201 protein-coding genes, 3 tRNA genes, 1 other RNA gene, 1 pseudogene and 1 riboswitch (1 of these 207 only partly in view) are annotated in these 230,686 nt (G+C 71.5%); of the genes and pseudogenes, 114 read left to right on the forward strand and 92 right to left on the reverse strand.

Translation table 11 applies throughout. The annotated features are described in order from the left end of the window. Positions 1–306 precede the first annotated feature (306 nt). The 5 genes from DSM26151_RS03765 to DSM26151_RS03785 form a co-directional block, all read right to left on the reverse strand. Positions 307–394, reverse strand: a tRNA-Ser gene (locus DSM26151_RS03765). Then, positions 392–488, reverse strand: an RNA gene (gene ffs, locus DSM26151_RS03770) — signal recognition particle sRNA small type. Before ffs ends, DSM26151_RS03765 begins: the two co-directional genes overlap by 3 nt. Positions 489–494: 6 nt before the next feature. Then, complete coding sequence (locus DSM26151_RS03775; protein WP_234661094.1) at positions 495–1,454, reverse strand: NAD-dependent epimerase/dehydratase family protein; 960 nt, start codon at positions 1,452–1,454, stop codon at positions 495–497. After that, the gene (locus DSM26151_RS03780) at positions 1,451–2,413 is read right to left on the reverse strand and encodes a bile acid:sodium symporter family protein (protein ID WP_234661095.1); all 963 of its coding nucleotides are present in this window, start codon (positions 2,411–2,413) and stop codon (positions 1,451–1,453) included. The genes DSM26151_RS03775 and DSM26151_RS03780 overlap by 4 nt, the downstream gene beginning before the upstream one ends. Next, positions 2,410–3,759, reverse strand: a complete 1,350-nt coding sequence (locus DSM26151_RS03785; protein WP_234661096.1) for a flavin-containing monooxygenase — start codon at positions 3,757–3,759, stop codon at positions 2,410–2,412. Before DSM26151_RS03785 ends, DSM26151_RS03780 begins: the two co-directional genes overlap by 4 nt. 169 nt (positions 3,760–3,928) lie before the next feature. On the opposite strand from DSM26151_RS03785, the gene pta reads away from it, so the two are divergent. The 4 genes from pta to DSM26151_RS03805 are packed head-to-tail and all read left to right on the forward strand — an operon-like array spanning position 3,929 to position 9,299. Continuing rightward, positions 3,929–6,097, forward strand: coding sequence for a phosphate acetyltransferase (gene pta, locus DSM26151_RS03790; RefSeq protein ID WP_234661097.1), 2,169 nt, complete (start codon positions 3,929–3,931; stop codon positions 6,095–6,097). Beyond that, positions 6,094–7,287, forward strand: coding sequence for an acetate/propionate family kinase (locus tag DSM26151_RS03795; RefSeq protein WP_234661098.1), 1,194 nt, complete (start codon positions 6,094–6,096; stop codon positions 7,285–7,287). The genes pta and DSM26151_RS03795 overlap by 4 nt, the downstream gene beginning before the upstream one ends. A gap of 60 nt (positions 7,288–7,347) precedes the next feature. Continuing rightward, positions 7,348–7,947 (forward strand): ArsR/SmtB family transcription factor, encoded by a 600-nt coding sequence (locus DSM26151_RS03800; RefSeq protein WP_234661099.1) that lies wholly within the window; start codon positions 7,348–7,350, stop codon positions 7,945–7,947. Further along, positions 7,944–9,299 (forward strand): MFS transporter, encoded by a 1,356-nt coding sequence (locus tag DSM26151_RS03805; protein ID WP_234661100.1) that lies wholly within the window; start codon positions 7,944–7,946, stop codon positions 9,297–9,299. The genes DSM26151_RS03800 and DSM26151_RS03805 overlap by 4 nt, the downstream gene beginning before the upstream one ends. Here the strand turns inward: DSM26151_RS03805 and DSM26151_RS03810 are convergent. Beyond that, the gene (locus DSM26151_RS03810) at positions 9,229–9,600 is read right to left on the reverse strand and encodes a TraR/DksA family transcriptional regulator (RefSeq protein ID WP_234661101.1); all 372 of its coding nucleotides are present in this window, start codon (positions 9,598–9,600) and stop codon (positions 9,229–9,231) included. The two genes, DSM26151_RS03805 and DSM26151_RS03810, sit on opposite strands and share 71 nt — an antisense overlap. Positions 9,601–9,837: 237 nt before the next feature. Between DSM26151_RS03810 and DSM26151_RS03815 the strand changes: the two genes are divergently transcribed. From DSM26151_RS03815 to DSM26151_RS03845, 7 genes are all read left to right on the forward strand, one after another. Next, positions 9,838–12,069 (forward strand): DNA polymerase III subunit gamma and tau, encoded by a 2,232-nt coding sequence (locus DSM26151_RS03815; RefSeq protein ID WP_407651027.1) that lies wholly within the window; start codon positions 9,838–9,840, stop codon positions 12,067–12,069. Positions 12,070–12,072: 3 nt separating this feature from the next. After that, the gene (gene recR, locus DSM26151_RS03820) at positions 12,073–12,669 is read left to right on the forward strand and encodes a recombination mediator RecR (protein ID WP_234661103.1); all 597 of its coding nucleotides are present in this window, start codon (positions 12,073–12,075) and stop codon (positions 12,667–12,669) included. A gap of 32 nt (positions 12,670–12,701) precedes the next feature. Next, entirely contained in the window at positions 12,702–13,055 is a 354-nt protein-coding gene (locus DSM26151_RS03825) for a nuclear transport factor 2 family protein (protein WP_234661104.1), read from the forward strand. A 102-nt stretch (positions 13,056–13,157) separates the two neighbouring features. Next, positions 13,158–14,432 (forward strand): aspartate kinase, encoded by a 1,275-nt coding sequence (locus tag DSM26151_RS03830; RefSeq protein ID WP_234661105.1) that lies wholly within the window; start codon positions 13,158–13,160, stop codon positions 14,430–14,432. Positions 14,433–14,442: 10 nt separating this feature from the next. Beyond that, positions 14,443–15,498, forward strand: a complete 1,056-nt coding sequence (locus DSM26151_RS03835) for an aspartate-semialdehyde dehydrogenase (protein WP_234661106.1) — start codon at positions 14,443–14,445, stop codon at positions 15,496–15,498. A gap of 191 nt (positions 15,499–15,689) precedes the next feature. Beyond that, the gene (locus DSM26151_RS03840; protein ID WP_234661786.1) at positions 15,690–17,120 is read left to right on the forward strand and encodes a malate:quinone oxidoreductase; all 1,431 of its coding nucleotides are present in this window, start codon (positions 15,690–15,692) and stop codon (positions 17,118–17,120) included. A gap of 229 nt (positions 17,121–17,349) precedes the next feature. Further along, complete coding sequence (locus tag DSM26151_RS03845) at positions 17,350–19,134, forward strand: ABC-F family ATP-binding cassette domain-containing protein (RefSeq protein WP_234661107.1); 1,785 nt, start codon at positions 17,350–17,352, stop codon at positions 19,132–19,134. On the opposite strand, the gene DSM26151_RS03850 is transcribed toward DSM26151_RS03845, so the two are convergent. Beyond that, a complete protein-coding gene (locus tag DSM26151_RS03850) occupies positions 19,113–19,649 on the reverse strand; it encodes a VanZ family protein (protein WP_234661108.1) in 537 nt (178 codons plus the stop codon). The two genes, DSM26151_RS03845 and DSM26151_RS03850, sit on opposite strands and share 22 nt — an antisense overlap. 212 nt (positions 19,650–19,861) lie before the next feature. Between DSM26151_RS03850 and DSM26151_RS03855 the strand changes: the two genes are divergently transcribed. Next, entirely contained in the window at positions 19,862–20,470 is a 609-nt protein-coding gene (locus DSM26151_RS03855) for a hypothetical protein (protein WP_234661109.1), read from the forward strand. Further along, a complete protein-coding gene (locus tag DSM26151_RS03860; RefSeq protein ID WP_234661110.1) occupies positions 20,467–20,781 on the forward strand; it encodes a hypothetical protein in 315 nt (104 codons plus the stop codon). The genes DSM26151_RS03855 and DSM26151_RS03860 overlap by 4 nt, the downstream gene beginning before the upstream one ends. A 36-nt stretch (positions 20,782–20,817) precedes the next feature. Here DSM26151_RS03860 and DSM26151_RS03865 read toward each other — a convergent pair whose 3' ends face one another. Next, positions 20,818–21,774 (reverse strand): IS1595 family transposase, encoded by a 957-nt coding sequence (locus DSM26151_RS03865; protein WP_234661111.1) that lies wholly within the window; start codon positions 21,772–21,774, stop codon positions 20,818–20,820. A gap of 55 nt (positions 21,775–21,829) precedes the next feature. Between DSM26151_RS03865 and DSM26151_RS03870 the strand changes: the two are divergent. The 10 genes and pseudogenes from DSM26151_RS03870 to DSM26151_RS03915 all read left to right on the forward strand — a co-directional run bounded on the left by DSM26151_RS03870 (position 21,830) and on the right by DSM26151_RS03915 (position 33,624). Further along, positions 21,830–22,924, forward strand: a pseudogene (locus tag DSM26151_RS03870) (Rv2578c family radical SAM protein). Positions 22,925–23,065: 141 nt separating this feature from the next. Further along, positions 23,066–24,325, forward strand: a complete 1,260-nt coding sequence (locus DSM26151_RS03875) for a sensor histidine kinase (RefSeq protein ID WP_234661112.1) — start codon at positions 23,066–23,068, stop codon at positions 24,323–24,325. Continuing rightward, the gene (locus DSM26151_RS03880; protein WP_234661113.1) at positions 24,322–25,467 is read left to right on the forward strand and encodes a hypothetical protein; all 1,146 of its coding nucleotides are present in this window, start codon (positions 24,322–24,324) and stop codon (positions 25,465–25,467) included. The genes DSM26151_RS03875 and DSM26151_RS03880 overlap by 4 nt, the downstream gene beginning before the upstream one ends. Further along, complete coding sequence (locus DSM26151_RS03885; protein ID WP_234661114.1) at positions 25,457–26,113, forward strand: response regulator; 657 nt, start codon at positions 25,457–25,459, stop codon at positions 26,111–26,113. The genes DSM26151_RS03880 and DSM26151_RS03885 overlap by 11 nt, the downstream gene beginning before the upstream one ends. Beyond that, positions 26,114–26,731: a thymidine kinase gene (locus DSM26151_RS03890; protein WP_234661115.1), complete on the forward strand. Its 618-nt coding sequence runs from the start codon at positions 26,114–26,116 to the stop codon at positions 26,729–26,731. 146 nt (positions 26,732–26,877) lie between these two features. Then, positions 26,878–28,356, forward strand: a complete 1,479-nt coding sequence (locus DSM26151_RS03895; RefSeq protein WP_234661116.1) for a sugar transferase — start codon at positions 26,878–26,880, stop codon at positions 28,354–28,356. A gap of 61 nt (positions 28,357–28,417) precedes the next feature. Then, the gene (gene rfbA / locus DSM26151_RS03900) at positions 28,418–29,296 is read left to right on the forward strand and encodes a glucose-1-phosphate thymidylyltransferase RfbA (RefSeq protein WP_234661117.1); all 879 of its coding nucleotides are present in this window, start codon (positions 28,418–28,420) and stop codon (positions 29,294–29,296) included. Further along, the gene (rfbB, locus tag DSM26151_RS03905; protein WP_234661118.1) at positions 29,293–30,303 is read left to right on the forward strand and encodes a dTDP-glucose 4,6-dehydratase; all 1,011 of its coding nucleotides are present in this window, start codon (positions 29,293–29,295) and stop codon (positions 30,301–30,303) included. Before rfbA ends, rfbB begins: the two co-directional genes overlap by 4 nt. Continuing rightward, positions 30,300–31,739 (forward strand): sugar nucleotide-binding protein, encoded by a 1,440-nt coding sequence (locus DSM26151_RS03910; protein ID WP_234661119.1) that lies wholly within the window; start codon positions 30,300–30,302, stop codon positions 31,737–31,739. Before rfbB ends, DSM26151_RS03910 begins: the two co-directional genes overlap by 4 nt. Positions 31,740–31,779: 40 nt before the next feature. After that, positions 31,780–33,624 (forward strand): DUF4012 domain-containing protein, encoded by a 1,845-nt coding sequence (locus DSM26151_RS03915; protein WP_234661120.1) that lies wholly within the window; start codon positions 31,780–31,782, stop codon positions 33,622–33,624. Positions 33,625–33,638: 14 nt separating this feature from the next. Here the strand turns inward: DSM26151_RS03915 and DSM26151_RS03920 are convergent, their stop codons facing one another. Then, entirely contained in the window at positions 33,639–34,109 is a 471-nt protein-coding gene (locus DSM26151_RS03920; protein ID WP_234661121.1) for a GtrA family protein, read from the reverse strand. Between the two features lie 61 nt (positions 34,110–34,170). Here DSM26151_RS03920 and DSM26151_RS03925 point away from each other — a divergent pair, with 61 nt between their 5' ends. The 3 genes from DSM26151_RS03925 to DSM26151_RS03935 all read left to right on the forward strand — a co-directional run bounded on the left by DSM26151_RS03925 (position 34,171) and on the right by DSM26151_RS03935 (position 37,664). Next, the gene (locus DSM26151_RS03925) at positions 34,171–34,935 is read left to right on the forward strand and encodes a glycosyltransferase family 2 protein (protein WP_234661122.1); all 765 of its coding nucleotides are present in this window, start codon (positions 34,171–34,173) and stop codon (positions 34,933–34,935) included. Then, positions 34,932–36,467 carry a hypothetical protein gene (locus DSM26151_RS03930; protein WP_234661123.1) on the forward strand — a complete coding sequence of 512 codons (1,536 nt, stop codon included), beginning with the start codon at positions 34,932–34,934 and terminating at the stop codon, positions 36,465–36,467. The genes DSM26151_RS03925 and DSM26151_RS03930 overlap by 4 nt, the downstream gene beginning before the upstream one ends. Before the next feature lie 93 nt (positions 36,468–36,560). After that, positions 36,561–37,664: a heparan-alpha-glucosaminide N-acetyltransferase domain-containing protein gene (locus DSM26151_RS03935; protein WP_234661124.1), complete on the forward strand. Its 1,104-nt coding sequence runs from the start codon at positions 36,561–36,563 to the stop codon at positions 37,662–37,664. Positions 37,665–37,774: 110 nt separating this feature from the next. On the opposite strand, the gene DSM26151_RS03940 is transcribed toward DSM26151_RS03935, so the two are convergent. From DSM26151_RS03940 to DSM26151_RS03950, 3 genes are all read right to left on the reverse strand, one after another. Continuing rightward, positions 37,775–37,848: transfer RNA gene (locus DSM26151_RS03940), tRNA-Pro, on the reverse strand. Between the two features lie 87 nt (positions 37,849–37,935). Further along, positions 37,936–38,910: a metallophosphoesterase gene (locus DSM26151_RS03945; protein ID WP_234661125.1), complete on the reverse strand. Its 975-nt coding sequence runs from the start codon at positions 38,908–38,910 to the stop codon at positions 37,936–37,938. Next, positions 38,910–41,537, reverse strand: coding sequence for a transglycosylase domain-containing protein (locus tag DSM26151_RS03950; RefSeq protein ID WP_234661126.1), 2,628 nt, complete (start codon positions 41,535–41,537; stop codon positions 38,910–38,912). The genes DSM26151_RS03945 and DSM26151_RS03950 overlap by 1 nt, the downstream gene beginning before the upstream one ends. A gap of 109 nt (positions 41,538–41,646) precedes the next feature. Between DSM26151_RS03950 and DSM26151_RS03955 the strand changes: the two genes are divergently transcribed. Next, on the forward strand, positions 41,647–41,874 hold the full coding sequence (locus DSM26151_RS03955; protein WP_234661127.1) for a DUF4177 domain-containing protein: 228 nt from the start codon (positions 41,647–41,649) through the stop codon (positions 41,872–41,874). After that, complete coding sequence (locus tag DSM26151_RS03960; RefSeq protein WP_234661128.1) at positions 41,874–42,344, forward strand: RidA family protein; 471 nt, start codon at positions 41,874–41,876, stop codon at positions 42,342–42,344. Before DSM26151_RS03955 ends, DSM26151_RS03960 begins: the two co-directional genes overlap by 1 nt. A 100-nt stretch (positions 42,345–42,444) precedes the next feature. Here DSM26151_RS03960 and acs read toward each other — a convergent pair whose 3' ends face one another. Next, entirely contained in the window at positions 42,445–44,412 is a 1,968-nt protein-coding gene (acs, locus tag DSM26151_RS03965) for an acetate--CoA ligase (RefSeq protein WP_234661129.1), read from the reverse strand. A 507-nt stretch (positions 44,413–44,919) separates the two neighbouring features. Between acs and DSM26151_RS03970 the strand changes: the two genes are divergently transcribed. The 8 genes from DSM26151_RS03970 to prpB all read left to right on the forward strand — a co-directional run bounded on the left by DSM26151_RS03970 (position 44,920) and on the right by prpB (position 51,375). Continuing rightward, entirely contained in the window at positions 44,920–46,020 is a 1,101-nt protein-coding gene (locus DSM26151_RS03970; RefSeq protein WP_234661130.1) for a TadA family conjugal transfer-associated ATPase, read from the forward strand. Beyond that, positions 46,014–47,048 carry a type II secretion system F family protein gene (locus tag DSM26151_RS03975; protein WP_234661131.1) on the forward strand — a complete coding sequence of 345 codons (1,035 nt, stop codon included), beginning with the start codon at positions 46,014–46,016 and terminating at the stop codon, positions 47,046–47,048. The genes DSM26151_RS03970 and DSM26151_RS03975 overlap by 7 nt, the downstream gene beginning before the upstream one ends. A gap of 59 nt (positions 47,049–47,107) precedes the next feature. Beyond that, positions 47,108–47,353, forward strand: a complete 246-nt coding sequence (locus DSM26151_RS03980; RefSeq protein ID WP_234661132.1) for a DUF4244 domain-containing protein — start codon at positions 47,108–47,110, stop codon at positions 47,351–47,353. Between the two features lie 16 nt (positions 47,354–47,369). Continuing rightward, positions 47,370–47,678 carry a TadE family type IV pilus minor pilin gene (locus DSM26151_RS03985; RefSeq protein WP_234661133.1) on the forward strand — a complete coding sequence of 103 codons (309 nt, stop codon included), beginning with the start codon at positions 47,370–47,372 and terminating at the stop codon, positions 47,676–47,678. Further along, the gene (locus DSM26151_RS03990; RefSeq protein ID WP_234661134.1) at positions 47,675–48,058 is read left to right on the forward strand and encodes an Rv3654c family TadE-like protein; all 384 of its coding nucleotides are present in this window, start codon (positions 47,675–47,677) and stop codon (positions 48,056–48,058) included. Before DSM26151_RS03985 ends, DSM26151_RS03990 begins: the two co-directional genes overlap by 4 nt. Before the next feature lie 158 nt (positions 48,059–48,216). Continuing rightward, the gene (locus tag DSM26151_RS03995) at positions 48,217–48,861 is read left to right on the forward strand and encodes a GntR family transcriptional regulator (protein WP_234661135.1); all 645 of its coding nucleotides are present in this window, start codon (positions 48,217–48,219) and stop codon (positions 48,859–48,861) included. A 67-nt stretch (positions 48,862–48,928) separates the two neighbouring features. Further along, positions 48,929–50,467, forward strand: a complete 1,539-nt coding sequence (locus DSM26151_RS04000; protein WP_234661136.1) for an MmgE/PrpD family protein — start codon at positions 48,929–48,931, stop codon at positions 50,465–50,467. 8 nt (positions 50,468–50,475) lie between these two features. Next, entirely contained in the window at positions 50,476–51,375 is a 900-nt protein-coding gene (prpB, locus tag DSM26151_RS04005) for a methylisocitrate lyase (RefSeq protein WP_234661137.1), read from the forward strand. Positions 51,376–51,418: 43 nt separating this feature from the next. Here prpB and DSM26151_RS04010 read toward each other — a convergent pair whose 3' ends face one another. Beyond that, positions 51,419–51,652 carry a hypothetical protein gene (locus DSM26151_RS04010; protein WP_234661138.1) on the reverse strand — a complete coding sequence of 78 codons (234 nt, stop codon included), beginning with the start codon at positions 51,650–51,652 and terminating at the stop codon, positions 51,419–51,421. Between the two features lie 197 nt (positions 51,653–51,849). Here DSM26151_RS04010 and topA point away from each other — a divergent pair, with 197 nt between their 5' ends. From topA to DSM26151_RS04035, 5 genes are all read left to right on the forward strand, one after another. Further along, complete coding sequence (topA, locus tag DSM26151_RS04015) at positions 51,850–54,627, forward strand: type I DNA topoisomerase (protein ID WP_407651010.1); 2,778 nt, start codon at positions 51,850–51,852, stop codon at positions 54,625–54,627. Beyond that, positions 54,624–55,244: a dTMP kinase gene (gene tmk / locus DSM26151_RS04020; RefSeq protein ID WP_234661139.1), complete on the forward strand. Its 621-nt coding sequence runs from the start codon at positions 54,624–54,626 to the stop codon at positions 55,242–55,244. Before topA ends, tmk begins: the two co-directional genes overlap by 4 nt. Before the next feature lie 82 nt (positions 55,245–55,326). Then, entirely contained in the window at positions 55,327–56,508 is a 1,182-nt protein-coding gene (locus DSM26151_RS04025) for a DNA polymerase III subunit delta' (RefSeq protein WP_234661140.1), read from the forward strand. Further along, positions 56,505–58,031 carry an alpha/beta hydrolase gene (locus DSM26151_RS04030; RefSeq protein ID WP_234661141.1) on the forward strand — a complete coding sequence of 509 codons (1,527 nt, stop codon included), beginning with the start codon at positions 56,505–56,507 and terminating at the stop codon, positions 58,029–58,031. The genes DSM26151_RS04025 and DSM26151_RS04030 overlap by 4 nt, the downstream gene beginning before the upstream one ends. A gap of 94 nt (positions 58,032–58,125) precedes the next feature. Further along, positions 58,126–58,201 (forward strand) — tRNA-Thr (locus DSM26151_RS04035). 92 nt (positions 58,202–58,293) lie between these two features. Here DSM26151_RS04035 and DSM26151_RS04040 read toward each other — a convergent pair. Further along, on the reverse strand, positions 58,294–59,226 hold the full coding sequence (locus DSM26151_RS04040) for an SGNH/GDSL hydrolase family protein (RefSeq protein ID WP_234661142.1): 933 nt from the start codon (positions 59,224–59,226) through the stop codon (positions 58,294–58,296). 16 nt (positions 59,227–59,242) lie between these two features. Next, entirely contained in the window at positions 59,243–60,061 is an 819-nt protein-coding gene (locus DSM26151_RS04045) for a GDSL-type esterase/lipase family protein (RefSeq protein WP_234661143.1), read from the reverse strand. A 104-nt stretch (positions 60,062–60,165) separates the two neighbouring features. Between DSM26151_RS04045 and DSM26151_RS04050 the strand changes: the two genes are divergently transcribed. From DSM26151_RS04050 to DSM26151_RS04070, 5 genes are all read left to right on the forward strand, one after another. Continuing rightward, positions 60,166–61,155 carry a Gfo/Idh/MocA family protein gene (locus tag DSM26151_RS04050; protein ID WP_234661144.1) on the forward strand — a complete coding sequence of 330 codons (990 nt, stop codon included), beginning with the start codon at positions 60,166–60,168 and terminating at the stop codon, positions 61,153–61,155. Between the two features lie 4 nt (positions 61,156–61,159). Next, positions 61,160–62,350 carry a M20/M25/M40 family metallo-hydrolase gene (locus tag DSM26151_RS04055; RefSeq protein ID WP_234661145.1) on the forward strand — a complete coding sequence of 397 codons (1,191 nt, stop codon included), beginning with the start codon at positions 61,160–61,162 and terminating at the stop codon, positions 62,348–62,350. Positions 62,351–62,424: 74 nt separating this feature from the next. After that, positions 62,425–63,918, forward strand: a complete 1,494-nt coding sequence (locus tag DSM26151_RS04060; protein ID WP_267963245.1) for a D-alanyl-D-alanine carboxypeptidase/D-alanyl-D-alanine-endopeptidase — start codon at positions 62,425–62,427, stop codon at positions 63,916–63,918. A 94-nt stretch (positions 63,919–64,012) separates the two neighbouring features. Continuing rightward, positions 64,013–64,630 carry an isochorismatase family protein gene (locus DSM26151_RS04065; protein ID WP_234661146.1) on the forward strand — a complete coding sequence of 206 codons (618 nt, stop codon included), beginning with the start codon at positions 64,013–64,015 and terminating at the stop codon, positions 64,628–64,630. After that, the gene (locus tag DSM26151_RS04070; RefSeq protein WP_234661147.1) at positions 64,627–65,397 is read left to right on the forward strand and encodes an alpha/beta fold hydrolase; all 771 of its coding nucleotides are present in this window, start codon (positions 64,627–64,629) and stop codon (positions 65,395–65,397) included. Before DSM26151_RS04065 ends, DSM26151_RS04070 begins: the two co-directional genes overlap by 4 nt. 57 nt (positions 65,398–65,454) lie before the next feature. Here the strand turns inward: DSM26151_RS04070 and DSM26151_RS04075 are convergent, their stop codons facing one another. Beyond that, positions 65,455–66,435 carry an AraC-like ligand-binding domain-containing protein gene (locus tag DSM26151_RS04075; protein WP_234661148.1) on the reverse strand — a complete coding sequence of 327 codons (981 nt, stop codon included), beginning with the start codon at positions 66,433–66,435 and terminating at the stop codon, positions 65,455–65,457. Positions 66,436–66,646: 211 nt separating this feature from the next. On the opposite strand from DSM26151_RS04075, the gene DSM26151_RS04080 reads away from it, so the two are divergent. Next, positions 66,647–68,182 carry an APC family permease gene (locus DSM26151_RS04080; protein WP_234661149.1) on the forward strand — a complete coding sequence of 512 codons (1,536 nt, stop codon included), beginning with the start codon at positions 66,647–66,649 and terminating at the stop codon, positions 68,180–68,182. Here DSM26151_RS04080 and DSM26151_RS04085 read toward each other — a convergent pair. Next, complete coding sequence (locus tag DSM26151_RS04085; RefSeq protein WP_234661150.1) at positions 68,179–68,754, reverse strand: hypothetical protein; 576 nt, start codon at positions 68,752–68,754, stop codon at positions 68,179–68,181. The genes DSM26151_RS04080 and DSM26151_RS04085 overlap by 4 nt on opposite strands. A 76-nt stretch (positions 68,755–68,830) precedes the next feature. Between DSM26151_RS04085 and DSM26151_RS04090 the strand changes: the two genes are divergently transcribed. Then, positions 68,831–70,870: a primary-amine oxidase gene (locus DSM26151_RS04090; RefSeq protein WP_326491030.1), complete on the forward strand. Its 2,040-nt coding sequence runs from the start codon at positions 68,831–68,833 to the stop codon at positions 70,868–70,870. 271 nt (positions 70,871–71,141) lie between these two features. On the opposite strand, the gene DSM26151_RS04095 is transcribed toward DSM26151_RS04090, so the two are convergent. Beyond that, complete coding sequence (locus DSM26151_RS04095; RefSeq protein ID WP_234661151.1) at positions 71,142–71,381, reverse strand: BrnT family toxin; 240 nt, start codon at positions 71,379–71,381, stop codon at positions 71,142–71,144. Then, the gene (locus DSM26151_RS04100) at positions 71,378–71,641 is read right to left on the reverse strand and encodes a ribbon-helix-helix protein, CopG family (RefSeq protein WP_234661152.1); all 264 of its coding nucleotides are present in this window, start codon (positions 71,639–71,641) and stop codon (positions 71,378–71,380) included. The genes DSM26151_RS04095 and DSM26151_RS04100 overlap by 4 nt, the downstream gene beginning before the upstream one ends. A gap of 376 nt (positions 71,642–72,017) precedes the next feature. Here DSM26151_RS04100 and DSM26151_RS04105 point away from each other — a divergent pair, with 376 nt between their 5' ends. Continuing rightward, entirely contained in the window at positions 72,018–72,896 is an 879-nt protein-coding gene (locus tag DSM26151_RS04105; RefSeq protein ID WP_234661153.1) for a LysR family transcriptional regulator, read from the forward strand. Between the two features lie 114 nt (positions 72,897–73,010). Next, positions 73,011–73,550, forward strand: coding sequence for a hypothetical protein (locus DSM26151_RS04110; protein ID WP_234661154.1), 540 nt, complete (start codon positions 73,011–73,013; stop codon positions 73,548–73,550). Between the two features lie 148 nt (positions 73,551–73,698). Here the strand turns inward: DSM26151_RS04110 and DSM26151_RS04115 are convergent, their stop codons facing one another. The 9 genes from DSM26151_RS04115 to DSM26151_RS04155 form a co-directional block, all read right to left on the reverse strand. Next, positions 73,699–74,286, reverse strand: coding sequence for a TetR/AcrR family transcriptional regulator (locus DSM26151_RS04115; RefSeq protein ID WP_234661155.1), 588 nt, complete (start codon positions 74,284–74,286; stop codon positions 73,699–73,701). 163 nt (positions 74,287–74,449) lie between these two features. Next, the gene (locus tag DSM26151_RS04120) at positions 74,450–75,883 is read right to left on the reverse strand and encodes an aldehyde dehydrogenase family protein (protein ID WP_234661156.1); all 1,434 of its coding nucleotides are present in this window, start codon (positions 75,881–75,883) and stop codon (positions 74,450–74,452) included. Positions 75,884–76,058: 175 nt separating this feature from the next. Next, entirely contained in the window at positions 76,059–77,219 is a 1,161-nt protein-coding gene (gene hpaD, locus DSM26151_RS04125; protein WP_234661157.1) for a 3,4-dihydroxyphenylacetate 2,3-dioxygenase, read from the reverse strand. Between the two features lie 29 nt (positions 77,220–77,248). Then, complete coding sequence (gene hpaE / locus DSM26151_RS04130) at positions 77,249–78,742, reverse strand: 5-carboxymethyl-2-hydroxymuconate semialdehyde dehydrogenase (protein ID WP_234661158.1); 1,494 nt, start codon at positions 78,740–78,742, stop codon at positions 77,249–77,251. Then, complete coding sequence (locus DSM26151_RS04135; protein WP_234661159.1) at positions 78,739–79,488, reverse strand: GntR family transcriptional regulator; 750 nt, start codon at positions 79,486–79,488, stop codon at positions 78,739–78,741. The genes hpaE and DSM26151_RS04135 overlap by 4 nt, the downstream gene beginning before the upstream one ends. Beyond that, positions 79,485–80,987 carry a fumarylacetoacetate hydrolase family protein gene (locus DSM26151_RS04140; protein ID WP_234661160.1) on the reverse strand — a complete coding sequence of 501 codons (1,503 nt, stop codon included), beginning with the start codon at positions 80,985–80,987 and terminating at the stop codon, positions 79,485–79,487. The genes DSM26151_RS04135 and DSM26151_RS04140 overlap by 4 nt, the downstream gene beginning before the upstream one ends. 77 nt (positions 80,988–81,064) lie before the next feature. Further along, on the reverse strand, positions 81,065–81,871 hold the full coding sequence (locus DSM26151_RS04145) for an HpcH/HpaI aldolase family protein (RefSeq protein ID WP_234661161.1): 807 nt from the start codon (positions 81,869–81,871) through the stop codon (positions 81,065–81,067). Beyond that, positions 81,856–82,641: a fumarylacetoacetate hydrolase family protein gene (locus tag DSM26151_RS04150; RefSeq protein WP_234661162.1), complete on the reverse strand. Its 786-nt coding sequence runs from the start codon at positions 82,639–82,641 to the stop codon at positions 81,856–81,858. Before DSM26151_RS04150 ends, DSM26151_RS04145 begins: the two co-directional genes overlap by 16 nt. A gap of 44 nt (positions 82,642–82,685) precedes the next feature. After that, complete coding sequence (locus tag DSM26151_RS04155; RefSeq protein ID WP_234661163.1) at positions 82,686–84,344, reverse strand: thiamine pyrophosphate-binding protein; 1,659 nt, start codon at positions 84,342–84,344, stop codon at positions 82,686–82,688. A 196-nt stretch (positions 84,345–84,540) separates the two neighbouring features. Between DSM26151_RS04155 and DSM26151_RS04160 the strand changes: the two genes are divergently transcribed. The 4 genes from DSM26151_RS04160 (at position 84,541) to DSM26151_RS04175 (ending at position 88,755) form a co-directional block, all read left to right on the forward strand. Then, positions 84,541–84,846 carry a hypothetical protein gene (locus DSM26151_RS04160; protein WP_234661164.1) on the forward strand — a complete coding sequence of 102 codons (306 nt, stop codon included), beginning with the start codon at positions 84,541–84,543 and terminating at the stop codon, positions 84,844–84,846. A gap of 278 nt (positions 84,847–85,124) precedes the next feature. Further along, positions 85,125–86,570, forward strand: a complete 1,446-nt coding sequence (locus DSM26151_RS04165) for a glyceraldehyde-3-phosphate dehydrogenase (RefSeq protein WP_234661789.1) — start codon at positions 85,125–85,127, stop codon at positions 86,568–86,570. A 71-nt stretch (positions 86,571–86,641) separates the two neighbouring features. Further along, a complete protein-coding gene (locus DSM26151_RS04170) occupies positions 86,642–87,817 on the forward strand; it encodes a thiolase family protein (RefSeq protein ID WP_234661165.1) in 1,176 nt (391 codons plus the stop codon). Between the two features lie 149 nt (positions 87,818–87,966). Beyond that, the gene (locus tag DSM26151_RS04175; protein WP_234661166.1) at positions 87,967–88,755 is read left to right on the forward strand and encodes an SDR family NAD(P)-dependent oxidoreductase; all 789 of its coding nucleotides are present in this window, start codon (positions 87,967–87,969) and stop codon (positions 88,753–88,755) included. Positions 88,756–88,782: 27 nt separating this feature from the next. On the opposite strand, the gene DSM26151_RS04180 is transcribed toward DSM26151_RS04175, so the two are convergent. From DSM26151_RS04180 to DSM26151_RS04190, 3 genes are all read right to left on the reverse strand, one after another. Beyond that, the gene (locus DSM26151_RS04180; RefSeq protein ID WP_234661167.1) at positions 88,783–89,766 is read right to left on the reverse strand and encodes a permease prefix domain 1-containing protein; all 984 of its coding nucleotides are present in this window, start codon (positions 89,764–89,766) and stop codon (positions 88,783–88,785) included. Then, positions 89,763–90,113, reverse strand: a complete 351-nt coding sequence (locus DSM26151_RS04185; protein ID WP_234661168.1) for a PadR family transcriptional regulator — start codon at positions 90,111–90,113, stop codon at positions 89,763–89,765. The genes DSM26151_RS04180 and DSM26151_RS04185 overlap by 4 nt, the downstream gene beginning before the upstream one ends. Before the next feature lie 84 nt (positions 90,114–90,197). Further along, positions 90,198–91,640, reverse strand: a complete 1,443-nt coding sequence (locus DSM26151_RS04190; RefSeq protein ID WP_234661169.1) for a helix-turn-helix domain-containing protein — start codon at positions 91,638–91,640, stop codon at positions 90,198–90,200. A gap of 126 nt (positions 91,641–91,766) precedes the next feature. Between DSM26151_RS04190 and DSM26151_RS04195 the strand changes: the two genes are divergently transcribed. Next, positions 91,767–93,635, forward strand: a complete 1,869-nt coding sequence (locus DSM26151_RS04195) for a phosphoenolpyruvate carboxykinase (GTP) (protein WP_234661170.1) — start codon at positions 91,767–91,769, stop codon at positions 93,633–93,635. Positions 93,636–93,787: 152 nt separating this feature from the next. Here the strand turns inward: DSM26151_RS04195 and DSM26151_RS04200 are convergent, their stop codons facing one another. From DSM26151_RS04200 to DSM26151_RS04225, 6 genes are all read right to left on the reverse strand, one after another. After that, a complete protein-coding gene (locus DSM26151_RS04200; protein ID WP_234661171.1) occupies positions 93,788–94,303 on the reverse strand; it encodes a CHRD domain-containing protein in 516 nt (171 codons plus the stop codon). A gap of 108 nt (positions 94,304–94,411) precedes the next feature. Next, positions 94,412–94,897, reverse strand: coding sequence for a 2'-5' RNA ligase family protein (locus DSM26151_RS04205; RefSeq protein ID WP_234661172.1), 486 nt, complete (start codon positions 94,895–94,897; stop codon positions 94,412–94,414). 66 nt (positions 94,898–94,963) lie between these two features. Continuing rightward, a complete protein-coding gene (locus DSM26151_RS04210; protein ID WP_234661173.1) occupies positions 94,964–95,764 on the reverse strand; it encodes a hypothetical protein in 801 nt (266 codons plus the stop codon). A 154-nt stretch (positions 95,765–95,918) separates the two neighbouring features. Next, positions 95,919–97,973, reverse strand: coding sequence for an ABC transporter ATP-binding protein (locus DSM26151_RS04215; RefSeq protein ID WP_234661174.1), 2,055 nt, complete (start codon positions 97,971–97,973; stop codon positions 95,919–95,921). A 79-nt stretch (positions 97,974–98,052) separates the two neighbouring features. Further along, entirely contained in the window at positions 98,053–99,003 is a 951-nt protein-coding gene (locus DSM26151_RS04220) for a carbohydrate kinase family protein (RefSeq protein ID WP_234661175.1), read from the reverse strand. After that, positions 98,987–99,907, reverse strand: coding sequence for a pseudouridine-5'-phosphate glycosidase (locus DSM26151_RS04225; RefSeq protein WP_234661176.1), 921 nt, complete (start codon positions 99,905–99,907; stop codon positions 98,987–98,989). The genes DSM26151_RS04220 and DSM26151_RS04225 overlap by 17 nt, the downstream gene beginning before the upstream one ends. Positions 99,908–100,005: 98 nt before the next feature. Between DSM26151_RS04225 and DSM26151_RS04230 the strand changes: the two genes are divergently transcribed. After that, positions 100,006–102,687, forward strand: a complete 2,682-nt coding sequence (locus DSM26151_RS04230) for an AMP-binding protein (RefSeq protein ID WP_234661177.1) — start codon at positions 100,006–100,008, stop codon at positions 102,685–102,687. Between the two features lie 55 nt (positions 102,688–102,742). Here the strand turns inward: DSM26151_RS04230 and ribH are convergent, their stop codons facing one another. The 6 genes from ribH to DSM26151_RS04260 all read right to left on the reverse strand — a co-directional run bounded on the left by ribH (position 102,743) and on the right by DSM26151_RS04260 (position 108,701). Further along, the gene (ribH, locus tag DSM26151_RS04235; RefSeq protein ID WP_234661178.1) at positions 102,743–103,213 is read right to left on the reverse strand and encodes a 6,7-dimethyl-8-ribityllumazine synthase; all 471 of its coding nucleotides are present in this window, start codon (positions 103,211–103,213) and stop codon (positions 102,743–102,745) included. Then, positions 103,210–104,514: a GTP cyclohydrolase II gene (gene ribA / locus DSM26151_RS04240; RefSeq protein ID WP_234661179.1), complete on the reverse strand. Its 1,305-nt coding sequence runs from the start codon at positions 104,512–104,514 to the stop codon at positions 103,210–103,212. The genes ribH and ribA overlap by 4 nt, the downstream gene beginning before the upstream one ends. Then, complete coding sequence (locus DSM26151_RS04245; protein ID WP_234661180.1) at positions 104,511–105,230, reverse strand: riboflavin synthase; 720 nt, start codon at positions 105,228–105,230, stop codon at positions 104,511–104,513. The genes ribA and DSM26151_RS04245 overlap by 4 nt, the downstream gene beginning before the upstream one ends. A 1-nt stretch (position 105,231) precedes the next feature. Then, the gene (gene ribD / locus DSM26151_RS04250; protein ID WP_234661181.1) at positions 105,232–106,287 is read right to left on the reverse strand and encodes a bifunctional diaminohydroxyphosphoribosylaminopyrimidine deaminase/5-amino-6-(5-phosphoribosylamino)uracil reductase RibD; all 1,056 of its coding nucleotides are present in this window, start codon (positions 106,285–106,287) and stop codon (positions 105,232–105,234) included. 74 nt (positions 106,288–106,361) lie between these two features. Next, positions 106,362–106,507, reverse strand: a riboswitch (FMN riboswitch). A 51-nt stretch (positions 106,508–106,558) separates the two neighbouring features. Continuing rightward, positions 106,559–107,680 carry a hypothetical protein gene (locus DSM26151_RS04255; RefSeq protein ID WP_234661182.1) on the reverse strand — a complete coding sequence of 374 codons (1,122 nt, stop codon included), beginning with the start codon at positions 107,678–107,680 and terminating at the stop codon, positions 106,559–106,561. Positions 107,681–107,762: 82 nt separating this feature from the next. Beyond that, positions 107,763–108,701, reverse strand: coding sequence for a sugar-binding transcriptional regulator (locus DSM26151_RS04260; RefSeq protein ID WP_234661790.1), 939 nt, complete (start codon positions 108,699–108,701; stop codon positions 107,763–107,765). Positions 108,702–108,876: 175 nt separating this feature from the next. On the opposite strand from DSM26151_RS04260, the gene DSM26151_RS04265 reads away from it, so the two are divergent. From DSM26151_RS04265 to glpK, 3 genes are all read left to right on the forward strand, one after another. Next, entirely contained in the window at positions 108,877–110,625 is a 1,749-nt protein-coding gene (locus DSM26151_RS04265) for a glycerol-3-phosphate dehydrogenase/oxidase (RefSeq protein WP_234661183.1), read from the forward strand. A gap of 182 nt (positions 110,626–110,807) precedes the next feature. Further along, positions 110,808–111,533 carry an MIP/aquaporin family protein gene (locus DSM26151_RS04270; protein WP_234661791.1) on the forward strand — a complete coding sequence of 242 codons (726 nt, stop codon included), beginning with the start codon at positions 110,808–110,810 and terminating at the stop codon, positions 111,531–111,533. 117 nt (positions 111,534–111,650) lie between these two features. Next, positions 111,651–113,165, forward strand: a complete 1,515-nt coding sequence (gene glpK, locus DSM26151_RS04275; RefSeq protein ID WP_234661184.1) for a glycerol kinase GlpK — start codon at positions 111,651–111,653, stop codon at positions 113,163–113,165. A 100-nt stretch (positions 113,166–113,265) separates the two neighbouring features. Here the strand turns inward: glpK and DSM26151_RS04280 are convergent, their stop codons facing one another. From DSM26151_RS04280 to sdhC, 8 genes are all read right to left on the reverse strand, one after another. After that, on the reverse strand, positions 113,266–114,054 hold the full coding sequence (locus tag DSM26151_RS04280; protein WP_234661185.1) for an HAD family hydrolase: 789 nt from the start codon (positions 114,052–114,054) through the stop codon (positions 113,266–113,268). A gap of 4 nt (positions 114,055–114,058) precedes the next feature. Continuing rightward, a complete protein-coding gene (trpS, locus tag DSM26151_RS04285) occupies positions 114,059–115,069 on the reverse strand; it encodes a tryptophan--tRNA ligase (RefSeq protein WP_234661186.1) in 1,011 nt (336 codons plus the stop codon). A gap of 18 nt (positions 115,070–115,087) precedes the next feature. After that, positions 115,088–115,924 (reverse strand): exodeoxyribonuclease III, encoded by an 837-nt coding sequence (locus tag DSM26151_RS04290; protein ID WP_234661187.1) that lies wholly within the window; start codon positions 115,922–115,924, stop codon positions 115,088–115,090. A gap of 44 nt (positions 115,925–115,968) precedes the next feature. Further along, complete coding sequence (locus DSM26151_RS04295) at positions 115,969–117,270, reverse strand: YihY/virulence factor BrkB family protein (RefSeq protein ID WP_234661188.1); 1,302 nt, start codon at positions 117,268–117,270, stop codon at positions 115,969–115,971. A gap of 75 nt (positions 117,271–117,345) precedes the next feature. Further along, complete coding sequence (locus DSM26151_RS04300) at positions 117,346–118,104, reverse strand: succinate dehydrogenase iron-sulfur subunit (protein WP_234661189.1); 759 nt, start codon at positions 118,102–118,104, stop codon at positions 117,346–117,348. Position 118,105: 1 nt separating this feature from the next. Further along, positions 118,106–119,914 carry a succinate dehydrogenase flavoprotein subunit gene (sdhA, locus tag DSM26151_RS04305; RefSeq protein ID WP_234661190.1) on the reverse strand — a complete coding sequence of 603 codons (1,809 nt, stop codon included), beginning with the start codon at positions 119,912–119,914 and terminating at the stop codon, positions 118,106–118,108. Positions 119,915–119,921: 7 nt separating this feature from the next. Continuing rightward, complete coding sequence (locus DSM26151_RS04310; protein WP_234661191.1) at positions 119,922–120,368, reverse strand: succinate dehydrogenase hydrophobic membrane anchor subunit; 447 nt, start codon at positions 120,366–120,368, stop codon at positions 119,922–119,924. A gap of 10 nt (positions 120,369–120,378) precedes the next feature. Continuing rightward, on the reverse strand, positions 120,379–120,801 hold the full coding sequence (gene sdhC, locus DSM26151_RS04315; RefSeq protein ID WP_234661192.1) for a succinate dehydrogenase, cytochrome b556 subunit: 423 nt from the start codon (positions 120,799–120,801) through the stop codon (positions 120,379–120,381). A gap of 143 nt (positions 120,802–120,944) precedes the next feature. On the opposite strand from sdhC, the gene DSM26151_RS04320 reads away from it, so the two are divergent. The 10 genes from DSM26151_RS04320 to DSM26151_RS04365 all read left to right on the forward strand — a co-directional run bounded on the left by DSM26151_RS04320 (position 120,945) and on the right by DSM26151_RS04365 (position 132,132). Beyond that, positions 120,945–122,063 (forward strand): mannose-1-phosphate guanylyltransferase, encoded by a 1,119-nt coding sequence (locus DSM26151_RS04320; RefSeq protein WP_234661193.1) that lies wholly within the window; start codon positions 120,945–120,947, stop codon positions 122,061–122,063. 23 nt (positions 122,064–122,086) lie between these two features. After that, positions 122,087–123,148, forward strand: coding sequence for a BMP family lipoprotein (locus tag DSM26151_RS04325; protein ID WP_234661194.1), 1,062 nt, complete (start codon positions 122,087–122,089; stop codon positions 123,146–123,148). Positions 123,149–123,319: 171 nt separating this feature from the next. Next, positions 123,320–124,417, forward strand: a complete 1,098-nt coding sequence (locus DSM26151_RS04330) for a BMP family lipoprotein (protein ID WP_234661195.1) — start codon at positions 123,320–123,322, stop codon at positions 124,415–124,417. A gap of 161 nt (positions 124,418–124,578) precedes the next feature. After that, complete coding sequence (locus tag DSM26151_RS04335) at positions 124,579–126,120, forward strand: ABC transporter ATP-binding protein (RefSeq protein ID WP_234661196.1); 1,542 nt, start codon at positions 124,579–124,581, stop codon at positions 126,118–126,120. Next, entirely contained in the window at positions 126,117–127,424 is a 1,308-nt protein-coding gene (locus DSM26151_RS04340; RefSeq protein WP_234661197.1) for an ABC transporter permease, read from the forward strand. The genes DSM26151_RS04335 and DSM26151_RS04340 overlap by 4 nt, the downstream gene beginning before the upstream one ends. Next, a complete protein-coding gene (locus tag DSM26151_RS04345; RefSeq protein WP_234661198.1) occupies positions 127,421–128,731 on the forward strand; it encodes an ABC transporter permease in 1,311 nt (436 codons plus the stop codon). The genes DSM26151_RS04340 and DSM26151_RS04345 overlap by 4 nt, the downstream gene beginning before the upstream one ends. Positions 128,732–128,804: 73 nt before the next feature. After that, complete coding sequence (locus tag DSM26151_RS04350; protein WP_234661792.1) at positions 128,805–129,167, forward strand: cytidine deaminase; 363 nt, start codon at positions 128,805–128,807, stop codon at positions 129,165–129,167. Continuing rightward, positions 129,164–130,465, forward strand: coding sequence for a thymidine phosphorylase (locus DSM26151_RS04355; protein ID WP_234661199.1), 1,302 nt, complete (start codon positions 129,164–129,166; stop codon positions 130,463–130,465). The genes DSM26151_RS04350 and DSM26151_RS04355 overlap by 4 nt, the downstream gene beginning before the upstream one ends. Before the next feature lie 81 nt (positions 130,466–130,546). Then, positions 130,547–131,668 carry an adenosine deaminase gene (locus tag DSM26151_RS04360; protein WP_234661200.1) on the forward strand — a complete coding sequence of 374 codons (1,122 nt, stop codon included), beginning with the start codon at positions 130,547–130,549 and terminating at the stop codon, positions 131,666–131,668. 5 nt (positions 131,669–131,673) lie between these two features. Beyond that, on the forward strand, positions 131,674–132,132 hold the full coding sequence (locus DSM26151_RS04365) for a PTS sugar transporter subunit IIA (protein ID WP_234661201.1): 459 nt from the start codon (positions 131,674–131,676) through the stop codon (positions 132,130–132,132). 8 nt (positions 132,133–132,140) lie between these two features. On the opposite strand, the gene DSM26151_RS04370 is transcribed toward DSM26151_RS04365, so the two are convergent. After that, complete coding sequence (locus DSM26151_RS04370; RefSeq protein WP_234661202.1) at positions 132,141–133,868, reverse strand: phospho-sugar mutase; 1,728 nt, start codon at positions 133,866–133,868, stop codon at positions 132,141–132,143. 68 nt (positions 133,869–133,936) lie between these two features. Then, positions 133,937–134,764, reverse strand: a complete 828-nt coding sequence (locus DSM26151_RS04375) for a purine-nucleoside phosphorylase (protein WP_234661203.1) — start codon at positions 134,762–134,764, stop codon at positions 133,937–133,939. A 126-nt stretch (positions 134,765–134,890) separates the two neighbouring features. Here DSM26151_RS04375 and DSM26151_RS04380 point away from each other — a divergent pair, with 126 nt between their 5' ends. Then, the gene (locus DSM26151_RS04380) at positions 134,891–136,321 is read left to right on the forward strand and encodes an NAD(P)H-quinone dehydrogenase (protein WP_234661204.1); all 1,431 of its coding nucleotides are present in this window, start codon (positions 134,891–134,893) and stop codon (positions 136,319–136,321) included. On the opposite strand, the gene DSM26151_RS04385 is transcribed toward DSM26151_RS04380, so the two are convergent. The 3 genes from DSM26151_RS04385 to DSM26151_RS04395 all read right to left on the reverse strand — a co-directional run bounded on the left by DSM26151_RS04385 (position 136,261) and on the right by DSM26151_RS04395 (position 139,602). Then, complete coding sequence (locus DSM26151_RS04385; RefSeq protein WP_234661205.1) at positions 136,261–137,043, reverse strand: Pr6Pr family membrane protein; 783 nt, start codon at positions 137,041–137,043, stop codon at positions 136,261–136,263. The genes DSM26151_RS04380 and DSM26151_RS04385 overlap by 61 nt on opposite strands. A gap of 32 nt (positions 137,044–137,075) precedes the next feature. Beyond that, complete coding sequence (locus DSM26151_RS04390) at positions 137,076–138,848, reverse strand: acetyl/propionyl/methylcrotonyl-CoA carboxylase subunit alpha (protein ID WP_234661206.1); 1,773 nt, start codon at positions 138,846–138,848, stop codon at positions 137,076–137,078. 109 nt (positions 138,849–138,957) lie between these two features. After that, positions 138,958–139,602, reverse strand: a complete 645-nt coding sequence (locus tag DSM26151_RS04395) for a Maf family protein (RefSeq protein WP_234661207.1) — start codon at positions 139,600–139,602, stop codon at positions 138,958–138,960. A gap of 151 nt (positions 139,603–139,753) precedes the next feature. Here DSM26151_RS04395 and DSM26151_RS04400 point away from each other — a divergent pair, with 151 nt between their 5' ends. The 4 genes from DSM26151_RS04400 to DSM26151_RS04415 are packed head-to-tail and all read left to right on the forward strand — an operon-like array spanning position 139,754 to position 143,973. Beyond that, the gene (locus DSM26151_RS04400) at positions 139,754–140,986 is read left to right on the forward strand and encodes a class I SAM-dependent RNA methyltransferase (RefSeq protein WP_234661208.1); all 1,233 of its coding nucleotides are present in this window, start codon (positions 139,754–139,756) and stop codon (positions 140,984–140,986) included. A 41-nt stretch (positions 140,987–141,027) separates the two neighbouring features. Then, positions 141,028–141,732, forward strand: a complete 705-nt coding sequence (locus tag DSM26151_RS04405) for a response regulator transcription factor (protein ID WP_234661209.1) — start codon at positions 141,028–141,030, stop codon at positions 141,730–141,732. After that, positions 141,719–142,951, forward strand: coding sequence for a sensor histidine kinase (locus tag DSM26151_RS04410; RefSeq protein ID WP_234661210.1), 1,233 nt, complete (start codon positions 141,719–141,721; stop codon positions 142,949–142,951). The genes DSM26151_RS04405 and DSM26151_RS04410 overlap by 14 nt, the downstream gene beginning before the upstream one ends. Continuing rightward, complete coding sequence (locus DSM26151_RS04415; RefSeq protein WP_234661211.1) at positions 142,948–143,973, forward strand: hypothetical protein; 1,026 nt, start codon at positions 142,948–142,950, stop codon at positions 143,971–143,973. The genes DSM26151_RS04410 and DSM26151_RS04415 overlap by 4 nt, the downstream gene beginning before the upstream one ends. A 308-nt stretch (positions 143,974–144,281) precedes the next feature. Here DSM26151_RS04415 and DSM26151_RS04420 read toward each other — a convergent pair whose 3' ends face one another. Both DSM26151_RS04420 and DSM26151_RS04425 read right to left on the reverse strand, forming a co-directional pair. Then, entirely contained in the window at positions 144,282–144,512 is a 231-nt protein-coding gene (locus DSM26151_RS04420; RefSeq protein ID WP_234661212.1) for an acyl-CoA carboxylase epsilon subunit, read from the reverse strand. A gap of 8 nt (positions 144,513–144,520) precedes the next feature. Continuing rightward, a complete protein-coding gene (locus DSM26151_RS04425) occupies positions 144,521–146,122 on the reverse strand; it encodes an acyl-CoA carboxylase subunit beta (RefSeq protein WP_234661213.1) in 1,602 nt (533 codons plus the stop codon). A gap of 136 nt (positions 146,123–146,258) precedes the next feature. Between DSM26151_RS04425 and DSM26151_RS04430 the strand changes: the two genes are divergently transcribed. The 3 genes from DSM26151_RS04430 (at position 146,259) to DSM26151_RS04440 (ending at position 148,600) form a co-directional block, all read left to right on the forward strand. Then, positions 146,259–147,098 (forward strand): biotin--[acetyl-CoA-carboxylase] ligase, encoded by an 840-nt coding sequence (locus DSM26151_RS04430; RefSeq protein ID WP_234661214.1) that lies wholly within the window; start codon positions 146,259–146,261, stop codon positions 147,096–147,098. Positions 147,099–147,106: 8 nt separating this feature from the next. Continuing rightward, a complete protein-coding gene (locus tag DSM26151_RS04435) occupies positions 147,107–147,676 on the forward strand; it encodes a PH domain-containing protein (RefSeq protein ID WP_234661215.1) in 570 nt (189 codons plus the stop codon). A gap of 90 nt (positions 147,677–147,766) precedes the next feature. Then, entirely contained in the window at positions 147,767–148,600 is an 834-nt protein-coding gene (locus tag DSM26151_RS04440; RefSeq protein WP_234661216.1) for a DarT ssDNA thymidine ADP-ribosyltransferase family protein, read from the forward strand. Here DSM26151_RS04440 and DSM26151_RS04445 read toward each other — a convergent pair. After that, positions 148,570–149,181, reverse strand: a complete 612-nt coding sequence (locus DSM26151_RS04445) for a GtrA family protein (protein ID WP_234661217.1) — start codon at positions 149,179–149,181, stop codon at positions 148,570–148,572. The genes DSM26151_RS04440 and DSM26151_RS04445 overlap by 31 nt on opposite strands. 116 nt (positions 149,182–149,297) lie before the next feature. Here DSM26151_RS04445 and DSM26151_RS04450 point away from each other — a divergent pair, with 116 nt between their 5' ends. From DSM26151_RS04450 to DSM26151_RS04460, 3 genes are all read left to right on the forward strand, one after another. Beyond that, positions 149,298–150,389 (forward strand): 5-(carboxyamino)imidazole ribonucleotide synthase, encoded by a 1,092-nt coding sequence (locus tag DSM26151_RS04450; protein ID WP_407651029.1) that lies wholly within the window; start codon positions 149,298–149,300, stop codon positions 150,387–150,389. A gap of 133 nt (positions 150,390–150,522) precedes the next feature. Then, positions 150,523–150,990, forward strand: a complete 468-nt coding sequence (gene purE / locus DSM26151_RS04455) for a 5-(carboxyamino)imidazole ribonucleotide mutase (protein ID WP_234661794.1) — start codon at positions 150,523–150,525, stop codon at positions 150,988–150,990. Next, positions 150,987–152,363: an LCP family protein gene (locus tag DSM26151_RS04460; protein ID WP_234661218.1), complete on the forward strand. Its 1,377-nt coding sequence runs from the start codon at positions 150,987–150,989 to the stop codon at positions 152,361–152,363. Before purE ends, DSM26151_RS04460 begins: the two co-directional genes overlap by 4 nt. A gap of 18 nt (positions 152,364–152,381) precedes the next feature. On the opposite strand, the gene DSM26151_RS04465 is transcribed toward DSM26151_RS04460, so the two are convergent. Continuing rightward, positions 152,382–153,524: a glycosyltransferase gene (locus DSM26151_RS04465; RefSeq protein WP_234661219.1), complete on the reverse strand. Its 1,143-nt coding sequence runs from the start codon at positions 153,522–153,524 to the stop codon at positions 152,382–152,384. A 114-nt stretch (positions 153,525–153,638) separates the two neighbouring features. Here DSM26151_RS04465 and DSM26151_RS04470 point away from each other — a divergent pair, with 114 nt between their 5' ends. The 3 genes from DSM26151_RS04470 to DSM26151_RS04480 are packed head-to-tail and all read left to right on the forward strand — an operon-like array spanning position 153,639 to position 156,586. Then, the gene (locus tag DSM26151_RS04470) at positions 153,639–154,589 is read left to right on the forward strand and encodes a glycosyltransferase (protein WP_234661220.1); all 951 of its coding nucleotides are present in this window, start codon (positions 153,639–153,641) and stop codon (positions 154,587–154,589) included. Beyond that, positions 154,586–155,428: a glycosyltransferase gene (locus DSM26151_RS04475; protein ID WP_234661221.1), complete on the forward strand. Its 843-nt coding sequence runs from the start codon at positions 154,586–154,588 to the stop codon at positions 155,426–155,428. Before DSM26151_RS04470 ends, DSM26151_RS04475 begins: the two co-directional genes overlap by 4 nt. 9 nt (positions 155,429–155,437) lie before the next feature. Then, positions 155,438–156,586: a glycosyltransferase gene (locus DSM26151_RS04480; RefSeq protein WP_234661222.1), complete on the forward strand. Its 1,149-nt coding sequence runs from the start codon at positions 155,438–155,440 to the stop codon at positions 156,584–156,586. Between the two features lie 73 nt (positions 156,587–156,659). Here DSM26151_RS04480 and DSM26151_RS04485 read toward each other — a convergent pair whose 3' ends face one another. From DSM26151_RS04485 to DSM26151_RS04505, 5 genes are all read right to left on the reverse strand, one after another. Beyond that, entirely contained in the window at positions 156,660–158,612 is a 1,953-nt protein-coding gene (locus DSM26151_RS04485) for a DUF6541 family protein (RefSeq protein WP_234661223.1), read from the reverse strand. Positions 158,613–158,693: 81 nt separating this feature from the next. Then, entirely contained in the window at positions 158,694–159,929 is a 1,236-nt protein-coding gene (locus DSM26151_RS04490; RefSeq protein ID WP_234661224.1) for a glycosyltransferase, read from the reverse strand. Beyond that, positions 159,926–160,519, reverse strand: coding sequence for an acyltransferase (locus DSM26151_RS04495; protein ID WP_234661225.1), 594 nt, complete (start codon positions 160,517–160,519; stop codon positions 159,926–159,928). Before DSM26151_RS04495 ends, DSM26151_RS04490 begins: the two co-directional genes overlap by 4 nt. A 54-nt stretch (positions 160,520–160,573) precedes the next feature. Beyond that, complete coding sequence (locus DSM26151_RS04500; RefSeq protein WP_234661226.1) at positions 160,574–160,969, reverse strand: DUF2304 domain-containing protein; 396 nt, start codon at positions 160,967–160,969, stop codon at positions 160,574–160,576. After that, entirely contained in the window at positions 160,966–161,703 is a 738-nt protein-coding gene (locus tag DSM26151_RS04505) for a glycosyltransferase family 2 protein (protein ID WP_234661227.1), read from the reverse strand. Before DSM26151_RS04505 ends, DSM26151_RS04500 begins: the two co-directional genes overlap by 4 nt. Before the next feature lie 66 nt (positions 161,704–161,769). Here DSM26151_RS04505 and wecB point away from each other — a divergent pair, with 66 nt between their 5' ends. The 4 genes from wecB to DSM26151_RS04525 all read left to right on the forward strand — a co-directional run bounded on the left by wecB (position 161,770) and on the right by DSM26151_RS04525 (position 167,185). Beyond that, positions 161,770–162,843: a non-hydrolyzing UDP-N-acetylglucosamine 2-epimerase gene (gene wecB, locus DSM26151_RS04510; RefSeq protein ID WP_234661228.1), complete on the forward strand. Its 1,074-nt coding sequence runs from the start codon at positions 161,770–161,772 to the stop codon at positions 162,841–162,843. Positions 162,844–162,933: 90 nt separating this feature from the next. After that, the gene (locus DSM26151_RS04515; protein WP_234661229.1) at positions 162,934–165,006 is read left to right on the forward strand and encodes an LGFP repeat-containing protein; all 2,073 of its coding nucleotides are present in this window, start codon (positions 162,934–162,936) and stop codon (positions 165,004–165,006) included. A 92-nt stretch (positions 165,007–165,098) separates the two neighbouring features. Continuing rightward, the gene (locus tag DSM26151_RS04520; RefSeq protein ID WP_234661230.1) at positions 165,099–166,193 is read left to right on the forward strand and encodes a DegT/DnrJ/EryC1/StrS family aminotransferase; all 1,095 of its coding nucleotides are present in this window, start codon (positions 165,099–165,101) and stop codon (positions 166,191–166,193) included. Beyond that, positions 166,193–167,185, forward strand: a complete 993-nt coding sequence (locus tag DSM26151_RS04525) for a Gfo/Idh/MocA family protein (RefSeq protein ID WP_234661231.1) — start codon at positions 166,193–166,195, stop codon at positions 167,183–167,185. The genes DSM26151_RS04520 and DSM26151_RS04525 overlap by 1 nt, the downstream gene beginning before the upstream one ends. A gap of 80 nt (positions 167,186–167,265) precedes the next feature. Here DSM26151_RS04525 and DSM26151_RS04530 read toward each other — a convergent pair whose 3' ends face one another. The 4 genes from DSM26151_RS04530 to DSM26151_RS04545 are packed head-to-tail and all read right to left on the reverse strand — an operon-like array spanning position 167,266 to position 172,922. After that, the gene (locus tag DSM26151_RS04530) at positions 167,266–169,101 is read right to left on the reverse strand and encodes an ABC transporter ATP-binding protein (protein ID WP_234661232.1); all 1,836 of its coding nucleotides are present in this window, start codon (positions 169,099–169,101) and stop codon (positions 167,266–167,268) included. Between the two features lie 4 nt (positions 169,102–169,105). After that, a complete protein-coding gene (locus tag DSM26151_RS04535; RefSeq protein ID WP_234661233.1) occupies positions 169,106–170,287 on the reverse strand; it encodes a glycosyltransferase family protein in 1,182 nt (393 codons plus the stop codon). Next, complete coding sequence (locus DSM26151_RS04540) at positions 170,284–171,750, reverse strand: alpha-2,8-polysialyltransferase family protein (protein WP_234661234.1); 1,467 nt, start codon at positions 171,748–171,750, stop codon at positions 170,284–170,286. Before DSM26151_RS04540 ends, DSM26151_RS04535 begins: the two co-directional genes overlap by 4 nt. Beyond that, the gene (locus DSM26151_RS04545; protein WP_234661235.1) at positions 171,747–172,922 is read right to left on the reverse strand and encodes a glycosyltransferase; all 1,176 of its coding nucleotides are present in this window, start codon (positions 172,920–172,922) and stop codon (positions 171,747–171,749) included. The genes DSM26151_RS04540 and DSM26151_RS04545 overlap by 4 nt, the downstream gene beginning before the upstream one ends. A 98-nt stretch (positions 172,923–173,020) precedes the next feature. Between DSM26151_RS04545 and DSM26151_RS04550 the strand changes: the two genes are divergently transcribed. Next, positions 173,021–173,497 carry a GNAT family N-acetyltransferase gene (locus tag DSM26151_RS04550; protein ID WP_234661236.1) on the forward strand — a complete coding sequence of 159 codons (477 nt, stop codon included), beginning with the start codon at positions 173,021–173,023 and terminating at the stop codon, positions 173,495–173,497. On the opposite strand, the gene pseI is transcribed toward DSM26151_RS04550, so the two are convergent. The 3 genes from pseI to pseB are packed head-to-tail and all read right to left on the reverse strand — an operon-like array spanning position 173,476 to position 176,659. Then, positions 173,476–174,534: a pseudaminic acid synthase gene (gene pseI / locus DSM26151_RS04555; protein WP_234661237.1), complete on the reverse strand. Its 1,059-nt coding sequence runs from the start codon at positions 174,532–174,534 to the stop codon at positions 173,476–173,478. The two genes, DSM26151_RS04550 and pseI, sit on opposite strands and share 22 nt — an antisense overlap. Positions 174,535–174,551: 17 nt before the next feature. Then, a complete protein-coding gene (locus DSM26151_RS04560) occupies positions 174,552–175,679 on the reverse strand; it encodes a DegT/DnrJ/EryC1/StrS family aminotransferase (protein WP_234661238.1) in 1,128 nt (375 codons plus the stop codon). Further along, positions 175,679–176,659 (reverse strand): UDP-N-acetylglucosamine 4,6-dehydratase (inverting), encoded by a 981-nt coding sequence (pseB, locus tag DSM26151_RS04565; RefSeq protein WP_234661239.1) that lies wholly within the window; start codon positions 176,657–176,659, stop codon positions 175,679–175,681. Before pseB ends, DSM26151_RS04560 begins: the two co-directional genes overlap by 1 nt. A 364-nt stretch (positions 176,660–177,023) precedes the next feature. Between pseB and DSM26151_RS04570 the strand changes: the two genes are divergently transcribed. The 4 genes from DSM26151_RS04570 to glf are packed head-to-tail and all read left to right on the forward strand — an operon-like array spanning position 177,024 to position 181,043. Further along, a complete protein-coding gene (locus tag DSM26151_RS04570; protein ID WP_234661240.1) occupies positions 177,024–177,779 on the forward strand; it encodes a glycosyltransferase in 756 nt (251 codons plus the stop codon). A gap of 4 nt (positions 177,780–177,783) precedes the next feature. Then, positions 177,784–178,497, forward strand: coding sequence for a glycosyltransferase family protein (locus tag DSM26151_RS04575; protein ID WP_234661241.1), 714 nt, complete (start codon positions 177,784–177,786; stop codon positions 178,495–178,497). Positions 178,498–178,532: 35 nt separating this feature from the next. Then, a complete protein-coding gene (locus tag DSM26151_RS04580; RefSeq protein ID WP_234661242.1) occupies positions 178,533–179,849 on the forward strand; it encodes a nucleotide sugar dehydrogenase in 1,317 nt (438 codons plus the stop codon). Between the two features lie 39 nt (positions 179,850–179,888). Then, positions 179,889–181,043, forward strand: a complete 1,155-nt coding sequence (glf, locus tag DSM26151_RS04585; RefSeq protein ID WP_234661243.1) for a UDP-galactopyranose mutase — start codon at positions 179,889–179,891, stop codon at positions 181,041–181,043. Between the two features lie 69 nt (positions 181,044–181,112). Here the strand turns inward: glf and DSM26151_RS04590 are convergent, their stop codons facing one another. Continuing rightward, a complete protein-coding gene (locus tag DSM26151_RS04590) occupies positions 181,113–183,032 on the reverse strand; it encodes a glycosyltransferase (protein ID WP_234661244.1) in 1,920 nt (639 codons plus the stop codon). A gap of 47 nt (positions 183,033–183,079) precedes the next feature. After that, on the reverse strand, positions 183,080–184,309 hold the full coding sequence (locus tag DSM26151_RS04595; RefSeq protein WP_234661245.1) for a lipopolysaccharide biosynthesis protein: 1,230 nt from the start codon (positions 184,307–184,309) through the stop codon (positions 183,080–183,082). 158 nt (positions 184,310–184,467) lie between these two features. Here DSM26151_RS04595 and DSM26151_RS04600 point away from each other — a divergent pair, with 158 nt between their 5' ends. Then, positions 184,468–186,060, forward strand: a complete 1,593-nt coding sequence (locus DSM26151_RS04600; RefSeq protein ID WP_234661246.1) for a class I SAM-dependent methyltransferase — start codon at positions 184,468–184,470, stop codon at positions 186,058–186,060. Positions 186,061–186,065: 5 nt separating this feature from the next. After that, the gene (locus tag DSM26151_RS04605; RefSeq protein WP_234661247.1) at positions 186,066–186,245 is read left to right on the forward strand and encodes a hypothetical protein; all 180 of its coding nucleotides are present in this window, start codon (positions 186,066–186,068) and stop codon (positions 186,243–186,245) included. A 111-nt stretch (positions 186,246–186,356) separates the two neighbouring features. Here DSM26151_RS04605 and DSM26151_RS04610 read toward each other — a convergent pair whose 3' ends face one another. The 5 genes from DSM26151_RS04610 to DSM26151_RS04630 all read right to left on the reverse strand — a co-directional run bounded on the left by DSM26151_RS04610 (position 186,357) and on the right by DSM26151_RS04630 (position 192,001). Beyond that, positions 186,357–187,727, reverse strand: a complete 1,371-nt coding sequence (locus tag DSM26151_RS04610) for a bifunctional cytidylyltransferase/SDR family oxidoreductase (RefSeq protein ID WP_234661248.1) — start codon at positions 187,725–187,727, stop codon at positions 186,357–186,359. After that, a complete protein-coding gene (locus DSM26151_RS04615; protein WP_234661249.1) occupies positions 187,727–188,473 on the reverse strand; it encodes an ABC transporter ATP-binding protein in 747 nt (248 codons plus the stop codon). The genes DSM26151_RS04610 and DSM26151_RS04615 overlap by 1 nt, the downstream gene beginning before the upstream one ends. Next, positions 188,457–189,326, reverse strand: a complete 870-nt coding sequence (locus tag DSM26151_RS04620) for an ABC transporter permease (RefSeq protein WP_234661795.1) — start codon at positions 189,324–189,326, stop codon at positions 188,457–188,459. Before DSM26151_RS04620 ends, DSM26151_RS04615 begins: the two co-directional genes overlap by 17 nt. 63 nt (positions 189,327–189,389) lie before the next feature. Then, positions 189,390–190,646, reverse strand: coding sequence for an O-antigen ligase family protein (locus DSM26151_RS04625; protein ID WP_234661250.1), 1,257 nt, complete (start codon positions 190,644–190,646; stop codon positions 189,390–189,392). Then, positions 190,643–192,001, reverse strand: coding sequence for an O-antigen ligase family protein (locus tag DSM26151_RS04630; protein WP_234661251.1), 1,359 nt, complete (start codon positions 191,999–192,001; stop codon positions 190,643–190,645). Before DSM26151_RS04630 ends, DSM26151_RS04625 begins: the two co-directional genes overlap by 4 nt. Before the next feature lie 90 nt (positions 192,002–192,091). Here DSM26151_RS04630 and DSM26151_RS04635 point away from each other — a divergent pair, with 90 nt between their 5' ends. Then, entirely contained in the window at positions 192,092–193,393 is a 1,302-nt protein-coding gene (locus DSM26151_RS04635; protein ID WP_234661252.1) for a UDP-glucose dehydrogenase family protein, read from the forward strand. A gap of 7 nt (positions 193,394–193,400) precedes the next feature. Here the strand turns inward: DSM26151_RS04635 and DSM26151_RS04640 are convergent, their stop codons facing one another. Further along, complete coding sequence (locus tag DSM26151_RS04640; protein WP_234661253.1) at positions 193,401–194,582, reverse strand: acyl-CoA dehydrogenase family protein; 1,182 nt, start codon at positions 194,580–194,582, stop codon at positions 193,401–193,403. A gap of 106 nt (positions 194,583–194,688) precedes the next feature. Here DSM26151_RS04640 and manA point away from each other — a divergent pair, with 106 nt between their 5' ends. After that, the gene (gene manA / locus DSM26151_RS04645; RefSeq protein ID WP_234661254.1) at positions 194,689–195,948 is read left to right on the forward strand and encodes a mannose-6-phosphate isomerase, class I; all 1,260 of its coding nucleotides are present in this window, start codon (positions 194,689–194,691) and stop codon (positions 195,946–195,948) included. 71 nt (positions 195,949–196,019) lie between these two features. On the opposite strand, the gene DSM26151_RS04650 is transcribed toward manA, so the two are convergent. Continuing rightward, entirely contained in the window at positions 196,020–197,300 is a 1,281-nt protein-coding gene (locus tag DSM26151_RS04650) for a polysaccharide pyruvyl transferase family protein (RefSeq protein WP_234661255.1), read from the reverse strand. Between the two features lie 312 nt (positions 197,301–197,612). Between DSM26151_RS04650 and DSM26151_RS04655 the strand changes: the two genes are divergently transcribed. Beyond that, positions 197,613–201,170: a bifunctional glycosyltransferase/CDP-glycerol:glycerophosphate glycerophosphotransferase gene (locus DSM26151_RS04655; RefSeq protein ID WP_234661256.1), complete on the forward strand. Its 3,558-nt coding sequence runs from the start codon at positions 197,613–197,615 to the stop codon at positions 201,168–201,170. Positions 201,171–201,248: 78 nt separating this feature from the next. On the opposite strand, the gene DSM26151_RS04660 is transcribed toward DSM26151_RS04655, so the two are convergent. Continuing rightward, complete coding sequence (locus DSM26151_RS04660) at positions 201,249–202,205, reverse strand: GlxA family transcriptional regulator (RefSeq protein ID WP_234661257.1); 957 nt, start codon at positions 202,203–202,205, stop codon at positions 201,249–201,251. Between the two features lie 93 nt (positions 202,206–202,298). Here DSM26151_RS04660 and DSM26151_RS04665 point away from each other — a divergent pair, with 93 nt between their 5' ends. The 5 genes from DSM26151_RS04665 (at position 202,299) to DSM26151_RS04685 (ending at position 208,387) form a co-directional block, all read left to right on the forward strand. Further along, complete coding sequence (locus DSM26151_RS04665; protein WP_234661258.1) at positions 202,299–202,448, forward strand: hypothetical protein; 150 nt, start codon at positions 202,299–202,301, stop codon at positions 202,446–202,448. Positions 202,449–202,500: 52 nt separating this feature from the next. Beyond that, positions 202,501–203,466 carry a UDP-glucose 4-epimerase GalE gene (gene galE / locus DSM26151_RS04670; RefSeq protein ID WP_234661259.1) on the forward strand — a complete coding sequence of 322 codons (966 nt, stop codon included), beginning with the start codon at positions 202,501–202,503 and terminating at the stop codon, positions 203,464–203,466. Positions 203,467–203,635: 169 nt separating this feature from the next. After that, positions 203,636–203,956 (forward strand): WhiB family transcriptional regulator, encoded by a 321-nt coding sequence (locus DSM26151_RS04675; protein ID WP_234661260.1) that lies wholly within the window; start codon positions 203,636–203,638, stop codon positions 203,954–203,956. A gap of 89 nt (positions 203,957–204,045) precedes the next feature. Continuing rightward, the gene (locus DSM26151_RS04680; protein ID WP_234661261.1) at positions 204,046–206,949 is read left to right on the forward strand and encodes a glycosyltransferase; all 2,904 of its coding nucleotides are present in this window, start codon (positions 204,046–204,048) and stop codon (positions 206,947–206,949) included. A 1-nt stretch (position 206,950) separates the two neighbouring features. Next, the gene (locus DSM26151_RS04685) at positions 206,951–208,387 is read left to right on the forward strand and encodes a DUF5719 family protein (protein WP_234661262.1); all 1,437 of its coding nucleotides are present in this window, start codon (positions 206,951–206,953) and stop codon (positions 208,385–208,387) included. Positions 208,388–208,397: 10 nt separating this feature from the next. Here DSM26151_RS04685 and DSM26151_RS04690 read toward each other — a convergent pair whose 3' ends face one another. Beyond that, positions 208,398–208,841, reverse strand: a complete 444-nt coding sequence (locus DSM26151_RS04690; RefSeq protein WP_234661263.1) for a hypothetical protein — start codon at positions 208,839–208,841, stop codon at positions 208,398–208,400. Positions 208,842–208,887: 46 nt separating this feature from the next. On the opposite strand from DSM26151_RS04690, the gene DSM26151_RS04695 reads away from it, so the two are divergent. From DSM26151_RS04695 to ahcY, 3 genes are all read left to right on the forward strand, one after another. Further along, entirely contained in the window at positions 208,888–209,103 is a 216-nt protein-coding gene (locus DSM26151_RS04695) for a DUF3499 family protein (protein ID WP_234661264.1), read from the forward strand. Then, positions 209,100–210,533, forward strand: coding sequence for a phosphomannomutase/phosphoglucomutase (locus DSM26151_RS04700; RefSeq protein WP_234661265.1), 1,434 nt, complete (start codon positions 209,100–209,102; stop codon positions 210,531–210,533). The genes DSM26151_RS04695 and DSM26151_RS04700 overlap by 4 nt, the downstream gene beginning before the upstream one ends. 79 nt (positions 210,534–210,612) lie before the next feature. Then, positions 210,613–212,100 carry an adenosylhomocysteinase gene (ahcY, locus tag DSM26151_RS04705; RefSeq protein ID WP_234661266.1) on the forward strand — a complete coding sequence of 496 codons (1,488 nt, stop codon included), beginning with the start codon at positions 210,613–210,615 and terminating at the stop codon, positions 212,098–212,100. 70 nt (positions 212,101–212,170) lie between these two features. On the opposite strand, the gene DSM26151_RS04710 is transcribed toward ahcY, so the two are convergent. After that, positions 212,171–213,013, reverse strand: a complete 843-nt coding sequence (locus DSM26151_RS04710) for an RDD family protein (protein ID WP_234661267.1) — start codon at positions 213,011–213,013, stop codon at positions 212,171–212,173. 17 nt (positions 213,014–213,030) lie between these two features. Here DSM26151_RS04710 and DSM26151_RS04715 point away from each other — a divergent pair, with 17 nt between their 5' ends. The 3 genes from DSM26151_RS04715 (at position 213,031) to DSM26151_RS04725 (ending at position 215,052) form a co-directional block, all read left to right on the forward strand. Continuing rightward, positions 213,031–214,026, forward strand: coding sequence for a stage II sporulation protein M (locus tag DSM26151_RS04715; protein WP_234661268.1), 996 nt, complete (start codon positions 213,031–213,033; stop codon positions 214,024–214,026). Between the two features lie 146 nt (positions 214,027–214,172). Continuing rightward, complete coding sequence (locus DSM26151_RS04720; RefSeq protein ID WP_234661796.1) at positions 214,173–214,601, forward strand: Hsp20/alpha crystallin family protein; 429 nt, start codon at positions 214,173–214,175, stop codon at positions 214,599–214,601. Between the two features lie 49 nt (positions 214,602–214,650). Beyond that, a complete protein-coding gene (locus tag DSM26151_RS04725) occupies positions 214,651–215,052 on the forward strand; it encodes a hypothetical protein (RefSeq protein WP_234661269.1) in 402 nt (133 codons plus the stop codon). Positions 215,053–215,083: 31 nt separating this feature from the next. Here the strand turns inward: DSM26151_RS04725 and DSM26151_RS04730 are convergent, their stop codons facing one another. From DSM26151_RS04730 to DSM26151_RS04750, 5 genes are read right to left on the reverse strand one after another with little or no spacing between them, the layout of a single operon-like run. Next, positions 215,084–216,418 carry a DUF58 domain-containing protein gene (locus tag DSM26151_RS04730; RefSeq protein ID WP_234661270.1) on the reverse strand — a complete coding sequence of 445 codons (1,335 nt, stop codon included), beginning with the start codon at positions 216,416–216,418 and terminating at the stop codon, positions 215,084–215,086. A gap of 16 nt (positions 216,419–216,434) precedes the next feature. Further along, entirely contained in the window at positions 216,435–217,406 is a 972-nt protein-coding gene (locus tag DSM26151_RS04735; RefSeq protein WP_234661271.1) for an AAA family ATPase, read from the reverse strand. Continuing rightward, positions 217,403–218,635: a DUF4350 domain-containing protein gene (locus DSM26151_RS04740; protein ID WP_234661272.1), complete on the reverse strand. Its 1,233-nt coding sequence runs from the start codon at positions 218,633–218,635 to the stop codon at positions 217,403–217,405. The genes DSM26151_RS04735 and DSM26151_RS04740 overlap by 4 nt, the downstream gene beginning before the upstream one ends. Then, a complete protein-coding gene (locus DSM26151_RS04745) occupies positions 218,632–219,294 on the reverse strand; it encodes a DUF4129 domain-containing protein (protein ID WP_234661273.1) in 663 nt (220 codons plus the stop codon). Before DSM26151_RS04745 ends, DSM26151_RS04740 begins: the two co-directional genes overlap by 4 nt. Next, complete coding sequence (locus DSM26151_RS04750) at positions 219,285–220,490, reverse strand: hypothetical protein (RefSeq protein ID WP_234661274.1); 1,206 nt, start codon at positions 220,488–220,490, stop codon at positions 219,285–219,287. Before DSM26151_RS04750 ends, DSM26151_RS04745 begins: the two co-directional genes overlap by 10 nt. Positions 220,491–220,625: 135 nt before the next feature. On the opposite strand from DSM26151_RS04750, the gene mtrA reads away from it, so the two are divergent. The 6 genes from mtrA to secA all read left to right on the forward strand — a co-directional run bounded on the left by mtrA (position 220,626) and on the right by secA (position 229,270). Beyond that, positions 220,626–221,306 carry an MtrAB system response regulator MtrA gene (gene mtrA / locus DSM26151_RS04755; protein WP_234661275.1) on the forward strand — a complete coding sequence of 227 codons (681 nt, stop codon included), beginning with the start codon at positions 220,626–220,628 and terminating at the stop codon, positions 221,304–221,306. A gap of 10 nt (positions 221,307–221,316) precedes the next feature. Continuing rightward, positions 221,317–223,005, forward strand: a complete 1,689-nt coding sequence (mtrB, locus tag DSM26151_RS04760) for an MtrAB system histidine kinase MtrB (protein WP_234661276.1) — start codon at positions 221,317–221,319, stop codon at positions 223,003–223,005. Next, complete coding sequence (locus DSM26151_RS04765) at positions 222,998–224,710, forward strand: GerMN domain-containing protein (protein WP_234661277.1); 1,713 nt, start codon at positions 222,998–223,000, stop codon at positions 224,708–224,710. The genes mtrB and DSM26151_RS04765 overlap by 8 nt, the downstream gene beginning before the upstream one ends. Positions 224,711–224,817: 107 nt before the next feature. After that, positions 224,818–225,480: a ComF family protein gene (locus DSM26151_RS04770; protein ID WP_234661278.1), complete on the forward strand. Its 663-nt coding sequence runs from the start codon at positions 224,818–224,820 to the stop codon at positions 225,478–225,480. Between the two features lie 101 nt (positions 225,481–225,581). Next, positions 225,582–226,289: a ribosome hibernation-promoting factor, HPF/YfiA family gene (gene hpf, locus DSM26151_RS04775; protein WP_234661279.1), complete on the forward strand. Its 708-nt coding sequence runs from the start codon at positions 225,582–225,584 to the stop codon at positions 226,287–226,289. A gap of 179 nt (positions 226,290–226,468) precedes the next feature. Beyond that, complete coding sequence (gene secA / locus DSM26151_RS04780; protein ID WP_234661280.1) at positions 226,469–229,270, forward strand: preprotein translocase subunit SecA; 2,802 nt, start codon at positions 226,469–226,471, stop codon at positions 229,268–229,270. Positions 229,271–229,339: 69 nt separating this feature from the next. Here secA and DSM26151_RS04785 read toward each other — a convergent pair whose 3' ends face one another. Both DSM26151_RS04785 and DSM26151_RS04790 read right to left on the reverse strand, forming a co-directional pair. After that, entirely contained in the window at positions 229,340–230,599 is a 1,260-nt protein-coding gene (locus DSM26151_RS04785) for an adenylate/guanylate cyclase domain-containing protein (protein WP_234661281.1), read from the reverse strand. A gap of 60 nt (positions 230,600–230,659) precedes the next feature. Next, positions 230,660–230,686, reverse strand: partial view of an Rv3235 family protein gene (locus DSM26151_RS04790; protein ID WP_234661282.1) — the end only. Its footprint extends 420 nt past the window's final position; the window shows 27 of its 447 coding nt (coding positions 421–447); its start codon lies beyond the right edge, outside the window; the stop codon is at positions 230,660–230,662.

Here is a 230,686-nt window from a genome sequence, read left to right on the forward strand (position 1 = left end):
GTCGAGGTACCGATCCTCCGGTATCGAAGTACCGATCCTCCGGTATCGAAGTACCGATCCTCCGGTATCGAAGTACCGATCCTCCGGTATCGAAGTACCGATCCTCCGGTATCGAAGTACCGGACCTCCGGTATCGAAGTACCGGACCTCCGGTATCGAAGTACCGGATCTCCGGTACCGAAGTGCCGGCCCTCGGGTACCGAAGTTCCGGAGGTTCCCGAACACACTTTCTTGCCTATAACCCCACCCGCGGTTCGAGCACGCGTGGACGAGGAAAGCGCCCACCCTTCGGGCGAGCGCTTCCAGTGGCGGAGGATGGGGGATTCGAACCCCCGAGGGCTTTCACCCAACACGCTTTCCAAGCGTGCGCCATAGGCCACTAGGCGAATCCTCCTGGGACCCCTCACGCACCCGCCAGAGCCCGGTTGCCCTTGCTGCGTTTCCGCCCTGGGGGAGTTGGCCTGGATGGCGCCACGTGAGGAGCCTCCGACAGTCTACCCGAGCGAACGCGTCCGTCGAACCGCGAGGTACTCCTCGAGTGCTTCGCGGCTGGTCCGGGCGGGCGTGTAGCCCAGGTCGCGCTTGAGCCGGGTGTTGTCGAGCACGGGTCGGTAGCGCAGGAATCCGACGCGTTCGGGGCCGTGCACGGTCAGTCGCAGCGCCCGTGCGACGCGCAGGACTCCCGCGAGGACGCCGGCCGGGACGGTGATGGTCGGCGTGCCGACCGCGTCGGCGATCTCGGTCACGGTGACCCGGCCGTCGCCCGCCACGTTGAACGCGCCCGTGACCGGTCCGGTCGCGCCGCGCACGATCGCGCCGACGACGTCGTCGACCCAGACGAACACGAACGGGCTGTCGGAGCCGGCGATGCGCAGGATCCGCGGTCCGTCCCAGAGCGCCGTGATCTGGTTGGCCACGCGCGGCCCGAGGATGGTGCCGATGCGGAGCACGACCTGGCCGAGCTCCGGGTGCGCGGTTCGGTACTCGGCGAGCATCTCCTCGACGAGACGCTTGTGGCGCGAGTAGCTGAACTCGTCGTTGCCGCGGAGCGCGTCGTCCTCGGTGAGCCACTCGGGGTTGTCCGGGTGGTACCCGTACGCCGCGCCCGACGACGAGACGACGATCCGGGCGGTGCCGCCCGCGACGGCCGCGTCGAGCACGTTGCGGGTGCCGTCGACGTCGACGCGGTACTCGAGCTCCTCGCTGAGCCCACCTGGGTTCACGATCGCGGCGAGGTGCACGATCGTGTCGATCCGGTGCCGGGCGACGACCGACGCCACGGCCGCGGCATCCGTCACATCGCAGGTCTCGGTGAGCACCCCGTCGGGAACGGATGCCGCGGGCGGGCGCACATCGCCCGAGACCACGAGTCCGACGTCGGGGTGCACCGCGAGGGCCGCGACCGCGCTGGACCCGAGGAATCCGCTGCCGCCGGTGACGAGGACGCGCCTCACGGGGTCGCCTCCGCCTCGGGCGCCGGGTCGGCCTCGGGCGCGGTGCGCGCGGCCGCGGCATCCGCTCGCCTCGTCCGCCTGGCCCAGACGGTCGCGAGGGTCAGGCCCGCGATGATGTCCCAGATGCCCCACCAGCCGGCCACGATCGCCATGCCGCCGATCCCGCCGAAGAACGAGAACACCAGGCCCAGCCCGAGACCGGCGTTGCGGATGCCGACCTCGAACGTGATCGCCTTGCGATCGCGCACGCCGAGCCCGCCGAGGCGGGCACTCGCGTAGCCGAGGCCGAGCGCGACGGCGTCGTGCAGGAACACGGCGAGCAGGACCACGCCGATGTAGGCCATGAAGATCGCCCAGTTGCCGGCGAGCGCGGCGACGATGAACCCGACGAGGCCGGCGAGGCTCACCCACCGCATGGTGGGCTGCACGCGCGCCGCGAAGCGCGGCCAGGCCGCGCGGATGCCGAAGCCGACGAGGAACGGCAGGCCGATGATGAGGAAGATGTCGAGCAGCATCTGCCACCCGTCGAGGCTGACCGCGCGCACGAGCTCGGACGCCGTGGGGTGGAGGCTGCCCCAGAAGGCGATGCTGAGCGGCAGCACGAAGATGTAGATCACGTTCGCGACCGCGGTCATCGACACCGACAGGGCGACGTTGCCGCCCGAGCGGTAGGTGAGCACCTGCGAGATGTTGCCGGGCGGGCAGGCCGCGACGAGCAGCATGCCGAGCGCGATCGACGCCTGCACGTTCAGCAGCAGGGTCAGGCCGAACGTCACGGCGGGCAGCAGCACGATCTGCGCGAGGAGCGCGATGAGCATGGCCTTCGGCGCGCGCGCGACCGCGCGGAAGTCGGACGGCGACGTGTCGAGCGCGATGCCGAACATGATGAGCCCGAGCACGACGTTCAGGGCGATGAGCGAGCCCGGGGCGAAGTTCAGGACGACGTCGTCGATGTTCATGCGCGCACCTCCGCGGGGGTCGCGGTCCGGGCGGGGGCCTTCGGTGCGGGGAGGGCGCGCAGCATCCGCTTCATGGTCCGCCGGTAGGCGTCCTTGTTGACGTAGTACGACATGCGGTCCAGGCCGAGGTAGCGGTATCCGCCGGTGAGGTCGGGCCAGGGGCGGGCAGCGCCCGCCCGGAACCCGGCCGCGGCGCCCGGGTCGTCGCGCTGGGCCGCGAGGTATGCGGCGATGAGCTCGGCCTGCTCGTAGCGGCCCTGCCAGCCGATGCCGGATGCCTCGATCATGCCGAGCACGAACAGGCCGTTGAACGACGGCGGGAAGATGTTGAGGTAGAGCTCGGGCGAGGCTGCCGTCCAGTTCAGGTGCTCGCGTGCCACGAACGGGTAGTCGAGCCGGTACCCGGTGGCGAGCATGACGAGGTCGTAGTCGCCCGAGGCGCCGTCGGCGAAGTGCACGCTCCGCCCGTCGAACCGGTCGATGTCGGGCACGACGCGCAGGTCGCCCTGGCCGAGGTGGTTCAGCACCATCGTGTTCACGATCGGGTGCGACTCGTAGATCCTGTAGTCGGGCTTCGGGAAGCCGAACCGCACGGGGTCGCCCGTGAACGCGCGCAGCACGCGCGAGTCGACGAACTGCTTGATGCGGGCCGGAAGCGGGCGGCCCTGGTTGAGCGTGTCGCTCGGGCGGCCGAAGAGGTAGCGGGGCACGAAGTAGTAGCCGCGGCGCACCGACAGGTCGACGGATGCCGCGTGGTGCACCGCGTCGACCGCGATGTCGCACCCGGAGTTGCCGGCGCCGATGATCAGGACCCGCTTGCCCTCGAAGACCTTCGGCGACGAGTAGGCGCTCGTGTGCATGAGCTCACCCGTGAACTCGCCGCGGAAGCTCGGCACGTTCGGTTCGGCGAGCGTGCCGTTCGCGAGGACGACGGCCGGGTGCTCGGTGGTCGTCGACACGCCGTCGGGGCCGGTCGCGGTGACGCGCCATCCGCTCGCCCCGCTCGGGTCGCCGTCGACGGGTTCGATGCCCGTGACCTTCGTCTCGAACCGGAAGTGCTCGCGCAGGCCGAACGCGTCGGCGTAGGAGCGGAAGTAGCGGTGCAGTTCGCGGTGGCCGGGGTAGTCGGCGGTCGAGTCCATGGGGAACTCGGCGAACTCGGTCGTCGTGCGCGAGGAGATCAGGTGCGCCGACTCGTACATGGTCGAGCGCGGGTTGTCGATGTTCCAGAGGCCGCCGACGTCGGGTCCGGCCTCGAAACCTCGGAAGGGGATGCCGGCGCGGCTGAGGGCGCGCGCTCCGGCGAGGCCCGACGGGCCCGCTCCGATGAGGGCGATGGGGTTCACGGGTGGTTCCAGGTGGGGTTCGGCACCGGTGGGGAGCCGGCGCGATGGGGGTTCGGGTGAGGACAGCATAGGCGACGGGATTCCGGTACCCGTCGCCGGTGGATGCGCGCTGGGCGGGGGCTGAGCGTGGGCTGAGCGCGCGTGCGGGGTGCGTCGATAGGCTGGCGACGTGGCGCACAGCATCTACATCTGCTCCGCCGAGGGGAACACGGGCAAGTCCACGGTGGCCCTCGGAACGCTGGACACGCTGAGCCGGCGCGCGACCAAGGTCGGCGTCTTCCGCCCGATCGCGCGCTCCACGCTCGAGCGCGACTACGTGCTCGACCTGCTGCTCGCGCACGACGGCGTGATCGACCTCGCGTACGACGATGCGATCGGCGTCACCTACGAAGACGTGCACGCCGACCTCGAGGGCGCGCTCGCGACGATCGTGCGGCGGTTCAAGGCCGTCGAGTCGCGGTGCGACGTGGTCGTGGTCATCGGTTCCGACTACACCGACGTCGGCAGCCCGACCGAGCTCGCGGTCAACGCGCGCATCGCGGCGAACCTGGGCGCCCCGGTGCTGCTCGTCATCGGAGGTCGCGTGACGCAGGGGCGCGGCCGGACGGAACGGCTCGGGTTCGCCGACGCCCGCACGCCGGGCGAACTCGCGCAGGTCGCCGAGCTCGCGGTCGAGGAGCTCGAACGCGAGCACGCGTCACTGCTCGGGGTCGTGGCCAACCGGGCCGACCCGGAGCACCTGGACGAGATCATCGAGGCGATGCGCGCCGCGACGTCGGGCGTGCTCGCCGCGGCGGACGGCGCGGCCGGCGCGCCGGAGGCGGCGGGCCGTGCACCGGTCGCGGCGTGGGCGATCCCCGAGGACGCGTACCTCGTCGCGCCGTCGATGCGTTCGCTCATGCACGCGGTCGACGGCGAGCTGCATTCGGGCGATCCGGAGCTGCTCGAGCGCGAGGCCCTCGGCGTGGTCATCGCGGCGATGTCGATGGAGAACGTGCTGGAGTGGCTGACCGACGGCGCGGTCGTCATCGTGCCGGGCGATCGCAGCGAGGTGCTGCTCGGCGTGCTGACGGCGCACTCCTCGGCGACGTTCCCGTCGGTCGCCGGCATCGTCCTGAACGGCGGCCTGCCGCTGTCCGACACGGTCGAGCGGCTCATCGAGGGGTTGAAGTCGGGGCTGCCGATCATTCGCACCCAGCTCAGCAGCTACGACGCGGCGCTGGCCATCACGCAGATCCGCGGCAAGCTGGCGGCCGAGTCGCAGCGCAAGCACGACACGGCCCTCGCCCTGTTCGAGCGGCACGTCGACGGGGTCGAGCTGCTCGACCGGCTCGAGGTGGCGCGCACCGACGTGGTGACGCCGCTCATGTTCGAGTACGGGTTGCTGGCGCAGGCGCGCGCCGCGCGCAAGCACATCGTGCTGCCCGAGGGGTACGACGACCGGGTGCTCCGGGCGGCGGCGACGCTGCTCTCGCGCGATGTCGCGGAGCTGACGATCCTCGGCGAGGAGATCGAGGTGCGTTCGCGCGCGATCGGGCTGGGCCTGGACATCTCGCGGGCGAGCGTGTTGTCCAATCACGACCCGGTGCTCGTGTACCGCTTCGCCGACGAGTACCGGCGTCGCCGCGAGCACAAGGGCGTCACGCTCGAGCAGGCGCGCGACACCGTCCAGGACGTGTCGTACTTCGGCACCATGATGGTCGAGTTGGGCCTGGCCGACGGCATGGTCTCGGGCGCGATGCACACGACGGCGCACACGATCCGGCCGTCCTTCGAGCTGATCAAGACCCGCCCGGGGGTGGATGTCGTCTCGAGCGTATTCCTGATGGCGCTGGCCGATCGGGTGCTGGTCTACGGCGACTGCGCGGTCGTGCCCGACCCGACGGCGGAGCAGCTGGCCGACATCGCGATCTCGTCGGCCGAGACCGCGCGCCGGTTCGGGATCGAGCCGCGGGTGGCGATGCTGTCGTACTCGACGGGGGAGTCCGGGTCGGGAGCGGATGTCGACAAGGTGCGGCGTGCGACCGACCTGGTGCGCGAGCGGGCGCCGGAGCTGCCGGTCGAGGGGCCCATCCAGTACGACGCGGCGGCGGATGCCGCGGTCGCCCGGACCAAGCTGCCCGGTTCGTCGGTCGCGGGCCGGGCGACGGTGTTCGTCTTCCCCGACCTGAACACGGGCAACAACACCTACAAGGCGGTGCAGCGGTCGGCGGGTGCGGTCGCGATCGGGCCGGTGCTGCAGGGGCTGAACAAGCCCGTGAACGACCTCTCGCGCGGCGCGCTCGTGCAGGACATCGTGAACACGGTCGCGATCACCGCCATCCAGGCGGCGTCGTGAGCGTCGTCCTCGTCGTCAACTCGGGTTCGTCGTCGCTGAAGTACCGCCTCGTCGACGTCGAGGCGGGCAGCGTGCTGGCGTCGGGCCTGGTCGAGCGCATCGGTGCGGGCCCGGGGCCCGCGGCCCACACGGATGCCTCGGGGTCGACGATCCGCGACGAGTTCGAGGCGCGCGACCACCACGACGCGTTCGCGTGGATGCTGCGGGCGTTCGAGGCGCACGGGCCGTCGCTGGCCGAGTTCGCCCCGGTCGCGGTCGGTCACCGCGTCGTCCAGGGCGGGGCGCGCTTCTTCGAGCCGACGGTGATCACCGAGCTCGTGAAGCTCGACATCGACGAGTTGTCGGTGCTGGCTCCGCTGCACAATCCGGCGAACCTGGCGGGCATCGTCGCGGCCGAGCGCGCGTTCCCGACGGTTCCGCACGTCGCCGTGTTCGACACGGCGTTCCACCAGAGCATGCCTCCGGCGGCATACCTGTACGCGCTCGATCGCGAGGTCGCCGAGCGGCATCGCATCCGCCGGTACGGGTTCCACGGCACGTCGCACCGGTACGTCTCGCGTGCCGCGGCCGAGTTCCTGGGGCGCCCGGTCGAGGAGCTGAAGCAGATCGTGCTGCATCTCGGCAACGGTGCGTCGGCGTGCGCGGTCGACGGCGGGCGCTCGGTCGAGACGAGCATGGGGATGACCCCGCTCGAGGGGCTCGTGATGGGTACGCGCACGGGCGATCTCGACCCGGCGGTGGTGCTGCACCTGCTGCGCCGGGGCGGGATGGGCGTCGACGACGTCGATGCGCTGCTGAACAGGCGCAGCGGCATCCTGGGTCTCGGCGGGCACGGCGACATGCGCGACCTGACCGTGGCCGCGGCGGCCGGCGACGAGCGGGCCGCGACCGCGCTCGAGGTGTACGCGCATCGGGTGCGCGCGTACGTCGGGGCGTATGCGGCGCAGCTCGGCCGGGTCGACGCGATCGTGTTCACCGCCGGGGTCGGCGAGAACGCCGCGGTCGTGCGGGAGCTGGTGCTCGCGGGACTGGAGGGCTTCGGCGTCGAGGTGGATGCCGCGCGCAACGCGGAGCGTTCGCGCGCGGCGCGGCGGATCTCGGCTGGGTCCTCGCGCGTGGAGGTGCTCGTGGTGCCGACGGACGAGGAGTTCGAGATCGCGCGGCAGACGTTGGAGGTCGTCGCGCGCTGACGCCACGGCACTCCCACAAGAACTCTTGTGCAAGAGTTCTTGTGGAACTATCCTGAGGGCATGACCGACCCGTCGCGACCGCCCGCCGACTCTCGCGCCGACCTGCGCGACCCCGGCCCGATGCGGGCCCTCGCGCACCCCGCGCGGCTGAGGATCCTCGGCATCCTGCGCCTCGACGGGCCCGCGACGGTCGGGGCGCTCGCCCGGGCGACCGGCGAAGCGCCCGGCGCGGTGAGCTACCACGTCGCCACCCTCGCCAAGCACGGCCTCATCGAGGAGGCGCCCGAACTCGCACGGGACCGCCGCGAGCGCTGGTGGCGCGCGGCGCACGCGCGGACGAGCTGGGATGCCGCCGACGCGCTCGGCGACCCGGCGCGGCACGCGGCATCCGACGCCCTGCGCCGAACGGTCCTCGAGAGCTACCAGGCCGAACTGCTGGCCGCGCTCGCCGCCGAGGCGAGCCTCGAGACCGAGTGGATCGCGGCATCCGACTCGTCCGACGGCGCTGCGAACCTCACGATCGAGGAGTTCCGCGAGCTCGCGGCCGACCTCGCCGCCGTCCACGCCAAGTGGCTGGGTCGGGGGCGCGACCGCGAACCCGGCGGCGAGGTCCGGACGGTGCGCTGGATCACGCACGCCTTCCCGCGGAGCGGGGCATGAGCGCCGGCGTCCGGGTCGACTCCGACGCGCCGGCACGCCGGCGACTTCCGCTCGTCGCGCTCCTGGCCGCGCAGCTCTGCTCGCTCGGCGGCAACGCGATCGCGCTCGTCGCGGTGCCGCTCATCGTGCTGCAGCAGACCGGGTCGCCGCTCGCGGCCGGCGTCGCCGGCATCTTCGCGACCGTCCCGCTCGTCATCGGCGGCGCGCTCGGCGGCGTGCTCGTCGACCGGTTCGGCTACCGGGCGTCGAGCATCGCAGCGGATGTCGCGAGCGGCGCGACCGTGCTCGCGATCCCGATCCTCGACGCCGTGGGGCTGCTGCACTTCGGGGTGCTGCTGGCGCTCGTCTTCCTCGGCGGACTGCTCGATGCGCCGGGCGACACGGCCAAGACCGTGCTCATGCCCGACCTCGCCGAACTCGCGAGGACCCCGCTCGCCCGCGCAGCGGGCGCCCAGTCGGCGGTGCAGCGGACGGCCACCATGGTCGGGGCCGGAACGGCGGGTGTGCTCATCGCCATCGCCGGACCGATGACGGCCCTCGTCGTGGATGCCGCGGGCTTCGCCGTGTCGGCCCTGCTCGTGCTGCTGCTCGTGCCGAAGCGCCGCGCGGCGGCCCTCGACGGCGCCGACCCGGCCGACCCGGCCGCACTCGCCTCCGCCGGCAGCGCGGGCTTCGTCGCCGGCATCCGCTTCATCATGCGAACGCCGCTCGCACTCGGCGTCGTCCTGCTCGTGACCCTGACGAACGCGATCGACGCCGCGGGGCTCATGGTGCTCAAGCCCGTGTACGCGACGGAGGTGCTCGGCGACCAGGCCGCCCTCGGATTCATGATCGGCACGTTCGCGGCGGGCGCCCTCATCGGGTCGAGCGCGTTCGGGCTCGTCGGGCACCGCGCGTCGGGCCGGATCATGTTCGCCACGTGCTTCGTGCTCGCGGGCGCGCCGCCGTACGTCGCGATCGCTCTCGACGCCCCGGCCGGCCTGCTCTTCACGGTGCTGGGCGTCTCGGGGCTCGCCGCGGGCGCGCTGAACCCGATGATCTCGACCGCGCTGTACGGCGTGGTGCCCGACGGCATGCGTGCGCGCGTGTTCGGTGCGATGACCTCGGGCGTGGCCGCGTCGATGCCGGTCGGTGCGTTCATCGCCGGGGTCGCGGTTGATGCGTTCGGGCTCGCACCGGTCGCTGCCGGAGCGGCGGTGCTCTACGCGGTGCTGGGCGCGAGTCCGCTCGTGCTGCGCGCGTTCGACGGGCTCGCGGGTGCGCGCGCCCTGGGGCCGGCCGTCAGCGGACCAGCCGGGCGCAGTCGATGCAGAGCGTCGCGGTCGGGCGGGCCTCGAGGCGCGCGACGGTGATCTTGCTGCCGCAGCGCTCGCAGATGCCGTAGGTGCCGTCGTCGATGCGGGCGAGCGCGCGGTCGATGTCGTCGAGCTCGTGCTCGACATCGTGCAGGACCGCGGTGCGCTGCGACCACTCCTGGCTCATGGTCGGACCGTCGGGGTCGTGCTCGTCGTCGACGGAGACCTCGGACCTGGCTTCCCGGACGGCGGTGATGCTCTCGCTCTGCGTGGCGAGGCGCTCCTCTGCCTCGCGTCGCTCTGCGAGGAGGAGCTGCCTGAACCGTTCGAGCTGCTCGGCTGTGCGGACCCCGGTCACGCGACCACCTCCGTCATCGGGCACCGGTACGGGCGGATGACGATGCCGCACCGATGCGGTCTCCCGATCCTATGCCCGACCGCCCACGGCGGCGCCGGGACGAACGGCCCGGCGTCGGACGGGATGCACGCACCCGGAGGGCGCACCACGGCTGGATGCGGTGTCGGACCCCGCGACTACCATTGACGCGTGGTCACCGCCCTGTATCGCCGCTACCGGCCTGAGACGTTCGCCGAGATGATCGGGCAGTCGCAGGTCACCGAGCCGCTCATGACGGCACTGCGCACCGATCGGGTCAACCACGCCTACCTGTTCAGCGGTCCGCGCGGGTGCGGCAAGACGACGTCGGCGCGCATCCTCGCGCGGTGCCTGAACTGCGCCGAGGGGCCGACCGACACCCCGTGCGGGGTGTGCCCGAGCTGCGTCGAGCTCTCGCGGAAGGGCGGCGGCTCGCTCGACGTCGTCGAGATCGACGCGGCGAGCCACAACGGCGTCGACGACGCCCGCGACCTGCGCGAGCGCGCCGTCTTCGCGCCGGCTCGCGACCGGTACAAGATCTTCATCCTCGACGAGGCGCACATGGTCACCCCGCAGGGGTTCAACGCGCTGCTCAAGCTCGTCGAGGAGCCGCCCGAGCACGTGAAGTTCATCTTCGCGACGACCGAGCCCGACAAGGTGCTCGGCACCATCCGCTCGCGCACCCACCACTACCCCTTCCGGCTCGTGCCGCCCGCGCCCATGCTCGAGTACGTGCAGGGCCTGTGCGACGAAGAGGCGGTCTCGGTCGAACCCGGCGTGCTCGCCCTCGTCGTCCGCGCCGGCGGCGGCTCGCCGCGAGACACGCTCTCGCTGCTCGACCAGCTCATCGCCGGATCCGAGGGCTCGACCGTCGGCTACGAACGCGCCGTCGCGCTCCTCGGCTACACCCACGGCACCCTCCTCGACGAGGTCGTCGACGCCGTCGGCGCCGCCGACGCGGCCCGCGCCTTCGCCGCGGTCGACCGCGTCATGCAGACCGGCCAGGATCCGCGCCGATTCGTCGAAGACCTGCTCGAACGGCTCCGCGACCTCATCGTCGTCGCCGCGACGAGCGCGCAGGCGGCCGCAGCCGTCCTCCGCGGCGTGCCCGGAGAAGAACTCGAACGGATGTCGGCCCAGGCCGCCGCCTTCGGACCGGCCGAGCTCTCGCGCGTCGCCGACCTCGTCAACCAGACCCTCACCGACATGACCGGCGCGACCTCGCCCAGGCTCCACCTCGAGCTCATGCTCGCGCGAGTCCTCGTGCCCGCGGCCGACGACACCGAGCGCGGCGCGGTCGCGCGCGTCGAACGCCTCGAACGACGCGTCGAGGCCGGCATCGCAGCACCCCGGGCGGCGACCCGGACCGCGTCCGCCGCACCCGCCGCGGCAGCCCCGGCGGCTCCGGCGGCTTCCGCCCCGGCGGCTCCGCCTGCGCCAGCTCCGGAACGCGCCCCCGCCCCCGCCGCCGCCGCCGGTCCCGCCGTCGTGGCCGCGCCGACCGAGCCCGGCCCGACCGAGCCCGGCCCGACCGAGCCCGGCCCGACCGAGCCCGACCCGACCCGCCCGGCCGGCCCCGTGACCGCCGGCCGCATGCGCGAAGCCTGGCCCGACGTGCTCACCGCACTCCAACGCACCAAGCGAAGCGCCTGGATGGTCGCGCTCAGCGCGCAGATCCTCGAGTACCGCGACGACGACGTGCTCGTGCTCGGCTTCCCCAGCGAATCCGACATGAGCGGGTTCCGCTCCGGCCCGCCCGGCCAGACCGTCGGCGACCTGCTCCGTGCGGCGATCGAGGAGGTCCTCGGCGTTCGCGTGAAGTTCCTCGGCCGCGTCGGCGGCAACCCCGGCGGGGGAGGCGGCGCACGAGCGAACCCGCCCGCACCGACCACGTCGGGCCCGGCCTCGCCCGGCACCGGCCGCCCAGCCGCGCAGACCGCCGCGCAGTCCCCCGCACAGGCCGCAGGCGACCCCGCGTCCGAACGAGGAGCGTCCGGCACGCAGGCCTCGGCGCCGACCGCCGCCCAGGCATCCCCCGCACCGTCGGCGCCGAGCGGCCCGGTCGACTCCTGGGCGACCGTCGCCATCCCCACGCCCGACGCCGACGCGGGCGCGACCGGCGTCGCCGAGGCATCCGCTTCGACGTCGACCCGCACCGCACTCGCCGAGCGCCCGGCGGCGAAGCCCGCACCCGACCTCGACGACGTGCCGCCGCTCGACGACGCCGACGCGCCGCCGCCCGAAGACGAGCCCGACTTCGCGCCCGAACCGCCCGCGGCACCGCCGGCGCCCGCAGCCGCGCCAGCCCCGACCGCCCCGCCCGCTCCTGAGCGACGCGGCAGCGCACCCGGCATCCAGCGCTACGGCGAAGCCGTCGTCCGCGACCTGCTCGGCGCCACCTTCCTCGAAGAGGTCGAAGCGCCCGCCACCCGATTCGGCGAGCGAGGCTAGCGCGTGTACGAGGGCATCGTCCAGGAACTCATCGACGAACTCGGCCGACTCCCCGGCATCGGGCCGAAGTCGGCGCAGCGCATCGCGTTCCACATCGTCCAGACCGAGCAGTTCGACGTCTCCCGGCTCGCCGAGATCCTCACCGAGGTGCGCGACAAGGTGAAGTTCTGCGAGATCTGCGGCAACGTCGCCGAGCAGTCGACGTGCTCCATCTGCCGCGACCCCAGGCGCGACGCCGGCGTCATCTGCGTCGTCGAAGAGGCCAAGGACGTCGTCGCCATCGAGCGCACCCGAGAGTTCCGCGGCCTGTACCACGTGCTCGGCGGCGCGATCAGCCCCATCGACGGCATCGGCCCCGACGAACTGCGCATCCGCCAGCTCATGCAGCGACTCGCCGACGGCACCGTCACCGAGGTCATCATCGCCACCGACCCCAACCTCGAAGGCGAAGCCACCGCCACCTACCTCAGCCGGCTCCTCACCACCCTCGAGATCCGCGTCACCAGGCTCGCATCCGGCCTCCCCGTCGGCGGCGACCTCGAGTACGCCGACGAGGTCACCCTCGGCCGCGCATTCGAAGGGCGCCGCGTCGTCGGTTGACGCAACCCGCATCGCGGGATAGAACGGTGCCCATGAGCGCAGGAACCGACTGGGTCGAGGGCTACGTGAAGGCCTGGGAGACCAACGACGCCGACGACATCGCCGCGCTGTTCACCGTCGACGCCGTCTACGAGTACAGCCCCGCCGACCCCGAAGCGCTCACCGGGCGCGACGCGATCGTCGCCGGCTGGCTCGATGCCCCGGACGAACCCGGCGACTGGCGCTTCACGTGGGAGATCCTCGACGAACACGACGACCTCGTCATCGTCCAGGGCCGGACCGACTACCCAGCGGCCAAGCTGTACGACAACCTCTGGATCATCCGGCTCGCGCCCGACGGGCGCGCACGACGCTTCACCGAGTGGTACATGGCTCGCGAGCGCTGACCCGCCGTCACATGGCTGGGCCGGCATCGGCCTCGCCGTATGATGAAGGCTCCGACGACGGGCCCGTCGGCCCGCCTGCGCCCACATTCCCCGGGAGACCACGTGAGCCTGATCGTGCAGAAATTCGGCGGTTCGTCCGTCGCCGATGCAGAGAGCATCAAGCGGGTCGCCAAGCGCATCGTCGAGACCCGCAGGGCCGGCAACGACGTCGTCGTCGCCGTCTCGGCGATGGGCGATTCGACCGACGAACTGCTCGACCTCGCCAACGAGGTCACCCCGATCCAGGCACCCCGCGAACTCGACATGCTGCTCTCCTCGGGCGAGCGCATCTCCATGGCGCTGCTCGCCATGGCGATCAAGGCGCTCGGCCACGACGCACGTTCCTTCACCGGCAGCCAGGCCGGCATGATCACCGACTCCGTGCACGGCGCCGCACGCATCGTCGACGTCACCCCCGTCCGACTCCGCGAGGCGCTCGACGAGGGCGCCGTCGTCATCGTCGCCGGCTTCCAGGGCTTCAGCCGCGAATCGCGCGACATCACCACCCTCGGCCGCGGCGGCAGCGACACCACCGCCGTCGCACTCGCCGCCGCCCTCGGCGCCGACGTGTGCGAGATCTACACCGACGTCGACGGCGTCTTCACCTCCGACCCGCGGGTCGTGAAGAAGGCGCGCAAGCTCGACCGCATCACGAGCGAGGAGATGCTCGAACTCGCAGGTTCGGGTGCCAAGGTGCTGCACATCCGGGCCGTCGAGTACGCCCGCAGGCACGGCGTCACCCTGCACGTCCGGTCGTCGTTCAACAACAGCGAGGGGACCGTCGTGTACGACCCCGAGCGTCTTCCCGAAGGAGAAGCAGTGGAAGAGTCCGTCATCGCCGGAGTCGCGATCGACCTGTCCCAGGTCAAGATCACCGTCGTCGGCGTGCCCGACGTCCCCGGTGCCGCGGCGAAGATCTTCAAGATCCTCGCCGGCACCCACGCGAACGTCGACATGATCGTCCAGAACGTCTCCGCGGCATCCACCGGCCGCACCGACATCTCGTTCACCGTGCCGAAGTCCGACGGTGAGAAGTCGCTGCAGGCGCTGACATCCGCTCAGGACTCGCTCTCGTACCAGTCGCTGCAGTACGACGACCAGATCGGCAAGCTCTCCCTCGTCGGCGCGGCCATGCGCTCGGCGACCGGCATCTCCGCGAAGCTGTTCGAAGCCCTCTACGAGGCCGGCATCAACATCGAGATGATCTCCACCAGCGAGATCCGCATCTCGGTCGTCACACGGGCCGACAGCGTGAACGCGGCAGCCAAGGCCGTGCACACGGCATTCGACCTCGACGGCGACGACGACGCCGTCGTCCACGCGGGAACCGGCAGGTAAGGAGGCCACCATGGCACACGGAGTGAACATCGGCGTCGTCGGCGCCACCGGGCAGGTCGGCGCCGTGGTGCGTCGGCTCCTCGAGGAGCGCGACTTCCCCGTCGCCACCATCCGCTTCTTCGCATCGGCACGCTCGGCGGGCACGACCCTGCCGTTCCGGGGCGAGCAGGTCGTCGTCGAGGACGCCTCGACCGCCGACCCCACCGGCCTCGACCTCGCGATCTTCTCCGCTGGCGCGACGCTCTCCAAGGCCCAGGCGCCGCGGTTCGCGGCGGCGGGCGTCACCGTCATCGACAACTCCAGCGGATGGCGCATGGACCCCGAGGTCCCGCTCGTCGTCAGCGAGGTGAACCCGCACGCGATCGACGAGGCGAAGAAGGGCATCATCGCCAACCCGAACTGCACCACCATGGCCGCGATGCCCGTGCTCAAGGTGCTGCACGACGAGGCCGGCCTCGAACGCCTCGTCGTCTCGACGTACCAGGCCGTGTCGGGCGCGGGCCTCGCCGGCGGCGAGGAACTGCTCGAGCAGGCCCGTGCGGCCGTCGAACAGGACGCCATCGAGCTCGTGCACGACGGCGGCGCGGTGACGCTGCCCGAGCCGCAGAAGTTCCCCCGGCCGATCGCGTTCGACGTCATCCCGCTCGCGGGGTCGATCGTCGACGACGGCGACCTCGAGACCGACGAAGAGAAGAAGCTCCGCAACGAGAGCCGCAAGATCCTCGAGCTGCCCGGCCTGCGCGTCGCGGGCACGTGCGTGCGCGTGCCCGTCTTCACCGGCCACTCGCTCTCCATCCACGCCGAGTTCGCCAACCCGATCACGCCCGAGCGCGCGACCGAGCTGCTCGCGGTCGCGCCGGGCGTCGAGCTCAGCGACATCCCCACGCCCCTCCAGGCCGCAGGCAACGACCCGAGCTACGTCGGTCGCATCCGGCAGGACCAGTCCGCGCCCGAGGGCAAGGGCCTGGTGCTGTTCGTCTCCAACGACAACCTGCGCAAGGGTGCGGCGCTGAACGCCGTGCAGATCGCCGAGCTCGTCGCCGCGAAGCTGCCGACCGCGGTCTGATCCAGGCGACTCGAGGGCCCGTCCCGGCCATCCGCCGGGGCGGGCCCTTCGGCGCGCGGAAGCGCATCCTACTGGACACGACGGCTCCCGAGCATGACCGCGCTGGTCAACGCGTACATCCGACCGCCCATACACTGGAACGCGTGAAATCCGAGGACACGGTCGACGTCGTACTGATCGGCGGGGGCATCATGAGCGCCACGCTCGGCTCCCTGCTCTCGAGGCTGCAGCCCGAGTGGAGCATCCGACTCTACGAGCGCCTCGGCCGTGTCGCGCAGGAGTCCTCCAACCCGTGGAACAACGCGGGCACCGGGCACGCCGCGCTGTGCGAGCTCAACTACATGCCCGAGTCGGCGAACGGCAGCCTGAGCCCGGCCAAGGCCGTGTCGATCAACGAGCAGTTCCAGGTCAGCCGGCAGTACTGGGCCCACCTCGTCGAATCGGGCGCACTCGACGACCCGCGGAGCTTCATCAACTCGACTCCGCACATGACGTTCGTGCGCGGCCGCTCCAACGTCGACTACCTCAAGCGTCGCGTCGCCGCCCTCGAAGGCCAGCCGCTCTTCGACGGCCTCCGGTACACCGAAGACCTCGACACGATCGCCGAGTGGGCACCGCTGCTGGCGAAGAAGCGCAACCCGAAGGCGAAGATCGCGGCGACCCGCATCGACTCCGGAACCGACGTCGACTACGGCGCCCTCACCGTGCAGCTCCTGCAGGACATCGAGTCGCGCGGCGCCGAGATCCGCACCGATCACCAGGTCATCGGGCTCAAGCGGCTGAAGGACGGTACCTGGCGCATCAAGGTCCGCAACCTCGTCGGCGGCACCCCCGAGGTGGTCCGGGCCCGCTTCGTGTTCGTCGGCGCCGGCGGCGGCGCACTCGCCCTCCTGCAGCAGTCCGGCATCCGCGAGATCCGCGGCTACGGCGGGTTCCCGATCTCCGGCCAGTTCCTGAAGACCACCAACCCGAAGATCGTCGCGCAGCACCAGGCGAAGGTCTACGGCAAGGCCGCCGTCGGCGCGCCGCCCATGTCGGTCCCGCACCTCGACACGCGCGTGGTCGACGGCGAGGCGTCGCTGCTGTTCGGACCGTACGCCGGCTTCACGCCGAAGTTCCTCAAGACGAGCACGTGGTTCGACCTGCCGTTCTCGATCCGGCTGCACAACCTCATCCCCATGCTCCAGGTGGGACTGCGCAACTTCGACCTGGTCAAGTACCTCGTGGGCGAGCTCATGGCGTCGCGCGAGAAGAAGCTCGACGCGCTCCGGGAGTTCATGCCGACCGCGAAGTCCGCCGACTGGGAGCTCATCACCGCCGGCCAGCGCGTGCAGGTCATGAAGAAGGACCCGGAGAAGGGCGGCATCCTGCAGTTCGGCACCGAGGTGATCTCGGGCGCCGACGGCAGCATCGCGGGCCTGCTCGGCGCCTCGCCGGGCGCGTCGACCGCGGTGCCGATCATGCTCGAGGTGCTCGGCACGTGCTTCCCCGACCGGATCGGCGAGTGGGAGCCCGCGATCCGCGAGATGATCCCGTCCTACGGCTCCACGCTCTCCGACGACCCCGAGGCGGCCGCCGAATCGCTCGCCCGGACCGCGGCGACGCTGAAGCTGACCGCCTGAGGGCCGAAGAGCGGATGCCGCGTGGCATCCGCTCTTCGGCGATGAGCACCGCCGTCTGCTATCGTCGACGGCGCTATGAAGTGAGCACATCCCACCGTCCCGCGCCCGAGGCGCCGTCGACACCGGGGTGTGCCTGTTCCGTACCGATCGCGAGCGCGATCGCGGCTGCGCACCCTGACGACGGCACGTGCCCGGCGGGATCCACGACTCGTGAAGGGATCCCTTCCGCATGCGATCTTCGCTCGACCCCACCACCCGTGCCGCACACCTGCACGCCGACGGACTCTCGGTCGCCTTCGGCGACCGCCCCGTCTTCGCCGACCTCGACGTGATCGTCGCGCCGGGGCGACGGCTCGGCCTCATCGGCGAGAACGGTGCCGGCAAGTCCACGCTGCTGGCCGTCCTCGCCGGCATCGACCCGCCCGGCGCCCGCGTCCTCGGCCGCATCGCGCGACCCGCGCGCACCGGGCTGCTCCATCAGGAACCGCCGTTCCCGGCAGACGCCGTCGCGGGCGAGGTCCTCGAGGCCGCCGTCGGCGAGGTGCGCGATCTCGAACGCGAACTGGATGCCGCGGCTGCGGCCCTCGGCGACGAACCGGGTGACGCGCGGGCGGCGGCCGCCGCAGCCGAGCGGTATGCGGCCGCGCTGGACGCGGCCGAACGCGTCGACGTCTGGTCGATCGAGCGTCGGCGCGACGAACTGCTCGACGGCCTCGGCATCGGGCGGGTCGACCGCGCGCGCCGGGTCGGCGAACTCTCCGGCGGGCAGCGCAGCCGCTTCGCGCTCGCGGCGCTGCTGCTCTCCTCGCCCGAGGCGCTCCTGCTCGACGAGCCGACGAACCACCTCGACGATGCCGCCGCGGACCACCTCGAGCAGGCCCTGCGGGCCTGGCGCGGTCCGGTCGTCTTCGCAAGTCACGACCGCGAGTTCCTGGACCGGGTCGCGACCGGCCTGCTCGACCTCGATCCGGGGCAGGTGCGGGCAGCGGATGCCGCGGCCGGACCGTCGTCGCCGCGGGACCGCGAACCGGGTGCCGTCAGCCGGGAGGCGCAGCTCGCGGCATCCGTCGGCACCGCCTTCGGCGGGTCGTTCAGCGAGTACCTCGCGGTCAGGGAGAGTGATCGCGACCGATGGCGGCGGCGCCACGACGCCGAGCAGTCGGAACTGCGCCGGTTGCGGGGTGCCGTGGCGGAGGGCGCACGCGATGTCGCGCACGGCCGGGCGCCGACCGACCGCGACAAGTTCATCGCCCACTTCAAGGGCGAGAACGTCGCGACGGCCGTCGCACGGCGCGTCCGGGACGCGCGGGCGCGATGGTCCGAACTCGAACGCACCCAGGTCGCTGCGCCGCCCGCGCCGCTCGAGTTCGCCGGGATCCCGCCAGGCGCGCACGCGCCGTCTGTGGACGCCGGACCCGTGCTGGAGGTCTCGGACCTCGCCGTCGAAGGGCGGCTCTGCGTGCCCGCGCTGCGCGTGAGCGCGAACGCGCGACTGCTCGTCACCGGGGCGAACGGGGCAGGCAAGTCGACGTTGCTCGACGTGCTCGCGGGCCGACTCGCGGCCGATCGCGGGACCGTGCGCCGTCGACGCGGGGTGCGCGTCGCGCTCCTCGAGCAGGACGTGCGGTTCGCCGACCCGGAGGTGACGCCTCGGGCCGCCTACGAGCGCACGCTCGGCGAACGCCGGGCCCAGCGCGTGCCGCTCTCGGGGCTCGGCCTGATCTCGCCGCGCGACCTCGACCGACCGGTCGGGCGGCTCTCGGTCGGGCAGCAGCGCCGGCTCGCACTCGCGCTCGTCGTCGCGGCACCGCCGCACGTGTTCCTCCTCGACGAGCCGACCAACCACCTCTCGCTCGCGCTGGCCGGCGAACTCGAGGACGCGCTCGGCACGTTCCCCGGCGCGGTCGTCGTGGCCAGCCACGACCGCTGGCTGCGTCGACGGTGGGCGGGGGATGAGATCGCGCTGGTCGCGTCGGGTCACCGGGCGTCGGGTCACCGGGCGTCGGGTCGCTGAGCCTCGGCGACGGATGCCGCAGCCCCGGGCGCCGCGGCATCCCGAGCCGCAGTTGCCGGTCGGACGCTCTGCGCGCCGAGCACCACCGCGAGTGCACCGATCGCCGCGCCGACCGAATTGGCCAGCACGTCGCGGAGATCGTACGTGCGACCGGGGAGGTACGCGGACTGGGCGAGCTCGGCCGACAGGCTCACCGCCGCTGCGAGCAGCCCTGCGGAGAGGACGAGGTGGATTCGCGGCCGGGCGAACCAAGCCGCCCACAGCGCGCCGAACGGCAGGAACAGCACGGCGTTCAGTCCGGACTGCACCACCGGGTAGCGGATGTGCGCGGGCATGCCGAATCGCGCCAGGGCCTCGATGAGCCCGTCGACGCGGATCAGGCCGCCCTCGCCGTCGACGTGGACCGGCCAGAACAGCACGAACCCGAGCGCGACGGCGTACACGACCCCAACCAGCGCGAGCACCACGCGGCGCCGCGCGAGCGCGCGACGAGCCGGGCGCGGCGACGTGGGCATCGAACCAGCGTAGCCCGCATCCGCGAGGCTCGACCGGGCGGCCCGGTTGCACGAGATTCGAAGATGTGTTCTGGGTATCTGTTTAAGTGAAGTTGGTCTCCGTACCATCCGTATCCGCGGATCAGCAAGTCGGCTAAAGGTCCGACAAGCCCTGTTGCTGCTTGCGCAGATACGTTCATCCCAGTCGTTCATCGAGGAGCGACGGAACGGAGATGGATGTGAAGGTTCGACAGAGTGTTGGAAACGGAAGCGCGGCTCGGCGGCGCGGTTGGGTTGGATTGGTTGTCGCGCTCACGGTGACCGGGCTCGCGGTGCCGGCGGCGCCCGCGTATGCCAAGCCGACGCCGCCACCCGCCGAACAGCCCCTGTACGAGGTTGTGATGAACGGGGAGGTATACGACCCGGACGAGGTCACCGTGTCTCCGATGCTTTCTGCGCCCGGTTGTACGTCGGGGCAGTCATCAACCACACACATCGTGGCCTGGCAGCGGCGTCGTCCGGATGGGGTCGCCCTTCTACAGTGCGGCACCCTCAGCTGGGGCTGGCGTCACATCGCCGATCGGCACGGGAGTGATTGGCAGAGGATCGTCACGACGTACAAGCTGGGCGGCACGTGGGATCAGTTTGCCAAGTGGGCGATGAGTGGAACCGTGGGGCAGCCGCTTTCCGCTCCCTACAAGGCGAGCAATGACACGTACACGTACACGGCGCCGATTCAGAACCGGGCGTACAACTCCGGCGCGACCGCCAAGAGCTACATGGTCTACGTTCCCGTTGGCGCTTCGAACGATCGTGTCATTACCGGCTACCCCGTTTCATGACACAGCTTGCTCGCTTCTTCGCGCACCTCAAGGCGGTGGACAGTCGCAACAGCGGTGATCTCGAACGTGAGTCGGTCATGATCTGGTGCATGCCCGGCGAACTCGTGCCGTTCAAGGTGTCTGCGGACGAGCTCGCTGCCGCGCTGCCGACGATCGAGAGCGATTCCAGATCGCTCTGGCCGGATGTTCCACCAGAACTCGCTGCGTTTCGCCTGCTTTCGATCCACATGATGGAGCACGCGGAGTCTGGCAAGCCTCGCGGCGAACGCGGATATCAACTGCAGTCGGGGCTGTTCGTGCCATGGAGCTAGCGAATTGGACGAACCGCCCCGATGTCGATCTGGCCCTCAACTCAAGTAGGGGTTCGATTCAGGGTCGAGAAGGTCTCGGAGCGGGTGCGGGTCGGTGTGCACGGCTTGCTGGAGGAGCCGGTAGAACAGCAGCCCGCGGCTGGTGGAGTCGCGGCGGTTGAACCGATACGTGAACTCGTCGAGGTAGTAAGGCAGTTGGTGCTCGGCGACGCCGTAGTGCAGGGTGCCGGTCAGCCAGCGCTTGAGTAGCGAGGCGGTCAGGTGCACGCCTGGCAGCACCGCGGTCGGGTCGGGCGCGTTGTACCCGGTGGCGTACTCGTGGGTGTACCCCAGGTCGGCGAGTCGGCGCATCATCCGTGCGCCGTCCGTATGGATTGTCGAGCCCTGTACAACGGTGTTCTGCGTGAACGTAACGAGCCCGAGGGTGCCCGGCCGGTCCGCAAGTCCGAGCCGAATCCGGCCGAGCTTGCGGCCCGGGCCGGGCTTCTCGACGGCGACCATTACCGTCGCTTTGCCGGTGCTCGCGCCCAAGTGTCCGCCGCTGACGCCGCCGACGAAGGTCTCGTCGACTTCGACCACGCCGTGCAGCAGGTCGCGGTCCGGGCGCACCATGGCCCGGCGCAGCTTGTGCATCCATGCCCACGCGGTCTCGTAGGACCACAGGCCGAGCACCCGCTGCAGTCCCTGGGCGGACATGCCGTTCTTCTGCGAGGTCACGAACCACACGGCCGCGAACCACGTCGACAACGGCATCCGCGTGCGGTGGAAGATCGTGCCCGCGGTCACTGACGTCCGACGAGCACAGGCACGACACATCCGTAGGCCGGCGCCCGTGAGCCAAAACTCCCGTCCCCGGCACTCGGCGCAGACGAACCCGTCCGGCCACCGCAGCTGGGCAAGATACTCCAAACACGCGGCATCGTCCGGGAACCAATCGCGCAGCTCCTGATAGGTCCGCGGATAATCGACCCCGCCAACGGGGCGCTCGGCCACGAACTCAGCCTACTTCACTTAGGCAGATACCCAGAAGATGTGTTCGACTCTTCGGGTGAGGTGGAACGACCAGGAGCTCGGCGTCGAGCAGGCAGGAACCCTGCCGGGGCTCGCGCGGCTGAACTCGCTCGTCCGGAGCGTTCGGGCGCCCGAGTTCGCGGGCGTGACCTTCCACGAGGTGCTCGCGAAGTCCGCGCTGAACAAGGTCCCGGCCGATCGTCGATGCCGTTCGGGTGGACCGTCAACGCGTACCGCGGATGCAGCCACGCCTGCGTGTACTGCTTCGCGCGACCGACCCCACGAGTACCTCGACCTCGACGCCGGAGACGACTTCGACCGGCAGCTCATCGTCAAGGTCAACGTCGCCGACGTGCTCCGCCGCGAGCTCGCCAGGGCATCGTGGAACCGCGAACCCGTCGCGCTCGGCACGAACACCGACCCGTACCAGCGGGCCGAGGGGCGCTACGAGCTCATGCCGGGCATCATCGAGGCGCTCGCGGGCAGCGGAACCCCGTTCAGCGTCCTGACCAAGGGCACGCTGCTGCGCCGAGACCTGCCGCTGCTCGCCGATGCGCGCGAACACGTCGCGGTCGACCTCGCCGTGTCGATCGCCGTGGTCGACGATCAGCTCCAGCGCTCGCTCGAACCGGGCACCCCGAGCGCCGCAGCCCGGCTCGCGACCGTCACGGCCGTGCGCGAAGCCGGGTTCGACTGCACGGTGTTCCTCATGCCGGTGCTCCCATACCTCACCGACACGCGAGCTCACCTCGACGCCGCGTTCGCCCGCATCCGGGCCGCCGGCGCCACGAGCGTCGTCCACGCCGCACTCCATCTGCGCGGGTCGGTCAAGCCGTGGTTCTTCGCCTGGCTCGAACGCGAGCACCCCGAGCTCGTGCCCCGCTACCGCGCGATGTACCCGGGCTCGGCGGCGTACGCACCGAAGGAGTACCGCGCCTGGCTCGGCGAGCGCATCCGGCCCCTGCTCAGGTCGCACGGGCTCGAGCGCGGGCGCGAAGACGTCGTGACCGGAGGCATCCGCTCGTCGGCGACGCCGCACGCGAACGCGACCCGCCGCACGCTCGGCGCAGCCCACGCGGTCGGCGACCGTGCCGGACCCGGCGCAGGCGCGGCGCCGGGAATGCTGTTCTGAGGCGGCCGCGCGAGCCGTCGACGCGGCCGCGCGATCGGGCCCGGCGGCCGCCGGGCCGGACACCGCTGGGACGATCGCCCTCCGGCCTGAGATAATCCGGCCAGTGCCGTGTACCCCTGCGCGGCCGGGATCGGAGCACGAATGACCCTGGGCCTGCCCGAGCACCTCGCCCGGGCGTCCCTGAGCCGGGCCCTCACCGGCGCAGGTCACGCCGCGGGTGCCGTGTGCCTCGCCTCGGCGCTCGCCGTCGCGGGGGCTTCGCTCGTCGCGGCGCCGGGCATCGACGGTGCCCCGAGCCGCGAGTCGGCGATCCTCGCGCTCACGCTCCTCGGCGGCCAGGCCCTCCTGTTCGTGCTCGTCGTCATCAGGCCCAACGTGGCCACCACGGTGCTCGCGCTGCTCGGCGGCACGGTCGCGGTCTTCGGGCTCACCGTGCTCGTCATGTCCGAGGGCCTCGGATTCGAGTCCACGAACAACGCCGTGCTGGCCATGCCGCGCGCGGCCCTCCTGCTCATCGGCGGAGCCGGGATCGGATCGCGCATCGCGATCGCCTGGGCCGGGCTCGGATGGGGGATGGGGGAAGCGGCGACGATGCTCGGCGCCGCGGCGACGGGCACGCCCTGGGTGCCGAGCACGGCCGCCGCGGCCGCCCTCGGCATCCTGGTCGTCGCGCGCGTCTACGACTCGCTGACGAGGGGCGAGGACCGCCGTGAGGCGGCGCTGCACCGGGCCAGCCAGCAGACGCGAGAGCTCGCCATCCGCCACGACTACGAACTCCGCGCCATCGCCAGGCTGCACGACACGGCGCTCAGCCACCTCATCGCGATCGCGGCGGCGGGCTCCGGACCGGTCGACGAGCGCCTGCGCGCCGGCATCCGGCACGACCTCGCCCTCATCGTGGGCCGGGACTGGGCGGCCGAGCACGGTGAGGATGCCGGGGTCGAGGCGGCGGGCGTTCCCGGTGCGGGGCGCGCGGTATCTGCCGCTGGAGCCGTACGCGCCGCTGAGGATCCGGGGGCGGCATTGGCGAGCGTCGTCGCGGCGGCCGAGGAGGCCGGTGTCGCCGTGGTGCTCACGGGCGACCTCGACGCGCTCGCGCTCATCGGCCCGCGACGGCGCGAGGCGCTCGCATCCGCAGTCCTGCAGTGCCTGATCAACGTCGCCCGCCACGCCGGCGTCGACACGGCCGAGGTCGCAGTCGGACCCGCCGACGGCGAGGTGTCGGTGGTCGTCGTCGACGCCGGGCGGGGCTTCGACCCCGACCGGGTGTCCGAGGACCGGATCGGGCTGCGCACCTCGATCCGCGCCAGGATCGAGCAGGAGGGCGGCACCGCCCGCGTCTGGTCCCGGCCGGGCATCGGCACGACGGTCCTGCTGGCCGTCCCGGAGGGAGGCGCATGAGCGCGGCGCTCCGACTCACGCAACAGGAGGTCGACCCGATCGGCGGCATCGCGGCGACGCGGCTCGTGCAGGTCGGAGCCGCACTCGCGGTGCTCGTGTCGGTCGCCCTCACGTACTGGCACCGGGCCGAGGTCGGCTCGCCGGCAGCCGCGCTCGCCGGCGTCGCGCTCGTCGCGGCAGCGGGGGTCGCCGCGGCCGTGTCGGCGGCTCCGTCTCGCGCGCCGTTCGGGGTCGACCGTCTCTGGCTGACGGTTGCGCTGGCGCTCGGCGGCGCCATCGCCGAGTTCCTCAGCACGTTCGGGGCGAACCGGTACCTGTACGACGACTACGGACCGATCGTCGTCGGGATGCTGATCCTCTCGGTCGCACCGTACTGCACGTGGCTCGCGCTGCTCGTGGCCGGCGTCGTCTCCGCCGCCGTGCTCACGATCCTGGCCGTCGGATCGAATGCCGCGGCATCCGCGGTCGAGTTCACGCCGACGGTCGCGCTCGTGGCGGTCGACTCCGTCGTGGTCCTCGCCATGACGGCCGCCGCAGCCGCGTACTCGGCGACGATCGTCGGCGAGAGCCTCGCGTGGCAGCGGAAGTCGAATGCCATCGCGCTCGACCGCGACGGCGGCGTGCGAGCGGGGATCGTCCGTTCGGTCCAGCAGGGGCGGGTCTCGGTGCTGGGCCGCGAGGTCCTGCCGTTCCTCGCCGGCGTGATGACGGCCGACCGCATCGACGTGGCCGATGCCGACCGGGCCCGCGAGTTGGCCGACATGCTCAGGCGGGCGCTGAAGTCCGAGATCGAATCCACCTGGCTCGACGACCTCGCGGCATCGATCGAGGTCGCCCGCGACCTGCCCGTGACGGTCGAGGATCCGGATGCGGGCGCGTCGCGCATGCACGGCGACCAGCGACCGTCGCTGACCGCCCTGCTGTCGTGGCTGGCCGCGGAGGGGCGCTCGCGCGACCTGCGGGTGCGGCTGGCCGCAGGGCCCGACGGATCGACCGTCGTGGTCGACGCGCGAGTCGCCGGGCAGCCGCCCGCGCGCCGCGAGCTCGAGCGCTTCCTCGCGGTGGCGCGCGCGGCGGGCATGCGCGCCGACGCGGCGATCACACGGGAGAATGTGCGAGTGGAGTTGCGATATGACGACTGAGACCGAAGCGGATGACGCGGTGCGGATCGCGATCCTCGACGACCACGCGCTGATCGTCGACGGGCTCGCGACCTGGATCGGCGATCATGCCGACGACTTCGACGTCGCCATCCGCACGACCCGCTGGCTCGACCTGATCCGCCACCCGGCGTTCCCCGTCGACCTGGTCCTCATGGACCTCCAGCTCGGCGACACGGTCTCGATCGAGTCGCGGATCCGGGCCTGCCGGGCCGCGGGCGCGGCGGTCGTGGTGGTGACCGCGCTCGACGACGACCTGTCCGAGTCGCGATGCCTGGCCGCGGGAGCCGACGGATTCGTCTCGAAGACGAAGTCGACCGCGGCGGTCGTCGAGGTGGCCCGTCGGGCGCTCCGCGGGGAGCGGATGCCGAACGGTGCCGACGCGGCGGACGAGGACGCCATCCCGGCGCCCGCCGACGCCGCACTCAGCGCTGCCGAACGGCGCGCGGTCGCGCTCTACGCGCAGGGCATGTCCACCGTGCGCGTCGCCGAGACGATGGAGATCGGGTACGAGTCGGCGAAAACCTACCTCAGGCGCGCCCGCGAGAAGTACGCCAGGGCGGGCCGGCCCGCCGGCCGACGCGCCCAGCTGATCCGCCGAGCCGCGGAAGACGGGCTGCTCGAGTAGATGGCGAAGCTGTACTTCCGCTACGGGGCGATGAACTCCGGCAAGTCGACTGCGCTGCTGCAGGCCGCGTTCAACTACGAGGAGCGCGGCCATCGGGTGCTGCTGGCCAAGCCCGCGGTCGACACCAAGGGCGACCGCGACATCGTCTCGCGGCTCGGCGTGGTGCGCGGGGTGGACTTCACCATCGGCCCCGACGACCCGGTGCTCGACGTGTTCCAGCGATACCGGACCCCGGTCATCGAGGCCCACGGGCGGGACGTGAGCTGCCTCCTGGTCGACGAGGCGCAGTTCCTCACGACCGAACAGGTCGACGATCTCCTGAGGATCGCGCTGCTCGACGACGTCCCGGTGCTCGCATACGGCATCCGGACCGACTTCCAGACGGTCGCCTTCGAGGGCAGCCGGCGACTGCTCGAGGTCGCCCACAGCCTCGAAGAGCTGAAGACCATCTGCCGCTGCGGGCGCAAGGCGATCTTCAACGGCCGTCGCGTCGGCGGGCGATACATCTTCGACGGCGACCAGGTCGCGATCGACGGGGTCGAGGTCGCCTACGAATCGCTGTGCGGGGTCTGCTACCTGCAGGAGAGCGGGGGGCACCTCCAGGGCCGGAGAACCTGACACGACGACGGGCCCGCCCCATTTCGGGGGACAAACTGCGCGGTCCTCACCATCGAGGACCCCGCGGGGATAGCCTGTGGGTGCCCGTCGGCCCGACGACGGGGGTCCGCGCACCCGGGGTGATGAGGTTCGCGGCGGAGGTGATCATGACCCTCACGAGGCAGCCCGTGAGTACGAGTCCGGCCGACCTGGTCGCGGAATGGCAGCGCTCCTACGCGCGCCGACTGCTCGTCACCGACCTCATCGTCATCGTGTTCGCGGTCTACGGCTCGCAGTTCATCAGGTTCGGCACCACCGGAACCTCCCTGCGCATCCCCGGCCTCGACGGCGATGCCGAGTTCCTGCTCAACTACGCGCTCGTCTCCGCGCTCATCGTCGTCGGCTGGCTCGCGTCGCTCGCGATCTTCGGCTCGCGCGACCGCACCATCATCGGCGCCGGCACGGCCGAGTACCGCCGGATCGCCGACGCCAGCATCCGGGTGTTCGCGATCCTCGCGATCCTCGCCTTCCTGCTGCGGTCCGACATCGGCCGGGCCTACGTGCTCGTGGCATTGCCGCTCGGGCTCGTCATGCTGATGTTCAGCCGGTGGGCCTGGCGCAAGTGGCTCCTCCGCCGCCGGGCCGCGGGGCAGTTCCTGCACCGTGCGGTCCTGATGGGGGAGCGGCAGAAGTCGGCGCACGTCGCCGAGCAGATCCTCCGCGACGGCGTCTCCGGCATCCACCTCGTCGGTGCCGTCACCGAGCACGGCGAGGCAGCCCACGAGCTCGCGCCCGGCATCCCCGTCCTCGGCGACTACGGATCGCTCGAGCGCGTGCTCCGCGAGGCCCGGGCCGACACCGTCGTCTTCACGGGTGCCGACACGATCGACCCGCGCGGGATGCGAGAACTGGGCTGGCAACTCGAGGCGACCTCGACGAACCTCGTCGTCGCGCCGGCCCTGACGGATGTCGCGGGCCCGCGGATCCACGCACGCCCCGTGGCCGGCCTCCCGCTCATCCAGGTCGACTACCCCGAGTTCACCGGCAGGAAATACGCGGCCAAGCGCGCCTTCGACATCGTCGTCTCGACGATCGCGCTCGTCGTCCTGACGCCCGTCTACCTCGTGGTCGGGTTCCTGATCCGCCGCGACAGCCCCGGGTCCGCGCTGTTCGCCCAGGAGCGGGTCGGCCTGAACGGCCGACGCTTCCGGATGCTGAAGTTCCGTTCGATGGTGGCCGATGCCGAATCGCGCCTGCCGCACCTGGCCGAGCGCACCGACGGCAACGGCGTGCTGTTCAAGATGCGAGTCGACCCGCGGGTCACCCGGCTGGGTGCGGTGCTGCGCAGGTACAGCCTCGACGAGCTGCCCCAGTTCTGGAACGTGCTCCGAGGCGACATGTCGCTCGTCGGACCGCGGCCCCCGCTCGCGAGCGAGGTCGCCAGGTACGACGAGTGGGCGCACCGGCGACTGCTCGTCCGCCCCGGCATCACCGGGCTCTGGCAGACCCAGGGGCGCTCCGACCTCTCGTGGGACGACAGCGTGCGGCTCGACCTCTACTACGTCGAGAACTGGTCCCTCACGGGCGACGTGATCATCCTGTACCGCACCGCGCGAGCGGTCTTCCACGCCCAGGGCGCGTACTGATGCCGGAGCGAGCGTCGCGGCGTCGTGGTCGCACGAGCGCCGATCGGGCAGAATCGAGTCGATGAAGGGCATCATCCTCGCGGGCGGGTCGGGTACGCGTCTGCACCCGGTCACGCTCGGGATTTCGAAGCAGCTGGTCCCGGTGTACGACAAGCCGATGGTGTACTACCCATTGAGCACGCTGATGCTCGCCGGCATCCGCGACATCCTCGTCATCACCACCCCGCACGACGGCCCGCAGTTCCGAAGGCTCCTCGGCGACGGGGAGCGGTTCGGCGTGTCCATCTCGTATGCGGCGCAGGAGCGCCCGGACGGACTCGCGCAGGCGTTCGTGCTCGGAGCGGACTTCGTCGGCGACGACGAGGTCTGCCTCGTGCTCGGCGACAACCTGTTCTACGGGCCGGGCATGGGCCAGCAGCTCGGCCGGTTCCGCAACGTGGACGGCGGGGTCATCTTCGCGTACCGCGTCGCGGATCCGACCGCGTACGGGGTCGTCGAGTTCGATGCGGACGGGCGGGCGAGATCGATCGAGGAGAAGCCGGCCGAACCGAGGAGCGCCTTCGCGGTGCCGGGGATCTACTTCTACGACAACGGGGTGATCGACATCGCCAGGACGCTCGTGCCGTCGGCCCGCGGCGAACTCGAGATCACGGACGTGAACCGGACCTACCTCGAGCAGGGCCGGCTGCACGTGGAGGTGCTGCCGCGCGGCACGGCCTGGCTCGACACCGGGACGGTGGATGCGCTGTCGGATGCGACGGAGTTCGTGCGTTCGGTCGAGCGGCGGCAGGGGTTGAAGATCGGCGCACCGGAGGAGGTCGCCTGGCGTCAGGGGTGGATCGACGATGACGGGCTGCGGGAGCGTGCGGACGGCCTTCGCAGGTCGGGGTACGGCGACTACCTGCTCGGCCTGATCGACCGAGGACGGGAGCACGCATGAGCACGCTGCTCGTGACCGGCGGTGCCGGCTTCATCGGCTCGAACTTCGTCCGGCGCGTGCTCGCGGACACGGAGCACGAGGTCCTCGTGCTCGACAAGCTGACGTATGCGGGCGATCAGATGTCCTTGGCGGGCCTGCCGGGCCCGCGGCTCGGGTTCGTGCGCGGCGACGTCGCGGATGCCGAGCTGGTGGGGCGGCTGGTCGACGGGCTCGACCCGGCGACCGACGCGATCGTGCATTTCGCGGCGGAGTCGCACAACGACAACTCGCTGGCCGGACCGCGACCGTTCCTGGACACGAACGTGATCGGCACCTACACGCTCATCGAGGCGGCGCGGCGGCGCGACATCCGCTTCCATCACATCTCGACCGACGAGGTCTACGGCGATCTCGAGCTCGACGACCCGGCGAAGTTCACCGAGTCGAGTGCGTACCGGCCGTCGAGTCCCTATTCGTCGACCAAGGCGGCATCGGACCTGCTCGTCGCGGCGTGGGTGCGCAGCTTCGGGCTGCGGGCGACGATCAGCGGATGCTCGAACAACTACGGGCCCTACCAGCACGTGGAGAAGTTCATCCCGCGGCAGGTCACGAACGTGCTGCGCGGGCAGCGGCCCAAGCTGTACGGCACCGGGCGGAACGTGCGCGACTGGATCCATGTCGACGACCACAACAGCGCCGTTCTCGCGATCCTCGAGCGCGGACGAATCGGCGAGACCTACCTCATCGGCGCGAACGGCGAACGGAGCAACCGCGAGGTCGTCGAAACGCTCCTCGAACTCCTGGGCCGGCCGCGCGACGAGTACGACCTGGTCGGCGACCGCCCCGGCCACGACCTCCGCTACGCGATCGACGCGTCGAAGCTGCGCGCCGAGACCGGGTGGGAACCGCGCTTCACCGACTTCCGCGACGGGCTGGAACGCACGATCGAGTGGTACCGGGCGAACGAGGCCTGGTGGGCGCCGCACAAGGACGCCGCCGAGGCACGGTACGCGGAGCTGGGGCGGTGACCGGCGCGCCGACCCCGCTCGCGGTCCTCCCGACCGAGATCCCCGGGCTGCTCGTGGTGGAGCATCCGGTGCACGGCGACGCGCGCGGATGGTTCGCCGAGCACTGGCAGCGCGAGAAGATGACCGCGCTCGGGCTGCCCGACTTCGGCCCGGTGCAGCAGAACGTGTCCTGCAACGCGGCCGTCGGGACCACGCGCGGGTTCCACGCCGAACCCTGGGACAAGTACGTCGGCGTGACGACCGGGCGCGCATTCGGCGCCTGGGTCGACCTTCGTGGCGGCGCCGGTCACGGGCGGGTCGTCACCCGCGAACTGCGCCCTGGAGTGACGGTGTTCGTGCCCCGCGGCGTCGCGAACGCGTTCCAGACCCTCGAGCCCGACACCGCGTACACGTACCTCGTGAACGACCACTGGTCGCCCGGCGCGGTCTACTCCGCGGTCGACCTGGCCGACCCCGCCCTCGGCGTGGCATGGCCGGTTCCGCTCGAGCAGGCCGTGCTCTCGGACAAGGACCGCTCCAATCCGTGGCTCGCGGACGCGGTGCCCGTGCCGCCTCGCACGACGCTCGTGCTCGGCGGGACCGGACAGCTCGGTCGCGCCCTGCGCGCGGCGATCGACCAGACGGCGGTCGACGCCGGTGGGCCGGGCGCGCCGGTCCGCTTCCCGACGCGTGCCGACCTCGACCTCGGCGACGCCGAGTCGATCGCCGGCTACGACTGGTCCGACGTGGGCACCATCGTCAATGCAGCCGCGTACACGGCCGTCGACGCGGCGGAGGGCGAGGGCCGCGCCGATGCCTGGGCCGTCAACGCGGCCGCCGTCGCCGCGCTCGCCGAGATCGCGATCCGACGCCGGATCGCCCTCGTGCACGTCTCGACCGACTACGTCTTCGACGGCCGCAGCGCTCCGCACCGGGAGGACGCGCCGATCGGGCCGCTCGGCGTCTACGGTGCCTCGAAGGCCGCGGGCGAACTCGCCGCGCAGGTGGTCCCGCAGCACTACCTGGTGCGGACGAGCTGGGTCGTCGGCGACGGCCCCAACTTCGTGCGCACCATGCGGCGGCTCGCCGACGACGGCGCATCCCCGGCCGTGGTCGCCGACCAGACGGGTCGCCTCACCTTCGCCGACGAACTCGCCCGCGCGATCCTCCACCTGCTCGAGACCCGGCCGCCGTACGGCACGTACCACGTCTCCAACGGCGGCCCGGTGACCAGCTGGTTCGACGTCGCGCGCGAGGTGTTCACGCTCGTCGGCGCCGACCCCGAACTGATCACCGCGACGACGAGCGCTGAGTACGCGGCATCCGCTGTCGCTGCGGGGCGCACCTACGCGCCGCGACCCGCTCGGAGCGAGTTCGACCTCGGGCGCATCCGCCGGACCGGCTTCGAGCCGGAAGCAGCGCTGACCGCGCTGCGCCGGTACCTCCGGAGCGGATGAGGAGGCGTACTCCCATGCTTCAGCGAATACGATGGCTCGCGTGAGCACACGAGCCCTCCGAGAACGCAAGCCGCTGATCCGCAGTGCGCGGCTGTGGGTTCCCGTGTCGCTCGGTGTCATCCTCCTCGCACTCGTGGGCGTCGGCTTCGCCGGAGCCCAGGTCGCCGAGCGGGGCTTCGCAGCCAAGGATGAGCTCGAACTGGCGATCCCGCTCGCGAAGCAGGCGCAGAAGCAGGTCCTCGCGGGCGACCAGGAGGGCGCGACCGCGACGATCGCGCAGCTGCGCACGCACTCCGCCGCGGCCCGGGAGCTCACCGACGACCCGTCGTGGCGATCGTTCGAGTGGGTCCCCGTGCTCGGCGCCAACCTCCAGGCGGTGCGGGTGACCGCCGCATCCGTCGACGACCTCGTCGACGGCGTCGTCGAGCCCGCGACCACCCTGAGCCTCGAAGCGCTGAAGCCCGTCGGGGGTGCCATCGACCTGGTCGCCCTGACGGGGCTCTCCGAGACCGTCGACGGCGTCGCCGACACCATCGGCCGGGTCTCGGGCGAACTCGACACGATCGATCGCGAACCGCTGATCGGTCCCGTCCGCGACGGGGTCGACCAACTCGACGAGGCCGTCGGCGAACTCGAGCCGATGATCGAACCCGCCCAGCAGGCACTCGCAGTCCTGCCCGGCGCACTCGGAGCGGACGGCCCGCGCAACTACCTCGTGCTGTTCCAGAACCTCGCCGAAGCGCGCGGGACCGGCGGCAACCCGGCGGCACTGCTCCTCGTGAACGTGACCGACGGGCGCATCACGATCGGCCGGCAGGCCTCCAGCACCGACTTCCGGAACGGCCGGCCGGAGCCGATCATCGCCCTCGATCCCGAGACCGAGGCACTGTACGGCGACAAGATCGGCCGGTACATGATGGATGTCACGCTCACGCCCGACTTCCCGGAGACGAGCGAGATCATCCGCGCGTTCTGGGCGGAGTCCTTCGGCGACCAGGTCGACGGCGTCGTCTCGTTCGACCCGGTCGCACTCGGCTACCTGCTCGGGGCGACGGGGCCGGTCGGCCTGGCCACGGGCGAGAAGCTGACCGCGGACAACGCGGCCGGCATGGTGCTCAACGACGTCTACTTCCGATACGAGGATCCAGAGGACCAGGACGCGTTCTTCGCGGCCGCTGCGGGCTCGGTCTTCGGCGCATTGATGTCCGGGTCCGCCGACACGGACGCGTTGGTGACCGCCCTCACGCGGGCGATCGACGAGGGCCGACTCATGTACGTCCCGTCCGACGAGGCGGAGGCCGACCTCATCGACGGCGCCCGAATCGCCGGGACGCTCCCGGTCGACGACCGCGAGGCGAGCGTCGTCGGGGTCTACGTGAACGACATCACCCAGGGGAAGATGGACTACTACGTCCAGCTCGACGTCGCCGCTGCGACGGATGCCTGCACCGTCGACCGCGGGACGGCGCCCACGTTCACGACGACTGCGACCCTGGCGAACACGGTCCAGCCGGACCAGGTCGACGGACTCGCCGACTACATCGCCACCGGCAAGTACTTCCCGCGCGGCCACATCTCGACCGACCTGGTGCTCTACGGTCCGATCGGTTCGACGTTCCAGCAGGCGACGGTCGACGGCAGGGCCGTGTCCGCCACCCCGCTCACGCACCTCGGTCGCCCCGCCGTGAAGGTCAACGTCCGGAACGTGCCCGCGTCGGCCCACACGGTCGAGGCGACGTTCACGGGCGAAGCGGGCGCCGAGTACGGCCCCCTCGAGGTTCGGCACACGCCGCTCGTGCGGGCGTCGAACATCACCCTCGACCAGCCGGGCTGCGCCGAAGCCGGCGAAGCCGCCGACGCCGGCACGGCGGCTGACGCCGGCTGACGCCGGCTGACGCGTCAGGTCGCGTCCGCGGTCGCGCCCGGCTTCGGTCGGCGCGCCCCGCGGAAGACCACGAAGTGGTACAGCAGGAAGCGGACCAGCACCACGATCGCGATGCTGCCGAGGTTGACCGCGTTGACCGCGACCGGGCCGGCCTCGCGTCCGAGCAGGAGCGTGGCCACGGCGACGCCCGCCCAGACGATGAGGGCGCCGAGCGCCGTGCACGCCGCGTTGACGATCACGAACAACGTCAGTTCGACCCCGCGCGAATGGCCGCCGCGATCGCGGAAGGTCCATTCGCGGTTGCCGAGGTACGCGTTCACGAGGGCCACGAGCGATGCGACGATCTTCGCCATCACGAGGTCGACGTCGAACGCGAAGACCAGCAGGTTGAACACCGCGATCTCGATCAGCGTGCTGACCGCCCCCACCGTGAGGAAGCGCGCCCCGAGCCCGGCGAGGCGGCGCCACCGAGCATGCTGTGACATCTCGACTACGCTACTACGCGTGCCGTCGCCCGCCGCGCGGCGTTCGACGTCGGGAGGCCGTGTGCAGCTGGAACACCTCGTGGTCGTCATGCCGGCCTACAACGAGGCCGAGGGACTGCCGGAGTTCCTGTCGGAGATCAGCGAGCACCTCGCGCCGCTCGCGCCACGGCTGGACCTCGTCGTGGTCGACGACCGGTCGACGGATGCCACGCGGCAGGTGCTCCACGACCTCGCGGCCGACCTGCCGGGGCTCGTCCCGGTCGACGCCGACGTGAATCGCGGTCACGGCCCGACCGCCATCGCGGCGTACCGCTCCGGCCTCGGACTCGAGCCGGACCTGATCCTGCACGTCGACGGCGACGGCCAGTTCCACGGCGCCGACCTCGTGCGCACCGTGCGCGCCGCGGTCTCGACCGGGGCCGACGTCGTGCACGGGGTCCGACGCGGGCGTCAGGACCCGTGGTTCCGCCGCGCCCTCACCGCGGGGGTCGGCCTCGTCGTGGCGGCCGCGGCCGGACGCCGGGTCCCCGACGTCAACACGCCGCTGCGGGTCTACCGGCCCGAGGCGATCGCCGAACTGCTCGACGCGATCCCCGATGACGCGCTCGTGCCGCACGTGCACTTCTCGATCGCCGAGGCGCGCCGCGGCTACCAGGTCAGGTACGTCGAGGTCGCGAGCCTGCCGCGCCGCGGATCGAGCGCGACCGGAACGATGTGGGGCGTGGAGCGCTCGCCGAAGCTGCCGCCGAAGCGACTCCGGCGGTTCGCGGTCGCGTCCGCGGCCGAGCTGTGGCGGGTGTCGCTCAGGCCGGGGGCCCGTCGATGACACCGTGGCCGACGCCCCACGTGCGACGGATCGGGCTCGCGGTGCTGTGGTGGGTCGCGCTGGTCGGACTCGTCGTCGCGAACCTGCTCATCCTGATTCCCGGCATCGTTTCCGTGCGCCTCTGGGAGGACGAGGCGCTGAACCTCACCGTTCCCCTGAACCTCGTGCGCGGACTCGGGTACGCCAGCGACGGCACGCTGTCGGGCAGCACGCTCACGCCGTTCGACGTGCGGATCTCGACGGGTCCGGTGCTGCTGCTGCCCACGGCCGGGCTGATCGCGCTCGGCGTCGATCCCGTCGTCGCTGGCCGGCTGCTCGCCACGCTCGGTTGGGTGGGGCTCCTCGTCGCACTCGGACTCGTCGGGCGGCGCCTCGGCGGCCGGTGGGCCGCGCTGGTCGCGATCGCCGTCCCCGTCGCGTTCGAGACGGCCGCGCTGCCGTCGCCGATCCAGACCCCGGCCGACATCCTCGGCGAGGTCACCGCTGCGGCCCTCCTCGCGGCGGCGCTCCTGTTCGTGCATCGCCGGCCGTGGCTGGCCGGACTGCTCGTCGGGCTGGCCATCCAGGCGAAGTTCGTCGCGCTGCTCGCGATCCCGGCGTTCACCGTCGCGGTGCTGCTGGATGCCGCGGGGCCGATCGGTGCGCGTCTGCGGATGACGATCCCGCGCGTGCTCGTCGCGGCACTCGCCGCCGCCGTGCCGACGCTCGTCTTCGAACTCGTCAAGCTGCTGACGCTCGGATTCGCCGGGTACGTGGACAACCTCCGCGACTTCGCGTACTTCCTCCTCTCCGGCGGCCAGCTCGGGTACGCGGTGACCCCGGCCGAGAAGGCCGACACGCTCGCGGCGTCGTGGAACCTGCCGCCCGAGCTCGCGGCGTTCGTCGGCGTGGCCGTCGCGGCGACGGCGGCCCTGGTGTTCGTGGTCGCGTGGGGGAGGGTCCGCCGCGCGCCGGGACTGCTCCGGTCGAAGGGCGCTGCCCGAGCCGAACCCTCCGAGTTCGCGGCGATCGTCCTCGTCGCACTGCTCGGGGTCGCGACCTACCTCGCCTGGTGGATGCTGTCGCGGCACACACCCGCCTGGATCCGCCATCCGGCCCCCGGCGTACTCGCGTTCGTCCCGGTGGTCGCCGCGGCCCTGGTGCCCGCGACACGCGTCGCGTGGCGGGGGCTGCGCACCCATGTGGTGAGGACCCTCGTGGCCGGGGTCGCTGCGCTCGCGGTGGTCGCGTTGGCCTGGTCGGTCGTCGGCCGCGTCACGACCGTCGGCACCCGGCCGGGCGCGACCGGCGAGACCCTACCGCACCAGCGCGCGGCCGCTGCGGAGATCGCCGAGCTCGGCCATGACCGCCTGGCGACCTGGTGGGGCGCGGGCGTGAGCGTCGCGGTCCTCGCCGGCTCGCATATCGGCCTCACGGATGCGGGGGAGTCGACCGCGGGCGACCCCACGATCTGGTCGGGAACGCCGCGTGTCGACCCGTGCGAGGTCGAGGTCGTCGCCGGCAGGTACACGGTCTGCGCCGCTCGCCCCTGAGCTGAGCGCCCAGGGCCCGACGAGCCGCCCGCGGCGAACGGGCCGCCCGCGGCGAACGGGCCGCGGCTGCCGGTCGGTGTGCGAAGATGACGCATGCCCGCGCCCCTCCGCCTCCCGCGGAGCCCGACCACGCGCGTCGAGGGCGTCGACGCCGCGCGGGGCATCGCACTCGTCGGGATGTTCGTGGCCCACGTCGCCCCGGCGGTCGAGCAGGCGGACCTCGCCGCGGTCATCGCGTTCGCCGATGAGCGCCCGCGCCTGCTGTTCGCGCTCACCGCGGGCATCGGGCTCGGGCTCATGACCGGCGGCACGCAGGCGACCGCGGATCCGGCATCGCGGTCCGCGCTGCGCCGTCGGATCGCGATCCGCGGCATCCTGCTCATCCTGCTCGGCCTGGCCGTGATCGCCTACCTCCGCCCGCTCGTCTTCGTCATCCTCGACGTGTACGGCGTCGCGTTCCTCGTCATGCTCCCGCTGCTGTTCCTGCCTGCGCGCACCGCGCTCGGCGCGGGGATCGCGGGCGTCGTCATCGCTCCCATCGTGGTCGAGGCCGCGCGCCGGCCTCCCGTGGCGATGGGCTCCGACGGGGCGCTCGGCCTCATCCCGGAGTGGTTCCTCATCGGGGCGTACCCGGTCGTCGTCTGGGTCCCGGTCATGCTCATCGGGGTCGGCCTCGCGAGGGCCGGCATCCACCGGCCGGAGGTGATCGCGCGGGCGGCGGCGGCCTCGGCGCTCGTGGCCGTGTTCGCCCTGACGAGCGCGGCGGTGCTGGCCCGATCTGAGGGGACCGTCCCGAGGGACGCCCCCGTCGGCGGGAACGTCGTGCTCGCGGCATCCCTTCAGACGGCGGGCAACACCGCGGTCGCGGTCCTCCTCGTCGCCGCCACGATGACGCTCACCGCGTTCGCCGTGCCGCGCGTCCGCCGGGTCGCCGGCGTCGCGCTGTCGCCGATCACGGCGATGGGGTCGATGCCCCTGACGATCTACACGGGCCACCTGGTCGTGATCGCGAACGCGAAGACGGTGCGCCCCGACGGGGTGGTGACGGATGACTCGTGGCCGCTGCTCGTCGGCTTGATCATCGGTTCGGCGGTGTTCGCGTGGACGTGGCGCAGGTTCCTCGGGCGCGGACCGCTCGAGCGGGTCTTCGGCTGGGCCTCCGGCTGGGGCCGCAGCGGGGCGGGACGGCGGTCGTGACGGAGCAGCCTGCATCGACGCGGTACCCGTTCGGACACGCCGGAGACGGAACGAACCCCCTCCGCGTGGAGGGGGCTCGTGTCCGGCGCCCGATGGCGCCGGGATTCCGGTCGGGGTGACAGGATTTGAACCTGCGACCTCTTCGTCCCGAACGAAGCGCGCTACCAAGCTGCGCCACACCCCGGATGGCCCGAAGGCCTCCACAAGCATAGCCGACATTTCGGATGCTCCCGACCAGCCGGAACGGACGGAACGCTCCCCGGGTCGGTGGTCAGGACTCCGGGACGAGGGTCATCAGCGTCGCCTCCGGCGGGCAGGCGAACCGGACCGGAGCCGTGATCGACGTGCCGAGGCCGGCCGAGACGTTGAGGAACGCCGCCCGCAGGCCGTGACGCCACACGCTCAGCCCGCTCGCCTGGGAACGCGGGATGTCGCAGTTGGTCACCAGCGCCCCGAAGCCGGGAACGCACACCTGTCCGCCGTGCGTGTGGCCCGCCACGAGCAGCTGCGCGCCGTGGTTCACGAACGAGTTCAGCACCCGCCGGTAGGGTGCATGAGCGACGCCGATCGTGACCGATCGGCGCTCGGGCTGTTCCCCCGGGAGGTCGGGCCAGCTCTCGTCGCCGTACGGGTCGTCGGCGCGGAGGTCGTCGATCGCCGCGGCGACGAGCTCGAGGCGGTCGTAGCCACGATGCGGATCGTCGACGCCGATGAACTCGAGGTGCGTGCCGTTCACCTCGATCGAGGCGGCGGCATTGTCGAGGTCGAGCCAGCCGAGCTCGCCGAAGAACGCGTGGAGCGCGGCGGTGTCGAGGCGTTCGGCACGCTGCGCCGTGCCGGAAGGGCCTCCGAAGTACGCCAACGGGTTCTTCAGCACCGGTCCGAAGTAGTCGTTCGAGCCGTTGACGAAGACTCCGGGAACCCCGCGGAACGCCGAGAACGCACGTCGGATGCCCTCGAGCCCGTTCCGGTGGCCGAGGTTGTCGCCCGTGTCGATGACCAGGTCGGGGCGCAGGTCGGCGAGCGCCGCGACCCACTCCTGCTTGTCGCGCTGCCACGGCGCCATATGCAGGTCGGAGACGTGCAGGACCCGGATCGGTTCGGCACCGGTCGGGAGCACGGGCACCTCGACCCGTCGCAGGGTGAACCGGCGACGCTCGACGAGCGAGCCCCACGCGAACGCGGCAGCGCCCGCCGCGCCGATCGCCAAGGCGATCCGCGCGACGGGCGAGAAGCCGTCGCCCATCAGTCGCCCGGGCCGTCGCCGTTGCCGTTGCCCGGACCATCACCGGGCGGTCCGGCGTCGCCGTCGAACTTCCCGATCGTGATCGTGATCTTCTGGCCGGACTTGACCGAGCTCCCGGAGCCCGGCGACTGAGCGAGGACGAGTCCGTCCTGGCTCGGGTCGCTGACGTCCTGGTCGTCCCGGTCGACTCGGAAGCCCGCATCGCGGAGCGTCTGTTCCGCTTGGTCGGCGCTCATGCCGACGACGTCGGGCAGACCGGCCATGTTTCCGCGGCTCGTCTTCAGGCTGATGATCGCGCCACGTCCGGCCGTGCCGGACGGCGACTGGGAGCCGATGGTGCCCTTCGGCTTGTCGGAGTCGACCTCGCCGTCCATCTTCCAGCCGAACCCGGCCGCCTCGAGGGCCTTCTGTGCGGCCTCGGGCGAGAGGCCGAGCACGTCGGGCACGGAGACCTGCGGGGCGTTCAGCATCGTCGAGGGCGGCTCGGCGAAGGCGTCGCCGCCGTACCGGGCGTTCGCGACCGACTGGATGCGGGGCCAGATGTTGTGCCTGAGCCCGGCGGCCTGGCCGGCATCGAAGTAGGTGTCCCGCAGGTTGACGTGCCCGGTGACGTTGAACACGCCGACGACGGTCGACACCTTCGAGGACGCACCGCTCATCCACGTGGCCTCGGCGTTGTCGGTGGTGCCCGTCTTGCCGATCATCGGCACGTAGGGGTCGACCTGCCAGCCCGACGCGGCGGCGGTGCCGCCCTCCATCGTCTTGCGCATCGCGTACGCGGTTCCCGCGGCGACCTCGGGGGTCAGCGCCTGGGTGCACTCGGAGGCGGGCGGCGTGAGCTCGGCGCCGTCCTGTTTCGTGATCTTGTCGATCGCGATCGGCGAGCAGGACTTGCCACCGCCGGCGATGCCGGCGAATGCCGTGGCCATGGACAGCGGCGCGACCTCGTTGGTGCCGAGGATCGTCGACGGGTACTGCCCCAGCGGCTCGTAGTCCGCCCGGTGCACGCCGAGGCCCTCGGCGGTCTTCGCGATCCCGCACAGGTCGAGCTGCTTGGCCATCGCGATGAAGCCCGTGTTGTAGGAGTTCATGGTGTTCTCGACCGCGGTCCAGTAGCCACCCTCTTCGCCGCCGTCGTTGCGGGGGTTGCCCCACTCGCCGTTGTCGACCATGGTGCCCTGGCAGCTGTTCTCGAACTCGCCCCACGCTGCGCGTCGACGCGAGTCGACGCCCTCGTTGAGGGCATGCCCCTCCTTCAGCCACTCGGCGAGGGTGAACACCTTGTAGGTCGACCCGGGCTGGAATCCGCTCGAGCCGCCGTAGTCGATGTCGGCGTTGTAGTTGACCGCCGAGTAGTTGCGCCCGCTCGCGAGCACGTCGGGGTCGGCGGAGTAATCCTTGTTCTGCGCCATGGCGAGGATCCGGCCGGTGCCGACCTCGACGCTCACGGCGGTTCCACCGATGTCGACGCCGTCGGCGGACTTCGGGATGTTGTCGTTCAGCGCCGCGACCGCTTCGTTCTGGATCGCGAAGTCGATCGTGGTGTAGATGTCGAGGCCGCCCTTCTGGAGCAGTTCACGGCCTTCGTTGACGTCTTCCGTGGCGGGATCGTCGAACTTGCTCTTGATCTCCCAGGTGACGTAGTCGCAGAAGAAGGCGTAGCCGTTCGACGTCGCGCACCCGGTGCTCGACTCGGTGATCTTCGGCGCCACCGGCTCCGCGACCGCGGCGTCGCGCTCCTCCTGGGTGATCTTGCCCTCCTTGAGCATCTCATCCAGGATGTAGTCGCGTCGGTCCTTGTTGGCGGCGTACGGCGTAGGCTCGCCCTTCGCGTTGACGCTGGCGGTACCGTTCGCCTCGCTCTCGGGGTAGTCGAGGCGGAACTTCTCCGGGTGGTTGACGATGGCGATGAGGCTCGCTGCCTGCGGCAGCGTGAGGTCCTGCGCGTTCGTGCCGAAGTAGTACTTCGCGGCCGACTGCACGCCGTACACGCGCCCGCCGAAGTGCGCGATGTTGAGGTACCCGAGGAGGATGGTGTCCTTGGAGTACTTCTTCTCGAGCGAGACCGCGTACCGGATCTCCTTGAGCTTGCGTTCGGCACTCACCTCGGTCGCCGCCTCGTAGGCGGCCTCCCGCTCCTCCTCGTTCGTCGCCTCGGACACGCCGTTGTTGATGAGCACGTTCTTGACGTACTGCTGCGTGATCGAGGATCCGCCCTGCGTGTCCCCGCCGATGACGGTCTTCAACGCGCCGCGCACCGTGCCCTGGATGTCGACGCCGCCGTGCTCGTAGAAGCGCGGGTCCTCACCGGCGACGGCGGCGTCCTTGAGGTACTGGGAGATGTAATCCCACGCCACCTCCTCGCGGTTCTCGTCGAAGAACGACGCCAGGGGAGTCCACTCGCCGTCGGCGTTCTTCGCCCGCAGCGTCGACTTCTGCGACAGTTCGTCGATCTCGAGGTACCCGGGAAGGTTCTCGAACATCGTGATGCTGTTGTTCGCGGCCATGCCCGTGACGGCCAGCGCGGGCGTCACCGCAGCGGTCACGAGGATGCCGGCGAGGGCGCTCATGCCGACGATGCCGAGCACGCCGGACGCAGCACCGCTCAGGGGTTTTTGGGCAGACATATAGTGGAGCTTAACGGAGAAGGCTGGCAATAGCCGCCAAGCGGCGACCCCCGCAGGGACTTGTCGCGCCTTCGGACACCACCATCCATCGTCGGCTCGAAGGAGCGTCATGCCCGCCTGGGAGTACATCACCACCCCGCTGCTGATCCACAACACCGCCGCGATCCTGAACAACTGGGGCTCGGAGGGCTGGGAACTCGTGCAGGTCGTGCAGGGCCCCGAGGGCGGGCTCGTCGCCTACCTGAAGCGCCCGGTCGGCGGCGAGGACTCGGCCGCGGCATCCGCCGGCCAGGCTGCGGCCGCGCAGGCCGCCAAGCAGTTCGAGGGCGACGCCTGATGGCCTCGGTCGAGGCACGCCTGGCCGAACTCGGCATCGAACTCCCGGCCGTCGCCGCCCCGGTCGCCGCATACGTCCCCGCGGTCGTGACCGGCACGCTCGTCTACACGTCGGGCCAGCTGCCCTTCGTCGCCGGTGCCCTGCCCGCGACCGGAAAGGTCGGCGACGGGGACGGGCTCGTCCCCGCAGGCGACGCCAAGGAGTACGCCCGACTGTGCGCGCTCAACGCCCTCGCGGCGATCAAGGCCCAGATCGGCTCGCTCGACCGGGTCACGCGGATCGTCAAGGTCGTGGGCTTCGTCGCCTCCGACCCGTCGTTCACGGGGCAGCCCGGGGTGATCAACGGCGCCTCGGAGTTCATCGGCGAGGTCTTCGGCGACGCCGGAGTGCACGCACGCTCCGCGGTCGGCGTGGCCGTCCTCCCGCTCGACGCACCCGTCGAGGTCGAGGTGATCGCCGAGTTCGCCTAGAACCGATGCGGGCCCGCCGGTACGGGCGGGCCCGAAGACGCGGATGCCGCGGCGGGAACAACCGCCGCGGCATCCGTCTTCTCGGGTCGGCCTTCGCCGGTCAGCGCACCTGGGCGCTGATCACCTGCATGATCGACGTGTCCGCCAGGGTCGTCGTGTCGCCGACCTCGCGGCCTTCGGCGAGGTCGCGCAGCAGCCGACGCATGATCTTGCCGGACCGCGTCTTCGGCAGTTCGTTGACGATGAAGACCTGACGCGGGCGCGCGATCGCACCGATCTGCGTCGCGACGTGCCTGCGGAGTTCCTCGCTGGCCTCGGCCGGGTCGGTGACCCGCTCGGCCTGGCTGGCCTTGAGGATCACGAACGCGACGACCGCCTGGCCGGTGGTCTCGTCGGACGCGCCGACGACGGCGGCCTCGGCCGTCCAGGGGTGGGCGACGAGCGAGGACTCGATCTCGGCGGTCGACAGGCGGTGGCCCGAGACGTTCATGACGTCGTCGACCCGGCCGAGCAGCCAGATGTCGCCGTCCTCGTCGCGGCGGGCGCCGTCGCCGGCGAAGTACATGGTCTTGTCGGGCGCTGCGCCGAACTTCTCCCAGTAGGTCTCCTTGAAGCGCTCCGGGTCGCCCCAGATGCCGCGGAGCATCGACGGCCACGGCTCGGTGACGACGAGCAGTCCGCCGCCCTCGCCCTCGACGGCGGTGCCGTCGTCGTCGAGGATGTCGATCGACACGCCCGGCACGGGGACCTGCGCCGAGCCCGGCTTCAGGTCGGTGACGCCCGGCAGCGCGGAGATCATGATCGCGCCGGTCTCGGTCTGCCACCAGGTGTCGACGACCGGGATCGACCCGCCGCCGATGACGTGGCGGTACCAGATCCACGCCTCGGGGTTGATCGGCTCGCCGACCGAGCCGAGCAGGCGCAGGGTGCGCAGGTTGTACTCGTGCGGGATCTGCCGGCCGAGCTTCATGAACGAGCGGATGGCGGTCGGCGCCGTGTACAGGATCGTCACGCCGTACTTCTCGACGATCTCCCACCAGCGGCCGGGGTGCGGCGTGTCGGGCGTGCCCTCGTACAGCACCTGCGTGGCGCCGTTCGCGAGCGGGCCGTAGACGACGTAGGAGTGGCCGGTGATCCAGCCGACGTCGGCCGTGCACCAGTAGACGTCGCGCTCGGGGTGCAGGTCGAACACGTTCTTCTGGGTGAACGCGGCCTGCGTGAGGTACCCGCCGGAGGTGTGCAGGATGCCCTTGGGCTTTCCGGTCGTGCCCGAGGTGTAGAGGATGAAGAGCGGGTGCTCGGCCTCGAAGCCCTGCGCCTCGTGCTCGTTCGACGCGGTCGCGACGGTCTCGTGCCACCAGAGGTCGCGGTCGGAGTTCCAGCCGATCTCGTTCTCGCCGCGCTTGACGACGAGCACGTTGCGGACCGAGCCGGCGGACTTCTCGAGCGCCTCGTCGACCACGGGCTTGAGCGGGAAGACGCGACCCTTTCGGTAGCCGCCGTCGGCGGTGATGACGACGGATGCCTCGGCGTCGTCGATGCGCGACGCGAGGCTGTCGGCGCTGAAGCCGCCGAACACGACCGAGTGGATCGCGCCAAGGCGAGCCACGGCGAGCATCGAGACGACGGCCTCGGGGATCATCGGCAGGTAGATGGCGACGCGGTCGCCCGAGCGGACGCCGAGGTCGGTGAGCGTGTTGGCCGCGCGCTTGACCTCGTCGGTCAGCTCGGCGTAGGTGATGGCACGGGAGTCGCCCGGCTCGCCCTCCCAGTGGATGGCGACCCGGTCGCCGAGGCCGGCCTCGACATGACGGTCGAGGCAGTTGACGGCGACGTTGAGCTCGCCATCGTCGAACCACTTCGCGAACGGAGGGTTCGACCAGTCGAGCGTGCGGGTGAAGGGCTTCTCCCACTGGAGGAGCGTGCGGGCCTGGTCGGCCCAGAACTCGAGCCGGTCGGCGCGAGCGGCGTCGTAGAGGCCCTCGTCGGCGACGGCCTGGGCGGCGAACTCGGGGCTCGGGCGGAAGCGCCGGATCTCCTCGAGCGCGTGATCGATCTGCGCGTTCATAGTGGTGCGATCGCTCCTTCGCGAAGTGTTTCGGTTGACGGGTCGCCTGCCCCACACAGCACCCTACCGTCCATCGGCCGACGATGACGTCGGGCGGGGAGCGGTCGCGCCCGTCGTCCGACCGGGGTGCGAAATCGTTGGGAGTCGTCCGGTTTCGCGGCCGATTCCGTCGTTGTTCGACGGTCGAATGGAGGAACTCGCGAAGATTTCTGTATGTCGGCACAAATGAGGACAGAAAGTGCTTGCGCATGGAACGTCAACCCATACACTGGGTACGCCCCGAACGTATCCGATTCGCGGCCTGCAGCGCGTGAGATTCCCCCCAATCAGCGTGCTGCCGAGGCGGCACCTGTTCCCCCCAATGGGTGCCGCCCCCTTTCGTTAAGGCGTCGTCCTCGATGCCGACGAGAGACGAGTCCTCCTCCACAACGGTGTGGGGGAGGACTCGTCCCGATCCTTCGAGGATCGGGGCAGATCGACCGAGCGCACGCTCCTACGGTCGATCGCATGTCCGCCCCCTTCGTCGCCGTCCCCTCGTGGGAGACCGACGCCGCGCCCGAATGGGCGCCGCCCACCGAGGGTCCGAGCGCGGCGCCCGAGCCCGCGTCATCCGTGCCCGACCGGCGTTCCGCGTCCCCGCCGGAACCGGCGAGGACACGGCAATCCGCAGGTGAAGCCATCGGGGTCGACGACCTGGCCGAACTCGGGCCGCTCGGCCCGTACGCGGACGACCCTGCGGTCACCGACCTGTTCGTCAATGGAGAGCGCGGCCTCTGGGTCGACCGCGGTTCCGGCGCCGAGCGCGAACCCGGCTGGCATGCCGCCGAAGCCGAGGTCCGCGCCCTCGCGATCCGGCTCGTCGCCCGCGGCGGCCGGCACGTCGACGAGTCCACCCCGGCGGTGGACGTCAGGCTCGGCCGCGGCATCCGGGTGCACGCGGCCATCCCGCCGATCTCGACCACCGGCACGCTGCTCTCGGTCCGGATCCCACGTGCGGCCGGGGCGCGCCTGGCCGACCTCACCCGGACCGGCATGCTCGACGCCGACACGGAGGCGCGGCTGCGCGGCGCGGTGCACGACCGGCGGAACCTCCTCATCACCGGGGCCGGCGGCACCGGGAAGACGACGCTGCTGGGTGCGCTCATCGCCGAGGTGCCGCCGGGCGAACGTGTCGTGCTGCTCGAGGACGTCGCCGAGCTCCGCCCGTGCCATCCGCACGTCGTCGCCCTCGAGAGCCGCCAGTCGAACCTCGAGGGCGCCGGGCGGATCGGACTCGACCAGCTCCTCCGCGAGTCGTTGCGGATGCGCCCGGATCGACTCGTCGTCGGCGAGTGCCGGGGTCCCGAGCTCAGGGAACTGCTCTCCGCGCTGAACACCGGCCACGAGGGCGGTGCCGGAACGCTGCACGCGAACTCGCTCGCCGACGTCCCGGCACGACTCGAGGCGCTCGGGGCCCTCGCGGGCATGTCGCCCGCGGCGGTGTCCCGGCAGGCGGCGAGCGCGTTCGACCTCGTGATCCACCTCGAGCGGAGCGGAGGCCGGAGGCGCGTCGCCGGGATCGGCCGGTTCCGTGCGCGCGATGGTCGGATGGAGGTCGAGCCGTGCTGACCCGCGCCGTTCGAGCGGCACGGCGGCTTCTCGATCGCGTCCTCCCGCGCCCGGCCGACGCGGCGGCGCCCTTCGACCTCGTCGCCGGGGTCGCCGAGCGGCTGGCCGCCCTGCTGACGGCGGGTCTCGCGCCCGCGACCGCATGGGCCGCGCTGCGAACGGATGCCGCGGAGGCGACTCGGGGCTCCGAGCGCGATGCCGCGGTGCTCGTCGCGGCCGCGGATGCCGCCGGAAGCGGCGAGTCGGTCGCGGCCGCGATCGAGTCGGCCACGCGGCGCGCGCCGCACGCGGCGCGCGACCGGGGTGCACCGCCCGGCGAGGCGTCGTCGGCGTGGCCGGTGCTCGCGGCGGCCTGGGCGGTGGCGGATGCCGCGGGCGCGCCGCTGGCCCGGACGCTCGTCGTGCTCGGTTCATCGCTCCGCGACGAGGCGCAACTGCGACGGGAGGCGGCTGCGCTCCTGGCCGGCCCCAGAGCCAGCGCGCGGCTCGTCGCCGCACTCCCGGTCATCGCCGTCGCGTTCGGAATGATGCTCGGCTTCGACACCCTCGGCGTGCTCCTCGGCGGGCCGCTCGGCCTGGCCTGCCTCGTGGCAGGCAGCGGCCTGCTCTGGGCGGGCGCGAGGTGGAGCCGTGCGCTCGTCGCCCGTGCCGGGGTCGCGCGGCCGGCACCGGGCCTCGGGCTCGAGCTCCTGGCCGTGGCGCTCTCGAGCGGCGCGTCCGTGGAACGCGCACAGGAGGTCGTCGCCGACGCGCTCCGCCGGCACGTGCCCGAACTCGCCGATCGCGATGCGAGCCCGCCCGTGCTCGCGCTCGCCGAGCGAGCGGGCGCACCGGTCGCCGAGCTCCTCCGAGCCGAGGCCGCTCGGATGCGGGGCGCCGCGCGGTCGGCGGGTGCGACCCGGGCCGCCGCGCTCGGCGTGCGCCTCATGATCCCGCTCGGATGCTGCGTCCTTCCCGCCTTCGTGCTGCTCGGCGTCGCCCCGCTCATGATCTCCGTCGTCACCGGCACCCTCGGCGGTTCCGCGTGACGTCGCCATCGACTCGTGCCACCGTCGCCGCCGCGTGCGGCAGAGAGAAGGAGTACCGCATGCACCACGCACCGTCCGTCACCCCACCGGCACCGCGCTCCCGCCGGTACGCGACCGTTGCCCACCGATGCCTCGTCGCGATCGCGCGGCGGCTCGCAGGCGAGCGCGGAGCCGCCACCGCCGAGTACGCCGTCGCGACCATGGCCGCCGTCGGGTTCGCCGGGCTGCTCGTCGTGATCCTCCGCGGCGAGGAGGTCCGTGGCATCCTGACCGACCTCGTGCGGAATGCGCTCACGGTCGGGTGACGCCGATCGCGGCAGCGTGACGGCGGAGTTCGCCGTCGCGCTGCCCGCGATCGCCCTCGTGCTCGCGGCGTCGCTCGCCTCGGTGCACGCGGTCGCGGTGCAGGTGAGGCTCGCCGACGCCGCGGCGGACGCGGCGCGCGCCCTCGGTCGGGGCGAGACGTCCGCGGTCGCGGCCGGCATCGCGGCTCGTCATGTCCGGGGCGCGGGCCTCGCGGTCGTCGACGACGGCGACGTGGTGTGCGCGCGCCTGACCGCGCGCCCCGGGGGCCTGCTCGCAGCGCTCGAACTGCGCGCGGAGTCGTGCGCGATGCGAGGTGGGCTGTGACCGACGGGGAGGGCGTTGCGGGCCGACACCGCGGGCCGGACGGCGGCGAGGCCGGTGCGGCGACCGTCGTCGCGATGGCGATCCTCGGTGCGGTCGTTGCACTCGCGGTGGCGATGGTCGGCGTGCTCGGCGCCTCCGTGGCGGCGCAGCAGGCCGCGAATGCGGCGGATGCCGCGGCGCTCGCCGCCGCCGATGCGCTGAGCGGTGCCGTTGCCGGCGAGCCGTGCACTTCGGCGGCCGAGCTCGCCGAGCGGAACGGTGCGAACCTCGTCGCGTGCGAGGTCGTCGGCCCGACCGCCGTCGTCGCGGTCGAGGTCGTGCGCGGTCCGATCCGTGCCGTCGCCGACGCGCGCGCGGGGCCGCCCGGGTGGAGCAGGTGAAGCGGGTTCGCGGGCGGCCGACTCGAGACCGCGTGTATACATGACATGGCTTCGTGGGAGGTTCCGAGGTGACGAATCTGCAACCTGTCAGCCAATCGTTGCGGATCCGACCCACCCCATGTATACATAACGGGGCGTTGTGTGATCAAGGGGGCGAGATGAGGGCTGGCGAGCGGGCGTACGGCACGCTCCGCGGCGAGATCCTGGACGGCGCGCTCGGGCCCGGCACGGTCCTGCTGGAGGTCGATCAATCCGTCCGTCTCGGCGTCAGTCGCACTCCGGTCCGCGAGGCGCTGCGCCGTCTCGCAGCGGACGGTCTGGTCGAGCCGACGGCCCGCGGCACCATCGTGACCGCCGTGTCGCACGCGGACATCGTCGCCCTGTACGAACTCCGCGAAGCGCTCGAGGCGCGGGCCGCGGCCCTGGCGGCGCGACGGCGCGCGGAGGCGCCGTTCCTCGCGATCCGCGAGCGGCTGCAGCACGCGCCCCGGCTGCTCGCCGAGGGAGAGGAGGGGCTCGCCCGGTACTTCGCGATCGTCGACGACCTCGACCTGGCGATCGAGGAGGCTGCGGCCAACCCCTTCCTCGGCGGCGCGCTCCGCAGCGTCCAGTTGCATTCCGCCCGGATCCGCCGGCTGTCCCGGCACAACCCCGCGCGGCTCCGCGGGGCAGCCTCCGAGCACGAGCTCATCGTCGATGCGATCCTCGCTGGCGACGCCGAGCTCGCCTCCCACGCGACCCACGTCCACCTCCACCGCAGCCTGACCCACGCGCTCGCGAGCGCGACCGCCCCGGCGGCGTAGGGCGCGGTCCGATCCCGGACCGCGCCCGACGCCGAACGCAGAGAACACCGAACCGAAAGGCCGAACCGTGCAACTCCACCACGTGCGCGTCCACCGCAGCGATGAGAACCTGGCCCGCCCCGATCAGCTCGCCTGGAAGATCGCCGAGGTCGCGGTCGATCCGGTTGCGGTCGATGGTGATGTGGTGGAGATGGTCGTGAATCGGGTGATCGATAATGCGGCGGTGGCTGCGGCGTCGTTGGCTCGGGGGCCGGTGGTCGCGGCGCGTTCGCAGGCGTTGGCGCATCCGGTTTCGATCGGGGGTGCCGGGGCGAATGTGCTCGGGGTGGATGCGGGTCGGCGCACGTCGCCGGAGTGGGCGGCGTGGGCGAACGGGGTCGCGGTGCGGGAGTTGGATTTCCATGACACGTTCCTCGCGGCGGAGTATTCGCATCCGGCGGACAACATTCCCGCGGTGGTCGCGGTCGCGCAGCATTGCGCGGGCTCGCGTGGGTTGACGGGTCGGGATGTGGTGCGGGGCATCGCGACGGGGTACGAGGTGCAGGTGGACCTGGCCAAGGCGATCAGCCTGCACAAGCACAAGATCGATCATGTCGCGCATCTGGGGCCGTCGGCGGCTGCGGGGATCGGGACGTTGCTGGGGTTGGATCGGGAGACGATCTTCCAGGCGGTGGGGCAGGCGTTGCACACCACGACCGCGACGCGGCAGTCGCGCAAGGGTGAGATCTCGACGTGGAAGGCGCATGCGCCGGCGTTCGCGGGGAAGATGGCGGTCGAGGCGGTGGATCGGGCGATGCGGGGCCAGACCAGTCCGGTGCCGATCTACGAGGGTGAGGACGGGGTGATCGCGTGGCTGCTGGACGGCCCGGACGCCGGGTACGAGGTGCCGTTGCCCGAACCGGGTGAGGGCAAGCGGGCGATCCTGGACACGTACACGAAGGAGCACTCGGCGGAGTACCAGGCGCAGGCGTTGATCGACCTGGGTCGGAGGTTGCACCGGGAGTACCCGTTGATCCTGGACGACCCGGACCGGATCGAGTCGGTCACGATCCATACCTCGCACCACACCCATCACGTGATCGGGTCCGGGGCGGGCGACCCGCAGAAGTACGACCCGACCGCGTCGCGGGAGACGTTGGATCACTCGGTGCCCTACATCTTCACGGTCGCGTTGCAGGACGGTGCCTGGCATCACGTGGACTCGTACGCGCCGGAGCGGGCGGGCCGGCCGGACACGGTCGCGTTGTGGCGCAAGGTGGTCACGGTCGAGGACCCGGAATGGACCCGCCGGTACCACTCGCTGGACATGACGGAGAAGGCGTTCGGGGGCAGGGTCGTGATCCGCCTGGCCGATGGCGGCGAGATCGTGGAGGAGATCGCGGTCGCGGACGCGCACCCGCTCGGGGCGCGCCCGTTCGGTCGGGAGCAGTACGTGGAGAAGTTCCGCACCCTCGCCGAGGGGGTCCTGACCGAGGCCGAGATCGACCGGTTCCTCGGTCTGGCCGTGCGTCTGCCCGACCTCGGCCCGGACGAGCTGACCCACCTCACCATCACCGCCGCACCCGGCGCGCTGACCCAGTTCGAGACGCCGCACGGCATCTTCTAGGAGGACGCATGCTCTACGCACAGACCGCCCCCGCCGACAAGCGCGCCGGCTTCCGCGAGCGCCTCGCGAGCGGCGAACTGCTCCGCTTCCCGGGCGCGTTCAACCCGCTCTCGGCACGGCTCATCGAGCGCAAGGGCTTCGATGGCGTCTACATCTCGGGCGCCGTGCTCTCGGCCGACCTCGGCCTGCCCGACATCGGGCTCACGACCCTCACCGAGGTCGCCGGCCGCGCGAAGCAGATCGCGCGAATGACCGAGCTGCCCGCGATCGTCGACGCCGACACCGGCTTCGGCGAGCCCATGAACGTCGCGCGCACCGTGCAGGAGATGGAGGACGCCGGCCTCGCCGGCCTGCACATCGAGGACCAGGTCAACCCGAAGCGGTGCGGTCACCTCGACGGCAAGCAGGTCGTCGACGAGCACACGGCGCTCCAGCGCATCCGTGCCGCGGTCGACGCCCGACGCGATCCGAACTTCCTCGTCATGGCGCGCACCGACGTCGCCGCGGTCGACGGCCTCGACGCCGCGATCGACCGCGCCAAGGCGCTCGTCGACGCCGGCGCCGATGCGATCTTCCCCGAGGCGATGCGCTCGCTCGAGGAGTTCGCGGCCATGCGCGCCGCGGTCGACGTGCCGCTGCTGGCGAACATGACCGAGTTCGGCAAGAGCGAGCTGTTCACCGTGCAGCAGCTCGCCGACGTCGGCATGAACCTGGTGATCTGGCCCGTCTCGCTCCTGCGGCTCGCGATGGGGGCGGCCGACCGCGGTCTCGACGCGCTGACGGATGCCGGTGCCCTCACGGGCCTCCTCCCGGAGATGCAGCACCGGGCCGAGCTCTACGAGCTCATCGACTACGAGGGCTACAACCGCTTCGACACGTCCATCTTCGACTTCACGGTCGCGCGCTGAGGCGCGCACGGCTCGTGCGGGTGCCGCCCCGCGGCATCCGCTCTCAGTCGAAGACCGTCTCGACGAAGCGGTACTCGACCGCCGACGGGCGATCGTCGTCCGGTGTCTCGAACTCGAGCCCCGAGCCGCGAGAGTAGACGTAGTGCTTGCCGCCGTCGCCCGGGAAGTCGATCCGCGGCTGCGGATCGCCGGAGTCGAGGAAGCCCGTCGACACGGTCTTGCCCTCGAGGGGTCCATCGATCAACTTCGCGGTGTAGGTGCCCGATGCCGTCTCCATGGCGCCATTCTCCACTCCTCCCCAGCTGACGCAAGGGCCCGACGGCCCGGCGCGTCATCGCCGCGGTGGGCGGGCTCCCGGGCGGAATGTGTATGGTGTGCCTGTCGGCGTCACCCGCCGACCGATGGCACACCGCTCGGGGGCGCGGAGACGAATGTGCGCGTTTCTCGTTCTCGAAATCAAGCAAGAGGAGTCCGGTGTCTGGCGCGAAGAAGCTCGTGATCGTGGAGTCGCCGACGAAGATGAAGTCGATCGCCGCGTACCTCGGCGACGGCTACGAGGTGCTCTCGTCGGTCGGCCACATCCGCGACCTCATCGAGCCGAAGAACCTCCCCGCCGAGCTCAAGAAGGGCCCGCTCGGCAAGTTCTCGGTCGACGTCGAGAACGGCTTCGAGCCCTACTACGTCGTGTCCGACTCCAAGAAGAAGACCGTCGCCGAACTCAAGCGCGCACTGAAGGGCGCCGACGAACTCCTGCTCGCCACCGATGAGGACCGCGAGGGCGAGGCCATCGCGTGGCACCTGCTGCAGGAGCTCAAGCCCAAGGTGCCGGTGCGCCGCATGGTCTTCCACGAGATCACGAAGGACGCGATCCTCAAGGCGAAGGAACAGACCCGCGAACTCGACACCGCGCTCGTCGACGCGCAGGAGACCCGGCGCATCCTCGACCGCCTCTACGGCTACGAGGTCTCGCCGGTGCTCTGGCGCAAGGTCGGTCCGGGCCTCTCGGCGGGCCGCGTGCAGTCGGCGGCGACCCGGCTCGTCGTCGACCGCGAGCGCGAGCGCCTCGCGTTCGTCGCGGCATCCTATTGGGACCTCGTCGGCCGGTTCTCGAAGGAGAGCTCGTCGTTCGAGGCGAAGCTCGTCCGCGTCGGCGGGCAGCGCATCGCGACCGGTCGCGACTTCGACGACGCGGGCCGCCTCACCGGCAAGGCCGTCGTGCTCGACGAGGCGACCGCCCACGCGCTCACCGCAGCACTGCGCGACGACACGGTGTCGCGTCGCGTGTCGAAGCTCGAGTCCAAGCCGTACTCGCGCCGTCCGGCAGCGCCGTTCACGACTTCGACGCTGCAACAGGAGTCGGCGCGCAAGCTCCGCCTCTCGGCACGCGACACCATGCGGGTCGCGCAGTCGCTCTACGAGAACGGGTACATCACCTATATGCGCACCGACTCGGTGTCGCTCTCGCAGCAGGCGATCCAGGCCGCACGCACCCAGGCGGTGAACCTCTACGGCGCCGACAGCGTGCCCGACAAGCCCCGCGCCTACGCCGGGAAGTCGAAGAACGCGCAGGAGGCGCACGAGGCCATCCGCCCGTCGGGCGAGGTCTTCCGCACGCCGTCCGAGCTGCAGAGCGTGCTCCGCGGCAGCGAGTTCAAGCTCTACGACCTCATCTGGAAGCGCACCGTCGCCTCGCAGATGGCCGACGCCAAGGGCAAGACGGCGACCGTCACCATCGAGGTCGGGCCGACGGCAGCGGATGCCGCTGCGCCCGAGTCGCCGACCGCGCCGGTCGCGGGCACGTCGGCCGAGTTCACCGCGAGCGGCACCGTGATCACCTTCCGCGGGTTCCTCGCCGCCTACGAGGAGAGCCGCGACGAGGAGCGCAACGCCGACGAGTCGCCGGGCGAGGCCAAGCTGCCGCAGCTCGCCGAGGGCGAGGCCGTGGGCCTGGCCGAGCTCGAGGCGAAGGGCCACGAGACGAGCCCGCCGCCGCGCTACACCGAGGCGAGCCTGGTCAAGCGGCTCGAAGAGCTCGGGATCGGGCGCCCGTCGACGTTCGCGTCGATCATCTCGACCATCATCGACCGCGGCTACGTCACGCAGCGCGGGCAGGCGCTCGTGCCGAGCTGGGTGGCGTTCTCGGTCGTGCGCCTGCTCGAGGAGCACTTCGGCGATCTCGTCGAGTACGACTTCACCGCCGAGATGGAGGACGACCTCGACCGGATCGCCTCCGGCGAGGCCGACCGGGTCGACTGGCTGAACGAGTTCTACTTCGGCAGCGACCGCCACAAGGGCCTGCGCCAGGTCGTCGACAACCTCGGCGACATCGACGCACGCGAGATCAACTCGATCGCCATCGCCGAGGGCATCACGCTGCGCATCGGCCGATACGGTCCGTACCTCGAGGTCGTCGAAGCGGATGCCGCGGAGGGGGCGCCGCCGCGCCGCGTCAACCTGCCGGAGGCGCTCGCGCCCGACGAACTCACGCGGGAGAAGGCGCAGGAACTCATCGATGCGCCCGTCCAGGGCGACCGCGTGCTCGGGCAGAACCCCGACAACGGCAAGCAGGTCGTCGTGAAGGACGGCCGGTTCGGTCCGTACGTCACGGAACTGGACCCCGAGCCCGAGGCATCCGCCGCCCCGGCCGGGGACACCGTCGACCCGGCGACGGGCGAGGTCGTCGAGGCGCCCAAGCCCAAGCGCGCGACGAAGAAGGCGGCTGCCGCCAAGCCCCGCACCGCGTCCCTGTTCAAGACCATGCAGATCGAGGAGGTCGACCTCGCGACCGCGCTCAAGCTGCTCGACCTGCCGCGCGTGGTGGGCGCCGACCCGGAATCGGGCGACGAGATCACCGCGCAGAACGGCCGGTACGGCCCCTACCTGAAGAAGGGCACCGACACCCGGACCCTGCCGAGCGAGGACGCCATCTTCGATATCGACCTGGCCGGGGCCCAGGAGCTCTTCGCGCAGCCGAAGTACGGCGCGCGCAGCGCCTCGAGCGCGCTCAAGGAATTCGCCGAGGACCCGGTCAGCGGCAAGCCGATCAAGGTCAAGGACGGCCGTTTCGGCCCGTACGTGACCGACGGCACGACCAACGCCACGATCCCGCGTGCCGAGTCCGTCGAGGACATCACGTTCGAGCGCGCCGTCGAGCTGCTGCAGATCAAGCGCGACAAGGGCCCGGCGAAGCCGCGCGCGAAGAAGGCGACCACCGCGAAGCGCACGACCGCGCGCGCGAAGAAGAGCTCGTGACCCGCGGCCTGTTCGTCACCCTCGAGGGCGGCGACGGGTCGGGCAAGACGACCCAGGCCGAGCGGCTCGAGCGCTGGCTCGTCGGCCGGGGGCGCACGGTCGTCCGCACGCGCGAACCGGGCGGCACTGAGGTCGGGGTCGAGGTGCGCGAGATCGTGCTCCACCACCGGGGCGACGTCGCACCCCGCGCCGAGGCGCTGCTCTACGCAGCCGACCGTGCGCACCACGTCGCGACCGTGGTGCGTCCCGCGCTCGCGCGCGGCGACGTGGTCGTGCAGGACCGCTACATCGATTCGTCCGTCGCCTACCAGGGCGCCGGACGGGTGCTCGATCCCGACGAGGTGCGCCGCATCTCCGAGTGGGCGACCGAGGGGCTCGTGCCCGACCTCACGATCCTGCTCGACCTGCCGTGGGAGATCGCACGGCGACGGCTCGACGGCGCCCGCACGCGCTACGACCGGCTCGAGGCCGAGGCGGGGGAGTTCCACGAGCGGGTCCGCGCGGCGTTCCTCGGACTCGCCGACGCCGAGCCCGACCGGTTCCTCGTCGTCGACGCCACGCGGCCGGCGGACGAGATCGCGGACGTGATCCGGGAACGCGTCCGCGCGCTCGCGTGAGGATCCGCGTGCGACGCCCCGGCGCGACGATTCGCGGACGACGCCCAGCGGCGATGTCGCGGGCCGAAGGTAGCGTGGGAACGTGAGCGTGTGGAGTGACCTGACCGGCCAGGAGGCCGCGATCGGGGTCCTGCGGGCGGCGGCCGCGGCATCCGTTTCTGCGCCGAGGGGCGAGGCCCGGGGCGCATCCGACATGACGCACTCGTGGCTCATCACCGGGCCGCCCGGTTCGGGTCGCTCGAACCTCGCCTACGCGTTCGCCGAAGCGCTGCTCTCGGGCGACGCCGACGGCGACGAGGCGGTCCGAGCCCAGGTCGGCGCGCGCAGTCACCCCGACCTGCACGTGCTCGCGACCGAGGGCGTCATCATCAAGGTCGCCGACGTCCGCAAGATCGTCGAGCGCTCGCACTACGCACCCTCGGTCGGCAGGCACCGCGTCATCGTCGTCGAAGATGCCGACCGCATGACCGAGCAGACCTCGAACGTGCTCCTGAAGGAGCTCGAGGAGCCGCCGGAGCGAACGGTGTGGATCCTCTGCGCGCCGAGCGAAGCAGACCTCATCCCGACGATCCGCTCGCGCGTGCGCTCGGTGCGGCTGCAGGTCCCCGGCGTCGACGCCGTGGCCGACCTGCTCGTCCGACGCGACGGCGTCGACCCTGCGCTCGCCGAACGCGCCGCGCGCGAGGCGCAGAGCCACATCGGCATGGCGCACCGCCTCGCCACGAGCGCCGAGGCGCGCGAGCGCCGCGAGGAGACCCTGCGGCTCGCGCTGCAGGTGCGCTCGGCGCCCGGTGCGGTGCTCGGTGCGGCGCGCATGATCGAGATCGCCGGCGAGGACGCGAAGGCGATCTCCGAACTGCGCGACGCCGAAGAACGCGAGCACGCGCTGCGTTCGCTCGGCATCGCTCCCGGTCAGGCGGTCCCGGCCGCGCTGCGCTCCCAGATCCGCGCCCTCGAGGAAGACCAGAAACGTCGCGCCACCCGCAGCCTGCGCGACGGCATCGACCGCATCCTCGTCGACCTCGCATCGCTCTTCCGCGACATCCTCGTCGAGCAGCTCGGCGCCGGCGTCGACCTCGTCAACCGCGAGCTCACCGCCGACATCGCCCGCGCCGCGGCATCCGCTTCACCCTCGCAGACCCTCGCGACGCTCGACGCCATCCAGGAGGCCCGCATCCGCATCGAAGCCAACGTCCAGCCGCTGCTCGCGCTCGAGGCGATGCTCGTGGTCGCGATCCGCCGCCCGGTCGGAGCCCGCTCGTGAGGCGCGGCCGTGCAGCGGGGGCGCTCGCAAGCGTCGTCGCGTCGAGCCTGCTGCTGGCCGGCTGCGCGATGCCGGCATTCCTCGGCGGGCCGCCCGACCGGTCCGAACCGACGGGGGAGCGCGTCGCGCCCGAACTCGAGCCGTACTACTCGCAGGTGCTCGAATGGGAGCGGTGCGGCGACCTGCAGTGCACCACCGCGGTCGCGCCCCTCGACTGGAGCGATCCCGGCTCGGGCGAGATCGAGCTCGCGCTCGTCAGGCAGGCCGCCCGCGGCGAACGGCTCGGTTCGCTGCTCGTCAACCCCGGCGGGCCCGGGGGGTCGGGCTTCGACTTCATCGCCGACTCGATCGACTTCGCGACCGGCGATCGGCTCCAGCAGCGCTTCGACGTGGTCGGGTTCGACCCGCGCGGCGTCGGCCGGTCCAGCGCGGTGACGTGCCTCGAGCCCGCGGAGATGGACGCGTTCCTGTACGACCTCGTGCCGGGCGAGCGCGGCAGTGACGAGTGGATCGCCGAGGTGACCGACGCGAACCGGGCCTTCGGGCAGGCGTGCTCCGACCAGACCGGAGACCTGCTCGGCAACGTCGACACCGTCAGCGCGGCGCGCGACCTCGACCTGCTCCGGTCCATCCTCGGCGACGACGAACTGAACTTCCTCGGGTACTCCTACGGCACCCTGCTCGGGGCGACCTACGCCGGGTTGTACCCCGACAGGGTCGGCCGGCTCGTGCTCGACGGCGCGATCGACCCGGCGGCGTCGAACCAGGAGGTCAACATCGCGCAGTCGATCGGGTTCGAGGACGCGCTCGCCGCCTACCTGGCGGACTGCCTGGCGGGCGACGCCTGCCCGTTCTCCGGGTCGGTCGATTCCGCGATGGCCGAGGTCGCGCGTCTGCTCGCCTCGGTCGAGCAGACTCCGATCCGTGCGGGCGACGGTCGGATGCTCGGCGCGAACGCCCTGGTGACCGCGATCATCTACCCGCTGTACACCCCCGACACGTGGCCCTACCTCAGCGACATGTTCGAGAGCGTGATGTTCGGCCAGGCCGACACGGCGTTCCTGTTCGCCGACCTCTACAACGGTCGCACCGAGGACGGCGCCTACGAAGACAACTCCACCGAGGCGTTCCGGGCCGTGCAGTGCCTCGACTACAGCTACGACGACGACCCGGCCGCGATGCGGACCGCAGCCGACGAGCTCGCTGCCGCCGCGCCCGTCATCGGCCCCTACTTCGGCTACGGCGAGGTGGGCTGCGCCCAGTGGCCGTACCTCACCGAGGTCGAACGCGCCCCGATCGCGGCGCCGGGCGCCCCGCCGATCATGGTCATCGGAACGACCGGCGACCCCGCGACGCCCTACCACTGGGCCGTCTCGCTCGCCGAGCAGCTCGACTCCGGCTTCCTCGTGACCTACGACGGCGAGGGGCACACCGCGTACCGCAAGTCGAACGCGTGCATCGACGATACCGTCGAGGCGTTCCTCGTCGACGGCGAGGTCCCGGCCTCCGACCCCGGGTGCTGACCGCGGCGGGCGCCCGAGCATGGTCATGAGCGCTCCGAAAACCCGCTAACATGGATTCTCGTGCCGTTCGGTCGCGACTCGCACCGGGTGCCACGCCGCCTTAGCTCAGTCGGCAGAGCGATTCACTCGTAATGAATAGGTCGGGGGTTCGATTCCCCCAGGCGGCTCCACTGCGAAGGCCCCGGCTCACGCCGGGGCCTTCGTCGTCCCGTGCGCCGTCCGCCGCTCGCTCGGCGGTCGTACCCAGGGGCGAACGCGACGGCTACGACAGCGGCACCGCCCGGATCGCGTTCGCGTACGCGACGTACCCGGCGGCGTTCGGGTGGAAGCTGTTGGTCTGGCTCAGCCAACGCCAGTCGTTGATCCACGGGCTCGAGCTGCCGATGCCGTGGCCCGCGAACACGCCCTCGACATCGACGAACACCGCGCCGCCCGACTGCGCGACGGACTGGATCCGGTCGTTCAGCGCGACCGTCTCGTCGTTGACCTCGTCGGCCCACGTGTACTTGGGGTTCACGCCCGAGGCGTTCTCCCAGAACAGCAGGGGGTAGCCGGTGACGACGATCTTCGCGGCCGGCGCGCGCGTGCGCAGCGTGGTGATCACGTCGGTGATGCTCGCGGCGAAGGCGTCGGATTCGACGGCCGCGGCGCCGTTCGCGATGTGCGTCGCGCACGACGAGTTGGGCAGCACGAAGCAGTTCTGCATGACGTCGGCGAAGCCGACGTCGTTGCCGCCGACCGTGACCGTGATGAGCTTCGCGGTCGAGGGAACGGATGCCGCCTGCGCGATCACGTCGGCGGTGTCGGAGCCGGAGCACGCCGAAAACGCGACGAGCGCCTTGTCGGCATCGGCGTCCAGGAGTTTCGGATAGCTCTTCGTGCTGCGGTAGCAGGTCGTGTCGAGGTAGCTTCCCGCACCGACACCGGAGGCGAACGAGTCGCCGACGGCCGCATAGGCGAGCTCGGTCGTTCCACCGCCGGAGCCTCCGCCGTTGCCTCCGCCCGGTTTGCCGGGCTTGACGGGCTTGGCCATCGGAACCGCGGCGTGGGCGGAATCGGCCGGGGCGGCCAGGCTCGCCCCGAGGACGAGCGCGAGCGCGGCGAGCAGTGCGGCGGCGACGAGCGCGATGCGCCGCCGCCGCTCAGGGGCAGCTTCGACGGATGCCGCGGCGAGCGGGTCTCTGCGTCCGAACATCATGGTCCGCCTGCTCTCAGCTCGCGAGCACCGTGAGGATCGCGTCACGGTACACGGCCTGCCCTGCGGTGGTCGGGTGGAGGAACGCGAGCGGATCGTTCAGATCTGCGCCGAGCCACGGGACGGCGTCGCCGACGCGGTGTCCGGTGTAGGCGAACGCGAGGCTCGTGGCGTCGACGTCGGCACCGGCACTCGCAGCCGCGGACGCGGCGGCGGCGATCTGCGCATCGAGCGCGAGGGTCGCCTGGTTGACGCTGTCGGTCAGCGCGCTCAGCCCGGCGACGAACGGCACCGGGTAGTCGGTCACGATGATGCGGGCGCGCGGGGATCGTTCGGCGATGGCGAGCAGCAGGCCCGTGAGGTCCTGGGCGATCACGCCCGACGCGAGGAGTTGCTGCGCCTGGAGTACGGCCGCCGCGCACGCGCCGGAGTTCGGGTCGGGTGCGCACACCTGGAGGATGCCTCCGACATCGAGGTCGTTGCCGCCGACGGTGATCGTCACGAGGGTCGTGCCGCGGTTCACCTGCGAGAGCTGCGTCTCGGCGACATCCGAGATGGTGGCGCCGCTGCAGGCGGGCTGGCGGAGGAGGTTCGTTCGAGGCACCGCGTCGAGCAGGACGGGGTATGCGGCCTCGGAGCGCAGGCACGCATCGAGCGGGAGCCCGGCGCCCTGTCCGGCGGCGTACGAGTCGCCGAGCGCGACGTACTTGTTCACGGGTTCGGGCGGGGCCGCGAGGGCCGAGGGTGCAGCGCCGCCGAGGGCGGCGAGGAGGGCGATGGTGGCCCCGGCGAGCGAGCCGATGATGCGGCTCCTTCGGTGCGAATGTGCCGACATGGCCGAACCGTAGCGGGAACCCGAGGATTCCGCATATCCCCGAACGGGTGTCAGGGAGCTGGTGCCACCCAGGCGGTGCCCTGCGCGCGGATAGGCTGGCGCGCATGACGTCACGACTCCGATGGGGCATCCTCGCGACGGGCGGCATCGCCCGGCTGTTCACCGACGACCTGGTCCGCAACGGATTCGACGTCCGCGCGGTCGGGTCGAGGTCGTTCGAGTCGGCACGCGCCTTCGCCGACGAGTACGGGATCCCCGGCGCCCACGGCAGCTACGCCGAGCTCGTCGCGGCGGCCGACGTCGACGCGGTCTACATCGCGACCCCGCACCCCTGGCACGCCGAGTCCGCGCTGGCCGCGATCGGGGCCGGCAAGCACGTGCTCATCGAGAAGCCGTTCACGCTCACGCAGCCCGAGGCCCGTGCGGTCGCGGATGCCGCGCGCGAGCGCGGCGTGCTCGCGCTCGAGGCGATGTGGACCCGGTACCTGCCGCACATGGTGCGCATCCGCGAGATCGTCGCGTCGGGCGTGCTCGGCGAGGTGCGCTCGCTCATCGCCGACCACACGCAGAAGCTCTCCGACGACCCCGGGCACCGGCTCAACTCGCTCGAACTGGGCGGCGGTGCGCTGCTCGACCTCGGCATCTACCCGATCTCGTTCGCGTGGGACCTGTTCGGCGAGCCCGAGACCGTGCGTGCGACCGCGGTGCTGCGCGAGACCGGTGCCGACGCGCAGGTCGCCGTCGACCTCGGCTACCCCGGCGGCAGGATCGCGTCGACGTACACCGCGAGCGACGCGCGCGGGCCGAACCGGGCGGTCGTGCTCGGCACCGACGCCCGGATCGAGATCGACGGCGTCTGGTACAGCCCGACGAGCTTCCGCGTCATCGGCGCCGACGACCGGGTGATCGAGGCGTACCGGTCGGAGGTCAACGGCCGCGGCATGCACTTCCAGGCGGAGGCGCTCGAAGGGCTCGTCGCCGCCGGGCGACTCGACGGCGGCGACATCCTCCCGACCGAGGAGTCGGTCGCGATCATGGGCACGCTCGACCGCGTCCGGCACGAGATCGGCGTGCGGTACCCGGGCGAGGACTGAGGGCATGGGAGCGGATGCCGCGACGGACGACGTCGCAGCGCTGACGCGCCGCCTCGTCGCGGTCGATGCGACCAATCCGACGCTCTTCGACGGCGGTGCGGGTGAGCGCGAGCTCGCCGAGGTCGTGGCGGCGTGGCTCGCCGACCGGGGCTTCGAGGTCCGCATCGTGGGCGCGGACCCGGCGCGCCCGAGCGTGCTCGCACGGCGGCGCGGCACGGGCGGTGGGCGGACCCTGCTGCTCGCGGGTCACCTCGACACGGTCGGCGGAGCCGGCACCGGGGCGGGCGAGGCACCCGGGGCGGATGCGGCGGCCGAGGCGCCGGCCGACGCGCCGCGGGCCGATCGGATCACGGGCCGCGGCGCCTACGACATGGCGGGCGGGCTCGCGGCCGCCATGATCGCCGCCGCCGCCGCGCCCGCCGCTCTCGCGGGCGAGGTCGTGCTCGCGTTCGCGGCCGACGAGGAGTTCGGCTCGCTCGGCATGGAGGAACTGCTCGCTGCGCTCGACGTGCGCCCCGACGGCGCGGTCGTGCTCGAGCCGACCGATCTCGAGGTCACGCTCGCCCACCGGGGCTTCGCCTGGTACCGGGTCGAGTACGAGGGCGTCGCCGCGCACGGGTCGCAGCCCGAACTCGGCGTGGATGCGATCGACCGCGCGCTCGACGGACTGATCGCGCTGCGCGCGTTCGCGGCCGAACTCGACGCCCGGCCGCGGCATCCGCTGCTCGGGTCGGGGAGCGTGCGCGTGTCGATGATCGAGGGCGGAGCGGATGCCGCGACCGTCGCCGCCCGCTGCGGCGTCGTGGTCGAACGGCGGACCCTGCCCGGCGACGACGACCCGCGTGCCGAACTCGAGCGCGTGCTCGCGCCGTCCGGTCCGGCGCGGATCTCGACGCTCGCGGCGCGTCCCGCGATGGAGGCGGAGCCCGGCGCGCCGATCGTCCGCGCCGTGATCGACGCGGTCGAGGCGGTCACGGGCCGGCCCGCGGTGCGACGCGGGGACCCGTGGTGGACCGACGCCGGGCTCATCGCCGACGCGGGCATCCCGGTCGTGCTCGTCGGAGCCTCCGGCGGCGGCGCGCACGCCGACGACGAGTGGGTCTCGATCGCATCGCTCGAGGCGCTCACCGCGATCATCGGCCGTGTCATCCGCGAGGTCTGCGGGCAGGCCGTCGGCGAGGCGCCCGAGCGCTGATCGGCCCCCCGCCGGCCGAGCGTGGCCGCGACGCCACTCCGGAGACGTCCGGGCGGCGTCCGTACAATGCCCGGGTGAGCGATGAGACGGATGCCGCGGGCGCGACGCCCGCGCCGGGCGAGCCCGGGCCGCAGAGCGAGCCCGCCCGGCCCCGAGGCATCCGTTCGCTGATCGCCGAGCACCGGGTGCTCGCCGCGATCGCCGCCCTCGTCACCGTCGGCCTGCTCGGGACCGCGGTGGCGTTCGCCGCGACCATGACCGGCGGCGAGCCCGTCCCGGCGCCGTCGGCCACCCCCACGCCCACCCCCGCGTCGACGCCCACGCCCACGCCGACCCTCACCCCGACGCCCGAACCGGTCGCGCGTGAGCGAACCTGCTCGGTCGCGGGGCTCGCAGCCGATCCGCGACTGGCGAACCTGCAGGCGCAGGTCATGAACGCCGCGACGGGCGAGGTGCTCTTCGATCGTGGCGGCCTGACGGCCTCGCGCACCGCGAGCGTCATGAAGGTCGTGACCGCGGCCGCGGCGCTCGCCGTGTTCTCGCCCGACGACCGCTTCGCGACGACCGTCGTGAAGGGCTCCGAGCCGGGCTCGGTCGTGCTCGTCGGGGGCGGCGACCTCACGCTCTCGCGCACCGCGACGGGCAACGAGACCGTCTACCCCGGCGCCGCGCACCTCGACGACCTCGCCCGCCAGGTGCGCGCGGCATGGGAGGCCGACCCGTCGAACCCCCCGCTGACGAAGCTGATCCTCGACTCGTCGTACTTCGGCGGGGAGACCTGGCACGCGAGCTGGGCGCCGACCGAGCGCGAGCTCGGCTACATGCCCAAGATCACGGCGCTCATGGTCGACGGCGATCGCGACGACCCGTACGCGAACACCTCGCGCCGGGGCGCCGACGCGGTCGGCCGGGCGGGCGACGCCTTCGCCGCCGAGCTCGGCGGCGTGGCGGCGATCGAGCGGGGCACGGCGCCGGCCGGAGCCACCGAGCTCGGCCGCGTGTGGTCGCCGACCGTCGCCCAGCTGATCGACAAGTCCCTCGTCGTCTCCGACAACACGGTCGCCGAGATGCTCGCGCGGCAGGTCGCGATCACGGTCGGAACCGGGAACACCTTCGAGGCGATCGACCCGGCGGTGCGGCAGGCGCTCGAGACGTACGGCATCGCGCGTGGCGGCATCCGCGTCGTCGACGGGTCGGGACTCTCGCCCGACAACGCGGTGCCGCCCGCCTACCTCACCCGGCTGTTCGCGAAGGTCGAGGCGCGCGAGGGGAGCCTCGGGGTGATCCGCGACGGACTTCCGGTCGCCGGCCAGCGCGGCTCGCTGTCGTACGCCGACCGGTTCGCGGGCGAGAACGCCGTCGCCGACGGCTCGGTGTTCGCCAAGACGGGCTGGATCGACACGGGCTACACGCTCGCGGGCATCATCCACGCCCAGGACGGCACGACCCTGACCTTCGCGATCTCCGCGCTCGGCGATGTCTCGCAGATCACCGCCGACGCGAAGGTCGCGATCGACACGCTCGCCACGGGGTTCTACCGCTGCGGGGACGAACTCTCGAACGAGTGACCGAGTGCCCGCCGCGGCATCCGCGAATCGCGACAGAATGGAAGCGGCGGCCGGATCGACCCCGCCCGAGACCCGAGGAGCGAAGGAGCCGATCATGAGTCGGGCCCTGTTCATCATCGACGTGCAGAACGACTTCACCGAGGGCGGCGCGCTCGGCGTCGACGGCGGTGCAGCCGTGGCCGCCGGCATCACGGCGTACCTCGCCGAGCACGGCGACCGGTACGACCTGGTCGTGGCATCCCGCGACTGGCACAACGCCGACGACGACAACGGCGGGCACTTCGCGACGGATGCGCCGCCCGACTTCACGGTGACGTGGCCGAAGCACTGCATGGCCGGCACGCCGGGCGCCGAGTACCACCCGGCGCTCGACACGAGCGCCGTCGACGTGCACATCCGCAAGGGGCAGGGCGTTCCGGCGTACTCGATCTTCGAGGGCACGGATGACACGGGCGCGTCGACCACAGAGGTGCTCGAGCGCCACGGCGTCACCGACGTCGACGTGGCGGGTATCGCGACCGACTACTGCGTGCGCGCGAGCGCACTCGACGCGATCGAGCACGGGCGTCACGTGCGCGTGCTGCGCGACCTGGTCGCGGGCGTCGCGCCGGAGTCCTCCGAGGCGGCGATCGCCGAGCTCGGTCACGCGGGCGCCGCGATCGTCGATTCGTCCGAGCTCGCGCCGGTCGATGACGAGGCGGGCCGCGCGTGACCCCGCAGGCGTCCCCCGCACCGCTCCTGCACGCCGAGTCGCCCGACGGGGTGCTCATCGCCTATCGGGTGCAGGGCGATGACGCCGAGGCGGGCCGGCCTCCCGTGCTGCTCGTGCACGGCTTCGCGTCCGATTCGACCGTCACGTGGGAGGGCACGGGATGGGTGCGCACACTCGTCGAGTCCGGACGACGCGTGATCACCACCGACCTGCGCGGGCACGGTGCGAGCGACAAGCCCGTGACGGCCGACGCGTACGCGCCCGATCGGCTCGGGGCCGACCTCGTCGCCGTGCTCGACTCGGCGGGCGCGGCGAGCTGCGATGCCGTCGGCTACTCGATGGGCAATCGCGTGATCTCGGCGCTGTGCGAGCAGGCCCCCGACCGGGTGCGGCGCGTCGTGGTGGGCGGCGCCGGTCCGACCGAGCTCTTCGCCACCTGGGACGTCGAGGACGCGCGCGGCTACCTCGTCGACGGGACGCCGCCGCGCAATCCCGTGATCTCGCAGGTGCTCGGGCCGGCGATCCGCGCGGGAGCCGACCGCGACGCGCTCCTCGCGTGCATCGAGGGAGTCTCGGGCGCCCCGCTCGCGATCCCGGGGGGCATCCCCGTGCTGTTCGTCGCGGGCGAGGAGGACCCGGTGCCACTCGGGGTCCAGCAGCTCGCGCTCGACTGGGGGAGCGACCTCGTCACGATCCCCGGCCGCGACCACGTGTCGACGCTCACGTCCCGGACGTTCAAGGACGCGGCGATCGACTTCCTCGCCTAGGCCCCGGTCGCCTGGGCCCCGGTCGCCTGAGCCCTGGTCGCCTGAGCCCAGGTCGCCTCACGCGGCCGTGGCGCGGGCTCGCACGGCGGACGGCGGCTCGCCGAACTCGGCGCGGAAGGCGCGGCTGAAGTGGGCGGCGTCGGCGAAGCCCCAACGGCCGGCGACCTGGCCGACCGGACGGTGCGCCGCGAGCGGGTCCTGGAGTTCGCGGCGGCAACGGTCGAGCCGCCGGGATCGGACCCAGCTGGAGACGGTGAGCCCCTCCTCGTGGAAGATCGCGTGGAGGTGGCGGGTGGAGATGAAGTGCGCCGCGGCGATCGACGCCGGCGTGAGGTCGGGGTCGCCGAGGCGGTCCTCGAGCCAGGCCTGGATGCCGCGAAGCATCGCCCGGTGGGGTCGGTCGGCGTCGCGGGCGACGTCCAGTTCGCGTGCGTAGAGCGTCGTCACGAGGTCGACCGCGTTGCGGGCGAGTCTTCCGCCGACGGGGCCGCCCAACTGGTCGAGGTCGCCGGCGAGCTCGGCGAGGAAGCGTGCGACGACGCGGCCGAGCCCCTGGCCGCCCGCGATGCGGGCCGCGGTCATGCCCTGCACGGCGTCGGTGGGCAGTTCGAGCAGCCGGTGCGGCACCATGAGCACGAGGGTGCTGAAGGTCTCCTCGAAGACGAGCGTGTAGGGCGAATCGGTGTCGTAGATCGTGAGGTCGCCGGGCCGGAGCACGGCCTCACGCGAGTCCTGGATGAGCAGGCCCGTGCCGGAGAGCTGGAGTCCGAGCTTGAACGAGCGATGCTCGGATCGCGCGACGAGCTCGGGCGTCCGGTGGATCTCATGGCCGGTGGCCGTGACGACGGAGAGGTGGACGTCGTCGCCGACCGACGCGCGGATGTCGCCGCGGAACGCATCGGGATCGTCGGAGCGCACGCGGAGCGGCACGAAGGACTGCGAGGCGAGCGAGCTGAACTCGGCGAAGTCGAGCGGCAGTGCCGAGGTGTCGATGGCGGGCGCCTCCGGGGCGAGCGCGGGGGAGGATCCGTGGGGCACGGGATGCACCTCATCTCTGGGTGGGACGTCGATGTCCGGGTCGAAGGAAACTCTACGCTTGTCGAGCGAAATCCGACAGGGCGGGTCTGCGGTGCAGGTCAACCCGCGTTCGCTGTGCGACAAGACCGGGGCTGCGCCGCACGGAACCATGGGCCGGAACCGGGCGATGCCGCCGTGGCTCGCCCTCCCGTCGACCAAGGGATCCCCAGCCATGACCTCAACGACGACGTCGACGCCCGCGTCGACACGTGCTCTCGGCCACCGGCGCCTCGGCGTGCCATCCGTCACCCTCATGATCATCGCGGCATCGGCGCCGCTCACCGTGGTCGCCGGCGGCGTCACCACGACCTTCGCCGTCACGGGCGTGATCGGCGTGCCCGTCGGCTTCATCGTGCTCGCCGCGGCCCTGGCGGTCTTCGCGGTCGGCTACGCGGCGATGAGCCGCTACGTCACCAACGCCGGCGCGTTCTACGCCTACATCGCGCAGGGCATCGGACGACCGTTCGGCGTGGGCGCCTCGCTCGTCGCGCTCGTCGCGTACAACGCCATGCAGGTCGGCATCTACGGCCTGTTCGGGTTCCAGATGTCGATGTTCCTCGAGGCGAGGTTCGGCATCACCACGCCGTGGTGGCTGTGGATCTTCGCCTGCATCGCCGTCGTCGGCGTGCTCGGCGTGAACCGCGTCGACCTGTCGGCGAAGGTGCTCGGCGTCCTCGTCGCGCTCGAGTTCGCCGCCGTGCTCGTGTTCGACCTCGTCGCGTTCGCCGTCGCGCCCGAGGGCGTGAGCACCGCCGGCATCGAGCCGGCCAACCTGTTCGTGCCGGGAGTCGGCGCAGTGCTCTCCTTCGGCGTCGCCGCGTTCATGGGCTTCGAGTCGGCCGCCATCTACGGCGAGGAGTCGAAGGACCCCAAGCGCACGGTCGCGCGGGCGACCTACGCCGCGGTGGCCATCATCGGCGTGTTCTACGCGTTCAGCGCCTGGGCGTTCACGGTCGGCATCGGACCGTCGCAGATCGTCGAGGCCTCGGCGACCTACGGTCCGGACCTGATGTTCGTCTTCATGGGCGAGCACGCACCCGTCATCGTGAGCGACCTCATGCAGGTGCTCTTCCTCACGAGCCTCTTCGCGGCGCTGCAGTCGTTCCACAACGCCGTCGCCCGGTACCTGTTCTCGCTCGGGCGCGAGGGCGTGCTGCACCGCAGCCTCGGCTCGGTGCGTGCCGTCTCGCGAGCTCCCTGGGCCGGCTCGGTCGCGCAGAGCGCGATCGCGATCGTCGTGACGCTCGGCTTCGTCGTCGCCGGCGAGGTCATGGGCCTGAAGGCCGACTTCGCGCCGGTCGAGTTCCTCTACCCGGTCCTCACCATGTTCACGTGGCTCACGAACACGGGCGCGATGGGGCTCGTGCTGCTCATGGGCATCATCGCGATCGCGGTGATCGGCTTCTTCCGCCGCGATCGGCGCGGACTCGGCGCCTGGCAGACGCTGATCGCCCCGGCGATCTCCGCGGTCGTGCTGTTCACGGTGTTCGTGCTCATCCTGGCGAACTTCAACGTGCTGCTCGGCCAGACCGAGACGACGGCGGCCACGTTCGTGCTGCCCGCGCTGCTGATCGTGCCCGGTGTCGCCGGCGTCGTGTGGGGCCTCGTCATCCGACGGCGGAACCCGGAGCTCTACGCCCGGGTCGGGCACGGCATCGAGGAGGCCGAGGCGGCCGTCGTCGAGGTTCCGGCCCACCGGGGGGTCTAGGCGCCGAGCACCGCCGCGAGGCCGGGAACGGCCATGGCGGCGAGCATGACGGTCATGCTCGCCGCCATCACGCCGTGAACGACCCCGCTGCGGCCCTCGCGCATCGCGCGCACCGCGACCCACGCGCCGAGCGCGACCACCGTGAGCACGGCGAAGGTCTCGGCCGGGAGCGCGAGGGCGACATGGGCATGCGTCTCGCCGGGCGCACCGACACCGTCGCGTCCGGCCGAGGCCACGAGCCATCCCGCTGCGATGAGCGCCAGCGCATGGTGAAGGTCGTCGAGCGGTCGGCCGCCGAGCCCTGCCGGCCGGGGGCGCCTCGGCGGGGCTGACGCGGGGCTGCGCGCCCGGTCCACGCGGGATCGGACGCCGATCGCGAGGCCGGCGAGCACGAGGATTCCCGCCCAGGCCACGCCGGGGAGGATGCCGGTGAGTGCCGTGTCGAGCATGGCGGCGAGCATCGCGACCGCGGCGAAGGCATCCAGGGCGCGGAGTCGCCGACCGCGGGCGAGCGTCGCTCCGGTCCCGGCGAGCGCGCCCGCGAGCATGACTCCGTGTGCGATCTCGGCCATTCGTTCCCCGAATCTTCCCTGTTCCGGCGAGTCCGGCTATATTACTCGACAAACGTAGAGAAAAACGAGGTGCACCATGACGATGACGTCGACCACCCGAGCCGCAGAGCGGCGTCCTTCCTCCGTCTCGGGCGCGCCCGAGACGGACCCGATGCGCGGGCTCTCCGCCGACGAGATCGACGCGACGCGCGAGATCCTTGCCGAAGCCGGCGTGCTCACCGAGCAGACCCGCTTCGTCTACGTCGGACTCGACGAACCCGCCAAGTCCGACGTGCTCTCCGGGGCGGAACTGCCGCGCGTCGTGCGCGTGCTGCTGCTCGACCGCGCGACCGGCGCATCCGCCGACGTCCGCGTGTCGGTCACCGATCGGGCGATCCTCAGCCGCACCGACATCGACGGCGCGAACGGGCACGTCCCGATCCTCGACGTCGAGTTCGAGGCGATCTACGACCTGCTCGGCGCCGAGCCCGAGTGGCACGAGGCCCTCGCCAAGCGCGGAATCACGCACGAGCAGGTCGCGCTCGCGCCGCTCTCGGCGGGCGAATACGGATTCGAGGCCGAGCGCGGGCGCCGCGTCATCCGCGTGCTCGCCTTCATGCGGCACGACGAGCAGGACCACTGCTGGGCGCACCCGGTCGACGGCCTCTGCGCCTACGTCGACATGATCGAGGGACGGATGTTCGAGCTCGTCGACCACAAGGTCTACGAGATCCCCGCCGAGTCGGGCAACTTCGACGACCCCGAGGTGCAGGGCGCGCCGCTCGACACCCTCAAGCCGATCAGCATCACCCAGCCCGAGGGGCCGAGCTTCACCGTCGAGGAGGACCGGGTCAGCTGGGCGAACTGGCGCTTCTCGCTCGCGTTCGATGCTCGCGAGGGGCTCGTGCTCCGTCGCATCCGCTACGTCGACGCCGACCAGGGCGGCGTCGAGCGCGACGTCGTCTACCGCGCGTCGATCGCCGAGATGGTCGTGCCCTACGGCGACCCGTCGCCCGCCCGGTTCTGGCAGAACTACTTCGACACCGGCGAGTACGTGTTCGGCCGCTACGCGAACTCGCTGCAGCTCGGCTGCGACTGCCTCGGCGAGATCCGGTACTTCGACGCCACGATCGCCGACGAGTTCGGCCACCCCCGTGTCATCCCGAATGCGATCTGCATGCACGAGGAGGACTACGGCACCCTCTGGAAGCACACCGACATCTACACCGGGTCGAACGAGGTGCGCCGCCAGCGGCGCCTCGTGGTCAGCTTCTTCACCACGGTCGGCAACTACGACTACGGGTTCTACTGGTACCTCTACCTCGACGGCACGATCGAGTGCGAGGCGAAGCTCACGGGCGTGCTCTTCTCATCGGCCTACGACCCGGAAGCCGGCGACCACGCGAGCGAGGTCGCACCCGGGCTCGGCGCGCCCTACCACCAGCACCTGTTCAGCGCGCGGCTCGACATGATGGTCGACGGCGTCGCGAACGCGGTCGACGAGGTCGACGCCGTCCGCCTGCCGATGGGGGAGGGCAACGCCTACGGCAACGCGTTCACGAAGCGCACGACGCGCCTGCGCACCGAGGCCGAGGGTGCCCGCGACGCCGACCCCGTCAGCGGGCGCGTCTGGCACATCGTCAACACCGAGCAGCAGAACCGGCTCGGCCGGCCCGTCGGCTACGAACTGCGCGCGGAGGGCTCGCCGACCCTGCTCGCCGACCCCGAATCGGTGATCGCCAAGCGCGCCGGCTTCACGCGCAAGCACCTCTGGGTCACCCGCTACGACCGCGACGAGCGCTACCCGGCGGGCGACCTCGTGAACCAGAACCCCGGCGGCGACGGCCTGCCGCGCTACACCGAGGCCGACCGATCGATCGACGGCGAGGACATCGTGCTCTGGCACACCTTCGGCCCGACGCACTTCCCCCGCGTCGAGGACTGGCCGGTCATGCCGGTCGACTACGCGAAGTTCACCCTGAAGCCGTACGGCTTCTTCGGGCGCAACCCCACCCTCAACGTCCCGTCCTCCGAAGCGATGGGTATGGCGTGCCACACGGATGCCGCGGCCGGCGGATGCCGCTGCGAGGCGGGCGCGTGCACGTGCTCGGGGCACGGGCACGGGCACGGGGACTGACGCCCGGGGGCCGGATCGGCTCGGACGACAGGGCGGGCGGATGTCGCGCATGCGGTATTCGCCCGCCCCGCACCACCGGATACCGTCGCCCACCCATCCGCTCCGGCCCTCCTCGCGGAGTCCGGCCGCACGTTCCGGACCGTCTCGGTGGGGGTCCCTCAGCGACCGTGCTTGTCGGCCGGGCCAAGTGAGAAGGGGCACCGCCCGGCTCGCGGGGACTCCCGCCGGACGCCGTTGATCGACGATGCGTTGATGGATCCCAGGCTTGCCGCTACGGGAGGAGGTCGAGCGTCTGCGGCCGCGCCTTCATCGCGTGGATCACCAGCTCGTTCCCACTGTCGAAGACCAGCACGACTGTTTCGAGCAGTCGACCTCGGGTGTCGAATCCAAGTCGAAGCTGGCGGGTGGGCGAGTCGTCGTCGAGGTCTTCGATCCAGATCGGCCACGATGCTGCCTGCGTCGCGTCCACCGGGCTGATGCCGTGCTTGAGTGCCGAAGGGTGGACGTTCACGCGGCGTACGCGGCCAGCGCGTCCCGGATGAGCTCCGATCGAGACTTGTGCTCGCGGGCAGCCCGGGCATCCAACGCTGCGAGCTCGTCACTGGTCAAACGCAGCGCAACGACCTGCGACGGCTCAGCGCCACGCCCCGGCCGACCGCGTCCGCGCTTTTTCAGCGCATCCACGTCATGGCCGGCTTCGGCTTCAGCGACCCACTCGGAGATCTGCTCCTCGGTCACGGGCACGCCGTTGATCGTCTCGCGCTTGCTCATTGCAATAGTGTAATACGTAAATGCCCGTGGGGAACAGCGGCCGGTCGCGTTGAGGGATCGGGCCCGCGTGGTCAGTCGGTCGGCGAGCGGTCGGCTCCATCCGTGAGGGTGCAGATGTGAGGTCGGTCTCCGAGCGGTGGATGAGCCCTACGAACTCGGCTGAGGCGGGCGGATGCCGTCGGCGACCTTCGAGAGGACGTAGCGGGGAACGTGGCCGACGCGTTCGATCCTTGCGCCGACCACCTGGCCTTGCCGACAGCGCCGCCGAGGGCGCCAGCCGCCGCGGTGGTCGCCTCGGGCGTTGCTGGAGGCTGAGGGTCTTCCCTCGGGCGTTCGTTGCGGTGATGATGGTCTCGTCCGGTGGTGAGGAGGCCGCGTGGAGTTGCGACAGCTTCGTTGGTTCCTTGCGGCGGTGGAGGCGGGATCGCTCTCGGCGGCGGCACGGGAGGGGCACATCAGCCAGCCGGCGCTGAGTGTGATGATCGCCCAGCTCGAGCGCGAACTCGGCGCGAGGCTGCTCGACCGGGGTCGCGATGGTGTGCGCCTCACCGCAGCAGGGAGCGCGGTGGCAGGCATCGCCCGCCGCATGGTCGACGACGCCGAGCTGGCCGGGATCGCTGCGCGAGCGACACACGATCATGACGCGGAGGTCCGGCTCGCGGTCACCGATCCAGGGACGGTTCCGCTCGTGGCGGGCGCCGTGGCCGCGGCCACGCTCGCAGGTGTGCACGTGAGCCTCGTCGTGGGGCGTCATCGTCCATGGGAGGTGCATGGCGTGCTGCGGCGCGAGGTCGATCTGGCGGTCGTGACCGCTCCCATCCTCGACCGGCGCATCCGCACCGCGCAGCTGACCACGGAGCGCCGAGGCATCCTCGTCGGCCCGCGCAACGACCTCTTCGAAGCGGCCGATGCCGACCTGACCTTCGAACTGCTCGCCGACCAGGCCGCGGTCGATCCGGTCGACGTTCCCCTCGATTGGACCGATGAGTGGGCGTACCGACCGCAGCTGAACGGGGAACGGTTGCGGCGTGCCGGGCCGCCGGTCGATTCGATGAGTGCGACCTTCCTCTCGGCCCTGACCACCGAAGCGGTCGCGTTCGTCCCGCGTCAGGTCGGTCTGATCGGCCAGGCGATGGGGTTGCGGTACCTCGAGCCGACCACCGGCCCGCTGTGCGAGCACCTGATCGCGTGGCGACCGCCGTTGTCGGATGCCGCGCGGCTGGTGCTGAATTCGGCGGCCAGCGCCGTCCATTGAGATTCGCTATGGCAGAACCGTCGCGGTGCAGGTCACCAGCGGACGAGAGCGGAACAGTATGTGGGAAACGCGCACGCTGGAGTGTGCGTCACACCACGATCCGGGGGACGAGCCATGGGCAAGCTGAACCGAGCATCACTCCTCACCAGCGCGGCTGCGAGCGCGTTCGCGCTGGCGCTGTTCGCACCGTCCGCGGCGCACGCCGCTCCGGGCAACGGCAACCGCGTCGACATCGGCGACCACAACGACATCGTCGTCGCCACCTGCGCCGACGGCAGCACCGTACAGGGCCCGCTCGACGGCGAGGCATCGTTCCACGAGCGCTGGGACAAGGACGGCAACCTCATCTCCCTCGCGATCGCGATGGAATACAAGATGACCTGGACGCTGTCCTCGACCGGAGAGAGCCTTCACCCTCACGGCACCCGCCGTCTGCTCATCGAATTCGACAAGGGCACGACCACCGACACCGGCAACTACCGGAAGCTGACCATCGCGGGCCAGGGCGCCGTGCTGAACTACGCGGGCATCTCGATCTACGACTTCGCGACCGAGGAGATCCTGTACCACAAGGGCCCGGACGTGGCAGACGGCGGTGACCCCGCTGCCAGCAACGACCTCGTCTGCGGGCTCTTCGGCCTCGACGGCGCCTGACCGGCCGATCGCCACGTCCGGGGAACGCCGGCTTCTCATCGTTGGCGAGTCGCTCGCGACGAGAAGTCGGCGGGCGCCCGCGCTGCCGAGTGTCGCGTCTGGCGAACAGCGAGGTGCGCCAGCGTCCGATGAAGACGTAGAGGCGCACTCAGCGCAGCAGTTCGAGGTACCCGTCGAGCAGCCGGGTCATCCGTTCGGCGTCGGCGCTCGCCGGGGCGACGACGGCGATGACCTGCACGCCGTCGAGCATCGCCATGAAGTGGTCGACGACGACCGGGATGTCGACATCGTCGCGGATCTCGCCGAGGCGCTTCGCGTCGGCGAGGTGCCCGCCGATCTCGACGCGCCACTGGTCCATGGTGCGCTCGTGGAGGGCGAGGAGGCCGGGCTCGTTGGCCGCGTACTCCCAGAACGGGATGACGATGCGCGCCTCGAGGATCCGCTCCTCGTCGAGCGGGAAGATCTGCAGCATCAGCTCGCGGAGGGCCGCCATGCCCGAAAGGTCGGCTCGCACGGCCGCGAAGCGCTCGTTCGTGGCCGCGAACACGTGCTCGAACGTCGCGCCGATCAGCTCCTCCTTGTTGCGGAAGTACGGGAAGAGCCCGCCGTTCGCGACGCCCGACGCCTTCGCGATCTCGCGCATCGTCGTGGCACGGAAGCCCTTCTCCGCGATCAGGCGCCAGGTCGCGTGCACGATCTCGAGACGGCGCGCGTCGTGGTCGACGATCTTCGGCATGGTCCCCTCTCCCGACGCCGCGGCGCCGGGGTCAACGATACGCGCCACGCCGCGCCGGCCCCGGGATGCCGCGGCGGGCGCGGCGTGCGACCGAGCACGGAACGGGCCGGGGCGCGATCGCGCCCCGACCCGTTCCCCGCGCGAGCGCGGACACCGGTGCCGGTCAGCCGTGGACGACCTGCGGCACGCCGAGCGCCTTGAGGCCCTCGACGCCGAACTCGAGCCCGTAGCCGGACTGCTTCGCGCCGCCGAAGGGGGCCATCGGGTGGATCGCACCGTGGGCATTGATCCACACCGTGCCGGCCTCGAGGCGCGCGGCGATGCGTCGCGCCTCGTCGCGGTCGGTCGACCACACCGAGGCGCCGAGCCCCACCTCGACCCCGTTCGCCATCGCGATCGCCTCGTCGAGGTCGCGGTAGCGGATGATCGGCAGTGCCGGGCCGAACTGCTCCTCCTGCACGAGCGGGGCGCGGTCGTCGATGTCGGCCACGAGCGTCGTCGGGTAGAAGTTGCCGGCCAGGGTGCGATCCGGGTCGCCGCCGAGCAGCACCCGCGCGCTGCCGGCCTTCGCCGATTCCACGAGCCGGTCGACGATGTCGAACTGCTGCCGGTTCTGCAGCGGCCCGAGGACGTTCGCCTCGTCGAGCCCGACACCCATGGGCATCGCGCGCGCGACGTCGACGAGCGCCTCGCACACGGCGTCGTAGACGTCGTCGTGCACGTAGAGGCGCTTCAGTGCGGCGCACGTCTGGCCCGTGTTGATGAACGCGCCCCAGAAGACGCCCTCGGCGATCGCCTTCGGGTCGACGTCGGGCAGCACGATGCCGGCGTCGTTGCCGCCGAGCTCGAGCGTGAGGCGCTTCACGGTGTCGGCCGAGCTACGGATGATCGCCTTGCCGGTCGCGGTCGAGCCGGTGAACATCACCTTCCCGATCGACGGGTGGGATGCCAGCGCCGCGCCGACGTCGCGGCCGCCCGAGACGACCTCGACGACGCCCGCGGGCAGCACGCGGTTGATGACCTCGATGAGGGCGAGCACGCTGAGCGGGGTGTACTCCGACGGCTTCACGACCACCGTGTTGCCCATGCGCAGCGCCGGCGCGACCTGCCAGACGGTGATCATCTGCGGCCAGTTCCACGGGCCGATCGCGCCGACCACGCCGATCGGGCGGTAGTGCAGCTCGGCACGCGTCTGACCGTCGTCGACGACGACCTCGGCCTCGAGCGGCGTCGCCGCGGCGGCCCGCATCCACCCGGATGCCGCGCCGACCTCGAAGCGCGCGTTGGGTCCGTTCAGGGGCTTGCCCTGCTCGCGCGAGAGCACGTGCGCGAGGGCCTCCGCCTCGGCGTCGAGGGCGTCGGCTGCCTGCATGAGCAGTTCGCTCCGGCGCTCGTGGCCGAGGGCCGCCCAGGCGGGCTGCGCGGCCTCGGCGCGGGCGATCGCCGCTTCGAGGTCCTCGACGGTGTGCACCGGCGCGTGCCCGACGAGCCCGCCCGTGGCCGGGTCGAGGATCTCGCGGCGTTCGCCGGCCTGGGGCGTGATCGCGGCGAGCAGGTCGGTCTTGGCGTCCTCGAGGACTGGGGTCGGGCTGTTCATGGCACCTCCACGTTGAGTCGGAGGTTCCACGGTAGGCAGCGGCCCGGCACACCGGGTTGCCGGTGCGCGCGGCGCGCTTGGACGTGCGTGCACGAAACGCTGCGGGCGGTGTCCGGGTGGCGGGCGGCGGTCGTGCGGCGGGGTGCGTCGGCCCCGACGCACCCCGCCGCACGGGTCACAGGGTGTTGCCGAGCTTGAAGCCCTGCTCCTGGTCGCCCTGCCGGGTGTAGGAGAACCCGTCGGCGCCGATCGTGACGGCCATCTCGGACGAGTCGGTGCGCGTCACCACGGGCTGCGGGTTGCCGTCGAGGTCGAGCACGAGCGAGGCCTCGGTGTACCAGCTCGGCACGACGGGGTTGCCCCACCAGTCGCGGCGCTGGTTGTCGTGCACGTCCCACGTGACCACGGGGTTGTCGGGGTCGCCCGTGTAGTAGTCCTGCGTGTAGATCTCGACGCGGTGGCCGTCGGGGTCGCGCAGGTACAGGTAGAACGCGTTCGACACGCCGTGGCGGCCCGGGCCGCGCTCGATCGCGTCGGAGCGGCGCAGGGCGCCGAGCTTGTCGCAGATCGCGAGGATGTTGTGCTTCTCGTGCGTCGAGAACGCGACGTGGTGCATGCGGGGGCCGTCGCCGCCGGTCATCGCGGTGTCGTGCACGGTCGGCTTGCGGCGCATCCAGGCCGCGTAGACCGTGCCCTCCTCGTCCTGGATGTCCTCGGTCACACGGAACCCGAGGTCCTGCATGAACTTCACCGCACGCGGCACGTCCGGCGTGACCTGGTTGAAGTGGTCGAGGCGCACGAGTGCGCCCGGCGTGTACAGGTCGTAGCGCCAGGCCAGGCGCTCGACGTGCTCGACGTCGTGGAAGAACTCGTACGGGAAGCCGAGCGGGTCCTCGACGCGGACCGAGTCGCCGATGCCCGCGGTGAAGCCCTCCGCGCGACGTTCGACGCGGCATCCGAGCTCGGTGTAGAAGGCGACCGCCCGGTCGAGGTCCTCGGGCGTGCGCACGCGGTAGCTGAACGCGGCGACGGCCGCGACGGGCCCCTTGCGGAGCACGAGGTTGTGGTGGATGAACTCCTCGAGCGAGCGCAGGTAGACGGTCTCGTCGTCCTCCTCGGTCACGACCATGTCGAGCACGTCGACGTAGAACTCGCGCGACGCGGCGAGGTCGGTCACGACGAGCTCCATGTAGGCGCAGCGCAGGATGTCGGGTGCGGGCGAGGTCGGCGTCGGCACCGGGTTCTCGGAGTGGATGGGGGCCTCCTGGCTCACGTGGAAGCCCGAGGAGGTGAGGGTCATGCCATCGCGGTGCGATGGTGCGGTGCGGTCGGTCATGTCAGCGTCCTTGCGTCGATGGTGTGGGATCAGGCCTTGCCGAAGGTGGGGTTGTGCACGGCCCCGAGGGTGATGTGCACGGCCTGCTGGTCGGTGTAGAAGTCGATCGAGCGGTAGCCGCCCTCGTGCCCGAGGCCGGAGGCCTTGACGCCGCCGAACGGGGTCCGCAGGTCGCGCACGTTGTTCGAGTTCAGCCAGACCATGCCCGCCTCGACGGCCTGGGCGAAGTTGTGCGCGCGCGTGAGGTCGTTGGTCCAGATGTAGGCGGCGAGGCCGTACTTCACGCCGTTGGCGAGTTCGAGCGCCTCCTCGTCGGAGTCGAACGGCGTGATCGCCACGACCGGACCGAAGATCTCCTCCTGGAAGATCCGGGCGTCCTTCGGGACGTCGGCGAAGACCGTCGGCGCGACGTAGTTGCCCGTCGGCAGGCCCTCGGGGCGGCCGCCGCCCGCGACGAGCCGTGCCTCGCCCTTGCCGATCTCGACGTACGACATGACCTTGTCGTAGTGCTCGGGGTGCACGAGCGCGCCCACCTCGGTCTTCGGGTCGTGCGGGTCGCCGACGACGACGCGCTTCGCCTGCGCGGCGTACTTCTCGACGAACTCGTCGTAGACGGCCCGCTCCACGAGGATGCGGCTGCCCGCCGTGCAGCGTTCGCCGTTCAGCGAGAACACGCCGAAGATCGTCGCGTCGACCGCGGCGTCGAGGTCGGCGTCGGCGAACACGACGGCGGGGCTCTTGCCGCCGAGCTCCATCGAGAGGCCCTTGAGGTACGGCGCCGCGTTGCCGAAGATGACCTGACCCGTGCGGCTCTCGCCCGTGAACGAGATCAGCGGCACGTCCGGGTGCTTCACGAGGGCGTCGCCCGCCTCCTCGCCGAGGCCGTTGACGAGGTTGAACACGCCCTGCGGCAGCCCGGCCTCCTCGAAGATCCCCGCCCAGAGGCTCGCCGAGAGCGGGGTGAACTCGGCCGGCTTCAGCACGACGGTGTTGCCCGTCGCGATCGCGGGCGCGAGCTTCCACGACTCGAGCATGAACGGCGTGTTCCAGGGCGTGATGAGGCCCGCGACGCCGATCGGCTTGCGGTTGACGTAGTTGACCTGCCGGCCGGGCACCTTGTAGGTGTCGTCGGACTGGGCGACGATCAGGTCGGCGAAGAACCGGAAGTTCTCGGCCGCGCGCCGAGCCTGGCCGAGGGCCTGCGTGATCGGCAGGCCCGTGTCGAACGTCTCGAGCTCGGCCAGGCGCGCGTCGCGCGACTCGACGAGGTCGGCGATGCGGTGCAGCACGCGCGAGCGTTCGCGGGGCAGCATGCGCGGCCACGGGCCGTCGGCGAACGCGCGGCGCGCGGCGGCGACGGCGCGGTCGATGTCGGCCTGCTGGCCGGCCGCGGCCTGCACGTAGGTCTGGTTCGAGACGGGGTCGAGCACGTCGAAGCTCTCGCCGCCGATCGAGTCGACGAACTCGCCGTCGATGTAGTGGCGGATGCGGTCGGGCAGCCCCTCGGGGATGTGGCGGGTCATGGGATCGGTGCCTCCTTGGGTGAAGCGGATGCCGCGGCGTCGGCGCCGGGCTCGGGGACGGGGAGGAGCGGGGTCGCCGTGGCATCCGCCGTGGTCCGACGGGTGGCCTGGTAGGCGAGGACCGCATCGAGCGTGCCGGTGCGGTGCTCGCGGGCGGCCAGCTCGATCTCGAGCGGGTCGGCGCCCTGCTCGATGAGGGCGACGATGCGCTCGTGCTCCTCGACGGAGGCTCTGGCCCGGCCCGGGACGAAGCTGAACGACGAGTCGCGCAGCACGCGCATGCGGTTCCAGCCGCGGTGCACGAGGTCGAGCACGTGCGGGTTGGGGCAGCCTTCGAAGAGCACCGAGTGGAACTCGAGGTTGAGTTCGGTGAACCGGTGCGGGTCGAAGTCGTCGAGGGTGCGCCGCATCTCGTCGTTGATCGCGCGCGCCCGCTCGAGCTGTTCGGGCGTGACGTGCGGAGCCGTGAGCGAGGTCGCGAAGCCCTCGACGAGCGCGAGCGTCTGCATCGTGTGCAGGTACTCGGTCTCCTTGATGAGCGCGACCTGTGCGCCCACGTTGCGCTGGAAGGTCACGAGGCCTTCGGCCTCGAGCCGCCGGATGGCCTCGCGGACGGGCACGACGGAGACGTCGAGCTCCGCGGCGATCTGGGCGAGCACGAGCCGGTAGCCGGGGACGTACCGCCCGTCGTCGATGCGTTCCCTGACGAAGCGGTATGCGCGCTGGGACTTGCTCTCGACGCTCACGACGACGCGGCCTCCGTGCGTTCGCGCTCGTAGCGCTGCCGCCACTCGCGGTTCATCGGGAACAGCCCGTCGACCGGTTCGCCCTCGGCGACCCGATCGGCGACCCATGCGTCGGCGGCGTCCTGTTCGGCGGCCTCGGCCGCGACCTCGGCGACGAGGTGCGGCGGGATCACGATGACGCCGTCGCCGTCGCCGACGATCACGTCGCCGGGCTGCACGGCGGCGCCGCCGCACGCGATCGTCACGTCGGTCTCCCACGGGACGTGCCGCCGCCCGAGCACGCTCGGGTGGGCGCCCTGCGAGAAGACCGGGATGCCGATCTCGGCGACCGCGTCGAAGTCGCGCACGCCGCCGTCGGTGACGATTCCCGCGGCGCCGCGCACCTTGGCGCGCAGCGCCAGCACGTCGCCGACGGTGCCGGTGCCGCGCTCGCCGCGGGCGTCGACCACGAGCACCTCGCCGGGGCCCACGGAGTCGAAGGCGCGCTTCTGGGCGTTGTAGCCGCCGCCGTGCGAGTCGAACAGGTCGGGTCGGGCGGGGATGAAGCGCAGCGTGCGTGCTCGACCGACGATGCGGTCGCCCGCGTGGTTGGCGCGGACCCCCTCGATGAAGATGTCGTGGTACCCGCGCTTGCGCAGCGCGACCGAGAGCGTGGCGACGGCGACGGATGCCAGGGTCTCGCGAAGTCCGTCGGTGAGTTCGAACTCCGGCTCGGCGGCTTCGGCCCCGTCGAGCGGCGTCGCGCGCCCGGCGGCGACCGCCTCGGCGTGGGCGTGCTCGGAGCCCCACGCCTCGATGCGCTGGAGGTCGTCGACTGCGGGCTTCGAGCCGAAGTCGCCGAAGGCCGTGCCGCCCTGCGTGATGGTGGTCACGAGGCGCCCGGTCGAGGGCGCGCCCGGTGCGTTCGGCGCGTCGACCTCGACTTCGACGACGTCGCCGGGGAGGACGACGGTCGAGCCGGCCGGGGTGCCCGTGAGGATCACGTCGCCGGTGTGGAGCGTGAAGTGCTGCGAGAGGTCGGCGACGAGGCGCCCGAAGTCGAACAGGAGCGTGTCGGTCGTGTCCTCCTGGACGAGTTCGCCGTCGACCCAGGTGCGCACGCGCCAGTCGCCCGGCCCGATGCCGGCGGTGGGGATCGCGGCGGGCCCGAGCGGGGTGAAGCCGTCGCCGCCCTTGGAGCGCACGTTCGAGCCCTTGTCGGCGGCCCGCAGGTCGTAGAGCCCGAAGTCGTTGGCGGCGGTGACGGCGGCGACGTGCGACCAGCCGTCGTCGGGGGAGACGTGGCGGGCGGGCGTGCCGATGATGAGGGCCAGTTCGCCCTCGAACGCGAGCAGTTCGGTGCCCGCGGGGCGCTCGAGCGTTCCCCCGGTGCCGGCGAGCGAGCTCTGCGGCTTGAGGAAGTAGCTCGGCTGGGCCGGCGTGCGGCCGCGCTGCGCCGCACGCGACGGGTAGTTCAGGTGGACGGCGATGATCTTGCCGGGGGTGGCGATGGCGGTCATGGACTCCCTCGTCTCTCAATATCTGAAATCATATACGATCATTGAGCGGATGGCGCGAGCAGGCTCGGCGCGCCGACTCAGTAGCTGCCGCGCGCCGGGCCGGTGTCGCCGATGAAGCGATCGGCGAGGGCTTCGGACGCGCGCGCGAGCAGTGCGACATCCGCTCCCACCGCGACGAACGATGCGCCCGCGTCGAGATAGCGCTCGGCATCGGCCGGGACGAAGGCGTTCACGCCGACCGGGACGCCCGCCTCGACGCCCGCGCGGACGGCCGTGAGGACGGCGGCGACGACATCCGGGTGCCCCTGCTGCCCGAGCAGCCCCATCGAGGCCGCGAGGTCCGACGGGCCGACGAACAGGCCGTCCAGCCCGGGGGTCGCCGCGATCGCCTCGACCGAGGCGATCGCCGCGGCCGATTCGACCTGCGCGAACACGCTGATCGTCGACGAGGCCTGGGCGAGGTAGTCCTCGACGCGGTTCCAGCGCGAGGCGCGCGCGAGCGCCGCGCCGACGCCGCGCACCCCGCCCTGCGGGTACCTGGTCGCGCGCACGACCTCGGCCGCCTGCTCGGCCGAGTCGACCATCGGCACCAGCAGGTTCTGCACGCCGAGGTCGAGGAACTGCTTGATCGTCACGGTGTCGCCGAAGGGCACGCGCACGACCGGCGCGACGGGGTACGCGGCGACCGCCTGGAGCTGCGCGAGCACCGACTCGAGCCCGTTCGGCGAGTGCTCGGCATCGATGAGCACCCAGTCGAGCCCGCTGCCGGCCGCGATCTCGGCGACGAGCGGGCTGCCCGAGCAGACCCACATGCCGACCTGCGGCCGATCGGCCGCGTCGATGCGTGCGGAGAACGTCGGGGGGAGGGTCAGGCGAATCGGCACGAGATGCTCCCGAGGTCGCGGTAGTCGGCGTGGACGGTGTCGCCGCGCTCGACCCACATGGGTCGGGTGAAGCTGCCCGCGAGGACGATCTCGCCGGCCCCGAGCGACTGGCCGTGCTGCGCGAGCTTGTTCGCGAGCCACGCGACGCCCATCGCGGGGTGCCCGAGCACGGCGCCCGCGACGCCCGACTCCTCGATGGTCTCGTTCCGGCTGAGCAGCGCACCGACCCAGCGAAGGTCGACGTCGTCGACCTTCACGGGGCGGCCGCCGACGACCATCGCGCCCATCGCGGCGTTGTCGCTGATCGTGTCGACGATCGTGCGGCCCTCGAGGGCGATGTGCGAGTTGAGCACCTCGAGCGCCGGCACGACGTACTCGGTCGCGCGGAGCACGTCGAAGATCGTCGTGTGCGGCCCGTCGAGCGGCGCGCCGAGCACGAACGCGAGCTCGACCTCGATGCGCACGTTCGAGAAGCGGTCGAACTCGATGGTCGAGCCCGACTCGACGACCATGTCGTCGAAGATCACGCCGTAGTCGGGTTCGGTGATGCCCGTCGCGACCTGCATCACCTTGGAGGTCAGGCCGATCTTGCGGCCCACGAGCCGGGCGCCGGCGCCCTGGCGTCGCCGCGCCCACTCGGCCTGCACGGCGTAGGCGTCCGCGACGCCCATGCCGGGGTTCCGGGCGGTCAGGAGGGGGACGGTCGTGCGGTCGCGGTCGGCGGCGAACAGTTCGTCGGCGATCTCGCGGATTCGGGACGGGTCCAGCATCGACTCTCCACTTCGTCGTGATCGGTATCTCAAATCATATACGATCAGCGTGCCGCAGCGCGAAGGATCTCATCCTGATAGGGCGCGACGACCCGGTCCGAGATGCGGCAGTCAAGCAGCAGGAACCGTCGCCCGCCGACCGGTTCGGCACTCCACGACGCGAGCCGCTCCAGGTCGTCGAGCCGGCGCACCACGACGCCCTCGGCGCCGACGGCGTCGGCGAGCCGCGCGAAATCCACCCCCGGAATGCGCATGGGCGACTCCGCGACGCCCTGCCGCCCGTACACGTGCACCTCCGCGCCGTACGCCGCGTCGTTCCACACCACGGCGATGCCGCGGCCCGCCGCCGTCCGCACCGCGGACTCGAGATCGGCGATCGCCATGAGGCCACCGCCGTCACCCGTCGTCAGCACGATCGTCGCGTCCGGATTCGCCGCCGCAGCACCCGGCACACTCGGGAAGCCGAGCCCGATCGACTGGAACGCGGTGCCCACCATGACCATGCGGTCGGGGGATGCCACGGGCCAGTACATGTTCGCCCACCCGATGAAATGGCCCCCGTCCGAGACCACGACGCGGTCCTCGGGGAGGAGCTCGGCCAGTCGCGCCGCGACCGAGCGCGGATCCAGGCGGCCGTCCTCGGGCACGACGCCGACGCCCGGATCGTGGGCGCGGAGCGGCGCGAGCTCGATCGACTCGCGCCACCCCGACGACGCCGCGCCGAGCGACCCGAGCTCGGCGACCAGCGCCCGGCCGACGAGCGCCGCGTCGCCCCTGACGTAGGCGCCCACGTGCGGGTGCGTCGCGGCCGGCGCGACATCCACCTGCGCGATGAACGTGCCCGGCGCGAACAGGTCGCCGCACCGCATCGTGAACTGGTTCAGCGAGGCGCCGAACACGACCGCGACATCCGCTTCGCGCACGAGCGACATCGCGCCCTCGGCGCCGAAGCCGCCCGCCACGCCGAGGTCGTACCGGTCGTCGGGGAAGATCCCGCGCCCGAGCGCCGTCGACGCCGTCACGGCGCCCGTCGCCGCCGCGAGCTCGCCGAGCACCCCGCCGGCATCGGCGAGCCACGCGCCGCGGCCCGCGACCAGCAGCGGCCGACTCGCCCCGGCGAGTCGGCCGGCGAGCGTCGCGATCGCCCCCGCGGCGAACTCGCCGCGCGGCCCGAGCGCCCCGGGCAGGCGCGGCTCGGCGACCCCGGGCACGGGCCCGGCCTCCGCGGTCGCGACGTCGTACGGGATCGCCAGCACGGTCGGCACCCGGTAGGCCAGGGCGTGCTCGACCGCGATGACCGTCGTGGCCGCGGCATCCGTTCGCCCGACCGTATAGGTGCGCGCCCCGACCGCGGATGCGAGCGCCACCTGGTCCACGCCCCAGGGCCGCGGCCCCGACGTCGGCTCGTCGCCCACGACGAGCACGAGCGGGACGGCGGCCTGCACCGCCTCCGCCAGGGCCGTCAGCGTGTTCGTGAACCCGGCGCCGTACGTCGCCGTCGCGGCGGCGACGCGGCCGGATGCGCGGAAGTGCGCATCCGCGGCGACGACGCCGCCGGCCTCATGCCGGACGGCCGTGAAAGCGGCGTCCGTGTCGCGTTCGAGCGAATCGAGGAACCAGGCGTTGCCGTTGCCCATGACGCCGAAGACATGATCGACGTGGGCGGCGAGGGTGCGGGCGACGTGCGCGGAGACGGTGGGCATGACGAGGCCTTTCGAGACGACGACGGAAGAGGAGGGTTCCGTATGTGTCTCGCGGGGCCGGCCGGATCGGCCTGACGCTTCGCGCCCATTTTTCGAGCGCCGGCGCCGGTGACGGGATCGCGTCGGCGCTGGACGACGTGATCTTACCCGTACCGCCGATGCGACGACCCGCGGCCGCACAGGGCATCATGGTCGGGTGGAGAAGACCATCCAGCTGCGCAGGTACACGCTCATCGACGGGGAGTACGACGCCTTCGTGGCGTGGTGGAACGAGTGGATGCCGCGCGTGCGGCCCGCACTGGGCTTCACGATCGAGTTCGCCTACGGGATCCGCGAGGCGAACCGCTTCGTGTGGGCCGTCAGCGCACCCGGCGACGCCGACGCGTTCCGGGCGCTCGAAGAGACCTACCTCGCCTCGGCCGAGCGCGCCGCCGCATTCGACGGCGTGCCCCAGCGCGTCGCCGAGTACGACATCGCGCTCGTCGACGACCGCTGCGCCTGACCCGTCGGCGCGGTGCACCGGGCGCCCGCCATGACGCCCGGTCGACACCGCGGCAACGCGGAGCCGTGTCATCCGCCGTCGTGTACATCGAGCACTCGGAAACTCGGGCTATCATCTGAGACATCCCCTTGGACACCACGTGGTCGCCGCTGCCCACCCCTCAGCTCGACCCGAGACAGGCCGCCGAGGTACGCCCGCGGCTGAGAGGAACTGCCGTGAGCCACGAGTTCGACGCCCGACGTGAAGACTGGATCGCCCGGGAGGAGCTCGCCGAGCGGATGATCCCGCTCATCGGCGGGCTGTACCGCGGGCACGGAGTCGTCACCTCGATCCACGGCCGGCGGCTCATCAACCGCTCGGCCGTCGAGCTGCTGAAGGCGCACCGCTTCGCACGCCAGGCCGGCGACGTCGAGCTCGACCTGGCCGACACGATGCGCGTGCTCGAGGCGCTCACCGAGATCGGCCCGGGCCCCGCCTCCGTCGACGTCGCGCGACTCGTCGCGCGCTTCCACGCCGCGGGCGAGGGCACCGACCTGGTCGACTTCCTCCGCGCCGAGCTCGCACCCGTGCTCGTCGACGCCGAGGGCGCGTCCGCGGCATCCGGCACCGACGTCGTGCTCTACGGCTTCGGTCGCATCGGGCGTCTGCTCGCCCGCATCCTCATCGCGCACGCCGGCGGCGGCCAGGGCCTGCGCCTGCGCGCGATCGTCGTTCGCAAGGGCGCCGAGAACGACCTGCAGAAGCGCGCGAGCCTGCTCCGCCGCGATTCGGTGCACGGACCCTTCCAGGGCACCATCACGGTCGACGAGGAGGCGAACACGATCCTCGCCAACGGCACCCTGATCCAGGTGATCTACTCCGACGACCCCGCCACGATCGACTACACCGCCTACGGCATCTCCGACGCGATCGTCGTCGACAACACCGGTCGCTGGCGCGACGAGGCGGGGCTCAGCCGCCACCTCGAGTCGACGGGCGTGTCGCGCGTGCTGCTCACCGCTCCCGGCAAGGGCGCGATCAAGAACATCGTGCACGGCATCAACCACACCGACATCGAGTCGGGCGACCGCGTGCTCTCGGCCGCGTCGTGCACCACGAACGCGATCACCCCGGTGCTCGCCGCGATCGAGGAGGCGTACGGCATCCGGCGCGGGCACGTCGAGACGGTGCACTCGTTCACGAACGACCAGAACCTCATCGACAACTTCCACAAGGGCGACCGCCGCGGCCGCTCCGCCGTGCTCAACATGGTCATCGCCGAGACGGGCGCCGCGAAGGCGGTCTCGAAGGCGCTGCCCGCACTCGAGGGCAAGCTCACGGGCAGCGCCATCCGCGTTCCCACGCCCGACGTGTCGCTCGCGATCCTGAACCTCCAGCTCGAGCGCCCGACCGACAAGGCGACCCTGAACGCGTACCTGCGCAAGGTCTCGCTCACCTCGCCGCTGCGCCAGCAGATCGACTACATCGAGTCGGCCGAGGTCGTCTCGACCGACTTCGTCGGCAGCCACCGCGCGGGCATCGTCGACGGCCTCGCGACCATCGCCGACGGCACCGACGTCGTGCTCTACGTCTGGTACGACAACGAGTACGGCTACTCCTGCCAGGTGGTGCGCGTCGTCGAGGCCATGGCCGGAACCCACCCGATCGTGCTCCCCGAGCGCGAGCCCGTGCGCATCGAGCAGGTCGCTCCCGCCGCCGTGCCCGAGGTCGTCGAGGCCGGCTGAGCGGATGCCGCGTGGCGGGCCCGCGACGCGGGCCCGCCGTGCGCCGGCCGACCCGGCCGTAGGCTGGTGACATGAGCACCGAAGCCGTCATCGTCGACGTCGTCCGAACGCCAGTGGGCCGGGGCAAGCCCGGAGGCATGCTGAGCGAGGTCCACCCGGTCGACCTGCTCGCGGGCGTGCTCACGTCGATCATCGACCGAAACGACCTCGATCCGGCGCTCGTCGACGACGTGTACGGCGGGTGCGTGAGCCAGGTCGGCGAGCAGTCGTGCAACATCACGCGCAACGCACTGCTCGCCGCCGGCTTTCCCGAGACCGTGCCCGGCACGACGATCGACCGGCAGTGCGGGTCGAGCCAGCAGGCGGTCGCGTTCGCGGCGCAGGCGGTGCTCGCCGGCCAGGCCGAGATCGTGCTCGCGTGCGGCGTCGAGTCGATGAGCCGCGTCCCGCTCGGCTCGAGCGCCGCGGGCGCCGACCCGTACGGCACCCGGCTGCGGGCCCGCTACCCCGACGGCCTCGTCGGGCAGGGCGTCTCGGCCGAACTCATCGCGCACGAGTGGGGGCTCTCGCGGGAGGACCTGGACGGGTTCGCCGCGCGCTCGCACCGGCTCGCCGCCGAAGCGGGGGAGTCGGGCGCGTTCGCGACCGAGGTGGTGCCGGTGGCCGGGGTCGACCGGCTCGCGGACGAGACCGTGCGCCCTGCGACATCCGTCGACTCGCTCGCGGGCCTGAACCCGGCGTTCCGCACCGACGCGCTCGCGGCGCGCTTCCCCGACCTCGAGTGGCGGATCACGCCGGGCAACTCGTCGCCGTTGACCGACGGTGCGTCGGCCGCGCTCATCATGAGCGCCGACGCGGCCGAGGAGCTCGGCCTGACCCCGCGCGCGCGGTTCCGCGCGTTCTCGGTCGTGGGCAGCGACCCGCTGATGATGCTCACGGGCGTCATCCCCGCGACCGCACGGGTGCTCGAGCGCGCCGGCCTCACGCACGACGACGTCGACGCGTACGAGGTCAACGAGGCGTTCGCGTCGGTCCCGCTCGCGTGGCTCGCCGAGACCGGGGCCGACCCCGCGAAGCTGAACCCGCGCGGCGGGGCGATCGCGCTCGGGCACGCGCTCGGCTCGAGCGGCACGCGGCTGCTGACGACCCTCGTGAACCACCTCGAGGCGACCGGCGGCCGCATCGGCCTGCAGACCATGTGCGAGGGCGGCGGCATGGCCAACGCCTACCTCATCGAGCGCCCCTGACCCGTGCCCCGGCCGGACCCACCCACCCCAACCGCCGAGTGTTGCCGTTCCCGCCGAGTGATCCCGCTGCAGCAGCAACACCGGGCGGGAACGGTATCACTCGGCGGAAGCGCAGCACCGACAGCACGAAGCAGACGGAGGAGAGACACATGGAGTTGCAGGGAGCCGCGGCGATCGTCACCGGCGGCGCATCCGGACTCGGGCGCGCGAGCGCCGAGGCGCTCATCGAGGGCGGCGCGCACGTCGTGCTCGTCGACCTGCCGGGCCCGCGCGGCGAGCAGGTCGCGGCCGAGCTCGGCGAGCGGGCCCGATTCGTGGCAGCGGATGTCGCCGACGAGGCCCAGGTCGCCGAAGCCGTGGCCGCGGCATCCGCTCTGGCACCGCTGCGCGTCGCGGTCAACTGCGCCGGCATCGTCACCGCGAACCGCACCGTCGGCCGCGACGGCCCCGCACCGCTCGACGCGTTCGAGCGCACCATCCGGGTGAACCTCATCGGCACGTTCAACGTGATCCGCCTCGCCGCGGCGGCGATGGCCGCGACCGAGCCGGTCTCGGCGGCCCTGCCGGGCGGCCCGGCGACGGCCGAGCGCGGCGTGATCGTGAACACCGCGTCGGTCGCGGCGTTCGACGGCCAGATCGGCCAGGCGGCCTACTCGGCTTCGAAGGCCGGCGTCGCGGGCATGACGCTGCCCATCGCGCGCGACCTGTCGAAGCTGCTGATCCGCGTCGTCACGGTCGCGCCGGGCATCTTCGAGACGCCCATGATGGCCGGAATGCCCGACGAGGTGCGCGCCTCGCTCGAGTCGCAGGTGCCGCACCCGTCCCGGCTCGGGCACCCGAGCGAGTACGCCGCGCTCGTGCGATCGATCGTCGCGAACCCGATGCTGAACGGCGAGACGATCCGCCTCGACGGCGCGATCCGCATGCAGCCGAAGTAGGCCGGCCGTCGTCCGGCCGGGCCGGCCTCAGATTCGGCCGAGCGCGAGCGCGGAGCCTCCGCGCCCTCGCACCGTCTTGATCACGCCGTCGACGACGTCCCACACGGTGACCCCGATCACGACGAACACGACGATCGTCGCCACGACCTCGCCGCCCTCGCCCCACGGCCAGCCGATCGCGTCGAGGAACTCCGGCGCGAAGAGCTGCCCGGTCGTGTAGAGCCACAGCGCCGGAACCGTGAACGCGAGGTTCAGCCCGAGGTTCGCGGCGGCCAGCCACCAGCTCCACCCGTTCCGGTAGACGGCGACGGCGAACGCCGCCTCGAGCACGATGAGCACCAGGAAGTACGGCAGCCAGAACGACCACAGGTCTGGGTCCAGCACCGGCACGTCGCGGAACTCGGGCACCCAGGCGATGCCGGCCGACGAACCGAGCACGATCAGTGCGGCGAAGAACCCGAGGAACACGAGCGACGCGATGAGGTCGCCGAGCCTGCCTGCGCGTTCCTGGCCGGCGCCGTCCGGGAGCTGGTCCGGCGTCCAGGTCGACTCGGGTGCCGCACCCGGGGAACGATCGACGATGGCGAACACGAGCGTCGTCCAGAACCCGAGGTGCACGGCGAGCGAGACGGCGACGCCGGCGGCCTCGGCGAACGCCGTGCCGACGGGGTCGCCCGCGAGCAGGTTCGCGAAGACGACGGCCACGGCGCCGATCGGGAGCACGATCGCGTACAGCAGCTTGAGCAGCCGCCACCACACGAGGAAGTACCGCGGCCCGATGAGCACGAGGGGGCGGTCGAGGTAGGTCGCTGCGAGGGCGGCCGGATCGCCGAGTTCGGTCAGGGCCGCACGCTCGGCGGCGTCGGGAGCGATGCCGGACGCCTCGAGGGCATCGATCGCATCACCGAGGCGTTCGCGCAGCTCGCGGCCGAACTCGGCGCGCTCGGATTCGGGGATGCTGCGTGCCGCCGCCAGGATGTACCTGTCGGTCAGCGTGGTCGTGGTGGTCATCGTTCGTCTCCATCCGTTCCGCCGGTCAGGCGCGCGAGCGCCGCGTCGAGCTCGCGCCAATCCGCGGCGAGGACCTTCGCGAGCGCGTCGCCCGCGGGGCTGGTGCGGTAGAACTTGCGAGGCCGCGCCTCGTCGGTGTTCCACTCGCTCGTGAGCAGCCCCTGCTTCTCGAGGCGGCGCAGGAGCGGGTACAGGGTGTTGGCGTCGACCGCGAGGCCGTTCCGGCCGAGCGATTCGAGCAGGGAGTACCCGTAGTCGGGTCGGCGCAGCATCGCGAGGCAGCCCAGTACGACGGTGCCGCGCCGCAGTTCCTGCAGGTGGCCGGCGGTCGTGTCATCCAGACTCATGCCACGCACTGTACTGTGTGTCGCACACTATTGCAACAGATGCAGAGAAGTGTCGGATGCCAGGGCGCGCGAGCCCAGCGCCAGCTACTGCTCCGCGTGCGCCTCGAGGAACGCGTACACCTCGGCGTCGTCGACGCCGGGGAACGTTCCCGACGGCAACGGCGAGAGCACGTGCGCGTGCAGCCGCGCGCTCGGCCAGGCCTGCCCGGCCCAGCGCTCGGCCAGCCCGTCCGACGCGCGCCGGCAGCAGGTCTCGTCGGGGCAGCGCGACTCGGCGCGATGGGTCGTCTCCCTGCCGCGGAACCACTTCGCCTGGTTGAACGGCACGCCGACGGTGATCGAGAACTCCGTGGCATCCGTTCGCCCGGTCTGCGTCGCGCACCAGAACGTTCCCGCCGGGGTGTCGGTGTACTGGTAGTTCTCCGTCGTCCGGTTCGTGTGCTCGAACGCGCGACGCGCGCTCCACTTCTTGCACACCCACTGGCCCTCGATCGAGCCCGTGACGTCGGTCGGCAGCGGCAGGCCGTCGTTCTGGTACCCCTTCGTGAGCGAACCGTCGCCGTTGACCCGCAGGAAGTGCACGGTCATGTCGAGCTGCGTCGTCGCGAGGTTCGTGAACCGCAGTGCGGCCGCTTCGTGCGTGACGCCGAAGGCGTCGCGGAAGTCCTCGATCGCGAGCCGCTTGTCCTTCTTGGCGTCCTGGAGGAAGGTGACGGATGCCGCCTGCGGCATGAGGCACGCGGCCGCGAAGTAGTTGATCTCGAGCCGCTGCCAGAGGAACTCGTCGTAGCTCGCGGGCGGCTCGTGCCCGAGCAGGCGGTGCGCCATGGCCTGGAGCGCCATCGAGCGCAGGCCGTGCCCGCCCGGGATGGAAGCCGGAGGCAGGTAGATGCGACCGTTCGCGAGGTCGGTGATCGAGCGGGTCGAGTCGGGCAGGTCGCTGACGTAGATGAGCTGGAAGCCCAGCCGTTCGGCCATGACGCTGACCTCGCGGTGGGTGAGCGCGCCCTGCCGGTGACCCGATGCGCGCACCTGCTCCTCGGCGAGCTGCTCGATCTCGGGGATGTAGTTGTCACGTGCGCGCATGCGCTCGCGCAGCTCGGTGTTCGCGCGGCGCGCCTCCTCGGGCGTGGCGATGGCCTCGCTCGCGCGACGCTGCAGCTCGCGGTGCAGCCCGACCACGGCCTCGAGGGACTCGTCGGCCATGCTGCGCGTCGGCTTGATGAGCGGCAGCCCGAGTGCGGCGTAGAGCGGGCTCGCCTGTGCACGCCCGAGCTCGAGTTCGAGTTCGGCCCGGCGGCTCGGCGCTTCGCGGGAGAGCAGCTCGGCCAGCTCGACCTCGAGCGCCGCGGCGATCGCGTCGAGTGTGGAGAGCTTCGGCTCGCGCTTGCCGTTCTCGATGAGCGAGAGCTGGCTGCCCGCGAGGCCGACGCGGTCGCCGAGCTGGTCGAGGGTGAGGCCGCGTTCGGCGCGGAAGTGCCGGATGCGATGTCCGAGCGTGGCCAGGTCGGGGCTGCCGAGTCTCATGGCTTCAGAATATCGAAAGATCGCCAGTTCTTAACCCCCGATTTGGCCGGCATGGTCTGTCGGTCTTGTCGAGAATGGAATCAGCCACCGAACACGGGGCTCGCCACACTCCTCGAAAGGACGACGATGACCATCTCCGACGCCTCGGTCAACGCCTCCGGAACCGCCTCGGACGCGGAGGGACGCCCCCACGGCACCACCGACACGGCGCTGCGCGCCTGGGTCGCCGAGATCGCCGCACTCACGCAGCCCGACGAGATCGTCTGGTGCGACGGCTCGAAGCACGAAGCCGACATGCTCACGCGGCAGCTGCTCGCCGAGGACAAGCTCATCAAGCTCAACCCCGAGTGGCGACCGAACAGCTACCTCGCGCGCACCGACCCGTCGGACGTCGCGCGCGTCGAGGACCGCACCTTCATCTGCTCCACCTACGAGGAGGACGCCGGTCCGACCAACAACTGGCGCGACCCGCACGCGATGCGCGAAGAGCTCAACGGCGTGTTCGCCGGCTCGATGAAGGGCCGCACGATGTACGTCGTGCCGTTCTCGATGGGCCCGCTCGGCGGCCCCATCAGCCAGCTCGGGGTCGAGATCACCGACTCGCCGTACGTCGTGCTCTCGATGGGCATCATGACCCGGATGGGCGAGCAGGTCTACCGCCTCATCGAGACGGGCGAGCCGTGGGTGCGCACCGTGCACTCGGTCGGCTACCCGCTCGTCGACGGCGTCGGCCACCGGCGCCCCGAGGTCGACTGGCCCTGCAACGACACCAAGTACATCGTGCAGTTCCCGGACTCGCGCGAGATCTGGTCCTACGGTTCGGGGTACGGCGGCAACGCGCTGCTCGCCAAGAAGTGCTTCGCCCTGCGCATCGCGAGCGTCATGGCGCGCGACGAGGGCTGGCTCGCCGAGCACATGCTGCTCATCAAGGTCACCTCGCCGGCGGGCAAGGTCTACCACATCGCCGCGGCCTTCCCGTCGGCGTGCGGCAAGACCAACCTCGCCATGCTCCAGCCCACGATCCCCGGCTGGAAGGTCGAGACGATCGGCGACGACATCGCCTGGATGCGTCCCGGCGCCGACGGTCGCCTCTACGCGATCAACCCCGAGGCGGGCTTCTTCGGCGTCGCGCCCGGAACCGGCGAGTCGACCAACCCGACCGCGGTGCAGACGCTGTGGGGCAACACGATCTTCACCAACGTCGCGCTCCGCCCGGACGGCGACGTGTGGTGGGAGGGCCTGACCGACACCGCGCCCGACGAGCTCACCGACTGGCAGGGCAACCACTGGACGCCGGCCTCCGGCCGCCCGGCAGCGCACCCGAACTCCCGGTTCACGGTCGCCGCCGCGCAGTGCCCGCAGATCTCCGACGACTGGGACGCCCATGACGGCGTGCCGGTCGACGCGATCCTCTTCGGCGGTCGTCGCGCGACGAACGTGCCGCTCGTGGCCCAGGCCCGCTCCTGGAAGCACGGCGTGTTCATGGGCGCGACCATCTCGTCGGAGCAGACGGCAGCGGCAGAGGGCACCGTCGGCGAGCTCCGCCGCGACCCGTTCGCGATGCTGCCCTTCTGCGGGTACAACATGGCCGACTACTGGGGCCACTGGGTCAAGATGGGCCGCATCCTCGGTGAGAACGCACCGCAGATCTTCCAGGTCAACTGGTTCCGCAAGGGCCACGACGGGAAGTTCCTCTGGCCCGGGTTCGGCGAGAACTCGCGCGTGATCGAGTGGATCGTCGGCCGCCTCGAGGGCACCGCCGACGCCGAGTCCAGCCCGATCGGGATGCTCCCCGCGGCCGGATCGCTCGACCTCGACGGCATCGAGATCTCGGACGACGCACTCGAGCAGCTCTTCGAGGTCGACCCGAAGACCTGGCTCGCCGAGTGCGAGCTCACGGAGGAGTACTTCTCCCAGTTCGGCGACCGGGTGCCCGCAGCGCTCCGCGCCGAACTGTCCAGCCTTCGCTACCACCTGCAGCAGCAGGTCGGGTAGTCACCGGCTCGCCGGTCGTCGCTCAGGGGTGGGCGGCGACCGGCGAATCGCGCGCGGCGACGCGCCGACGACGGATGCCGCGGGGCGGGCGTGCACGGGAAGGCACGCCCGCCCCGCGGCATCCGCTTCCTCCACTGCCGCCGATGGGCGGCTCAGCGGATCTGGCCCCGGATCTCGCCGGACGGGATGTCGCCGGGCTCGCCCGTCGCCGGCGCGACGCCGTCGTTCGTGTGCACGTTGACGTAGGCGCCGCCGGTCTCGAGCAGGTCGATGAGCGCATCCAGCGACTGGCCGGCGAGCGGGCCGACGAGGTCGGCCGACGTGATCGTTCCGGTGCTCAGTACGCCGCTGGTCCGGCCGGAGCCGGGTGCGCCGGGGCCGTGGAGGAACGCCACGACGGGACCGTTCGCACCTGCGGGGGCGGCGTGGATGTGCGCGGCGACGGGATTGCGCAGGTTCGCCACGATGAGGCGGAACTCGATCGATTCACCGCCGTCGACGACCTTGAGGACGGTCGCGCCGCGGGCGAGCGAGTCGTTCGTCGGCACCTCCTGCGAGGCGCTGAGCTGCGCGACGTAGGTCGTGTCGGAAGCCTGCGCGGCCGCCGCGGGCGCGAGCGATGCGGCAGCCGCGAGCGCGACGACGGAGAGCATGCGTGCGATGTGCATGATCGAACCTCCTGATCGGGTGTCGACCGGCATCGGCGTCGGCCGACGTGCGCATTCTCGTCCGATCTTCGGTGCGCCGAAACCCCCACCGCCCGCCCGAACCTCCCCTCACACCGGGGCGGCGGGGTCGGGGAGGGACCAGGCGGCGGCGACGCTGCGCATCGACGGACCCTCGGGCGGGCGGAGGTCGACGAGCGCGACCTGGGTGAGACGGATGCCGCGGCCGGGCCGCACCGCGCCGTGCACGCCGTCGGTCACGTGCGGCCGGAAGTCGGGTCGGGCCCGGGCGACGTCGACGTCGGCCATGCGGAGTGCGTGCAGCAGGCGGGTTCGCATCGCGCCGAGCGGACCCCGGTCGCGCAGGAGCGTGACGGGCACGTCGTGACGCCTGCCGAACATCGCCCGACCGGAGGCGACCACCTCGACGGGCTCACGGCCCCGCAGTTGCCCGCCGACGACGTCCGCGACCCAGGCCGCGTCGTGGCCGGTCTCGAACGGCTCGACGACGGTGACGTGCAGCGGCCAGCGTGAGACGGGGAACGCCTCACCGACCCCGAGCGGGGTGAGCGGCAGCACCACCGCGAACCGGCCCATGCCGTGAGACTACGCCGGGACGGCCGGATGCCCCCGGCCGGACGCTCCCGGCCGGACGCTCCCGGCTCAGGCGCTCCCGCCGAGCAGGTCGAGCAGCGCGTCGGAGGCGAACCGCACCTCGATCGAGCCCGTCGGCCCGCCGTCGGCCGAGCCCACCCAGAGGCTCGAACCCTCGTGGAGGCGCATCCACCCGTCGCGGAACACGACGTCGGCGCCCACGACGATCCCGATGACCGGCGACTCGCCCGCGCGGACCGCGACCGACCCCTCGACCGTCTGCTCGGCGCGCGCGTCGACGTCCTCGCGCGCCGACACGCCGACCAGGGGGCGGATCGGGTCGGCGAACCCGGGGGCGTCGAACGGGCTGCCGGCCGTCGCGTCGGGCACGACGCCGACACGGACCTCGGTCGAGACGAGCGCGGTGTCGGCCTGCCCGTCGAGCACGAGGCGGGCGCCGACACGGAACCGGTAGTACACCCGGCCGTCGGTCGGCGCCTGGGGCAGCACGACCGCGCTCACCCAGTTCCGCGTCCATGCGAGGGCGTCGCCGCTGCGGTTCGGCGGGTCGTACAGGCTCGCGGTGATCCGCACGGCGCCGTCGGTGCGCGTGGGGGCGGATCGCAGCGAGACCGGCCGGTCGCCGGCGGGCGCGATCGAGCGCGCCTGCTCGAACGCGGGCAGGCGCTGGGTGTCCCATTCCCTCAGCCACGCCTGAAGGTGCGAGCGGAGTTCGTCGAACGTCGGCCCGGGATCGGCGGATGCCGTCTCGGCACGTTCGACGATCTCGGGCGCGGCGTCGAGCACGGCGGCGAGATCGCGAACGGTCGTCGTGCCGCGGGCGGTGCGGGGTGCGTCGAGCAAGGTCATGTCGGTCCTCCATCGGGGATGGCGCGAGCGCGCCGGGGTCACGCGATGGGTCGACGGTAGGGCGGCCCGACGGGTGCGGCATCCGCGCTGGCCCCGGGTCGGGGTGGGGGAGAACCCTGAGGCGTCGGGGCGGGGCGGCCCGGCGGGAGCGGGCTCAGACGAGCAGCTGGTGCTCCGCCAGTTCGCGGTAGAGGGGGACGGTCTCGACGAGTTCGGCGTGCGTGCCCTCGCCGATGACCCGCCCTTCCTCGAGGACGACGATGCGGTCGGAGTCGATCACGGTCGAGAGCCGGTGCGCGATCACGATGAGCGTGCGGCCCGACGCGACCGCGTCGATGGCTTCGCGCATCATGCGCTCGTTGACGCCGTCGAGCGAGGAGGTCGATTCGTCGAGCAGCAGGATCGGCGGCGCTGCGAGCAGGGCTCGAGCGATGGCGAGGCGCTGGCGCTCGCCGCCCGAGAGCGTGATGCCGTTCTCGCCGACCTGCGCGTCGAGCCCCGCTGGGTCGCGTTCGAGCACGCCGCCGAGGTTCACGGCGTGCAGGACGTGCGCGCACTCCGCGTCGGTCGCGTCGGGGCTGCCGAGCAGGAGGTTGTCGCGGAGCGTGCCGGCGAGCACCGGGGCGTCCTGTTCGACGTAGCCGATCTGGGCGCGCAGTTCGGCGCGTTCGAGCGAGCGCAGGTCGAGACCGCCCAGGCGGACCGTACCCACGCTCGGGTCGTAGAACCGCTCGATGAGCGCGAGGATCGTCGACTTCCCGGCGCCCGACGGGCCGACGAGCGCGATCCGCCCGCCGCGCGGAACCCGGAACGACACCCCGCGCAGCACCGGCTGCCGGTCGGTCACGTCGGGCTCGGGCAGGTGCTCGTCGGGCGAGTCGTTGGCGGGGTCGGCCGGGTCCGAGGGGCGGGTGAGCGCGTAGGCGAAGTGCACGTCGTCGAACTCGATCGCGGCGGCATCCGGAAGCAGGCCCTCGTTGGCGGGGCCGACCATGACCGCGCGCGCGGCGAGCTGCCGGTCGTTCGCGTCCTCGTCGGGCAGGTCGAGGATCTCCTGGATGCGGCCGAGCGCGCCGAGCGCCTGGTTGACCGAGGTGAACGCGCCGAACGCCAGGCCGAGCGGCATGATCATCATGAACAGGAACAGGATGAACGTGACGAGGTCGGCGATCTCGATCGCGCCGGATGCGACGCGGAAGCCGCCGACGCCGATCACGACGAGGAACGAGACCTGCATCGCGATGCCGGCGATGGGGACGATGAGCGCGGAGACGCGAGCGACCTCGACGCCCTTCGCCCATGCGCGCTCGGCCTCGCGCTCGACGTCGCGGATCTCGCGGTCGGTCGCGCCCGCGGCGCGGATGGTGCGCACCGACGTGATCGCGCGCTCCACGGATGCCGCGACGTCGCCGACCTTGGCCTGGGCCGCGTGCGAGGCCTCTCGGACCCGCGACGCGAGGAGGGTCACGGTCGTGATCGCGATCGCGATGACGAGGGCGGTGAGGCCGAGCAGCACCGGGTCGATGACGAGCATCGCGATGAGCGCGCCGATGAACGTGACGCTCCCTCCGATGGCTTCGACGAGCCCCTGCGTGAGGACCGCACGGAGCATGGTGGTGTCGCTGCCCACGCGGGAGACGAGGTCGCCCGTGCGTCGGGTGTCGAACTCGGCGATCGGCAGGTGCAGGATCTTCGCGATGAGCCGGCGCCGGCTCGAGAGCACGACGCCCTCGCCCGTGCGTTGCAGGAGGTAGTGCTGGTAGCCGGTGATGACGGCGCTCACGACGACGAGCGCGACGAGCGCCCAGACGAGGCCGTCGAGCGGGTCGCCGGCCTCGACGATCGTGATCACCCGGCCGACGAGGAGCGGTTGGGCGAGGCTCGCGACGGCGCCGACGATCGAGAGCGCCGCGACGAAGATGAGGACCGGCTTGTGCTCGAAGATGAAGGGCAGCAGCTGGCGGAAGCTCGCCCGGGGGCCGGACGGGGTCTCGCCGCGGCGGCCGAACGGGCTGCGGCGCGGCGGCCGCGTCGCTCCGGCCGTGTTCGCCGGCCCGGCGTCGGCAGCGGCGTCGCCGCCCGCGTCGCGCCCGGCGGCGTCGCGCCGTCCGATGAGGGGGATGCCCCCGGTGCGGGCCGCGCGGGCGGCCGCGCGCTCGGCGGCGCGGGCTGCGGATCGGGTGCCGGGTGTGGTCTCGGTGTCGCTCATGGGTCGTCCTTCGCGGCGGCGGCATCCGTCGTCCGGGATTCCGGGCCGCCTTGCAGCATACGTCGCCCGGCTGGGAGCGTCAGAACCGGCCGTCCCTCCTGTGGACAGCGTGCGCGCCCGGAGCCGGCCGAGGCCGCTCGGGTTCGACGTCGCCGCCCGGCGAGGCGATGACGGATGCCGCGAGCCCGTGCCCCGCGGCGCACGCCGACCCGGCGTCGGCCCCGGCCAGCGCTGCCGCGAGGTACCCGGCCGCGAACGCGTCGCCCGCGCCGGTGAGGTCGCGGACCTCTGCGACGGGCGGCACCGGGACGCGGGCGACGGGCTCGCCCGCGTCGAACACCTCGGTCGGCCGGGGGCCGTGCTTCACGACCACCCGGGCGGCGACGGATGCCGCGGCCCGGCCGCCGCCGTCGATGCCGAGCAGTTCGGCCTCGGTCTCGTTCGCGAAGAGCACGTCGGGGCGCAGCTCGGCCAGCCACCCGGCGACGCGCGCCACGCCGAGCCCGTCGATGAGCCCGGTCGACGAGGCGTCGATCGAGACGCGCGCTCCACGCTCGCGGGCGAGCGCGATGAGGCGGCGGACCTCGCTGCGCATGGGGTCGTGCTCCAACCCGTAGCTCGGCGCGTGCAGCCAGGCGATGCCGTCGAGCCATCCGGCGTCGACGTCCGCGAGTTCGGCCGCCGACGCCCGATCGGGGAACATGGTGCGCTCGCCATCCGGCGCGACGATGAGCACGACCGCTCCGGTGCGCCCCTCGCGCTGGGCGCGCACGTCCACGCCGCCCGAGGCCAGGGCCGACACGAGCGCGGCGCCCGCGCCGTCGTCGCCGACACGGCCGATGAACCGCGTCGGCGTGCGGTTCGCGGCGTGCGCGGCGACGTTCGCGGCGCTGCCGCCGCGCGATCGGAACACCCGGGCCGCCGAGTCGGTCGCGGCGCGGATCGGCTCGGTCGCCCAGACCACGATGTCCTCGAGCAGGTCGCCGACGACGACGAGCACGCCGGGGCCGGGCTCAGCCGGCGAGCTCACGAGCGATCTCCGCGCCGAGCAGGGCGTTGCCGCGGTAGACCGCGAGGTTCGCCTCGAGGCTGCGGCCGCCGGTCGCGCGCAGGACGAAGTCGAGGAGGAACGGGGTGGTGTCGTGGCCGGTCACGCCGGCGGCATCCGCTGCGGCCAATGCCTCGGCGAGGACGCGCAGGTGCTCGTCGGGATCGAGTTGGTCGGACTCGGCGACCGGGTTCGCGACGAGCACGGCCGAGGCCAGGCCGAGTTCGTCGCGCCCGCGCGCGACGGCCGCGGCCTCCGCGGCGGAGTCGACGCTCGCCGGGGCCGCGAAGCCCGAGTCGGCGACGTAGAACCCGGGGAACCGGTCGGTCCGATACCCGAGCACGGTGATGCCGAGCGTCTCGAGGCGTTCGAGGGTCGCCCCCACGTCGAGGATCGACTTCACGCCGGCGCTCACCACCACGATGGGCGTCGCGGCGAGCGCGGGCAGGTCGGTCGACTCGTCGAACGTGTCGCTCGCGCCGCGGTGCACCCCGCCGAGGCCGCCCGTCGAGAACACCCGGATGCCTGCGCGGTGCGCGAGCCACGCCGTCGCGGCGACGGTGGTGCCCGCGTCCAGACCCGCGGCGCGCGCGACGGGCAGGTCGCGCGTGCTCGCCTTGACGATGCCCTCGACGGTGCAGAGGCGTTCGATCTCGCGCTCGTCCAGGCCGACCACGGCCGTGCCGCCGACGACCCCGATCGTCGCGGGCTCGACGCCGGCCTCGCGGACGAGCGCCTCCGTGGCGAGGCCGACCTCGAGGTTCCGCGGGCTCGGCAGCCCGTGCGTCAGGATCGTCGACTCGAGTGCGAGCACCGGTCTGCCGGCGTCGACGGCGTCGCGCACGCGATCGGCGATGCGCAGGGCGGGGGAGCGGTCGGGCTGCATGCGCCTCATCGTACGGCGGCGTCATCGGATTCGATGCGAGGCATCCTCAGCAGGTAAGGTGAGCCTTACCTGTTTCCTTCGTCCCGAGGTGGCCTCCCATGCACGACCTGCTGACCAGGACCGAGCCCGCGCTCGACCTGCTCGGCGGCGACCCCTCGGCACCCGCACTCGTCACACCGACCGGAACGGTCGACTACGCCGAACTCGCCGACCGGGTCCGCGCCCGCCGCGACGAGCTCGGCGACGGCCGCCGGCTGGTCTTCCTCGCCGCCGCGAACACCGTCGAATCGATCGTGACCCACGTCGCAGCGCTCGCGGCCGGGCATCCGGTCCTGCTGCTGCCGTCGGGCATCGACGAGAGCGCGCTCGCCGGGCTCGCAGACCGGTACGAGCCCGACGTGATCGCCCGCTCCGAGGCATCCGCCCTGACGATCGAGCACGCCTCGCGGGCGAGCGGGCACCGCTTCCACCCCGAGCTCGCGCTCCTCGCGAGCACGTCCGGCTCGACCGGATCGCCCAAGCTCGTCCGGCTCTCCCGGCGAAACGTCCGCTCGAACGCCCGCAGCATCGCCGACTACCTCGGGCTCACGCCCGACGATCGTGCGGCCACCACGCTGCCGCTCGGATACTGCTACGGGCTCTCCGTCGTCAACAGCCACCTCCTCGCCGGCGCCAGCGTGCTGCTCACCGAGCGGTCGGTCGTCGAACCGGCGTTCTGGGACGAGTTCCAGGAGCTCGGAGCGACCTCGTTCGCGGGCGTCCCGTACACCTACGAACTGCTCGAGACCACCGACTTCGCCGAGCGCGACCTGCCCGATCTCCGCTACGTCACGCAGGCCGGCGGCCGGCTCGCGCCGGAGAAGGTGCGTGCGCTGGCCGGGCTCGGCCGCAGGCGAGGCTTCGACGTCGTCGTCATGTACGGGCAGACCGAGGCCACCGCGCGCATGGCCTACCTGCCGCCCGCGCTCGCCGAGCGCGCCGCGGGCGCCATCGGGCTGCCGATCCCCGGCGGTTCGTTCCGCATCGACCAGACCGTGGGCGGCGGCGCACCCGGCGAGGGCGAGCTGGTCTACTCGGGGCCGAACGTCATGATGGGCTACGCCCACGACGCGGCCGACCTCGAGCGCGGACCCGAACTCGACGAACTGCGCACCGGCGACCTCGCACGCCGTCGCGACGACGGGCTGTTCGAGATCACGGGCAGGCTCAGCCGGTTCGTCAAGAGCTTCGGCCTGCGGATCGACCTCGACGACCTCGAGCGCAAGCTGGCGGCCGACGGCCTCGCAGTGCGAACCGTGGCCGGCGGCGAACGGCTCGTCGCCTTCGTCGTGCACGACCGCGCGATCGACCCCGCACGCGACGGTGTCGCCGCGGCCACGGGCCTGCCGCCCCACGCCTTCGACGTGCACGCGATCGCCGAGTTCCCGCGCACCGCCAACGGCAAGCCCGATCACGCGGCCCTCCGCGCCCACGCGGAGCTGCTCGCGAGAGCGGATGCCGCGCCCCACACGGCACGCGGGGCGGCGGTCGACCCGGCGAGCACGTCCTGCGACCTGCGCGACCTGTACGCCGAACTGCTCGGGCGACCAGACGCGACCGAGGACGACACGTTCGCGAGCCTCGACGGCGACTCGCTGAACTACGTCGAGCTCGCGCTCCGGCTCGAGGAGCGCATCGGCGCCCTCCCGACGGACTGGCCGAGCCGCAGCATCCGAGACCTCGCGGCCCGCCGCGGGCCGGGCGTTCCGGCGGCGCCCGCTCCGGCCCGCGCGGGTTCCGACGCGCGGCCCGGCGGCTCCGCGAAGCGCGGCGCGCGCACCCCGCGACGCCGCCGGTTCGCGCGCCTCGAGACCTCCGTCGTCCTGCGCACGGTCGCGATCCTGCTCATCGTCGCGACGCACGCCGACGTGATCCAGCTCCAGGGCGGCGCCCACCTGCTGCTCGCGGTCGCGGGCTTCAACCTCGCACGGTTCCGCCTGTCCGAGCCGCGGGCCCTGTGGCGCGACGCGCGCGGCGCGCACGGCGCGCGGAGCAGGCGGGTGCGCGGGCTGCTGCGCAGCGCGAGCGCCGTCGCGGTGCCGGCGGTGCTGTGGATCGGCGGCGTCGCGCTCATCGCGGGCACCTACGACCCGGCGACCGTCGCGCTGTCGAACTGGATGGTCCCCGGCGCGGACTCGTGGAACGAGCAGTGGCAGTTCTGGTTCCTCGAAGCGCTCATCTGGTCGATCCTCGGCCTCGCGGCGCTCTTCGCGATCCCCGGAGTCGGCGGGCTCGAGCGACGGCACCCCTACGCGTTCGCCGTCGCCGCCCTCGTCGGCGCCCTCGCGGTGCGCTACCTCGTCTCCGGCGGGGTCACGGCCGCATCCCCGATGCGCTACGCGCTTCCGGCGATCGCCTGGCTCATCGCGCTCGGCTGGCTCGTCGCGCGCTCGGACACGACGGTGCGCCGGATCGTCGTCACCGCGATCACGCCGGTCGTCGTCACCGGGTTCTTCGGCGACCCGGTGCGCGAGGCGATCGTGATCGGCGGCGTCCTGCTGCTCGTGTGGGTTCCGAGCCTGCCCGTCCCCGCGTTCCTCGCCGGGGCGGTCGGCACCGTGGCATCCGCGTCGCTGTTCGTCTACCTGACCCACTGGCAGGTGTATCCGCCCATCGAGGAGTGGTCGCCGCCGCTCGCGATCGTCGCGTCGTTCGCGGTCGGCATCGCCGCGTGGTGGCTCTGGGGGCGGGCGACGGGCTGGTTCGGCAGCGCTCGCCGAGCCGTGCGCGCACGGCGCTGAGGACCGGGCGCGCGCGGGCCCTCGACGGAGCCCCGCGCTCGACGGGACGGCGCGTTCAGCCGCGCAGGCGCTCCAGCATGCGCGCCGTGACGAGCGCGGCCTCGGCTGCCTCGCGACCCTTGTCCTCCTTCGAGCCGGGCAGGCCCGCCCGGTCCAGCCCCTGCTGCTCGTCATCGAGCGTCAGCACGCCGAACCCGACCGGCTTGCCGGTGTCGAGCGCGACCCGCGTGAGCCCGTCGGTCGCCGCGGCCGACACGTACTCGAAGTGGGGCGTGCCGCCCCGGATGATGACGCCCAGCGCCACGACCGCGTCGGCACCGCCATCGAGCGCGGCCTTCGCCGCGACGGGCAGCTCGAAGCTGCCCGGCACCCGCACGATCTCGAAGTCGGCACCGGCCGCCTCCAGCGTCCGCGTGGTGCCGGCGATCAGCCCGTTCGTGATCTCGTCGTGCCAGCTTCCGGCGACGACGACGACCCGCAGGCCCCGTCCGTCGACCTCGAGTGCCGGGCTTCCCGCTCCGCTCATGATGCGTGTCCTCTCAGGAGTTCTTCGGCAGCGGCCTCGGTCAGCTGCACGTCGTCGATGGAATGACCCATGCGGGTCCGCTTGGTCTCGAGGTAGTCCGCGTTCACGCTGCCGACGCCGACCACGAGCGGCACCCGGTCGGCGACGCGGATGCCGTGCGCCTCGAGCTGGCGCACCTTCTCGGGGTTGTTCGTCATGAGGCGCACGCGGTCGATGCCGAGGTCGTCGAGGATGGCGCTCGCCGCCGTGTAGTCGCGCGCGTCGATCGGCAGGCCGAGCGCGAGGTTCGCGTCGAGCGTGTCGAGGCCGCCCTCCTGGAGCCGGTAGGCGCGCAGCTTGTTGATCAGGCCGATGCCGCGACCCTCGTGCCCGCGCAGGTAGACCACGACCCCGCCGTGCTCGGCGATGGTCGCGAGCGCGGTGTCGAGCTGCGGCCCGCACTCGCACTTGAGCGAGCCGATCGCCTCGCCCGTCAGGCACTCGGAGTGCACGCGCACGACGGCGCCCGCCCCGTCCGATGCGGGGTCGCCGGCGATGATCGCGAGATGGTCGGCGCCCGTGCTGCGGTCGCGGTAGGCGCGCACCCGGAACGTGCCATGCAGCGTCGGCAGGCCCGTCTCGACCTCGAACTGGACGCGCGAGGTCTCGTCGACGGATGCCGGGGCCTCGTGCCGGGCCAGGTCCTGGCCGTCGTGGCGCTCGCGCAGCCAGTCGACGAGTGCGGCGACGGTCGTCACGGGCAGCCCCTCGCGCTCGCCGAGTTCGATGAGGCCGGGCAGGCGCATCATCTCGCCGTCGTCGGCGACGAGTTCGCCGATGACGCCGACGGGCGACAGGCCCGCCAGCCGCATGAGGTCGACGGCCGCCTCGGTGTGGCCCGCACGTTCGCGGACGCCGCCGTCGACGGCGCGCAGGGGCAGGATGTGCCCGGGACGGATGAGGCGCTCGGGGGTCGCGTCCGGGTCGGCGAGCACGCGCAGCGTGTGCGCGCGGTCGGACGCCGAGATGCCGGTCGACGTGCGGTCGGAGGCATCCACCGAGACGGTGTACGCGGTTCCGCGCGCGTCCTCGTTGCGCGCGACCATGGGCGGAAGGTCGAGCCGGTCCGCGAACGATCCCGGCATGGGCGCGCAGAGGTAGCCGCTCGTGTTGCGGACCATCCACGCGATCCACTCCTGGGTCGCGAACTCGGCCGCCATGATCGCGTCGCCCTCGTTCTCGCGAGCCTCGTCGTCGGCGACGATGACGGGCTTGCCCGCGCGCAGCGCCTCGAGCACCTCGGGGATCGTCGCGAGGCTCATCGGTCGCCTCCGATCGTCGTGGATGCCGAATCCGAAGCCGGCGCCGCGTCGCCCGCCGAGAAGCCGGAGCCCGGTCCGCCCGGTTCGGCGAGCGAGGAGGGCAGCGCCCGGTGGGTGTCCAGTCGCAGCATCCGCTGCACGTGCCGCGCGAGCACGTCGGTCTCGAGGTTGACCCGGTCGCCCGCTTCGAGCGTGCCGAGCGTGGTCGCGGCGAGCGTCTCCGGGATCAGCGAGACCTCGAACCACGACCCGTCGGGGTCGTCGCCGATCGCGCTGACCGTGAGCGACACGCCGTCGACCGCGATCGACCCCTTGTCGACGACGAGCGGTGCGAGCGGTGCCGGCAGCGAGAACCGCACGACGCTCCACGCCTCGCCCGGGGTGACCTGGAGCACCTCTCCGGTGCCGTCGATGTGCCCCTGCACGATGTGCCCGCCGAGCCGGTCGCCGACGAGCGCGGCGCGCTCGAGGTTGACGGCGCGGTCGATCGCGACGGTGTCGAGGGTCGACATCGCGAGGGTCTGCGCCATCACGTCGGCGCTGAACGACTCGGCGTCGGAGTCGACGACCGTCAGGCACACGCCCGAGACGGCGATGGAGTCGCCGTGACGCACGCCGTCGACGACCTTCGGGCCGTGCACGGTGACGCGGACGACGTCCGCGCGGGGTTCGACCCGGGTGACGCGCCCGAGCTCCTCGATGATTCCGGTGAACATGTCACGCCCTTCCTGGGGTGGGGGTCTCGGGGTGCGCCGGCCTGGCGACGACGAGCACGTCGTCGCCGAGGCGCACGAGGTCGGAGATGCGCAGTCGTGGCGCGTCGGCGATGGTCGCGACGCCGAGGTCGCCGACCGCGGTTCGAGGCCCGCCGATGAGGGCGGGAGCGAGGTAGACGAGCAGTTCGTCGACGAGGCCCGCGGCCAGGAACGCGGTCGCGAGCGTCGGGCCTCCCTCGACGAAGAGCGAGCGGATGCCGCGGCGCTGCAGTTCCTCGAGGTCCGCGCCGAGGTCGCCGCCGGCGAGCAGGATCGGTTCGCGCGGGTGCGAGCGCAGGGCGGCGCCCTCGGGCAGCGGCCGTCGTCCGAACACGACCGGCACCGGCTGGTCCTCGAGCAGCGCCCCGTGGTCGTCGCGGGCGGTGAGCGCTGGGTCGTCGGCGAGCACGGTGCCGGCGCCGACGGCGATGGCGTCGGCTGCGGCGCGTCGGCGGTGCACGTCGGCGCGCGCGTGATCGCCCGTGATCCACCGGCTGGTGCCGTCGGCGGCCGCGACGCGACCGTCGAGGCTCGACGCCCACTTGACGGTGATGCGGGGGCGGCGTTCGCGGGCCGCGAAGAGCCAGTCCTCGAGCAGCGCCTCGACCTCGTCGGCGAGGACGCCCGACTCGACGTCGACGCCCGCGTCGCGCAGGGTCTGCGCACCGCCCGCGGAGTGCGGGCCGGGGTCGGCGACCGCGTACACGACGCGCGCGATGCCGGCGTCGACGAGGGCGCGGGCGCACGGGCCCGTGCGCCCGACGTGGTTGCAGGGTTCGAGCGTCACGATCGCGGTCGCGCCGCGCGCGGCACCGGGGTCGAGCGCGTCGAGTGCGTCGACCTCCGCGTGCGCGGTGCCGGCGCCCCGGTGCCATCCATCGGCGATCACCTCGCCGTCGGGGGAGAGGATCACGCAGCCGACGCGCGGGTTCACCCCGGTCGCCGGACCGCGCTCCGCCAGTTCGAGTGCGCGGCGCATCGCGTCGGCTTCCGCCGTCGTCCGCGTGGCCGTGGTCATCGCCGCCTCGCCTGCCTTCCAGGCTCCGGGGGCTCCCGGCAGCGCCGGATCGGCCGACCGCGCACGCGCCGCCGACACGTGCTGCCTCCCATCCGGACTTTCACCGTCGGTACCGGAGTTCCACCGGTTCAACCGTTCGCACGCGACCGGACGGTCGCACGCTCACGGCTCGCGGACTTTTACCGCCGGTTCGGACTTGCACCGACCCCGGAGCACGTTGCTCTTTCGATTCTAGGTCAACGCCGGAGGGGCGCGGGTATTCCGGGGCCGGTCAGCGGCAGCCCGCTGCGGCGTCGATCTGCGCGTCCGACGGGCGGCCGTAGGCCTCGATGCCGGAGCCCGGGATGTCGTAGCCCATGGAGATCGCCCATGCGGTCGCCCACATCTCGTGGTCGCTCGAGAACACGGATCCCGAGAAGATCGGCGCGCACTCCTCGCGCAGCACCTGGATGTGGCCGACCTCGTGCACGACGACCGCTTCCGCGTTCTCGTCCCACGAGTAGGCATCCTCGATGCTGTACGTCAGCGTGATGAGTCCCCACCCGGCACCGTCGGGGAAGAACTCGGCCGTGCCGGCGTAGTACTCGCTGCTCGAGTAGCCGCCCGCCTCATCGGCCCACTCGACGTCGAAGGGCACCCCGTTCGCGATCGACTCGGCGAAGTCCTCGATGCGAGCGCGCTCGGGATGGTCGGCGCGACGGGCCGCCTCGGAGGCCTGCGAACTCCGCATCGCGGCGACGGCGGTGGCGAGGTCGGCGAACGGGTCGGCCGAGCCGGATGAGATCGTCGGCGAGTGCCGCAGGTCGTCGATCGCCTGCTGCACGGCGACGCGCGTGCGGTGGGTCGCGGCCGGGTTGTCCTCGAGCGCCGCGGTCGCGAGGGCCTCGGTGCCGGCAACGAGCGCCTCGGAGGCGTCGGCGATGGCGAGGTTCCCTTCGGCGACCCGATGGGTCGCGACGTCGAGCGATTCGGCCGCGACCGTGCGCGAGGGCACGAGCCCGACGATGCGCCAGGCGTCGGCGTAGCGCTCCCACGCGGGTGCGAATCCGTCCGGGTCGCCGAGCCCGGCGATGCCGGGGCTCGCGGGCTCGTCGGCGAGTCGGGCACGGGCGTGCTCGAGTTCCTCGGAGAGCAGGGCGAGGTCCGCTGGGTCGACGAGGTCTCCCGAGGCGGCTTCGGCGAGGGCTTCGCCGCGGCGGATGGCGCTCTCGCCGCGCTCGGCGGTCGCGTCGTAGTCGGCCGCGGCCTCGTCGTACCGGCTGTCGGCGGCGGACCACGCGGGCCAGAGGTCGGCGTGGACGGCCGATGCGACGACCTGGTGGCCGACGGCCCAGGTCGCGATGACGGCGGTGATGGCGAGGGCGGTGATCGGGCCGCGGGCGTGGTCGTGCATGGATCCTCCCGGCGGTGGGTACGGCCGCCGGGATCACGCTACCCGGCGGGGGCGACGCTCCGGATCACGATTCGATCGCGACTCATCGGGCTTCGACGAGCCGGCGGGCCGTGCCCTCGTCGACGATCAGGTCGGTGATGAGGTCGCCGGCGAGGGCCCCGCGAAGGCCGGGAAGCTTCGCTCGGCCCGACACGACGCAGATGCGTCGCGGCGCGCGGCGCAGTACCTCGAAGTCGGGCCCGGTCGCCCGTGCGTTCAGGGGGATCCCGTCGGTCGAGCCGTCGGACCGGTAGAAGACGGTCGCGACGTCGCCGACGACACCGTCGCCGCTCAGCGCCTCGTAGTCCGCGCGCTCGAGGTAGCCGCCCTGGTAGACGTGGCTGGGCACCTCGGCGAAGGGCGAGCCGATGCCGAAGATCGCCACGTCCATCGCGGCCTGCAGGTCGAGGAGGCGCCGCGTGCTGCGCTCTCGCCAGAACGCCTCCTTCGTCGCGGGGTCGTCGAAGAACGCGGGCACGGGGAACTGCTGCACGCGTGCGCCGAAGGCGTCGCCGAATCGCCGCAGGAGCTCCGATGCGTAGAGGATGCCGGTCGTGCGGAGGTTGCCCGCGCCGTTCAATTGCACGATCTCGGAGTTGTGCGTCGCCTTCGGGGTGAGGTGGCGGCTCATGGCGCTCATCGTGGAGCCCCACGCGACACCGATCGTCTGGTTCGAGTCGATGAAGCGACTGAGAATCCGTGCAGCCGAGAGGGCGACCCGCTCGAGCCGGTCGACGTCGCTCGCGTGGTCGGGCACCGGGACGACGTGGGCCGCGACGCCGTGGCGGTCGAGGATCTCCTGTTCGAGCCGGCTCGGCAGGTCGAGCGGCGAGTGGATCGAGATCTCGACGAGCCCGGTGTCTCGGGCGTGGCTGAGCAGCCGCGAGACCGAGGATCGTGAGGTGTGCAGTTCCCTGGCGATCGCGTCCATGGTGAGGTCCTGCAGGTAGTACAGGTGGGCCGCGCGCAGCGCGTCGCGCATCTTGGCGGTGGGCGCCTCGGCCTCCCGCCTCGGCCCCGTGGCATCCGTCACGACCATCGGAACTCCCTTGCACGTATGTTCATTCGCCTTGCAAACATGTTCAGCGCTGTCACGATGTATTCATCCACAGCCCGGGCGCCCACGCAACCCGGCCTGCCAGCACGAAAGGACGGCGATGTCGCGCACCACGTCACCGGAGACGACCCCGACAGCCCCTGCACCCGGAGCCCGACCCGAGATCGCCGGGCTCGCGGCCCGGCCGACCGCCGAGGTGATCGTCATCGGCGGCGGCATCAACGGGATCGCGACCTTTCGCGACCTCGCCCTGCAGGGCGTCGACGTCGTGCTCATCGAACAGGACGACTTCGTCTCGGGCGCATCGGCTGCCTCGAGTCACATGATCCACGGCGGCATCCGCTACCTCGAGAACGGCGAGTTCCGACTGGTGCGGGAATCCGTCCGGGAACGCAACGGGCTCCTGGGGACCGCGCCGCACTACGTCAAGCCGCTGCGGACGACCGTGCCGATCTTCTCGACCCTCTCCGGAATCCTCTCCGCACCGATGCGGTTCCTCACCCATCGCCAGGGCAGGCCCGCCGAACGCGGCGCGGCCCTCATCAAGGCCGGCCTCACGATCTACGACTCGTTCTCGCGCGGCGGCGGTGCGGTGCCGCGCCACCGGTTCCTCGGGGCGAAGACGTCGCTCGCCGAACTGCCCGCGCTGAACCCGGACCTGAAGTACACCGCGACCTACTACGACGCGAGCATGCACGACCCCGAGCGACTCGCGCTCGACGTGCTGCACGACGGCCTCGCGGCAGGGCCCCACGCTCGCGCAGCCAACTACGCGGGCGCGGTCGCCCTCGGTGCCGGCGGAGTCCGCATCCGCGACGCCGTCACGGGGCACGAGTTCGACCTCGCCGCCGACGTCGTCGTGAACACCACCGGGCCGTGGACCGACCTCACCAACGCGCGACTCGGTCGCGAGACGCGGTTCATGGGCGGAACCAAGGGCTCGCACATCGTGCTCGAGAACGACGACCTGCTCGCCGCGACCGGCGGCCGCGAGATCTTCTTCGAGCACTCCGACGGCCGGATCGTGCTCATCTACCCGATCAAGGGCCGGGTCATGGTCGGCACGACCGACCTCGAGCACGACATGCGCGAGCCCGCGACCTGCACCGAAGCCGAAGTGGACTACTTCTTCGACCTCATCGCGCACGTTTTCCCAACCGTCCCCGTCCACCGCTCGCAGATCGTGTTCCGGTTCTCGGGCGTGCGGCCGCTGCCGCGCCACGACGACACCCGGCCCGGCTTCGTCAGTCGCGACTACCGCCTCGAACGAACGGCTGTCGCCGAGCGTCCGGGCACGGTCCTGCTCAGCCTCGTCGGCGGCAAGTGGACGACCTTCCGCGCGCTCGCCGAGCACCTGTCCGACGAGGTGCTCGACCTGCTCGGGCGGAGTCGCGTGCGCTCGACGAAGGGCCTGCCGATCGGCGGCGGCGCGGGCTACCCGGCGACGGATGCCGCCCGGCTCGTCTGGGTCGTCGGCCACGGCGACGGAGTGGGCCGCGAGCGTGCCGAGCAGTTGCTCGAGCGCTACGGCACGCGTGCCGAGCGCATCATCGAGGCGATCGAGGACGCCGCGGAGACGCCGCTCGTCGGCGCACCGGCCCATTCGCGCGAGGAGATCGCCTGGCTCGCCGCGAACGAACGCGTCGTGCACCTCGTCGACGTCGTCCTGCGCCGCACCGACCTGGCGTTCACCGGCACCGTGACCGCAGCCCTGCTCGACGAACTCGCCGACGTCGTCGGCGACGTGCTCGGGTGGGATGCGACGACGCGCGCCGCCGAGTCCCGCGAGGCGCGCACTGTGCTCGCCGAGCGCCACGGCGTCGTGCTCGCCGAGCCGGCCGCCCGCTGAAATCTGCACGGATGTGCACCTGGAACGGCGTCTGACCGGCTGATTCCATCGGTAGGTTTCATCAAGGCCGCGCGACCGCGGCCCATGCCGGCAGCCCGCTCCAGGGCTGACCGGCCCAACCCAGAAAGGTCAACGTGGACAATCTCGGAGTGCTGTTCCTCTCGGAACTCGTGGGCACCGCCATGCTCGTGCTGCTCGGCTGCGGAGTCGTGGCGAACGTCGCCCTGGCCAAGACGAAGGGCTTCAACGGCGGCTTCCTCATGGTCAACATCGGCTGGGGCCTCGCGGTCTTCTCCGGTGTCGTCGTGGCCTACGCGTCGGGCGCGCACATCAACCCGGCCGTCACGGTCGGCCTCGTCGCCAACGGTGCCACCGAGTTCGGCAACCCGGCATTCGGGACGACCGTCCCGGTGGACGCGGTCTCGGTGCTCACCTTCATCGGCGCGCAGATGATCGGCGCCTTCCTCGGCGCGATCATCGTCTGGCTCGGCTACAAGCAGCACTTCGACGGCGAGCCCGAGCCCGCCAACAAGCTCGGCGTGTTCTCGACCGGCCCCGCCATCCGCTCCTACGGCTGGAACCTCGTGACCGAGATCATCGGCACGTTCGTGCTCGTGTTCGTCGTGATCGGGTTCGGCCGCAACGGCGACGCGTCGGGCCTTGCCGCACTCGGCGCGCTGCCGGTCGCCCTCCTGGTCATCGGTATCGGCGCGTCGCTCGGTGGCCCGACCGGGTACGCGATCAACCCGGCCCGCGACCTCGGCCCGCGCATCGCGCACGCCATCCTGCCCATCCAGGGCAAGGGCTCCAGCGACTGGTCCTACTCGTGGGTCCCGGTCGTCGGCCCGCTCATCGGCGGCGTGCTCGCCGGATGGGCGGCCCTCGCCGCGCTGCCCGTCCTGGGCTGATCAACCGAGGGGCCGGTCCCGCGACCGGCCCCTCGATCGTCCGCGGCGCCGCGCTCAGCGCGCCGACGCGAGCGGGCGGACTCGTTCCACCAGTGCAACAGAGAGGACGGACCGGCCATGGCCGACTACATCCTGGCGATCGACCAGGGAACCACCAGCACCCGCGCGATCATCTTCGACAAGCACGGGACGATCGTCTCGACCGGGCAGCTCGAACACGAGCAGATCCTCCCCAAGGCCGGCTGGGTCGAACACGACCCCAAGGAGATCTGGAACAACACGAGGGAGGTCATCGGGCAGGCGCTCGGCAAGGCCGACCTCACCCGCCACGACATCGCCGCCGTGGGCATCACCAACCAGCGCGAGACCGCCGTGGTCTGGGACCGCACGACCGGCGAGCCGGTCTACAACGCGATCGTCTGGCAGGACACCCGCACGCAGCCGATCGTCGACCGGCTCGCGGCCGACGGCGGCGTCGAACGCTTCAAGGCCAAGGTCGGGCTGCCGCTCGCGACGTACTTCTCGGGCACCAAGATCGTCTGGATCCTCGAGAACGTCGAGGGCGCGCGCGAGAAGGCCGAGGCCGGCGACCTCATCTTCGGCACCACCGACACCTGGGTGCTGTGGAACCTCACGGGCGGCGTCGACGGAGGCGTGCACGCGACGGATGTCACCAACGCCAGCCGCACGATGTTCATGGACCTCGAGACCCTCGAGTGGGACGACGAGATCCTCGGCGCCTTCGGCGTGCCGCGCTCGATGATGCCCGAGATCAGGTCCTCCTCGGAGGTCTACGGCGAGGCCTCGTCCTCGAGCCTGCTCCGCGAGACGCCCATCGCCGGCATCCTCGGCGACCAGCAGGCCGCGACCTTCGGGCAGGCCGCGTTCGAGGCCGGCGAGGCGAAGAACACCTACGGCACGGGCAACTTCCTGATCTTCAACACGGGCGAGGAGATCGTCCACTCGAAGAACGGGCTGCTCACGACCGTCGGCTACAAGCTCGGCGACCAGCCCGTGCACTACGCGCTCGAGGGATCCATCGCGGTCACCGGCTCGCTCGTTCAGTGGCTGCGCGACAACCTCGGCCTGATCTCCTCGGCCCCCGAGGTCGAGGAGCTCGCGAAGTCCGTCGAGGACAACGGCGGCGCCTACTTCGTGCCCGCCTTCTCGGGGCTCTTCGCTCCCTACTGGCGTCCGGACGCACGCGGCGCGCTCGTGGGCCTGACCCGCTACGTGAACAAGGGGCACATCGCGCGAGCGGCACTCGAGGCGATCGCGTTCCAGACGCGCGACGTCGTGGAAGCCGTGAACGCCGATGCGGGGATCGACCTCACGGAACTGCGCGTCGACGGCGGCGCGACGGCCAACGACACGCTGCTGCAGTTCCAGGCCGACATCCTCGGCGTGCCCGTCGTGCGCCCGGTCGTCGCCGAGACGACCGCCCTCGGCGCGGCCTACGCCGCGGGCCTCGCCGTCGGATTCTGGGCCGACCTCGACGACCTCGCGAAGAACTGGCAGGAGGACCGCCGCTGGGAGCCCGCGATGGAGACCGGTGAGCAGGAGCGCCTCGTGCGCAACTGGAAGAAGGCCGTCACGAAGACCCTCGACTGGGTCGACGACGACGTGAGCTGATCCGCGAGCGGCACGTTCGAATCCCCGAATGGCGTCGGAAGCCCCTCATGGGCGGCTTCCGACGCCATTCGCGGATTCCGACGAGCGTCGGCGGCGCGCGTCAGCCCAGGCGCGCGGCGAGGAGGGGCGCGAGCTCGGCGAGCGTGCGGATCTCGAGCACCCCCGCGGCGCGGGCCGCCGCGGCATCCGTCTCGGCCGGGTGTTCGCCCGACCGGTTCAGCCAGACGCCCACGAGCCCGGCCTCGGCCGCCCCGATCGCGTCGGTGCGGAGCCGATCGCCGACGTAGGCGGCGCCCGACACGGGTGCATCGGCGGCGAACCGTTCGATCGCGATCCCGAACAGTCGCCGGTCGGGCTTGGCGACCCCTTCGGCACCGGATGCCACGACGTGCTCGAACCGCTCGGTCGCAAGCCCCAGGCGCGCGAGCTTGGCGGTCTGGAAGTCGAGCTCGCCGTTCGTGATGATCCCGAACCGCACGCCCGGCAGGACGCGTTCGATCGCGTCCATCGCCGGGAGCGCATCGACGTGCAGCGCCCACGACTCCCGGTACCGCTCGAAGTACCGGTCGAACCAGGCGCCCGCGTCGGCGTCGTCGAGCGTCTCGCCGTGCGCGAGCGCGAACTCCGCCGCGCGGGCGCGCCGCTGCCCCTCGAAACTCAGCGAGCCGGCGAGGTAGGCGTGGTAGTGCCGCTCTTCGAGCTCGTGCCAGAGCGCACGAGCGGATGCCGCGTCCGCGACGTATCCGCGCTCGTGCAGGTGGAGCGCGATGCCCGCGTCGACCGCCTCACGATGCGCCATGAGCGTGTCGTCGAGATCGAACAGCACGACCGGACGGGCATGGCCGTCCGGACCGGACCCGGTCGGGACCCCGGGCCCCTCGGGCGTCACGTCGTCACCGCCGACGCAGGAAGCCGACTCGCTCGTACACCGCATCGAGCGTGCGTTCGGCGCGCTCCGAGGCCTTCTCGGCGCCGATCGCGAGCAGGCGGTCGAGCTCGGCCGGGTCCTCCATGAGCGCGAGCGTGCGCTCGCGGATCGGCGAGACTCGCTCGACGACCGCCTCGGCGACATCCTTCTTCAGGTCGCCGTACCCGCGCCCGGCGTATTCGGCCTCGAGTTCGGGGATCGACCGGCCCGTGACCGTCGCGTGGATGTCGAGCAGGTTCGCGATGCCGGGCTTGGCCTTCGGGTCGTAGCGGATCTCGCGCTCGGTGTCGGTCACCGCGCTCTTGATGCGCTTGGCGATCACCTTCGGGTCGTCCATGAGGTTGATCAGGCCGTTCGGGCTCGCGGCCGACTTCGACATCTTCGCGGTCGGGTCCTGCAGGTCGTAGATCCGCGCCGACTCCTTCGGGATCATCGCCTCGGGCACGACGAGCGTGTCGCCGAAGCGTGAGTTGAAGCGGCCCGCGAGGTCGCGCGTGAGCTCGAGGTGCTGACGCTGGTCGTCCCCGACGGGGACGAGCTGCGTGCCGTAGAGCAGGATGTCGGCGGCCATGAGCACCGGGTAGGTGAACAGCCCGACGGTCGTCGCCTCGGAGCCGTAGCGCGCCGACTTGTCCTTGAACTGCGTCATCCGGCTCGCCTCGCCGAAGCCGGTGAGTGTGCCGAGCACCCACGCCAGCTCGGCGTGCGCCGGCACGTGCGACTGCACGAACAGCGTCGAGCGCTCGGGGTCGACCCCGGCGGCGAGGTACTGCGCGGCCGTGCGCCGGGTGGCCTCGCGAAGCACGGCCGGATCCTGCTGGACGGTGATCGCGTGCAGGTCGACGACGCAGTAGATCGGGTCGTGGTCTTCCTGCAGGGCGACCCAGTTCACCAGGGCGCCGAGGTAGTTGCCGAGGTGGAGGGAGTCGCCGGACGGCTGCATGCCGGAGAAGACGACGGGGCGTGCGGTGTTCATCGGGGGGAGGTCCTTGTCTCAGATGGCGTAGTCGACGATGACGGGAGCGTGGTCGGACCATCGCTCGTCGTAGGCGGCTGCGCGCCCCACGGAGTACGCGACCATCGCCTCCGCGAGGGCGGGCGTCGCGAGCTGGTAGTCGATGCGCCAGCCGGTGTCGTTGTCGAACGCCTTGCCGCGGTACGACCACCAGGTGTACGGGCCGGGCACTTCGCCGGCGTGGCGGCGACCGAGGTCGATCCATCCGAGTCCGGCTCCGGCGTTGTAGCCCTCCTCGCCCTCGGCGCCGAGGAAGCGGTCGAAGTATGCGCGCTCCTCGGGGAGGAACCCCGCGTTCTTGACGTTGCCCTTCCAGTTCTTGATGTCGAGCGTGCGGTGGCCGACGTTCAGGTCGCCGACGACGACGGCGAGCTCGTGCGAGGCGAGCTCGGCCATCCGCTCGCTCATCGCGTCGAGGAAGTGGTACTTCTCGACCTGCTTCGGCGTCTCGGCCTCGCCGGAGGGCACGTAGCAGCTCACGACCGTCACGATGCGGCCGGCCACCTCGTAGTCGGCCTCGAGCCAGCGCCCGGCGGTGTCGTGCACGTCGGCGCCGAGTTCCACGCGGTGGATGTGCGCGCGCTCGCGGCTCGCGATCGCGACGCCGGCACGGCCCTTCGCGGTCGCCGGGTCGTGCAGGATGCTCCACTCGTCGCCCAGCAGTTCCGCGAGGTCGTCGGTCGACGCACGCACCTCCTGCAGGGCGAGGACGTCGACGTCGGCCGCGGCGAGCCAGTCGCCCATGCCACGGCGGAACGCCGCGCGGACCCCGTTGACGTTGGCGCTGACGATCCGGAGCGGGGAGGCGGAGGGCATGCGTACGATCCTAGGCGAGCCCGGCGACACGGCCGTGTCGCCGGTCAGTCCTCGCGGCTGGGCGGCTCGGTCAGCCAGCTGTGCGTCCGCGACGGCGGCGGGGGCGGGGCATCCGCCTGGATCGCATCGAGGTCGCGCCGCGCGCGAGCCAGTCGCCTGCCGGCCACGGGGCGCTCGAACCACCTGGCGGCGGCGGCCGCCGCGGCGGCCTCCCGCACGCGCACGCGCGCCGTGGTCACCATCGCCTCGTACTCGCGCTGACGCCGCTCCGCCTCGAGCTGCTCCTCGCTCACGCGCCGGAGGGACTCGTTGCGGTCGGCCGCTTCCACCGCGATCCACGCCGCAGCCACGAGGATGATGATGCTCGCGATCCGGAACCAGAGCAGCAGGGAGACGAGCACCGTGAACGTCGCGAGCAGCGGGTTCGTCCCGGCCCATGAGAGCACCCATCCGCCGAGCAGCTGCAGGCCGCTCAGCGCGATCGACCCGACGAGCGACCCGACCCACATCCGCCGCCAGGGCATCTCGGCGCCCGAGAGGAACCGGAACATCACCGCGAGCGCGAAGGTGTCGATCACGAACACGACCACGAGCGCCCCGACCTGCAGGCCGGCGTTCACGAGATCCGACTTCACGGAGAGGTCGAGTCCGACCAGGCCGAACACCCAGCCGAGGAAGCCCGTCGCGAGGATCGAGAGCACGGCCGCGACGAGGATCGTCAGCCCGAACAGGAACGCAGCGGCGAAATCTCGGGCCTTCAGGTACAGGTACGCGCGATCGTCCTTCGGCAGGCCGAAGATGCTGCGGACGGCCATCCGGGAGTAGGTGACCCACCCGATGGCCGTCCAGATCAGACCGCCGAGGGCGACTGCGCCGGTCCAGCCGAACAGGCTCGTGCTCGACGTGGCCGCCTCCTGCAGCGCTGCCGGCGTGATGAGCCCGTTCTCGCCGACGAGTCCCGGTGCGTACGTGTTGATGATGGTGAGCAGCGCGTTCAGCGTCTCCTGGTCGTTGAACAGCCAGATGCCCGCGACCGCGAACACGATGTAGATCGCCGCGAACACGGCGAACAGCGACTGGTAGCTCATCCCCGCCGTGAGCAGGAACCCGTTGCGCGCGAGGAACCTGCGCCACACCCGAACCGGGAACAGCGCCATCGTCCGCTGCGTCAGCCGTTCGACGTGCGTGATCGGCTCGTCGAGGCGTTCCCGGATCGGCGCACTGGCGGCCTCGAGGCGCTCGCGCACGCGGGCGGTCGCCGACCCGGCTCCGTTCGCCGTCGAGGATTCCCCATCGGGCGAGACTGCGGATGCAGGCTCCGTTCGCCCCCGGCCCCGATCGCTCACGGATTCACCCTATCGAGCCGGGACGACGACGGGGCCGGCGCATCCGCGCCGGCCCCGTCGTTCCACGGTCGCCCGTCAGGGACGCCCGCGCATGATCGCCTGCTTGACCTCGGCGATCGCCTTGGTCACCTCGATGCCGCGGGGGCACGCGTCGGTGCAGTTGAAGGTCGTGCGGCAGCGCCACACTCCCTCCTTGTCGTTGAGGATGTCGAGGCGCACCTTCGCCTCGTCGTCGCGCGAGTCGAAGATGAAGCGGTGCGCGTTCACGATCGCGGCCGGGCCGAAGTACTGGCCGTCGGTCCAGAACACCGGGCACGAGGACGTGCACGCGGCGCAGAGGATGCACTTCGTGGTGTCGTCGAACCGTGCGCGCGAGGCGACGTCCTGGATGCGCTCCTTGCCGGGCTCGGGCGTGGAGTTCGCCTGCAGGAACGGCTGCACCTCGCGGAAGCTCGCGAAGAACGGCTCCATGTCGACCACGAGGTCCTTCTCGAGCGGCAGGCCCTTGATCGCCTCGACGTAGATGGGCTTGGTGATGTCGAGGTCCTTGATGAGCGTCTTGCAGGCCAGGCGGTTGCGCCCGTTGATGCGCATCGCGTCGGACCCGCAGATGCCGTGCGCGCACGAGCGGCGGAAGGTCAGCGAGCCGTCCTGTTCCCACTTGATCTTGTGCAGGGCGTCGAGCACACGGTCGGTCGCGAACATCTCGACGTCGAAGTCCTGCCAGCGCGGCTCCGAGTCGACCTCGGGGTCGAACCGGCGGATCAGGAACGTGACGGTGAACGAGCGGATGGCGGCATCCGTCGACGTGGTCTCGAGCGTGGCGGTCGTCACGTCAGTACTTCCTCTCCATCGGCTGGTATCTGGTGATGGTCACGGGCTTCCAGTCGAGCCGGATGTGGTCGGACGCGACCGACGAGTGCGCATCGCCCGACAGGTAGGCCATGGTGTGCTGCATGAACTTCTCGTCGTCGCGGTCCGGGAAGTCGTCGCGCATGTGCCCGCCGCGGCTCTCCTCGCGGTTCGCGGCGGAGGCCACGACGACCTCGGCGAGGTCGAGGAGGAAGCCCAGCTCGACCGCCTCGAGCAGGTCGGTGTTGAAGCGCCTGCCCTTGTCCTGCACCGAGATGTGCCGGTAGCGCTCCCGGAGGTCGGCGATGACGGATGCCACGTGCGCGAGCGAGTCCTTCGTGCGGAAGACCTGCGCGCCGCGGTCCATCTCGTCCTGGAGCTCCTTGCGGATCGCGGCGATCCGCTCGGTGCCCTCGGCGGTACGGAGGCTCTCGATCAGGTCGCGCACGCCTGCGGCCGGGTCGTCGGGCAGCGGCGTGAAGTCGACGCCGGAGTTGACGTACTCGACGGCGTTGCGGCCGGCGCGCTTGCCGAAGACGTTGATGTCGAGCAGCGAGTTCGTGCCGAGGCGGTTCGAGCCGTGCACCGAGACGCACGCGCACTCGCCCGCGGCGTAGAGGCCGGGGACGACGGTGGTGTTGTCGCTGAGGACCTCGGCGTTGACGTTGGTCGGGATGCCGCCCATGGCGTAGTGCGCCGTGGGCATGACGGGCACGGGCTCGACGACCGGGTCGACGCCGAGGTAGGTGCGGGCGAACTCGGTGATGTCGGGGAGCTTGGTCTCGAGGACCTCGGCGCCGAGGTGCGTGCAGTCGAGCAGGACGTAGTCCTTGTTCGGGCCGGCGCCGCGCCCCTCCGCCACCTCCTGGACCATGCAGCGGGCGACGATGTCGCGCGGCGCGAGGTCCTTGATGGTCGGCGCGTAGCGTTCCATGAAGCGCTCGCCCGACGCGTTGCGGAGGATCGCGCCCTCGCCGCGGGCGCCCTCGGTGAGCAGGATGCCGAGGCCCGCGAGCCCGGTCGGGTGGAACTGGAAGAACTCCATGTCCTCCAGCGGCAGGCCCTTGCGCCAGATGATGCCGACGCCGTCGCCCGTGAGGGTGTGGGCGTTGGACGTGGTCTTGTAGACCTTGCCGAACCCGCCGGTCGCGAAGACGACGGCCTTGGCCTGGAACACGTGCAGGTCGCCCGTCGCGAGCTCGTAGGCGACGATGCCCGAGGGCTGCTTCCGGCCGTCGACCTCGGTCATGACGAGGTCGAGCGCGTAGTACTCGTTGTAGAACTCGATGCCGAGCTTGACGCAGTTCTGGAACAGCGTCTGCAGGATCATGTGACCGGTCCGGTCGGCCGCGTAGCACGCGCGGCGCACCGGCGCCTTGCCGTGGTCGCGCGTGTGGCCGCCGAACCGCCGCTGGTCGATCTTCCCCTCGGGCGTGCGGTTGAACGGCAGGCCCATGTTCTCGAGGTCGATGACCGCGTCGATGGCCTCCTTCGCGAGGATCTCGGCGGCATCCTGGTCGACGAGGTAGTCGCCGCCCTTGATGGTGTCGAAGGTGTGCCACTCCCAGCTGTCCTCCTCGACGTTCGCGAGGGCTGCGGCCATGCCGCCCTGCGCGGCGCCCGTGTGGGAGCGCGTCGGGTAGAGCTTGGAGATCACCGCGGTCTTCGCGCCGGGCCCGGCCTCGATCGCCGCGCGCATGCCGGCGCCGCCGGCGCCGACGATCACGATGTCGTACTGGTGGTAGTGGACGCCGTCGACGACCTTCGTCTCGACGTGGTTCTCGTGGGTCACGTGTCTCCTAAGCGGCGGGGCAGAACGAGGGCAGCAGATCGGCGGGCGAGCCGGCCGGGCACGGGTCGAAGGTGAACACGACCAGCGTGCCGAGCACGAGCAGGGCGATGGTCGAGACCAGGAGCGCGCCCTTGAGGACGCGCTGCAGTCCACCGGGGCTCGTGTAGTCGTTCACGATCGTGCGGATGCCGTTGGCGCCGTGGATCAGCGCCAGCCAGAGGATGAGGATGTCCCACCACTGCCAGAACGGGTCGGCCCACTTGCCGCCCACGAAGCCGAAGTCGATGGCCTTCACGCCCTCGCCGACCATGAGGTTGACGAAGAGGTGGCCGAAGATGAGCACGACGAGCAGCACGCCCGAGGCGCGCATGTAGATCCAGCCCCACTTCTCGAGGTTCAGCCCGCGCTTCGGTGCGGGGCGGGTGGGGGTGCGCGGGGATTCGATGACGGTCATCTCGGCGCTCCTAGTGGCTGAAGACGTTCATGAGGTGGCGCGGCACGAAGGCGAGCATCGTGACGACCCACAGGCCGATGACGATCCAGAACAGCAGCTTCTGGTTGCGGGTCGCCCACATCCAGAAGTCGACGAGGATGATGCGCAGGCCGTTGAACGCGTGGAACACGATCGCGCCGACGAGGGCGACCTCGCCGAGGCCCATGATCGGCGTCTTGTAGGTGCTCATGACGGCGTTGTACGCTTCCGGGCTCACCCGGACCAGCGCGGTATCGAGGATGTGCACGAGCAGGAAGAAGAAGATCGCGACTCCGGTGATCCGGTGCAGCACCCACGACCACATACCCTCGCGGCCGCGATACAGCGTGCCGCCCGGCGACTGCTTCGCCGGCTTCTCGGGTGCGGTCGGGGTCCGTGTCGTCGTAGCTGACATGGACGTCCCTCCTGGCGGTGTGCGTCGCCCGACTGCGGGCAGGCAGGGCCGAACGATGGGCCCGGCACCGAGTCTAGTCCGCCTGCGGCGATGCTTCCGTTCGCCGCCGTGGCGACGCGACGGGGCGCCGCTATCCTGACTGGATGCGACAGGCTCCCCTCGACCGCTTCTACAGCGTGATCCCGGCGGGCGGCGTCGGCTCGCGGCTGTGGCCGCTCTCGCGCGCCGACGCCCCCAAGTTCCTGCACGACCTGACCGGCTCCGGGCAGACGCTGCTCCGCGACACCTGGGAACGACTCGCGCCGCTGTCGGGCGAGCAGCGGATCATGGTCGTCACCGGTCGCGCTCACCGGGCGGCGGTCGAGGCCCAGCTTCCCGAGCTCGCGGACCGCAACATCGTGCTCGAGAGCGAGCCGCGCGACTCCAGCGCCGCGATCGGCCTCGCCGCGGCCATCCTCGAACGGCGGGAGCCGGGCGTGATCATCGGCTCGTTCGCGGCCGACCACGTGATCTCCGGCTCGAGCCTGTTCCGCGACGCGGTGCGGACGGCGGTGTCGGCGGCCGACGCCGGGTACATCACGACGATCGGCATCACGCCCACCGAGCCGGCCGTCGGCTTCGGCTACATCGAGTGCGGCGACGAACTCGACGTCGAGGGCGCCGAGCACGTCTCGGCGGTGTCGAGCTTCGTCGAGAAGCCGGACCTCGGGACGGCTCGCGAGTACCTCGCCGGCGGCCGCCACCTCTGGAACGCCGGCATGTTCATCGCACGTGCCGACCGCCTGCTCGAGGAACTCGCGCTCACCAAGCCCGACCTGCACGCGGGGCTCGTCGAACTCGCGGAGGCGTGGGACGACCCGCAGCGACGCGGACCCGCGGTCGACCGCATCTGGCCGCGGCTTGAGAAGATCGCGATCGACTACTCGGTCGCCGAGCCGGCCGCGGAACGCGGGCGCCTCGCCGTGGTGCGCGGCCACTTCCAGTGGGACGACGTCGGCGACTTCGCCTCGTTGGCGAAGCTGAACACCGCGGGCCGCTCGGGCGAGCTCGCGATCCTCGGCGAGCACGCGCGCGTGCTCGCCGACGCGGCCAGCGGCATCGTCGTCAGCCGCGCCGACCGGGTGATCAGCCTGATCGGCGTCAAGGACATCGTCGTCGTCGACACGCCGGACGCGCTGCTGGTCACCACGAGCGAGCATGCGCAGCGGGTGAAGTCGGTCGTCGACGCACTGCGTCTGGGCGGTTCGAGCGACGTGCTCTGACGGGCACGGGGGGAGGAGCGGGGATGACTCGTCGGAACGTCATCGCGACGGGGGTCGTGCTGGTCGCGGCATCCGTCCTGTTCGCGGGCTGCGCGCCCGCACCCGACGCCGGGGGCGACGGGTCCCCGGAGGCCGGATGCGTGCGCATGGTCACCAACTCCGGGGGGCTCGAGGACCGGTCGTTCAACCAGTCGAGCTGGGAGGGCCTCCAGGAGGCCGAGCGCGAGTACGGGGTGGATGCCGAAGCCCTCGTCTCCACGAGCGAGACCGACCTCGCGCCGAACGTGCGGCAGGCCGTGGACTCCGGGTGCGGGCTCATCGTGACGGTCGGGTGGGAACTCGCGGAGTCCACCCTCGCGGAGGCCGAGGCGAACCCCGACGTGGCCTTCGCGATCGTCGACGAGACGGTCGAGGCAGAGAACGTCAAGTCCGTGGTGTTCGACACGGCGCAGGCGTCGTTCCTCGCGGGCTACCTCGCCGCCGGGGTGTCCCGGACGGGCGTCGTCGCGACCTTCGGCGGCGGCAACCAGCCGCCGGTGACGCTCTTCATGGACGGCTTCGTCGACGGCGTCGGCAGGTACAACGAGGTCCACGGCGCGGCGGTCCGCGTGCTCGGCTGGGACAAGGCCGCCCAGGACGGGTCGTTCACGGGCGACTTCGAGGACATCAACAAGGGCAAGGTCCTGGCCGAGGGGTTCATCGACCAGGGTGCGGACGTGATCCTCCCGGTCGCGGGGCAGGTCGGCGAGGGCGCAGCGGCGGCCGCCGTCGAGCACGGGGGGACGGCGGTGATCTGGGTCGACAGCGACGGCTGGGAGAGCCTGCCCGCCGAGTTCCGGCCGGTGCTGCTCACGAGCGTCCTGAAGGACACGCAGGCGGCCATGGTCGAGATCGTCGGGGACGTGGAGTCGGGCGCCTTCTCGAATGCGCCGTACGTCGGCACGCTCGAGAACGGCGGCGTCGGGCTCGCTCCCTACCACGATCTCGAAGCCCGGGTGCCGCCCTCGCTCCAGGGCGAGCTGGACGGGCTTCGCGAGGCCATCGTCGGGGGCGAAGTGGTGGTCGAGTCGCCGTCTGCTCCGTGATCGCGTCCCCCGCTCGGGGGTGAGCGTTCCCTGCTCATATGAGCAGAAGGTCGCGGCTTCATAACCTTTGACCCACGCGGGTCCGGGGCCCCGTGGCGCAGGCCGCAACTTTGGGTAACGTGACCTCACGGTCCCCGAGACCGCTCGGGGTGCAGTCTTTTGGAGGACACTGTGACGTTCACGTTCAAGAAGGCCGCCATGGGCGGCTTCGCGACGCTCGGTGCGGTCGCGCTGCTCGCGGGTTGCGCGTCGGCGCCCGAGGAGTCGGCGGATGGCGAGGGCGAGACCCTCGACTACCTGCCCTGCATGGTCTCCGACGCGGGCGGATTCGACGACAAGTCGTTCAACCAGCTCGGCCGCGAGGGCCTGGAGGCCGCATCCGAGGAGCTCGGCGTCGAACCGACCCTCGTCGAGTCGCAGGCCGAGACCGACTACAACGCCAACCTGCAGAACCTCGTCGACCAGGGCTGCAACACGATCGTGACGGTCGGCTTCCTGCTCGCGCCCGCCGCGCTCGAGTCGGCGACGGCGAACCCCGACCTCGAGTACGTCTCGATCGACGACACCGTCGACACCGACTTCGACGGCACGACCGACGCCGAGAACATCAAGCCGATCATCTTCGACACCGCGCAGGCCGCGTTCCTCGCGGGCTACCTGTCGGCCGGCATGAGCCAGACCGGCGCGGTCGGAACCTACGGCGGCATCAACATCCCGACCGTGTCGATCTTCATGGACGGCTTCGCGCAGGGCGTGGAGTACTACAACGAGGAGAACGGCGCCGACGTCCAGGTGCTCGGCTGGGACCGCGAGGCACAGGACGGCTCCTTCACGGGCGGCTTCGAGGCCAACGACACCGCGCGCCAGGTCGCCCAGGGCCTGATCGACCAGAACATCGACGTGCTGCTGCCCGTCGGCGGCCCGATCTACCAGTCGGGTGCCGCGGCGATCCGCGACTCCGGCCGCGAGATCATGATGCTCGGCGTGGACGCCGACGTCTTCGAGACCGACCCGTCGGTCGGCGATCTGCTGCTGACCTCGATCCGCAAGGGCATCGACGTCGGCGTCGAAGAGGCGATCGTCGCCGCCGGCAACGGCGAGTTCGACCCGTCGCCGTTCATCGGCACCCTCGAGAACGAGGGCGTCGGCCTCGCACCGTTCCACGACTTCGAGGATGCGGTGCCGGCCGAGCTGTCGGACAAGCTCGACGAGCTGCGCCAGATGATCATCGACGGTGACATCACCGTCGAGTCCTACCTCGCGGGCTGACCCTCGCGAACGAAGGGAGGCCGGTGCTGCACCGGCCTCCCTTCGTGCACTCCGGGCGGATCCGCGCACATCCGCCAACATCTGAGCAACCCGCGACGCTCATCGGCGCACTTCGGCGCACAGCCGCTGCGAATCGGGTCTCGATCACTAGGATCGGTGGCATGAAACTCGAACTCCGAGGAATCACGAAGAAGTTCGGTTCCCTGGTGGCGAACGACCACATCGACCTCACCGTCGAGGCGGGGGAGATCCACTGCCTCCTCGGAGAGAACGGCGCGGGCAAGTCGACGCTCATGAACGTGCTGTACGGCCTCTACCAGGCCGACGCGGGCGAGATCCTCCTCGACGATCGCATCCAGCACTTCGCGGGGCCCGGCGACGCGATGCGGGCCGGCATCGGCATGGTCCACCAGCACTTCATGCTGATCCCCGTGTTCACCGTCGCCGAGAACGTCATGCTCGGCCACGAGCAGACCCGCGGCGGCGGGCTCCTCGACCTCGCCGAAGCACGGCGTCGGGTGCGCGAGATCAGCGACCGGTTCGGGTTCCACGTCGACCCCGACGCCCTCGTCGACGACCTCCCGGTCGGCGTCCAGCAGCGCGTCGAGATCATCAAGGCGCTCTCGCGCGACGCGCGGGTGCTCGTGTTCGACGAGCCGACCGCGGTGCTCACGCCGCAGGAGACCGACGAGCTCATGGGCATCATGCGCCAGCTCAAGGAGTCCGGCGCCTCGATCGTGTTCATCACGCACAAGCTCCGCGAGGTGCGGGAGGTCGCCGACAAGATCACGGTCGTGCGGCTCGGCAAGGTCGTCGGCGAGGCCGACCCCACCGCCTCCAACGCCGAACTCGCTTCGCTCATGGTCGGCCGCGCGGTCGAGCTGACCGTGCAGAAGGAGGAACCGACGCTCGGCGAGGAATCGCTCCAGGTCGAGCACCTGAACGTCGTCGACTCGATCGGCCAGCTCGTGGTCAACGACGTCAGCTTCGCCGTCCGCCGCGGAGAGGTCCTCGCAGTCGCGGGCGTCCAGGGCAACGGCCAGACCGAGCTCACCGAGGCGCTCGTCGGCTTGCAGCCCCGGGTCGAGGGGAGCATCCGCCTCGAGGGCCGGGAGATCAGTGGGCACTCCGTCCGCAGGATCCTCGATGCGGGCGTCGGATTCGTCCCCGAGGATCGCACCGAGGACGGCCTCGTCGGCGAGTTCACGGTCGCCGAGAACCTCATGCTGGACCGCTCCGGCGGCGAGCCGTTCGTCAAGGCCGGCAACGTGCAGCGCGCATACCTGGCCGAGTTCGCGACCGAGAAGGTCGAGGAGTTCGACGTGCGCACGCCCGGCATCGACACGAAGGCCGGCAGGCTCTCCGGCGGCAACCAGCAGAAGGTCGTGCTCGCGCGCGAGCTCAGTCGTGAACTCAACCTGCTCGTCGCCGCGCAGCCCACGCGCGGCGTCGACGTCGGCTCGATCGAGTTCATCCACAAGCGCATCGTCGAGACGCGCGACGCCGGCGTGCCGGTGGTCGTCGTGTCCACCGAACTCGACGAGGTCACGGCGCTCGCGGACCGGATCATGGTGATGTACCGCGGCAAGGTCGTCGGCATCGTGCCGGGTGACACCCCCCGCGAGACCCTCGGCCTGATGATGGCCGGCGAGATGCCGGGTGCATCCGGCGACGCCCCGAGCCCCGAAGGAGCGGCCGCATGACCGACAGGAACGACCCGGACGTCGCGCTCGAGACCGGCGAACAGGTTCCGCCGGACGAGCCCGTCATCGAGCGCGAGCCCGACGGCGACGAGCCCTCGCGCTGGCAGCAGGCGTTTCGCGAGATCGCCACGGGCAACGCGATCATCTCGGTCCTCGCGGTGCTGCTCGCCCTGCTCGTCGGCGCCGTGATGATCGCCTTCACCGACGAACGCGTGCAGGCGGCGGCCGGGTACTTCTTCGCCCGGCCCGGCGACACGTTCGTCGCGATCTGGGACTCCGTCGCCGGCGCCTACTCGGCGCTGTTCCAGGGATCGGTCTACAACTTCCGCCGACCCGACTTCGCATCCGGCATCCGCCCCCTGACCGAGACGCTGAACTTCGCCACGCCGCTCATCGCCGCAGGACTCGGCGTCGGACTCGCCTTCAAGGTCGGCATGTTCAACATCGGCGGCCGCGGCCAGATGCTGCTCGCGGCATCCGCCGCGGGATGGGTCGCCTTCTCGCTCGACCTGCCGTTCCCGCTGCACATGATCGTCGCCGTCATCGCCGGCATCGTCGCGGGCGCGCTCTGGGCGGGCATCGCGGGCGTGCTCAAGGCGCGCACCGGCGCGCACGAGGTGATCGTCACGATCATGCTCAACTACGTCGCGCTCTACCTCGTGTCGTGGATGCTGCGCACCCCCGGCCTCCTGCAGGCGCCCGGCTCGAACAACCCGAAGACGCCGCCGATGAAGGACTCGGCGATCCTCTTCGACCTGTTCCCCGGGTACAACCTGCACTTCGGATTCATCCTCTCGCTCGCCTGCGTCGTGCTCGTGTGGTGGATCCTCGACCGCTCCAGCCTCGGATTCCAGTTCCGCGCGGTCGGCCTGAACCCGAAGGCGGCCCGCGTCGCGGGCATCAACGTCAACGCCATGTACGTCTACGCCATGCTCATCGCCGGCGGACTCGTCGGCCTCGCGGGCGTCGACCAGGTGCTCGGCACCGTCACCACCGGCTTCTCCGCCGGCATCGACGCCGGCATCGGCTTCGACGCCATCACGGTCGCGCTGCTCGGTGGATCCAACCCGTGGGGCATCCTCGCGGCCGGCATCCTGTTCGGCGCGTTCAAGGCCGGCGGGTTCTCGATGCAGGCAGCGGAGGGCGTGCCGATCGACATCGTCCTCGTCGTGCAGTCCCTCATCGTCCTGTTCATCGCGGCGCCACCCCTCGTGCGTGCGATCTTCCGACTCCCGCAGCCGGGATCGAAGCCGAGGAAGAAGCGAACGCGCACCGCACCCCAGGAGGAGGTGGCGGCGAAGTGACCGCAACCAGCCAGCACCACGCCGTCGCACCCCACGAGGGCGCGCTCGCCACGAAGATCGTCGTCAGTTGGAAGGCGCCCGTCTCGTTCGCGATCCTCACCGCGCTGCTCGCGCTCCTCTTCTGGCTCACCGACCACCAGGGCGTCGCGATCTTCCGCGTGTCGGCGCCGCGCGACGCGATCCAGATCGCCGACATCGAGGTGAACGGGCCGCTGATGACGTGGACCTGCGTCATCCTCATGGCATTGCTCACCGCGGCATCCGCCGCCCTGGTGCGCGCCAAGCGCAGCGTTCCGCTCTGGCTCGTCGTGCTCTTCACGGTCATCGGGCTCATCGCGTTCCTGACCTGGGCCGCGGCCGGCGCGCGGACACCGGTGATCCCGCTGCCGGGGCTGCTCGCGGGCGCGCTCAGCCTGTCGGTCCCGCTCATCTTCGGTGCGCTCTGCGGCGTGATCTCCGAGCGCGTGGGCGTGATCAACATCGCCATCGAGGGGCAGTTGCTCGCCGGCGCGTTCACCTCCGCGGTCGTGGCCTCGGTGATCGGGCAGCAGTGGCTCGGCCCGATCGTCGGCCTGTTCGCGGCCGCGGTCTCGGGCGTGCTCGTCGCGTTCGTGCTCGCGGCGTTCGCGATCAAGTACTTCGTCGACCAGGTCATCGTCGGCGTCGTGCTCAACGTCCTCGTGATCGGCCTGACGAGCTTCTTCTTCTCCCAGGTGCTCGCGCCCAACGCCGAGCTGCTCAACTCGCCGCCGCGCCTGCCTCGGATCCCGATCCCGATCCTGTCCGAGATCCCGATCATCGGGCCAATGTTCTTCCGGCAGACGCTCATCATCTACGCCATGTACGTGATCGTGGCGCTGGTGTACGTCGGCCTGTTCCACACGCGTTGGGGACTGCGCCTGCGTTCGGTCGGCGAGCACCCGCAGGCCGCGGACACGGTGGGCATCAACGTGGCGCGCACGCGATTCTGGAACGTCTCGCTCGCGGGCGCCATCGCCGGGTTCGGCGGCGCGTTCTTCACGCTCGGCGCGGTCGGCGCGTTCAACAAGGAGATGACCGCGGGCGCGGGCTTCATCGCCCTCGCGGCCGTGATCTTCGGGCAGTGGGATCCGATCAAGGCCACGCTCGCGGCACTCCTGTTCGGGTTCGCCTCGAACCTGCAGAACACCCTCTCGGTCATCGGCTCGCCGGTCCCGAGCGAGTTCATGCTCATGCTGCCGTACGTGGTCACGATCCTCGCCGTCGCCGGGTTCGTCGGCAAGGTCCGCGGACCGGCCGCCGCGGGCAAGCCCTACATCAAGGCCTGAACCGAGGAGGCCGGCAGTGACCGACCAGCAGACGATCGACTGGAACCACCTGCGCGAGATCGCTCGCGAGGCGATGGCCAAGGCCTACGTGCCGTACTCGCAGTTCCCCGTGGGCGCGGCGGCGATCGCCGACGACGGCCGCATCGTGAGCGGATGCAACGTGGAGAACGCGTCGTACGGCGTGACCCTCTGCGCGGAGTGCTCGCTCGTGTCCGCCCTCGTCATGTCCGGCGGCGGCAAGCTGATCGCCTTCACGTGCGTCGACGGGCACGGGAACGTGCTCATGCCCTGCGGGCGATGCCGGCAGCTGCTCTACGAGCACTCGGCCGAGGGCATGGTGCTCGAGACCGTCTCGGGCCTGAAGTCGATCGACGAGGTGCTGCCCGATGCGTTCGGGCCACGACAGCTCGCCGAGTACCGGGGGGAGCCCGCATGAGCGCCGTCGAAGCCTTCGACGCCGTCGACCTGATCCGCACCAAGCGGGACCGCGGAGAGCTCGCGACCGAGCAGATCGATTGGCTCGTGGACGCCTACACCCGCGGCTACGTCGCCGACGAGCAGATGTCGGCCATGACCATGGCGATCTTCCTCAACGGCATGACCCGGCGCGAGGTCCGGGACCTCACGATGGCCATGATCGCCTCGGGTGAGCGGATGGACTTCTCCGGGCTCGGGAAGCCGACGACCGACAAGCACTCCACGGGTGGCGTCGGCGACAAGATCACGCTGCCCCTCATGCCGCTCGTCGCGGCCTTCGGCGTCGCGGTGCCGCAGCTCTCGGGTCGTGGACTCGGCCACACGGGCGGCACGCTCGACAAGCTCGAGTCGATCCCCGGGTGGCGGGCCGACCTCACCAACGACGAGATGTTCGCTCAGCTGCGCGACGTCGGCGGCGTGATCTGCGCGGCCGGCGCGGGCCTGGCGCCGGCCGACAAGAAGCTCTACGCCCTGCGCGACATCACCGGCACGGTCGAGGCGATCCCGCTCATCGCCTCCTCGATCATGTCCAAGAAGATCGCCGAGGGCACGGGTGCGCTCGTGCTCGACGTCAAGTTCGGGTCCGGGGCGTTCCTGCAGGACATCGAGCGCTCGCGCGAACTCGCGCGGACCATGGTCGAGCTCGGCGAGGACGCCGGCGTTGCCACCTCGGCGCTGCTGACGAACATGAACGTGCCGCTCGGCCTCACGATCGGGAACGCGAACGAGGTCCGCGAGTCGGTCGAGGTCCTCGCGGGCGGCGGACCGGCGGACGTGCGCGAACTCACGGTCGCGCTCGCACGCGAGATGCTCGAACTCGCGGGCGTCGCCGACGCCGATGTCGAGGCGGCCCTCGACGACGGCCGGGCCATGGACACCTGGCGCGCGTCGATCCGGGCGCAGGGCGGGGACCCCGACGCGCCGATGCCGGTGGCCCGCGAGCAGCACGTGGTCACGGCCGAGCGGGACGGCGTGCTCGTCCGGCAGGAGGCGCTCCCGTTCGGCATCGCGGCATGGCGCCTCGGTGCGGGGCGCGCGCGCAAGGAGGACCCGGTGCAGCACGCCGCGGGGATCGACCTGCACGCCAAGCCCGGCGATCGGGTGCGTGCGGGCGACCCGCTGTTCACCCTGCACGCCGACGAGCCCGCCCGGTTCGCCCGGGCACTCGAGGCCGTGGCCGGGGCGTGGGAGATCGGCGACGCCGGTTCGCCCGTACAGGACGGCGGCCCGCTCATCGCCGACCGGATCGGACGCTAGCGCGGCGCGACACGCGCGGGCCTGCGGAACCCGCACGAACCGGCAGTGCGCCGCGGGAGTGCGCGCCGCTATCGTGGTGGGGTGGACACGCACGCGACCGACTACCGGATCGAGGGGGACGGCACCGACATCCGGTCGCTGCCGAAGATCTCGCTGCACGATCATCTCGACGGCGGACTCCGGCCGCACACCGTCATCGAACTGGCCGACGAGATCGGCCTCGAACTGCCCGAGACCGACGCCGATGCGCTCGCCGGGTGGTTCGCCGACCAGTCCGACTCGGGCTCGCTCGTCGAGTACCTGAAGACGTTCGACGTCACGACCGCCGTCATGCAGACCCGCGAGGGGCTGACGCGCGTCGCCCGCGAGTTCGTGCACGACCTCGCCGCCGACGGCGTGATCTACGGTGAGATCCGCTGGGCGCCCGAACAGCACCTCACCCGCGGGCTCACGCTCGACGAGACGGTCGAGGCGGTCCAGGCCGGGCTCGACGAGGGCGTCGACGAGGTGGGGCGCGACGGCAAGCGGATCCGGGTGGGTCAGCTCATCACGGCCATGCGTCACGCCGATCGCGGCCTCGAGATCGCCGAGCTCGCCGTGCGCCACCGCGACCGCGGGGTCGTGGGCTTCGACATCGCCGGCGCCGAGGCGGGATTCCCGGCGAGCCGGCATCGCACCGCGTTCGACTTCCTCGCCTCCCGCTTCGTGCCGGTGACCGTGCACGCGGGCGAAGCGGACGGCCTGGAGTCGATCAAGGGGGCCCTGCTCGACGGGCGTGCGCTGCGCCTCGGGCACGGCGTGCGCCTCGCCGAGGACCTCACCGTCGAACGCCAGGACGACGAGAACACGTACGTCTCGCTGGGCCCGGTCGCGCAGTGGGTGCGCGACCGCGAGATCGCCCTCGAGACGAGCCCGTCCTCGAACCTGCAGACCGGTGCGATCGCCGCGTGGGGCGACGAACTGCTCGACCACCCCTTCGACCTGCTGTACCAGCTCGGGTTCCGGGTGACGGTGAACACCGACAACCGGCTCCAGTCGGGCACGTCGCTCACTCGCGAGCTGGCGCTGCTCTCGGACGCGTTCGGGTACGACCTGGACGACTTCGAGGTGTTCCAGCTGAACGCCGCCGCGGCGGCGTTCCTCCCGCTCGACGACCGGGAGGAGCTCGCCGAGCTGATCCAGGACGGCTTCGACGAGGCCTGACGCGGATGACCCTTCCTCCGCTGCCGGACGACGCGATCCGCCTGCACGCCGTCGTGCCCGACTGGCGTGCCGCCGTGCGCGCCGCCGGTGATGCGCTCGTGCGTTCGGGTGCCACGTTCCCCGGGTACACCGATCGGATGATCCGGGTCCTCGAGGAGTTCGGTGCGTACGTCGTGATCGCGCCGGGCCTCGCGCTGGCCCACGCGCGCCCGGGACCGGACGTCCGCCGCAGCGGGCTCGCGGTCGTCACCCTCGCCGAGCCCGTCGCGTTCGGCCATCCGCACAACGACCCGGTGCGCGTCGTGCTCGGGCTCGCTGCGACGGGGCCCGAAGAGCACGTCGCAAGCGTGGCCGAGTCGGCGAACGCGTTCAACGACCCGGCCGTGATCGAGCGGCTCGCTGCGGCGGCATCCCCGGCCGAGGTGCGGTCCGTGCTCGCCGGCGCCCCGCCCCGGACGGGTTGACCCCGGCCTCAGGCCACGAGCTCCCGCATGCCGGCCTCGAGGCGTGCGACGGCCTCCGATGCCGCCGCGCGGCGTTCGCGCATCGACCCCTCGGTCGCGGCGGCGTCGATGTAGACCTTGAGCTTCGGCTCGGTGCCGCTCGGCCGCACCATGACGCGAGCGCCGCCGTCGAAGACGAGCCGGAGCACGTCGGCGGGCGGGTAGCCGTCGGCGCCCGTCGCCAGGTCGTCGATGCGTTCGACCCGGATACCGCCGACCTCGGTCGGGGGCTCGGCGCGCAGCCGCGCCATGACGTCGGCGATGCGCGTGAGGTCGGTGACCCGGATCGACACCTGCGCCGAGTCGAAGGCCCCGAAGCGCTCGACGACCTCGTCGAGGTGATCGGCGACGGTGCGCCCCTCGCCGGCCAGGCGGGATGCGAGGGAGAGGAACGCGACGGCGGCCGAGATGCCGTCCTTGTCGCGCACGGTGTCCGGGTTCACCAGGAAGCCGAGCGCCTCCTCGAAGCCGAACACGAGCCCGGGGGCGCGTGAGATCCACTTGAACCCGGTGAGCGTCGCACGGAAGTCCAGCCCGTGCGCGCGTGCGATCGCCTCGAGCCCGGGGGAGGAGACGATCGAGCACGCCAGCGTGCCGCGCGGGCTCCCGGCATCCGTCGACCCGGCGCGCGAGGCGACCCGCTCGGCGACCTGCAGGCCGAGGAGCAGGCCGACCTCGTTGCCCGTCAGGCGGCGGTACCCGTCCGTCGACGCGGGGTCCGGGATCGCGACGGCGAGCCGGTCGGCGTCGGGGTCGTTGGCGATGACGAGGTCTGCGCCCTCGGCCCGGGCGGTCTCGAACGCGAGGTCCATGGCGCCCGGTTCCTCCGGGTTCGGGAACGCGACCGTGGGGAAGCGAGCGTCGGGCTCGATCTGCGCCGACACGAGCGCCGGCGCCGCGAACCCGGCCGCCTCGAGGACGCGCTGCAGCGTCTCCCAGCCGACGCCGTGCATCGCGGTGTAGACCACCTTCGGCTGCGCGGTCGGGGCGGATGCCACCGCCGCCGTCGCCGCGACGTACGCGTCGACCACGGACTCGTCGGCGGTCTCCACGGCGCCGCGCGGAAGGTCGGGTACGGCCGTGCTCGCGGCGATCCGCGAGATGTGCGCGGCGATCTCGGCGTCGGCGGGCGCGACGATCTGCGCCCCGCCGTCGTCGCCGCCGAGGTAGACCTTCATGCCGTTGTCGTTCGGCGGGTTGTGCGAGGCCGTGATCATGACGCCCGCGCTCGTGTCGAGGTGCCGGACGGCGAACGCGAGCACGGGGGTGGGCAGCAGCCGCGGCAGCAGCACGGCGCGCACGCCCGCGCCCGCCATGACCTCGGCGACGTCGTGCGCGAACACCCGGGAATTGCGTCGGCCGTCGTACCCGACGACCACGCTCGGTGCGCCTCCCGCGCCGGTGCCGCCCGCGGCGGACGCGCGTTCGAGCAGGTAGGCCGCGAGCCCCGCGGCGCCCTGCGCCACGAGCACCCGGTTCATGCGGTTCGGTCCCGCGGCGATCTCGCCGCGCAACCCGGCCGTCCCGAACGCGAGTCGGTCGTCGAAGCGCGAGGCGAGGTCGGCGGATGCCGCGGCATCCCCCGCCCGCACGAGCGCGATGATCGCGGCGAGCTCGGCGCGGGTCTCGGGGTCCGGGTCCTGGGTGAGCCAGGCCTCGGCGCGGGCGATGCGTTCGTCGTCGGTGGGGTGCGGCATCCGTCTGCCTTCTCTCATGCCTCGCGGCGCGTGCCGGCGCCGGGTCGATTCGTGTGCGTCGCTGCGCGTCAGATCGCGGCGACGACCTTCGCGAGCAGGTCGGAGATCTTCGCCTCTGCGGCCCGGCCGGCCTCGATGACCTCCTCGTGGCTGAGGGGCGTCGACTGGATGCCCGCCGCGAGGTTGGTGATCAGCGACATGCCGAGCACCTCCATGCCGGACTGCCGCGCCGCGATCGCCTCGAGCGCGGTCGACATGCCGACGATGTGGCCGCCGACGGTCTTCGCCATCTGCACCTCGGCGGGCGTCTCGTAGTGCGGGCCGCGGAACTGCACATACACGCCCTCGTCGAGCGACGGGTCGATCTCGCGGGCGAGCCCGCGCAGGCGCGCGGAGTACAGGTCGGTCAGGTCGACGAAGGTCGCGCCCTCGAGCGGGGAGTCGGCCGTGAGGTTGAGGTGGTCGCTGATCAGCACGGGCGTGCCCGGCGTCCAGTGCTCCTTGATCCCGCCGGCGCCGTTGGTGAGGATCATCGTCGTCGCGCCGGTCGCCGCAGCGGTGCGGACCGAGTGGACGACGCGGCGCACGCCGTGGCCCTCGTAGTAGTGGGTCCGTGCGCCGATGACGAGCGCGCGCCGCCCGTTCGGGAGCGCGACCGAGCGCAGCGTGCCGACGTGCCCCTCGAGCGCGGGCTTGGAGAACCCGGGCACCTCGGAGGCCGGGATGGTGTGGGTCGTCTCGCCGATCAGCTCGGCGGCCGCCCCCCACCCGGACCCGAGCGTGAGTGCGAGGTCGTGACGTTCGACGCCGGTGAGTTCGGCGATGCGCGCCGCCGCATCGCGAGCGACGGCGAACGGGTCGGCGGCGGGATCGTCGAGCGGGTTCACGTGCTGCATCCCCTCATGCTACGCAAGGGCGGATGCCACGGCATCGTGCGTGCGCCGACGTGCTCGTGTGCGCACCTCGGCGCGAGCCGGCGCCGCGTTCGCGCGGGCCGCCGCGCGTACGTGAGAATGGAGGTCATGCACACCACCTTCGAGCGCACGCAGAGGATCGCCGTACTCGGGGGTGGACCGGGCGGCTACGAGGCCGCGCTCGCGGCCGCGCAGCTCGGCGCAGAGGTCACCCTGGTCGAACGCGCCGGTGTCGGCGGCTCGGCGGTGCTCACCGACGTCGTTCCGTCGAAGTCGCTCATCGCGACGGCCGAGGCCTCCAACGCCGTGAAGGAGGCCGCCGACCTCGGCGTGCAGTTCTTCGCGAGGGGGTCCGACGAGAAGGCCGTGAAGCCGGATGTCGCGATCAACCTGCAGGCCGTGAACAAGCGCCTGCTCGGGCTCGCCGCCCAGCAGTCGGAGGACATGCGCACGAACCTCCTCGAGGCCGGCGTCCGTCTGGTCCAGGGCGAGGGCCGCCTCGACGGGCCGAACGCGGTCATCGTCGCGACCTCGAAGGGCGGAACCGACTTCGACCGCATCGAGGCCGACACGCTCGTGATCTCGACGGGGGCGACGCCGCGCGTCCTGCCGACCGCGGTGCCCGACGGCGAGCGCATCCTCACCTGGACCCAGCTCTACCACCTCAGGCAGGTGCCGGAGCACCTGATCGTCGTCGGTTCGGGCGTGACCGGGGCGGAGTTCGCCTCGGCGTACCGCGCGCTCGGCGCGAAGGTCACGCTCATCTCGAGCCGCGAGCACGTGCTGCCCGGCGAGGACGCCGACGCCGCGGCCGTCATCGAGAAGGTGTTCAAGCGCAACGGCATGAAGGTGCTCTCGAAGTCCCGGGCGGACTCGGTCGTCGTCGACGGCGACGGGGTGCTCGCGACGCTCTCCGATGGCCGCGAGGTCCGCGGCTCGCACTGCCTCATGGCGGTCGGATCGGTGCCGAACACCGCCGACCTCGGGCTCGAGGAGGCGGGCGTCCAGTTGGCCGACTCCGGCCACATCCGGGTCAACCGAGTCGCCCGGACCTCGATGCCGAACATCTACGCGGCCGGCGACTGCACGACGTTCCTGCCGCTGGCATCCGTCGCCTCGATGCAGGGCCGCACCGCGGTCTTCCACGCGATGGGCGACGTCGTGAACCCGCCCGAGGACCGCAACATCACCTCGAACATCTTCACGCAGCCCGAGATCGCGACCGTCGGGTGGACCGAGAACGAGATCGAGCAGGGCGTCGTGCCGGGTGTCGTCTACAAGCTGCCGCTGTCGTCGAACCCGCGCGCGAAGATGATGGGCATCCGCGACGGGTTCGTGAAGCTGTTCGCCTCGAGCGCGTCGGGGTCCATCATCGGCGGCGTCGTCGTGGCACCGAAGGCGTCGGAGCTGATCTTCTCACTCGCGCTCGCGGTCGAGCACCGTCTCACGGTCGACCAGTTCGCCGAGGCGTTCCCCGTCTACCCCTCGCTCACCGGGTCGCTGACCGACGCCGCCCGGGCCATGCACGTCGTCCGCTGAGGCCGCGCTCGCGGCATCCGTGCCCCCGGCGTCGCCGTGCTCCCGGCGTCGCCGCGCGCGGCGAGACGATCGAGCAGCCGGTCCGCCGCGACGAAGACGTACCCGACCGCGACGAGCGCGACCGTGAGCACGGCGATCCACAGGGCGACGCCGCCGACGCCGTGCGCATCGACGTCCATGAACGGGTACGGGTAGCGGCGGCTCCCGCCGAACGTGCCGCCGAGGGCGCTCCAGGTGAACGCGAACAGCAGGTACGCGTAGGGGATGAGCGCCCATCGCAGCGGGTCCGTCCACCGGAACGTGCCCTTCGGGGAGAACAGCAGCCAGTCCGCGATGAGCAGGCACGGGGTGATGATGTGGATGAGGTTGTCGGTGAGGGTGAACGGCTCGTAGTCGCCGGCCTGCTGGAAGGTGGTCGGCACGAGCACGACCAGGTAGACGAGCATCGTGACCGTGATGGCCTCCATGACCGCACCGCCGAAGCGCGGCGACGGGGTCGACCAGCCGCGGGTGCCCCTGCGGCGCAGGTCGCGTGCGGTCGTCCAGACCAGCACGGCCACCCAGACGAGGCACAGCACGTTGCTGAGCACCGTGTAGTAGGTCAGCGAGGCCCAGGAGGGGCTGGGCGTGAGCAGCCCGAGGATCCGGACGAGGCCCGTGGCGATCAGGACGAGGGCGACGAGGCGGAAGGCGAGCGCGAGGGCGCGGAAGGGGACGACCACGCGTTCACCGTAGCGGCGCGCGGCCGCGAGGGCTACGCGTCGGCGATCGAGAGCAGCAGGTGGCCGCTCGAGACGGTTGCGCCGGGCTCGGCGTTCACGAGGCCGATCACGCCGTCCTTGTGGGCGACGATCGGCTGCTCCATCTTCATGGCCTCGAGCACGAGCACGAGGTCGCCCTTGACGACGGTGTCGCCCTCGGCGACCGCGACCTTGACGACCGTGGCCTGCATGGGTGCGGTCACGGCGTCGCCGGTCGCGGTGTCCACCGACTGGTGGGCGGCACGGCGCCGCGGAGCGGCTCCGGCCGTCGCGGCGGCGCCGGAGGGCGGCCCGGCCAGTCGCGTGGGCAGCGAGACCTCGATGCGGCGGCCGTCGACCTCGACGACGACGCTCGAGCGGGCGGCCGGGCCCGTGGTCTCGGTGAGCTCGCCCGACCAGGGCTCGAGCGTGTTGTCGTACTCGGTCTCGATCCAGCGCGTGTAGACGGAGAACGGCTCGTCGCCGGCGGGGGCGAACGCGGGGTCGCGGACGATGTCGCGGTGGAACGGCAGCACGGTGGGCAGGCCAGCGACCTCGAACTCGTCGAGCGCGCGGCGGGCGCGCTCGAGTGCCTCCTGGCGGGTCGGGGCGGTCACGATGAGCTTGGCGAGCAGGGAGTCGAAGGCGCCCGAGATCTCGTCGCCGCTCGTGACGCCGGAGTCGACGCGCACGCCGGGCCCGCCGGGGAACCGGAGCTGGTGGATCGGGCCGGGGGCGGGGAGGAAGCCCCGGCCCGGGTCCTCGCCGTTGATGCGGAACTCGAACGAGTGACCGGCGGGCACGGGGTCGGCGTAGTCGAGGACGCCGCCCTCGGCGAGGCGGAACTGCTCGCGCACGAGGTCGAGCCCGGTGACCTCCTCGGAGACGGGGTGCTCGACCTGGAGGCGCGTGTTCACCTCGAGGAAGGACACGGTGCCGTCCTGGCCGATGAGGAACTCGCACGTTCCGGCGCCGACGTAGCCGACCTCCTTCAGGATCGCCTTCGACGACTCGTAGAGCAGGCGGTTCTGCTCCTCGCTGAGGAACGGCGCGGGCGCCTCCTCGACGAGCTTCTGGTGGCGACGCTGCAGCGAGCAGTCGCGCGTGGACACGACGACGACGTTGCCGTGCTCGTCGGCGAGGCACTGGGTCTCGACGTGGCGGGGCCTGTCGAGGTACTTCTCGACGAAGCACTCGCCGCGCCCGAACGCCGCGACCGCCTCGCGGGTCGCCGACTCGAACAGCTCGGCGACCTCGCCGCGCTCGCGTGCGACCTTGAGTCCGCGCCCGCCGCCGCCGAACGCGGCCTTGATCGCGACCGGCAGCCCGTGCACGTCGACGAACTCGAGCACCTCGGCGGCATCCGCCACGGGGTTCAGGGTGCCGGGTGCGAGCGGCGCGCCGACCTTCTCGGCGACGTGTCGCGCCGACACCTTGTCGCCGAGGCGCTCGATGGCCTCGGGCGACGGTCCGATCCAGATGAGCCCGGCGTCGATGACGGCGCGCGCGAAGTCGGGGTTCTCGGCGAGGAAGCCGTATCCGGGGTGCACGGCGTCGGCGCCGGAGCGGCGCGCGACCGAGAGCAGCTTGTCGATGACGAGGTAGGTCTTGGCGCTCGTGGCGCCGTCGAGTGCGTAGGCCTCGTCGGCGAGCTTGACGTGGCGGGCGTCGCGGTCCTGGTCGGCGTACACGGCGACGGAGCCGATCCCGGCATCCCGGGCGGCGCGGATGACGCGGACGGCGATCTCGCCGCGGTTGGCGATGAGGACCTTGGTGATGCGACGCATGGAACCCAAGCCTATTGGCGGATTCGCGCCCGACTTTGGACGGCGTCCACAAAAAAGCACGACGGGTGTTTCGGTCGTCGACAACGACGCGGGCGTTGCGGGCCGATCGTCAGCGCTCGCCGAGGTTCCACAGGTCGGTCCAGCGAGCGCCGGCTTCGCGCACCAGGTCGCGCAGCGTCGACAGCGAGAACCCGACCACGGTCGACGGGTCGCCGGTCACGGAGCGGATGAACGGCCCGCCCAGGCTGTCGACCGTGAACGCACCGGCCACCGCGAGCGGCTCGCCGGAGGCGACGTACGCGTCGATCTCGTCCTCGTCGAGCCGGGCGAACTCGACGACCGCGGAGGCCGCCCGGCCGACGGCTCCGCGCACCCTCCCGCCGCGGTGGTCGATGACCCAGTGACCGGACCACAGCACCCCGGACCGCCCGTTCTGCCGGAGCCAGCGTTCGCGCGCGACCTCCGGCCGGTGCGGCTTGCCGTACAGCACGCCGTCGACGAGGAACGCCGAGTCGCCGCCGAGCACGAACCCGTCGATCGGCGCACCGTCGACCTCGCGCCCCAGGATCGCCTCCGCCTTGAGCCGGGCGAGCAACTGCACCAGGTCCTGCGGCGCGAGCGCCCCGTGCTCGGCCTCGTGCGCCGCGACCGCGGCCTCCTCGTCGACCCCGGGCGCGACGAGCACCGGCTCGATCCCGGCCTGGCGCAGCAGTTGGCGGCGTGCGGGGGAGGTCGAGGCGAGGTAGAGGCGCATGCGTCCATCCTGCCCGTGCGGCTCCCCGCTCGCACACGGCCCCGTGTGCGATGCTCGGACGATGGCCGAATCCCGTCGCAGGCACCCGCGCCGCACCGCCCGTAGCCGGGCGTCCCGCCCCGCGCAGCCCCGTCCGCCCGAGCCCGGACCCGTGCTCGAACTCGACGTCGAGCGCATCGCGCACGGCGGCGTCGCCGTCGCCCGCCACGACGGGCGCGTCGTGTTCGTGGCCGACGCGATCCCCGGCGAGCGGGTGCGCGTGCAGGTGACGGATGCGGGTCGCGACCGGTTCTGGCGGGCCGAGACGATCGAGGTGCTGACGGCGTCGCCGGACCGGCGCGAACACGTCTGGCCCGAGGCATCCGTCGACCGGGCACCGGAGCGGCGCGCGGGCGGCGCCGAGTTCGGGCACATCGGCATGGCCCGCCAGCGTGCGCTGAAGGGCGAGGTGCTCGCCGACGCCCTCGCCCGCATGGGCGGCGTCGACCGACGCGTCGAGGTCGAACCGGTCGAGGACGCGCTCGCCCCCGGCGTCGATGCCGACGCGGGTACCGGATGGCGCACGCGCGTGCGACTCCACGTGGCACCCGACGGAACCGTCGGGCCCTACGCCGCGCGCAGCCACCGGGTCGTGCCGGTCGGCTCGCTCCCGCTCGCGAGCGCCGAACTCGCGGCGCTCGCGCCGCTCGACCGCGCGCTCGCCGGGGCCGACGCCGTCGACCTCGTCGCGCCGTCCGACGGCGACCCTGCGCTCGTGGTCCGCACCCCCGAGGATCGGGACGAGGACTCGCCCACGATCACCGAACGCGTGGGCGACCGGAGCTTCACGCTCCAGCGCGACGGATTCTGGCAGGTGCATCGCGGGGCCGCCGCGACCCTGACCGCCGCGGTCCGGGCCGCCGTCGACGCCGACGCGTTCGACCCCGCCGCCGACAACCAGGACCTCTACGGCGGCGTGGGCCTGCTCGCGGCCGCGCTCGGCGACCGCTTCGGCGTGGCAACCCGGATCACGAGCGTGGAGGCCGACCCGAGGGCGACCGAGCACGCGGGGGCGAACCTCGCCGAGTGGGTGGGCGCCCGGGCGGTCACCGACCGCGTCGACCGCCACCTGGAACGGCTCGTCGACCGGGGCGAGCGGGCGCTGCGCGGCGCGACCGTCGTGCTCGACCCGCCGCGGTCGGGCGCCGGACGCGCGGTCGTCGAGCGACTCGCGGCGCTCGGGCCCGAGCAGGTCGTCTACGTCGCCTGCGACCCGGTGGCGCTCGCCCGCGACGTCGCGACCTTCCGCGCCCACGGGTACGGGCTCGAGACCGTGAGGGCATTCGACCTCTTCCCGAACACCCACCACGTCGAGGCGGTCGCGCGGCTGAGGGCTATCGTGTGAGACGGGCGCGGCGACGCGCGATGAGACGACGGGGGGACGTTGTGACGACGCAGACCGGCGGACGGACCGAGGACGCACCGACCACGGTGGCGATCGTCGACGACCACGAGGCCGTCCGGCTCGGACTCCGCGCGGCATGCGCCGACGCCGGCTACGTCGTCGTCGCCGACACCGCGGATGTCGCTGCGCTCCTCGGGCTGCTCGACGATCCGAAGGTCGACCCGGCCCGGGTGGTGCTCCTGGACCTCTCGCTCGGCGACGGCTCCCGGGTCACCGACAACGTGCGAGCGGTGCTCGCCGCCGGGAGCCAGGTGCTCGTCCACAGCATCGCCGACCGCGTCGCCGCCGTGCGCGAGGCCCTCGCCGCCGGCGCTGCGGGCGTCATCCCGAAGTCGGCCCCGACCTCCGCGGTGATCGCGGCGATCGCGACGGTGGCGCGCGGGGAGGCGCTCAACAACGTCGAGTGGGCGAGCGCGATCGAGGCCGATCGCGAGTTCGCCAAGGCGCAGCTCGGTCGCCGGGAACGCGACGTGCTCAACCTCTACGCCTCGGGGCTGCCGCTCAAGCTCGTCGCGCAGAAGCTCGGCATCGCGCACTCGACCGCACGCGAGTACCTCGACCGCATCCGGGCGAAGTACGTCGAGGTCGGCCGCCCCGCCCCCACCAAGGTCGACCTGTTGCGCCGGGCGGTCGAGGACGGCATCCTCCCCGGCCTCGACGCAGAGGGCGGGGATGCCCGCGCCTGACCGGCGGCCCGACCGCCTGTTCCGGAGCCGCGGCGCGGTGGGCCGCGCCCAGGTCGAGACCGTCACGGCGCGTGCGCTCGGGGCGTTCGGGGTGGTGTTCGGGGCGCAGACCGTGCCGAGCGCCGTCGAGCAGGCGAACTTCCTGGCGAACGGCGCGGGCGTGGCGATGATGGCCGGGCTCTACGGCGCGATCGCCGCGCTCGCGGCCGCGGCCTTCACCCGCACCGCGGTGCGCGCCGCGGCGCTCGTGTTCGCCGGCGTGTACGCGCTCGCGCTGCTGGCCTGGCCGCTGCTCGTCGTGGATCCCGCTGCGATGGCCGGCCAGACGCCCTGGCTGTACTACCTGTGCACGGTCGCGACGACCGCCGCCGTCGTGGCCCTTCCGGTCGCACCGGCCGCGGCGTACACCACGGCGGTGCCCGCGGCGTACGGCGTGGTGCGCCTCACCGCGGCGGGCGGCGGGGCGAGCCCGCTCATCGCGGTGCTCGACACCATGTACGCGGTGATCCTCGGCGGCGTGGTGCTCGTGATCGTGACGATGCTCAGGCAGGCCGCGAGTGCGGTGGATGCCGCGCAGGAGGCCGCGCTCGAGCGGTACGACGCCGTCGCTCGCGAGCACGCGAACGAGGCCGAGCGCGTCAAGGTCGACGCGCTCGTGCACGACAGCGTGCTCACGACCCTGCTCGCGGCCGCCGCGGCGCGGACGCCCGCGGAGCGCGCGCTGGCCGGACGCATGGCCGCCGACGCGGTGCGACGGCTCGACGAGGCCGCGGTCGAGGTGCCCGGTTCCGACGATCGCGTCCCGCTGGAGGTGCTCGTGCGGCGGCTCCGCTCCGGGGTCGAGGGCTTCGCGGCGCCCTTCATCGTCGATGTCGAGGGCGTCGACGGGGTCGAGTTGCCCGTCGCGGTCGTCGACGCGCTGTCGTCGGCGGCGATGCAGGCGATGGTCAACAGCGTGCAGCACGCCGACGGGCCGATCGGTCGCGTCCGGAGGGAGCTGCTGATCTCCGGGGTCGCGCCCGGCGGGTGCGTGATCAGGGTGCGCGACAACGGCGCCGGGTTCGACCCCGACGCGGTCCCGGCCAGTCGGCTCGGCCTGCGGGTGTCGATCGATGAGCGGATGACCGGCGAGGGCGGGTTCGCACGGGTGGAGTCCGGGCCCGGGCAGGGCACCCGGGTCACGCTCGCCTGGCCCGCGGGAGTGGAGGGGCGCGCATGATCTCCGTCCCCCGCTGGCTCCTGCTGGCGCTCGCGGCGATGTTCTCCGGGTACCACGTGGTCCTCGGGGTCTCCTCGCTCGCGACCCGTGCTCCGGCGTCGCCGTGGCCCGTGGTGGTCGCACTCGTGCTGTACTCCGTCGCGACCGTGCTGAGCCTCTGGCCGACGCGGCGCGCGCGCATGCCGGACTGGCTCGCGGCCCTCGACCTGGCCGTGGGCATCGTCCTGCCCGTCCTCGTGACCAGCCAGCTCGACCCGGACGCGGAGAACGGGTACGCCACGTGGTACGTCGCCGCGGTCGGAACGCTCATGACCATCGCCGCGGCCCGACGTCAACTGGTGGTCGCCTGGGTCGGCGTCCTCGTCCTCGCGCTGCAGACCCTGCTCTGGGCCGGACCGCTCGCGCTCGGCACGCTCGGCGTCGTCGGCAGCATCGTGTGGGTCGCGATCGCGCACATGCTCTCGTCCGCGCTGGCGGGTGCGGCGCGGGCGACGAGGCGGTACGCGCAGGCCGAACGCGAGGCCGCAGCATGGCAGGCCGCACAGGACGCCCACCTCTTCGAGGGCCGGATGCGGCTCGCGCAGACGCAGCGGCTCGCATCGCCCATGCTCCGGCGCATCGCCGAGCGGCGCCTGCTCACCGACGCGGAGCGGGCCGAGTGCCGCAGGCTCGAGGCGGCGATCCGCGACGAGATCCGGGGGCGGATGCTGCTGACCCCGGCCGTGCGCGCGGCCGTGCGGGCGGCGCGGGAACGCGGCGCGACGGTGACCCTGCTCGACGAGGGCGGGATCGACGACCTCGACGAGGTCGAGCGGGATCGCATCCTCTCGCGGCTGGCGGAGGCGCTGGAGTCGACCGCCGCCGAGCGCATCGTGGTGCGCACCGCCGCCGAGGGTTCGGCGGTCGCGGTCACGGTCGTCGGGTTGAGCGGTGCCGACGCCGATCTCGACTCCGACGAAGCGGAGGTCGCCCTGTGGCTCGAGATCCCGCGCGCGGCAGGCGCCTTCGCTGAGGAGCGCTGAGCGGGTCCGACCGGCGGATCGAGGCCCCCGGACATGGGAGCGGGGGGTCGGCCCCTACCGACCCCCCGACAAGCCCGAGTCACGGCGACAACCCGAATGTCGCCCTGACTCGCCCCCAGAGCGCCGCCGGTTACCCATCCGGCGGCGGTACGACTCCTGTGGAGTGCGTACCACCATGCTACAAAGCCGGGCGCTCCGGGGAAGTCAGCATTTCGGGGGACATGGAGGGGGACCGATCGTCGGCATCCGCTCGCCGGAGCCGGACCCGCGCCTCCGGAAGGGGGACAGTCCTCAGCGCGCAGACGGACTCAGCGCGCCGACGCGACCCACCGGCCGGGGCCGACCACGATGGGCGAGCGCACTGCGTTGCGCGGATGCGACCACTCGCTGCGCCGTTCCGGGACGGGTTCGGGGTCGCCTTCGGCGATCGCCTGCACGAGGACCGCGGTGACCGCTGCGGCCTCCTCGGCGGTGACGTTGCGCGTGGCGAACCGGAGGTCGAGGGCGATCGGGTCGGGTTGGCGTGCTGTGTCGTTCATCGGCTCCCCTAGAGCGGGATGTTCCCGTGCTTCTTGGCGGGGAGGTTCGCCCGCTTGGTCCGCAGCGCACGCAGCGCCTTCGTGACCGACACTCGCGTCGCCGCGGGCTCGATGACCCCGTCGAGCTCTCCGCGCTCGGCGGCCAGGAACGGCGAGGCGACGTTGTAGGTGTACTCGTTGGCCAGCTTGGTGCGCACGGCCGCGACGTCCTCTCCCGCCTCCTCGGCCCGCTTGATCTCGCCGCGGTAGAGGATGTTCACGGCGCCCTGACCGCCCATGACCGCGATCTCCGCGGTGGGCCAGGCGAGGTTCATGTCGGCGCCGAGCTGCTTGGAGCCCATGACGATGTAGGCGCCGCCGTAGGCCTTGCGGGTGATGACCGTGACGAGCGGGACGGTCGCCTCGGCGTACGCGTACAGCAGCTTCGCTCCGCGGCGGATGACGCCCGTCCACTCCTGGTCGGTGCCCGGCAGGTACCCGGGGACGTCGACCAGGGTGAGGATCGGGATCGAGAACGCGTCGCAGAACCGCACGAAGCGCGACGCCTTCTCGCCCGCTGCGATGTTCAGGGTCCCGGCCATCTGGCTCGGCTGGTTCGCGATGATGCCGACCGAGCGGCCCTCGATGCGTGCGAAGCCGATGACGATGTTCGGGGCGAACAGCGGCTGGACCTCGAGGAAGTCGCCGTGGTCGACGATTCCCTCGATGATCGCGTGCATGTCGTAGGGCTGGTTCGGCGAGTCCGGGATGATCGTGTTCAGGCGGCGGTCGCCGTCGGTGATCTCGAGTTCGGTGTCGCTGTCGTAGACCGGCGCCTCGGACATGTTGTTGTCGGGAAGGAACGAGACGAGGGTGCGCGCGTAGTCGAGCGCGTCGTGCTCGTCGCTCGCGAGGTAGTGCGCGACACCGGAGACGGTGTTGTGCGTGAGCGCCCCGCCGAGCTCCTCCATCCCGACGTCCTCGCCCGTGACGGTCTTGATGACGTCGGGGCCGGTGACGAACATCTGGCTGGTCTTGTCGACCATGATGACGAAGTCGGTGAGCGCGGGGGAGTAGACCGCACCGCCCGCGGCCGGTCCGCAGACGATCGAGATCTGCGGGATGACCCCGGAGGCCGCGGTGTTGCGGCGGAAGATCTCACCGTACTTGCCGAGCGCGACCACGCCCTCCTGGATGCGCGCGCCGCCCGAGTCGAGGATGCCGATGATGGGCACGCCGGTCTTCAGCGCGAGCTCCATGACCTTGATGATCTTCTCGCCCGCGACCTCGCCGAGCGACCCGCCGAAGATCGTGAAGTCCTGCGAGTAGACCGCGACCTGCCGACCGTGGATCGTGCCGGTGCCCGTGACGACCGCGTCGCCGTACGGACGCTTGGCGTCCATGCCGAAGGCGTGGGTGCGGTGCCGCACGAACTCGTCGAGCTCGACGAACGAGCCGGGGTCGAGCAGATCCGCGATGCGCTCGCGCGCGGTCATCTTGCCCTTGGCATGCTGCTTCTCGATCGCGGCCTGGCCCGAGGCCGTGACGGCCTCGTGGTAGCGCTGCTTGAGGTCGGCGAGCTTGCCCGCGGTCGTGGAGAGGTCGGGGCCGTCGGTCGTCGATTCGGTCACGCGCTTCACTCTACCGGCGCGCTTCCGGCCCGGATCGTTGACGGATTCCCACAAAAAGCGGTCGGCGGATGGTGGTCATCGCCAGCGCCGCGGGCTCGGCGGACACTAGCCTGAACGTCGACGGAAGGGAGCCGGGATGGACTGGGAGCGGTCTCGCGCGGTGGTGCCGAGGTTCGAGTGGATGGACCGGGCCGGGTCGACCAACGACGTCCTCAAGGACGCCGCGACCGGAGCGGATGCCGCGGCCTGGCCGCACGGTGCCACGATCGTCACCGACGACCAGACCCGCGGACGGGGCCGCATGGGTCGCACCTGGCTCGCACCGACCGGCAAGACGCTCGCGATCTCGGTGCTCCTCCGGCCGGGGGACCTGCCCGGCGGGCCGCTGCCGGCGGACGCGTACGGCTGGCTCCCGCTCATCGCGGGCATCGCGATGACCGAGGCGGTGCGTGCCGAGGTCGCACGGGCCTCGGCCGACGAGGGCGGCGAGCAGGACGGCACCGGCGGCGTCGAGGTGTGGCTCAAATGGCCCAACGACGTCCTCGTGTCCGGGTTCAAGGTGTGCGGGATCCTCTCGGAACTCGTGAGCGCCGAGGCCGTCGTGATCGGGGCGGGCCTGAACCTGACCCTCGACGAGCACGACCTGCCCACGCTCACGTCGACCTCGCTGCTGCTCGCGACGGGAGTGCGGCCGGACGGTGACGCCGTGCTCGCGGACTACCTCGAGCGCCTGCTCGCGCTCGTCGCCGGGTTCGCGGCCTCGGGCGGCGACGCGATCGCGAGCGGCGTCCACGAGCGGGCGACCGCGCTCTGCGGCACGCTCGGCATCGACGTCAGGGTCGAGTTGCCCGGGGGCGCGACGCTCGTCGGGGTGGCCGAGGCCGTCGACGCCGACGGCCGGCTCATCGTCCGCGACGACGAGAACGGGCACGCGCAGGCTGTCGCCGCAGGAGACGTCACGCACCTGAGGTATTAATGGGGCGTATGGGGCAGACGGCCGAGGTCCGCGACCCCGCCGCGCGCGGCGAGGTCGTGCTGGCGCGCGTGCGCCGCCACGGGCGCGCGCTCGTCCTCCCCGCGCTCCTGCTGATCGTCGTCGCCGGACTCACGGTCTACGCGCTGCCCTGGCTCGACGAGGGGTGGCCGCGCCTGGCCACCGTGATCGGCGCGGGCCTGGTCGTGGTGCTCGGCTGCCTGCTGCCCTACCTCGGCTGGCTGAGTTCGCGCACGACGATCACGACGCGCCGCGTCATCGTGCGCCGCGGCCTGTTCGTGCGGGTGCGACGCGAACTCGCCCACCGCAGCGGGTACGACGTCCAGGTCCGACGCGGCTGGATCCAGCGGCTCTGGCGCTCCGGCGACGTCCTGCTCGAGACCGGCCACGAAGTGCCCGTGGTGCTGCGCGACGTCCCGGGGCCGACCCTCGTCCAGGCGGCGCTGCACGAACTCATGGCGGACGCGCACGAGCTCGGCGGCATCGCCGGCAACGGTCGCTCCGCCTCGCCCGGGGGCGTCGCCGCCACCGGCGACGCGGTCGGCTGGGCCCTGCGCTGAGGGCAGGTGCGGCCGCGCCGTGCCGGAGCGCGTACGCTGGTCCGCGGCCCGTGCGGCATGCGGGTCCCACGCGACGAAAGGCTCCACCACTTGGGCGAGGAATGCATCCACGGTTTCGATGAGGGCCTCTGCGCGATCTGCTCGCCCCCGCCCGAACCGGCGACCCCGCCCAAGCCGGCCCGCAGGCCGAGCCCCGCGCGGACCGCCCCGCGCGAGCGCGCGACCGTCCGCGGTGCGACCTCGTCGCGCACCGCTCGATCCAGCAGCGCATCAGCCGCACCGGTCGACGCCGGCGCGACCCGCATCTACCACGTCACCCACATCGACAACCTCGGTCGCATCCTCGGTGCCGGTGCGCTGCTCGCCGACGTGGGCGAGCCGGCAGCGACCCCCGCGGTCGACATCGCCGCACCCGCCGCGCGCGAGTACCGCCGCAGCGCGAGCATCCCCGGTGCCGAGACCACCGTCGCCGAGTACGTCCCGTTCCTGCTCAGCACCGACGCCCACCTGTGGCACGCCGTCCGGACGAGCACGCCCGACCCAAGGCTCGCGCCCGAAGCGGTCGCCAGGCCCGCGGCCGACCACGTCATCCTCGTCTCCTCGGTCGGAGCCGCTGCCGGTGCCCGCCGCGACATCCCCGGAGAGGTCGTGGCGAGCGCGACCGATGCCGCCGTGGGCGGGGCGGGCCTCGCCGCCGACTGGACCGCGGTCGAGCGGATGATCGTCCGCCTCACGCTCGCCGACGACGGCGAGGGCCTGCGCTCGGGCGAGCTGCTCGTGCGCGGCAGCGTGCCCCTCGAACGGATCAACCTGATCGCCGTCTCCAACGACCGCGTCCGCGATCGCGTCCGTGCGGCGCTGCATGCCGTCGGCGCGCGCACCAGGGTCGCGGTCTACCCGCCCTGGTTCCTCGCGGACGCCTGAACGGCCCCGTCGCCCGACGGCGCCCGCCCCGCGGCATCCGCTTCGAGGGGTTCCAGCGGCGGCTCCTCGAAGAGGGCCCGCTGGGCCTCCTCGGCACGGGCCAGACGCGACAGTCCGTCGCTGCGGTGATGCCCGAACACCCAGTACCGGTAGAGCAGGAACCGGAACGCCGTTCCCAGCCCGAGTCCGATGACGTTCGAGGCGATGTTGTCGGCGAGCAGGCTCGTGAACCCGAGCACGTGGTGGCTCACCCACAGGCAGGCGAGCGAGATCGCCATGCCGCCGAGCGAGACGACCGCGTACTCGGCGAACTCGCGCAGCGCGTGCCTCCTGCGGTGCCGCCGGAAGGTCCAGTACCGGTTGCCGACCCAGTTGAACACGATCGCGACGCTCGTCGAGATCACCTTCGCGCCGATCGCGGTCTGGGCCCACGTGCCCTCGCCGAACACGCCGACCCTCAGGGCGTTGAACAGCGCGACGTCGATCGCGAACCCGATCAGCCCGACGACGCCGAACTTCACGAGGTAGGCGAGCACCCCGTGCCACGCCCGGCCGAGCAGGGCGGGCAGCGAGGAGGTCACCCCGGGATCCTACCGAGCGCTCGCCGTAGACTGGGACGTCGCGGCCGCCGGTGCCGCGGGAACGGATGGTGCGTCAGGTGCGAGTCGGAGTGATCGGCGCGGGGCAACTCGCCCGCATGATGATCCCCGCTGCGATCGAGCTCGGCGTCGAACTGCGCGTGCTCGCCGAAGCCGAGGGCATGTCGGCCGGGCTCGCCGCCGACCGGGTGGGCGACTACACCGACATCGACCAGGTGCTGCCGTTCGCGCGCGAGGTCGACGTCGTCACGTTCGATCACGAGCACGTGCCCCAGGACGTGCTGCGTGCGCTCGTGGACGCGGGCGTCGCCGTGCACCCCGGACCCGACGCGCTGCGCTACGCGCAGGACAAGCTGCTCATGCGCGAGCGGCTCTCCGAGCTCGGCCTGCCGGTGCCCGAATGGGCGCGGGTGAGCACTCCCGGCGAACTCGACGCGTTCATCGGGGCGCACGACGGCGCGGCCGTCGTCAAGACCCCGCGCGGCGGATACGACGGCAAGGGCGTGCGGGTGGTCCGGTCGGCGGCCGAGGTCGCCGAGTGGTTCTCCGCCATCGCGGAAGACGGTCGCGACGGGGCGCTGCTCGTCGAGGAGCTCGTCGACTTCCGCCGCGAACTGGCCCAGCTGGTCGCCCGCCGGCCCTCCGGCGAGGTCGCGGCGTGGCCGCTCGTCGAGACCCTCCAGGTCGGCGGGGTGTGCAGCGAGGTCATCGCGCCCGCCCCGCACTCGGCGGGCCGCCTCTCCGACGTCGCCGCCGACGTCGCGATCTCCATCGCCGAGGGCCTCGGCGTCACCGGCGTGCTCGCGGTCGAGCTCTTCGAGACCACCGACGACCGGATCCTCGTCAACGAGCTCGCGATGCGACCCCACAACTCCGGCCACTGGAGCATGGACGGCTCGACGACGGGCCAGTTCGAGCAGCACCTGCGGGCCGTGCTCGACCTCCCGCTCGGCGGCACCGGAACCCACGCCGACTGGTCGGTCATGGTGAACCTGCTGGGCGGACCGGCCGAGGGCACCCTCGACGACCGGTACCGCGGTGCGCTCGCCTCGCACCCGACCGTGAAGGTGCACAACTACGGCAAGTCCCCGCGTCCCGGCCGCAAGGTCGGGCACGTGACCGCGGTCGGCGACGACCTCGACGAGGCCGTGTACGAGGCCCGCGCGGCCGCAGCCGGGCTGCAGGAGTAGACGACGCCCGATCGCGAACCTCCGCCGGCAGCCGCCGACGGGCGGGCGGCGCTGCCGGGAACTCGCAGGCGCGAGCCCTAATATCTATCGGGTGATCGAAGCCAACTCCACCACCCCCCTCGTCGGCGTCGTCATGGGCTCCGACTCCGACTGGTCCGTCATGCGCGACGCGTCGGAACTGCTGGACGAGTTCGGCGTCCCGCACGAGGTCGAGGTGGTCTCGGCGCACCGCACCCCCGAGAAGATGATCGCCTACGGCAAGCAGGCCGCGGCCCGTGGCATCCGGGTCGTCATCGCCGGCGCCGGGGGCGCCGCGCACCTGCCGGGGATGCTCGCCTCGGTGACCACGCTGCCCGTGGTCGGCGTCCCCGTGCCGCTGTCCCGGCTCGACGGGCTCGACTCGCTGCTCTCGATCGTGCAGATGCCCGCAGGCGTCCCCGTCGCGACGGTGTCGATCGGCGGGGCGAAGAACGCCGGACTCATCGCGGTCAAGATCCTCGCGACGGCCGACGACGACCTGCGCGTCGCACTCGAGGCGTACGCCGCGTCGCTGGCCGCACTCGTCGAGGAGAAGAACGAACGGTTGAAGTCGAGCCGATGAGCCTGGCCGAGAGCCCGATCCGCTACCCCGACACCCGGTCGCGGCCGCTGATGACGCGTCGCGGATGGTGGCTCGTGGTGCTCAACATCCTCATCCCGGGCTCGGCGCAGTCGCTCGCCGGCAGCCACCGGCTGGGCCGGATCGGCCTCGGCGCGACGCTCGTCCTGTGGACCCTGCTCGGCATCGCCCTCGTCATGCGCTTCACGGCGCCCGCAGTGCTGTACTCGCTCCTGGCCAACAGCGTCATGCTGTGGGTGCTCGCCATCCTCCTCGTCGGCTACGGCGTGCTCTGGGTCGTGCTCACGCTCGACACCCTGCGCCTGGTCCGCCTCGTGAAGACCGATCCGTCGGCGCGCGGATGGCTGGCCCTCGTCGCAGCCGGCGTCATGGTGCTCGTCTCGGGCGGAGCCGCGTACGGCGCGTACGTCGCCACGACCGCGAGCGGGTTCCTGTCGTCCGTGTTCGTCGCGGGGCCCAGCGAGCCCCCGGTCGACGGCAGGTACAACATCCTGCTGCTCGGCGGCGACTCCGGGCCCGACCGCGAAGGGATGCGTCCCGACTCGATGACCGTCGCGTCGATCGACGCGGACACCGGCCAGGCCGTGCTCATCGGTCTCCCGCGCGACCTCGAGGACGTCCCGTTCCCCGACGGATCGCCGCTCGCCGCCGTCTACCCGGAGGGGTACGGGTCGATCGACGGCTGCGAGGTCGACGTGTGCCTGCTCAACTCGATCTACACCGAGGTCGAACTGAAGAGCCCGGAGATGTACCCGGACGCCGTCGCGCAGGGGAGCCTGCCGGGCATCGAGGGCATGCGGGATGCCGCGGCCGGCGTCACCGGCCTCGACATCCAGTACTACGTCCTCATCGACATGCAGGGCTTCGAAGCCCTCATCGACGCCCTCGGCGGCGTCGACGTCACGGTCGAGCAGCGCCTGCCGATCGGCGGCGACGAGAACCTCCAGAACGTCGACGGATGGGTCGAGGCCGGCCCCCAGCACATGAACGGCTACACGGCCCTCTGGTTCGCGAGGGCCAGGCACGGCACGAGCGACTACGACCGGATGGAGCGGCAGCGCGTCCTGCAGGAGGCGATCCTGCGCCAGTTCACGCCCGCGAACGTGCTCACCAAGTTCCAGGCCGTCGCCGAAGCGGGCGCGGACACGGTCAAGACCGACATCCCCCAGTCGATGCTCGGCTACTTCGTCGACCTGGCCGGCAAGACCAGGGGACTGCCGGTGCAGACCCTCGAACTCACGCCGGAGAGCGGCATCGATCCCGCCGAGCCCGACTGGGAGCAGATCCACCTCATGGTTCAGGAGGCGCTCGTGCCCGTCACGCCCGCGCCGACCGAGGAGCCCGCAGCCGAGTGATCCGGCGCGGCCACGGGCTCAGAGGTCGGCGTGCAACTGCCAGATGCGCTCGGCCGAGTCGCGCCAGTCGAACGCGTTCGCCCGGTCGCCGCCCGACACGGAGAGCCGATCGGCCAGCTCGGCCCGCTCGAGCACCGTCGTGACCGCCGCCGCGAGCCGATCGGCGTAGCCGTCGCCGCCGACGCCGATTGCGACGGCGAGCCCGGCCTCGGCCGCGACCTCCACGTAGGCGGGCGCGTCGGAGTGGATCACGGGGACGCCCAGGCTGAACGCCTCGATGAGCGACGTGCCGTCGCCCTCCTCGTGGCTCGGCGCCACGAATGCCGTGGCCCCCGCGAGCACCACCGCGAGCGCCGCCTCGTCGCCCGGCTCGATCGCGCGCACGCGTGCCGGGGCGACGCCGGACTCCTCGGCGACGGTGGCGAGGTGCTGCTCGCCGTACGACTCGGGGCCGAGGACCACGAGCGGGATCTCGGGCACCCCCGACCGGCCGAGCGCGCGCAGCAGGTCGACCACGCCCGTGCGGGGCTCGAGCGAACCCTCGACGAGGAGGTACTCGGACGGGAGGTCGAGCGCGCGTGCGATCGCGTCGCCGTGCTCGGGGATGCGCAGCCCCGGTCTCGGTGCCGTGCCGACGACCCGGACCCGGTCGCCGAGGTCGACGATCCCGGCGAGCCGCTCGGCGAGCGCGTGGGTCGGCACGACCACGGCGTCGGCGTGCTTCCGTGCCCGCTTGAGCATGGCCTTCTGCCAGGCGACCGAGGTGCTGGTCAGCGATTCGGGGTGCGTCCACGCGAGCACGTCGTGGACGGTCACGACCACCTGCTCGCCGGACGTCGAGCGGTCGTGGCGCCGAAGCGGTGCGAACAGGCTCGGCGCGTGGATCATGCCGCCGCCCGGCGAGGTCGTCACGCCGAACTGCCATGCGGCGGCCAGTTCGCGTCGGGCCAGGCTCGACCGGTACAGCCCCGAGAGTCCGGGAAGCGCGTGCTCGACTCGCTCGTAGTCGGCCGGCAGCGAGCTCGACACGATCCCCTCGACCGAACAGCCCGCGGGCGCGGTCTCGATCAGCGCCCCGGCGAGTGCCGCGGAGTACCGGCCGAGCGGGCCGGGGACGGGTGCGATGAGTTGATCGACGATCACGCGCAGCGTGGTGGACATGCGCCTCCTTCTGGCCGAACCGCGTCAACTGTACCCGCGCCGCCGCGCGCGCACGCCCGGTCGGGACGGTGCTGTGGACAGTCGCACAGGATCGGACAGGGCAAAATGGACGGGATGCCTGCCAACCCCCACCAGCCGCGCGTGGTCGCCGTCGTGGTCGCGTACAACCGCCGCGACCTGCTCGCGGAGGTGCTCGCCGCCCTCGCCGAGCAGACCGCGCCGCTCGCACGCGTCGTCGTCGTCGACAACGCCTCCACCGACGGCTCGGCCGACGTCGCGCGCGCCGCGGGCGGCATCGTCGACCTCGTCGAACTCGATCGCAACACCGGGGGCGCGGGCGGGTTCGCCGCGGGCATGGCCGTCGCCGTGCAGTCGCACGAACCCGACTGGCTGTGGCTCATGGACGACGACACCGTGCCGACCCCCACCGCGCTCGTCGAACTGCTGAGCGCGGTCGCGGGGTCCGGAGCCGTCGTCGCGGGCTCGCGCGTCGAATGGTTCGACGGCACCGAGCACCCGATGAACACGCCGCGGCGCAAGCCCCTCGTGCGGGCCGCCGAGCGTCGCGCCGCCGAGGCGCACGGTGCGATGCCGATCCGCAGCACCTCGTTCGTCTCGATGCTCGTGCGCGCCGACGTCGTCCGCGAGGTCGGCCTGCCGATCGCGGACTACTTCATCTGGAACGACGACTTCGAGTACTCCACGCGCGCGCTGCGCGGGCGCCGCGGGGTGCACGTGCCCGCCTCGGTCGTCGTCCACAAGACCCGGGTGCTCGGCTCGACCGACGCCGACCCCGGCGCGCGCTTCTACTACGAGGTCCGCAACAAGCTCTGGATGTTCCGCAGGTCGCGCAGCCTCGCCCCATGGGAGAAGGCGCTGTACGGCGGATCGAGCGTGCTGCGCTGGCTGCGCACCGGCATCCGCTCGCACGATCGGGCGACGCTCGCCGACGGATGGCGGCGCGGATGGCGCGACGGCACGCGGTTCCGCCCGCGGCCCAACGCCGCCGCGCTCGCGGGCCTCGGCCGCGCGAGCGAGGCGGTCGAGGCGGTCGAGGCGTCGTGAGCGAACCGTTCAGCCTGCTCATGGCGGTCTACCGGGGCGACCATCCGGTGCACTTCCAGAAGGCGTTCACCTCGAGCGTCGCGGGGCAGACCCGCCGACCCGACCAGGTCGTCCTCGTCCAGGACGGTCCCGTCTCACCCGGCCTCGAGGGGGCGATCGAGCACGCGCTCGCCGACTCGCCCGCGCCCGTGCTGCACCACCGGATCGAACGGAACGTCGGCCTGGCCGACGCCCTCGCCCAGGGGCTCCGCCTGAGCGACCACGACATCGTCGCCCGGATGGACGCCGACGACATCTCGCTGCCGGAGCGATTCGCCGCCCAGTTGCCGGCGATCGAGGGCGGGCTCGACCTCGTCGGCACCGGCATGCTCGAGTTCCTCGACGACGACGGCTCGATCGTCGGCCGACGCGTGCCGCGCACCGGGCAGGCCGAGATCGAACGCTACGCGCGCTTCCACGACCCGTTCAGCCACCCCACGGTCGTCTACCGCAGGTCGGCCGTCGAGCACGCGGGCGGCTACCGGCCGCTCGGGCTCATGGAGGACTACTGGCTGTTCGCCCGCATGATCCACGCGGGCGCCCGGGTCGGGAACCTCGCCGAACCCCTCGTCATGTACCGCGTCGGCGACGGCGCGTACGCCCGGCGCGGAGGCCGCGCGCAGTGGCGCAGTGAACTGGCGCTGCAGCGCGCGTTCCGGCGGATCGGCTTCACCACCCGCGGGCAGTACCTGCGGAACGTGGCCGTCCGCGGCGGCTACCGATTCGTGCCGGAGCCGGTGCGGAAGGCGGCCTACCGGCGGTTCATCGCGCGCGGGGGAGCGCGCTCGGCGCTCGACTAGGATTGCCCGGTGACACGACCCCGGATCCTCTGCATCTCGTTCTCCGATCTCCGCGCGGATGCCCGGGTGCTCCGTCAACTCGGCGTCCTCGGGGAGTTCGGCGACGTGACCACGGTCGGCTACGGCGCGGCGCCCGACGGCGTCAGCGAGCACCTGGAGATCGATCGGAGCCTCCCGTCGCTGCCGCAGACGCTCGGTGGGGTGCTGAAGCTGGCCGTCCGCGCGTACGGCGCGGTCGACCTCGACGCCCCCGCGGTCCGTCGGGCGCTGCAGCTCGTCGGGGATCGCGCATTCGACCTCGTCGTCGCGAACGAGGCGCGAGCCTTCCCCCTCGCGATGAAGCTCGCAGGTGATGCGCCGGTCCTGGGTGACCTGCATGAATGGGCCCCTGAGGAACGCTCGCACGTGCTGAGCTGGCGACTGCTCGTCAGCCCGTACATGTGGAGCGTGTGCCGCCGGTACCTGCCGCGTGCAGCGGCCGTCACGACCGTCAACCGGTCGATCGCCGATCTCTACGAGCGCGAGTTCGGCGTCCGCCCGGAGGTCGTCCGCAACTCCACCCGGTACCGGGAGTCGGTGCCGTCGCCGCTCGACGGCGACCGGATCAGGCTCGTGCACAGCGGCGGAGCGGTCCCGGGCAGGAGCATCGAGACGATGATCGATGCCGTCGACGTGTCCGATGAGCGGTTCACCCTGGACCTGTATCTCGTGGGCGCCTACGGCAGCGATTCCTACCTGGATCGACTTCGCGACCGGGTCGAGCGCAGCGACCGGGTCCGGATCCACCCGCCCGTCGCCCCGGACGACCTGCCTGCGACCCTGAACTCGTACGACCTGGGCGTGTTCATCCTGCCGCCGCGCACGACCAACCATCGCCTGATGCTGCCGAACAAGCTGTTCGACTTCGTCCAGGCACGACTCGGCCTCGTCTTCAGTCCTGCCGTCGAGACCGACGCGCTCATCACTCGATACGGACTCGGTGTGACGACGGACGGCTTCGCGGTCGACGACCTGGTCCGCGCGCTCGAGGGCCTCACGGCAGAGCAGGTGCTCGAGTTCAAGGCGGCCGCTCACCGGGCTGCGCACGAGCTCAGCTCCGAGCACGATCTCGACGTGCTTCGGAGGACGGTGCAGCGCGTTCTCGCCGAGGTCGGCTGAGCGCTCGGATCCCCGGTCGGCGGATGCCGGCCCGGCGACCCTCGGCCCGGCGACCCGGCGGCCCGCGGCCGGGTCAGGTGCAGTCGACCTCGAACAGCGCGAGATCGCCGGCGCCGGCGACGCGACGGATGCCGTCGGACTCCTGCACGTTCGTCAGCCCCTCGTAGGTCTGGGCTCGATCGTCGTTCTGGAAGACGAACCGGTCTCCGAAGTCGAGGATGTGGGTCACGCCGAGGTCTAGAGCAGTCCGGCAGGCCTCCGGCGTGAGATCGGCGAGCCCGCTCGCGAGGTCGCGGTACGACTCCGGATAGGCACCGCCGGTGTGGGGGAACACCGTGCGCCGTCCGGTGTACGCATACACCAGGGAACTGCCGTTCCAGGGATTGCCGGCGACGACCGCGTCCTCTGGAACCAGGTCCTGGATCGTACCGAAGAACTCGATTTCGCGATCCGAGAGCATCGGGCTGTTCGGGCCGAGGGCGTAGCGATAGCCGACGAAGCGCGTGCTGTCGGCGAGGACCGACAGGAACGAGAGCCCGACCGCGAGGATGCCCACCGAACTCACGACGATGGCGACACGGCGCCCGGTCGGTTCCCGCCGCTCGCCCCCGCGGGCGATGCGTCGGCTCGCCCGCAGGACCCACTTCGCGACCGTCACCGTGCCGAGCACGGCGAGGGGCACGGCGAGGATCGGTGTGAGGACGGCGAGCCGATACGAGTCGTTGTACCAGACTCCCGTGATGGCGGTGCGGAACGGGCCGACCGGCCACGCGATCGCGATCGAGTAGAGCAGGGCTGCGAGCAGCCACGACGCCACGACCCAGCGCAGCCTCGGCCGAAGGATCGCGATCCCCGCGCCGACGAGGACCATGACGGTGACCACCCATGCGGCGGTGAGGTCGATGGGGGTGTTCGTGATGGCCTCGCGCATCGCGGACGGGAAGTTGCGAGTGGGCAGCCAGGCGTTGTCCCGGGTCGTCGCACGACTGAATGCGTACACGATCGCGGCGAACACGAGGACGCCGGCACCGATCGCGGCCACGGCCGTCCGTGCACGCCGATCGGGCCTCGCGCGGCGCACCCTCCCGATGATCTCCACGACCAGGAGCGGTGCGCCGAGGACGAAGAGGCTGAACAACGCGTTCGGGTGGGCGAGGGCTGTGGCCCCGATCGACGCGAGGGCGACCGCGATGAGCGTCCAGACCCTGAGGCCGAACGCCGGCCGACGCTGCACGACGGCGGTCAGGAGCGCCAGGGGGATCGGAAGGAGGCTGACCGCGAGAAGGTTCGGGTAGAGCACGCCGAACCAGGTCAGCATCGCGGGAAACGCCCCGAACGTGGCGCTGAATCCGCCCGCGAGCAGCGTGTGGAGGCTCGATCGACCGAAGAGGACGCGAGCGAAGAACACGCACGAGACCGTCCAGACCAGGGATGCCACGGCGAGCATCGTCGCATTCGTCGCCACCGTGATCGACGCACCGCTGAGCTGGACCACGATCGCGACGATCGCATGCCACGGCGTCGGGTAGAAGTTCGAGGACCGTTCGGGCGTCGTCATCGTCATCTCGAACGGCGACGCGTTCCCGGTGTCGATCACCCACTGCACCGCATTGAGGTGGAAGATCGTGTCGTAGCTCTGCGAAGGATGGTCGGGCGCGCCCATCCCGGACGTGAGATGGATGAGGGTGAGGGCGGCGCCGAGACCGATCGCGAGTGCCTGGACGCTGAACGGGCGCCCCCACTCATCGCGTCCCGGACCCGCGCGCCGGGCGAGGAGCCATCTCCGGAACGGGATCGCGATCGCGGCGATCGCCAGCGAGAGCACCAGGGGGGCGAGCACGTTCCACCGGACGCCGAGGAACGACGCGAGGATCGAGGCGCCGCCGATGCTCGCGACCGACATCGCCACGGACACGGCCGCGAAGGCGATTCCGCGGAGCCCGAGCGATGCCGCGATCGGCGCACCGATGCCGAACAGCACCAGCGCGGCGACGAGGAATGCGGGGACGATCTCGATCCAGGACATTCGTGCGTCGACTCAGTTCCTGCGCGCGAGCGCGGCGTCTGGGGTCACGTGGAGGGCTCCATTCCTGAAGGACGGTACATGCTAGCGGTCGCTCGCCCGGTGCTCCTGCGGTCGGTCGCCGAGGCTGCGGAGAACCGCGTCGGCGGCTGAGCCGCCGACCGCCCGCAGGGACGCGTTCTCCTCGACCCAGGCCGCACGATCGTCGCGGGCGACGGCGCTCTCGGGTGCGTCGCGCGCCTGCAGGACGTCGACCATCGCCTCCGCGACGGCCTCGGGCGTGAACGCCGCGTGTCGTCCGAGGCCGTGTCGGCGGACGAGCGCCGCGCCGCTGCTGGCATCCGAACCGGCGAAGACCACCGGGGTGCCGCACGCCGCGGCCGCGTACGTCTTGGTCGGCCGGGCGAAGTCGTAGCCGAGGCCCGGAGCGATGCTCACGAGTGCTCCGGCCGCGCCGCGGATCCATTCGGCGGACCGAGCGGGTGGGACCACGCCGCCGAACGTCACGACGTCGGGCGTCAGCCGCGAGGCGAGTTCCCGCAGTCGGGGCTCGGCCGCCCCCTGACCGAAGAACCGCAGCCGCACGTCGGGGAAGCGTTCGCGGACGATCGGCATCGCACGGACGAACACGTCCGCTCCCTGCCACTCGGACATGGTTCCGGTGTACACGAAGTACGGGTCGTCCGACTCGGCGACCGGGCCTCCTGGCGAGAACACGTCGGTGTCGACGCCGTTGCCGACGGTCGCGATGCGTGCGGGATCGACCCCGAACCCCTGGATCCGGGCGGTCACCTCGTCGGAGATCGACAGGACGGTCGCGGCGTGCCTCATGACGTGCCCCTCGAGTGCCCGGATCATCGAGGTCACGGCTCTCGGGGCGCCGATGGCGGCCGTGCCATCCGTCCAGATGTCTGCGGCGTAGTAGGCGTACGGCCTGCGACGGAGCCGGCTGATCGCAGCGACGACCATGCCCGTCGTCGGCGGCGCCTCGGCGATCGCGAGATCGAATCGCGAGAACAGGAGCCGGAACGCCAACGGGATGTCGAAGCTCAGGTATTGCACGTACCCGCGCACGTTCCCGCCGGAGTCCCGGAGCACCGGGAATCGCGAGACCTCCAGGCCCTGACGGTCGGGATCGGCGGCCGGCGCCGTGGGCGGCGGGGTGGTCGTGAGGACGCGGACCACTGCTCGCCGCTCGAGCAGCGCGAGTGCGAGCGCACGCAGGCGGAACGCGCCCGCGCTCACCTCGGGTGCGAAGAGCCGGGTCGCGAGCACCACTCGAGGGCGCGACGGATCCTTCGGCGCCCGTGCTCGGATCACTCGACCACCTCGTGCAGTTCGCCGTTCCGTTCGGCGAACCGCGCACCCGTGCTCGGGCACACCCACGCCCCGTCGTCGGTCTGCTCGAGCGGCACGCCCGCACGACCGACCCAGCGGATCCGGCGAGCCGGCACGCCGGCGACGAGAGCGAACGGCGGCACGTCCTTCGTCACGACCGCTCCGGCCGCGACCGTGGCCCAGGCGCCGATCGTGACCGGTGCGACGCACACGGCTCGTGCGCCGATCGATGCACCGCGCTCGATGGTGACGCCCACGGGCTCCCAGTCGGCGCTCGACTTGATGGAGCCGTCCGGCGAGATCGCGCGCGGGTAGGTGTCGTTGGTCAGGACCGCTGCTGGGCCGATGAACACCCCGTCGGCGAGGGTCGCCGGCTCGTACACCAGTGCATAGTTCTGCACCTTGCAGTCAGCGCCCATACGCACACCGGAGCCGACGTACGCGCCGCGCCCGATGATGCACCGGTCGCCGATCTCAGCGCCCTCGCGGACCTGCGCCAGGTGCCAGACCTTCGCGTCCACCCCGATTCGGGCGTCGGATGCGACGTCTGCGCTGTCGGCGATCGTGGGCACGAGGAGTCCTTTCGTCGAGCGGGGGCGCACGCGGGAGCGCCGCTCACGGCTCGGTCAAGCGTCGGTCGAAGGTGCTTCGGGGGAGTCGGACGGCGGTTCGGCGCGTCCTTCGAGTCGCTCCAATCGTACCTTCAGCAGGGCGGATTCCTCGGCGAGGGTGCGCGTCTTGTCCTCGAGATCGGTGAGTTCCGCGCTGTGCTGCAGGTTCACGAGGAAGAGCAGGACGATCGAGACGAAGAAGACCAGGTTGCTCGGAAGTCCGACGCCGAGCACCCCCGCGAGCCAGGCCACGCTCGCGGGGAAGACCGCACCGAGGAGCGCCAGGAGTGCGGCCAGGATCCACCAGACCGCATGGCGCTCGCGGAGCCGGCCCCTGCGGAGCAGTTCGACGACCGAGGCGAGTGCGACGATCGCGGCGGCGATGCTGAGCAGGTACACCATCGTGCTCATGCCGTCGACTCCGCGCTCTCGAGCCGAACGGTGGGGCGTGCGAGCGCGAAGACGAGTGCCATGCAGGCACGAGCCAGGTACGCGGCCGCTCGAACGGGGTGGTGGGAGGGCACCCCGCCCTGGCGGACGCGCATGGACACCGGGAGTTGCCTGATCGTGAGCCCGGATCGCGCGGCGATCACCAGCGCCTCGACGGTGTCTCCGAGGTACTCCGCCGGGTAGGTGTGCGCGAACAGCGCGACCGCCCGGGGTCCGCTCGCCTTGAAGCCGCTGGTGGCATCGGTCAGCCTGGTGCTCGCGATCCTGCCGATCACCGCGGCGAGCACCTTCATCGCCCAACGGCGTGGACCTCGTGCGGCGTACTCGCCGGTCCCGGCGAACCGTGCACCGATCACGACGTCCGCCGAGTCGAGTTCGGCGACGAGGCGGGGAACATCGCGCGGGTCGTGCTGGCCGTCGGCGTCGACCTGGACGACGACCGTGTAGCCGTTGCGGACGGCGTACCGGAAGCCCGCACGCATGGCGCCACCGACGCCGAGGTTGTAGGGCAGTTCGATCACGGTCGCGCCGCCGCGCCGTGCGACGTCGACGGTGCCGTCCGTCGAGCCGTCGCTGACGACGACGCAGTCGATGCCCGGGAGCGTCGACGAGAGCTCGTCGAGGAGGGGGCCGAGCGCCTGTTCCTCGTTGAACGCGGGCAGCACGATGAGCGTGCGCTGCGGTGGGATCGGCATGTCGGCGATACTAGCAATCGGTCGCTGGGCGCCTGCCGCCCCGGACGGGTCGTCTACGATCGTGGCGTGAAGGTTCTCAGCGTCGTCGGCGCACGCCCGCAGTTCGTCAAGCTCGCGCCCATCAGTCGGGCCGCGGAGGCGGCAGGCGTCGACCACGTGATCGTCCACACCGGCCAGCACTACGACCCGATGCTCTCGGATGTGTTCTTCACCGACCTGTCGATCCCGGCGCCCACGGTGCACCTCGGCGTCGGCTCGGGGAGCCATGGAGTGCAGACCGGCGCCATGCTCGGCGCCCTCGATGCGGTTCTCGACGAGCACGCACCGGATTGGGTCCTCGTCTACGGCGACACGAACTCCACCCTCGCGGCCGCGGTCAGCGCGGTGAAACTGCACTACCCGGTCGCGCACCTCGAAGCGGGGCTGCGCTCCTTCAACCGGCGGATGCCGGAGGAGCACAACCGGGTGCTCACCGATCACGCAGCCGACCTCTGCCTCGCCCCGACGCAGGTCGCGCTCGATCACCTCCGGGCCGAGGGGCTCGCAGAACGATCCGTCCTCGTCGGCGATGTCATGACCGACGTCCTCCTGAACGTCCGCGAGCTCGTCGCGGGCGATCGCCCGGCGTCGCTCTCGGAGACCGGGCTCGCCGACGGAGGGTTCTACCTCGCGACGATCCACCGGGCCGAGAACACCGATGATCCCACCCGGCTCCGGACGATCGTGGAGAGCCTGGCCCAGCTCGACCGTCCGGTCCTGATCGTCGCGCACCCGCGGCTCGTGGCGAAGGCCGCCGAGCACGGCATCGAGCTCGCCACGGGCACCCTCGTGCCGCACCGCCCGCTCAGGTATCCCGAACTCGTCGCGGTGGCGGAGCGGAGCGCGGGCGTGGTCACCGATTCGGGCGGGCTCCAGAAGGAGGCGTTCCTGCTGAGGGTCCCGTGCACGACCGTGCGCACCGAGACGGAATGGGTCGAGACGGTTGACCTGGGCTGGAACGTCCTCGCCGACACGCACGAGGAGATCTCGCGCGCGGTGCAGCGTCCCGCGCCCGAGCCGACCCGGGCCGAGCCCTACGGCGACGGTCGCGCCGCGGAGCGGGTGATCCGCACCCTGCTCGAGGCGCGTCGCGCGGGCTGACGCCGCGCCGTCCGTCGGCCCGTGCCGGTCCGCGAGCGCTGGGTATAGTGAGCCGTGCTCGACCGACACACGCACGGGAGGCCCCGGCCCATGGCGCGCATCGCACGACGAACAGCCGTCCTCGTCACGGCGGTGGCCGTGCTGGCGGGGCTGCTGACTGGGTTCCAGGTCGCCTCGTCGCCGGTCCCGGCAGCGCACGCGGCAGATGGCCGCGACTTCGATCCGGGACTGATCATCACCGACGAGGTCTTCTACCAGAGTCGCACGATGACGGTCGCCCAGGTGCAGTCGTTCCTGAATGCGCAGGTGCCCTCGTGCGCCGCCGGGTACACGTGCCTGAGGAGCTACGTCGAGACCTCGCGGTCGCAGCCAAAGCGCGCCGAGGGGTGTTCCGCCTATGCCGGACAGCGGGAATCGGCGGCCCTGATCATCTACAAGGTGGCCGCGGCGTGCGGCATCAACCCCAGGGTGCTGCTCGTGCTGCTCGAGAAGGAGCAGGGCCTCGTCAGCGACTCGATGCCCTCGGCCCGGCAGTACCGGTCTGCGACGGGATACGGATGTCCCGACACCGCTGACTGCGACACCCTCTACTACGGCTTCTTCAATCAGGTGTACCACGCGGCGTGGCAGTTCAGGAAGTACCGTGCGTACCCGGACATCCGTCGCTACCAGGCGGGCAGGAACAACACCATCCAGTGGCATCCGAACGCCGCGTGCGGCAGTTCGACCGTGTACATCAGGAACCAGGCGACGGCCGGCCTGTACGTCTACACGCCGTATCGCCCGAACGCCGCCGCCCTGCGCAACCTGTACGGCACCGGGGACTCGTGCTCGTCCTACGGCAACCGGAACTTCTGGCGGCTGTTCACCGACTGGTTCGGTTCGACCGGTGTCGCGGTCGTCTCCGACGTCTTCGATGCGCTCTACGCGAGTTCCGGCGGGGCGAGCGGGCCGCTCGGGCTGCCCACGGCAGGTGCGGTCAGGCTCGCCGACGGCGGATACTCGCAGCGGTTCCAGGGCGGGTGGGCATATCGATCGCCCGACGGTTCGGCCTTCTGGACGGCGGGTGCGATCTCGCAGGAGTTCGCGCGTCGCGGCGGACCGAGCAGCAACCTCGGCTACCCCGACGGCCCGTACCAGGTCGTCGCCGGAGGCCGGGTGCAGAAGTTCGAGAAGGGCTCGATGTACTGGAGCAAGGCCGGCGGAGTCCGATCGACGCACGGTCAACTCTCACTCGACTACACCGCGATCGGCGGCCCGACGAGTGCGCTCGGCTTCCCGATCGGGAACTACGCGACGCACGCGACCGTCGGTCGCTCGCAGCGATTCGAGCGAGGCTGGCTCTACTGGGGTCCGGAGACCGGCTCCGTGCCGACCGTCGGTGCGATAGCCCGGCGGTACGCCGCCGCGGGCGGGGCGACCCAGCCGATCGGGTTCCCGTCGGCGCCTGCCGCGGCACCGGGAACCGATGGAGCCACGACCCAGCCGTTCGAGAACGGCAGCTACCACGCTTCGGCCGTCGGAACCGCGTACCTGCTCGACGCGATCGCTGCCGGGTACTCGCAGCTCGGCGGGGCGACCGGACGGCTCGGTCATCCGGTCTCCGACACGGTCGCCGTCGCGGGCGGGTTCACTCAGCAGTTCAAGGGAATCTGGCTGATCGTCTCAGAGGGAGGGGATGCCAGGACCACATCGGGCAGTCTCGGCGCCGAGTACATGAAGACCGGACCGGCGGGCCGTGCGGGATTCCCCGTCGGCGACTACCAGGTCGTCGGCGACGGACGGAGCCAGCAGTTCGAGCACGGGACCTACCTCTGGTCGAGGCCTGGCGGCGTTCGGTTCGTCCCGACCCGGATCGCCGAAGCCATGACGGCCGCCCGGGGGCCGGTCTCCACGACCGGATTCCCGGTCGGCGACGCGACGGACTACCCGGGAGGCGGTCTCGGCCAGCGATTCCAGTTCGCGGCGGTCTGGTGGTCTGCCGCCGGAGGCTTCTACACGGCCGGTTCGCTGGGCGCCCACTACCTGAAGATCGGCGGTCCACGCAGTTCGCTCGGATACCCGATCGGTCAGTACACGGCCCATTCCGATGGGTCGCGGTCGCAGCGATTCCAGCACGGGACGCTGGTCTGGACCTCGGCGACGGGCGTCGTCCGCAAGTAGCTGCGGCGTTCGGGCCGGTCGGGGCGAGAAGGTAGGCTTGACCGTCGTCTCCTGTGCCGTCCGGCAGATCTTAACTACGAGAGGTGGGGCGCGTGAGCGGTCCAGAGTTCATTCCCGCTGCGAAGCCGATCATCGGTGACGACGAGCGCGCAGCCGTCGACGCAGTCCTGCGATCCGGCATGGTCGCCCAGGGGCCCGAGGTCGCGGCGTTCGAGCGTGAATTCTCCGAGGTGCTCCTCGACGGCCGATCGACCGTCGCGGTCAACTCCGGGACCTCGGGACTGCATCTCGGACTCCTCGCGGCCGGCGTCGGGCCGGGCGACGAGGTCATCGTGCCGTCCTTCACCTTCGCGGCGACGGCGAACTCGGTCGCGCTCACCGGCGCGACCCCGGTCTTCGCCGACATCGAGCCGGAGTACTTCTGCCTCGATGCGGCCGCTGTGGAATCGGCGATCACCGAGCGCACCGTCGGAATCATGCCGGTCCACCTCTACGGGCACCCGGCCGACGTCGACGCGCTGGCCTCCCTCGCGGACCGGCGGGGGATCCGGCTGTTCGAGGACGCGGCCCAGGCACACGGCGCAACCTTCCGCGGTCGCGCCGTCGGCACGTTCGGGTCGTTCGCGATGTTCAGCCTGTACCCGACGAAGAACATGACCTCGGGGGAGGGGGGCATGGTCTCCACAGGCGACCCCGAGATCGAACGACGCCTCCGACTCCTCCGCAATCAGGGGATGGACCGCCAGTACGAGAACGAGCTCGTGGGCTTCAACGCACGCATGACCGACATCCATGCTGCGATCGGGCGGGTCCAGCTGACGAAGGTCCAGGCGTGGACCGAGCAGCGTCGTCGGAACGCGGCATTCCTCAGCGCGCACCTCGAGGGGGTCACCACGCCGGTGATCGCGCCCGAAGCGACCCACGCCTTCCACCAGTACACGATTCGCGTACCTGAGGGCCGCGACGAGTTGGCGGCCGCGCTGCGCGCAGAGTACGGGATCGGCTCGGGCGTCTACTATCCGATCCCGAACCACCGTCTGCCGTCGTTCGACCGCGCCGTGGAGCTGCCGCAGACGGAGCGAGCAGCGCGAGAGGCGCTCTCGCTGCCGGTGCACCCGTCGCTCACCGACGGGGACCTCGAGCGCATCGTCGCCGCGGTCAACGAGTGGGCGAAGGCGGGTGCGTGATGGCCGACCTGCGGATGGGCCTCGTCGGCCTGGGAATGATGGGGCGCCATCATGCACGTGTCGTCCGTGAACTCGACGGCGTTCGACTCGTCGGGGCGGCGGACGCGCTCGGCGATGTCCACGGAGCGATGTCCGGACTGCCGGTCTACGACACGGTCGCAGAACTGGTCGACGCGGGCATCGACATGTGCGTCGTCGCCGTTCCCACGGCCCTGCACGAGGAGGTCGCCCTCGAACTCGCCGAGGCGGGCGTGCACACACTCGTCGAGAAGCCGATCGCGAGCGACAGCGCAGGCGGTCGTCGCATCGTCGAGGCGTTCCGCACGCGGGGCCTCGTCGGCGGCGTCGGACACATCGAGCGGTTCAATCCGGCACTGCAGAACGTCCGTGAGCGACTCGAGGGCGGTGAACTCGGCGAGGTCTACCAGATCGCGACCCGACGACAGGGGCCGTTCCCCGGCCGGATCGCCGATGTCGGGGTCGTCAAGGATCTCGCCACGCATGACATCGACCTGACGGCGTGGCTCGCGCGCAGCCGATACGCGAGCGTCTTCGCACGTGCGACGCACCGCAGCGGGCGTCCCTACGAGGACATGATCGCGGTGACCGGTCAGCTCGAGAACGGGGTGATCACGAACCACCTCGTGAACTGGCTGTCGCCCATGAAGGAACGGTTGACGGTGATCACCGGGGCGCGCGGAGCGTTCGTCGCAGACACCCTCACTGCCGACCTGACGTTCTTCGAGAACGGCACCGTGGCGACGGAGTGGGCTTCCATGGCGACGTTCCGTGGAGTGTCCGAGGGGGCGGCGACCCGTTACGCCATCGTGAAGAAGGAGCCGCTGCGTGCCGAGCACGAGGCGTTCCGCGATGCCGTCCTCGGGCTGTCGGACCGGTTGGTCAGCCTCGAGGAGGGCCTGCGCACCGTCATCGTGGCGGAGGCCGTCATCGCGTCGGCACGAGACCACGTCGTCGAGTCGATCGAGGCCTGAGGGCTCGGGGCCTGCGGCCCCGAGCCCTGCGGCCCGCACCTCGGCCGGAGCGCGTTCACCGGCGAGATCGGCGAACGCGCTCAGTCGTCGGCCGGTGCGTCCCCACTCCGGCTCGAGCGCGTCGAGGGCGACCCCGGCTCGACGAGCCCGGCGAGCGCGGCCTGGTGGGCGAAGTCGGGAACGTCGCGGACGAGCTCGTCGAACGTCCCACGACCGATCACCTCACCGCCGCGAAGGTAGAAGATCTGGTCCGCGTGCATGACGGTCGCGAGCCGGTGCGCGACCATCACGATCGTCATCGAACCGCGCATCTTCTTCAGCCGCTGGGTGATCGCTGCCTCGGTGGCCGTGTCGAGCGCGCTCGTGGCCTCATCCATGACCAGGACCGCGGGGTCGGCGTACAGCGCGCGCGCGATGCCGATCCGCTGGCGTTGGCCGCCGGAGAGCGACAGGCCGCGTTCGCCGACCGTCCCGTCGATGCCGTCCGGCCGCGCGTCGATCGTCTGCAGCAGCTGAGCCTGGTCGAGCGCATCGCGGACGCGCTCGCGATCGAAGTCCTCGCGCCAGGTCAGCGCGACGTTCTGCGCGACCGTGCTGTCGAACAGCGAGACCTCCTGGGGCACGTAGGCGACATGCGATCGCCATGCGGTCGTCAGCGAGGTCAACGGGATCCCGTCGACGGTGATGGTGCCCTCGGTCGGGTCGATCAGGCCGAGCAGGAGGTCGATGATGGTCGATTTTCCTGCGCCCGATGACCCGACGAAGGCGACCGTCTGTCCGAATGGAATCTCGAGGTCGACCGACCGGACCGCGGGCTCGGCCGGGTCGGCGTACCGGAACGTCACCTGCTCGAACTTGAGCGTGCGCGGGTGCTCCGGGAGGTCGGTCTTCGGCCGGGCCAGGCGTTCCCGCCCGGCCGCCTCGGCGGCCGTGATCTCATCGATGACGCGACGTGCGTGCGGTGTGTTGTTCGTCACCGTCGTGATGACGCTCTGGAATCGCACGAGGGACGGTGCCATCCGGAATCCGGCGAGCGAGAACAGGGCGACGGCCGTGAAGGCCTCGGCGGTGCCCCCCGTGATCCAGCCGACCGCACCGACCAGGACGAAGCCGCCGATGATCGCTGCCTCGAGGACGTACCTGGGCACCTGCGACAGGAACTGGTAGTTCGCGCGTGCCCTGGTCGTGTGGACGCGGTTCTCCCGGACGACCTCTCCGACCTCGGCGGACTTGCCGCGGAGCGTGACCTCCTTCAGCGCGCCGACCATCTCGGTGATCAGGCGCGAGCTGCGGAGGGTGTACTTCAGGTTCACGCGCCCCGCCTGCCGAGCGCGTCGGGTGATCCAGAACGAGAGCACGAGGGCGACGATGCCGAGGTAGATGAACGCGGTGAGTGCCACGACCGGTTGCACGATCGCCAGGACGACGATGACCACCACGAAGCTGAAGGCCTCGCCGATCAGCGACGCGCCCGGGAGGAGCACGCCGGCGATCGTCGCGCCGACGCTGGAGTCGACGATGCGGACGAGGTCGGTCGAGTTCTTCCGCAGCCGGACGACCCACGGTGCTTCGATGTAGGCGTTGAAGAGCCGGGAACCCGTCTCGAGTTCGAACCGCGAGAACCTGCGGGTGGCCCACCAGAGCAGGAGGACGGCGAACGCGCCCTTCAGCACCACCAGGAAGCAGACGAGGACGATCATCGCGATGAGGCCGACGCCCTCGACCTCTCCGAAGAGGGGAAGCGTGACCGACGTCCCCGCGACGAGCGGCGTGATGACGGCCGCGAGCAGGGCGAGCGACGCGGCGTCGAGGATCGACAGCAGGGCGAGGGAGCCCGCGTACCGGACGAAGAACTTCCGTGCATCCTCGGGCAGGACCGCGAGCAGCTCGCGGTACAGGCTGGTGAGGTTCTTCACAGCGTCACCTTTCGTCGATCCCGACGGCTCTGCGGAAGACATCGCCCTCGTGCGCGGCGTTCAGGTCCTGTGCGGCCGCCGCGGAGGCGTTCTTCATCCGGCGGATGTCGTCGGCCGTCAGATTCCGCACGCTGTCCGCGAGGTCCTCCGCGGTCCAGCCGGAGGCGATGGTCCCGTTGCCGTAGGCCTCGATCAGCTCGGCCATCATGACACTCGGTCCGATCGCCAGCGCCAGACGTCCCTGGACCGCTTCGAACAGCTTGTTCGGCAGGACGAAGCGGAGGTTCTCGGTCACGGGCGGGAAGAACATCACCTCGATGTCGTAGGCGTTGATGGACGACGCGATCTCCCGCATCGGGACCGGGGGCAGGATCCGGACCCGGTCGCCGAGCTCGGCGGCGTACTCCTCGACACCGGCGATGACCTCGGCGGAGCCGAGGAGCATGAGCGTGAGCCTGAACCGCTCGGGGAGCAGGCCAACGGCGTCGACCATCTCTCGCAGGCCCCTGGTCCACGCCGCCGCCCCGTGATGGACGAGTTCGACCCGGTCCTCACGGACCGCGCTCGGCTCCAGGTCCTCGAGCTCCGGTGCGTTGCGGATGACCGCGAGCGGCGGGACGGCGAACTCGTCCTGGTAGAGCTCTGCGATTCCCCGCACGACGGCGGACCGACTCGTGAACACGGGGTCAGCGATCATCGCCCGGCCCCAGGCGTAGTAGGGGTTCGCCAGGCGCCCGCCTCGTACCGACCGACGGTACTTCGGCGGGTGGTGCTCGTGCAGGTCGAGATGGACCCGCGTCGATCCGGGGAGATCGGAGAACGCGTCCGTCCGAGTCCACGGCAGCAGGTGGATGTCGTTGAACACGATGAGCCCGTACTCGCCGGAACGCACGCGGTCCTCGGCCTCCCGGGGGATCCTCGCGCGACTGAGGATCTCGAACCGTCTGCGATACGGCAGGAGGGTGTGGATGAGGCCCTTGGCCACGACCGGCCGCGCCCAGCGGGGCTCGTCGTGCATCGCGAAGTGATCGCGGATCGCTTCATCCGGGCGCTCCCCGAGGCCCAGCGTGTCGACGATCCATCCGGACTCGGCGAGCCACTGCATCTGGCGTCGAACGCGTGGATCCCGCTGCAGCGGTGACTGGGAGATGACGAGTGCGGCCGGTGGCCGGGCGCCTTCGCTCACGAGGTCCTTCCTTGGCGTCGTGCCTGTTGACGGCCGGAGAACGCGACGAGGTTCTCCGCCGCGCCGGGCTTCCAGATGTCTTCGAGCGGGGTGCCGCCCGCGGGGACGGCCCGATCCGCCCCGGCGAACCGCTCGGCTGCACGCACGACGGATCCTCCGTCGCCGATTCGCTCGCCGAACAGCCGATCCTCGATGTACAGGTCGGCGAGCGGGGAGTCGATCGCGGCGACCTGGCACCCGAACGCGAGGGCTTCGTAGAGCACTGTGCTCGCGAATCCGACGACCGCTCGCACGCGCCCGAGTGATGCGTAGACGTCGCGGTCCCGGTCCAGGATCACGCGGTCTTCGGCGAGGAGCTCGGAGTAGAGGTCGGCCACGGTCGCCAGCTCGCTGGGGTGCGGCCGGAACAGGACGTTCCAGCCCTCCGGGAGCGCGTCGCGGAGCCGCCGCACGATCTCCGTCAGCTGCTCACGCTCGTAGACGCTCGACGCGACGAGCACGAGGTTCTCGCGCGCCGAGACCGGTTCGGCTTCGGACGACCGAGCATCGAGGTGCGGCTTCCCGATCGCGACCGTGGCGCCGGGGAACCGGACCGCTTCGGACCAGAACTCCCCGAACGTCAGCAGGGTGTCCGGGAGGCCTGCGTTCAGCTCGGGCGAGCGCATCGCCGCGCCGAAGTTGTATGCGGCGTGGCAGGGACCGATCCAGCCGTGCTGCAGCTCAGCGACGCCGATGCCGCGTCGATGCGCGATCGAGATCATGCTCGCACGGTCGCCGTACGCTGCGGTCTGCATGTAGATCGTGGAGGGCTGGACGCGATCGAGTACGCGGGCGAACTCGGCGTCGAGGTGGCGGATGCGTGCGCTCCGGTACACCAGCTGATCGATGGAGGTCCGGACGCGGTCCGGCTCGAGGCCGAAGTGCGCGAAGTGTCGGTAGACCTCTTCGGCCCATGCGGCGACCCGGGCCCGGTCGCTGCCGCCCAGCGGCTCGAGGCGGGTGCGCGTCTCGACCCTGCTGAGCGCATCGGCGAACGTGAACGTCGACGGGAATGCGGGGCGGGCGGCCCTGGCGGTGAAGGCGTCGAAGGGGAGATCCTGCAGGATCATCGCCTCGCTCTCGAGGGCCTCTGCGAATCCGTCCGCGAGCCAGTTCGACGTGCCGGCCGGTGTCGCATACGAGGTGCCCCCGTGGACGACGAACATCGCGGACCTTCGCGGAGCGCGCCCGGCGGAGCGGGGGTTCGGCAGGCTGCGGCGGGCGATCCGTCCGAGTGCGGCGATCTTCGAATCCCGTCGCCGTACGGCGACGGTGTTGAGCTCGGCTTCGGCGATGACGCGCGAGAGCGGGATGCGCAGCAGCGGCCAGAGCGGCACGTCACCGCCCGGGATCGTGTCGAACAGGATCGCTGGAGAGTCGTCCTCGAACGCGACGATCGCCTCGGTGCCCTCGGAGGAGATCACGCGCGCGAATCCGATTCCGCCGACGATGCGCCGACCGCCTCGAGGAACCGCGAGCCCTCGTGCTCGGCGGACAGCTCGCGGGCCGCGGCATCCGTGGCCGCCTTGATCTCCCGGACGCGGTCGGCGTCCATGGCGTTGATCCCGCGCGCCAGGTCCGCGGCGGTCCAGCCGGTCACGACCTCGCCGTTTCCGTGCGCCCTGACGAGCGAGACCATGTCGGGACTGTCTCCGACGATGACACCGACCCGCGCCTGAAGCGCCTCGAAGAACTTGTTCGGCAGCGCGAACCGGAGATTCTCCGCGATCGGCGGGTAGAAGATCACCTCGAGGTCGTACGCGTTGAGGACCTCGGGCAGTTGCTCCATGGGGACGGGGTCGCGGAAGCCCACGCGTGAACCCAGCGGCGCGGCCTTGCCCTTCAGCGCCTTGATGGTCTCGGCCGGACCGATGAGCATGAGCTCCAGCGTGAACCGGGATTCGACTTCGTGCATCGCGTCGATGAGGAGGTCGAGTCCGCGCGCGCGGGCCGCGACGCCGTGGTAGATGAGCTTGATCCGACCCGGATCGACCGGCGACGGCGTCCCCTCGGCGAACGCGACCGTGTTGCGGATGACGGTCGGTGCCTCGACATCGGCGTACTCGGAGTACAGGCCGGCGATCCCCGGCGACACCACCGTGCGCGAACCGATCCTCGAGTCGCCGACGAAGCTCGCGAGCCACAGCCGGAACCGCTTGAACAGCAGCGAATGGATGGCGCCGGTGTTCTGGCTCGGGGCGAACTCGTGCAGGTCGACGTGGAGGCGGCCGCCGGGCGCGAGCAGGTCGTCGAGGTGCTCGAGGCACCACGGCAGCATCTCGACCTCGTTGCAGATCACCAGGTCGTAGCGTTCGGCGCCCGGCTCGGTCATCGCGGGGGGCACCGTGCCGCCGATCAGCGCCGAGTACCGGGCGCGGTTCGGGAGGAACGCGTAGCAGGCGACCCGGACCGGGAAGGATCGTCGGGGCATCTCGAAGTGCGCACCGGCCTGGGCGTCCCATCCGCCGCCCCGCCCGAGCGTGTCGACGCTCCAGCCGGCCTCGGCGAGCCACCGCACCTGCTTCAGTACGCGCGGGTCGCGGGCGATGACGGAATCGGACGCGATCAGGACGCGGTTCGGGTGGGCTTGTGACACTGCAATAATCTACCAACCCCGAACGGGGGCTTCGCTCGCCCCGACGTATGCCGCTCGGCTCCTGGCGGTGCCGGGCCCCTGCCCCGAGGAGGGCCGACGTGACACAGCCACGGATCATCGTGCGACCGGCGGCGCCGGACGATTCGGAGGCGCTGCTCGGCTGGCGCAACGATCCCACGACACGCGCGGTGTCGCTCGACCGCGGGATCGTCGACCGGGCCGATCACGACCGCTGGTACGCCGCGGCGTTGGCGTCCACGAGCCGGCACATCCTCATCGCCGTCGTGCGGGAGGCGGGCTCGGAACTCCGGGTCGGCATGGTCCGATTCGACCGGTCCGAGGACGGCTCGCACGAGGTGAGCATCAACCTCGCGCCAGAGGCGAGGGGGAAGGGAATGTCCGGGGCGATCCTCGGTGCCGCGATCGAGGCGCTGCGCGAGGAGGCCGGCGCAGTGCTCCTCCGTGCGACGATCCGCGATGAGAACGAGCCCAGCATCCGCCTGTTCGCCGCGGCCGGGTTCCGGCTCGACGAGTCGTCCGACGGAGTCGGGCGCTACTCGCTCGCGCTCGACTGATCCGCGGGGGCGACCAGGTCCCAGTTCACCGGAGTTCCGGTCGCGGCGTCGCGTGCCGCGGTGCGTCCGAGCACGCGGTCGATCTCCGCCGGGGGCAGCCCGCCGGACGGGCGCACCGAGCGCACGTTCTCCGGGGTGAACCGTTCGCCCGCCCGAACATCGGCGGCGATGTACAGCGACGGCCTGAGCCTGAGCGACTCCGACTCGGCCGAGGTCGCCCAGGCATCCGCCGACCCGAGGGCGCGAGCTGCCGCGTCGCATTCCGCGACCAGCTGCGCCAGCTCGGACGGTTCGAGCGAGAACGCCGCGTCGACGCCGCCGTCGCCCCGGGACAGCGTGACGTGCTTCTCGATCACCGTCGCGCCGAGCGCGGTCGCGGCGACGGAGACGCCGATGCCGAGTGTGTGGTCGGACAGGCCGACCTTGGCGCCCCACATCCGCTGCATCGCGGGCATGCGCAGGAGGTTCGCGTCGTCAGGTTCCGCGGGGTAGGAGCTCGTGCAGGCGAGCAGGGTGAGGTCGGTGCACCCGCCAGACCGTGCGGCGGTCACCGCGGCATCGACTTCGCCGATCGACGCGGTGCCCACGGAGACGATCATCGGCTTGCCCGTACGGGCGACCTGCGCGATGAGCGGGAGGTCGACGATCTCGAGCGACGCGATCTTGTAGAGCGGCACGTCGAGCGACTCGAGGAACTCGACCGACGTCTCGTCGAACGGGGTGCTGAACGCGACCAGCCCGAGGTCGCGTGCGAGTTCGAAGATCGGCTCGTGCCATTCCCACGGCGTGTGCGCCTCGCGGTAGAGGTCGTACAGCGTTCGCGACGACCAGAGATCGTGGCCTTCGCTGATCCGGAACGCCGGAGCATCCACGTCGAGCGTGATCGTGTCGGGCGTGTACGTCTGGATCTTGACCGCGCTGGCGCCGGTGTCGGCGACGGCGCGCACGATGTCGAGGGCACGGGGAAGGGAGCCGTTGTGGTTCCCGGAGATCTCCGCGACGATCAACGGTCCGGCGGGCGTCGTCGGTGCGGGCATGGGGTTTCCTTCCTCGATCACGAGAGGATCTCGCGGAGCGCGTCGATGACCCGCGACTGGTCGTCGTCGGTGAGATCGGCGAACATCGGCAGCGACAGTTCCTCCGCGTAGAACCGCTCCGCGACCGGGCACATTCCCCGCCGATAACCGAGGTCCTCGAACACGGGGTGCCAGTAGACCGGGATGTAGTTGACCTGGACGAGGATGCCGCGCTCGCGCATCGCGGTGTACACCTCGCGCCTGCGACCGTCGAGCACGCGCAGGGCGAACAGGTGCCAGGTCGGGTCGATCCCGTCGACCCGGGCGGGCAGCCGGATCCCGTCGAGGTCGGAGAGTTCGCGGACGTACCGGTCGAAGATCGCCGCGCGGCGCGCCTTGAACCGCTCCAGCCGGGTGAGCTGGCTGCTTCCGAGCGCGGCCAGGACGTCGGGGAGGCGGTAGTTCAGGCCGAACTCGTGGACCTCCTGGTGCCAGCCGCCTTCGTCGGGGTGACGCTGCAGGTCGCGGTCCCGGACCAGGCCGTGCAGCTTGAAACGACGCACGCGCTCGAGGAGCGCCGGATCCGTCGAGACGACCGCCCCGCCCTCGGCGGTGGTGAGGTTCTTCGTCGGGAAGAAGGAGAAGGTCGTGAGGTCGGCGATGCTGCCGACGGGACGGGACCGCGAGACGGAGCCGATCGAGTGCGCCGCGTCTTCGAGCAGGAGCGCGCCCGCGCCGTGCGCGATCGGCAGGAGCGCGTCCAGGTCGGCCGGCTGACCGGCGTAGTCCACGGCTGCCACGACCCGCGTGCTCGGCGTGATCGCGCTCGCGACCGAGTCGGGGTCGATGTTCGCGGTCGCGTCCTCGACGTCGGCGAACACGATCTCCGCGCCGAGTTGCGCCGCGGTCGCCGCGGTGGCGACGAACGTCATCGGGGTGGTCACCACGATGTCGCCGCGGCCGACGCCCGCTGCGGCGTACGCGGCGTGAAGTGCTGCGGTGCCCGACGACACCGCGACCGCGCCGGGGGTTCCGGCGCGCTCGGCGATGTCCGCCTCGAACCGATCGGAGGCCGGTCCCATCGTGAGCCAGTCGCTCCGGAGCGCGGCGACGACGGCTGCCACGTCATCCTCGTTGATGGACTGGCGGCCGTACGGGATCGTCATCAGGTGAGGTTCTCGACGAGCGCGCGGATGTCGTCCACGCTCAACCACTGGTCGTTCGAGTCCGAGCGGTAGGCGAACCCGTCCGGTACGGGATCGCCCTCGGGCGCCGTGAACCCCCACTCGGCGATCGTCGGAAGCACGACGTACCGGTCGCCCATGAGCAGGGTCCGCCTGCTGTCGTCCTCGGAGATCATCTCCTCGTGGAGCTTCTCACCGGGGCGGATGCCGATGTCGACCGTCTCGCTGCCCGGTGCGACGGCTTCGACGACGTCGAGGATGCGCGTGCTCGGGATGCGCGGGACGTAGAGCTCGCCGCCGCGCATCAGGTCGAAGGAGTCGACGACGAACTGCACGGCTTCGGGAAGCGTGATCCAGAACCGCGTCATCCGCTCGTCCGTGATCGGGAGCGGCCTGCCTTCCGCTGCCAGTCGCTTGAAGAAGGGGATGACCGAACCGCGCGAGCCCATCACGTTGCCGTATCGCACGACGCAGAAGCGGGTGTCGTACGCGGCGGCGTAGTGGTTGCCGGACTGGAAGAGCTTGTCGGCGGCGAGCTTGGTCGCGCCGTAGAGGTTGAGCGGGCTGGAGGCCTTGTCGGTGGAGAGCGCGACGACGCGCTTCACGCCGGCGTCGATCGACGCTTCGATGACGTTCTGGGACCCGACGATGTTCGTCTGGACGAACTCGAAGGGGTTGTACTCCGCCGTGTCGACCTGCTTGAGCGCAGCGGCGTGCACGACGTAGTCGACGCCGTGCATCGCACGGCGCAGCCGGTGCTGGTCGCGGATGTCGCCGATGAACCACCGCAACCGAGGGTCGTTGTCGAGCAACTGACGCGCCTCGTACTGCTTGAGTTCGTCACGCGAGAAGATGACGATGCGTTCGGGGTCGTGGTCCTGAAGCAGTTGCCGGATGAATGCCTTGCCGAACGAGCCCGTCCCGCCGGTGACGAGAACGGACGAACCGTCGAGAATTGACAATGCCATAACCTCTCAGTTGTTGCGGCGCGTTCCGCGTTGCGGTCAACCACTCAAGCTTACCCAGTCGGCCGGGCCGCGGCCGTCGAGCCGGGGGCGCCGTGAAGGAGGGGTCATGCGGGTCGCGTTGCGTGCCGATGCCGGCGTGCGTCAGGGGACCGGTCACGTCATGCGCTGTCTCACGCTGGGCGGGGAGCTGCTCCGTCGCGGTCACGATGTGCGCCTCGTGACCGCGCCGATCGACGTGGAATGGCTCCAGGCGGCGATTCGGGAGAGCGGGATCCGTGTTGAGCCGGCGGTTGCACACCGGATCGATGCGGCGAGTCACCGCAGGATCGGGGCGGACTGGACGGTCGTCGACTCCTACTTGATCCCGCCGGAGGAGATCGACCTGCTCGCCGCCGACGGAAACGTGCTGATGGTCGTCGATGGAGACGTCCGTGGCGTCCGCGCGCACCTCTATCTCGACCAGAACCTCGGTGCCGACCGGCATCCCTGGCCCGACATCGCCCGGGACCGGCAACTGCTCGGCGCGCAGTACGCGCTCATCCGCCGTTCGGTCGTCGAGGCGCGGCGGCCGCGGCCGTGGAACTGGCCGGAGCGCGAAGCGCCCCGCCTGGTGGTCATGCTCGGCGGCTCCGACCCCCGCGGGCTGACGGGACTCGTCGCGGCGGAGCTCGCCCGGATCGACCACGACCTGCGCGTCACCGTCGTGGTCCCGCCCGGGGCGCGGGAGGCGGTCGCGCGGCGACTCGGGGCGGACCCGCGGTTCAGCCTCATCGAGACGACGCCTCGGCTCGTCGACCACCTCGCCGCCGCGGACCTCGTCGTCTCGGCCGCCGGGACGACCGCGTGGGAGATCTGCACCCTCGGCCTGCCGGCGGTGCTCCTCGCGGTGGTCGACAACCAGCGGGAGTCGCTCGCACGCGCATCCGAACTCGGACTGTGCGTGGGGGCCGACGTGACCGAGCGCGACGACCTCGGCGGCCTCGCCGAGTCGGTCCGGTCGCTGATCGCGGATGAGCCGCTCCGGCGGCGCCTCTCGGAGCGCTGCCTCGAGCACTTCGACGGGGGAGGGGCGCGACGCGTCGCCGAGACGATGGAGCGGCACGTCTACGCTTGACGACATGATGCTCGCCGTCCTGCAGGCCCGCTGCAGCTCGACTCGCCTGCCGGGCAAGGTGCTCGCGCCGGTCCTGGACCGGCCCATGATCCTGCGTCAGCTCGAGCGCATCGAGCGTGCGGCGCGCATCGACGGGCTCGTCGTCGTGACCTCCGTCGATCCCAGCGACGATCCGTTGGTCGAGGTCCTCGACGGCGAGGGCATCCCGACCAGACGCGGCTCGCTCGCGGACGTGTACTCGAGGTTCGCCGGCGTCGTCGACGAGTTCGGGCCCGAGCACATCGTGCGACTCACCGCCGACTGCCCGCTCACCGACCCCGAGGTGATCGACCTCGTCGCCCAGCGGCACCTCGAGTCCGGTGCCGACTACACGTCCAACGCGCTGATCCGCACGTTCCCGCACGGTCTCGACGTCGAATGCGTCTCCGCCGACGCGTTCCGACGCTTGGGCGCCCTCGGGCTCGGTCCGCGTGAGCGCGAACACGTCACCCTCGGCCTCTACGCCCGCCCCGAGATGTTCAGGATCGAGCACGTGGTTCGCGAGCCCGACCTCTCGGGCCTGCGGTGGACGGTCGACTACCGGTCCGACCTGGAGTTCGTCCGCCGCGTGTACGCCGAGCTCCATCCCTCGGATCCCGCGTTCGGGACCCGCGACATCCTCGCACTGCTCGAGTCCCGGCCGGAACTGGTGCACACCGCCGACGACATCGGCGACTGACGACCGCGGCCCGGCGAGCGCTTAGGATCGAACCCATGCGTATCGCCGTCGTGGCCCTCGGAAAGATCGGCCTCCCCCTTGCAGTCCAGTTCGCAGATCGAGGTCACGACGTGGTCGGCGTCGACGTGAACCGAGCGGTCGTCGACCTGGTGAACCAGGGCACCGAGCCCTTCCCGGGCGAGGCGCACCTGCAGGAGAAGCTCAGCGAGCTCGTTCCCGCCGGTCGCCTGCGCGCGACGACGGACTACGCCGACGCGATCCCCGGCGCAGACGCCGTCGTCCTCGTCGTGCCGCTGTTCGTGGACGACGCGACCTGGGAGCCGGACTTCGGCTGGATGGATGCCGCGACGGCGTCGCTCGCCGAACACCTCACCCCGGGCACGCTCGTCTCGTACGAGACCACGCTTCCCGTCGGCACCACGCGGACGCGCTGGAAGCCCATGCTCGAGGAGGGTTCCGGACTCGTCGAGGGTCGTGACTTCCACCTCGTCTTCTCGCCCGAGCGCGTGCTCACCGGGCGCGTGTTCGCCGACCTGAAGAAGTACCCGAAGCTCGTCGGAGGCCTGAGCGAGGCCGGTGCGAGCCGTGCTGTCGAGTTCTACGAGCAGGTCCTCACCTTCGACGAGCGGCCGGACCTCGAGCGTGGCAACGGCGTGTGGGATCTGGGCAGTGCCGAGGCCGCGGAGATGGCCAAGCTCGCGGAGACCACCTACCGGGACGTCAACATCGGATTGGCCAACCAGTTCGCGCTCTTCGCGGACCAGGTCGGCATCGACGTCTACTCGGTCATCGATGCGAGCAACTCGCAGCCGTTCAGCCACATCCACCGGCCCGGCATCGCGGTGGGCGGCCACTGCATCCCGGTGTACCCGCGTCTGTACCTCTCGACCGACCGCGATGCGGAGATCGTTCGCACCGCGCGCCTGCTCAACGCGTCGATGCCGGGCCGCCTCGTCGACCAGGCGGCCGCGATCCTCGGTGATCTCGAGGGCCTGACCGCAGTCGTCCTGGGTGCCGCCTACCGCGGTGGCGTGAAGGAGACGGCGTTCTCCGGTGTCTTCGCGACCGTCGAGGCGCTGCGCGCCCGCGGCGCGAGGGTGCTCGTGCACGACCCGCTCTACTCCGACGAGGAACTCGGCCGATTCGGCTGGGATGCGTTCCACTTCGGCGACCGGGTCGACCTCGCGATCGTGCAGGCCGACCACGCCGAGTACCGCACGATGCAGCCGGCCGATGTCGCAGGGGTCCGGCTGCTCGTGGACGGGCGCAACATCACCGACGCCCGGACCTGGGCCGGTACTCCGCGCATCGTGATCGGAGCGGGCGGCATCGCGGCTCCCGTCGCGCCGTGAACGGTCCCGGCATGCACATCGATCGGAACAGGGGGCACCATGGCTGAGATCGACCTCGTCGTCGTCGGATCCGGGTTCTACGGCCTCACGGTGGCCGAGCGGGCCGCGGTCGAGCTGGGCCGCAAGGTGGTCGTGATCGACCGTCGCGACCACATCGGCGGCAACGCGTACAGCAAGGCCGAGGACGAGACCGGGATCGAGGTCCACTGCTACGGTGCGCACCTCTTCCACACCTCCAACCCTCGCGTCTGGGAGTACGTCAACCGCTTCACGAGCTTCACGGACTACGTGCACCGGGTGTACACGACGCACCGGGGCGAGGTCTTCCCGATGCCGATCAACCTCGGCACGGTCAACCAGTTCTTCCGTTCGGCCCACGGCCCCCGCGCAGCCCGTGACCTGGTCGCGGAGCAGGCGGCGGAGGTCCATTCGGACGACGTGTCGAACCTCGAGGAGAAGGCGATCTCGCTGATCGGCCGTCCGCTGTACGAGGCGTTCATCCGCGACTACACGGCCAAGCAGTGGCAGACCGATCCGACGGAGCTTCCGGCCGAGATCATCAGCCGCCTCCCGGTGCGCTACACCTACGACAACCGCTACTTCAACGACACGTGGGAAGGCCTCCCGACAGACGGGTACACCGCCTGGATCGAGCGGATGGCGGACCATCCCAACATCGAGGTCCGCCTCTCGACCGACTTCTTCGACGAGTCGCAGCCGGTGAACAAGTCGGCCGTCGTCGGGAACGTGCCCGTGGTCTACACGGGACCGGTCGACCGGTACTTCGACTACTCCGAGGGCGAACTCTCCTGGCGCACGCTCGACTTCGAGCAGGAGGTGCTCCCGGTCGGCGACTTCCAGGGGACGTCGGTGATGAACTACGCCGACCTGGAGATCCCGTACACGCGCATCCACGAGTTCCGGCACTTCCATCCCGAGCGCGAGTACCCCGGCGACAAGACGGTCATCATGCGCGAGTTCTCGCGCTTCGCCGAGCGCGGCGACGAGCCGTACTACCCGGTCAACACCCCCGAGGATCGTGCTCGCCTGCTCGCGTACCGCGAGCTCGGCAAGCAGGAGTCGGGCGTGCACTTCGGGGGCAGGCTCGGCACCTACCAGTACCTCGACATGCACATGGCGATCGGTTCCGCGTTGTCGGCATACGAGAACCGGATCAGGGCCGACCTCACCTGACCCGTCGGACCCGGTCTGCCCGTCGGCGCGACGCAGCAGCTTCGCGCCGACGAGTCGACCGGCGCCGGATCAGGCGTCGAAGGTCTTCCGCCACGCCTCGGGCGAGGTGATCTCTGGCAGGGCCTCGCGGTACCGCCGCGAGAGTTCGGGCCAGCGGCGCTTCAGCTCGCGGTGCAGGCGACGGCTCTGACGCACGAGGCGGCGGAATTCGCGCGGGTCGCGCGTGTATCGCACCTTGCCGGTGCCGTCGGCGGTCGACACGAGCGCGCTGTCGTAGACCGGCAGCCGGAACCAGGTCGCGTCTCTCTTGGCGAGCTCGACCTGAGGCGCGGAGACGTTGCGCGGTTGCGGTTTCGTGAACCACTGGCGCGCGACCATCCGCGCGGTGAAGATCACGAGCGGGATGCCCCGCGGGCCCTTGGCCGGCTTGCCGTCGGGGCCGAGCGGGAACACCTTCTTGCCCTCGACCGTGGCCGGAACCTCGTCATCGGTCTTCAGGACGGCCTTCTCGGGGAATCGCCCGGCCTCGGCGCGCAGTTCGCCGAGGATCGAGCCGATCTCGGCCTGCATGTGGGCCGGTCCGCGAAGGACGTCCTTCAGGGCGCGATGCCGCAGCGTCACCGGGTAGTACTGCATCGACAGCAGGTGGCGGAGGTCCCAGCGCCAGCTGTCCTCCATCAGCTGCCCGCCGTCGTCGTGCGGGGAATGGAGCAGGGCGGCGACGAAGCGGTTGCGGGCGTGGAAGTACGCCTGCCAGTCGATCGAGTCGTCCTTGTCGAGCCACGACACGTGCCAGAGCGCCGCACCGGGCAGGGTCACGGTCGGGTACCCGCCCGAGCGGGCGCGGAGGCAGTACTCGGCGTCGTCCCACTTGATGAACGCGGGCAGCGCGAGGCCGGTGTCGCGCAGCGTCGCCGTCGGGATGAGGCAGAACCACCAGCCGTTGTAGTCGGTGTCCATGCGGGCGTGCATCCAGCGCGTCTGCCGCAGGTTGCTGAAGCGGAAGTCGTGCGGGACCTCGTCGTGAGGCTGCGCGTGCCACATGAAGGGTCCGAGGTCCATGCTCTCGGCGAACGCGTGCATGACCGGCCGGTCGAGCAGGTCGAACATGTGGCCGCCGACGATCACCGGCTGCGTCGCGTAGCGCGCGAACCGGACGGACCGCGCGATGCTCTCGGGCTCGATGGTGACGTCGTCGTCGAGGAGGATCACGAACTCGCTGGTGCCGCCCTCGAGGGTCTCGAGCATCGAGCGGGCGAAGCCGCCCGATCCGCCGAGGTTCGCCTGTTCGATGACCTCGAGGCGGTCGCCCATGCGTTCGGCGATCCCGGGGTACTCCTCGCGATCCCGGACACGCTGCGAGCCCTGGTCGACGACGTAGACCCGGTCGAGCACCTCGGCCACCGAGTCGTCGGAGGCGAGCGCGTCGAGGGTCCGGACGCAGTAGTCGGCCTTGTTCATCGTGGTGATGCCGATCGAGGCGCGTCCGTCGCGCACCGCGTCGACGTCCGTCTCCCAGGCCGCGTCGCTCAGCACGACGTCGCCGCGGCCCGCGACGATGTCGAACCAGTACCATCCGCCGTCGCCGAAGGTCGTGACCGGGAGATCGACGCGCACCTCGGCGCCCTCTCCCGAGAACGACTCGGATGCCACCCGCTGCGGCACGCCCTGCGCGGTCGACCGGTACACCAGGAGGGTCCCCGACCCGCTCAGCGTCGCGCGAAGCCGGATCCGGTCGACCACGGTCCAGTGCTGCCAGTAGGACGCGGGGAACGCGTTGAAGTAGCCGGCGAACGACATCCGCTCGCCCGAGGCCACACGGAACCGGCCCCGCCCCAGCACGTCGTCGATGTGCGCCCGGTCGCTCACGCGCACCTCGCGCGTGCCGAAGCGCGCCCACACGTCGGCGTCGACGTACAGCGGGAGGACGTCGGGGTCGCCGTCCTGCGGGAAGACGACGCGCTGCAGCTCGGTCCAGGTCGAGGTCAAGGGTGCACTCCGGAAGGGTCGATGAGCCGACGGCGAGCGGTCGGCGGCTACGAGCCTACCGCCACCCCGCGTGCGAGCCTCGGAGCGAGCTTCCAGAGTTGCACGCCCAGCACGGCGAGCTCGGCGGCCGCGAGACCCCACGCCACACCGGGCACCCCGATCGTGAGCAGCAGCGGGATCATGAGCGCAGTGCCGACGACGGCCCCCGCGATCGTGCTCGTCGAGAGCACGCGCGACATGCCGAGGGCGGTCAGGCACGCGAAGCCCGTGAGCTGCGAGGCGAGGATCGCCGCGAGGTTCACGCCCATCGGGATCGACAGATCGAAGGGGATGGCGAGTTCGCCGCCCGAGAGGATGCCGCCGGCCCACGGAGCGAGCGCCGCGAACGCGACGCCGCCGAGCGCGCCGAGCCCGAGCCCGATCGCGGTGACCCGGCGGGCGCGCGAGACGAGCACGTCGGGGTCGGGGTTCGGCACCCACCCCTGGGCGACCTGGACGATCGGCCGCGTCGCGTACAGCGCGAGCCGGACCATCCGCTCGGCCAGCGCGTACACCGCGGTCGCGGAGGGCACGAAGACCTGCACGAGCAGGATCGGCACGTTCACGTAGACCGCCGAGGTCGCCGACATCGCGACCGTGTGACCCTGACCGCGGAGGTTGCTCGCTGCGCGGACCGGCGAGAGCGACGCATGCCATCCCCGATGGCGGCGGAGGATGTCGGCCGAGGCGATCGCCGCCGACACGACGACCCCGGCCAGCTGGAGGCCGGCGAACCACACGGCGTTCCCGGTGACGACGACCGCGACGGCACCCGCGATCGTGCCGGCGAGCCTCGGTGCGGTGTCGATGAGGAGGAACCGGAGCGGGCTGCGCTCGCCGACGTAGAACCACCCCGCTCCGAGCGCGACGAGGATGCCGCTGACGGTCGTCAACGCGGCCAGCACCGGCTGGTCCGGGGCGAACGCGATGGCCACGACGACCGCGACCGGCACGATCACGACGCACAGCCACGCCCGACTGAGCAGCGAATCGGCGAAGTACCCGCCTCGCTCCTCGACGGCGCGCGACGCGACCTCGGTCGGGCCGACGACGCCCCAGCCGTACACCGCGGGGACGAACGCGAAGCCCGCGACCGCCTGCGCGACGGCGATCGTGGCCCAGGCCTCGGTGCCCGCAGCGATGATGACCGCGGGGATCACGAGCAGGCTCACGAGCCCGCTCAGCACGACCGACAGGCCGTAGCCGCCGGCGGCGCGGGCGAGGACGGACCGTCGCATGCGGCTCCTGTTCGCTCGGGCGGCCCCGAGGGGGAGTCGGGGTCGGTCCATTGTGCAGCACGGAGGCCCCGGGAGGCGACGGCGCCCGTCGGCGGACGGACGTAGAATCGTCGGGTCGGCCGGTCACGGCTGTCTCCACGAGCCGCAGAGAGGGTCCCGTGACGCCGTTGCACCAGGTCGCGAGCGAGGGGTCGTCCCCGCCCGCGGCGGCGACGCTGCAGGTGACCAGGACCGCGTTGACCTGGACCGGGCCGGCTCCGTCGTCCGATGTGCTCGACATCGAGATCGACGGCACGCGCGTCTGGTCGACGCGGCTGCCCGCGGCGACGCGACGCGGGCGCCGGCGGCTCGAGTGGCCCCGGGCGCTGCGGCCGCACGTCGGCGGTCGGGGGGCGGTGACGCTCCGCGACCAGTCCGACGGGACGGTGGTCGCCGAGGGCGTGTACGCGTTCGGCGCTGCACCCGGAGAGACGGCCCTCGCCGACATCGCCTCCGCCGGGCTCGTCGTCGACAAGTGGGGCAAGCTCGTGCCCGCGGCATCCGCTTCGCTGCATCGCGCCCTCATCGACGGGCTCGACGCGGTGCTCGCCGACCTCGCCGACGCGGGGTTCGCCGCGAGCATCACCGGCGGCACCCTGCTCGGGGCCGTCCGGTCGGGCGAGATCCTCGAACGCGACGACGACGCCGACCTCATGGTGTACCTGGGGGAGTGCCACCCGGCCGACGTCTCCGCCGCGTCCTACGAGATCGAGCGGGCGCTCGTCGCCCGCGGACACCGGCTCATCCGGCACAGCGACGCGCACCTGCAGATCCTCGTCGGCGCGGCGGGCGCTCACGTCGACGTGTTCCTCGGCTTCCACCACCTCGACGTGTACCACCAGCCCATCGCGGTGCGCGGGCGGTTCGAGCGCGACCGGATCCTTCCGTTCGGAACGGTCGAGCTGCACGGCCGCGAGTACCCGGCCGTGGCCGATCCCGAGGGCTGGCTCGAGCTCTGCTACGGACCGGGATGGCGCACGCCCGATCCGTCCTTCCGCTTCCACACCCCGTCGTCGACTCGGCGCAGGTTCGAGAACTGGTTCGGCGTGTACGACCTCAACCGGCACTTCTGGGAGGAGGCGGCGAAGCGGCCCGCAGCGCGCCCGGCGTGGCGCGCCGACGTGGACGCACTGCTCGCCGAGGGCGCGACGACCGAGCGCGTGATCGACCTCGGTTGCGGGCGGGGCGAGTCGGCGGTCCGACTCGCCGAGGCCGGCCGCCGCGTCCTCGCCGTCGACTACGCGCTCGCGGCCGTCGATGCGGTCGAGCGGCGAGCGCATCCCCGAGTGCGCGCCTGCCGGCTCAACCTGGCCGATCGGCGAGCCGTCCTCGGGCTCGCGATCGACGAGTGCTCGCAGGACGGCCCCGTCGACATCCTGCTCTCGGACGTGCTCGCGTACCTCACGCGGGGCGTGCGGACGAACGTGTTCACGTTGCTGCGAACCGTGCTCGGGCGCGGGGGCGTCGCGATCGCGAGCGTTCCCGTCAACCCGTCGATCCGGTACGACCACCATCGACCGGACACGTGGCATCTCCCGATCTCGTGGATGCGCAGCGAAGCCGAGCCGTACGGACTCGGCATCGGCGTGCTCGGCCACGAGTACCGGCAGACCTCGAGCGGTCGCCGGCTCATCGCGACGGTGGCGATCCGGCGGCGCGTGCCCGCCGCGGCCGATCGCGCCGTCCCCGACCCCGAGGAGTGGAACAGATGATGCGCATGAGGTCGGCCGTTCGCAGGCTCATCCGAACGCGGTCCCGCGATGCGGCGGCGATCCGGCAGCTCGAGCAGCAGGTGGCGGAACTCCGGGAGGAGATCGACGATCTCCGCGCCGACTCGGCGCGGATCGCCGAGATCTACGACGTGGTCGTCGAACGACTCGCCGAGCCCAGGGGCTGAGCCGGCATCGCGGTTGCGGGCGACGGCGGTCGGCGGCATACGACCCGTCTTCGGTGCGGGCCGGTAGGACCGACGCGGAGACGGTATTCGACCGACCGACCGACCGATCGTTCAGTTCGTCACGCGGACGTCGACGATCTGGCCGGTGACGTCGGATTCGAGCACCTTCAAGCTGACCGCGGCCACGTCGGTCGGGTCGAGGAGGGTCTGGGGCGGCTCGTCCCCGAACGCGTTCGTCCGCATCGGGGTGCGGGTGCGCTGCGGATTGATGCAGTTGACCCGGACGCCGTGCTCGGCCCACTCGTCGGCGAGGGCCTGCGTCAGGTTGACGACACCGGCCTTCGTGGCGGAGTAGAGACTGTACCCGGCCCGCCCGCGCGTGTATGAGCTCGAGGTGAAGAACAGCAGTTGGCCGCGTGAATCCCGAAGGTGGGGGTAGGCCTCTTGCGCGATCTTCGCGGGCGCCAGCAGGTTGATCTCGAGGGTGTTGCGGAGCGCTCGCTTCTTGGTCTTCGCCAGGGGCGAGATCGTGAGGATCCCGGCAGTGACGATGACATAGTCGATCGGCCCCGAATCGGCTGCGACGCGAAGCGCGTGCCGGACTGACTTCCGACTCGTCACGTCGGTACCGGTCGTCGTCCGACTGAAAGCGTGCACGGTCGCCCCCGCGCGTTCGGCCAGCGCGACGATGCTTGCACCGATGCCGTAGCTGCCGCCGAGCACGACGACGTTCTTGCCCGTCAGATCAAGGTCGAGCTCGCCGTCGAGTTCGGTGAGCTCCGCGGTCTGCAGCTGGAAGATCTTGTCGGCGATGTGCAGGTCGAGCGGCTCCGTGATCTTCATGTTCTCGGCGCTGCCCTCGACGACCCGGATCGGGACTTCGGGGAGGTAGGTGAACACCACGCCGCAATCGTCGGTCGCGGCGAAGCCGGGGTCGTCGGAGGCAGCCTCGTACGCCCTGCGGATGGTTCCGAGTCGGAAGGCCTGCGGGGTCTGCCCGCGGCGCAGTCGTGAGCGGACCGGGATGCCGGTGATGATCCCGTCGTCGACCTCGATGATCGTGTCGGCCGACGGGATCGCGGTGTCGACGGCGTCGTACTGGTCGAGCGCGTGAACGCAGTCCTCGATGATGCGCTCGTCGATGAATGGACGCACGGCATCGTGGAAGAGGACTTTCGTCGCCGGGTCGTCGGGCAGCGCCTCGAGCGCGAGCCGCGTGGTGTCGTTGCGCGTCTCTCCACCGGGGAGGATCGCTTGGAGTTTCGGGAACCGAGGGTCGCCGACGAGGTGGTCGAGTTCGTGGCGGCTCTCGGCGTTCATCATCACCACGATCTCGTCGATGAGGTCGCTCGCCGTGAGCGACTCGAGCGTGTGCTCGACGATCGCCTTCCCCGCGATGCGGATCAGTTGCTTCGGGATGCCGAGGCCGACTCTCGTGCCGACGCCGCCGGCGAGGACGACCGCGATGGTTCGTTCGGACACTATCTGGTGCTTTCTTTCAGGGTGACGACGGCCTCGTCGACGGGACCGTCGAAGATCATGCGACCACGTCGGATGACGATGCCGCGCGTGCAGAGTTCGGTCACCATACGGACGTCGTGGCTGACGACGAACATCGTCTTGCCCTGCTCGACGAGTTCGCGGATCTTCGCCTTGCACTTCTCCCGGAACGGCGCATCGCCCACCGCGAGCACCTCGTCGACGAGGAGGATGTCGAGTTCGGTGTGGATCGCGACCGAGAAGGCGAGCCTGACGAACATTCCGGAGGAGTAGTGCTTGACCTCCGTGTCGATGAACTCTCCGATCTCGGAGAACTCGACGATCTCGTCGAACCGTGCGTCGATCTCTGCCCGGCTCATCCCGAGGATCGCCGCATTGAGGTAGACGTTGTCGCGACCGGAGAGGTCGGGGTGGAACCCGGCGCCGACCTCGATGAGACCGGCGACACGGCCGCGCGTGAGCACCCGCCCTCGATCCGGGCGGAGCACGCCGGAGATGAGCTTCAGCAGGGTCGACTTGCCCGAGCCGTTGTAGCCGAGGAGGGCGACCGATTCGCCCTCGCCGACGCGCAGGTCGATGCCGTCGAGCGCCTGGAACGACGTGGTGAGGGGTTTGCGCCGCACCCAGGAGATGAAGAGTTCCTTGAACGACTGCGTGTGGCGCAGCGTGAAGTGTTTGGCCACGCTCTCGATGATGATGCTGGGCCGGGTCTCAGAGGTCTTGGGCAAAACGGCCCTCCAGCCTGCGGAACACGATCTGGCCGACGGCGATGAACCCGGACACGACCACGATGGCGATCCCGGCGAGGAGCCAGAGGTGCTCGGGCCGTTCCATCGTCTCGGGGGTCGTGGAAAACCAGAATGCGGAGTGGAAGAGTTCGACGGCGACTGTCAGCGGGTTCGCCATGTAGACGTCGAACAGCCAGCCCGGCAGTTGGTCGCGCACGAGCACGAACGGGTACAGCACGGGCGAGGTCCACGTCGCGAACATCAGGATGATCTCGACGAAGTTCTGGGAATCACGGAACGACACGTTCATGGACCCGAACAGCAGCCCCAGGCCGAGGGCGAACGCGAGCACGATGAGCACGGCGAGCACCGCGCCGGCCACCTGGACGACGGTCGGGGCCCAACCGACGACGAGCAGCACCGTGAGCAGGATCGCCAACTGCGGCAGGAAGTGCACGAAGGCGATGAAGACGTCGGCGACCGGGAAGAGCTCGCGCGGCAGGTAGATCTTCTTGACGAGGGCCTTGTTGTTGACGATCGACTTCGTCGCGTTGCCGAACGCCTCGTTGAAGAGGTTGATGACGATGATCCCCGAGAACAGGTAGATCGGGAAGTTGTCGATGCCTCGATCGAGCCCGAGGAACACGCCCATGACCACGTAGAAGATGCCGAACTGCGCGGCCGGCTTGACGTACGACCAGGTCCAGCCGAGGACGGAGCCGTGGTAGCGGGTCTGCGTTCCCTTGCGGATGAGCAGGCGGAGCAGGTAGCGATAGCGGAAGACGTCGAGGATGCCGCGGCCGCTTCCCGGGGTGCTGAAACCGGTGAGGTCGTCAGCGGGGGTGGGTCGGATCACTCGGACGAGTGTACTGGCACGGAGGCGGGAGTCCGGCCGGAGGTGGCCCCGGCCCGGGGCTCACCGGGCCGAGGCGAGCGCGTCCCGCCAGCTCATGTCGCGTGCGGCCTTGACCGCGCAGACGACCAGCAGCATCCACCCGCCCTCGACGAGCACGAAGCTCTCGGCGACGCTCGTGACACTGATCGCGACGAGCATGAGCGCGGGCCAGAGGTAGACGACGCTGCGCCGGTTGGAGGCCAGCAGCCACGAGCGCACGAGCGCGACGCCGAGGAGCGCGGCGAACAGCAGTACGCCGATGACCCCGATCTGGAAGTAGGTGTCGATGAACGCGCTGAGCGCCGACGCGAGGTCGCGCCCGATCGCGCGCTCGATCCAGACGTAGGGCGCCCCGTCGATCCAGCGACCCGTCCACCCCCACCCCTGCAACGGGTTCGCCGAGAGGTAGCGGGAGACCTCGCGCCACACGTCGAGCCGGACGTCGAACTCCGCACGCGCATCGAGCAGTTCGATGATCCGGAGGCGGAGGACCCAGCCCGCCACGAGTGCGGCCGAGACGCCCGCCAGGAGGGCGACCTGAACCCGCCAGCGGTGCTCGGCGGGCACTCGCCGCAGGCCGTAGAGCGCACCGATCGCGACGAGGCACACGCCGAGCGCGATGACGGTCGTGGGCGAACCCGACAGGATGATCGACCCGCCCGCGAGCACGAGCGATGCGATCGCGCGACCCCGTCGGACGCTGCGGGTGCGCCACTCGATGACGAACGTGAGCAGCGCGATGAGCGCGACGAATCCGAGTACGTTGCGGGATCCGAACAGGCCCTGGACCGGCCCGAGCGAGGCGATGTTCCCCTGGATGCCGAGGAAGACGATGGGCAGGTCCAGCAGGATTCCCGAGAACACCTCGAGTCCGATCGAGATCCCGAGCAGCAACCGCAGGACGTCGCCGAAGGCTCGGACGATCTGGATCGTGTCGCGCATGAGCGCGACGTAGACGCCCAGGATTCCGAAGGCGACGAGGTAGCCGACCCCGAGCACGGTCGCGCCGGGATTGCTCGACCAGATCACCGAGGCGGCGCACCACCCGACGAAGACCAGGATCGTGAGCGGCAGGATGCCGTACCACTCGACCGCCCGCCACCGGGCGACGAGCGAGGTGCCCGCGAGGACGAGCAGCATCGCGATCGACGCGATGAGCCCGGGCCAACCGATGAGCGCGCGGACGGCATGCGTGGAGAACGCCAGCCCGATCGACATGAGCGTGACGGCGTGGGCGAGGCGCGCCGATCCGGCGAACTCGCGCAGGGCGTCCCTCACGAACGCGCCTCCGGGCGGGCGCGAAGGCGCGGCACTCGCGCCGGCGGCATCGGGGGCAGCGGATCGGGCGACCACTGGCGGCGCTTCGTGCCCCAGGCGATCGCGATGAGCAGCAGCCATCCGCTCTCGACGAGCAGTCGGCTCTCGGCGAGCGACTGGCCGATCAGGGCGACCATCGCGAGCAGCGGGACGAGGGCGAGTGCCGAGTGTGGGACGACGCGTCCCCGGTCGTCGCGAGGCGGGTCGACGGCGAGGAACCACGATCGCCACAGCGCGCCGATCACGATGGACGCGAACGCGATCAGCCCGACGATGCCGAGTTGCATCCAGACGTCGAGCCAGGCGTTGTGCGCCTGGAGGTACTCGACGCCGTTGCGGACGGCGAGGCCGCCGTAGGGTTCCGCCCATGGCATCCAGTACCCGATCCATCCCCAGCCGAGAACGGGACGTTCGGCGGCGAGCCCGATGACCGATGCCCAGATGTCGATGCGGCCGGTCAGGTCCTCGCCCTTGCCGAACAGGTCGAGCAGCAGGTTCCAGAGCACCGCGAGCAGGGCGACGGATGCCACGAGCGCCGCGGTCGCGGTCGCGTACACGCGTCGGCGGTGCTGCGGCCCGCTCCGGCGCGCCCACAGGGCGAATCCGAGGGCCGCCGCGACGAGCAACGAGACGAGGATCACGGTCGCCGACCGGGTCAGGGCGTACGTCAGTGCCGCGACGACGACCCACCCGATGCCCTGGGCGCGACGCATGCCGCCACTGGCCAGCAGGCAGCCCCAGAGGATGAGCGCGAGGAGCGCGGCCATCGCCAGGAGGTTCCGGCTCGCGACGATGCCCTCGATGGGCCCGCCGTCGAAGAGCAGCGCGCGCGACCAGTAGAACGCCATCGGGATCTTCTCGTCGCCGTAGTCGACGAAGTTCGGCAGGAGCGGTTCGCGGATGAAGACCGCGACCCAGAGCTCGAACAGGAGCGAGAGCGCGAGCACCCACTTCAGCGCCGACGAGAGTGCCCGCAGGAAGCCGTGCCAGCCCAGGCACAGCGCGAGCGAGATGCCCGTGAACGTCGTCGCGAGCGTGAACGCGAGACCGAGAAGGGTCGACGCCGGGTAGTTCGACCAGATGATCGAGAGCGCCGCGATCCCGACGAACGCGAGCGTCGACTTCGGCACCCGCCTCCACGTCAGGTCGGGGCGATGCGCGATCCACAACCAGATCGCGCCGACCAGCACGAGCGCCGCGACGGCGCCGAACCCCCACCACCCGAGCAGGTTGCGCCAGAACTGCCCGGCGAGCAGCGTGAACAGCGCGAACGTCGCATACGCGGACTCGAGCGCGCGGCGTCCTCCGATGCTCATGTCGACAAGGGTATCCGGCGCCCCGCGCCCCAGTGGCGGTTCCATCGCCCCCAGCAGGGAGAATGGACGCCGACGGATGTGAGGAGCAACGTGAGAATCTCGGTCATTGGCTGCGGATACCTCGGCGCGGTGCATGCTTCGGCCATGGCGAAACTCGGCCACGACGTCGTGGGCATCGACACGGATGCCGAGAAGGTGGCCAAGCTCGGGTCGGGCGTGGCGCCGTTCTTCGAGCCCGGGCTCCCAGAGCTGCTGGCCGAGTCGCTTGCCACGGGACGGTTGCGGTTCTCGACCGACATCGGCGATGCGGCCGACGCGCAGGTGCATTTCGTCGCGGTGGGCACGCCGCAGTTGCCGTACTCGGACGGCGCCGATCTGCGTTTCGTGCGCGGTGCGTTCGACGCGCTCGCCGCGGTCGCGGCGCCCGGCTCGCTCATCGTGGGCAAGAGCACGGTTCCGGTGGGCACAGCTGCCGAGCTCGAGGAACGGATGCGGCGCGCGGGCTCCGACGCGCTGCTCGCCTGGAACCCCGAGTTCCTCCGGGAGGGCTTCGCCGTCGCCGACACGCTCACGCCCGACCGGCTCGTGTACGGCGTGGCCGACGAGCGCGCGACCGACCTGCTCGACGAGGTCTACGCGCAGATCCTCGACGCGGGAACGCCGCGCATCGTGACCGATTTCGCGACGGCCGAGCTCGTCAAGACCGCCGCGAACGCCTTCCTCGCGACCAAGATCAGCTTCATCAACGCGATGGCCGAGATCGCCGAGGCGACCGGGGCGGATGTCACGACCCTCGCCGACGCGATCGGGCATGACGCGCGCATCGGCCGGCGCTTCCTGAACGCCGGCATCGGGTTCGGCGGTGGCTGCCTGCCCAAGGACATCCGGGCGTTCACGGCGCGCGCGGAGGAGCTCGGGCGCGCGGAATCGGTGGCATTCCTACGCCAGGTCGACGCGATCAACCTCCGTCGTCGCGAACGCGCGGTCGATCTGGCCGTCGAGATGCTCGACGGTTCGGTGTTCGAGCGACGGATCGCGGTGCTCGGACTCACGTTCAAACCCCAGTCCGACGACACCCGCGACTCCCCGGCGCTGGACGTGGCTGCTCGACTCCACGGGCTCGGCGCTCGAGTCCTTGCCACCGACCCCGAGGGCATCGAGAACGCGCGGCTGCGCCATCCGCAGCTCGAGTACGTCGCGACCGCGAGCGAGGCCCTCGCCGATGCCGAGCTCGTGGTCCTCGTGACCGAGTGGCCCGAGTATCGCGAGCTCGAGCCGGACCTGGTCGCCGGACTGATGGCCTCGGCCCGCGTGATCGACGCGCGCAACGTGCTCGATCCTGCCGCGTGGAGGGCAGCCGGCTTCGCCTACCGCGGGCTCGGCCGCTCCTGACGTCGGCTCAGACGAACGCGGCTTCGCCCGTGATCGCACGTCCCACGATGAGGGTGTTCATCTCGCGCGTGCCCTCGTAGGAGTACAGCGCCTCGGCGTCGGCGAAGAAGCGGGCGACGTCGTAGTCGAGCACGATGCCGTTGCCGCCGCACACTTCGCGGGCCCAGGCGACGGTCTCCCGCATCGCTGAGGTCGCGTACGCCTTGGCGAGCGCCGAGTGCTCGTCGCGCTGCTGCCCGGCGTCGAGCATCTGCGAGACGCGCACGACCATGCCGAGCGAGGCGGTGATGTTGCCGAGGCACTTCACGAGGAGGTCCTGGACGAGCTGGTGCGAGCCGATGGCCCGGCCGAACTGCTCGCGCCGCTTCGCATAGGCGACGGCGGCCTCGTAGGCGCCGATGGCGGTGCCCACCGCGGCCCAGGCGACCTCGGCCCGGGTCTGGCGAAGCACCGCCGCCGTGTCGCGGAACGAGTTCGCGTTCTGCAGTCGCAGCGACTCGGGGACCCGGACGTCGGTGAGCGTGATGTCGGCGTTCTGCACCATGCGGAGGCTGATCTTGCCCTCGATCTTCGTCGCCTCGTAGCCGGGCGTCGAGGTCGGGACGATGAAGCCCTTGACCTGGCCATCGGCCTCGTCCTTGGCCCAGATGATCGTGATGTCCGACCAGGTGGCGTTCCCGATCCAGCGCTTCTCGCCGTTGAGCACCCAGTCGTCGCCCTCTCGGCGAGCCGTCGTGCGCAGGCCCCGGGCCGAGTCGGAGCCCGAGAGCGGCTCGGTCAGCCCGAACGCGCCGACGACCTCTCCGGAGGCGAGCTTCGGGATCCATTCGCGGCGCTGCTCGGCCGACCCCGCCACGGCGAGCGACCCGGTCGCGAGGCCGTTCTGCACGCCGACGAACGTGCCGATCGACGCGTCGACGCGGGCGAGTTCGAGCGCGACGAAGCCGCGGAACACCGCCGAGTTCTCGAAGGGCCTCGTCTCGTCCCACGCGAACGCGAGCGCGCCGTGCTCGGCGAGGGGCTTGACGACCTGGGTCGGAAACTCGGCCCGCTCCCAGTATTCGTTCGCGATCGGCCGGACGTCGCTCTCGAGCCAGGCGCGGAGTGCGGCGAGCGCGTCCTTCTCGCGGTCGGACAGCAGCGCGGACTCGTACGAGTAGAAGTCGCTCGCGAGCGGCTCGAAGGACATGGGAACTCCTCTGGTGATCGGCGGCCTCCCGAGCGTAGGGGCGGCGTCGGCGTCGGCCGGGGTGCTTGGTAGCTTGGAGCCAAACCGCGAAAGGACCCTCACTGGCATGTTTGTCGCGATCCGAAACACCCCACGGGACTACGCGTGGGGTTCTCGCACGGCGATCGCCGAGTTCATGGGGGTGGAGCCCAGCGGTGGACCCGAGGCCGAGCTGTGGCTGGGTGCGCACGCGGGATCGCCGTCGAAGCTCCTCGATGCCGTCGAGGGCGGTCCGTCCGATCTGGCCGACCTGATCGCCGCGGACCCGGTCGCAGCCCTGGGGCCCGAGGTCGCGGGTCGCGGACCGCGACTGCCGTTCCTGATGAAGGTGCTCGCGGCCGGCCGTCCGCTGTCGTTGCAGGCGCACCCGACGCCGGAGCAGGCCCGCGCGGGTTTCGAGCGCGAGGAGGCCGAGGGACCGGCGATCGACGCGTTCGACCGCAACTACAAGGACCCCTACGCCAAGCCCGAGCTCGTCGTCGCGGTCAGCGAGCGCTTCGAAGCCCTCTCGGGGTTCCGCCCGATCGAGGAGGTCGCCGGCATCGTCGCGACGCTTCGGGCAGCGGATGCCGCGTCGGCCCGGCCGCAGCCGGGCGCGATCGACCTGCTGACGGCCAGGCTCGACGGTCCGGACGGCCTGCGCGAGACCGTCGCCTGGCTCCTGCTCGACGGGCGCGGCGGAGACAGCGGGGAGGCGGCGTGGCTCATCGAGCGCGTCGCCGCGCTCGCCGCGGGCGATGAGGCGCTCGCAACACCGTACGCGGCGTCGTTCCTCACCGTGCTCGACCTCGCCGCGGAGTACCCGGGCGACCCGGGCATCGTCATCTCCCTGCTGCTGAACCGGGTGACGCTGCGGCGGGGCGAGGCCCTGTTCCTGGATGCCGGGAACATCCATGCCTACCTCGAGGGCCTCGGCATCGAGCTGATGGCGGCGAGCGACAACGTGCTCCGTGGCGGCCTCACTCCCAAGCACATCGACGTGCCCGAACTGCTCGAGGTGCTCGACTTCACGCCGATGGCGCCGCCACTACTGACGCCGATCGAGGTCGCTCCCGGGGTGCTGGAGTACCGCCCGGCCGGCCCGGACTTCACGCTCTTCCGGGTCGAGGGGTCGGGAGACACGCGGCTGGCGCTCTCCGGCCCCGCGCTGGTGCTGGTCGAAGGGGCGTGGGCCGAGGTTTCAAGCAGGTCGGGGCTGATGCGGATCGAGCGGGGCGATGCGCTATTCGTCTCCCCTGACGAGCGCGCGCTCTCCTTCGAGATGGCCGGGACCGCCTGGGTGGCTACCACGACCGAGCGCACTACTAGACCCCTGCCGCGAGCGTGACGCAACCCCGCTTCATCGCACGAGCCACCGCTTGCGGCTGCTGACCTGTCGCTCGAGAGCGTCGATCCTCATCAGCGCGGATCGGAGTTCGTCCTCGAGGCCAGGTTCGGCAGCGGCCGGAGCCTGGGGCTTGAAGGGCGGGATGTACCCCCCGCGCCACCGCGCCTTGTCAGACGGAGCGCCTTGTCGCAGCCAGCGAACGCGATCGATGAGAACGGCGGCCGTGTCGACGTTCTTCGCGCTGATCGGAAGCACGGCAGGCGGGTAGGTCGTGCCCGCGAGAAGCTCGTCGTACTCGTCATTCGCCTGACCCGGTTCGAAGATGTTGGGCACATCATTCCAGCGAGGAACGATGCGAACCGGCTCGACGCCTCCGCTCGGAACGCGTTGAACCCTGTGAAATCCACCGTCGCCGCAAGGTCTGCTGCATCGACGGACGCGGCTTCACCGACGAGCTGGAACGGAATGCAGTGGTATTCAGCGAGTTCCAGCGTCCGGGCGTCGTGCGAGAGCAGCATGGCGGGAGTCCCTGCCGCCAGCGCGGCGATCGTGCCATGGATGCGGGTTCCGAAGGCGAACTGGCGCTCGCGCAGGAAGGCTGTCCAAGGCTCCGGGTCCACGAAGAACCGTACTTGCCCCTCTCGATAGAGCGGATGGCTGGGATACAACGGCAGACGCGCATCCCTGTACGCGATCGGCTCGCCCCACATCATGAGTGCGAGTTCATGGGCCTCTTGGGGGATGTAGACGAGGTCACGGTACCTGGCGACGTTCGTCTCGACGATCTCACCCATGCGAGAAGCGCTCGGGGTGATGTTGATCGCCAGCGGAGACTCGGGCGTCACATCAGCGGGAGACGCGATCTGCTCGGGTGCGAGTTCCATGTTGAGTGACGGGCACCCGATGATATCGACGACGTCCGTCGGAAAGCCAAGGGCTTCGAGATAGTTGGCGGTGCGCCGACCGCGCACGCCGATCGAGGCGGACTTCTCGAGCACTGCCCGAACGAAGGCGCGTGCCGCTTGGTCGACGCTCTCGCCCGCTGTGAATCGCCCGTCGACTCGCTCGATGTTCTGGACGCCCACACCCGCGACGACTGTGGGGATGGTCATTCGTTCGACCGCACGTGTCAGCCGCCGCAATGAGCCCTCGAACTCGGGCCGGAACGCGTTCGCGAGGGGGATGACGTAGCGGTCAAATTCCCCATTGATGCGCTCGATGTGCGCGTCGGCCTCGCCGTTGCCAGGAAGTTCCGTGAGCAGAGAGTCGGACACGGTGCTCGCGCCGCGGACATTCACCGCTCGGAAGACCGAGTTCGTGAATAGCAGGTTGCCCACGTTCGCGCCGAACACACCCCACCCGTTCCTCGCGAGGGACCCCTCATGCGAAACCACATGATGTGGCGCCTTGCCGGAGCGGACGAGCGTGCGAACGGTGGGCGACGTTGACCCGGGCATATGACTCCAATTCCTCATACGGCCACCAATCGGCCGGCAGCGATCGATGAGCGCGACGGGAAGGTAGTCTAGGCCGGTTGTTCCGAACCCCAGATGAGGATACAAGTGTCATTCAAGTCATCGCTGCTCCGCGTTGCGGGCAGTACCCGACTTCTCCCCGCCCGAGAACGTACACGGGCGGTGCACACCTGGATCAGGGCAGCTGGCATGCGCGCCAGCTGGCTGATCCGGCGCGGGCGGCCGATCGCGGGCCTCATGTCTGTTGTGGTGCCTGTCTACAACGTCGAGCGGTATCTGGAAGACATGATGCAGTCCCTCCGTCGACAGACGTACCGGAACATCGAGATCATCGTCATCGACGACGGCAGCACTGATGGAAGCTCACGGATCCTCCAGAGCCTGAAATGGCGTGAACCTCGGCTTCGCGTGATTCGCAAGGCGAACGCGGGGCTTGGAGCGGCTCGGAACACGGGCGTGGGGTTCGCGCGAGGCGAGTACCTCACATTCATCGATAGCGATGACACCGTCGATCGGCACGCGTTCAAGTACGCCATCCAGACGCTCGGCGAGACGCAATCGGATTTCGCGGTCGCCCCGTACCGACGACTCGTCCGCGACATGGAGCGCCCAGCTGGGCCTTGGATCTACGCCGCACATGAGACCGAACGCCGCGGAACGAACCTGGTCGAGTTTCCGCAGATCCAAGTCAACGCCGTCGCATGGAGCAAGGTGTATCGCATGCGGTTCTGGCTCGACCAGGGACTGTCGTTCCCGGAGGGCGTTCTCTACGAGGACCAGCCCGTATCGACTCGGGCCTACGCCGCAGCGAGTTCATTCGACGTGCTGACGCACCCTTCGGTGAACTGGCGGGTCCGGGACGACGGGTCGTCGATCACGCAGTCGGCGCTTTCGGTCCGGAACACCACCGACCACCTGGAGGCCGCACTCGCTTCGCTCGCGAGTCTCGAACAGGCTGGCCTGAACGTAGCCCGGGTCGAGCGACTCCGGCAGCTCCTCGCCAATGACTATTCGCATGTGATTCCGCTGCTTCCACGTGCGAGTGAAGAGGAATGGAACGCGTTCGCTTCCGCTGTCCGAGCGCTCGTCGCCGAGGTCGGAGACGACGGGGACGTGTGGCGACACGTCCACGCACGGAACAAGATCTGCTTCTGGCTCCTGGCGCACGAATCGCGCGCGCGACTTGATGAGTACATCCTCGCTGGCAACTGGAATGGCTCAACCGATGAGACCCTCGTGCGGGGCGACCAGGTGTTCGCGGTGCCGCCCGCCGACTTCCTCGCACTGGCTGAGATTCCTCGGGCGGCGTTCGCCCTCAGCACGTTCGAGACCCGGCTGAGGAGCGAGACCTCTCGCTCGATCTGGAGGGGCGACGTGCTGGAGATCTCCGGGCACGCCGTCATTTCCGGCGTCGATCCGGGTCGCTTCCCTGCGCAGATCAGCGCTGAGGCCGTCGATCAAACCACGGGCCGGCGGTTCCCGCTCCGGGCGGCCTTCAGTCCTGACTCCCTCGATACGACGGCCTTCAGCTCCAAGTTCATGGATGGCACGAAGGCGCATTTCACCATCGACGTCGACGCCGTCACCCTTGCATCGGAGCCCGGTGAGTTCGAGATCGAGTTGACGCTCCGAGTCGGCGACCTCGTCCGCAGCAGGTCGCTGCACGATCATCGCGAGACTCGGTCGCTGGCAGCGAGGAACGTCGGCGACAAGATCGTCGACACCTACTCCGACCGAAGGGGATACCTAGCCCTGCGAGTCACTGAGCCCGCCGCAACAATCGCTTCCACCGAGATTCGCGGACGAAGCATTCGCGTCGAACTGGAAGCAGCGCAGCAGTTCACCAGCCTTGGGCTAGTGAGGACGTCCGATCGGTTCAATCTTCCGATCGCGGTCGAGAGTTTGCTTCGGACCGGGCCGACTACAGCTCGCGCAACGCTTCGCCTTCCCGCCGAACCCTCCGCCGCGATGGGTGGTGACCACCGACGACGAGTCTGGCGGCTGGTGGTCGGCGACGACAGCGGTCGCTGGTCGAATGTCACTGCAGCGCGGGACACGCCGTATGAGGGCGATACCCTCGGTGCTGCATCCGTCACGATCGAGCGGCGCCTCGGAGGCGCGTTGCTTCGCAGCCGGGTCTCGCCAGCGGATCCGCATCGCGATTACATCCCTGGAGCCACCGCAATCGTCGTCGAGAGGCTGCATTGCGCGACGGTGACCGCCGTGACAGTCATGGGAACGGAGCTTCGGGTCTCACTGGCCGCATTCGGATTGTCGCCTCGTGCCGAGATCGAGTTGACCTCGGGCAAGACGACGATCGTCGCGCGAGTCAGTGAAGTCGACGGAGCACCGGTCGCTCGCTTCGATCTCGCGGGTCAGAACTGGGGGATCTCTACACCGTCGCTGCCGCGTGGTGACTACAGGCTGCGGATCGTCGACTCGGGTGTGACGATTACCCCGTTCGTCTCGGGTGATTTCGCCCAGAGGCTCCCGATGGTCGAGTTCGGCGACCATGTGCGAGCCTGGATCGCGGCACGCCCGAACCGAAGCCTGCAGATCTCACTCAGCGCGCCGCTCCGGAACTTCCAACGAAGTCCGTACCAGCTCGAACGGCAACGAGCGTCCTCGATCCTCAGGGTTGCCGACCGTGAGCCGCAGCCTTCGGTGTTCTTCCGGTCCCTCTATGGGGAGGTCGCGGGAGACTCTGCCGAGGCGATCCATCATGAACTGCGGCGTCGTTCGAGTTCGCTCAAACTGTTGTGGTCGACGGTGGACGCATCCGTTCCCATCCCCGAGGGCGGCGACCGCATCTATGAGGGTTCTACCGAGTTCGTTCGGGCCATCTCCGAGTCGAAGTACGTCGTAGTGAACGTGCACCAGCCCGATTGGTTTGCGAAGTCGCCCGGGCAGACCCTCATCCAGACCATGCACGGTTACCCGTTCAAACTCGCGGGCCGACGCCACTGGGAAGTGAGTGATCTCCCACCGAGTCGCGTCGAGTCGTTCCTCTTTCGCGCCTCGGAATGGGACTACTTCGTCTCACCCTCGGCGTACTCGACACCGCTCCTGGAGGAGTTCCTGCCCGCGGACTGGACGGGGACCATGCTCGAGATCGGCTACCCACGGAACGATGTGCTCGTCAGGGACCACTCAGAATTGCGGCGAACCACACGCGCAGCGCTTGGAATTCCCGACGGACGCATCGCGGTGTTGTACGCTCCGACCTATCGTGACTATCTCTCAGTAGACGAGTTCCGCGCCGAAGCGCTTACGGCGCTCGACCTGCGGGCGCTCGCCTCCGCGTTGTCACGCACTCACACGATACTCGTACGCGGGCACGTCATGAATGCGCGGATGGGGTTCTCGAAGCGGTCGCCGAACGTCATCGATGTCACCGAATATCCGTCGATCGCCGGACTGACAGCAGCGAGTGATGCGGCGATCCTCGACTACTCGTCGCTGCGATTCGACTACGCGTTGACGGGCAAGCCGATGCTCTTCTTCAACCCCGATCGCGAACGATACTTCGAGAGCCGCCCATCGATGATGCCCTACGAGGGCACAGCGCCGGGTCCCTGGCTGACCAGCACGTCTGATGTAACCCGAGCACTTCGGAGGCTCGACCGTATCGAGCATCGCTTCGCATCCGATGTGGATCGCTTCCGCTCGCGTTTCATGGAGCTCGAGGACGGGAACGCTGCTGCACGGCTGGTCGATCGGGTGTTCGTCCCCCGTGGAGACGCCTAGGCTCCGAACACTTGCGCCGCTTTCGCGTCACCCGGCCGCGAGCGGATGCCGCGGCATCCGCTCGCCGCGACCAGGGCGTCACCCGGCCTGGCGCGGCCCGAACACCTTGCGGTACTGCGTGGGCGTGGTCTGGAGCACCTTGACGAAGTGGTGGCGCATGACGGCCGCTGCGCCGAAGCCGGTCTCGCGGGCGATCTCCTCGAGCGTGAGGCCGGTCTCCTCCAGGAACTGCTGGGCGCGGAGCAGCCGCTGCCGGTTGAGCCACGCGTTGGGCGTGGTGCCCGTCTCGGCGCGGAAGCGGCGCGCGAACGTGCGCGGCGACATGAGCGCCTTGCGCGCGAGGCGGTCGACGGTGAGGTCTTCGTCGAGGTGCTCCAGCATCCACTCGGTGACCTCGGTGAGCGAGTCGCTGCGGCACTCGACGACGGGCGTGCGGATGAACTGGGACTGGCCGCCGTCGCGCTGCGGCGGCACGACCATGCGGCGGGCGACGATGTTCGCGGCGGTCGCGCCGAGTTCGGTGCGCACGATGTGCAGGGCCGCATCGATGCCGGCCGCGGTGCCCGCGCCGGTGACGACGTGGCCGTCCTGGACGAAGAGCACGTCGGGGTCGACCTCGGTCGCGGGGAACATCTCGGCGAGCCGGTCGGTGTACATCCAGTGCGTGGTCGAGCGTCGCCCGTCGAGCACGCCGGCCCGGCCGAGGGTGAATGCGCCCGAGCAGACGGAGAGGACCCACGCGCCCCGATCGACGGCGTCCCGGATGACGCGGAGGACCTCGGGGTGCGAGGCCTCGTCGATGAGCGAGGCGGGGACGGCGACGAGGTCCGCGGTCTCGGCTGCGGTCAGGTCTTCGCGGACGAGCACGTCGAAGCCGAGCTTGGTCGGGATGGGGCCGGGCTCGGCCGCGACGACGTGGAAGTCGAACGTGGGGCCGCCGTGTTCGGTGCGGTCGATGCCGAACACCTCGCAGATCACGCCGAACTCGAACGGCGCCATCTGCGGCAGGGCGATGCAGGCGATGGTGCGGAGCACGGATCCTCCTCGACTCGGCGGTGGCAGGAATGTGCCGATCTGTGGCGAGTCTGCCACTTTCGGCAGGATCTTGCAAGGGGCACAATTCCTGCCATGGAACTCATGATGCTGCTCATCCTCGGCGGCCTCGCGGTGTGGGGCGTCGTCGCGACGCTCCTGCGCCTGGACTCCGACGGCTACGGCCGTCCCGAGATCCGCGACCGCGTGCGTCACGTCGAGCACACGCCGCTGCGTCGCGCCTGAGCCGCCGCTAGCATCGTCACGACGCCGGAGGCTCCGGCGGCGGAAGGACGAGATGAGCTGGCTGGTCACCGGAGGCGCGGGATACATCGGAGCGCATGTCGTGCGCGCGTTCCGCGAACAGGGCATCGACACCGTCGTGCTCGACGACCTGTCCTCCGGTCGGCGCACCTTCGTGCCCGAGGGCGTGCCGTTCGTCCGCGGCACCATCCTCGACGGCGCCCTGCTCGAAGACGCCATGCACGAGCACCGGGTGCGCGGCGTCGTGCACCTGGCCGGCTTCAAGTACGCGGGCGTCTCGGTGCAGAAGCCCCTCCACACCTACGAGCAGAACGTCACGGGCACGGCCCGCCTGCTCGGCGCCATGCAGGCGCGGGGCGTCGACCGCATCGTCTTCTCGTCGAGCGCGGCCGTGTACGGCACGCCGGACGTCCACCTCGTCACCGAGGACACGGCCAAGCGCCCCGAGTCGCCGTACGGCGAATCCAAGCTCATCGGCGAATGGCTGCTCGCCGACCAGGCGCGCGCGGCCGACCTGCGCCACACCTCGCTGCGCTACTTCAACGTGGTCGGCTCGGGCACCGACGAGATCTACGACCCGAGCCCGCACAACCTCTTCCCGCTCGTCTTCGATGCGCTCCTCGACGGGCGCACCCCGCGGATCAACGGCGACGACTACCCGACACCGGACGGCACGTGCGTCCGCGACTACATCCACGTCGCCGACCTCGCCGCGGCCCACGTCGCAGCCGCGAAGCGCCTCGACGCCGGCGAGCCCGTCGAGCCCGTCTACAACCTGGGCTCGGGCGACGGCGTCTCGGTCGGCGAGATCATGCGCGAGGTCGCGAACGTCACCGGCATCGCCTTCGAGCCCGAGATCGCCGCGCGCCGCGGCGGGGACCCCGCCCGCATCGTCGCGTCGGGCGAACTCGCAGCCCGCGATCTCGACTGGCGCATGCGGCACAGCCTCGCCGAGATGGTCGCGACCGCGTGGTCGGCCCGCCGGGCGGCATCCGCCTGACCGACCGGAGTCACGACTCGGCCACGCCGACAGCGTGTCGCGCGTCGCTGAAGCCTCGAGGGTCGGTCGAGGGTTTACGATTCGCGACTTGACTTCCACCGAATTACACCGGTGTAATTGGTCAAGACACACCCCTCGGGGATGTCGGTACAACTGGGTGGGAGACGATATGGGCAAGCCTGAATATCGTTCTGGGGTACCTGAGAATTGGTTCGTCGACCCTGTGCGGCTCGGCGTCCCAGGAGTTCGCGGGGTCGCAGACGACGACAACCAACTGGCATGGCAGACCGACGCGCTGTGCGCGCAGACCGATCCTGAGGCGTTCTTCCCCGAGAAGGGCGGCTCGACGCGGGATGCGAAGCGCATCTGCACGGGATGCGAAGTGCGCACCGAATGCCTCGAGTACGCGCTCGCCAACGACGAGCGCTTCGGCATCTGGGGCGGCCTCTCCGAACGCGAGCGCCGCAAGCTGCGGAGGCAGGCCGGCTGATCCGCCGCGCCGCGGGCGCACCCGACATGTTCGAGGCGCGCCCGCAGCGCTGACGGGCACCGCGGGGAGCGCGGCCTAGGCTGTCCCCGATGTTCCCCAGAGTCACCGCCGTCCTCGTCGTGCAGCACGGCGGCGACCGGCTCCGTGCCACGCTCGACGCGCTCCGCGGCCAGACGCGTGCGCCCGACGAACTCGCCGTCGTCCTCGTGGGCGCCGACGACGAGACCCGCCGCCTCGTCGAGGCCGAGCACCCGTCGCACCTCGTCGCGCTCGGCGACCCACACCCCTTCGGCGCCGCGATCGCGGACCTCGTCCGCACACTGCCCGAACCCTCGGGCGAACGCGACGCGGTGTGGCTCCTCGCCGAGGATTCCGCGCCCGAACCGGAGGCGCTCGCCGCGCTCGTCGACGCCCTCGAGAACGCGCGGACCGCAGGGCTGGCGGCCCCCAAACTCGTCGAGTGGGACGATCCGCGGCGCATCGTGCGCTTCGGGCGCACCCTCACCCGGTGGGGGCGCAGCGTCGCCGTCGTCGACGGCGAGTTCGACCAGGGCCAGCACGACGACCTGTCCGATGTGCTCGGTGCCGACCCCGTCGGACTGCTCGTCCGGCACCGCCTCTGGAACGACCTCGACGGCTTCGACCCCGCACTGCCCGTCGTCGACGACGGCCTCGACCTGGGAATCCGCGCGCGACTCGCCGGCCACCGCGTCATCGCGGTGCCCGGGGCGCGGATCCGGTTCGCCGACGACGGGGTGGCCGGTCCCGGATCCGCACCGGGCGGACGCGCGGCGCGACGACGCGCCCGCGACCTGCGCGCCGCATCGCTGCACCGCCGGCTCGTCGCCGCACCGGCCGCCCTCGCCCCGCTGGTCTGGCTCGCCATCCTCCCGCTCGCCGTGCTGCGCTCCCTGCGTCACCTGCTCGTGAAGACCCCCGGGGCGATCCCCGGCGAGTTCGACGCCGCCGTCCGCGTCATGGCGGCGCCGCAGCGCGTCATCCGCTCTCGCCGCACGATCGCGCGCACCAGGTCCGCCAAGTGGTCCTCGCTCGCACCGTTGCGCATGCGACCCGACGAGGTCCGGGTCCGCAGGCAGCTCGCGGCCGAAGCCCGGCGCCAGCGCGCGCGTGGGCGGGCGGACGACCTGATGTTCCTCCAGACCGGCGGGGGGTGGGTGCTCCTGGCGAGCCTCGCGGCGTCGCTCGTCCTCTTCGCGCCGCTGATCGGCTCGGGCGGCGTCGCGGGCGGTGGACTGCTGCCCCTGTCCGACGACCTCGGCGCGCTGTGGCGCAACGCGGCGTACGGATGGCGCGACGTGGGCGGCGGGTTCGAGGGTGCCGCCGACCCGTTCGCCGGCGTGCTCGCGGTGCTCGGCAGCCTCGCGTTCTGGTCGCCGTCGGCCGCCATGCTCGGACTCTGGCTGCTCGCGATCCCGCTCTCGGGGCTCGGCGGGTGGTTCGCCGCGGCGAAGCTCACCGACCGCGCCTCGCTCCGGGTGGCCGCAGGACTGGTCTGGGCGGTCGCGCCTCCGCTCCTGGACGCACTCGCCGCCGGGCGCCCCGGCGCGGTCGTCGTGCACGTGCTGCTTCCGTGGCTCGCGGTGCTCATGTTCGCCGCGGGCACCTCGTGGGCGGCCGCGGCCGCGGCCTCGCTCGTGTTCGCCGCGATCATCGCCTGCGCCCCGAGCCTCGCCCCGGCGCTCGTCGTCGCCTGGATCGTCGCGCTCGCGCTCAGCGGGCGGGCGGCGATCCGGCTCGCGGGCATCCCGTTGCCGGCCGTGGCGCTCGCGCTGCCCCTCGTCGTCGAGCAGGTCGGTCGCGGCACCCCGTTCGCCCTCTTCGCCGATCCCGGCCTGCCGGACGCGTCTGCCGAGCCGACCGTGCTGCAGATCGCCCTCGGCCAGGCGTCCGGAACGTGGGGCCGATGGGAGGACGCCCTCGGGGGGCTCCTCGTCGAGTTCGTCCCCGCGGTCCTGATCCTCGCCGTCCTCATCGCGCCGCTCGCGCTCGCGGCCATCGCCGTCGTCGCGACCAGGCGTCTGCGCGGTGGCCTGCTCGCCCTCGCGCTGGCCGGGCTCGGCTTCCTGACCGCGCTCGGCGCCACCGCGCTCCAGGTGGCCTTCGTCGGCGATTCCACGGTGCCGATCTGGACGGGCGCGGGCATCAGCCTCATGTGGCTCGGCGGCATCGCCGCCGCCGTGCTCGGCCTCAGCACCCTCCGCCGCGGAGCCGCAGTGCTCGCGGCGCTCGTCGCCGCCGGAGTGCTCGTCGCCGTCGCACCCAGCATCGTCGCGCTCGCCCTCGGGCGGACCGCGGTCGGGCCGGCTCCCGAGCGCACGCTGCCCGCGTTCGTCGAGGCCGAGGCCCGGACCGACCCGCGGGTCGGGACCCTGCGGCTGGATCCGACCGCCGACGGCGGGCTCCGCGCGACGGTCGAACGGGGGAGCGGGGCGAGGCTCGACCAGCAGTCCACGCTCGCCTCCACTCGCCGCGAACTCACGGATGCGACCGACGAGATCGCGACGCTCGCTGGCAACCTCGTCTCCCGCAGCGGATTCGACGCCGCCCCGGCGATCTCGGAGCTCGGGCTCTCGTTCGTCCTGCTCGGGCCGGGCGACGGCGGCGACGCGTCGGCCGCGGTCGAGGACCGCGCCCGTTCCGCGCTCGACGGCAACCCGCAGGTCGTCGCCGTCGGCGAGACCGACTTCGGACCCCTCTGGCGCTTCGCCGCGGCCGAGGCCGACGCCCCGGGGTCGCGCATCCCCGAACCGCCCCCGCTCGCGTGGTGGGTCGTCGCGGGGCAACTCCTGGTCGTGGGCGCAGCGCTCCTGCTGTCCATCCCGACCGGCGGTGGCCGCGAACCCGACCGACGGCCGCCGTCCACCAGGCGTCGACGGCGAGCGGATGCCGCGGCCGCCGCAGCCGCGACCGCCGCAGCCGCGGGAACGACACCGACCGACGAAGGGGGCGAGGCACGTGCCGAGGATGCGTAGAGTGCTCGCGGTGTCCGGCCGGATCGCGGCCGTGCTCGGCGTCGCCGCGGTCGCGGCCGCGGCGCTCGTCGCGGCATCCGTCCTCCCGATCCCCGACCTGCGGGCGGTGCCGCCCTCGACCGTGGTCGAGCCCGAGGAGAACGTCCAGGTGCGCGTCTGCCCGGGACCGCTGCTCTCGCTCGCCGACGACTCGACCGCAGCGACGGCGGCCCGGTCGATCGGCAGCGCCGCCGTCGAGGTCGCGGTCGAGCCGGCCGACGCGACCGTCGAGCAGTTCCCGATCGAGGCGCCGGACGACGCCCGATCGGGAGTCGGCCCCGTCGCCCTCGTGGCCGGCCCGGGCTCCGCCGAGGCGGGCATGCTCGCGGGCGCGCAGTCCCAGACCGCTCGGAGCGAGACCGTCAGCGGGTTCGCGGCCGCCGCGTGCGCCGAGCCGGCGGCGGAGTCGTGGCTCGTCGCGGGCGCGACCGACGTCGGGCGCTCGGGCCTGGTGCTCCTGGCCAACCCGGGCGAGGTCGCGTCGACCGTCGACGTGCGCGTGATCGGCGAGACCGGCCCCGTCGACGCGCCCGCGGGCCTCGGCGTCGTCGTCGCCCCGGGCACGCAGCGCATCGTCTCGCTCGCGGGCCTCGCACCGAACGTCTTCACCCCGATCGTGCACGTCACGAGCACGGGAGCACCCATCGCGGCGTCGTTGCAGCACTCGGTGGTCCTCGGGCTCGAGCCCGCCGGCATCGAGCTCTCGACGCCGACCGCGCTGCCGGCGACCCGACAGGTGATCCCGGGCTTCGTGGTCGCCGACCGGCGCGGCGCCGCGCCCGACGACGACCACGTCGACGGCGACGACCATCCCGCGCTGCGGCTGTTCGCCCCCGACGAGCTCGAGGCGAACGCCTCGATCGAGGTGCGGGCCGCCGACGGCGACCCGGTCACCCGATTCGACGTGACCGCGGCGGCGGGCCAGTCGACCGACCTCCCGCTCGGCGAACTCGACCCGGGGACCTACACGATCCTCATCGACGCGGATGCGCCCGTCGTCGCCGCCGCGCGGTCGACGGTGCTCGCCGACGGGGGCGCAGGCGAGGGCGCCGGCGAGGATCCGATCGTGGCGGACCTCGCCTGGGCGGCGGCCACACCGGTCCTGCTCGAACGCGCCGCGGTCGCCGTGCCCGCCGGGCCCGACCCGACGCTCGAGCTCGCGAACCCGACCGAGGAGGAGGTCGCCGTCGCGCTCCGGATCGACGGCGACGAACGCACCGTCCGGGTCCCGGCAGGCGGCGCGGCATCCGTCGCCCTGGATGCCGGCGACCGGGTCGTCCTCGACGGCGTCGCGGGCCTGCACGCCGCCCTGTCCTTCGCGGGCGACGACGAACTCGCCTGGCTCCCGGTCGCGCCTCCCGGACCGCTCGACGCGCCGATGCGGGTCTTCCCGCAGTAGCGTCGGCCGGTCAGAGGTGCCGGTAGCGACCGGGCGCGAGCTCCCACGGGTCGCGCCCGAGGTAGTCGGCGACGGCCCGGAACACGCAACTCTCGACGAGGAGCTTCTCGTCCTTCTCCTCGCCCTCCTGCGTGCGCAGGAAACGCACGATCGGGAGTCGGAAGAAGATGATGCGGCGCGCCTCGCGCGACACCTTCCACCGGTCGACGTGATCGTCGTGGATCGCCTCGGCCGGGGCATCCGCGACCTGGAACGACACGCCCTCGAGCTCGGGCCACAGGCCCCGCAGGTACGCGGCCGTCGACGCCAGCGTCAGGTCGAACTCGTCGATGCGCGTGCGCAGCGGCGGAAGGTGCGGACCGGTGACCGGCGAACGCATGCCGCGGCCGTGCCGGTCGCGGGGCAGGCGTCGCGGTGAACCGGTCGTCGCGGCGACACGACGGGAGCGGGGCATGGCCTCCATCGTAGTGGCCGGTCGGATCGCTACGCTGGGGGTCGCCATGAGACGTTGTTCGCGCACCGCATGCACCGCCGAGGCGGTCGCGACCCTCACGTACGACTACGCCGACTCGCTCGCCGTGCTCGGCCCGCTGTCGTTCACGCGCGAGCCGCACTCGTACGACCTGTGCGCCCGGCACGCCGAGCGCACGTCGGCCCCGCGCGGATGGCAGGTCATCCGGCACGCGATGCTCGGTGAGGTAGGGTTCAGCGCATGAATCCCCCCGCGAATCCGGGCGCTGCCGCGCGCCTCGAAACCCTCGTGAAGGCCTACGACGTGCGGGGGATCGTGGGCGATCCGCTCACGACCGAGGTCGTCGAGGCGCTCGGCGCCGCGTTCGTCGACGAGGTCGGCGCCGCAGGCGGCACGGTCGTCGTCGGGCACGACATGCGCGACTCCTCGCCCGGGTTCGCCGACGCGTTCGCGGCCGGTGCGACCGCGCGCGGCGCGGACGTCGTCGCCATCGGGCTGTGCTCGACCGACGAGAGCTACTTCGCCTCGGGAACCATGCGGGCACCCGCCGCGATGTTCACCGCGAGCCACAACCCCGCCGCCTACAACGGCATCAAGTTCTCGCGCGCCGGCGCTCAGGGCATCTCGCTCGACACGGGCCTCGCCGCGATCCGCGACCGTGCGGTCGCCTACCTCGACGGCGGGCTCGAGCCCGCCGCGCGAGCCGGGAGCGTCGAGCGCGTCGACGTGCTCGCCGACTACGCGCGGCACCTGCGCTCGCTCGTCGACCTCGCGGTCATCCGCCCGCTGAAGGTCGTCGTCGACGCGGGCAACGGCATGGGCGGGCTCACGGTCCCCGCGGTCCTCGGCGAGGAGGCCGGACTGCCCGCGCTGCCGCTGACGATCATCCCGCTCTACTTCGAACTCGACGGCACGTTCCCCAACCACGAGGCCAACCCCCTCGACCCGGCCAACCTGGTCGACCTGCAGCGCGCCGTGCGCGAGCACGGCGCCGACCTGGGCCTCGCGTTCGACGGCGACGCCGACCGGTGCTTCGTGGTCGACGAGCGCGGCGAGCCCGTCGACCCGTCGGCGGTCGCGGCGATCGTGGCGCTTCGCGAGATCGCGCGGGTGCGCGCGCTCGGCGAGGACGAGCCGACCGTGCTGCACAACCTCATCACGTCGCGGTTCGTGCCCGAGACGATCGAGGCCGTCGGCGCGATCGCCGAACGCACGCGAGTCGGGCATTCGCTCATCAAGGACCGCATGGCCGAGACGGGCGCCGTGTTCGGCGGCGAGCACTCCGCGCACTACTACTTCCGGGACTTCTGGGGCGCCGACAACGGCATGCTCGCGGCGATGCACCTGCTCGCCGAGTTCGGCACGCAGGCGGCGCCGCTGTCCGAACTCGCCGACCGGTTCACCCCGTACGCGCTGTCGGGCGAGATCAACTCGACGGTCGCCGACGTCCCCGCGGCGTACACGCGCATCGTCGAGGCGTTCGTCGGCCGTGCCGAGTTCGACGAGCTCGACGGGCTCACGGTCACCGGCGTCACCGCAGAGGACGAGCCGTTCTGGTGGTTCAACGTGCGCCCGTCGAACACCGAGCCGCTGCTGCGACTGAACGTCGAGGGGGAGGACGCCGTGACGATGGCCTGGGTCCGAGACGAGGTCCTCGCGCTCATCCGCGCCTGATCGCCCGGGCCCGACCCGTCGTCGGTTCCGGGTGGGCGAGCGGATGCCGCCGGCCCATGCGGCTGCGAGAATGGTGCCCATGACCCTCGTCACGCCCTCCGCGACATCCGCCCCGCCCTTCAAGGTCGCCGACCTCTCGCTCGCCGAGGCGGGCCGGCACCAGCTGCGCCTCGCCGAGAACGAGATGCCCGGCCTCATGGCGCTGCGCGAGGAGTTCGGCGCGTCGAAGCCGCTCGCGGGCGCGCGCATCGCGGGCAGCCTGCACATGACGGTGCAGACCGCGGTGCTCATCGAGACGCTCACGGCGCTCGGCGCCGAGGTGCGGTGGGCGAGCTGCAACATCTTCTCCACCCAGGACGAGGCGGCCGCCGCGGTCGTCGTCGGCCCCGACGGCACGGTCGACGAGCCGGCGGGCGTGCCCGTCTTCGCCTGGAAGGGCGAGACGCTCGAGGAGTACTGGTGGTGCACCGACCGCATCTTCGACTGGTCTGCCGAGGCGGATGCCGCCGGGGCCGACTGGATCGGCCCGAACATGATCCTCGACGACGGCGGCGACGCCACCCTGCTCGTGCACCGCGGGCGCGAGTTCGAGGCGGCCGGTTCCGTGCCGGCGGCCGAGGATGACGCGTCGTCCGAGTACCGCGTCGTGCTCGACACGCTGCGCCGCTCGATCGAGCAGGTCCCCGACCGCTGGACGCGCATCGCGGCCGAGCTGCAGGGCGTCACCGAGGAGACGACGACCGGCGTGCACCGCCTGTACGAACTGCACGCCGACGGCGAGCTGCGCTTCCCCGCGATCAACGTCAACGACTCGGTCACGAAGTCGAAGTTCGACAACAAGTACGGCATCCGGCATTCGCTGCCCGACGGGCTGAACCGCGCGACCGACGTGCTCATGGGCGGCAAGGTCGCCTTCGTGGCCGGCTACGGCGACGTGGGCAAGGGCGCGGCCGAAGCGCTCCGCGGCCAGGGCGCGCGCGTCATCGTCTCCGAGATCGACCCGATCAACGCGCTGCAGGCCGCGATGGACGGGTACCAGGTGGCGCGACTCGAGTCCGTGATCGACCAGGTCGACATCCTGGTGACGGGCACCGGCAACAAGGACGTCGTCCGCCTCGAGCACCTCCTCGGGCTGAAGCACCTCGCGGTCGTGGCCAACGTCGGCCACTTCGACAACGAGATCGACATGGCCGCGCTCGAGTCGCTCGAGGGCGCCGAACGGGTCGAGATCAAGCCGCAGGTGCACGAGTGGCGTCTCCCGACCGGTCGCAGCATCCTCGTGCTCTCCGAGGGCCGGCTCATGAACCTCGGCAACGCGACCGGTCACCCGTCGTTCGTGATGTCGAACTCCTTCGCGAACCAGGTGCTCGCGCAGATCGAGCTCTGGACGCGCCCCGACGCCTACCCGATCGGCGTGTACGTGCTGCCCAAGCACCTCGACGAGAAGGTCGCCCGGCTGCACCTCGACGCGCTCGGCGTCGAGCTCACGGTGCTCACGCCCGAGCAGGCCGCCTACATCGGCGTGCCCGTCGAGGGGCCGTACAAGGTCGACCACTACCGGTACTGATCGAGAGCGGATGCCGCGGGGCGGGCGTCGGAGGCCGCCCCGGGGCATCCGCTCGCTGGTCGCTCGCGGCTCAGCGCTCCGGGAAGCCGTTCGGTCGGGCCTCGAGCACGGGAGCGAGCGCGCGCATGCGCGCGTCGACCAGGCCGATCGCCGCGAGGTCGCGTTCGCGACGGAGCACCGCGACGGCCGCGAGGAACACCTCGGGGTCGCCCGGGGGCACCGGCGAGACGTACGGGGCGACCTCGCGGGCGAGTTCGCCCGCGATCCGGCTGCGGCTGCCGGGTGCGAGGTGCGCGGCGTTGCGCAGGAAGGCCGCGACGCGCCGGGCGACCGGGTCTGGCAGCCGGCCGACGTCGGCGACCTCGGCCCAGGCCCGCAGCGGATCGGGCACGCCGAAGGAGAGCGGTTCGTATCGCGGCACGCGTTCGACCTGCCCGTGCGTGCCGGCGAGCAGGTCGCCGAGGCGCTTGGAGTCGGGATTCAGGAAGCCGATCAGCACCGCGAGCCCGCCGAAGGTCATCCAGATCTCGAGCACGCCGGCGAGCGCGCGGATGAGCGCATGCCGGAACCCGACCGAACCGCCGTCGTCGCGGACCACGCGGATGCCCATGACGAGCTTGCCGAGCGAACGCCCGCGGCTCGCGGTCTCGACCGCGGTCGGCAGCACGACGATCAGCGCGACGACGAGCGAGATGGCGACCGCGCGCAGCGCCGCCTCGTCGAGGTCGAGCCGCGCGGCGGCGAGGGCCACGAGCACGCCGACGATGATCGTGACGAGGACGTCGATCGCGGCGCCGCCCGCGCGGATGACGGCGCCGGCCGGTCGCAGGTCGAGCGCGACCGCCTCACCGGTCAGCACCGACTCGTCGTCGAGCGTGGGGGCGCCGGGTCGAACGGCCGGGTCGGCGGGCATGGCTAGTATTCAAGCAGATGGACCTCGACGCACTCGCGACCGCCCGCCACGACGACTGGGAACGCCTCGACGCGCTCTCGCGGCGCCGCCGCCCGACCGGCGCCGAGGCCGACGAACTCATCGAGCGCTACCAGTCGGCCGCCGCCGACCTCTCGCTCGTCCAGGCGACGGCAGGGTCGACGGCGCTCGGCGAGCGGCTCTCGCTCCTGCTCGCGCGAGCGCGGCTCAGGTTCACCGGCGCGCCCGAGAATCCGATCCGCCAGCTCGCGCACTTCGCGCTCGTCGGCCTGCCGGCCGCGCTCTACCGCATCAGGTGGCTCACGCTCGCCGTCGCGGTGGCCACGACCGTGATCGCAGCGCTGTACGCGACCTGGGTGCTCGCCGATCCGCGCGTGCTCGCGACCATCGGCGACGAGGACGAGCTGCGCTCCCTCGCGGAGGAGGGCTTCGTCGCCTACTACTCCGAGAACCCCGCAGCCTCGTTCGCCGGTGCCGTCTGGACCAACAACGCCTGGATCGCGGCGCAGTGCGTCGCGTTCGGCATCACGGGTGTCTGGGTTCCCTGGGTCATCATCCAGAACGCGCAGAACCTCGGCATCACGGCCGCCGTCATGTTCGCCTACGACGAGGCCGACACGTTCTTCCTCTACATCGCGCCGCACGGGCTGCTCGAACTCACGTGCGTGTTCGTCGCCGCCGCGGCCGGGCTGCGCATCTTCTGGGCCTGGGTCGCGCCGGGCCCGCGCACCCGCGGCGAGGCGGTCGCGGCCGACGCCAGGTCGCTGTTCGCGGTCGCGATCGGCATGGTGTTCTTCCTCTTCGTCGCCGGGCTCATCGAGGGATTCGTCACGCCCGCGCCGTGGCCGTGGCCGGTCAAGATCGGCATCGGCGCGCTCGCGCTCGGGCTGCTGCTGTTCTCGATGCTCGTCCTCGGTCGGCGCGCAGCGCGCGCGGGCGAGACCGGAGACCTCACCGCGTTCGACGCCGGCGCACGCCGCGCGAGCGCGGGCTGAGCGGCGCTCCGGGTCGGCGCACGCGTCGGCGAAAGCGTCGTCGAGAGACTTAGCACTCTCGTGTGGAGAGTGCTAACATGAGGTCCGCGAGGAGCCTCCGGCTCATCGCGAGCAAGGTCGATGGTGATGAAAAGGAGAAGACGACCATGGCCATGTACTGGGATCCGATCCGCGAGATCGACCGCCTGACGGAATCCATGCTGGATGCGGCGCGCAGCCCCCGCGTGATGTCGATCGATCTCTACCGCGACGGCGACCACTACGTCCTCGCCGCAGACCTCCCGGGGATCGACCCCGGATCGGTCGACCTCGACGTCGACGGGCAGTTGCTGACCCTTCGCGCCGAGCGCACCTCCCGTTCCGACGGGGACGCCAAGTGGCTCGTGCGCGAACGCCCTGCGGGATCCTTCCTCCGTCAGATCACGCTCGGTGACGGCCTCGACACGCAGAAGATCAGCGCCCACTACGAGAACGGCGTGCTGAGCGTGATCATCCCCGTCAGCGAGCAGGCGAAGCCGCGCAAAATCGCCATCACGTCCGCGGCAGCCGCCGACCACCAGGTGACGACGGGCTAGCCCCGTATCCGGATGGCGGGGGCGACCCCGCCATCCGGGGAGCCGGATCGTGAACGAATCGCGCGGCGGATGGCGCCGCTACGACAACACGTTCTTCCCCGTCTTCCACGAGCGCTTCGAGGAGCGATGGGGCGAGGGAACCGCTCCGTTCCTCGAGCCCGCCGTGTACGACGAGGACCAGCCGCGCCCGCGAGCGCAGTGGATCAACGTCGACACCGGGGCGGCGGTCGCCGTCGTCCCCGTCTGGGAGGACGATCCGACGACGCGCTCGTTCGCAGTGTTCTACCTCCCGCCGAGCGGCGGCATCTGGGTGCTGCGCCCACCGGGCCTGGCCGCATACATCGAGGAGGCGGTCGGCGGCACGGCCGCCGCGGACCGGTCCATCGCACTCCGCAACGATTCGTTCCGGAAGGCGGTCGCGCACGCGGAGGCATTCATCTTCGGGCGATGACGGCGTCGGCGGTGCCCGCCAGCCCGCGGGCTCAGAGCCGCCCGGTCGCCTTCAGGTCGAGGTAGCGGTCCGCGAGTGCAGGAGGCAGGTCGGCGGGTCCCGCCGCCACCGTGTCCGCCCCGAGGCGGCGGACCGCGGCGGCAACCCGGTCGGCGTCCAGCCGGCTGCGCTCGGCGGCGGCGGCGGCGTACGCCTCGGCGAGGTCGCCGCGCCGTTCCGCGGCGTCGGCGAGCGCCGGGTCGGCGACGGATGCCACGACCACGCGGTGCCGCGCCGTGAGCTGCGGCAGCACCGCGAGCAGCCCGCGCGCGCTGCCGGGGGAGTCGGCCGCGGTGAGCAGCACCACGAGTGCCCGTCGACTCGTGACCTGCCTGACCTGGGCGGGAACGCCGGCCCAGTCGGCCTCGATCAGCTCGGCATCGACGTCGGCCATGGCATCCACCATCCGGGCCAGCAGGTCCGCACCGTTCGCACCGTGCACGCGACCGCGGAGACGGCGGTCCCACAGGAGCAGGTCGACCCGGTCGCCCGCATGGCTCGCGAGCGCCGCGAGCAGCAGCGCGGCCTCGTACGCCGTGTCGAGGCGCGGTTCGTCGCCGATGCGCGCCGCCGCCGTGCGGGACGTGTCCACGACGATGACGATGCGCCGGTCGCGTTCTGGGCGCCACGTGCGCACCATGAGCTTCGCGGCACCTGGCGCCTCGGGATCGGACCTCCGCGCGGTCGCGCGCCAGTCGATCGAGCGCACGTCGTCGCCGCGCACGTACTCGCGCAGCGAATCGAACTCGGTGCCCTGACCGCGCACGAGCATGGGCGTGCGCCCGTCGAGCTCGCGCAGCCGCGTGAGCCGGGCCGGCAGGTGCGCCCTCGAGTGGAACGGCGGCAGCACCCGCAGCCGACCCGGCGCCGCGAGCGTGGCCTGCCGCGCCCAGAGGCCGAGCGGGCCGTGCGAACGGATCGTCACCGCGGCCGAGGTCCGGTCGCCGCGCCGCGTCGGCCGCAGCGCGAGCACGATCCGGCGACCCTCGCCCGACGGGACATCGACGCGGGCCCGGTTGCGGCCCTGCACGCCCGCGGACGGCTGCCATCCGTCCCGGACCTCGGCGCGCAGCATCCGCTCGCCGAGGTTGCGCACCACGAGCTCGGACCGCACCGTCTCGCCCAGCCGCACCCGCGCCGGGAGGTCGCGCTCGAGCGCGACCCGCCGCGGCGACGCCGCGAGCGCGAGGTCGGCGGCCCCGAGCGCGACCACCAGCGCGAGCCACCCGGCCAGCACCGCCCAGGCGACGCCCGGCTCGCCGCCGAGCAGCACCACGGGCACCGCACCGACGGCGAGGAGTGCGGCGAAGCGTCCGGTCAGCGCCACGGTCGGCCTGCCGAGGTCACAGCGGAACCTGCACCTGCTGCACGACCCCGCGCAGCACCTGATCGACCGAGACCCCCTCCAGCTCGGCCTCTGGGCGCAACTGCACCCGGTGCCGCCACGCCGGGAGCAGCATCGCCTGCACGTGATCGGGCGTGACCTTCTCCATGCCCGTGAGCCAGGCCCACGCCTTCGATGCGGCGAGCAGCCCGGCCACCGCGCGAGGCGAGACCCCGAGCCGCATCGACGGGCTGCGCCGGGTCGCGCGCGCGAGGTCGACGAGGTAGGCCAACACGTCGTCGGCGACGCCCACGCGGCGCGCGGCCGCGCGCGCGGCCGCGAGCTCGGCCGGGCCGAGGACCGGCTCGACGCCCGCGGCGGCCAGGTCGTGCGGGTCGAACCCGTCGGCGTGGCGTCGGAGCATCGAGACCTCGGCGTCGCGCTCCGGGACGTCGAGCACGAGCTTGAGGAGGAAGCGGTCCAGTTGCGCCTCCGGCAGCGCGTACGTGCCCTCGTACTCGATCGGGTTCTGCGTCGCGGCCACGAGGAACGGGTCGGGCAGGGGCCGGGTCACGCCGTCGACCGAGACCTGGCGCTCCTCCATCGCCTCGAGCAGCGCCGACTGCGTCTTCGGCGGGGTGCGGTTGATCTCGTCGGCGAGCAGCAGGTTGGTGAACACCGGGCCCTCGCGGAACGCGAACTCGCCGGAGCGCGGGTCGTACGCGAGCGAACCCGTGACGTCGCCCGGCATCAGGTCGGGCGTGAACTGCACGCGCCGGGTCTCGAGCCGGAGCGTTCGGCTGAGCGTGCGGACGAGCAGCGTCTTCGCGACGCCGGGCACGCCCTCGAGCAGCACGTGCCCGTCGGCCAGCAGCGCGATGATGAGCCCGGTCACGGCGCCGTCCTGCCCGACGACCGCCTTGCCCACCTCGGTGCGCACGCGGTCCAGGGCGGCGCGCAGCTGCGCGTCGTCGGGGGTGGGATCGGTCATGGTCGCCTTCCTGTCGTGGGCGGGGCCGCACGGGCCGGGTCCGGTGAGAGTGCGGCGCGCGTGCGCCGTTCGAGGTCGTCGAGCTCGTTCGCGAGCCGCACGAGGTCGCGGTCGCCGTGCGGTTCGGCGTCGACCAGCAGGGTGCGAACGGATGCCGCGTCAAGCCCGGTCGCGCCCGCGGCCGCGGCCGCGACCGCGTCGACGTCGGCAGCGCGTGGCAGGCGCAGCATCGTCGCGAGCCGTCGGATGGTGGCGATGCGCAGCTGGTCGAGCGCCCGCCCGCGCGCCGAGCCTCGAGCGTAGAGCCGCGCGCGGCCCTCGCCGGTCTCCGACGCGGGAACGTCCACCGGGAGGTCCTCGAACACGAGCGGTCCGAACCGGCGGCCGCTCCTCACGCCCGCCGCGATCGTCACGAGCACGAGCAGGACCAGCAGCGGCGAGGCCCATCCGGGCATCAGCTCGCCGAGGGTGGGGGCGTCCGCGGCATCCGCATCGCCGGGCCCGGGGAGGTACCAGACGAGCCGGTCGCCCGAGCCGAGCAGTCCGATCGCGAGCGCGGCATTGCCGGCCTCGTCGATCGTGGCGTTCGCGAACGGCGTCACCGAGCCGACGAGCACGACCTCGGCACCGTGCGGAGAGGGTCCTGCGACGACCGCGAACGCGTCGCCCGAGGCGAAGCAGCCCTCGAATCCCGCTGCGGCCGCCTCGTCGTCGATGCCGAGCAGCTGCTGCCCGGCGGAGAGCCCGCCCGCACGCTCGGCGGGAGCGAGCGTGCACGCCGCCTCGTCGAGCCCGTCCGGTGCGCCGCCCGCGAGGCGCACCCCCGGTGCGAGCACCTCGAGCGCCGCGAAATCGGGGCGCGCGACCACGATGCGGTCCACCGATCCGGCCAGTTCGCGGATCCGGTCGCGGTCGAGCAGGCCGGCGTCGTCGTGCAGGAACACGGTCGCGCGCCCGCGCCCGGCATCGATCGCGGCGTCGAGGCTGCGAACCGCCTCGACCTCGACGCCACCGGCCTCGAGGACCCGGACGAGCGCCTGCGCGCCGTCGGGCGCGGCGTTGTCCGACGCGAGCGGCGCCCCCGGCGGGCGCACCGCGCCCTGCAGCACGACGAGCAGCACCGCACCCGCGACCAGGACGGCGGCGATCGCGATCCAGGCGCGCCGGTGCCCGAGGGATGCGCGCAGGCCGGGCGTGATCGCCTCGGCCGGCCGCGCACCAGCGCTCATTCGGGCACTCCCGCGGCGACCGGATCGGCGCTCGGCGTCGCCGCGACCGCGCGCTCGAGGCGGACGATCGCCGAGTATGCGACCTCGTCGCCCGGCCGGTCGAGGTAGCGGACCGCGTCGAACGCGGTCGCGGCGCCCTCGAGCGCCTCGCGCTCGTTCGGGAAGCGGGCGGATGCCGCCGCGGCGAGCCCGTGCGCGGTCGTGCCGGGATGCGCGCGCACGAGCTCCCGTTCGACGAGGTCGCGCACGAGGGCGCGGAAGCGCTCCTCGATCGCGAGGGCCCAGTCGCCTCGGGACGCGGCCTGCTCGGCGGACCGACGCAGGGTCCGCGCGTCGCGCAGGTCGCCGTCGTCGAAGAGCGCGACGCCCGGGGCGGCGCGGCGCCGCAGCCGCGGAACCCCGAAGACGATGAGGCCGAGCAGGACCAGCCCGACCACCACGAGCACGGCGATGAGCGCGAGCGTCGAGCCGGGCAGGCCGGTCGCGCCCGTGAAGAGGTCGGCGAACCAGTCGCGCACCGCCTGCGCGGCCAAGTCGAATGCGGTCGGTTCCGCCGCCCGGTACTCGGGCTTCGCGAGTTCGTCGGTGACGAGCCGTCGCGCCTCGGGCGCGTCGGGGTCGAGCGGCGCGGCCGGCCGCGCGAGGCCGGTCAGGACCACGTGGGGGTCGGCGCGCCGGTCGGGGCCGGGCCGGTGCTCCCCGCACCTGCCGGGGGCGCCTCGTAGGGGTCGGTCACGGGCAGGCCGGCGTCGCGCGACTGGACGTGGCGTTCGAGGTCGAGGTCGAGGCCCTCGGTGCGCATGCGCAGGTCGATGTAGATGACGGCGATGAGCGCGGCCTGCACGACGGCGGCGATCGCGCCCACGAGGACCGAGAGGATCATGCCGATCACGCTCGAGCCGATCGAGATGGCCTCGTACGTCGGCCCCGCGGCGGGGTCGAGGATGAACGCGAGGATCGTGCCCCCGAGCATGGGCACCTGCACGACCGTCTGGGCGACGGTGCCGACGATGAGTCCGACGAGCAGGATCAGGCCGAAGGTGCGCCAGAAGTACCCGGTCGTGAGCTGCCAGGACCGCCGCATCGACGACACGATGCCCGCGCGCTCGAGCACGATGACGCTCGGAACGAGGGCGAGCTTGGTGCCGAGCCAGGCGGCGAGCACCGCGACGCCGGCCAGGAGCACGAGCAGCACGCCGACCACCCCGAGCACGGCGATCGGGTCGGGCGCGATGAGCGCCGTCGCGACGATGATCCCCGCGAACAGGGCGAACACGACGAGCACCGCGAGACCCACGAGCAGGGTCCACCCGATGAGCGGCCCGATGCGCCCCGCGGCGCGGCGCCAGAGCGTCCCGAATCCCAGCTTCTCGCCGAGCGTGCCGGTCGCGACCTCGACGACCATCACGCCCTGGAGGAATGCTCCCGCGACGACGCCGATCGCCAGCGGGACGAGCATGAGCAGCGCCATCCACCCGAAGGTCCCTGCGAGGATCGCGTCGGCATCCGCCGCGGTGCCCGCCGACTCGAGCCTGCCGACGGCCGAGACCGTCAGCGGGACGAACACCACGACCGAGGCGATCGCGGCGATCAGCTGCACCACGAGTCCGGTGCCGAACACCGGCGCGGGGTTGCGCCGCAGCGTCCGGAACGGCGCCCAGAGCAGGGTCCCGAATCCCATCGGACGCAGCGGGAGCAGGCCGGGCTTCGGCGGCGGGGTCCACGAGGGGTTCGGAGCCGGGTACCCCGTCGGCGGCTCGCCGGAGGCCGGCGGCGGGACGGGCGGAACCGGCGGGAGCGGAGCGCCGCCGGCGCTCGGCGGCGATGCGGGGGGATGCCACTGCTGGTCCGACACGTGCGCGGGCTCCTTCCGGGGATGCTCCCATGCTGCCACAGGCGGGGCACGGCCGACCCGTCGGGGCGAACGACTACGCTGGTGCCACCGGATCGCCGACCCGGCACCTGCCGGCACCCCACGGAGAACGAACGCATGACGCCTCGTGTACTCGTCGTCGACGACGACACCGCCCTCGCCGAGATGATCGGGATCGTGCTGCGCACCGAGGGATTCGACCCGGTCTTCTGCGCAGACGGAGCGGGCGCGGTCGCGGCGTTCCGGGAGTCCCGGCCCGACCTGGTGCTGCTCGACCTCATGCTGCCCGGCATGGACGGCATCGAGGTGTGCGGGCGCATCCGCGCCGAGAGCGGCACGCCGATCATCATGCTGACCGCCAAGGCAGACACGGTCGACGTGGTCAAGGGGCTCGAGTCGGGCGCCGACGACTACATGGTCAAGCCGTTCAACCCGAAGGAACTCGTCGCGCGGATCCGAACCCGGTTGCGACCGGCACCCGAGACGATCGTCGAGACCATCGCCGTGGGCGACCTCGAGATCGACGCCGCGGGGCACGAGGTCCGCCGGGGTGACGAGCGCATCAACCTCACGCCGCTCGAGTTCGACCTGCTGCTCACCCTCGCATCCAAGCCCCAGCAGGTCTTCACGCGCGAGATGCTGCTCGAGCAGGTGTGGGGCTACCACTACAAGGCCGACACCCGCCTGGTCAACGTCCACGTCCAGCGGCTGCGCGCCAAGATCGAGCACGACCCCGACAACCCCCGCATCGTCATGACCGTGCGCGGCGTCGGGTACCGGGCCGGCGTCACGACCTGAGGGGCGCACCGTGTCCATCGCGGCGGAGTCGGCCGAGCGGGCCACCGGTTGGGTCCGGCGCGGCGTCCGGCGGTTCGGATCGGCCTGGCGGCACTCGCTGCAGTTCCGGACGGTGCTCATCACGCTCGGGCTCTCGAGCCTCGCGATCCTCGTGATCGGGTTCACGATCTCGTTCACGGTCGCCTCCAACCTGTTCCAGGGCCAGGTCGAGCGCGTGCTCGGGCTCTCCTCGACCGCACGCGCGGCCGCGCAGGCCAGCCTCGACGCATCGGACGCGGCCGACCGCGCCTCGGTCCAGGCCGTGACGAACTCGGCGGTCAGGACCGTGATCGGGGTCTCGGGCAGTTCCGACATCGCCCTGTTCCGCACCCCCGACACCCCCGCCGGATCGATCGCGCCGCCCGACTTCCTCAGCCCGGACCTGGGCGGCAGGATCTCGGCCGAGCTGCGCGAACGCGTCCAGGGCAACCCCGAGGGCCAGTACTGGCAGTCGATCGAACTGCCCGACCAGAACGGCGAGCCCGCTCCCGGCATCGTCGTCGGCACCGACCTGCTCATCCCCGGCGCCGGCCGGTACGAGCTCTACATCGGCTACGACCTCGCCGACACCGAGCAGACGCTCGCGTTCATGCAGCTCACCGGCGCGGTCGGAGCCGTCGCGCTGATCGCGCTGCTCAGCGCCATCACGCTGATCGTCGTGCGCTGGCTGATCGAGCCGATCCTCGCGGTCGCCGCGACGAGCCGCCGGCTGGCGGCCGGCGACCTCGGCGTGCGCGTCCCCGCGAAGGGCGAGGACGAGCTCGCGGCCCTCGCCGAGGCGTTCAACGGCATGGCCGACACGCTGCAGGCCCGCATCCGCGACCTCGCCGAACTCTCCGTCATGCAGCAGCGCTTCGTGAGCGACGTGTCGCACGAGCTGCGCACCCCGCTGACCACGATCCGGCTCGCCGGCGACGTGCTCTACGGGCAACGCGAGGACTTCCCGCCGGCGACCGCACGGACCGCGGAACTGCTGCGCACGCAGACCGAACGGTTCGAGACGCTGCTGGCCGACCTGCTCGAGATCAGCCGGTACGACGCGGGCTCGGTCGAGCTCGAGAGCGAGCCGACGAACCTCGTCCACCTCGCCGAGGAGTCGATCGAGTCGATGCGCGCACTCGCGGCCGATCACGGCAGCGACCTCAGGCTCGAGGCGCCCGGCGGCCACCTCGACGCCGAGGTCGACCCGCGACGCATCCAGCGCATCGTCCGGAACCTGCTCGGCAACGCGATCGAGCACGGCGAAGGACGCCCGGTCGTCCTGTCGGTGGACTCGAACGCGACCGCGGTCGCGCTCTCGGTCCGCGACTACGGGCTCGGCATGTCCGAGGAGGCGGCCGCGCGCGTCTTCGACCGGTTCTGGCGAGCCGACCCGAGTCGTCGTCGCTCCATCGGCGGCACCGGACTCGGACTCGCGATCGCGCTCGAGGACGCCGTCGCGCACGGCGGCACGCTCGACGTGTGGTCGCGCGAGGGCCGCGGGTCGGTGTTCCGGCTCGTGCTCCCTCGCGTCCGGGATGCCTCGGTGCGGATCGTCGCGCCGCTCGAGCTCGAACCGCCGGACCCGGATGCCGCCGGACCGGACGCGTCCGGACCGGACGCCCACGGACCGGATTCCGCCGGACCGGGCGTCCCCGCCGAGGAGGTACGCGATGCGTGAGACCAGACCCCGCACCGGGATCCGTCGCGCCCGCCGCGGGCTCGCCGCGCTCGCGGCGATCGCCGCGCTCGCGCTCACCGCGTGCGCCTCGATCCCGACCGACGGCCCCGTGAACCAGGGTGAGACCGAGACGACCGAGGACGGCTTCGACGTCGACGTGCTGGTCCGCGGCCCGCAGGCCGGGGCCACGCAGCAGCAGATCCTCGACGGGTTCATCGACGCGGCCGCCAGCCCCAGGGGCAACTACGAGGTCGCGCGCAAGTTCCTCACCCCGGCGTTCGAGGACGAGTGGCAGGCCGACGAGGGCGTCACCGTCGATGTCCTCGCCGACCGTTCGCCGACCCAGCTCGGCGACGACCTCATCCGCTACCGCATCGTCCCCGAGGCGCGGCTCGAACCCAACGGGCAGTACCTCGAGACGGGGTCGAGCGAACCCGTCCAGCTCGAGTACCGGTTCGAGCGGGTCGATGAGGAGTGGCGCATCTCGGAGGCCCCGCCCGGCGTGCTCATCGACGAGACGAACTTCGGCCTCGTCTACCGCGCGTACACGCTCGCGTTCTTCGACCCGCAGTTCCGGTTCGTGGTGCCCGACATCCGATGGTTCGCGGGGCGCGAGTCCGCCCAGACGAGCATCGTCCGGGCCCTGCTCGACGGCCCGGCGGAGTGGCTGGCCCCCGGGGTGGCCTCGGCGTTCCCCGACGACCTGCAGCTCGACCAGGCGACGGTTCCCGTCACGGGCGGGATCGCCGACGTCTCGCTCGAGGGCGCCGCGTTCGACAACCTGCAGACGATCCAGCTCATGCAGTACCAGCTCGCGCAGAGCCTGGACGGCGTGCGCAACGTCGACGGCGTCGACCTGTCGCTGAACGGCGTGCCGGTCAGCGCGCCCGAGCTCACGGATCCGCCCGAGCGCACGCTGCGCATCGACCCCCGGCCGGTGGTCTCGGTGGGGGAGAGCTTCGGCTACCTCTCGGCGTCCGGCGACACGTTCACGCCGCTCGAGGGGGTCTCCGACCAGGTCGTCGCGCTCGCGCCGAGCGCGGCCGCGGTCGGGCCGGGCGCGACCTCCGCCGCGGTCCTGGCCGCCGACGGAGTCCTCCTCGTCGCCCAGGGCGAGGAGACGGTGCTGCTCGATCCTCGCGGCGGCCTCATCACGCCCGCGCTCGACGTCGACGGGATCGTCTGGTCGGTGCCGCGGGACTCGCCCGACCAGCTCGCCTGGTTCGGCGCCGACGGCGACGGCGCCCAGATCGCGGTGCCGTGGAACGCCGACGCCATCGTGTCGCTGCAGCTCTCACGGGACGGCACCCGCATGCTCGCGTTGCTCGCCGACGGCGCGCGGACGCGGACGGTCGTCGCGTCGGTGCAGCGCGACGAGCAGGGGCGTCCGCTCGAACTCGGACCCGTCGCACTCGAGCTGTCCGGCTCCGTCGGCACGCCGCTCGACGCGGCCTGGCTGGACTCGACCACGGTCGGCACCCTGACCGCTCCCGCCACGGGGGAGACCAGGCTCAGCGTGCAGCGACTCGGCGCACCCGCCGAGTCGCGGGACGGACCGGTCGAGGGCATCCAGCTCGACGGAGCGAACAGCCTCCGCGATCTCCGCGTCCTCGCCGCGAACGGCGACCTCGTGACCGGTGCAGGGGTCGCCTGGCAGGTGCAGGCCCGCGACGTCCGGTTCATCGCGACGCAGCAGACCGGCTGAGCCGGGCCGTCGCCGACCCGTCCTCCCCGGACGGCCGACGGCAACGGTCGCCCGCGGTTCCGTGCAGACCGCCCTGCCGGACCCGGCGCGCCCGCGAACCTGTCCGCATGCGCCGGCTCCTGCGCGATGCGCTGCTCGATGCGGCCGCCCTGGTCCTGCCCGTGGCGTGCGCCGGCTGCGACGCCCCGGATCGGGCGCTGTGCGACGGATGCCGCGCGGCACTCGCCCCGGGCCCCGTCCGCGCCGAGCGCCCGGGCCTGTCGGCCTGGGCCGCGATCGAGTACGCGGGAACGGCGGCCCGCGTCATCCGCTCGTTCAAGGACGAAGGGCGAACGGATGCCGCACGCCCGCTCGGCGCCGCGCTTCGCGCCGCGCTCGCCGCGGGCTGCGCCGGACTCGACGGCGGCCGGCGCGAGATCGCGGTCGTGCCCTCGACGGGCGCCGCGCGCCGTCGGCGCGGGTACGATCCCGTCCGGATGCTGGTCCGATCGGCGGGGTTCTCGCCCGCGCGCGTGCTCGCCGCGCTGCCGCGCGAGGACCAGGCGGCGCTCGGACGGCACGCACGGCGCGTCAACTCGGCAGGGTCGTTCGTCGCCCGGAGACCGCTCGACGGGCGACGCTTCGTGCTCGTCGACGACGTGCTGACCACCGGGGCGACGCTCGCCGACGCGGCGCGCGCGATCGTCGCGGCGGGCGGGATCGTCGACGCCGTCTCGGTGCTCGCAGAGACCCGACTGAGAATCGACCGGGCGAACCCGGACGCGTGGTGATCGATCCGTGACATCCACCGGTCCGAGGGCTACGGTGTCAGGACAGGCGTGGTCGCACCACCCTTCAGATCCGGGTGACACGCCGGTGGATGGAGGTTGACATGGAACTGAACATCGTCGGACGAAACCTGGAAGTCACCGATCGATTCCGCGCCTACGTTGCGGACAAGGCGGAGAAGGTCTCGAACCTGTCCGACCGGGCCATCGCGCTCGACGTGAAGGTCAGCCGTCACAACGAGAAGAACGGCAACGACACCGGCCTCGACCGGGTCGAACTCACCCTCGTCGGCAAGGGCCCCGTGGTCCGGGCCGAGGCCGACGGGGCCGACAAGTACGCGGCGTTCGACGTCGCGCTCGGCCGGCTCGTCGAGCGAATCCGCCGCGCCAAGGACCGCCGCAAGGTCCACCGCGGCAGCCGCCGGCCCACCTCGCTGCGCGAGGCCGCCGACGCAGGCTTCGCCGGGACCGGCGTCCACGCCGCCGACGTGGAGGTCCTCGAGCAGGTCCGCACCGGCAACATCCCCATCGTGGGCGAGGAGTCCGCTGCCGAGCCGGAGGACGACTACTCGCCCGTGGTCATCCGCCGCAAGGTGTTCGCGGCGACGCCCATGACCGTCGACGACGCGCTGTACCACATGGAGCTCGTCGGCCACGACTTCTACCTCTTCATCGACTCGGAGAACCACCGGCCGAGCGTGGTCTACCGCCGCAAGGGCTGGGACTACGGCGTCATCGGCCTCGACGAGCACTCCCAGGCCGACCAGGCCGAGGCCGCCGAGGCCCTCGGGCTGGCCCGTACGGGAGCCTGAACCTCGCCGCCGAACCGCCGAGGGCCCCGAGCCCGTGCGAGCGCACGGACCCGGGGCCCTCGCCCAGCCTGCAGCCCAGTAGCATGGCTATGATGACCGTCTGCACAGGCGGATCCTCCGGCGTGCGCGGGTGCCCCACCCCGACGTCGCACGTCTGAACGACAACGGGAGAGCAGTTCGTGGCTTCGATTCTGGAAAAGGTCCTCCGCGTCGGCGAGGGTCGCACACTCAAGCGGCTCGAGAACTACGCCGCCGCGATCAACGCCCTCGAAGACGACTTCCGGGAGCTGAGCGACGAGGAGCTCAAGCACGAGACCGTCGAACTGCGCGAGCGCTACGGCAACGGCGAGTCGCTCGACGACCTGCTCCCCGAGGCCTTCGCGGCCGTCCGCGAGGCGAGCCGGCGCACGCTCGGCATGCGCCACTTCGACGTCCAGCTCATGGGCGGTGCCGCGCTGCACCTCGGCAACATCGCCGAGATGAAGACCGGTGAGGGCAAGACCCTCGTCGCGACCACGGCCGCCTACCTCAACGCGCTCACCAGCCGCGGCGTGCACATCATCACGGTCAACGACTTCCTCGCGAGCTACCAGTCCGAGCTCATGGGCCGTGTGTTCCGCGCGCTCGGCATGACCACGGGCTGCATCGTCGCCGGGCAGACGCCCGCGGTGCGGCGCGAGCAGTACGCGGCCGACATCACCTACGGCACGAACAACGAGTTCGGCTTCGACTACCTGCGCGACAACATGGCCTGGCAGGCCGCCGACATGGTCCAGCGCGGCCACTACTTCGCGATCGTCGACGAGGTCGACTCGATCCTCATCGACGAGGCCCGCACGCCGCTGATCATCTCGGGCCCGGCGTCGGGCGAGGCCAACCGGTGGTTCACCGAGTTCGCGAGCCTCGCCAAGCGCCTCGTCCCGGGCGAGGACTTCGAGGTCGACGAGAAGAAGCGCACCGTCGGCGTGCTCGAGCCGGGCATCGCCAAGGTCGAGGACTACCTCGGAATCGACAACCTCTACGAGTCGGCGAACACTCCGCTCATCTCGTTCCTGAACAACTCGATCAAGGCCGCGGCCCTGTTCAAGAAAGACAAGGACTATGTCGTGATGAACGGCGAGGTCCTCATCGTCGACGAGCACACCGGCCGCATCCTCGTCGGGCGCCGCTACAACGAGGGCATCCACCAGGCCATCGAGGCGAAGGAGGGGGTGCAGGTCAAGGCCGAGAACCAGACCCTCGCGACCGTCACGCTCCAGAACTACTTCCGCCTCTACGACAAGCTCTCCGGCATGACCGGAACCGCCGAGACCGAGGCCGCCGAGTTCATGGCGACCTACAAGCTCGGCGTCGTGCCGATCCCGACGAACAAGCCCATGGTCCGCATCGACCAGCCCGACCTCGTCTACAAGAACGAGGAGGCGAAGTTCGCCCAGGTCGTCGAGGACATCGTCGAGCGCCACAAGAACGGACAGCCGGTCCTCGTCGGCACGACGAGCGTCGAGAAGAGCGAGTACCTCTCGCGGCTGCTCGCGAAGAAGGGCGTGCGGCACGAGGTCCTGAACGCGAAGAACCACGCGCGCGAGGCATCGATCGTCGCCCAGGCGGGCAGGCTCGGCGCGGTCACGGTCGCCACGAACATGGCCGGCCGCGGAACCGACATCATGCTCGGCGGCAACGCCGAGTTCATCGCGGTGCAGAAGATGCACGAACGCGGGCTGAGCCCCGTGGACACCCCCGACGAGTACGAGGCGGCGTGGGACGCCGTGTTCGAGCAGATCCAGGCCGAGACCGGCGCCGAGGCCGAGAAGGTCCTCGCGGCGGGCGGCCTGTACGTGCTCGGCACCGAGCGCCACGAATCGCGCCGCATCGACAACCAGCTCCGGGGCCGCTCCGGCCGTCAGGGAGACCCGGGCGAGAGCCGGTTCTACCTCTCGCTCACCGACGACCTCATGCGCCTGTTCAACGCCGGCGCCGCCGAGAGCCTGATGTCGCGCGGCGTGCCCGACGACGTCGCGATCGAGTCGAAGGTCGTCACCCGTGCCATCCGCTCGGCGCAGTCGCAGGTCGAGGCGCGCAACGCCGAGATCCGCAAGAACGTGCTCAAGTACGACGACGTCCTGAACCGCCAGCGCGAGGCGATCTACTCCGACCGTCGCCACATCCTCGAGGGCGACGACCTCCACGACCGCGTCCAGGTCTTCCTCGACCAGGTCATCGACGAGGTGCTCGACGAGCACACCGCCGCGAGCACGCCGGACGAATGGGACTTCGACGCGCTGTGGGCCGAGCTGAAGACGCTCTACCCCGTGGGGATCACCATCGAAGAGGTCGTCGCAGAGGCGGGCGAGAAGGGCCGGGTCAACCGCGACTTCGTGCGCCGCGAGATCCTCTCGGACGCCAAGCACGCCTACGAGCGCCGCGAGCAGACCCTCGGCGAGCCGGCGATGCGCGAGCTCGAGCGCCGCGTCGTGCTCTCGGTCATCGACCGGCGCTGGCGCGACCACCTGTACGAGATGGACTACCTCAAGGACGGCATCGGTCTCCGGGCGATGGCGCAGCGCGACCCGCTGGTCGAGTACCAGCGCGAGGGCTACGCCATGTTCCAGCAGATGATGGGCTCGATCCGCGAGGAGACCATCGGCTTCCTGTTCAACCTCGAGGTCGAGGTCGCACCCCAGACCGGTGTCGGCGGCCCGCGCATCGAGGCGAAGGGGCTGCAGCGCCCGTCGGCGCCGGAGGACAAGCTCAGCTACACCGCCCCGAGCGACTCCGGCGGCGTCGAGGTGCGCAACCAGCGCGGCCAGATCCAGCAGGCGGCGACCCAGCGGGCCCGGCGTGCGGTCGCGCAGCAGCAGGCCGGCGACCAGCAGCAGCCGCAGGCGCCCGCGGCCCGCGGCGCGTTCGGCCAGCGATCGGATGGCGACGCCGGCCCGCAGAACCGCCAGGAGCGTCGCGCGCAGGAGCGCAAGGGCCGCTGATCGGCGGCGCGACCAACGTACGAACGGCTCGGGGCGACCCGGGCCGTTCGTGCGTTCGGAAGCGAACGCTCAGCCCGCCGTCCGCCGCCCCTCGAGGAACGACGTGTGCACGGGGCCCAACCCCTTGACCTCGATGACGCCGCGTTCCGCGACGACGAAGCCCGCGTCGAGTTCCGCGGCGACGCGATCGGTGACCTGGATCCCGCCTGCGGGCGCGGTCGATTGCATGCGGCTCGCGGTGTTCACCGTCGAGCCGTAGACGTCCCAGAGGAAGCGTGACTGGCCGATGACCCCGGCGACCGCGGGACCCACGTCGATGCCGACGCGCAGGCGGATGCCGACCCGGCCCCCGATCGCGTGGCTCGCCGCGATCTCCCGGAGTCCCACCGCGAGGTCGGCGAGCGCCGCGAGGTCGACGGTGCCCGACGGGCCGCCGCTGATCGCCAGGTACGCGTCGCCGATCGTCTTGACCTTGGTCGCGCCGAGCCGCGTCGCGAGCGCGTCGAAATCGCGCAGCAGGTCGTTGAGGTCGTGGACGAGTTCGTCGGCAGACACCGATTCGGACAGGCTCGTGAAGTCGACGATGTCGGCGAACAGGATGCCGACGCGGTCGTAGCGATCGGCGATCGGCCGTTCGCCCGCCGTCAATCGGTCGGCGATCGCATCGGGCAGCACGTTCCGGAGCAGCCGGTCGGAGCGATCGCGCTCGTCGGCGAGGGCAGCGGCGAGACGGTCGCGGGAGCCGACGTAGGAGGCCATCGCGACGAACATGATGGTCGAGATCGAGATGATGTTCACCGCGAAGAAGACCGTGATGACCGTCTCGTCGAGCGCGGGTACGGCGGCCTGCAGCACCGGTTCGAGCGGTACGAGTGCCACCACGATCGCGGTGGACACGGCGAACACGATGCCCGGCCTCCGAACGCGCGTGTAGGAGAGGGCGCCGACGGGAGCTGCGAGCGAGAAGAGGATGACGGCGCTGCTCTGCACGAAGCCGCCGAGTGCCGCATGTGCGGCAGGGGGCAGCAGGAGGAACATCGTGAGCTGCGATGCGCGCAGCCACCGGTCCTGCTGCGTCCTCCGCAGCACGATGAGCCCGACGACCGTGAGGAGCACGTAGAGGGTGGGGATGCCGGCCGCGACCGGTCGGCCGATCGCGTAGTAGAAGATCGCCCACGGCGTCACGACGAGCGCCGTGAAGACCGCGGTGAACGTCAGGACCGATTTCTCCATGCGGCGGTCGTCGTCGTCCCCGATCGCGAACCCGGCGGATGCCACGGCCGCGAGCAGCTGCGCGACGCGGTTCGTCGACGCGGCGGTTCGCTCCATCGCACGAGCATATTTGAGACGTCGGCCCGAAGGATCGGTCGCGCGCTGGCTCGCTCGAACTCAGAGCACGCTGATGGCGCTCGCACG

It is taken from the genome of Agromyces marinus, from assembly GCF_021442325.1.
Classification (GTDB): domain Bacteria; phylum Actinomycetota; class Actinomycetes; order Actinomycetales; family Microbacteriaceae; genus Agromyces; species Agromyces marinus.

Bases quoted from the DNA above. Each gene is read 5' to 3' on its own strand.
- DSM26151_RS03875 (WP_234661112.1), top strand. From the start codon at position 23,066: ATGACCCTGGGCCTGCCCGAGCACCTCGCCCGGGCGTCCCTGAGCCGG.
- DSM26151_RS04110 (WP_234661154.1), top strand. From the start codon at position 73,011: ATGGGCAAGCTGAACCGAGCATCACTCCTCACCAGCGCGGCTGCGAGC.
- DSM26151_RS04505 (WP_234661227.1), bottom strand. From the start codon at position 161,703: ATGCCGATCCCACCGCAGCGCACGCTCATCGTGCTGCCCGCGTTCAAC.
- DSM26151_RS04155 (WP_234661163.1), bottom strand. From the start codon at position 84,344: ATGCCCACCGTCTCCGCGCACGTCGCCCGCACCCTCGCCGCCCACGTC.
- DSM26151_RS03945 (WP_234661125.1), bottom strand. From the start codon at position 38,910: ATGGGCGACGGCTTCTCGCCCGTCGCGCGGATCGCCTTGGCGATCGGC.
- DSM26151_RS04175 (WP_234661166.1), top strand. From the start codon at position 87,967: ATGGAGTTGCAGGGAGCCGCGGCGATCGTCACCGGCGGCGCATCCGGA.
- DSM26151_RS03920 (WP_234661121.1), bottom strand. From the start codon at position 34,109: ATGTCACAGCATGCTCGGTGGCGCCGCCTCGCCGGGCTCGGGGCGCGC.
- DSM26151_RS04200 (WP_234661171.1), bottom strand. From the start codon at position 94,303: ATGCACATCGCACGCATGCTCTCCGTCGTCGCGCTCGCGGCTGCCGCA.
- DSM26151_RS04065 (WP_234661146.1), top strand. From the start codon at position 64,013: ATGAGTCGGGCCCTGTTCATCATCGACGTGCAGAACGACTTCACCGAG.
- DSM26151_RS04225 (WP_234661176.1), bottom strand. From the start codon at position 99,907: ATGCAGCCCGACCGCTCCCCCGCCCTGCGCATCGCCGATCGCGTGCGC.
- DSM26151_RS04430 (WP_234661214.1), top strand. From the start codon at position 146,259: ATGGACTGGGAGCGGTCTCGCGCGGTGGTGCCGAGGTTCGAGTGGATG.
- DSM26151_RS04485 (WP_234661223.1), bottom strand. From the start codon at position 158,612: ATGTCCTGGATCGAGATCGTCCCCGCATTCCTCGTCGCCGCGCTGGTG.
- hpf (WP_234661279.1), top strand. From the start codon at position 225,582: ATGGAACTGAACATCGTCGGACGAAACCTGGAAGTCACCGATCGATTC.
- DSM26151_RS03970 (WP_234661130.1), top strand. From the start codon at position 44,920: ATGTCCGCCCCCTTCGTCGCCGTCCCCTCGTGGGAGACCGACGCCGCG.
- DSM26151_RS04010 (WP_234661138.1), bottom strand. From the start codon at position 51,652: ATGGAGACGGCATCGGGCACCTACACCGCGAAGTTGATCGATGGACCC.
- DSM26151_RS04380 (WP_234661204.1), top strand. From the start codon at position 134,891: ATGCACACCACCTTCGAGCGCACGCAGAGGATCGCCGTACTCGGGGGT.
- DSM26151_RS04365 (WP_234661201.1), top strand. From the start codon at position 131,674: ATGACCCTTCCTCCGCTGCCGGACGACGCGATCCGCCTGCACGCCGTC.
- ahcY (WP_234661266.1), top strand. From the start codon at position 210,613: ATGACCCTCGTCACGCCCTCCGCGACATCCGCCCCGCCCTTCAAGGTC.
- DSM26151_RS04375 (WP_234661203.1), bottom strand. From the start codon at position 134,764: ATGCAGCACGTGAACCCGCTCGACGATCCCGCCGCCGACCCGTTCGCC.
- DSM26151_RS03850 (WP_234661108.1), bottom strand. From the start codon at position 19,649: ATGCCCACGTCGCCGCGCCCGGCTCGTCGCGCGCTCGCGCGGCGCCGC.
- DSM26151_RS04525 (WP_234661231.1), top strand. From the start codon at position 166,193: ATGGCCGACCTGCGGATGGGCCTCGTCGGCCTGGGAATGATGGGGCGC.
- hpaD (WP_234661157.1), bottom strand. From the start codon at position 77,219: ATGACCGACCGCACCGCACCATCGCACCGCGATGGCATGACCCTCACC.
- DSM26151_RS03860 (WP_234661110.1), top strand. From the start codon at position 20,467: ATGACACAGCTTGCTCGCTTCTTCGCGCACCTCAAGGCGGTGGACAGT.
- rfbB (WP_234661118.1), top strand. From the start codon at position 29,293: ATGAGCACGCTGCTCGTGACCGGCGGTGCCGGCTTCATCGGCTCGAAC.
- DSM26151_RS04165 (WP_234661789.1), top strand. From the start codon at position 85,125: ATGATCCCGCTCATCGGCGGGCTGTACCGCGGGCACGGAGTCGTCACC.
- DSM26151_RS04640 (WP_234661253.1), bottom strand. From the start codon at position 194,582: ATGTCCTTCGAGCCGCTCGCGAGCGACTTCTACTCGTACGAGTCCGCG.
- DSM26151_RS04180 (WP_234661167.1), bottom strand. From the start codon at position 89,766: ATGACCACCACGACCACGCTGACCGACAGGTACATCCTGGCGGCGGCA.
- DSM26151_RS04695 (WP_234661264.1), top strand. From the start codon at position 208,888: ATGAGACGTTGTTCGCGCACCGCATGCACCGCCGAGGCGGTCGCGACC.
- pseI (WP_234661237.1), bottom strand. From the start codon at position 174,534: ATGCCCGCACCGACGACGCCCGCCGGACCGTTGATCGTCGCGGAGATC.
- DSM26151_RS03880 (WP_234661113.1), top strand. From the start codon at position 24,322: ATGAGCGCGGCGCTCCGACTCACGCAACAGGAGGTCGACCCGATCGGC.
- ribD (WP_234661181.1), bottom strand. From the start codon at position 106,287: ATGACCACGGCCACGCGGACGACGGCGGAAGCCGACGCGATGCGCCGC.
- DSM26151_RS04245 (WP_234661180.1), bottom strand. From the start codon at position 105,230: ATGTTCACCGGAATCATCGAGGAGCTCGGGCGCGTCACCCGGGTCGAA.
- ribH (WP_234661178.1), bottom strand. From the start codon at position 103,213: ATGAGCGGAGCGGGAAGCCCGGCACTCGAGGTCGACGGACGGGGCCTG.
- DSM26151_RS04785 (WP_234661281.1), bottom strand. From the start codon at position 230,599: ATGGAGCGAACCGCCGCGTCGACGAACCGCGTCGCGCAGCTGCTCGCG.
- DSM26151_RS04500 (WP_234661226.1), bottom strand. From the start codon at position 160,969: ATGAGCACGATGGTGTACCTGCTCAGCATCGCCGCCGCGATCGTCGCA.
- DSM26151_RS04770 (WP_234661278.1), top strand. From the start codon at position 224,818: ATGCGCCGGCTCCTGCGCGATGCGCTGCTCGATGCGGCCGCCCTGGTC.
- DSM26151_RS03805 (WP_234661100.1), top strand. From the start codon at position 7,944: ATGAGCGCCGGCGTCCGGGTCGACTCCGACGCGCCGGCACGCCGGCGA.
- DSM26151_RS04460 (WP_234661218.1), top strand. From the start codon at position 150,987: ATGAGCCTGGCCGAGAGCCCGATCCGCTACCCCGACACCCGGTCGCGG.
- DSM26151_RS04605 (WP_234661247.1), top strand. From the start codon at position 186,066: ATGAGGTCGGCCGTTCGCAGGCTCATCCGAACGCGGTCCCGCGATGCG.
- DSM26151_RS04140 (WP_234661160.1), bottom strand. From the start codon at position 80,987: ATGACCGCCATCGCCACCCCCGGCAAGATCATCGCCGTCCACCTGAAC.
- ribA (WP_234661179.1), bottom strand. From the start codon at position 104,514: ATGAGCCTCGCGACGATCCCCGAGGTGCTCGAGGCGCTGCGCGCGGGC.
- DSM26151_RS04050 (WP_234661144.1), top strand. From the start codon at position 60,166: ATGACGTCACGACTCCGATGGGGCATCCTCGCGACGGGCGGCATCGCC.
- DSM26151_RS04150 (WP_234661162.1), bottom strand. From the start codon at position 82,641: ATGCTGGACCCGTCCCGAATCCGCGAGATCGCCGACGAACTGTTCGCC.
- purE (WP_234661794.1), top strand. From the start codon at position 150,523: ATGGGCTCCGACTCCGACTGGTCCGTCATGCGCGACGCGTCGGAACTG.
- DSM26151_RS04310 (WP_234661191.1), bottom strand. From the start codon at position 120,368: ATGACCGTCATCGAATCCCCGCGCACCCCCACCCGCCCCGCACCGAAG.
- DSM26151_RS04350 (WP_234661792.1), top strand. From the start codon at position 128,805: ATGGCCAAGGCCTACGTGCCGTACTCGCAGTTCCCCGTGGGCGCGGCG.
- DSM26151_RS04515 (WP_234661229.1), top strand. From the start codon at position 162,934: ATGGCGCGCATCGCACGACGAACAGCCGTCCTCGTCACGGCGGTGGCC.
- DSM26151_RS04675 (WP_234661260.1), top strand. From the start codon at position 203,636: ATGGGCAAGCCTGAATATCGTTCTGGGGTACCTGAGAATTGGTTCGTC.
- glf (WP_234661243.1), top strand. From the start codon at position 179,889: ATGGCTGAGATCGACCTCGTCGTCGTCGGATCCGGGTTCTACGGCCTC.
- DSM26151_RS04335 (WP_234661196.1), top strand. From the start codon at position 124,579: ATGAAACTCGAACTCCGAGGAATCACGAAGAAGTTCGGTTCCCTGGTG.
- DSM26151_RS03895 (WP_234661116.1), top strand. From the start codon at position 26,878: ATGACCCTCACGAGGCAGCCCGTGAGTACGAGTCCGGCCGACCTGGTC.
- DSM26151_RS04040 (WP_234661142.1), bottom strand. From the start codon at position 59,226: ATGTTCGGACGCAGAGACCCGCTCGCCGCGGCATCCGTCGAAGCTGCC.
- DSM26151_RS03835 (WP_234661106.1), top strand. From the start codon at position 14,443: ATGGCACACGGAGTGAACATCGGCGTCGTCGGCGCCACCGGGCAGGTC.
- DSM26151_RS03930 (WP_234661123.1), top strand. From the start codon at position 34,932: ATGACACCGTGGCCGACGCCCCACGTGCGACGGATCGGGCTCGCGGTG.
- DSM26151_RS04680 (WP_234661261.1), top strand. From the start codon at position 204,046: ATGTTCCCCAGAGTCACCGCCGTCCTCGTCGTGCAGCACGGCGGCGAC.
- DSM26151_RS04260 (WP_234661790.1), bottom strand. From the start codon at position 108,701: ATGCGCGACGCGCTGCGCGCGGCCCACCTGTACTACCTGCAGGACCTC.
- DSM26151_RS04195 (WP_234661170.1), top strand. From the start codon at position 91,767: ATGACCATCTCCGACGCCTCGGTCAACGCCTCCGGAACCGCCTCGGAC.
- DSM26151_RS04765 (WP_234661277.1), top strand. From the start codon at position 222,998: ATGCGTGAGACCAGACCCCGCACCGGGATCCGTCGCGCCCGCCGCGGG.
- DSM26151_RS04580 (WP_234661242.1), top strand. From the start codon at position 178,533: ATGCGTATCGCCGTCGTGGCCCTCGGAAAGATCGGCCTCCCCCTTGCA.
- DSM26151_RS04395 (WP_234661207.1), bottom strand. From the start codon at position 139,602: ATGCGCCTCTACCTCGCCTCGACCTCCCCCGCACGCCGCCAACTGCTG.
- DSM26151_RS04265 (WP_234661183.1), top strand. From the start codon at position 108,877: ATGTCGCGCACCACGTCACCGGAGACGACCCCGACAGCCCCTGCACCC.
- DSM26151_RS03995 (WP_234661135.1), top strand. From the start codon at position 48,217: ATGAGGGCTGGCGAGCGGGCGTACGGCACGCTCCGCGGCGAGATCCTG.
- DSM26151_RS04045 (WP_234661143.1), bottom strand. From the start codon at position 60,061: ATGTCGGCACATTCGCACCGAAGGAGCCGCATCATCGGCTCGCTCGCC.
- DSM26151_RS04320 (WP_234661193.1), top strand. From the start codon at position 120,945: ATGCGACAGGCTCCCCTCGACCGCTTCTACAGCGTGATCCCGGCGGGC.
- DSM26151_RS03955 (WP_234661127.1), top strand. From the start codon at position 41,647: ATGCCCGCCTGGGAGTACATCACCACCCCGCTGCTGATCCACAACACC.
- DSM26151_RS03885 (WP_234661114.1), top strand. From the start codon at position 25,457: ATGACGACTGAGACCGAAGCGGATGACGCGGTGCGGATCGCGATCCTC.
- DSM26151_RS03800 (WP_234661099.1), top strand. From the start codon at position 7,348: ATGACCGACCCGTCGCGACCGCCCGCCGACTCTCGCGCCGACCTGCGC.
- DSM26151_RS03855 (WP_234661109.1), top strand. From the start codon at position 19,862: ATGGATGTGAAGGTTCGACAGAGTGTTGGAAACGGAAGCGCGGCTCGG.
- DSM26151_RS03980 (WP_234661132.1), top strand. From the start codon at position 47,108: ATGCACCACGCACCGTCCGTCACCCCACCGGCACCGCGCTCCCGCCGG.
- DSM26151_RS04270 (WP_234661791.1), top strand. From the start codon at position 110,808: ATGCTCGTGCTGCTCGGCTGCGGAGTCGTGGCGAACGTCGCCCTGGCC.
- DSM26151_RS03815 (WP_407651027.1), top strand. From the start codon at position 9,838: ATGATCGGGCAGTCGCAGGTCACCGAGCCGCTCATGACGGCACTGCGC.
- DSM26151_RS03840 (WP_234661786.1), top strand. From the start codon at position 15,690: ATGAGCGCCACGCTCGGCTCCCTGCTCTCGAGGCTGCAGCCCGAGTGG.
- galE (WP_234661259.1), top strand. From the start codon at position 202,501: ATGAGCTGGCTGGTCACCGGAGGCGCGGGATACATCGGAGCGCATGTC.
- sdhC (WP_234661192.1), bottom strand. From the start codon at position 120,801: ATGTCAGCTACGACGACACGGACCCCGACCGCACCCGAGAAGCCGGCG.
- DSM26151_RS04255 (WP_234661182.1), bottom strand. From the start codon at position 107,680: ATGCACGACCACGCCCGCGGCCCGATCACCGCCCTCGCCATCACCGCC.
- DSM26151_RS03950 (WP_234661126.1), bottom strand. From the start codon at position 41,537: ATGTCTGCCCAAAAACCCCTGAGCGGTGCTGCGTCCGGCGTGCTCGGC.
- DSM26151_RS04465 (WP_234661219.1), bottom strand. From the start codon at position 153,524: ATGTCCACCACGCTGCGCGTGATCGTCGATCAACTCATCGCACCCGTC.
- DSM26151_RS04340 (WP_234661197.1), top strand. From the start codon at position 126,117: ATGACCGACAGGAACGACCCGGACGTCGCGCTCGAGACCGGCGAACAG.
- DSM26151_RS04700 (WP_234661265.1), top strand. From the start codon at position 209,100: ATGAATCCCCCCGCGAATCCGGGCGCTGCCGCGCGCCTCGAAACCCTC.
- DSM26151_RS04575 (WP_234661241.1), top strand. From the start codon at position 177,784: ATGATGCTCGCCGTCCTGCAGGCCCGCTGCAGCTCGACTCGCCTGCCG.
- DSM26151_RS04420 (WP_234661212.1), bottom strand. From the start codon at position 144,512: ATGAACGACACAGCACGCCAACCCGACCCGATCGCCCTCGACCTCCGG.
- DSM26151_RS04055 (WP_234661145.1), top strand. From the start codon at position 61,160: ATGGGAGCGGATGCCGCGACGGACGACGTCGCAGCGCTGACGCGCCGC.
- DSM26151_RS04190 (WP_234661169.1), bottom strand. From the start codon at position 91,640: ATGAGACTCGGCAGCCCCGACCTGGCCACGCTCGGACATCGCATCCGG.
- DSM26151_RS04410 (WP_234661210.1), top strand. From the start codon at position 141,719: ATGCCCGCGCCTGACCGGCGGCCCGACCGCCTGTTCCGGAGCCGCGGC.
- DSM26151_RS04325 (WP_234661194.1), top strand. From the start codon at position 122,087: ATGACTCGTCGGAACGTCATCGCGACGGGGGTCGTGCTGGTCGCGGCA.
- DSM26151_RS03890 (WP_234661115.1), top strand. From the start codon at position 26,114: ATGGCGAAGCTGTACTTCCGCTACGGGGCGATGAACTCCGGCAAGTCG.
- DSM26151_RS03935 (WP_234661124.1), top strand. From the start codon at position 36,561: ATGCCCGCGCCCCTCCGCCTCCCGCGGAGCCCGACCACGCGCGTCGAG.
- DSM26151_RS04560 (WP_234661238.1), bottom strand. From the start codon at position 175,679: ATGACGATCCCGTACGGCCGCCAGTCCATCAACGAGGATGACGTGGCA.
- DSM26151_RS04085 (WP_234661150.1), bottom strand. From the start codon at position 68,754: ATGGCCGAGATCGCACACGGAGTCATGCTCGCGGGCGCGCTCGCCGGG.
- manA (WP_234661254.1), top strand. From the start codon at position 194,689: ATGTTTGTCGCGATCCGAAACACCCCACGGGACTACGCGTGGGGTTCT.
- DSM26151_RS04390 (WP_234661206.1), bottom strand. From the start codon at position 138,848: ATGCGTCGCATCACCAAGGTCCTCATCGCCAACCGCGGCGAGATCGCC.
- trpS (WP_234661186.1), bottom strand. From the start codon at position 115,069: ATGAACACCGCACGCCCCGTCGTCTTCTCCGGCATGCAGCCGTCCGGC.
- DSM26151_RS04100 (WP_234661152.1), bottom strand. From the start codon at position 71,641: ATGAGCAAGCGCGAGACGATCAACGGCGTGCCCGTGACCGAGGAGCAG.
- DSM26151_RS04720 (WP_234661796.1), top strand. From the start codon at position 214,173: ATGGCCATGTACTGGGATCCGATCCGCGAGATCGACCGCCTGACGGAA.
- DSM26151_RS04120 (WP_234661156.1), bottom strand. From the start codon at position 75,883: ATGAACAGCCCGACCCCAGTCCTCGAGGACGCCAAGACCGACCTGCTC.
- DSM26151_RS04230 (WP_234661177.1), top strand. From the start codon at position 100,006: ATGCACGACCTGCTGACCAGGACCGAGCCCGCGCTCGACCTGCTCGGC.
- DSM26151_RS04080 (WP_234661149.1), top strand. From the start codon at position 66,647: ATGACCTCAACGACGACGTCGACGCCCGCGTCGACACGTGCTCTCGGC.
- DSM26151_RS03845 (WP_234661107.1), top strand. From the start codon at position 17,350: ATGCGATCTTCGCTCGACCCCACCACCCGTGCCGCACACCTGCACGCC.
- DSM26151_RS04290 (WP_234661187.1), bottom strand. From the start codon at position 115,924: ATGCCCTCCGCCTCCCCGCTCCGGATCGTCAGCGCCAACGTCAACGGG.
- DSM26151_RS04355 (WP_234661199.1), top strand. From the start codon at position 129,164: ATGAGCGCCGTCGAAGCCTTCGACGCCGTCGACCTGATCCGCACCAAG.
- DSM26151_RS03825 (WP_234661104.1), top strand. From the start codon at position 12,702: ATGAGCGCAGGAACCGACTGGGTCGAGGGCTACGTGAAGGCCTGGGAG.
- DSM26151_RS04740 (WP_234661272.1), bottom strand. From the start codon at position 218,635: ATGAGCGCTGGTGCGCGGCCGGCCGAGGCGATCACGCCCGGCCTGCGC.
- prpB (WP_234661137.1), top strand. From the start codon at position 50,476: ATGCTCTACGCACAGACCGCCCCCGCCGACAAGCGCGCCGGCTTCCGC.
- DSM26151_RS04715 (WP_234661268.1), top strand. From the start codon at position 213,031: ATGGACCTCGACGCACTCGCGACCGCCCGCCACGACGACTGGGAACGC.
- DSM26151_RS04170 (WP_234661165.1), top strand. From the start codon at position 86,642: ATGAGCACCGAAGCCGTCATCGTCGACGTCGTCCGAACGCCAGTGGGC.
- DSM26151_RS04435 (WP_234661215.1), top strand. From the start codon at position 147,107: ATGGGGCAGACGGCCGAGGTCCGCGACCCCGCCGCGCGCGGCGAGGTC.
- hpaE (WP_234661158.1), bottom strand. From the start codon at position 78,742: ATGACCCGCCACATCCCCGAGGGGCTGCCCGACCGCATCCGCCACTAC.
- DSM26151_RS04450 (WP_407651029.1), top strand. From the start codon at position 149,298: ATGATGATCCCCGCTGCGATCGAGCTCGGCGTCGAACTGCGCGTGCTC.
- DSM26151_RS04690 (WP_234661263.1), bottom strand. From the start codon at position 208,841: ATGCCCCGCTCCCGTCGTGTCGCCGCGACGACCGGTTCACCGCGACGC.
- DSM26151_RS04370 (WP_234661202.1), bottom strand. From the start codon at position 133,868: ATGCCGCACCCCACCGACGACGAACGCATCGCCCGCGCCGAGGCCTGG.
- DSM26151_RS04205 (WP_234661172.1), bottom strand. From the start codon at position 94,897: ATGGGCCGGTTCGCGGTGGTGCTGCCGCTCACCCCGCTCGGGGTCGGT.
- DSM26151_RS04090 (WP_326491030.1), top strand. From the start codon at position 68,831: ATGACGATGACGTCGACCACCCGAGCCGCAGAGCGGCGTCCTTCCTCC.
- DSM26151_RS03960 (WP_234661128.1), top strand. From the start codon at position 41,874: ATGGCCTCGGTCGAGGCACGCCTGGCCGAACTCGGCATCGAACTCCCG.
- DSM26151_RS04210 (WP_234661173.1), bottom strand. From the start codon at position 95,764: ATGACCTTGCTCGACGCACCCCGCACCGCCCGCGGCACGACGACCGTT.
- DSM26151_RS04630 (WP_234661251.1), bottom strand. From the start codon at position 192,001: ATGAGCATCGGAGGACGCCGCGCGCTCGAGTCCGCGTATGCGACGTTC.
- DSM26151_RS04665 (WP_234661258.1), top strand. From the start codon at position 202,299: ATGGAACTCATGATGCTGCTCATCCTCGGCGGCCTCGCGGTGTGGGGC.
- DSM26151_RS04415 (WP_234661211.1), top strand. From the start codon at position 142,948: ATGATCTCCGTCCCCCGCTGGCTCCTGCTGGCGCTCGCGGCGATGTTC.
- DSM26151_RS03780 (WP_234661095.1), bottom strand. From the start codon at position 2,413: ATGAACATCGACGACGTCGTCCTGAACTTCGCCCCGGGCTCGCTCATC.
- DSM26151_RS04115 (WP_234661155.1), bottom strand. From the start codon at position 74,286: ATGCCGAAGATCGTCGACCACGACGCGCGCCGTCTCGAGATCGTGCAC.
- rfbA (WP_234661117.1), top strand. From the start codon at position 28,418: ATGAAGGGCATCATCCTCGCGGGCGGGTCGGGTACGCGTCTGCACCCG.
- DSM26151_RS04185 (WP_234661168.1), bottom strand. From the start codon at position 90,113: ATGAGTCTGGATGACACGACCGCCGGCCACCTGCAGGAACTGCGGCGC.
- acs (WP_234661129.1), bottom strand. From the start codon at position 44,412: ATGAACGCGCAGATCGATCACGCGCTCGAGGAGATCCGGCGCTTCCGC.
- DSM26151_RS04735 (WP_234661271.1), bottom strand. From the start codon at position 217,406: ATGACCGATCCCACCCCCGACGACGCGCAGCTGCGCGCCGCCCTGGAC.
- DSM26151_RS04470 (WP_234661220.1), top strand. From the start codon at position 153,639: ATGCCTGCCAACCCCCACCAGCCGCGCGTGGTCGCCGTCGTGGTCGCG.
- glpK (WP_234661184.1), top strand. From the start codon at position 111,651: ATGGCCGACTACATCCTGGCGATCGACCAGGGAACCACCAGCACCCGC.
- DSM26151_RS04710 (WP_234661267.1), bottom strand. From the start codon at position 213,013: ATGCCCGCCGACCCGGCCGTTCGACCCGGCGCCCCCACGCTCGACGAC.
- DSM26151_RS04215 (WP_234661174.1), bottom strand. From the start codon at position 97,973: ATGAGCGACACCGAGACCACACCCGGCACCCGATCCGCAGCCCGCGCC.
- mtrA (WP_234661275.1), top strand. From the start codon at position 220,626: ATGACGCCTCGTGTACTCGTCGTCGACGACGACACCGCCCTCGCCGAG.
- DSM26151_RS04595 (WP_234661245.1), bottom strand. From the start codon at position 184,309: ATGCGACGGTCCGTCCTCGCCCGCGCCGCCGGCGGCTACGGCCTGTCG.
- DSM26151_RS04655 (WP_234661256.1), top strand. From the start codon at position 197,613: ATGCGCGCCAGCTGGCTGATCCGGCGCGGGCGGCCGATCGCGGGCCTC.